The sequence below is a fragment of the Curtobacterium sp. ZW137 genome, assembly GCF_003762905.1.
In the GTDB taxonomy this organism is placed as follows: Bacteria; Actinomycetota; Actinomycetes; order Actinomycetales; family Microbacteriaceae; genus Curtobacterium.
This window is the reverse complement of the sequence record NZ_RJKS01000001.1, coordinates 286,783-513,749: the sequence shown is the minus strand read 5'-3', so window position 1 is coordinate 513,749 and position 226,967 is coordinate 286,783. Positions and strand designations below refer to the sequence as shown.

At 71.6% G+C, this 226,967-nt stretch carries 216 protein-coding genes, 3 tRNA genes and 1 other RNA gene (2 of these 220 only partly in view); 81 read left to right on the top strand and 139 right to left on the bottom strand.

Annotated elements, in window-relative coordinates:
* Positions 1-677, top strand: partial view of an NADP-dependent oxidoreductase gene (locus EDF55_RS02370; protein WP_123653321.1) — the 3' portion only. The gene continues 256 nt to the left of window position 1, outside the view; 677 of the gene's 933 nt are visible here — the last part of the coding sequence; the start codon falls outside the window, past its left edge; its stop codon occupies positions 675-677.
* Between the two features lie 35 nt (positions 678-712).
* The gene (locus EDF55_RS02365; RefSeq protein ID WP_123653320.1) at positions 713-1,660 is read left to right on the top strand and encodes a hypothetical protein; all 948 of its coding nucleotides are present in this window, start codon (positions 713-715) and stop codon (positions 1,658-1,660) included.
* Between the two features lie 209 nt (positions 1,661-1,869).
* Here EDF55_RS02365 and EDF55_RS02360 read toward each other — a convergent pair whose 3' ends face one another.
* A complete protein-coding gene (locus EDF55_RS02360; RefSeq protein WP_123653319.1) occupies positions 1,870-2,445 on the bottom strand; it encodes an acetyltransferase in 576 nt (191 codons plus the stop codon).
* A 38-nt stretch (positions 2,446-2,483) separates the two neighbouring features.
* Between EDF55_RS02360 and EDF55_RS02355 the strand changes: the two genes are divergently transcribed.
* Both EDF55_RS02355 and EDF55_RS02350 read left to right on the top strand, forming a co-directional pair.
* Positions 2,484-3,326 carry an esterase family protein gene (locus EDF55_RS02355; RefSeq protein WP_123653318.1) on the top strand — a complete coding sequence of 281 codons (843 nt, stop codon included), beginning with the start codon at positions 2,484-2,486 and terminating at the stop codon, positions 3,324-3,326.
* A complete protein-coding gene (locus EDF55_RS02350; RefSeq protein WP_123653317.1) occupies positions 3,308-3,994 on the top strand; it encodes an HAD family hydrolase in 687 nt (228 codons plus the stop codon). Before EDF55_RS02355 ends, EDF55_RS02350 begins: the two co-directional genes overlap by 19 nt.
* Here EDF55_RS02350 and EDF55_RS02345 read toward each other — a convergent pair.
* Genes EDF55_RS02345 through EDF55_RS02335 form a run of 3 tightly spaced genes read right to left on the bottom strand, consistent with a single transcriptional unit; the run spans position 3,981 to position 5,589 of the window.
* Positions 3,981-4,334, bottom strand: coding sequence for a hypothetical protein (locus EDF55_RS02345; RefSeq protein ID WP_123653316.1), 354 nt, complete (start codon positions 4,332-4,334; stop codon positions 3,981-3,983). The genes EDF55_RS02350 and EDF55_RS02345 overlap by 14 nt on opposite strands.
* Positions 4,334-5,026, bottom strand: a complete 693-nt coding sequence (locus tag EDF55_RS02340) for a GH25 family lysozyme (RefSeq protein ID WP_260235739.1) — start codon at positions 5,024-5,026, stop codon at positions 4,334-4,336. Before EDF55_RS02340 ends, EDF55_RS02345 begins: the two co-directional genes overlap by 1 nt.
* 53 nt (positions 5,027-5,079) lie before the next feature.
* Positions 5,080-5,589, bottom strand: coding sequence for a tetratricopeptide repeat protein (locus tag EDF55_RS02335; protein ID WP_123653315.1), 510 nt, complete (start codon positions 5,587-5,589; stop codon positions 5,080-5,082).
* Between the two features lie 66 nt (positions 5,590-5,655).
* On the opposite strand from EDF55_RS02335, the gene EDF55_RS02330 reads away from it, so the two are divergent.
* The 4 genes from EDF55_RS02330 to EDF55_RS02315 all read left to right on the top strand — a co-directional run bounded on the left by EDF55_RS02330 (position 5,656) and on the right by EDF55_RS02315 (position 8,413).
* A complete protein-coding gene (locus EDF55_RS02330) occupies positions 5,656-6,300 on the top strand; it encodes a GNAT family N-acetyltransferase (protein ID WP_123653314.1) in 645 nt (214 codons plus the stop codon).
* Between the two features lie 7 nt (positions 6,301-6,307).
* Entirely contained in the window at positions 6,308-6,868 is a 561-nt protein-coding gene (locus EDF55_RS02325; RefSeq protein WP_123653313.1) for a GrpB family protein, read from the top strand.
* A 28-nt stretch (positions 6,869-6,896) separates the two neighbouring features.
* Positions 6,897-7,256: a YciI family protein gene (locus EDF55_RS02320; protein ID WP_123653312.1), complete on the top strand. Its 360-nt coding sequence runs from the start codon at positions 6,897-6,899 to the stop codon at positions 7,254-7,256.
* Between the two features lie 218 nt (positions 7,257-7,474).
* Positions 7,475-8,413 carry a glycoside hydrolase family 16 protein gene (locus EDF55_RS02315; protein WP_260235738.1) on the top strand — a complete coding sequence of 313 codons (939 nt, stop codon included), beginning with the start codon at positions 7,475-7,477 and terminating at the stop codon, positions 8,411-8,413.
* A gap of 119 nt (positions 8,414-8,532) precedes the next feature.
* On the opposite strand, the gene EDF55_RS02310 is transcribed toward EDF55_RS02315, so the two are convergent.
* Complete coding sequence (locus EDF55_RS02310; RefSeq protein WP_123653834.1) at positions 8,533-9,111, bottom strand: dihydrofolate reductase family protein; 579 nt, start codon at positions 9,109-9,111, stop codon at positions 8,533-8,535.
* A 104-nt stretch (positions 9,112-9,215) separates the two neighbouring features.
* Between EDF55_RS02310 and EDF55_RS02305 the strand changes: the two genes are divergently transcribed.
* Both EDF55_RS02305 and EDF55_RS02300 read left to right on the top strand, forming a co-directional pair.
* Positions 9,216-10,082, top strand: a complete 867-nt coding sequence (locus tag EDF55_RS02305) for an SDR family oxidoreductase (protein WP_123653311.1) — start codon at positions 9,216-9,218, stop codon at positions 10,080-10,082.
* Between the two features lie 117 nt (positions 10,083-10,199).
* On the top strand, positions 10,200-11,654 hold the full coding sequence (locus EDF55_RS02300) for an MFS transporter (RefSeq protein ID WP_260235736.1): 1,455 nt from the start codon (positions 10,200-10,202) through the stop codon (positions 11,652-11,654).
* 46 nt (positions 11,655-11,700) lie between these two features.
* On the opposite strand, the gene EDF55_RS02295 is transcribed toward EDF55_RS02300, so the two are convergent.
* Positions 11,701-13,071, bottom strand: a complete 1,371-nt coding sequence (locus EDF55_RS02295) for a DUF1254 domain-containing protein (RefSeq protein ID WP_123653310.1) — start codon at positions 13,069-13,071, stop codon at positions 11,701-11,703.
* A 122-nt stretch (positions 13,072-13,193) separates the two neighbouring features.
* Here EDF55_RS02295 and EDF55_RS02290 point away from each other — a divergent pair, with 122 nt between their 5' ends.
* Complete coding sequence (locus EDF55_RS02290) at positions 13,194-13,610, top strand: nuclear transport factor 2 family protein (protein ID WP_123653309.1); 417 nt, start codon at positions 13,194-13,196, stop codon at positions 13,608-13,610.
* Positions 13,611-13,650: 40 nt separating this feature from the next.
* On the opposite strand, the gene EDF55_RS02285 is transcribed toward EDF55_RS02290, so the two are convergent.
* From EDF55_RS02285 to EDF55_RS02265, 5 genes are all read right to left on the bottom strand, one after another.
* On the bottom strand, positions 13,651-14,106 hold the full coding sequence (locus EDF55_RS02285) for a DUF1801 domain-containing protein (RefSeq protein ID WP_123653308.1): 456 nt from the start codon (positions 14,104-14,106) through the stop codon (positions 13,651-13,653).
* 63 nt (positions 14,107-14,169) lie between these two features.
* Positions 14,170-15,591 carry a DHA2 family efflux MFS transporter permease subunit gene (locus EDF55_RS02280; protein ID WP_260235825.1) on the bottom strand — a complete coding sequence of 474 codons (1,422 nt, stop codon included), beginning with the start codon at positions 15,589-15,591 and terminating at the stop codon, positions 14,170-14,172.
* A 51-nt stretch (positions 15,592-15,642) separates the two neighbouring features.
* The gene (locus EDF55_RS02275; RefSeq protein ID WP_123653306.1) at positions 15,643-16,470 is read right to left on the bottom strand and encodes an alpha/beta hydrolase; all 828 of its coding nucleotides are present in this window, start codon (positions 16,468-16,470) and stop codon (positions 15,643-15,645) included.
* 46 nt (positions 16,471-16,516) lie between these two features.
* Positions 16,517-17,311: an SDR family NAD(P)-dependent oxidoreductase gene (locus EDF55_RS02270; RefSeq protein WP_123653305.1), complete on the bottom strand. Its 795-nt coding sequence runs from the start codon at positions 17,309-17,311 to the stop codon at positions 16,517-16,519.
* Positions 17,312-17,377: 66 nt separating this feature from the next.
* Positions 17,378-18,205, bottom strand: a complete 828-nt coding sequence (locus tag EDF55_RS02265; protein ID WP_123653304.1) for a helix-turn-helix transcriptional regulator — start codon at positions 18,203-18,205, stop codon at positions 17,378-17,380.
* 102 nt (positions 18,206-18,307) lie between these two features.
* Here EDF55_RS02265 and EDF55_RS02260 point away from each other — a divergent pair, with 102 nt between their 5' ends.
* Entirely contained in the window at positions 18,308-18,961 is a 654-nt protein-coding gene (locus EDF55_RS02260) for a hypothetical protein (RefSeq protein ID WP_260235732.1), read from the top strand.
* A 30-nt stretch (positions 18,962-18,991) separates the two neighbouring features.
* On the opposite strand, the gene EDF55_RS02255 is transcribed toward EDF55_RS02260, so the two are convergent.
* The 21 genes from EDF55_RS02255 to EDF55_RS02160 form a co-directional block, all read right to left on the bottom strand.
* Positions 18,992-19,300 carry a hypothetical protein gene (locus EDF55_RS02255; RefSeq protein WP_243698387.1) on the bottom strand — a complete coding sequence of 103 codons (309 nt, stop codon included), beginning with the start codon at positions 19,298-19,300 and terminating at the stop codon, positions 18,992-18,994.
* Between the two features lie 10 nt (positions 19,301-19,310).
* Positions 19,311-19,892, bottom strand: a complete 582-nt coding sequence (locus EDF55_RS02250; RefSeq protein ID WP_123653303.1) for a dihydrofolate reductase family protein — start codon at positions 19,890-19,892, stop codon at positions 19,311-19,313.
* Positions 19,893-19,965: 73 nt separating this feature from the next.
* Positions 19,966-20,718 carry a glycoside hydrolase family 16 protein gene (locus EDF55_RS02245; RefSeq protein WP_123653302.1) on the bottom strand — a complete coding sequence of 251 codons (753 nt, stop codon included), beginning with the start codon at positions 20,716-20,718 and terminating at the stop codon, positions 19,966-19,968.
* A 291-nt stretch (positions 20,719-21,009) separates the two neighbouring features.
* The gene (locus EDF55_RS19055; RefSeq protein ID WP_260235731.1) at positions 21,010-21,141 is read right to left on the bottom strand and encodes a hypothetical protein; all 132 of its coding nucleotides are present in this window, start codon (positions 21,139-21,141) and stop codon (positions 21,010-21,012) included.
* 166 nt (positions 21,142-21,307) lie between these two features.
* Positions 21,308-22,483 carry a flagellar hook protein FlgE gene (locus tag EDF55_RS02240; RefSeq protein ID WP_123653301.1) on the bottom strand — a complete coding sequence of 392 codons (1,176 nt, stop codon included), beginning with the start codon at positions 22,481-22,483 and terminating at the stop codon, positions 21,308-21,310.
* Positions 22,484-22,594: 111 nt separating this feature from the next.
* A complete protein-coding gene (locus EDF55_RS02235; RefSeq protein WP_123653300.1) occupies positions 22,595-23,026 on the bottom strand; it encodes a flagellar hook assembly protein FlgD in 432 nt (143 codons plus the stop codon).
* Between the two features lie 24 nt (positions 23,027-23,050).
* Positions 23,051-24,685 (bottom strand): flagellar hook-length control protein FliK, encoded by a 1,635-nt coding sequence (locus EDF55_RS02230; protein WP_123653299.1) that lies wholly within the window; start codon positions 24,683-24,685, stop codon positions 23,051-23,053.
* Positions 24,682-25,395, bottom strand: coding sequence for a C40 family peptidase (locus tag EDF55_RS02225; RefSeq protein ID WP_123653298.1), 714 nt, complete (start codon positions 25,393-25,395; stop codon positions 24,682-24,684). Before EDF55_RS02225 ends, EDF55_RS02230 begins: the two co-directional genes overlap by 4 nt.
* Positions 25,392-25,823 carry a flagellar FliJ family protein gene (locus tag EDF55_RS02220; protein ID WP_123653297.1) on the bottom strand — a complete coding sequence of 144 codons (432 nt, stop codon included), beginning with the start codon at positions 25,821-25,823 and terminating at the stop codon, positions 25,392-25,394. Before EDF55_RS02220 ends, EDF55_RS02225 begins: the two co-directional genes overlap by 4 nt.
* On the bottom strand, positions 25,823-27,151 hold the full coding sequence (locus tag EDF55_RS02215; protein ID WP_123653296.1) for a FliI/YscN family ATPase: 1,329 nt from the start codon (positions 27,149-27,151) through the stop codon (positions 25,823-25,825). Before EDF55_RS02215 ends, EDF55_RS02220 begins: the two co-directional genes overlap by 1 nt.
* Complete coding sequence (locus EDF55_RS02210) at positions 27,148-27,792, bottom strand: hypothetical protein (protein ID WP_123653295.1); 645 nt, start codon at positions 27,790-27,792, stop codon at positions 27,148-27,150. The genes EDF55_RS02215 and EDF55_RS02210 overlap by 4 nt, the downstream gene beginning before the upstream one ends.
* Positions 27,785-28,819 carry a flagellar motor switch protein FliG gene (gene fliG / locus EDF55_RS02205; RefSeq protein ID WP_123653294.1) on the bottom strand — a complete coding sequence of 345 codons (1,035 nt, stop codon included), beginning with the start codon at positions 28,817-28,819 and terminating at the stop codon, positions 27,785-27,787. Before fliG ends, EDF55_RS02210 begins: the two co-directional genes overlap by 8 nt.
* On the bottom strand, positions 28,816-30,492 hold the full coding sequence (gene fliF, locus EDF55_RS02200) for a flagellar basal-body MS-ring/collar protein FliF (RefSeq protein ID WP_123653293.1): 1,677 nt from the start codon (positions 30,490-30,492) through the stop codon (positions 28,816-28,818). Before fliF ends, fliG begins: the two co-directional genes overlap by 4 nt.
* On the bottom strand, positions 30,492-30,824 hold the full coding sequence (gene fliE / locus EDF55_RS02195) for a flagellar hook-basal body complex protein FliE (protein ID WP_123653292.1): 333 nt from the start codon (positions 30,822-30,824) through the stop codon (positions 30,492-30,494). Before fliE ends, fliF begins: the two co-directional genes overlap by 1 nt.
* Entirely contained in the window at positions 30,824-31,219 is a 396-nt protein-coding gene (locus tag EDF55_RS02190) for a flagellar basal body rod protein FlgC (RefSeq protein WP_123653291.1), read from the bottom strand. Before EDF55_RS02190 ends, fliE begins: the two co-directional genes overlap by 1 nt.
* Entirely contained in the window at positions 31,216-31,560 is a 345-nt protein-coding gene (locus EDF55_RS02185) for a flagellar basal body protein (protein ID WP_123653830.1), read from the bottom strand. Before EDF55_RS02185 ends, EDF55_RS02190 begins: the two co-directional genes overlap by 4 nt.
* 372 nt (positions 31,561-31,932) lie before the next feature.
* Positions 31,933-32,223, bottom strand: a complete 291-nt coding sequence (locus EDF55_RS18650; RefSeq protein ID WP_185017059.1) for a hypothetical protein — start codon at positions 32,221-32,223, stop codon at positions 31,933-31,935.
* Positions 32,213-32,650 (bottom strand): flagellar export chaperone FliS, encoded by a 438-nt coding sequence (gene fliS, locus EDF55_RS02175; RefSeq protein WP_123653289.1) that lies wholly within the window; start codon positions 32,648-32,650, stop codon positions 32,213-32,215. Before fliS ends, EDF55_RS18650 begins: the two co-directional genes overlap by 11 nt.
* A gap of 11 nt (positions 32,651-32,661) precedes the next feature.
* Positions 32,662-34,068, bottom strand: coding sequence for a flagellar filament capping protein FliD (gene fliD, locus EDF55_RS02170; protein WP_123653288.1), 1,407 nt, complete (start codon positions 34,066-34,068; stop codon positions 32,662-32,664).
* 112 nt (positions 34,069-34,180) lie between these two features.
* Positions 34,181-35,032 carry a flagellin gene (locus EDF55_RS02165; RefSeq protein ID WP_221180717.1) on the bottom strand — a complete coding sequence of 284 codons (852 nt, stop codon included), beginning with the start codon at positions 35,030-35,032 and terminating at the stop codon, positions 34,181-34,183.
* Positions 35,033-35,162: 130 nt separating this feature from the next.
* Positions 35,163-35,981: a sigma-70 family RNA polymerase sigma factor gene (locus EDF55_RS02160; protein WP_123653287.1), complete on the bottom strand. Its 819-nt coding sequence runs from the start codon at positions 35,979-35,981 to the stop codon at positions 35,163-35,165.
* A gap of 411 nt (positions 35,982-36,392) precedes the next feature.
* Here EDF55_RS02160 and EDF55_RS02155 point away from each other — a divergent pair, with 411 nt between their 5' ends.
* The 5 genes from EDF55_RS02155 to EDF55_RS02135 all read left to right on the top strand — a co-directional run bounded on the left by EDF55_RS02155 (position 36,393) and on the right by EDF55_RS02135 (position 40,811).
* On the top strand, positions 36,393-36,878 hold the full coding sequence (locus tag EDF55_RS02155) for a flagellar protein FlgN (protein WP_123653286.1): 486 nt from the start codon (positions 36,393-36,395) through the stop codon (positions 36,876-36,878).
* Positions 36,879-36,882: 4 nt separating this feature from the next.
* Complete coding sequence (flgK, locus tag EDF55_RS02150; RefSeq protein WP_123653285.1) at positions 36,883-38,304, top strand: flagellar hook-associated protein FlgK; 1,422 nt, start codon at positions 36,883-36,885, stop codon at positions 38,302-38,304.
* Complete coding sequence (locus tag EDF55_RS02145) at positions 38,301-39,206, top strand: flagellin (RefSeq protein WP_123653284.1); 906 nt, start codon at positions 38,301-38,303, stop codon at positions 39,204-39,206. The genes flgK and EDF55_RS02145 overlap by 4 nt, the downstream gene beginning before the upstream one ends.
* Positions 39,203-39,598 carry a flagellar assembly protein FliW gene (gene fliW, locus EDF55_RS02140; RefSeq protein ID WP_123653283.1) on the top strand — a complete coding sequence of 132 codons (396 nt, stop codon included), beginning with the start codon at positions 39,203-39,205 and terminating at the stop codon, positions 39,596-39,598. Before EDF55_RS02145 ends, fliW begins: the two co-directional genes overlap by 4 nt.
* A 283-nt stretch (positions 39,599-39,881) precedes the next feature.
* Positions 39,882-40,811, top strand: coding sequence for a hypothetical protein (locus EDF55_RS02135; RefSeq protein ID WP_123653282.1), 930 nt, complete (start codon positions 39,882-39,884; stop codon positions 40,809-40,811).
* Between the two features lie 57 nt (positions 40,812-40,868).
* On the opposite strand, the gene EDF55_RS02130 is transcribed toward EDF55_RS02135, so the two are convergent.
* Positions 40,869-41,483 (bottom strand): hypothetical protein, encoded by a 615-nt coding sequence (locus tag EDF55_RS02130; RefSeq protein WP_123653281.1) that lies wholly within the window; start codon positions 41,481-41,483, stop codon positions 40,869-40,871.
* Between the two features lie 38 nt (positions 41,484-41,521).
* On the opposite strand from EDF55_RS02130, the gene EDF55_RS02125 reads away from it, so the two are divergent.
* Complete coding sequence (locus EDF55_RS02125; protein WP_185017057.1) at positions 41,522-42,439, top strand: hypothetical protein; 918 nt, start codon at positions 41,522-41,524, stop codon at positions 42,437-42,439.
* A gap of 14 nt (positions 42,440-42,453) precedes the next feature.
* On the opposite strand, the gene EDF55_RS02120 is transcribed toward EDF55_RS02125, so the two are convergent.
* Both EDF55_RS02120 and EDF55_RS02115 read right to left on the bottom strand, forming a co-directional pair.
* On the bottom strand, positions 42,454-43,422 hold the full coding sequence (locus tag EDF55_RS02120) for a beta-ketoacyl-ACP synthase 3 (RefSeq protein ID WP_123653280.1): 969 nt from the start codon (positions 43,420-43,422) through the stop codon (positions 42,454-42,456).
* A gap of 138 nt (positions 43,423-43,560) precedes the next feature.
* Positions 43,561-43,953 carry a ChaB family protein gene (locus EDF55_RS02115; protein ID WP_123653279.1) on the bottom strand — a complete coding sequence of 131 codons (393 nt, stop codon included), beginning with the start codon at positions 43,951-43,953 and terminating at the stop codon, positions 43,561-43,563.
* Between the two features lie 109 nt (positions 43,954-44,062).
* Between EDF55_RS02115 and EDF55_RS02110 the strand changes: the two genes are divergently transcribed.
* Entirely contained in the window at positions 44,063-45,034 is a 972-nt protein-coding gene (locus tag EDF55_RS02110; RefSeq protein WP_123653278.1) for an aldo/keto reductase, read from the top strand.
* Between the two features lie 177 nt (positions 45,035-45,211).
* On the opposite strand, the gene EDF55_RS02105 is transcribed toward EDF55_RS02110, so the two are convergent.
* The 3 genes from EDF55_RS02105 to zapE form a co-directional block, all read right to left on the bottom strand.
* On the bottom strand, positions 45,212-45,862 hold the full coding sequence (locus EDF55_RS02105; RefSeq protein WP_123653277.1) for a tyrosine-protein phosphatase: 651 nt from the start codon (positions 45,860-45,862) through the stop codon (positions 45,212-45,214).
* Between the two features lie 330 nt (positions 45,863-46,192).
* Positions 46,193-47,467, bottom strand: coding sequence for an ammonium transporter (locus tag EDF55_RS02095; RefSeq protein ID WP_123653276.1), 1,275 nt, complete (start codon positions 47,465-47,467; stop codon positions 46,193-46,195).
* A 458-nt stretch (positions 47,468-47,925) separates the two neighbouring features.
* A complete protein-coding gene (zapE, locus tag EDF55_RS02090) occupies positions 47,926-48,948 on the bottom strand; it encodes a cell division protein ZapE (RefSeq protein WP_260235722.1) in 1,023 nt (340 codons plus the stop codon).
* 131 nt (positions 48,949-49,079) lie between these two features.
* Between zapE and EDF55_RS02085 the strand changes: the two genes are divergently transcribed.
* Both EDF55_RS02085 and EDF55_RS02080 read left to right on the top strand, forming a co-directional pair.
* Positions 49,080-50,006, top strand: a complete 927-nt coding sequence (locus EDF55_RS02085) for a sulfurtransferase (protein WP_123653275.1) — start codon at positions 49,080-49,082, stop codon at positions 50,004-50,006.
* Positions 50,003-50,479 (top strand): SufE family protein, encoded by a 477-nt coding sequence (locus EDF55_RS02080; protein ID WP_123653274.1) that lies wholly within the window; start codon positions 50,003-50,005, stop codon positions 50,477-50,479. The genes EDF55_RS02085 and EDF55_RS02080 overlap by 4 nt, the downstream gene beginning before the upstream one ends.
* 69 nt (positions 50,480-50,548) lie before the next feature.
* Here the strand turns inward: EDF55_RS02080 and EDF55_RS02075 are convergent, their stop codons facing one another.
* Positions 50,549-51,772, bottom strand: a complete 1,224-nt coding sequence (locus tag EDF55_RS02075; protein ID WP_185017055.1) for a S9 family peptidase — start codon at positions 51,770-51,772, stop codon at positions 50,549-50,551.
* A 23-nt stretch (positions 51,773-51,795) separates the two neighbouring features.
* Between EDF55_RS02075 and EDF55_RS02070 the strand changes: the two genes are divergently transcribed.
* The 4 genes from EDF55_RS02070 to EDF55_RS02055 all read left to right on the top strand — a co-directional run bounded on the left by EDF55_RS02070 (position 51,796) and on the right by EDF55_RS02055 (position 57,139).
* Positions 51,796-52,410, top strand: a complete 615-nt coding sequence (locus EDF55_RS02070) for a DUF3000 domain-containing protein (protein WP_123653272.1) — start codon at positions 51,796-51,798, stop codon at positions 52,408-52,410.
* Entirely contained in the window at positions 52,403-53,653 is a 1,251-nt protein-coding gene (locus EDF55_RS02065) for an HRDC domain-containing protein (RefSeq protein ID WP_260235719.1), read from the top strand. The genes EDF55_RS02070 and EDF55_RS02065 overlap by 8 nt, the downstream gene beginning before the upstream one ends.
* A 133-nt stretch (positions 53,654-53,786) precedes the next feature.
* On the top strand, positions 53,787-54,998 hold the full coding sequence (locus EDF55_RS02060) for a thiolase family protein (RefSeq protein WP_123653271.1): 1,212 nt from the start codon (positions 53,787-53,789) through the stop codon (positions 54,996-54,998).
* Between the two features lie 2 nt (positions 54,999-55,000).
* A complete protein-coding gene (locus EDF55_RS02055) occupies positions 55,001-57,139 on the top strand; it encodes a 3-hydroxyacyl-CoA dehydrogenase NAD-binding domain-containing protein (protein WP_123653270.1) in 2,139 nt (712 codons plus the stop codon).
* A 118-nt stretch (positions 57,140-57,257) separates the two neighbouring features.
* Here EDF55_RS02055 and dxs read toward each other — a convergent pair whose 3' ends face one another.
* The 5 genes from dxs to dut form a co-directional block, all read right to left on the bottom strand.
* Positions 57,258-59,252: a 1-deoxy-D-xylulose-5-phosphate synthase gene (dxs, locus tag EDF55_RS02045; RefSeq protein ID WP_260235717.1), complete on the bottom strand. Its 1,995-nt coding sequence runs from the start codon at positions 59,250-59,252 to the stop codon at positions 57,258-57,260.
* Between the two features lie 131 nt (positions 59,253-59,383).
* Positions 59,384-62,200, bottom strand: coding sequence for an aconitate hydratase AcnA (gene acnA / locus EDF55_RS02040; protein ID WP_123653269.1), 2,817 nt, complete (start codon positions 62,198-62,200; stop codon positions 59,384-59,386).
* A 128-nt stretch (positions 62,201-62,328) separates the two neighbouring features.
* Positions 62,329-63,099: a DUF3159 domain-containing protein gene (locus tag EDF55_RS02035; protein WP_260233462.1), complete on the bottom strand. Its 771-nt coding sequence runs from the start codon at positions 63,097-63,099 to the stop codon at positions 62,329-62,331.
* A 13-nt stretch (positions 63,100-63,112) separates the two neighbouring features.
* On the bottom strand, positions 63,113-63,835 hold the full coding sequence (locus tag EDF55_RS02030) for a DUF3710 domain-containing protein (protein WP_123653267.1): 723 nt from the start codon (positions 63,833-63,835) through the stop codon (positions 63,113-63,115).
* Positions 63,832-64,296, bottom strand: coding sequence for a dUTP diphosphatase (gene dut, locus EDF55_RS02025; protein WP_123653266.1), 465 nt, complete (start codon positions 64,294-64,296; stop codon positions 63,832-63,834). The genes EDF55_RS02030 and dut overlap by 4 nt, the downstream gene beginning before the upstream one ends.
* A gap of 65 nt (positions 64,297-64,361) precedes the next feature.
* On the opposite strand from dut, the gene EDF55_RS02020 reads away from it, so the two are divergent.
* A complete protein-coding gene (locus EDF55_RS02020; RefSeq protein WP_123653265.1) occupies positions 64,362-64,793 on the top strand; it encodes a DUF3093 domain-containing protein in 432 nt (143 codons plus the stop codon).
* Between the two features lie 88 nt (positions 64,794-64,881).
* Here the strand turns inward: EDF55_RS02020 and EDF55_RS02015 are convergent, their stop codons facing one another.
* Positions 64,882-65,181 carry a DUF4193 domain-containing protein gene (locus EDF55_RS02015; protein WP_031263038.1) on the bottom strand — a complete coding sequence of 100 codons (300 nt, stop codon included), beginning with the start codon at positions 65,179-65,181 and terminating at the stop codon, positions 64,882-64,884.
* Positions 65,182-65,454: 273 nt separating this feature from the next.
* On the opposite strand from EDF55_RS02015, the gene sepH reads away from it, so the two are divergent.
* The gene (gene sepH / locus EDF55_RS02010; protein WP_185017053.1) at positions 65,455-66,468 is read left to right on the top strand and encodes a septation protein SepH; all 1,014 of its coding nucleotides are present in this window, start codon (positions 65,455-65,457) and stop codon (positions 66,466-66,468) included.
* 57 nt (positions 66,469-66,525) lie between these two features.
* On the opposite strand, the gene EDF55_RS02005 is transcribed toward sepH, so the two are convergent.
* Positions 66,526-67,677: an alkaline phosphatase family protein gene (locus tag EDF55_RS02005; RefSeq protein WP_123653263.1), complete on the bottom strand. Its 1,152-nt coding sequence runs from the start codon at positions 67,675-67,677 to the stop codon at positions 66,526-66,528.
* 59 nt (positions 67,678-67,736) lie between these two features.
* On the opposite strand from EDF55_RS02005, the gene EDF55_RS02000 reads away from it, so the two are divergent.
* Positions 67,737-70,223 (top strand): DNA topoisomerase (ATP-hydrolyzing) subunit A, encoded by a 2,487-nt coding sequence (locus tag EDF55_RS02000; RefSeq protein ID WP_123653262.1) that lies wholly within the window; start codon positions 67,737-67,739, stop codon positions 70,221-70,223.
* 137 nt (positions 70,224-70,360) lie between these two features.
* On the opposite strand, the gene EDF55_RS01995 is transcribed toward EDF55_RS02000, so the two are convergent.
* The gene (locus tag EDF55_RS01995) at positions 70,361-72,487 is read right to left on the bottom strand and encodes a type IIA DNA topoisomerase subunit B (protein WP_123653261.1); all 2,127 of its coding nucleotides are present in this window, start codon (positions 72,485-72,487) and stop codon (positions 70,361-70,363) included.
* Positions 72,488-72,681: 194 nt separating this feature from the next.
* Between EDF55_RS01995 and EDF55_RS01990 the strand changes: the two genes are divergently transcribed.
* Entirely contained in the window at positions 72,682-72,906 is a 225-nt protein-coding gene (locus EDF55_RS01990) for a hypothetical protein (protein ID WP_123653260.1), read from the top strand.
* A gap of 94 nt (positions 72,907-73,000) precedes the next feature.
* Here EDF55_RS01990 and EDF55_RS01985 read toward each other — a convergent pair whose 3' ends face one another.
* The 5 genes from EDF55_RS01985 to EDF55_RS01965 all read right to left on the bottom strand — a co-directional run bounded on the left by EDF55_RS01985 (position 73,001) and on the right by EDF55_RS01965 (position 78,919).
* A complete protein-coding gene (locus EDF55_RS01985; RefSeq protein ID WP_123653259.1) occupies positions 73,001-73,774 on the bottom strand; it encodes a type 1 glutamine amidotransferase in 774 nt (257 codons plus the stop codon).
* Positions 73,771-75,030: a MurT ligase domain-containing protein gene (locus EDF55_RS01980; protein ID WP_123653258.1), complete on the bottom strand. Its 1,260-nt coding sequence runs from the start codon at positions 75,028-75,030 to the stop codon at positions 73,771-73,773. Before EDF55_RS01980 ends, EDF55_RS01985 begins: the two co-directional genes overlap by 4 nt.
* A gap of 9 nt (positions 75,031-75,039) precedes the next feature.
* A complete protein-coding gene (locus EDF55_RS01975; protein WP_123653257.1) occupies positions 75,040-76,320 on the bottom strand; it encodes an RNA polymerase sigma factor in 1,281 nt (426 codons plus the stop codon).
* 195 nt (positions 76,321-76,515) lie between these two features.
* Positions 76,516-77,841, bottom strand: a complete 1,326-nt coding sequence (locus EDF55_RS01970; protein WP_123653256.1) for a nitrate/nitrite transporter — start codon at positions 77,839-77,841, stop codon at positions 76,516-76,518.
* A 145-nt stretch (positions 77,842-77,986) separates the two neighbouring features.
* Complete coding sequence (locus tag EDF55_RS01965) at positions 77,987-78,919, bottom strand: proteasome assembly chaperone family protein (protein ID WP_123653255.1); 933 nt, start codon at positions 78,917-78,919, stop codon at positions 77,987-77,989.
* 75 nt (positions 78,920-78,994) lie between these two features.
* On the opposite strand from EDF55_RS01965, the gene EDF55_RS01960 reads away from it, so the two are divergent.
* The 3 genes from EDF55_RS01960 to sucB all read left to right on the top strand — a co-directional run bounded on the left by EDF55_RS01960 (position 78,995) and on the right by sucB (position 83,625).
* Positions 78,995-80,512, top strand: a complete 1,518-nt coding sequence (locus tag EDF55_RS01960; protein ID WP_123653254.1) for a leucyl aminopeptidase — start codon at positions 78,995-78,997, stop codon at positions 80,510-80,512.
* Positions 80,513-80,666: 154 nt separating this feature from the next.
* Entirely contained in the window at positions 80,667-82,040 is a 1,374-nt protein-coding gene (lpdA, locus tag EDF55_RS01955) for a dihydrolipoyl dehydrogenase (protein ID WP_123653253.1), read from the top strand.
* Positions 82,041-82,104: 64 nt separating this feature from the next.
* Complete coding sequence (gene sucB / locus EDF55_RS01950) at positions 82,105-83,625, top strand: 2-oxoglutarate dehydrogenase, E2 component, dihydrolipoamide succinyltransferase (protein WP_123653252.1); 1,521 nt, start codon at positions 82,105-82,107, stop codon at positions 83,623-83,625.
* 110 nt (positions 83,626-83,735) lie between these two features.
* Here sucB and EDF55_RS01945 read toward each other — a convergent pair whose 3' ends face one another.
* Positions 83,736-84,704, bottom strand: coding sequence for a hypothetical protein (locus tag EDF55_RS01945; RefSeq protein WP_123653251.1), 969 nt, complete (start codon positions 84,702-84,704; stop codon positions 83,736-83,738).
* Between the two features lie 127 nt (positions 84,705-84,831).
* Here EDF55_RS01945 and EDF55_RS01940 point away from each other — a divergent pair, with 127 nt between their 5' ends.
* Complete coding sequence (locus tag EDF55_RS01940) at positions 84,832-85,545, top strand: DUF4191 family protein (RefSeq protein WP_123653250.1); 714 nt, start codon at positions 84,832-84,834, stop codon at positions 85,543-85,545.
* A gap of 262 nt (positions 85,546-85,807) precedes the next feature.
* Here EDF55_RS01940 and EDF55_RS01935 read toward each other — a convergent pair whose 3' ends face one another.
* The gene (locus tag EDF55_RS01935) at positions 85,808-86,242 is read right to left on the bottom strand and encodes an RDD family protein (protein ID WP_123653249.1); all 435 of its coding nucleotides are present in this window, start codon (positions 86,240-86,242) and stop codon (positions 85,808-85,810) included.
* 141 nt (positions 86,243-86,383) lie between these two features.
* On the opposite strand from EDF55_RS01935, the gene glnA (EDF55_RS01930) reads away from it, so the two are divergent.
* Positions 86,384-87,808 carry a type I glutamate--ammonia ligase gene (glnA, locus tag EDF55_RS01930; RefSeq protein WP_123653248.1) on the top strand — a complete coding sequence of 475 codons (1,425 nt, stop codon included), beginning with the start codon at positions 86,384-86,386 and terminating at the stop codon, positions 87,806-87,808.
* A 333-nt stretch (positions 87,809-88,141) separates the two neighbouring features.
* On the opposite strand, the gene EDF55_RS01925 is transcribed toward glnA (EDF55_RS01930), so the two are convergent.
* From EDF55_RS01925 to glnA (EDF55_RS01905), 5 genes are all read right to left on the bottom strand, one after another.
* A complete protein-coding gene (locus tag EDF55_RS01925; protein WP_260235714.1) occupies positions 88,142-89,578 on the bottom strand; it encodes a UDP-glucose/GDP-mannose dehydrogenase family protein in 1,437 nt (478 codons plus the stop codon).
* Positions 89,575-91,143: a glycoside hydrolase family 26 protein gene (locus tag EDF55_RS01920; protein WP_123653247.1), complete on the bottom strand. Its 1,569-nt coding sequence runs from the start codon at positions 91,141-91,143 to the stop codon at positions 89,575-89,577. Before EDF55_RS01920 ends, EDF55_RS01925 begins: the two co-directional genes overlap by 4 nt.
* Complete coding sequence (locus EDF55_RS01915) at positions 91,136-92,752, bottom strand: glycosyltransferase family 2 protein (protein WP_123653246.1); 1,617 nt, start codon at positions 92,750-92,752, stop codon at positions 91,136-91,138. Before EDF55_RS01915 ends, EDF55_RS01920 begins: the two co-directional genes overlap by 8 nt.
* Positions 92,753-93,258: 506 nt before the next feature.
* Positions 93,259-96,237 carry a bifunctional [glutamine synthetase] adenylyltransferase/[glutamine synthetase]-adenylyl-L-tyrosine phosphorylase gene (locus EDF55_RS01910; protein WP_123653245.1) on the bottom strand — a complete coding sequence of 993 codons (2,979 nt, stop codon included), beginning with the start codon at positions 96,235-96,237 and terminating at the stop codon, positions 93,259-93,261.
* A gap of 37 nt (positions 96,238-96,274) precedes the next feature.
* A complete protein-coding gene (gene glnA / locus EDF55_RS01905; RefSeq protein WP_123653244.1) occupies positions 96,275-97,612 on the bottom strand; it encodes a type I glutamate--ammonia ligase in 1,338 nt (445 codons plus the stop codon).
* 61 nt (positions 97,613-97,673) lie between these two features.
* Here glnA (EDF55_RS01905) and EDF55_RS01900 point away from each other — a divergent pair, with 61 nt between their 5' ends.
* The gene (locus EDF55_RS01900) at positions 97,674-99,437 is read left to right on the top strand and encodes an NAD+ synthase (protein WP_123653243.1); all 1,764 of its coding nucleotides are present in this window, start codon (positions 97,674-97,676) and stop codon (positions 99,435-99,437) included.
* Here the strand turns inward: EDF55_RS01900 and EDF55_RS01895 are convergent.
* Positions 99,434-99,610, bottom strand: coding sequence for an SPOR domain-containing protein (locus EDF55_RS01895; protein ID WP_123653242.1), 177 nt, complete (start codon positions 99,608-99,610; stop codon positions 99,434-99,436). The genes EDF55_RS01900 and EDF55_RS01895 overlap by 4 nt on opposite strands.
* A gap of 41 nt (positions 99,611-99,651) precedes the next feature.
* On the opposite strand from EDF55_RS01895, the gene map reads away from it, so the two are divergent.
* The 3 genes from map to rnpB all read left to right on the top strand — a co-directional run bounded on the left by map (position 99,652) and on the right by rnpB (position 101,851).
* On the top strand, positions 99,652-100,515 hold the full coding sequence (gene map / locus EDF55_RS01890; RefSeq protein WP_123653241.1) for a type I methionyl aminopeptidase: 864 nt from the start codon (positions 99,652-99,654) through the stop codon (positions 100,513-100,515).
* A 15-nt stretch (positions 100,516-100,530) separates the two neighbouring features.
* The gene (ppgK, locus tag EDF55_RS01885; protein WP_123653240.1) at positions 100,531-101,280 is read left to right on the top strand and encodes a polyphosphate--glucose phosphotransferase; all 750 of its coding nucleotides are present in this window, start codon (positions 100,531-100,533) and stop codon (positions 101,278-101,280) included.
* Between the two features lie 214 nt (positions 101,281-101,494).
* Positions 101,495-101,851, top strand: an RNA gene (rnpB, locus tag EDF55_RS01880) — RNase P RNA component class A.
* 183 nt (positions 101,852-102,034) lie between these two features.
* On the opposite strand, the gene EDF55_RS01875 is transcribed toward rnpB, so the two are convergent.
* The 9 genes from EDF55_RS01875 to EDF55_RS01835 form a co-directional block, all read right to left on the bottom strand.
* Positions 102,035-102,769, bottom strand: a complete 735-nt coding sequence (locus tag EDF55_RS01875) for a zinc ribbon domain-containing protein (protein ID WP_123653239.1) — start codon at positions 102,767-102,769, stop codon at positions 102,035-102,037.
* A gap of 2 nt (positions 102,770-102,771) precedes the next feature.
* Positions 102,772-103,623, bottom strand: coding sequence for a Nif3-like dinuclear metal center hexameric protein (locus tag EDF55_RS01870; protein WP_123653238.1), 852 nt, complete (start codon positions 103,621-103,623; stop codon positions 102,772-102,774).
* A gap of 44 nt (positions 103,624-103,667) precedes the next feature.
* Positions 103,668-104,711, bottom strand: a complete 1,044-nt coding sequence (locus EDF55_RS01865) for a hypothetical protein (protein ID WP_123653237.1) — start codon at positions 104,709-104,711, stop codon at positions 103,668-103,670.
* A 129-nt stretch (positions 104,712-104,840) separates the two neighbouring features.
* Positions 104,841-105,398: an alpha/beta hydrolase gene (locus EDF55_RS01860; protein ID WP_123653236.1), complete on the bottom strand. Its 558-nt coding sequence runs from the start codon at positions 105,396-105,398 to the stop codon at positions 104,841-104,843.
* A 36-nt stretch (positions 105,399-105,434) separates the two neighbouring features.
* On the bottom strand, positions 105,435-106,394 hold the full coding sequence (locus tag EDF55_RS01855) for an AraC family transcriptional regulator (protein WP_165931476.1): 960 nt from the start codon (positions 106,392-106,394) through the stop codon (positions 105,435-105,437).
* A 155-nt stretch (positions 106,395-106,549) separates the two neighbouring features.
* Complete coding sequence (locus EDF55_RS01850) at positions 106,550-106,984, bottom strand: ATP-binding protein (protein WP_123653234.1); 435 nt, start codon at positions 106,982-106,984, stop codon at positions 106,550-106,552.
* Positions 106,981-107,319 carry an STAS domain-containing protein gene (locus EDF55_RS01845; protein ID WP_123653233.1) on the bottom strand — a complete coding sequence of 113 codons (339 nt, stop codon included), beginning with the start codon at positions 107,317-107,319 and terminating at the stop codon, positions 106,981-106,983. Before EDF55_RS01845 ends, EDF55_RS01850 begins: the two co-directional genes overlap by 4 nt.
* Before the next feature lie 123 nt (positions 107,320-107,442).
* Positions 107,443-108,630 carry a multidrug effflux MFS transporter gene (locus EDF55_RS01840; protein WP_123653232.1) on the bottom strand — a complete coding sequence of 396 codons (1,188 nt, stop codon included), beginning with the start codon at positions 108,628-108,630 and terminating at the stop codon, positions 107,443-107,445.
* Between the two features lie 188 nt (positions 108,631-108,818).
* Entirely contained in the window at positions 108,819-111,476 is a 2,658-nt protein-coding gene (locus EDF55_RS01835; RefSeq protein ID WP_123653231.1) for a phosphoenolpyruvate carboxylase, read from the bottom strand.
* 164 nt (positions 111,477-111,640) lie between these two features.
* On the opposite strand from EDF55_RS01835, the gene EDF55_RS01830 reads away from it, so the two are divergent.
* Complete coding sequence (locus EDF55_RS01830; RefSeq protein ID WP_395869720.1) at positions 111,641-113,389, top strand: BCCT family transporter; 1,749 nt, start codon at positions 111,641-111,643, stop codon at positions 113,387-113,389.
* Between the two features lie 84 nt (positions 113,390-113,473).
* Here EDF55_RS01830 and EDF55_RS01825 read toward each other — a convergent pair whose 3' ends face one another.
* Both EDF55_RS01825 and EDF55_RS01820 read right to left on the bottom strand, forming a co-directional pair.
* Complete coding sequence (locus EDF55_RS01825) at positions 113,474-113,776, bottom strand: DUF2470 domain-containing protein (protein WP_260233464.1); 303 nt, start codon at positions 113,774-113,776, stop codon at positions 113,474-113,476.
* A complete protein-coding gene (locus tag EDF55_RS01820; RefSeq protein ID WP_123653230.1) occupies positions 113,773-114,444 on the bottom strand; it encodes a heme oxygenase (biliverdin-producing) in 672 nt (223 codons plus the stop codon). The genes EDF55_RS01825 and EDF55_RS01820 overlap by 4 nt, the downstream gene beginning before the upstream one ends.
* Before the next feature lie 87 nt (positions 114,445-114,531).
* On the opposite strand from EDF55_RS01820, the gene EDF55_RS01815 reads away from it, so the two are divergent.
* The 3 genes from EDF55_RS01815 to EDF55_RS01805 all read left to right on the top strand — a co-directional run bounded on the left by EDF55_RS01815 (position 114,532) and on the right by EDF55_RS01805 (position 118,653).
* Positions 114,532-115,374, top strand: coding sequence for a siderophore-interacting protein (locus tag EDF55_RS01815; RefSeq protein WP_123653229.1), 843 nt, complete (start codon positions 114,532-114,534; stop codon positions 115,372-115,374).
* Between the two features lie 75 nt (positions 115,375-115,449).
* Positions 115,450-117,954 carry a hypothetical protein gene (locus EDF55_RS18645; protein ID WP_185017051.1) on the top strand — a complete coding sequence of 835 codons (2,505 nt, stop codon included), beginning with the start codon at positions 115,450-115,452 and terminating at the stop codon, positions 117,952-117,954.
* A gap of 138 nt (positions 117,955-118,092) precedes the next feature.
* Positions 118,093-118,653 (top strand): GIY-YIG nuclease family protein, encoded by a 561-nt coding sequence (locus EDF55_RS01805; protein ID WP_123653228.1) that lies wholly within the window; start codon positions 118,093-118,095, stop codon positions 118,651-118,653.
* Positions 118,654-118,664: 11 nt separating this feature from the next.
* On the opposite strand, the gene EDF55_RS01800 is transcribed toward EDF55_RS01805, so the two are convergent.
* Genes EDF55_RS01800 through EDF55_RS18640 form a run of 3 tightly spaced genes read right to left on the bottom strand, consistent with a single transcriptional unit; the run spans position 118,665 to position 120,923 of the window.
* Positions 118,665-119,630: a hypothetical protein gene (locus EDF55_RS01800; protein WP_123653227.1), complete on the bottom strand. Its 966-nt coding sequence runs from the start codon at positions 119,628-119,630 to the stop codon at positions 118,665-118,667.
* A gap of 49 nt (positions 119,631-119,679) precedes the next feature.
* Positions 119,680-120,348, bottom strand: a complete 669-nt coding sequence (locus EDF55_RS01795) for an RES family NAD+ phosphorylase (RefSeq protein WP_165931478.1) — start codon at positions 120,346-120,348, stop codon at positions 119,680-119,682.
* Positions 120,345-120,923 carry a hypothetical protein gene (locus EDF55_RS18640; RefSeq protein WP_165931479.1) on the bottom strand — a complete coding sequence of 193 codons (579 nt, stop codon included), beginning with the start codon at positions 120,921-120,923 and terminating at the stop codon, positions 120,345-120,347. Before EDF55_RS18640 ends, EDF55_RS01795 begins: the two co-directional genes overlap by 4 nt.
* A 113-nt stretch (positions 120,924-121,036) precedes the next feature.
* Here EDF55_RS18640 and EDF55_RS01790 point away from each other — a divergent pair, with 113 nt between their 5' ends.
* Entirely contained in the window at positions 121,037-121,339 is a 303-nt protein-coding gene (locus EDF55_RS01790; protein ID WP_123653225.1) for a metal-sensitive transcriptional regulator, read from the top strand.
* On the opposite strand, the gene EDF55_RS01785 is transcribed toward EDF55_RS01790, so the two are convergent.
* Complete coding sequence (locus EDF55_RS01785) at positions 121,296-121,598, bottom strand: DUF4287 domain-containing protein (protein WP_123653224.1); 303 nt, start codon at positions 121,596-121,598, stop codon at positions 121,296-121,298. The genes EDF55_RS01790 and EDF55_RS01785 overlap by 44 nt on opposite strands.
* 132 nt (positions 121,599-121,730) lie before the next feature.
* On the opposite strand from EDF55_RS01785, the gene EDF55_RS01780 reads away from it, so the two are divergent.
* The 3 genes from EDF55_RS01780 to EDF55_RS01770 are packed head-to-tail and all read left to right on the top strand — an operon-like array spanning position 121,731 to position 125,207.
* On the top strand, positions 121,731-123,326 hold the full coding sequence (locus EDF55_RS01780) for a GNAT family N-acetyltransferase (RefSeq protein ID WP_185017049.1): 1,596 nt from the start codon (positions 121,731-121,733) through the stop codon (positions 123,324-123,326).
* On the top strand, positions 123,323-124,117 hold the full coding sequence (locus tag EDF55_RS01775; RefSeq protein ID WP_123653223.1) for an amino acid ABC transporter ATP-binding protein: 795 nt from the start codon (positions 123,323-123,325) through the stop codon (positions 124,115-124,117). Before EDF55_RS01780 ends, EDF55_RS01775 begins: the two co-directional genes overlap by 4 nt.
* A gap of 58 nt (positions 124,118-124,175) precedes the next feature.
* Positions 124,176-125,207 (top strand): transporter substrate-binding domain-containing protein, encoded by a 1,032-nt coding sequence (locus tag EDF55_RS01770; RefSeq protein ID WP_123653222.1) that lies wholly within the window; start codon positions 124,176-124,178, stop codon positions 125,205-125,207.
* 562 nt (positions 125,208-125,769) lie between these two features.
* Here the strand turns inward: EDF55_RS01770 and EDF55_RS01765 are convergent.
* From EDF55_RS01765 to EDF55_RS01710, 12 genes are all read right to left on the bottom strand, one after another.
* Complete coding sequence (locus tag EDF55_RS01765; protein ID WP_260235710.1) at positions 125,770-126,924, bottom strand: LLM class flavin-dependent oxidoreductase; 1,155 nt, start codon at positions 126,922-126,924, stop codon at positions 125,770-125,772.
* Positions 126,921-128,552: an ABC transporter substrate-binding protein gene (locus EDF55_RS01760; protein WP_123653220.1), complete on the bottom strand. Its 1,632-nt coding sequence runs from the start codon at positions 128,550-128,552 to the stop codon at positions 126,921-126,923. Before EDF55_RS01760 ends, EDF55_RS01765 begins: the two co-directional genes overlap by 4 nt.
* Positions 128,549-130,270 carry an ABC transporter ATP-binding protein gene (locus tag EDF55_RS01755; RefSeq protein WP_123653219.1) on the bottom strand — a complete coding sequence of 574 codons (1,722 nt, stop codon included), beginning with the start codon at positions 130,268-130,270 and terminating at the stop codon, positions 128,549-128,551. Before EDF55_RS01755 ends, EDF55_RS01760 begins: the two co-directional genes overlap by 4 nt.
* Positions 130,267-131,154, bottom strand: a complete 888-nt coding sequence (locus tag EDF55_RS01750; RefSeq protein ID WP_123653218.1) for an ABC transporter permease — start codon at positions 131,152-131,154, stop codon at positions 130,267-130,269. Before EDF55_RS01750 ends, EDF55_RS01755 begins: the two co-directional genes overlap by 4 nt.
* Positions 131,151-132,185 carry an ABC transporter permease gene (locus EDF55_RS01745; protein ID WP_123653217.1) on the bottom strand — a complete coding sequence of 345 codons (1,035 nt, stop codon included), beginning with the start codon at positions 132,183-132,185 and terminating at the stop codon, positions 131,151-131,153. The genes EDF55_RS01750 and EDF55_RS01745 overlap by 4 nt, the downstream gene beginning before the upstream one ends.
* Positions 132,182-133,213, bottom strand: coding sequence for an LLM class flavin-dependent oxidoreductase (locus tag EDF55_RS01740; protein WP_123653216.1), 1,032 nt, complete (start codon positions 133,211-133,213; stop codon positions 132,182-132,184). The genes EDF55_RS01745 and EDF55_RS01740 overlap by 4 nt, the downstream gene beginning before the upstream one ends.
* Positions 133,210-134,571, bottom strand: a complete 1,362-nt coding sequence (locus EDF55_RS01735) for an NtaA/DmoA family FMN-dependent monooxygenase (protein ID WP_123653215.1) — start codon at positions 134,569-134,571, stop codon at positions 133,210-133,212. The genes EDF55_RS01740 and EDF55_RS01735 overlap by 4 nt, the downstream gene beginning before the upstream one ends.
* On the bottom strand, positions 134,568-135,806 hold the full coding sequence (locus EDF55_RS01730) for an LLM class flavin-dependent oxidoreductase (protein ID WP_123653214.1): 1,239 nt from the start codon (positions 135,804-135,806) through the stop codon (positions 134,568-134,570). Before EDF55_RS01730 ends, EDF55_RS01735 begins: the two co-directional genes overlap by 4 nt.
* A gap of 20 nt (positions 135,807-135,826) precedes the next feature.
* On the bottom strand, positions 135,827-136,228 hold the full coding sequence (locus EDF55_RS01725; protein ID WP_123653213.1) for a carboxymuconolactone decarboxylase family protein: 402 nt from the start codon (positions 136,226-136,228) through the stop codon (positions 135,827-135,829).
* Positions 136,229-136,353: 125 nt separating this feature from the next.
* Positions 136,354-137,634 (bottom strand): LLM class flavin-dependent oxidoreductase, encoded by a 1,281-nt coding sequence (locus EDF55_RS01720; RefSeq protein WP_123653212.1) that lies wholly within the window; start codon positions 137,632-137,634, stop codon positions 136,354-136,356.
* Positions 137,631-138,296 carry an LLM class flavin-dependent oxidoreductase gene (locus EDF55_RS01715; protein WP_123653211.1) on the bottom strand — a complete coding sequence of 222 codons (666 nt, stop codon included), beginning with the start codon at positions 138,294-138,296 and terminating at the stop codon, positions 137,631-137,633. The genes EDF55_RS01720 and EDF55_RS01715 overlap by 4 nt, the downstream gene beginning before the upstream one ends.
* A gap of 136 nt (positions 138,297-138,432) precedes the next feature.
* Positions 138,433-139,731: an acyl-CoA dehydrogenase family protein gene (locus EDF55_RS01710; RefSeq protein ID WP_123653210.1), complete on the bottom strand. Its 1,299-nt coding sequence runs from the start codon at positions 139,729-139,731 to the stop codon at positions 138,433-138,435.
* Positions 139,732-139,828: 97 nt separating this feature from the next.
* On the opposite strand from EDF55_RS01710, the gene EDF55_RS01705 reads away from it, so the two are divergent.
* Complete coding sequence (locus EDF55_RS01705; RefSeq protein ID WP_123653209.1) at positions 139,829-140,545, top strand: MgtC/SapB family protein; 717 nt, start codon at positions 139,829-139,831, stop codon at positions 140,543-140,545.
* A gap of 444 nt (positions 140,546-140,989) precedes the next feature.
* Positions 140,990-141,550 carry a histidine phosphatase family protein gene (locus tag EDF55_RS01700; RefSeq protein WP_123653208.1) on the top strand — a complete coding sequence of 187 codons (561 nt, stop codon included), beginning with the start codon at positions 140,990-140,992 and terminating at the stop codon, positions 141,548-141,550.
* 4 nt (positions 141,551-141,554) lie between these two features.
* Here EDF55_RS01700 and EDF55_RS01695 read toward each other — a convergent pair whose 3' ends face one another.
* Both EDF55_RS01695 and EDF55_RS01690 read right to left on the bottom strand, forming a co-directional pair.
* A complete protein-coding gene (locus EDF55_RS01695; protein WP_123653207.1) occupies positions 141,555-142,739 on the bottom strand; it encodes a DUF4232 domain-containing protein in 1,185 nt (394 codons plus the stop codon).
* 83 nt (positions 142,740-142,822) lie between these two features.
* On the bottom strand, positions 142,823-143,629 hold the full coding sequence (locus EDF55_RS01690) for a DUF1684 domain-containing protein (protein WP_123653206.1): 807 nt from the start codon (positions 143,627-143,629) through the stop codon (positions 142,823-142,825).
* Here EDF55_RS01690 and EDF55_RS01685 point away from each other — a divergent pair.
* Positions 143,622-144,035 (top strand): RidA family protein, encoded by a 414-nt coding sequence (locus tag EDF55_RS01685; protein ID WP_260235704.1) that lies wholly within the window; start codon positions 143,622-143,624, stop codon positions 144,033-144,035. The two genes, EDF55_RS01690 and EDF55_RS01685, sit on opposite strands and share 8 nt — an antisense overlap.
* On the opposite strand, the gene EDF55_RS01680 is transcribed toward EDF55_RS01685, so the two are convergent.
* Positions 143,984-144,250 carry a hypothetical protein gene (locus EDF55_RS01680; protein ID WP_123653205.1) on the bottom strand — a complete coding sequence of 89 codons (267 nt, stop codon included), beginning with the start codon at positions 144,248-144,250 and terminating at the stop codon, positions 143,984-143,986. The two genes, EDF55_RS01685 and EDF55_RS01680, sit on opposite strands and share 52 nt — an antisense overlap.
* Positions 144,251-144,600: 350 nt before the next feature.
* On the opposite strand from EDF55_RS01680, the gene EDF55_RS01675 reads away from it, so the two are divergent.
* Positions 144,601-145,827 carry a cobalamin-independent methionine synthase II family protein gene (locus EDF55_RS01675; RefSeq protein ID WP_123653204.1) on the top strand — a complete coding sequence of 409 codons (1,227 nt, stop codon included), beginning with the start codon at positions 144,601-144,603 and terminating at the stop codon, positions 145,825-145,827.
* A 57-nt stretch (positions 145,828-145,884) separates the two neighbouring features.
* On the opposite strand, the gene EDF55_RS01670 is transcribed toward EDF55_RS01675, so the two are convergent.
* The gene (locus EDF55_RS01670) at positions 145,885-146,844 is read right to left on the bottom strand and encodes an SDR family oxidoreductase (protein WP_123653203.1); all 960 of its coding nucleotides are present in this window, start codon (positions 146,842-146,844) and stop codon (positions 145,885-145,887) included.
* A gap of 87 nt (positions 146,845-146,931) precedes the next feature.
* Between EDF55_RS01670 and EDF55_RS01665 the strand changes: the two genes are divergently transcribed.
* Entirely contained in the window at positions 146,932-147,216 is a 285-nt protein-coding gene (locus tag EDF55_RS01665; RefSeq protein ID WP_123653202.1) for a hypothetical protein, read from the top strand.
* A gap of 47 nt (positions 147,217-147,263) precedes the next feature.
* Here the strand turns inward: EDF55_RS01665 and EDF55_RS01660 are convergent, their stop codons facing one another.
* Positions 147,264-148,511: an ROK family transcriptional regulator gene (locus EDF55_RS01660; protein ID WP_123653201.1), complete on the bottom strand. Its 1,248-nt coding sequence runs from the start codon at positions 148,509-148,511 to the stop codon at positions 147,264-147,266.
* 163 nt (positions 148,512-148,674) lie between these two features.
* On the opposite strand from EDF55_RS01660, the gene EDF55_RS01655 reads away from it, so the two are divergent.
* The 6 genes from EDF55_RS01655 (at position 148,675) to EDF55_RS01630 (ending at position 155,136) form a co-directional block, all read left to right on the top strand.
* On the top strand, positions 148,675-149,664 hold the full coding sequence (locus tag EDF55_RS01655; RefSeq protein ID WP_243698335.1) for a carbohydrate ABC transporter permease: 990 nt from the start codon (positions 148,675-148,677) through the stop codon (positions 149,662-149,664).
* 3 nt (positions 149,665-149,667) lie between these two features.
* Complete coding sequence (locus tag EDF55_RS01650; protein ID WP_123653200.1) at positions 149,668-150,606, top strand: carbohydrate ABC transporter permease; 939 nt, start codon at positions 149,668-149,670, stop codon at positions 150,604-150,606.
* On the top strand, positions 150,603-151,991 hold the full coding sequence (locus tag EDF55_RS01645; RefSeq protein ID WP_123653199.1) for an ABC transporter substrate-binding protein: 1,389 nt from the start codon (positions 150,603-150,605) through the stop codon (positions 151,989-151,991). The genes EDF55_RS01650 and EDF55_RS01645 overlap by 4 nt, the downstream gene beginning before the upstream one ends.
* A 22-nt stretch (positions 151,992-152,013) precedes the next feature.
* On the top strand, positions 152,014-153,000 hold the full coding sequence (locus tag EDF55_RS01640; RefSeq protein WP_123653198.1) for a Gfo/Idh/MocA family protein: 987 nt from the start codon (positions 152,014-152,016) through the stop codon (positions 152,998-153,000).
* A 40-nt stretch (positions 153,001-153,040) separates the two neighbouring features.
* Positions 153,041-154,060, top strand: a complete 1,020-nt coding sequence (locus tag EDF55_RS01635) for a Gfo/Idh/MocA family protein (RefSeq protein ID WP_123653197.1) — start codon at positions 153,041-153,043, stop codon at positions 154,058-154,060.
* A gap of 176 nt (positions 154,061-154,236) precedes the next feature.
* On the top strand, positions 154,237-155,136 hold the full coding sequence (locus EDF55_RS01630) for an SDR family oxidoreductase (protein WP_123653196.1): 900 nt from the start codon (positions 154,237-154,239) through the stop codon (positions 155,134-155,136).
* A gap of 34 nt (positions 155,137-155,170) precedes the next feature.
* On the opposite strand, the gene EDF55_RS01625 is transcribed toward EDF55_RS01630, so the two are convergent.
* Together EDF55_RS01625 and EDF55_RS01620 are read right to left on the bottom strand one after the other, a co-directional pair.
* Positions 155,171-155,392 (bottom strand): hypothetical protein, encoded by a 222-nt coding sequence (locus EDF55_RS01625; RefSeq protein ID WP_123653195.1) that lies wholly within the window; start codon positions 155,390-155,392, stop codon positions 155,171-155,173.
* Entirely contained in the window at positions 155,389-156,558 is a 1,170-nt protein-coding gene (locus tag EDF55_RS01620; RefSeq protein WP_185017047.1) for an MFS transporter, read from the bottom strand. Before EDF55_RS01620 ends, EDF55_RS01625 begins: the two co-directional genes overlap by 4 nt.
* Positions 156,559-156,581: 23 nt before the next feature.
* Here EDF55_RS01620 and EDF55_RS01615 point away from each other — a divergent pair, with 23 nt between their 5' ends.
* Positions 156,582-157,196, top strand: a complete 615-nt coding sequence (locus tag EDF55_RS01615; RefSeq protein WP_123653193.1) for a TetR/AcrR family transcriptional regulator — start codon at positions 156,582-156,584, stop codon at positions 157,194-157,196.
* On the opposite strand, the gene EDF55_RS01610 is transcribed toward EDF55_RS01615, so the two are convergent.
* Both EDF55_RS01610 and EDF55_RS01605 read right to left on the bottom strand, forming a co-directional pair.
* Positions 157,129-157,926: an SDR family NAD(P)-dependent oxidoreductase gene (locus tag EDF55_RS01610; RefSeq protein ID WP_123653192.1), complete on the bottom strand. Its 798-nt coding sequence runs from the start codon at positions 157,924-157,926 to the stop codon at positions 157,129-157,131. The two genes, EDF55_RS01615 and EDF55_RS01610, sit on opposite strands and share 68 nt — an antisense overlap.
* A gap of 45 nt (positions 157,927-157,971) precedes the next feature.
* Positions 157,972-158,808, bottom strand: a complete 837-nt coding sequence (locus tag EDF55_RS01605) for an alpha/beta fold hydrolase (protein WP_185017045.1) — start codon at positions 158,806-158,808, stop codon at positions 157,972-157,974.
* Between the two features lie 115 nt (positions 158,809-158,923).
* Between EDF55_RS01605 and EDF55_RS01600 the strand changes: the two genes are divergently transcribed.
* The 6 genes from EDF55_RS01600 (at position 158,924) to EDF55_RS01575 (ending at position 165,304) form a co-directional block, all read left to right on the top strand.
* On the top strand, positions 158,924-159,973 hold the full coding sequence (locus EDF55_RS01600; RefSeq protein WP_123653190.1) for a zinc-binding dehydrogenase: 1,050 nt from the start codon (positions 158,924-158,926) through the stop codon (positions 159,971-159,973).
* Between the two features lie 84 nt (positions 159,974-160,057).
* A complete protein-coding gene (locus EDF55_RS01595) occupies positions 160,058-161,497 on the top strand; it encodes an ABC transporter permease (RefSeq protein WP_123653189.1) in 1,440 nt (479 codons plus the stop codon).
* A gap of 35 nt (positions 161,498-161,532) precedes the next feature.
* Positions 161,533-162,372: a phosphatase PAP2 family protein gene (locus EDF55_RS01590; RefSeq protein WP_123653188.1), complete on the top strand. Its 840-nt coding sequence runs from the start codon at positions 161,533-161,535 to the stop codon at positions 162,370-162,372.
* A 33-nt stretch (positions 162,373-162,405) separates the two neighbouring features.
* Positions 162,406-163,272, top strand: a complete 867-nt coding sequence (locus EDF55_RS01585) for a LysR family transcriptional regulator (protein ID WP_123653187.1) — start codon at positions 162,406-162,408, stop codon at positions 163,270-163,272.
* Positions 163,273-163,320: 48 nt separating this feature from the next.
* On the top strand, positions 163,321-164,619 hold the full coding sequence (locus EDF55_RS01580; protein WP_185017043.1) for an FAD/NAD(P)-binding protein: 1,299 nt from the start codon (positions 163,321-163,323) through the stop codon (positions 164,617-164,619).
* Positions 164,620-164,869: 250 nt separating this feature from the next.
* A complete protein-coding gene (locus EDF55_RS01575; RefSeq protein ID WP_123653185.1) occupies positions 164,870-165,304 on the top strand; it encodes a hypothetical protein in 435 nt (144 codons plus the stop codon).
* A 49-nt stretch (positions 165,305-165,353) separates the two neighbouring features.
* Here EDF55_RS01575 and EDF55_RS01570 read toward each other — a convergent pair whose 3' ends face one another.
* Positions 165,354-166,175 carry an alpha/beta fold hydrolase gene (locus EDF55_RS01570; RefSeq protein WP_123653184.1) on the bottom strand — a complete coding sequence of 274 codons (822 nt, stop codon included), beginning with the start codon at positions 166,173-166,175 and terminating at the stop codon, positions 165,354-165,356.
* Between the two features lie 162 nt (positions 166,176-166,337).
* On the opposite strand from EDF55_RS01570, the gene EDF55_RS01565 reads away from it, so the two are divergent.
* A complete protein-coding gene (locus EDF55_RS01565; RefSeq protein WP_123653183.1) occupies positions 166,338-166,838 on the top strand; it encodes a GNAT family N-acetyltransferase in 501 nt (166 codons plus the stop codon).
* A gap of 18 nt (positions 166,839-166,856) precedes the next feature.
* On the opposite strand, the gene EDF55_RS01560 is transcribed toward EDF55_RS01565, so the two are convergent.
* The 10 genes from EDF55_RS01560 to EDF55_RS01520 form a co-directional block, all read right to left on the bottom strand.
* Positions 166,857-167,633, bottom strand: coding sequence for an alpha/beta hydrolase (locus EDF55_RS01560; RefSeq protein WP_311317134.1), 777 nt, complete (start codon positions 167,631-167,633; stop codon positions 166,857-166,859).
* A gap of 43 nt (positions 167,634-167,676) precedes the next feature.
* Complete coding sequence (locus EDF55_RS18985) at positions 167,677-168,846, bottom strand: M20/M25/M40 family metallo-hydrolase (protein ID WP_221180716.1); 1,170 nt, start codon at positions 168,844-168,846, stop codon at positions 167,677-167,679.
* Positions 168,843-169,871, bottom strand: a complete 1,029-nt coding sequence (locus tag EDF55_RS18980) for a ketopantoate reductase family protein (RefSeq protein ID WP_221180715.1) — start codon at positions 169,869-169,871, stop codon at positions 168,843-168,845. The genes EDF55_RS18985 and EDF55_RS18980 overlap by 4 nt, the downstream gene beginning before the upstream one ends.
* On the bottom strand, positions 169,868-170,644 hold the full coding sequence (locus EDF55_RS01550) for an SDR family NAD(P)-dependent oxidoreductase (RefSeq protein WP_123653182.1): 777 nt from the start codon (positions 170,642-170,644) through the stop codon (positions 169,868-169,870). The genes EDF55_RS18980 and EDF55_RS01550 overlap by 4 nt, the downstream gene beginning before the upstream one ends.
* Positions 170,641-171,984, bottom strand: coding sequence for an MFS transporter (locus tag EDF55_RS01545; RefSeq protein ID WP_123653181.1), 1,344 nt, complete (start codon positions 171,982-171,984; stop codon positions 170,641-170,643). The genes EDF55_RS01550 and EDF55_RS01545 overlap by 4 nt, the downstream gene beginning before the upstream one ends.
* A gap of 97 nt (positions 171,985-172,081) precedes the next feature.
* Complete coding sequence (locus EDF55_RS01540; RefSeq protein WP_123653180.1) at positions 172,082-173,032, bottom strand: polysaccharide deacetylase; 951 nt, start codon at positions 173,030-173,032, stop codon at positions 172,082-172,084.
* A 46-nt stretch (positions 173,033-173,078) separates the two neighbouring features.
* Positions 173,079-174,131 (bottom strand): Lrp/AsnC family transcriptional regulator, encoded by a 1,053-nt coding sequence (locus tag EDF55_RS01535; protein ID WP_123653179.1) that lies wholly within the window; start codon positions 174,129-174,131, stop codon positions 173,079-173,081.
* A 317-nt stretch (positions 174,132-174,448) separates the two neighbouring features.
* Positions 174,449-174,521, bottom strand: a tRNA-Val gene (locus EDF55_RS01530).
* Positions 174,522-174,568: 47 nt separating this feature from the next.
* Entirely contained in the window at positions 174,569-175,264 is a 696-nt protein-coding gene (locus EDF55_RS01525; RefSeq protein WP_221180714.1) for an NADPH-dependent F420 reductase, read from the bottom strand.
* The gene (locus EDF55_RS01520; protein WP_123653178.1) at positions 175,261-176,076 is read right to left on the bottom strand and encodes an inositol monophosphatase family protein; all 816 of its coding nucleotides are present in this window, start codon (positions 176,074-176,076) and stop codon (positions 175,261-175,263) included. Before EDF55_RS01520 ends, EDF55_RS01525 begins: the two co-directional genes overlap by 4 nt.
* Before the next feature lie 107 nt (positions 176,077-176,183).
* Between EDF55_RS01520 and EDF55_RS01515 the strand changes: the two genes are divergently transcribed.
* The 7 genes from EDF55_RS01515 to EDF55_RS01485 all read left to right on the top strand — a co-directional run bounded on the left by EDF55_RS01515 (position 176,184) and on the right by EDF55_RS01485 (position 182,389).
* Positions 176,184-177,128, top strand: a complete 945-nt coding sequence (locus tag EDF55_RS01515) for a LysR family transcriptional regulator (RefSeq protein ID WP_123653177.1) — start codon at positions 176,184-176,186, stop codon at positions 177,126-177,128.
* Entirely contained in the window at positions 177,125-177,502 is a 378-nt protein-coding gene (locus EDF55_RS01510; RefSeq protein ID WP_123653176.1) for a holo-ACP synthase, read from the top strand. Before EDF55_RS01515 ends, EDF55_RS01510 begins: the two co-directional genes overlap by 4 nt.
* Before the next feature lie 112 nt (positions 177,503-177,614).
* Positions 177,615-177,908: an acyl carrier protein gene (locus tag EDF55_RS01505; protein ID WP_123653175.1), complete on the top strand. Its 294-nt coding sequence runs from the start codon at positions 177,615-177,617 to the stop codon at positions 177,906-177,908.
* Entirely contained in the window at positions 177,905-179,134 is a 1,230-nt protein-coding gene (locus tag EDF55_RS01500) for an acyl-CoA dehydrogenase family protein (protein ID WP_221180713.1), read from the top strand. The genes EDF55_RS01505 and EDF55_RS01500 overlap by 4 nt, the downstream gene beginning before the upstream one ends.
* Positions 179,131-180,081, top strand: a complete 951-nt coding sequence (locus tag EDF55_RS01495) for an amino acid--[acyl-carrier-protein] ligase (protein WP_221180712.1) — start codon at positions 179,131-179,133, stop codon at positions 180,079-180,081. Before EDF55_RS01500 ends, EDF55_RS01495 begins: the two co-directional genes overlap by 4 nt.
* On the top strand, positions 180,078-181,664 hold the full coding sequence (locus EDF55_RS01490) for an alpha/beta fold hydrolase (protein ID WP_185017041.1): 1,587 nt from the start codon (positions 180,078-180,080) through the stop codon (positions 181,662-181,664). Before EDF55_RS01495 ends, EDF55_RS01490 begins: the two co-directional genes overlap by 4 nt.
* Positions 181,665-181,846: 182 nt before the next feature.
* On the top strand, positions 181,847-182,389 hold the full coding sequence (locus tag EDF55_RS01485) for a hypothetical protein (protein ID WP_123653173.1): 543 nt from the start codon (positions 181,847-181,849) through the stop codon (positions 182,387-182,389).
* Here EDF55_RS01485 and EDF55_RS01480 read toward each other — a convergent pair.
* A complete protein-coding gene (locus EDF55_RS01480; protein ID WP_185017039.1) occupies positions 182,325-183,353 on the bottom strand; it encodes an alpha/beta fold hydrolase in 1,029 nt (342 codons plus the stop codon). The two genes, EDF55_RS01485 and EDF55_RS01480, sit on opposite strands and share 65 nt — an antisense overlap.
* Positions 183,354-183,417: 64 nt before the next feature.
* On the bottom strand, positions 183,418-183,906 hold the full coding sequence (locus tag EDF55_RS01475; RefSeq protein ID WP_123653171.1) for a peroxiredoxin: 489 nt from the start codon (positions 183,904-183,906) through the stop codon (positions 183,418-183,420).
* Positions 183,907-184,222: 316 nt separating this feature from the next.
* Between EDF55_RS01475 and aceE the strand changes: the two genes are divergently transcribed.
* From aceE to EDF55_RS01445, 6 genes are all read left to right on the top strand, one after another.
* Complete coding sequence (gene aceE, locus EDF55_RS01470; RefSeq protein ID WP_123653170.1) at positions 184,223-186,967, top strand: pyruvate dehydrogenase (acetyl-transferring), homodimeric type; 2,745 nt, start codon at positions 184,223-184,225, stop codon at positions 186,965-186,967.
* A 7-nt stretch (positions 186,968-186,974) separates the two neighbouring features.
* A complete protein-coding gene (locus EDF55_RS01465) occupies positions 186,975-188,201 on the top strand; it encodes a CdaR family transcriptional regulator (protein WP_123653169.1) in 1,227 nt (408 codons plus the stop codon).
* A 106-nt stretch (positions 188,202-188,307) separates the two neighbouring features.
* Positions 188,308-189,237, top strand: coding sequence for an ACP S-malonyltransferase (locus EDF55_RS01460; protein WP_123653168.1), 930 nt, complete (start codon positions 188,308-188,310; stop codon positions 189,235-189,237).
* Positions 189,234-190,268: a beta-ketoacyl-ACP synthase III gene (locus EDF55_RS01455; protein WP_123653167.1), complete on the top strand. Its 1,035-nt coding sequence runs from the start codon at positions 189,234-189,236 to the stop codon at positions 190,266-190,268. Before EDF55_RS01460 ends, EDF55_RS01455 begins: the two co-directional genes overlap by 4 nt.
* A 131-nt stretch (positions 190,269-190,399) precedes the next feature.
* Positions 190,400-190,648, top strand: a complete 249-nt coding sequence (locus EDF55_RS01450) for an acyl carrier protein (RefSeq protein WP_071275967.1) — start codon at positions 190,400-190,402, stop codon at positions 190,646-190,648.
* 93 nt (positions 190,649-190,741) lie between these two features.
* Complete coding sequence (locus tag EDF55_RS01445; RefSeq protein WP_123653166.1) at positions 190,742-191,986, top strand: beta-ketoacyl synthase; 1,245 nt, start codon at positions 190,742-190,744, stop codon at positions 191,984-191,986.
* A gap of 185 nt (positions 191,987-192,171) precedes the next feature.
* Here EDF55_RS01445 and EDF55_RS01440 read toward each other — a convergent pair whose 3' ends face one another.
* From EDF55_RS01440 to EDF55_RS01415, 6 genes are all read right to left on the bottom strand, one after another.
* Positions 192,172-192,672 carry a DUF3145 domain-containing protein gene (locus EDF55_RS01440; protein ID WP_123653165.1) on the bottom strand — a complete coding sequence of 167 codons (501 nt, stop codon included), beginning with the start codon at positions 192,670-192,672 and terminating at the stop codon, positions 192,172-192,174.
* Between the two features lie 163 nt (positions 192,673-192,835).
* A complete protein-coding gene (locus tag EDF55_RS01435; RefSeq protein WP_123653164.1) occupies positions 192,836-193,669 on the bottom strand; it encodes a DUF1684 domain-containing protein in 834 nt (277 codons plus the stop codon).
* Entirely contained in the window at positions 193,666-194,799 is a 1,134-nt protein-coding gene (locus tag EDF55_RS01430) for an AI-2E family transporter (RefSeq protein ID WP_123653163.1), read from the bottom strand. Before EDF55_RS01430 ends, EDF55_RS01435 begins: the two co-directional genes overlap by 4 nt.
* 1 nt (position 194,800) lies before the next feature.
* Positions 194,801-194,875 (bottom strand) — tRNA-Ile (locus EDF55_RS01425).
* A gap of 12 nt (positions 194,876-194,887) precedes the next feature.
* Positions 194,888-196,090 (bottom strand): glycosyltransferase, encoded by a 1,203-nt coding sequence (locus tag EDF55_RS01420; protein WP_243698336.1) that lies wholly within the window; start codon positions 196,088-196,090, stop codon positions 194,888-194,890.
* A gap of 169 nt (positions 196,091-196,259) precedes the next feature.
* Complete coding sequence (locus tag EDF55_RS01415; protein WP_185017037.1) at positions 196,260-197,174, bottom strand: DMT family transporter; 915 nt, start codon at positions 197,172-197,174, stop codon at positions 196,260-196,262.
* Between the two features lie 39 nt (positions 197,175-197,213).
* Between EDF55_RS01415 and def the strand changes: the two genes are divergently transcribed.
* Positions 197,214-197,789: a peptide deformylase gene (gene def / locus EDF55_RS01410; protein ID WP_123653162.1), complete on the top strand. Its 576-nt coding sequence runs from the start codon at positions 197,214-197,216 to the stop codon at positions 197,787-197,789.
* A gap of 49 nt (positions 197,790-197,838) precedes the next feature.
* On the opposite strand, the gene EDF55_RS01405 is transcribed toward def, so the two are convergent.
* The 11 genes from EDF55_RS01405 to dusB all read right to left on the bottom strand — a co-directional run bounded on the left by EDF55_RS01405 (position 197,839) and on the right by dusB (position 211,349).
* Complete coding sequence (locus EDF55_RS01405) at positions 197,839-198,330, bottom strand: hypothetical protein (RefSeq protein WP_123653161.1); 492 nt, start codon at positions 198,328-198,330, stop codon at positions 197,839-197,841.
* A gap of 159 nt (positions 198,331-198,489) precedes the next feature.
* Positions 198,490-198,562 (bottom strand) — tRNA-Asn (locus tag EDF55_RS01400).
* Positions 198,563-198,677: 115 nt separating this feature from the next.
* Positions 198,678-199,688 carry a D-isomer specific 2-hydroxyacid dehydrogenase family protein gene (locus tag EDF55_RS01395; protein WP_123653160.1) on the bottom strand — a complete coding sequence of 337 codons (1,011 nt, stop codon included), beginning with the start codon at positions 199,686-199,688 and terminating at the stop codon, positions 198,678-198,680.
* On the bottom strand, positions 199,685-200,569 hold the full coding sequence (locus EDF55_RS01390; RefSeq protein ID WP_123653159.1) for an ATP-binding cassette domain-containing protein: 885 nt from the start codon (positions 200,567-200,569) through the stop codon (positions 199,685-199,687). The genes EDF55_RS01395 and EDF55_RS01390 overlap by 4 nt, the downstream gene beginning before the upstream one ends.
* Positions 200,570-200,742: 173 nt before the next feature.
* On the bottom strand, positions 200,743-202,437 hold the full coding sequence (locus tag EDF55_RS01385; RefSeq protein WP_123653814.1) for an ABC transporter ATP-binding protein: 1,695 nt from the start codon (positions 202,435-202,437) through the stop codon (positions 200,743-200,745).
* Between the two features lie 14 nt (positions 202,438-202,451).
* Positions 202,452-203,456 carry an ABC transporter permease gene (locus tag EDF55_RS01380; protein ID WP_123653158.1) on the bottom strand — a complete coding sequence of 335 codons (1,005 nt, stop codon included), beginning with the start codon at positions 203,454-203,456 and terminating at the stop codon, positions 202,452-202,454.
* A gap of 2 nt (positions 203,457-203,458) precedes the next feature.
* Positions 203,459-204,529 (bottom strand): ABC transporter permease, encoded by a 1,071-nt coding sequence (locus EDF55_RS01375; RefSeq protein ID WP_243698359.1) that lies wholly within the window; start codon positions 204,527-204,529, stop codon positions 203,459-203,461.
* Positions 204,530-204,624: 95 nt separating this feature from the next.
* Positions 204,625-206,244, bottom strand: coding sequence for an ABC transporter substrate-binding protein (locus EDF55_RS01370; protein WP_123653156.1), 1,620 nt, complete (start codon positions 206,242-206,244; stop codon positions 204,625-204,627).
* Between the two features lie 699 nt (positions 206,245-206,943).
* Positions 206,944-208,878: a DNA primase gene (gene dnaG / locus EDF55_RS01365; RefSeq protein WP_123653155.1), complete on the bottom strand. Its 1,935-nt coding sequence runs from the start codon at positions 208,876-208,878 to the stop codon at positions 206,944-206,946.
* Positions 208,879-208,917: 39 nt separating this feature from the next.
* Positions 208,918-210,198 carry a deoxyguanosinetriphosphate triphosphohydrolase gene (locus EDF55_RS01360; protein WP_123653154.1) on the bottom strand — a complete coding sequence of 427 codons (1,281 nt, stop codon included), beginning with the start codon at positions 210,196-210,198 and terminating at the stop codon, positions 208,918-208,920.
* Positions 210,195-211,349, bottom strand: a complete 1,155-nt coding sequence (gene dusB / locus EDF55_RS01355) for a tRNA dihydrouridine synthase DusB (RefSeq protein WP_123653153.1) — start codon at positions 211,347-211,349, stop codon at positions 210,195-210,197. Before dusB ends, EDF55_RS01360 begins: the two co-directional genes overlap by 4 nt.
* Before the next feature lie 47 nt (positions 211,350-211,396).
* Between dusB and EDF55_RS01350 the strand changes: the two genes are divergently transcribed.
* A complete protein-coding gene (locus EDF55_RS01350) occupies positions 211,397-211,882 on the top strand; it encodes an aminoacyl-tRNA deacylase (RefSeq protein WP_123653152.1) in 486 nt (161 codons plus the stop codon).
* A 32-nt stretch (positions 211,883-211,914) separates the two neighbouring features.
* Here EDF55_RS01350 and EDF55_RS01345 read toward each other — a convergent pair whose 3' ends face one another.
* From EDF55_RS01345 to EDF55_RS01325, 5 genes are all read right to left on the bottom strand, one after another.
* Positions 211,915-212,097 (bottom strand): hypothetical protein, encoded by a 183-nt coding sequence (locus EDF55_RS01345; RefSeq protein WP_123653151.1) that lies wholly within the window; start codon positions 212,095-212,097, stop codon positions 211,915-211,917.
* On the bottom strand, positions 212,094-212,795 hold the full coding sequence (locus EDF55_RS01340) for a DsbA family protein (protein WP_123653150.1): 702 nt from the start codon (positions 212,793-212,795) through the stop codon (positions 212,094-212,096). The genes EDF55_RS01345 and EDF55_RS01340 overlap by 4 nt, the downstream gene beginning before the upstream one ends.
* A 148-nt stretch (positions 212,796-212,943) precedes the next feature.
* Positions 212,944-214,059 (bottom strand): hypothetical protein, encoded by a 1,116-nt coding sequence (locus EDF55_RS01335; RefSeq protein WP_123653149.1) that lies wholly within the window; start codon positions 214,057-214,059, stop codon positions 212,944-212,946.
* 50 nt (positions 214,060-214,109) lie between these two features.
* Positions 214,110-215,495, bottom strand: coding sequence for a glycine--tRNA ligase (locus EDF55_RS01330; protein ID WP_123653148.1), 1,386 nt, complete (start codon positions 215,493-215,495; stop codon positions 214,110-214,112).
* Between the two features lie 59 nt (positions 215,496-215,554).
* A complete protein-coding gene (locus EDF55_RS01325; RefSeq protein WP_123653147.1) occupies positions 215,555-216,580 on the bottom strand; it encodes an aminotransferase class V-fold PLP-dependent enzyme in 1,026 nt (341 codons plus the stop codon).
* Positions 216,581-216,650: 70 nt separating this feature from the next.
* Here EDF55_RS01325 and EDF55_RS01320 point away from each other — a divergent pair, with 70 nt between their 5' ends.
* A complete protein-coding gene (locus EDF55_RS01320) occupies positions 216,651-217,694 on the top strand; it encodes a LysR substrate-binding domain-containing protein (RefSeq protein ID WP_123653146.1) in 1,044 nt (347 codons plus the stop codon).
* A 48-nt stretch (positions 217,695-217,742) separates the two neighbouring features.
* Here the strand turns inward: EDF55_RS01320 and EDF55_RS01315 are convergent, their stop codons facing one another.
* The 8 genes from EDF55_RS01315 to era form a co-directional block, all read right to left on the bottom strand.
* The gene (locus tag EDF55_RS01315; protein WP_123653145.1) at positions 217,743-218,540 is read right to left on the bottom strand and encodes an isoprenyl transferase; all 798 of its coding nucleotides are present in this window, start codon (positions 218,538-218,540) and stop codon (positions 217,743-217,745) included.
* On the bottom strand, positions 218,537-219,403 hold the full coding sequence (recO, locus tag EDF55_RS01310; RefSeq protein WP_123653144.1) for a DNA repair protein RecO: 867 nt from the start codon (positions 219,401-219,403) through the stop codon (positions 218,537-218,539). The genes EDF55_RS01315 and recO overlap by 4 nt, the downstream gene beginning before the upstream one ends.
* Positions 219,404-219,682: 279 nt before the next feature.
* On the bottom strand, positions 219,683-221,455 hold the full coding sequence (gene leuA / locus EDF55_RS01305; protein ID WP_123653143.1) for a 2-isopropylmalate synthase: 1,773 nt from the start codon (positions 221,453-221,455) through the stop codon (positions 219,683-219,685).
* A gap of 822 nt (positions 221,456-222,277) precedes the next feature.
* The gene (locus tag EDF55_RS01295; RefSeq protein ID WP_123653141.1) at positions 222,278-223,675 is read right to left on the bottom strand and encodes an ABC transporter permease; all 1,398 of its coding nucleotides are present in this window, start codon (positions 223,673-223,675) and stop codon (positions 222,278-222,280) included.
* Complete coding sequence (locus EDF55_RS01290; protein ID WP_123653140.1) at positions 223,672-224,424, bottom strand: ABC transporter ATP-binding protein; 753 nt, start codon at positions 224,422-224,424, stop codon at positions 223,672-223,674. Before EDF55_RS01290 ends, EDF55_RS01295 begins: the two co-directional genes overlap by 4 nt.
* Positions 224,425-224,566: 142 nt before the next feature.
* Positions 224,567-225,238: a response regulator transcription factor gene (locus EDF55_RS01285; protein WP_123653139.1), complete on the bottom strand. Its 672-nt coding sequence runs from the start codon at positions 225,236-225,238 to the stop codon at positions 224,567-224,569.
* Positions 225,235-226,473 carry a sensor histidine kinase gene (locus EDF55_RS01280; RefSeq protein ID WP_260235694.1) on the bottom strand — a complete coding sequence of 413 codons (1,239 nt, stop codon included), beginning with the start codon at positions 226,471-226,473 and terminating at the stop codon, positions 225,235-225,237. Before EDF55_RS01280 ends, EDF55_RS01285 begins: the two co-directional genes overlap by 4 nt.
* Before the next feature lie 64 nt (positions 226,474-226,537).
* Positions 226,538-226,967: the 3' end of a GTPase Era gene (gene era / locus EDF55_RS01275; RefSeq protein ID WP_123653138.1), read on the bottom strand. It continues 491 nt past the right edge of the window; 430 of the gene's 921 nt are visible here — the last part of the coding sequence; its start codon lies off the right edge, out of view; it ends in the stop codon at positions 226,538-226,540.

Below are 226,967 nucleotides of genomic sequence, written 5' to 3'. Positions count from 1 at the left end.
TCGGCTTCCTCCCGATGGAGCTGGACGGCGGAGCGGCCGAGTTCGTCGTGGCTCCGGCATCGGTCCTGACGGCGGCGCCCACCAGCATCCCGCTCCCCGACGCGGCCGCCCTGCCGTCCGTGGCGCTCACCGCGTGGCAGGCACTGTTCGACGACGGAGGACTCCGGGCCGGGCAGCGCGTGCTGATCGTCGGCGCCGGTGGTGTCGTCGGCAAGTACGCCGTCCAGCTCGCGAAGCGTGCCGGCGTGCACGTCGTCGCGACCGCGAGCCCGCGGAGCATCGACGCGGTGCGCGCAGCCGGGGCGGACGAGGTCGTCGACCACACGGCGACGGACCTCCTCGCCGCCGTCGAGGATCAGGTCGACGTGCTCCTCAACCTCGCCCCGATCGAGCCCGACCAGTTCGTGGCGCTCGTCGGTCTCGTCCGGGACGGCGGCGTCGTCGTCAGCACCACGGCGTGGATGGCCGCTCCGGACGACGCGTCCCGCGGGGTGCGGTCGGTGACGGTGTTCGTGCTGAGCAACCGCGACCGCCTCGCAGAACTCGCGACGCTCGTCGACCAGGGCGCGCTCACGGTCGAGGTCACGCGGCGCATCCCCCTCACCGCCCTGCCGGAACTGCACGCCGAAGCCAGCGAGGGGCGGGTGTCCGGAAAGGTCATCGTCCTGCCGGCCTGACCGTGGCGGGGCTGGTCATCGGCCAGGATGGTCGGATGCGCAGCAGGATCATCGGCCGTGGTGCCCTCATCGGGTACCGAGCCGGCATCGTCGGCGCGGCGGCGCTCTGGCTGGCGGTCGCCGTGTTCGTCGCCGCCGCGGGGCGGAACGACACGGGGTTCCTCGTCGTCGGGGCGCTTGCCCTCGGTCCGGCGCTGGTCCTGGTCGCGACCGCGGTCGGCACGGTGCTCGCAGCACTGGTCGCCCCGTTCGCCCCGGTGCTCTCGCGCACCGGAGGCCCGCGGAAGCTGCTCCTCGTCGCGTTCGCGTTGGTCGCGTTCTGCTGCTGGGGCTACGTCGCGGACGTCCTTCCCTCCCGGTACCTGATGTTCCTGCCGCTGGACAGCACGGTGTTCAACACGGCGACGCTGGTCCTCACCGCCGTCGGAGCACTCGGCGGGACCGTTACGTCGCTCACCGCGGTGCTGCGTCCCGTGCACCGGCCAACGGGTGCGACGGTCCGACGCATCGCGCTCACGACCGTGCTCGGTGGCGCGGCCGGGCTGCTCGGGTGGTGGCTCCGGCGTGGCAACGACCCGTGGTTCTCCGGCCTGCCGAGCTCAGGGACGTTCGTGGGCGCGGGATTCGGTCGGGTCCCCCTCGACCAGGACTGGGTGTGGGGCGTCACCACCGGCGCGCTGCTCGGGCTGATGGTGGCGACGGTCGCGACGTGGATCCGGCGCCCGGTGCTCCTCGTCCCCCTCGCCGCGGTCGCCGCGGGTGGTGCGGCGTTCGTGTCGGCGGTGACCGGGGTGATGTTCCCCGTCATCGAACTCACGGCGCCGATCACCGAGTTCCCGACGTCCGGTGGGTTCGCCAGTTCCGTCACCGCGCTGCCGCCGGCGGGGATCGCGGTCACCGTGGCGATCTGGGCCGTCGCGGGTGCCCTGCTCGGCGCCGCGGTGCTCGCGTGCGATCGACTCCTGCAGCGCACCCGTGCGTGACGGGCACGCACGTTCCGATCGCAGGATGACCGATCCGGTTCGCGCGGGCCGGACATCGTGAACCTGATCGGCCACGCGCTCGAAGGCCGTGACGTCGCCGGCGGAGCAGCAGGTTCCGAATCCTGTTTGACGGATCCGGTCGAGGATTCCCGTGCTCGCAGAACCGGATTCGTCACCGTCGCTGACGAAAACGTCCTCGCTCTTCTGGCTCACCGGCGCTCGAGGGTGACCCACTCCTCGTCGCGGACGTAGCCGAGCGCGTCGTTCGCGCGCAGGATGCCGGTGTTCTCGAGTGAGCCACCCGTCCGGAATCGTGCGACCCCGTCCGCGACCAGCTGCAGCACCGAGGCGGCCTTCACCGCGACACCGAGTCCCTGACGTCGAGCCCCGGGGTGTACCACCGTGAAGCCGGTCTCAGCAGCGGCTCCGTCCACGTCGACGTAGGTCATCGCGACGAGCGGCCCGTCGGTCGCGAAGGCGCCGAAGGCCCGTCGCGAGTCCGACGGCATCGCCGTCGAGCGGTCGAGCGGCTCGTGCTGGGTGGCGATGCTCCCGGGGTAGTCGTCCGCCGTGACGGCGTCGAGTCGCAGGACCGCGTCGACGTCGCCGGCGTCGAGCTCACGCACGGGGCCGGCTGCTCGCGACACGAGCGCACTGAGCCTCGCGTGGTCGATCCGGTCCGCATCCAGCTTCGCCCCGAAGGACCGGGCGACGACGGTCCAGCCGCCTGCTTCCAGTTCCACCCGCTCCGGAGCCCCGGCCGGCAGCACGATCTTCTCCCCCACGGCTCGATCCTCGCACGACCGCTCGGTACAGTCGACGCGTGGCCACGACGGTGCGGTACTCCCCCATCCCGACCTCCCAGGTCGACGTCACCTACGAGTACGGCCCGGACTCGGAGCCGCGCGCAGGAGTCGCGCCGGGGACGGTCGTCGAGCTGCACATGCCGCCGAGCCGTCGCTTCCCGGGCACGTCCCGCCGGATCTGGGTGCACCGGCCGGCTGGGCTGTCAGCTGAGGACGAAACCGCGGTGATGGTCTTCAACGACGGCTGGTGGTACCTCGACCCCGATGGCGACGTCCGCGGCGGGACTGTTCTCGACAACCTCGCCGCAGCGGACGACATCACCGCGATGACCAGTGTGTTCGTCGACCCAGGCATGCGCAACGCGGACGGCGTCGCGACCAAGCACCGGAACGCCGAGTACGACGCGTTCGACTCCGAGTACGCGGACTTCCTGCTCGACGAGGTGTTGCCGCTCGTCGAAGCGCGCTTCCGGATCTCGTCGGACCCGAGGATGCGCGGCATCTGCGGTGGGAGCAGTGGCGGGAACGCGGCACTCACCGCAGCCTGGTGGCGGACGGACGGCTTCGGGCGTGTCATCACGTTCAACGCGAGCTTCGCGCAGATGCCCGGGGGGAATCCGTACCCGTCGCTGCTCGCCAACGGGGACGCGCGGGCGATCAAGATCTTCCTCCAGGCCGCACACCGCGACCTGGACTGGGACCAGCGCGAGGACAACTGGTTCGCTGACAACCTCGACACTGCGTCGGCACTCGCGCGAGCCGGGTACGACGTCCGTCTCGTCGTCGGGGACGGTGGTCACAGTCCGAACCACGGTGGGGTGCTCCTCCCGGACGCGCTGCGATGGCTCTGGTCGGCGTGAGCGCCGTCGGGTTCGACCTCGACGGCACGCTCTTCGACCACCTCGGGTCGGCGCGAGACGGGGTCGAGTCCTTCTTCCGGTCGCTCGGCGTGGAGCCGACCGAAGTGGCGGTGACCTCCTGGTTCACGGCGGAACAGCGGGAGTTCGAACGCTGGCGGAGCGGGCAGATCAGCTTCCAGGAGCAACGCCGGGCGCGGCTCCGTGCCGTCCTCCCGCCGCTCGGCGTCGAGCTGCCGACGGGCGACCACGACCTGGATGCGCTGTTCGAGGAGTACCTGCGCGCCTACCGGGGCGCCTGGCGGGCGTTCCCGGACAGCCGGTCGCTCCTGCGCCAACTCCGGTCGACCGGATACCGAGTGGGCCTGTTGACGAACGGGATCGAATCGCAGCAACGCGACAAGCTCGATCTGATCGGGCTCTCCGACGAGTTCGACGCGATCTGCGTGTCCGAGTCGATCGGCGTGCAGAAGCCCGATCCGCGTGCCTTCGCCGCGCTGGCCACCGCGCTGTTCGTGGCGCCGGCCGACTGCGTGTTCGTCGGCGACGACCCGGAGACCGACATCGACGGCGCCCGAGCCGCCGGAATGCGCTCGCTCCTCATCGACCGCGGGGGTCAGGACAGGGCCGGCATCACACGCGTGGTCCTCGCTGAGCTCAGTGCACGCTAGCGGCGTCCATCGAAGCCAACGCCACACCGACCACGGGTGACAAGGCGAGCACCACTCCCGCCAGCACGAGCCACCACCGGTTACGACTCGAGTACGTGCCGCACACGGTTACGACCATGATCGCGACCAGTGCCAGGACGGCACCGCCCAGCAACATCGCCGTGGCACTCGGCGACCGCGTGTCGGCCAGCAGCACGACGTTGACCACTGATGAGACGAGCACGGCCGTCCACCCGATGATCAGCGGCAACCGTGACGCGGTGCCGTCCGGACCGGCGGCCCGATCCGTGCGTTCGGGGAAGAGGTCGACGTCGTCGCCCGGGTCCTGCCACGCGTCCATCACGGCAGCCGCATCGCGTCGAGGTCGGCCCGGCTGCCGCGGAACGCGTTCCGGTCGATGAACGCCTCGTCGCCGTCGTACCCGTCGAGCCGCTCGCGGGCGGACCACTGCCAGAACGTCCAGTCGCGGCCGTCGTCGACGTGCGGTGTGGTCAGGACCGACCGGAACCAGATCGGGTTGTCGGGGTAGGCGTCCGCGAGGTAGCGCTCGTACCAGTCCCGCGTCGCGTACAGCACGGCGGGGCGTCCGTAGTGCCGCTCCACCGCCGCCAGCAGCGGGTCGAGCACCGCACGGACCTCGGCTCGCGACGGCGGCGCGTCGCAGTAGGCCGCGTAGCACTCGACGTCGACGACGAGCGGGAGGTCACCGCTCCGGCGATCGACGGTCGCGAAGACGTTCGCGGCCTGCGCAGCGCCCGAGCTGTCGATGCTCAGGAAGTGGTACGCCCCGACGAGCAGGTCCGTCTCGTGGGCAGCTGACCAGTTCGCCGCGAACCGGGAGTCCTGCGTGCCAGCGCCCTCGGTGGCCTTGAGGTACGCGAAGTCGATGTGCTGCCGCGCGAGCACCGGCCAGTCGATCGCGCCCTGGTACGCCGAGACGTCCACGCCCTGCACCGGGTACCGGAGCGCCGCGACCCGCGTCGGCCACACGATCCCCGACACGAGCAGCGCGGCCACCGCGGCGGCGGCCACGATCACCGACCCGCCAGTGACCAGCGCAACACGTCGAGCCCCCATCCGGCGCACTACCCGTCCGTCAGGGCCGCCGCGTACGCGCGGACCGAGCGGTGGTACCTCGGCAGCGTCGGTTCGACGGCCTCGATCGCGACACGGAGCGCCTCGTCCGTCCGACCGGCGCTGTGCAGCGCGAGGGCGAGGAACACGCGCGGCGCAGCACCGGTCGCGGGATGGGCGGGTGCGTCGCGCAGCATCGCGATCGCCTCGTCGACGCGGTCGAGGTTCCGCAGCGTCGACGCGTGCTGCACCACGAGCTGGGCGGCGCGCTCGGGGTCGATCGTGCCGAGGCCGTCGGCCGTGGCGCGCGCGTACTGCTCGTCGGCCTCGGCCTCGTGCCCCGCGGAGTCGAACGCTCCGCCGAGTTCGAACGCGCCGAGTGCCGGGTGCGGCGCGCGAGCAGCGAGATCGCGCATCGCGCCGAGCCGTTCCTCGTCGCCGAGCGAGTCATCCGACCACAGCGCCGCGACCTGCGCTTCCCAATCGTCGGCGGGAACGGATGCGGCTGGGGCGTCGGTCATCCCATCAGGCTAGGTGCCCACGCGGGCGCGCCGTCACGGGACGCGCGGGCCTCGTATCGTTGGTCGATGGACCTTGCACACGTGTGGCCGTTGTTCGGGCTCCGGCTCGTCTCGCCGCGACTGGAGCTCCGACCGGTGCGGGACGAGGACCTGCCCGGCCTGGTCGAGGCAGCGCTGTCCGGGGTGCACGATCCGGCGCGGATGCCGTTCGGCGTCCCGTGGACGGACGCCGAACCCGATGCCCTGGCACGGTCGTTGGCGCAGTACCACTGGAAGCTCCGCGCCGGAGTGACTCCGGATTCGTGGGGTGTGTCCTTCACGGTGCTCCGTGACGGCGCCCCCATCGGCGTCCAGGAGCTGCACGCGCGCCGGTTCGGTGCGCGGAGGACGGTCGAGAGCGGCTCCTGGCTCGCGTCAGCGCACCAGGGCGTCGGACTCGGGACGGAGATGCGGGCGGCGCTGCTGACCTTCGCGTTCGACGACCTCGACGCCGACTGGGCCGAGTCGAGCGCCGCCGCGTGGAACGATGGCTCGCTCCGCGTCTCGGAGAAGCTCGGCTACGAGCGGAACGGGGTCACGCGGTCGCAGACCCGACCCGGTGAGACGGTCGACGAGGTCCGTGTCCGCCTGGCCCGGGACGACTTCGTCCGCCCGGACTGGCAGCTCGAGCGACACGGGGTCGACACAGCACGCGCGTCCCTGCTGGGATGATGCAGCGATGAGCGCGCACGAGGACGTCACCACGGTCGATGTCGTCGGCGGCCCCGAGCCCGTCGCGGTCGAGCTCCACGAGTACGACGAGCGGTGGCCGGACGTGTACGCCGAGCACCGGCAGCGGATCAGCCGAGCACTGGCGGGCACGGACGTCGACATCGAGCACATCGGGTCGACGTCCGTCCCCGGGCTGGCCGCGAAGCCGATCATCGACATCGTGGTCGCCGTCGACGACATCACCGCTGAGCAGGGATACCTCGACCCGCTCCTCGCCGCCGGCTACGAACTCCGGGTCCGGGAGCCCGGGCACCGGCTCGTCCGCACCCCGGCACGTGACGTCCACGTGCACGTCTACGAGCGGGGTGACGCCGCGGTGCAGGAGTACCTGCTCCTCCGTGACCACCTGCGCCGGGACGCGGCCGACCGCGCGCTGTACGCCGACACCAAGCGCGCCCTGCTGCGCAGGCACTGGGACGACATGAACGACTACGCGGACGCGAAGACCGCGGTGATCCTCGCGATCAAGGAGCGGGCGCGCGCAACCGGCGATGCCGGAGGGGTGTAGGAATCACCCATCACGGAAGGACGATGACGTGCCGCTCTTCGCAGCCCTGATCTACGCACCCGACTCCGCCCACGCGCCCGACGCGACGCCCGAGGACATCAAGGAGTGCGACGACCACGCCGGCGAGCTCCTGGCCGCCGACTCGATGCTCGTCGCCTACGCACTGACCCCGCGGGAGTACGCCGTGTCGGTCCGCGTCGAGGGATCCACGCCCGGGCCGTTCGTCGACACCGGGCAGATCGTCGCCGGCTTCTACGTCATCGAGGCGACCGACCTCGACGAGGCGGTCCGCATCGCGGCGACGAACCCGGTCGCACGGACCCCGGGCAGTGGCGTCGAGGTGCGTCCGGTGCACAGCGGCGGCGTGATCCGGGCGCCGCGCGAGTGACCCCGTCGCGCCGGACCGGGGTGCCGCGGATCGCGTGACGGCCCCCGAACGGGGCACAGATGAGGCAAGATGTTCGGGGACGCGTCACCCACTACGACGTGTCCGAACCTGCCCGCTTCCCGCGCCCGAGCCCACGAGGAGCCCGACATCTCGACTCGAAGCACGTGCACGCCCATGCGTGACACGACCCCCACCACCACGCCCGAACGGACCGCCCGGTGACCCGCCGCCGCGTGTTCGTCGCCGCAGCCACCACCGCTGCCCTCGTGATCGGTGTCCCGACCGCCGCCTCCGCCCACACCTGGTGGGGCGGCCGCGGACACCACCACGCCCCACCGAAGGCCTCCCCCTCGGCGCCGAGCACACCGACGACCACGCCGACACCGAGCGACACGGCGACGCCCTCGGAAGACCCGACCCCGTCCGCATCCGCCACGGCGACCGGCCAGCCGATCGCCCCGACGGTCACGACGACGCCGCAGCCCAGCGCGACGGCCACCCCCGAGACCGACGCGAGCACCGACACCGGCGCCGCCGACGCCCCGGACGCCTCGTTCGTCGAGACCTTCGACACCGACGCCGCCACCGGCCAGGTCGCGGCCGCGTACCCGCAGTCCTGGCAGCCGTACCCGGACGGCACGTCCGGCATCTACGCCCCGAGCAAGACCGTCTCGGTGCACGACGGCGTGATGGACGTCACGCTCGGCAACGGCTCCGGCACCGCCGGCACGTTCGGCTCCGTCGCCGGGGCGTGGGGCCACGTCGGCGGCTCGTTCTCGGTCCGCGCGAAGGCGACCGGCGGCGACGGCAACGGCGCGGCGTTCATGCTGTGGCCGACGTCCGGCACCTGGTCGGACGGCGAGATCGACTTCCCCGAGGGCAACTTCGAGGACGTCCCCTCCGCCTTCCAGCACTCGATGGTCCCCGGGCAGGAGGCCGACCGCGCCCAGGTCGGCACCGGCGTCTCGTGGCGCGACTGGCACACGTACACCGTGGACTGGGTCCCCGGGAAGTCGGTCACCTACAGCGTCGACGGCACGGTCCTCGAGACGCTCACGAAGGACGTCCCGACCACCCCGCACCGGTACATGTTCCAGGTCGGGAACTGGGGTGCCTCCGGCCACCTGCTGATCGACTGGGTCGCGACGACCGAGTGACGTCCGGAACGCGCTGAACGCGCTGCACGACGGACGGGAGGCCCGGTGCCAGCTGGCACCGGGCCTCCCGTCCGTCTCCTGGTCGCGACCATGGCATCCGGTCCGCTCACCACCGCCGGCTACGAGGGATCGGATGCCAGCCGGTAACGGAGGTGCGTGACGCCGCCCTCGCCGGCCAGGACCCGCACGCGCTCGAGCTCGCGCTGCCCGACGCCGAGGTGCTCGAACAGTCGCCGTCCCCCGCCGAAGAGCACCGGGACGAGGTGGATCTCCATCTCGTCGAGCAGTCCGGCCCGGATCGCGAGCTGCGCCACGGTCGCACCGTGCACCAGGACGTCCCGGTCCCCGGCTGCGTCCCGCGCCGCGCGGAACGCCTCCCCGACGTCGTCGGTGGAGTGCACCCGCGGCCAGCGTTCCGCCCACGCGGGATCCGGGTTCCGGCTGAGGACCCAGATCGGGACGCCGTCGTGGTGGTCGCCGTCCCAGCCCCCGGCGGGTTCGAAGGTGCCGCGACCGGCGACGACCGCGCCGGTCGCCATGAACTCCGCCACGACGCGGGTGTTCACCTCGCCTTCCGGCGGGAACACCCACTCGTGCAGTCGCGGACCGCCGTCGCCGAGCCCGTTGTCGTCGCGCACGTTCGGTCCGGCCATGAAGCCGTCGAGCGACATGGACATGTAGAGCACCGTCTTCGACATGGTCACCTCACCGGTCCGCCGCTAGGGTATTCCTCATGCAGTGCCGCTGAACCGTCCCCGATTCCCATCCCTGCGCCGTCCCGGGCGCGATCGAGAGGTTCACCATGTCCGCACACCTTCCCCTGCACGGCAAGACCGCCCTCGTCACCGGTGTCTCACGGCGCCGGGGCATCGGGTTCGCCGTCGCCACCAAGCTCGCGTCCCTCGGCGCGAGCGTCGTCATCCACCACCACCGCCCGCACGACCTCGATCTCCCCTGGGGCGGTGACGACCTCGACGCCGTCCGCACCGGCGTCCGGGAACACCTCACCGAGGGCGCGCGCTTCGCCGACGTCGCGGCCGACCTGTCCGACCCCGCGAGCATCCCCGAGGTCGTGGGCGCGGCGACCGCGCTGACCGGCACGCTCGACGTGCTCGTCTGCAACCACGCGAAGAGCGGCGACGACGGCAGCATCCTGGACATGACGCCCGAACGGCTCAGCGCCTTCTGGGACGTCAACACCCGCTCGACGCTGCTGCTCACCGCCGAGTTCGCGCGACTCCGAGCGCCCGAGCCCGAGGAACCGCGGCGACCCGGGGACCGGATCGTCGGCAACGGCCCGTACACCGAGGCGCAGGGACACGTGTTCTGGATGACCTCCGGACAGATCTCCGGCGCGATGCGCGGCGAGGTCGCCTACGCCGCCAGCAAGGCGGCGCTCGCCGGGGTCACCGCGACGGTCGCGGCGGAGCTCCTGGAACTCGGGATCATCCTCAACACGATCAACCCGGGCCCGGTGAACACCGGATACATGGACCCGGAGACGACCGACCGCTCGCTCGAGGACCTCGACGCGTACATCGCGAGCACCCCGTTCGGTCGTGTCGGGACGCCGGCGGACCCGGCGGAGCTCATCGGGTGGCTGGCAACGGCCTCCGGCAGCTGGATGGTGGGGCAGGTCCTCACGTCGGACGGTGGCTTCGGGTTGTGAACCGGGCGATCTGGGCCTAGCCTCTCTGGCAGAGGGCAAAAGGCCTCGCCGGTTCGCCGGCAGGGCAAGTACACGCGGTCTCGGACGAGTCGCCACTTCTTCATCGAAGGAGTGCACGTGTCCACCCGTTCCCCGGTCTCCACCGGTACCCCCACCGCCCCTCGGCTCCAGGACGCATGGGTCGCCCTCACCGGGCTGTCCGCCGTCTTCCTGTTCGAGATGCTCGACAACTCGGTGCTCAACGTCGCGCTGCCGACGATCGGCCGTGACCTGCACGCGTCGACCACCGCACTGCAGTGGGTCACCGGCTCGTACTCGGTCGTGTTCGGTGCCCTGATGCTCCTCTTCGGCGCGGTCGCCGACCGGTTCGGCCGTCGGCGCGTGATGCTCGTCGGGCTCGTCCTGCTCGGGCTCGCGAGCCTCGCGACCGCCCTCGTCACGACCACCGGTGAGCTCATCGCCGTCCGGGTCGTGATGGGCATCGCCGCGGCGATGACGACGCCCGGGTCGATGGCCCTGGCGTTCCGGCTCTTCGACGTCGAGTCGCTCCGCATCCGCGCGCTCACCGTGATCTCCACCGCGGGGCTCGTCGGCCTCGCGATCGGCCCGACCGCCGGCGGGTTCGCGCTTGCGGTCGCCCCGTGGCAGGCGCTCCTCCTCGTGAACGTGCCGATCGCCCTCTTCGCGTTCGTCGGGATCCGGCTCGGCGTGCCCGCCGACCGGGCCGAGGACCTCCATCCCGACCGGATCGACGTGGCCGGCGCGGTGATCGGGACCACGGCCCTGGTCGGGGCACTCGTGACCCCGACCCTCTTCGTGGAGGCGAGCCCAGCCTCCTGGCCGGGTTGGACCGGTGTGGCCGTGACCCTGCTCGCCGCGGTCGCCTTCGTGCTCCGCGAGCGGACCGCGGCCCAGCCGCTCCTGGACCTGACGCTGCTCACCCGCCCGCTCGTCGCGAGCGGACTCGCCTACAAGGCCGCCGCCGGGCTGGCCGTGTCCGGACTGTCCTACATGGTCACGCTGCAGCTGCAGTTCGCGTGGGGCTGGGCGCCGTCCCTGGCCGCGCTCGCGATGCTGCCGCAGGTCGTCGTGCTGCTCGCGAGCGGGCGGTTCGTCGGGCCGTTCGTCCAGCGGGTCGGGCTGGGGCGGGCCGCGTGGATGAGCGCCGGCGCCGTGGTCGCCGGACTCGCGGTCTTCGCCGTCGGCGGCCGCGCCGGGTACGGGTGGATCGTCGTTGCGATCGTGCTCGTCGCCGCCGGGATGCGGGTGGTCGGCGTGGTGGCCGGGAACAACGTGATCCAGGGGCTGCCGGCGAACCGGACGTCCGTCGGGGCCGCACTGGTCGACACCGCGAGCGAGATCGCGAACGGGTTCGGCATCGCGGCGATCGGCACGATCCTCGCGGCACTGGTGTCCGGGAGCATCGCGACGACGTCGTGGACGCCGGAGCGGCTCGCGACGTTCGAGGGCGGGATCACCGTCGCCGGCGTGGTGCTGACGGTGATCGCTGCGGCGCTCGTGGGGGTCGGCATGGTGTGCGCCCGCACGCGTCGGGCTTCGGCGACCGCCTGACGCCGGGCCGGGCCGGGCCGGGCCGGCGGGTTCAGGTCCGCCGGGGTCAGGTCCGCCGGACGATCGGCGGCGCAGTCCACTCCCCGTCGAGGACCGCGTCGTCCGGTTCGTACATCCGGAGGATCGGACGGAAGTCCCCCGCCGGGCTCGGCAGCCAGTTCGCGTTCGGGTCGGCGGGTGGCTCGTGGCTGATCGTGATCGTCAGCGCGCCGTCCTCGTCCCGCACCAGCCCCGGTGTGCGGTCGCCGACCGAGTACCGGTCGATCGGGTTGGCGACGAGGAAGTAGTCGGGGACCGAGTACATCGTCAGCGACCAGAACGCACCGACCGGCGGCGTGGGGTCGAGGCGGAGTGCGTAGGTCCGACTGCCGGTGAGCTGTTCGTCGTGGTCGTCCACGTACGTCATGATGTACGCCGCCTCGTAGGCGTGGTTCCCCCACAGGCCACCGAGCGCGGCCGCGGCTCGCTCGACGATCCGGAGCTCCGGGTCGGCGATCTCGAACCGTTCGTCGTCGAGGGCACCGACCTCGAAGAAGTCCAGGTTGTAGTCGAAGGCGTGCAGGGTGAGCTTCCACCCGTTGACCTGCGGGCTCGCTCCCGACGACAGTGCGTGTTCCAGCGCCGCGTGTCCGGCAGCGATCCCGTCGGCGAGCGACTCGGTCGTCGCCTCCGGCAGGTCGAGGTAGGAACTCGAGGGCGCGGTGATGCCGGCAGGACCGAACGAGCGCTGCAACTCGAGGTCGCGCGCTGCGGGAGGGAACTGCTGCGACCAGACGCGCAGCTCCTCGAGGAACGCCACCGCATCGGGGACGCCGGCGTCCGGTTCGGCGAGTCCGACCGGGACCGCAGCCGGGGCCACCGGTGTCAGCGTCGTGGCGTCCTGCAGCGCGTGCACGGTGCTGAGGTCGTCACCGTCGGCGACCGCCCAGCGCCCGACGATGGACGCGACGGTGGTCGGGAAGTGGATCACGGTCGTCGCGGCGAGGTCGGCCTCGGCCGTGGACGCATCTGCAGCGTCACCGCTCCAGCCCGGTGGGACGAGCAGGAACTCCCCCGCGGCGGTCCCCGTCGCCCGGTGTCCGACGTAGGCGAAGTTGTCCGTCCACGCCGACACGAACTGCAGCACGTAGTAGCGACCGGCGGTGTCCGGCACACGCAGACGGACCGGCCCGACGCTGACGTCGATCTGGGCCATCGAGTACAGGGTGTCGTTGTTGATCGTGACGAAGGTGTCGGCGGGACCGGCGAGCGTGCGGGCATGCCCGAACGTGTTCCACGGTGCCGCCGGGACCGCGCCGATCCCGGTCCGGACGTAGCGCCGCACCTGTTCCAGGTTGAACACCAGGGGGAAGCCGTACAGGTACGCCTTGGTCAGGAGGGATCGATCGATGCCGCTGGTCGTCACTGCGTCGCTCATGACGAGCATCCCACTGCGTTCCGCGGCCGTCTGCCCCACCCGGAAGGGGTGACCTGGAGCCGTCTTCGCGCCGCTGCCGCCCCGCTCTAGTGATCGAGCCCGCCCCGTCCTAGGTTGTGCACATGGACCTCGACGACGTCGGCGGCACGGACCTCCACGGTGCGCCGGACCGCCGGGCGATCGTCGAGGAGCACTGGCGTGCGTCGGAGCGCGGTGACGTCACCGCGGAGCACGCGATGTACGCCGACGACGCGGTCCTCGACTACCCGCAGTCCGGCGAGCGGTTCCGCGGACGCGAGCGGATCGCGGCACAGCGCGGTGGACACCCGGCCGAACGGCACTTCGCGGTCCGCCGGATCGTGGGCAGCGGCCCGCTCTGGGTCAGCGAGTGCGTCATCACGTACGACGGGGTGCCGACGCGGACCGTGTCGATCATGGAGTTCGTCGGCGACCTGGTCGTGCACGAGACGCAGTACTTCGCGGATCCGTTCCCGGCGGCGCCGGAGCGTGCGGGGCTCGCCGAGCGGTTGCCCGACTGAGCGGGCTGGGCGGGCTGGGCGGGCTGGGCGGGCTGGGCCGCTAGCGTCGCTTGCCGCCGATGCCCGGGACGGCGGTGATCTGACGCATCCACGCGGCGACCTGCTCGTGGTCGAGCTCGTCGGCGGTCCGCAGTTCCACGCCCCGCGTCGCCTTGCCCATCCCGATCGGGGTGACCGGCGGCACCGGATCGAGCAGGCTCGCTCCGTTGATGAACATCACCTTGACGTCCCCGGCGAAGCCACCGCAGCTGAAGCACCAGCCCTCGCCGACGCCGTAGTACGCCATGCCCCACTTCACCGCGCGGTGCAGCTCGGGCAGTGTGGCGGCCGCCAGCGCGTCCACTGCCTCGGCGATCCCGCGCTGCGGCTGCGGGAGCGAGGCGAGGTAGGCGAAGACGGGCTCGTCCCCCTCCGCGGCCTTCGCGGGGCTCGCGCGTCCGGTCATCGCCTCGGGCAGCGGTGTCACACGCTCCGGGTCGTCACGGTCGTCTGGCATCGTGCACCACCTCACTCACGGGCACCGAACGGGTCGGGGCCGCCGACACCGCCGACCGTACCGTCACGGGCGCGCTCGGGTGCTCGGCACGTGCAGCCCGGCGGGGACGGCGCGGTCGTTGCAGTTCGCCGTCGCGTCCGCCGGGACCGCCGCCGGCGCTCCCGCCCAGGGAGCCGCCGACGCGTGCCGGCTGAGCCCGAGCGCGGCGACGACGGCCGCCGCCGCGAACAGACACGCGGTCACGACGAGCGTCCGGTGGAACCCGGCCGTGTCGATCGCCGGCCCCGTGATCGTGCTGAGGAACGCGATGGCGACCAGACCGGCGACACGGGCGACCGCGTTGTTGACCGCGGAAGCGACACCGGCCCGCTCGGCCGGCACCGCGGCGAGCACCGCCGTCGTGAGCGGCGCGACCGTCACCGCCAGGCCCACGCCGTAGACGAGCAGCCCCGGCAGGAGCTGCCAGAGGAAGTCGACCGGCGGGCGGGCGCTCAGCATCAGCAGGAACCCGCACGCGCTGATCCCGCACCCGGCGGTCACGAACACCCGTGACCCGAAGCGCCCGGCGAGCACACCGGCGAACCGCGCGAGGAGCAGCGACGCGACCGCGATCGGCAACGTGGCCAGCCCCGCGAGGGTGGCGGGCCAGCCCGCCACCTCCCGCAGGAAGAGCACGACGACGAGGAGTCCCAGCGACACCCCCGCGTAGATGCCGGTGGTCGCGAGGTTGCCGAACCGGAAGTCCCGGATCCGGAACAGCGCCATCGGCAGCAACGGCTCCGGGGCGCGACGCTCCCACCCGAGGAAGGCCGCGAGTGCGACGACCCCGATCGCCAGGGACACCACCACGACCGGGCTCCCCCAGCCGGCGCCCTGCTGCTCGATGAGACCGAACGCCAGAGCGGCGAGACCCACTGCGACCAGGGCGGCTCCGAGCACGTCGATCCTCGGGCGTCGGTCGGTGCGCTCCGGATCGCTCGACCGGCCGAGGAGCGCCAGCGTCACCACGATCGGGATCACGTTGATGGCGAAGACGGATCGCCACCCCACGAGGTCGACGAGCGCGCCGCCGAGGAGCGGTCCGACGACGAACGCGGTGCTCGTCCACGCCGTCCAGGTCCCGATCGCCCGTCCCCGCGAGTCGCCAGGGAAGGCCGCCGTGATCAGCGCCAACGAGCTCGGGACGAGCAACGCCGCCCCGATCCCCTGCGCGGCTCGGGCGGCGATGAGCAGCCCAGCGGTCGGGACGAGCGCGCAGGCGACGGACGCGAGGCCGAAGACGACGAGCCCGGTCCGCAGGACGCGCAGTTTGCCGAACGCATCCGCGAGCGACCCGGTGAGGAGGATCAGGGCACCGAGCGCGAGGAGGTACGCGTCCAGGACCCACTGCTGGGTGCCGACCCGGCCGCCGAGCTCGTCGGCGATGGCGGGCAGTGCGACGTTGACGATCGAGCCGTCGAGGAAGGCGACGAAGGAGGCGAGGATCGCGACGGCGAGGATCGTCCGCTAGCTGGGCACGCGGCACCGTCCGCGCGACTACTGCGCGGTCACCTGGTCGTCGGCACCCTCGAGCCGTTGCGCCGCCAGCCAGTCGAGCGTCGCGTCGGCGACCGTGCGCCAGCCGCTGTCGATCGTCAGCGAATGCCCCCGGCCTTCGAACTCCCGGTACTCGGTGACCACGTCGGGGTTGTCACCGTAGAGGCGGACGACGGCGCGCGTGACCGACTCGGGGACGGTGTGGTCCTCGGTTCCGGACGTCAGCAGCAGCGGCCCACGCCCTGCAGTGTGGGTGTCGACCGTCGCCGGGGAGTTGCGTGAGAAGTTCGCGGCCGCGTCCTCGAACAGCGGCCGACCCGGTCCGGGGATCGCCCACGCGGCGTGCAGCGCGTCGGACTCCTCCTCGCTGATGGCGTTCCCGAAGGCGTAGCGGAACTGCTTCGCGGTCAGCGCGACGGTGCGGTGCTTGTTCTTCGGGTTCCCGAGCGCGGGGAAGCCCGACCGGAGCTGCGAGAAGGGCAGGATCTTGACGCCCTTGATCGGTGCCGGATCGATGGCCACCCCGGCGACGGCGAACCCGTTCGCGAGGAGCTCCTGGGCGATGAGACCGCCGAAGGAGTGGCCGATCACGATGGGCTTCGTGTCCAGGGTGTCGATGATCTCGGCGTAGTGCCGGCAGATCTGTTCGATCCCGACGTCGTCGAGACGGTCGGGATCCTCGCGCGTCGCGTCGACGGTGTCCGAGTCGCCGGGCCACCCCGGCGCGACCGCGTCGTACCCGTGTTCGGCGAACAGGTCGATCCACGGTTGCCAGGCAGATGCGTGGATCCAGAGGCCGTGGATGAACACGACCGGGGTCTTCGACATGGTTGCTCCTTCGAGAGTGGTGCGCCCGGCGACGTCCGCGGGGCGGTCACAGGTCCTTGGTCAGTCCGCCGTCGATGAGGAAGTCGGCGCCGGTCGCGTTGCCGGCACGATCGCTGGCGAGGAGGAGGACGAGGTCGGCGACCTCGGCCGGCTCGGTGAAGCGACCGGTCGAGAACCCGCCGCCCTCCGCGATGATCCGTTCCCGCGCCTCCTCGGGCGTCACGCCCATCGCCGCGGCCACGGTTGCCGCGACGCCGCCGTCGCCGAGCCACAGCGGCGTCGACACCGGTCCGGGGCTGATCGTGTTGAACCGGATGCCCTGCGGTCCGTACTCCTTGGAGAGGGACTTCGAGAGGTTCCAGACGGCGGCCTTCGTCGCCGAGTAGTCGATGACACCGGGGTCCGGCAGGAACGCGTTCACCGAGGCGATCGTGACGACGTTGCCGCCGCCGCGCTCGAGCAGCAGGGGGATGGCGGCTCGGGTGGTGCGCACGGGTGCGAGCAGGCTCAGGTTGAGGGTGCGCGACCAGTCCTCGTCGCTGACCGCGAGGAACCCGTCCGTCCGGGGCGTGACGGCTCCGACGTTGTTGACGAGGACGTCGAGACCGCCGAAGTGCGCTGCGCGAGCGACCAGTTCAGCGGGGCCGTCCGGGGTGGAGAGGTCGACCGGGACCGCGAGCACCTGCCCGGAGTCGGAGAGTGCGACGAGCTCGTCGGTGATGCTGCGGGCACCCGCGACGACCCGTGCTCCCTCGGCGACGAGCGCCTCGGTGATCGCGAGACCGATGCCCTTGCTCGCCCCGGTGACGACGGCGACCTTGCCGGTGAGGTGGAGGTCCATGACGTGACCGTAGGGCGATCCGGGCGGCGCTGCCTGTCCCCGCTCCTACCAGTGAAGCGCACGGGATCACACGACCGGTGCCGCGAGCGCCAGGGTCTCGAGCGCCAGAGCGCTGGGCGTCCCGGGTTCTGCCTGGTACAGCCAGATGCTCTGACCGTCCGTCCCGGGGAGCGGGAGCCGTGCGTAGTGCAGGACGAGACGCCCGGTCTGCGGATGGCGCAGCACGTGCTCACCGCTGGACGACGTCGACACGTCGTTGCGCTGCCACGCATCCCGGAAGTGCGTGTTGCGCGCGGAGAGCTCCGCCACGAGGGCGGTGAGGCGGGCATCGCCGAGCCGCTGCCCGAACATCGACCGGACGAGCGCGGTCGTCCGCGCGCAGAGCGCCTCCCACCCCTCGTGGAGCGCGCGTTCGCCGTGGTCCGTCAACAGCGAGATGAGGTTGTTCACGCCGATCCGGTAGTTGGGGTTGAGCGCCGGCGCGAGCCGGTTCGTCGCGAGGACGTCGAGGTACCGGTTGTGGACCACCGCGGCGGTGCGGGGCCACGACTCGATCAGCCAGCGCACGTCCTCGTCGACGTCGTCTCGACGCGCGGCGTCCGTCGCCGTGGTCTTCGCCGGACGCGCGAGTTCGTGGAGGTACGCCTGGGCGGCGTCGTTCAGCAGGAGCGCTCTGGCCAGGGCGTCGAGGACCTGGTCCGACGGTCGCGCTTCCCGCCCCTGCTCGAGCCGGAGGTAGTACTCCGTGCTGATGCCGGCCAGGATGGCGACTTCTTCCCGGCGCAGCCCGACCACCCGGCGCACCTGACCGTCGACCGTGATCCCGACGTCGGCGGGCGCGGTGAGGCTGCGACGTGCTCGGAGGTACGCACCCAACGGGCTCTGCGTGGCCATGCCGAATGCTAGCCATCGGGAGCCCACCAGCGCCATGGCTCGAGGCACGACGGGTGGACGCCTTGTCAGGCCCTCCTTCCCGTGGTTCCCTGAACGAGGACGATGAGGGGGGAGACGTTGATCTCGTCGACACCGATGCCCGGGGACCCCTGGCCGCACGACATGGTCATCACCATCGAGGACAGCTCGCACTCGCTGTTCGAGCTGCTCTGGATCCGGGAGGCACGGGATCTGGACGTCGAGGGTGACGACCTGCCCCCACGGCTCGTCGCGACCCCCGGAGTCGAACCACCGGCGGATGCGACCGACCGCCGTTCCTGGTCCGCTGCCTGGCCGGACATGTGGCGCGCCTGCCTCGCGCACGTCGCCGAGGAGCGCGACCCGCGCGTGTTCGACCGGCTCGACAGCACGCCGCCCGGTTCTCCCGAACGGCAGGCGCTGCTCGCGGGGCTGTTCGGCCCCTCCTGGCGGGATGCGTTCGGGGACGACGCCTTCTCCAGCGCGTACGACGCGTGGACGACCGCACGCTTCGAGGAGCAGACGGCGCCGTCGAGGCTGCGCCGTGAGCCGGAACGGGACGCGCTCGAAGCCCTGGTACCGGCGTGGCGAGCAGGTCTCCGGAACGTCGTCGTCATCCCGTGCCGTGGCCGGTTCACCCGGCGCATCGGCGACCACGCGCTCCTCGTCACCGCGGAGACCCGTGACGCCACGGACGACTACGCGGAGGCGCTCCGCTCCTTCGCACGGGCGACGTGAGCACCGTCCCCTGACGGCGCCGGCACCCCACTACCGGCGAACGCGGAGCCGTCCGGGACCGACCGGCAGGAGCCCACCCCGGTACTCGAAGGCGTCCGCGGCCCCGTCCGCGGGGACCACGACCGTCGCGGTGCCGAACCGCCAGAGGCGGTTGTAGAGGTACACGCCGATGACGGTGCCGCCGGCGTCGGGCACGGCCCAGGTGCCGTCACCCCACTGCGCCGGGTGCCCGACACCGTCGATCGTCACGGTCGGGCGGGCGAACCACGTCAGGAACGGGCGGACGAGCCGGAGTTCGACGCGTCGGCGCGTCGTACCGGAGGGCAACGGTGCTTCCACCCGGGAGAGCCTACGGCCGGTACACGTTCCCCATCGCACCACCCGCGAACACGGTGGAGCTGACGAGCCGCAGGTCGAGCTCGTCCGGCAGCCCCGCGAACAGCGCCTCCCCGCTCCCGAGCACGACGGGCAGCACGGCGAAACGGTACTCGTCGACGAGGCCTGCCGCGATGAGCGACCGCGCGAACGACACCCCGCCCTGCGCGAGGAGGTAGTCCCCCGGTTCGGCCTTGAGCCGTTCGATCTCGCCGAACTCGGTCACCACACGGGTCTCCGCCCAGCTCGCCGGCCCGCTCGACGGCGAGATCCCGGCGCTCAGCCCGGCGAGGTCGAAGTCGGCCTGCCGGGTGACGACGACCTTCGGCGCATCGTTGATCGGTGCCGCCATCGGACTCTCCGACGTGGGCCAGAGGCCGATCCACGTCTCGAACAGCCGGCGCCCGACGACGTGCGTCCCGGCTCCCGCGAGGACGTCCCGGACCCAGGCCGCGGAGTCCGGGGTGCTCCCCCGGAACATCCAGTCCGAGTCGGGTCGCGCCGCGGCGACGAACCCGTCGATCGAGATCGACATCTTCAGGACGAGGTCTGCCATGGGCACACGGTATGCCCGGAAGCCCCCGGGATCAACGATCCCGGGGGCCTCCGTTCAGTGCGACGAGCGCGGATCAGCCCACGTAGTCGTAGGTGCTGACCCAGTCGACGAACAGGTGCCCGGAGGCGCCCCAGTTCCCGACCTGGAACATGTAGCGGTGTGCGGTGGTCGGCACGTCCGTGGTGGTCGTCCGGATCACCTTGCCGTCGACCGAGTAGGTCATCGACTTGCCCGGGATCCACTCGACGGAGTAGGTGTGCCAGGCACGCCAGTTCACGCCGGAGGAGATCATGGTGGAGTTCGCCTCCTGACCAGGGGTCATCGAGTGCTGGAACGCCATCGGCGTCGCCTCGAAGTTGCCCTCGGGGAAGTCGATCTCCCCGTCCGACCAGGTGTTCGAGGACGGCCACAGCATGAACGCCGCGCCGTTCCCGTCGCCGCCGGTCGCCTTGGCGCGGACGGTGAACTTGCCGCCGACGTGGCTCCAGGCGCCGGTCGGCGTCCCGAAGGTCCCGGCTGCGCCGTTCGCCCCGTCGAGCTTGACGTCCATGAGGCCGTCGTGCGAGCTGATCTGCGAGCCCGAGGAGTACTGCCCGGCGTCCGGGTAGGGCTGCCACGAGTTCTTGTAGGTCTTCGCGAACGCGCCGTTCGCGGCTGCGGTGGTGCTGAAGTTCTCGACGAACGACTGCTTGAACTTCCCGACGTTGCCGACCGGGGCGGTGACCCCCGCGTAGGCAGCGGTGCCCGAACCCAGCGAGACCGCGACGAGCGCGGTGCTGAGGACGGCGGCGGCGAGTGTCGCCCGCTTCTTGGTGCTGTTGCGCATGATGAGCTGTCACTCCCTGTCGTGACTGGTGGCGCCCGTTCCCTGGGGCGCCCAGCCGGATCTCGGCTGCCCCGAGATCATAGGTGTAATAGACAACTTGCGCAGACGGTTGACCTCGGCCGCCGCGTGCTGGTAGTGCGCACTGCCCGGTACGCCGCACAACCAAAAGCAGCCCGCACCACGGACTTCCGTGGTGCGGGCTGCTTCCGGTTGTGCGAGATCCCGCGGGCAGGTGCCGCCGGGCTGGGCTGCGGGACCCCCCGGCCGCGCGGCCGCCGGGCGGGTGCGGCCTCAGTCCTGCGCGTTGATGAGCCCGAGGTACCGCCCGAAGCGCGGCTTCGGTTCGTCGTGCAGAGCGCGCGGCGCCGGCCAGCAGTCGCGGTCGTCGAGGGTCGTCGTGGTCCGGTCGAGTTCGTGGCTCATCGGTTGCTCCTTCGCATGTGGTGACGAGTACGACGTCCGGCGGGGACGAGACATTCCCGTCGCACAACGGAGAACAGTCCGCACCACGGACTCCCGTGGTGCGGACTGTTCCCGGTTGTGCGAAGCCGAGCCACACAAGCGCGCCAGCGCGCCGGCGCCGCCCGCCCTACCGCTTCAGGTTCGTGAGCTCCTGCAGCACCTCGTCGGACGTGGTGATGATGCGCGCGTTCGCCTGGAACCCGCGCTGCGCCACGATCAGGTTCGTGAACTCCTGCGACAGGTCGACGTTCGACATCTCGAGCGTCCCGGACGCCAGCTGCCCGACCCCCGCCGACCCCGGCGCACCGATCGACGCCTGGCCCGAGTTGCCCGTGGCACGGTAGCCGGAGGCCCCGGTCTTCTCGAGCCCCGCCGGGTTGGCGAACGTCGCGAGGGCGATCCGCCCGATGGCGAGCGACGCCCCGTTGGAGAAGGTCCCGACGACGGTGCCGTCCTTCGAGATCGAGTAGCCCTGGAGCGACCCGGCCTCGTGCCCGTTCTGCGACGCGATGGACGAGGTGTTCAGCGCGGCGAACCCGGTGAGCTCGGACATGTCGACGGTGATGCCGCCGACCGCGACGGTGCCGCCGGAGGCGATCGCGCCGTCGGTGCCGAACGAGATCGACGAGGTGGCGGTCGTGCCCTGCCCGTCCTTGGCCTCGACGTTCCAGCCGTCGGCGGTGCGCGTGTAGGCGAGGGACAGCGTGTGCTTGGCGCCGTTCGCGTCGTAGACGGTGGCGTCGCGGGTGATCGTGTCGCCGACGGCGGTCTCCGACGGCAGGTTGCCCGTCACGGCGGCGGCGGAGGTCTTCACGGCCGGTGTGGCGGCGTCGAGCGGCAGGACGATGTCGGTGAGCTGGCCGCCGTCGTTGACGACGCCGTTCGTCGCCGGGTAGCCCTGGACGATCTTGCCGTCGGAGCTGACGAGGCGGCCGTCCGCGTCGAAGTCGAACGCACCGGCACGCGTGTACACGGTGTCGTTGCCGAGTCGGGTGACGAAGAAGCCGTCGCCGGAGATCATCAGGTCGGTCGCCTTGCCGGTGGCCTGCGCCGAGCCCTGGGCGAAGTTCGTGGAGACGCCGGCGACCTGGACGCCGAGGCCGATCTGGGCCGGGTTGGTGCCGCCGACGCCGGTCTGCGGTCCGCCGGCGCCCTGGGTCATCTGCGACAGGGTGTCCTGGAAGACGGTCGAGGACGCCTTGAAGCCGACGGTGTTGACGTTGGCGATGTTGTTGCCGGTGACGTCGAGCATCTCCTGGTGGGAACGGAGGCCGGAGATCCCGGAGTAGAGCGAGCGGAGCATGACGTGTTCCTTTCAGAACGAGGAAGTCAGGACGAAGACGTCAGGACGAAGACGTCAGAACGAGGAAGTCAGGACGAGGAGGTCAGAACGGGGAAGGGAGAACGAGGGGTGTCAGGCGGTCTTGATACCGGAGATCACGTCGAGATCGACCTCCTTCCCGTTCACGGTCACGGTCGGCACGCTCTGCGCGTAGGACACGGCCGTCGCGGTCCCGGTGACCGAGGTCCCCGTGGTGGCGTCCGTGTAGCTGACCTGCTTGCCGACGAGGTTCGCCGCAGCGATGCGCATCTGCAGCGAGAAGTTCTCGTTCCCCGTCGTGGTCTGGTTGGTGATCTGCTCCATCATCGCGAGCTGCGTCTGCTGGCTGATCATCTGGTTGGTGTCCATCGGCGACGACGGATCCTGGTTCTGCAGCTGCGTGACGAGCAGCTTCATGAACACCTCGGAGTCCATGGTCTGGGACTTCTGCGCGGTGCTGTTCGCGGCGAGGGCGGCGGCCTGCGCGGCCTGGTCCACGGTGCCGGTGATCCCGTCGATGGGCATGGTGAGTTCCTTGTCGTGAGCCGGTCAGGCGAGGACGTCGAGTCCCGCGGTGCGGACGGTGGTGGTGGCGGGCCGCGCGGTGTGCGCGGTGCCGGGTCGAGCCTCCCGGCGGTCGTCGACCACGAGACGGTCGCCGGTCGGGCGCCCGTCGCGAGCAGTCGACTGGCCGGCCGACCCGGACTGGCCAGGGTGGTTCTGGGAGGAGAGGTCGAGGGTCGTGGAGACGGCGCTGCCCTCGCGGCGGAGGTCGGGCAGCACCTGCCGCACCGCGTCCCGCCCGGCGTCGGAGGCGGCGAACAGCTCGACGTGCATCCCCTGCGCGGTGACGTGTGCACGGACCGTGACCGGCCCGAGCGTGTCCGGCACCACCTGGACGGTGACGATGTGCTCCCCCGGCCCGGCCTGCGCGAGCGTGAACACCGGTCGGGCGAGCTGCTGCGCGAGCGGTGCGGGCGCGGCCGGCTGGGACGCGGCGGCGGTCGGGGCGGTCGCCGGGGCGGCGGTCGTCGGCGTGGTCGGGAGCGCGAACGGCACGTCCGGTGCGCGGGTGGTCCCACCGGCCGGGAGGCTCGGATCGCCCTGCGCGGGCGCACCCACGTCCGTCGGGCGGCCGGCTGCTCGGGCCCCGGTCGCGCTGGTCGCGCTCGTCGCGTCGGTGGTGGCGGCCTGGCGTCCGACCGCTGCGGCGTCGGTCGCCGCGGCGACGGTCGTCGTCGGAACGGGCGCGGCTGGGACGGGCGTGCCGCCCGGGGTCGCGGTCGACGCGGTCGCCGACGTGGCGGTCGCGGTCGCGGGCTCGGTCGCGGTCGCGGTCGCCGGAGCGGACGTCTGCGCGGCCGCGGCCGCGTGCTCCGATCCGCCGGCGGCGGCGGCCGAGGCCGAGGTCGTGGTCGCGGTCGCGGTGTCGCTGCCGGCCGGGGCTCCGGCGCGCCCGACGGCGGCCGAGGCTGTTCCGGCGTCCGCCGTGGCGGTGGTGGTCGCGGCGACGGTGGTCGCGGCGGCGGTGGTCGCGGCGGTGCTGGCCGGACCACGGCCTCCCGAGCGGAGCGCCGGCGAAGCAGGACGCGCGGTGTCTGCGGGAGCGAGCGCGAGATCGGCGGTGCCGAGGGCGGTCACGGCTGCGTCGGTCGGTGCGGCACCTGCCGAGGCCGCGACCGCGTCGAGGGTGCCGACCGCCGTGGTGCCGGCCGCGGTCCCCGTGCCGGAAGCCGAGTCGGTCGCCGTCGGGGCAACCGTGGACGTGTCCCCCGTGGTCGCCGCGAGCGCGGAACCGGGCTGGGCGGCGACAGCGGCGGCAGCGGCAGCAGCGGGCACCGGTGCGAGGCCGAGGAGCGCGGTCAGCCCGGACGGCGTCGCGGCCGTGCCGTCACCGGCGCTCGGAGCCGACGTCGAGTCCGCCGGAGTCCGGTCGTCGTCCGATGCCGAACCCGCGGCGGCCGCGTGCGCGGTGCCCGCGTGCGGGCCAGCGGTCGCCCGCCGGTCCGTGCCCGTGCCGGTGCCGGCGGCGTGCCGAGCGTCGGGACGTCCGCGCCCCGGCTGCTCGCCGGCGACCGCGGACATCGCGGCGTCGAACCCGGAGCCCGTCGCCGCGGCGTCGGCGCTGCTCGACGCACCGCGGCTCGGTGCGGCGGGCGTACTGGTGGCGATCGTCATGCTCATGCGGCACTCCCGGACTGCAGCAGGGACATCAGGGCGGCGGTCTGCAGGTCCGTCGCCGATCCGGCGGCGGAGGTCGCGGCGGTGGCGGCGGTGGCCTTCGTCGCGGCGGCGTCCTGGGCCGAGGGCACGATGCGCCGGATGGTGGCGATGTCCGAGTCCTTGTACCAGTTGTCGACGATCCGGACGTCCTTGCCGGGGTGCGGCGCGTGCAGCACCTTGCCGTCGCCGACGTAGATCACGACGTGCCCCTCGCCCTTCGGGATGATCAGGTCGCCGGGCTGCGCGTCGGCGAGCGAACCCACCTCTGTTCCCATCTTCGCCTGGTCCGGGACGACGCGGGGCATGGTCACCCCGAGGTCCTTGAACACCGTCTGCACGAGCCCGGAGCAGTCCATGCCCGACGTCGTGGTGCCGCCGAACACGTACGGGACGCCGAGGTACTTCTTCGCGTCCGCGACGACGTCGTCCCCGGTGGCGCCGCTGCCCGTGGCGACGGTGCCCTGCCCGGCGTCGACGGAGGTGGCCGGCGCGGCGGTGCTCGTCGCGGTGGTCCCGGTGCCGGTCGCGGCGAGGGCGGCGGCGAACGCGGACGACGAGTCGGCGGAGGACGCGGCGGTCGCGGCACTGCTCGTGGTGGCGGTGCCGCTCTGCAGCGTGTCGATCTGGGAGCGGATCTCGGAGATCCGGCTCAGCACGGCGTCGAGGCTCATCGCGCACCGCCTTCCCCGCGGCTGCGTGCCGCGATCTCGTCGAGGGCGTTCTGCTCGGTGCGGAGTTCCTCGGCGGTGGCCTGCACGGTGTGCTGCTCCTCGAGCTTCTCGAGTCCGAGGGCTGACCGGCGTGCGGCGTTGTACTCGCCCTGCGCCCGGTCGGCGTCGGCGCGGCGGGTGCGGACGACGGCATCGAGCTCCTCGAGCATCCCGCGGGTCGCTGCCCGTGCGGCGGCGACGGCGCTGAGGGTCGCGGCGTCCTCGACGGGCATCGCCGAAGCGGTGTCGTCGAGGGTGCGGCGGGCGGCGGTGCGTGCGTCGGCGGCGTCGCGCATCCGCTCGTTCGCGGCGGCGAGTGCTGCGGCGGCACGGTCCTGTTCGGCGTGCCGGAGCCGGAGGAGCCCGGCGAGGGGGAAGCGGCGTGCCATCAGACACCTCCGAGCCGGGCGACGAGCGCGCCGAGGCGCTGCCAGGAGTCGGCGGCGGTGGCCCGCTCGTCCATGCCCTGGCGGAGGAACGCGTCGATCGCGTCCTGGTGGTCGACGGCCGCGTCCACGAGCGGGTTCGAGCCGCGCTGGTACGCGCCGACGTCGAGGAGGTCCTGCGCGGCCTTCCTGGCGGCCATCACCTTCCGCAGCCCGGTCGCGGCGGCGCGTTCGGCGGGCGAGGTGACCTTTGACGCCACGCGGGAGATCGACCCGAGGGCGTCCACGGACGGGAAGTGCCCGGTGACGGCGAGCTTCCGGTCGAGCACCACGTGCCCGTCGAGGATGCTGCGCGCGGCGTCCGCGATCGGCTCGTTGTGGTCGTCCCCGTCGACGAGCACCGTGTAGAGCCCGGTGATGCTCCCGACCCGGTCCGTCCCGGCGCGCTCGAGCAGCCCGGCGAGCACGGAGAAGGTCGACGGCGGGTAGCCCCGGGTCGCCGGCGGCTCGCCCACGGACAGCCCGATCTCCCGCTGCGCCATCGCGACGCGCGTGAGCGAGTCCATCATGAGCACGACGTCCTGGCCGGCGTCGCGGAAGGACTCCGCGATCCGGGTGGCCACGAACGCGGCACGCAGGCGCATCAGCGCGGGTTCGTCGGAGGTCGACACGACGACGATGGAGCGGGCGAGACCCTCGGGTCCGAGGTCGTCCTCGAGGAACTCGCGCACCTCGCGGCCGCGCTCCCCGACGAGGGCGATCACGTTCACGGCGGCGTCGCTCCCCCGGGCGATCATCGACAGCAGCGAAGACTTGCCGACGCCGGACCCGGCGAAGAGGCCCATGCGCTGCCCGCGGCCGACGGTGGTCAGGGTGTCGAGCACGCGGACGCCGAGCTGCATCGGCGTGTCGATCCGGGTGCGCGCCATCGCGTTCGGCGTGGCGTGGTCGAGGTCCACCCACGCGTCGGCGTCGAGCGGCCCGCGGTCGTCGATCGGCCGCCCGAGCCCGTCGAGCACGCGACCGAACAGTCCGCGACCGGTCGGCACGAGCACCGGGCGTCCGGTGGGCCGGGCCGGCGTGCCCGCGGTGATCCCGGCCAGGCGGCCGAGCGGCATGCAGCGCACCCCGGAGGCGTCGGTGGCGACGACCTCGACGGTGGTCTGCGGTCCGTCCTCGCGCCCGACGACGACGATCTCGCCGATCCGGGCGTCGAGCCCGGCGATCGTCAGCCCGAGACCGACGGCGCTCGTCACGACACCGACACGCTGCGGTGCGGCGAGGGCGACGGCGGCGTCGAGTCCGCGGGGACGGAGCAGCGTGGCGGTCATGCGGTCACCCCGAGTGCGGTCTTCGCGCGGGCCAACGCGGCGTCGATCCGGGCGTCCAGGACACCGTCCGGCAGGTCGACGACGGCGTCGCCGTCGCGGAGCGACGCGTCGGCGCGCACCGGCACGGGCAGGTCGAGCCCGCTGACGGCGGCGGCGTCGGCCGGGCTGAGCCGGACGGCGATCGCGACGGTGTGGTCGACGGCGGCGAGGGCGCGGCGGACCGTCGCCTCGGCGCCGGGGACGACCCGCGCCTCCAGACCGGTCGTCGTCGTGGGCGCGTCGAGCACCGGACGGGAGGCACGGATCGCGTACCCGACGGCGGCCTCGGCCAGTTCCACGGCGGCTTCCACGACCGAGCGCTCGGCCGACTCCAGCACCGGCACGGTGCGCGCGACGAGTGCGTCGGTCATCGCGCCGAGGACGGCGAGGCGTCGTGCGGACTCGGCCTCGAGCTGCGCGGTGCGGTGCGCGTGCAGGGCGTCCAGCTCGGCGCGGAGCGCAGCGGTCTCGGCGTGCGCGGCGCGGAGTCCCGCGGCGTACCCGGCGGCGTGCCCGCGCACCTCGGCGCTGGCGACGCGGTCCTGGAGCCCGGCGTCGGCGACGACGGGGAACGCCAGGCGCTCGAACGTGGTGTCACTCAACGAGCTCGTCCTCCTCGGCGCGGTGGACGGTGATGACGCCCTGCGCCTCGAGCTCCCGGACGGAGCGGACGACCTCGGCGCGTGCCTCCTCGACCTGCGAGACACGGACCGGGCCCATCGCCTGCAGCTCGTCGTCGAGGAGCTCGCGGTTGCGCTCGGAGACGTTCGCGCGGATGGTCTCGACGACCGGTCCGGCAGCGCCCTTCATGGCGGTCGCGAGGACCTTCGAGTCGATGCCGCGGAGCACCTGCTGGATGTCGCGCGACTCGAGCTTGACGATGTCCTCGAAGGTGAGCATCCGCGATCGGATGTCCTCGGCGAGTTCCGGGTCGCGTGCCTCGAGCCCGTCGAGGACGGCCTTCTCGGTGGCGACGTCGGAGCGGTTGATGATGTCGACGAGGGGCGCGATGCCACCGACGACCTCGACGCTCTCGCGCGGGGACACCACGGCGCCGGCGCGCTGGCGGAGGACTCCGGCGACGATCCCGACGGACTCGGGGGTGGCGGTGCCCATCGTGGCGAAGGCCTGCGCGACGTCGGTGCGGGCGCGCTCGTCGACCCCGGCGAGCACGGCGCTGGCCTGTGCGGGCTTGAGGTGCGCGAGGACGAGGGCGATGGTCTGCGGGAGCTCGCCCTCGAGGAGGGTGATGACCTGGCCGGGCTCGGCGTCGTCGAGGAAGTCGAAGGACTGCCCGGCGAGGTTCGACGCGAGGCGGTCCATCACGCCGGCGGCACGTTCGGCGCCGAACGACGCCTCGAGCAGCCCGAGTGCGGTCTCCTTGCCGCCGCGGCGCTGGGTGCGTCCGGTGAGCGTCATCCGGTGGAACTCGGTGAGCGTCTTGTCGACGACGGCGTCCTCGACGCGGCGCATCCGGACGATCTCGGCGGAGATCTCCTCGGCCTCCAGCTCGGAGAACTGCTTCATCACCTCGGCCGCGCGGTCGGTCTCCATCTGCATGAGGATGAGCGCGACCTTCTGGGCGCCGGTCAGCGCACGGTCGGCGGGGCCGGCGGCGGGGGCGTTCACACCGACGTCCGGTCGTCGAGGAGCCCGCGGAGGAGCTCGGCCGTGCGCTTCGGGTCGCGCTCGGCGAGGTTCGAGATGTCCTGGCGGCGACGCTCGGCGGTGATCTCGTCGGTGGTGAGCACCTCGGTGGGGGCGTCGTCGTGGGGCAGCGTCGGCAGGGCGACGGTCGGGGCGTCCCCGGCACCACCGGCGAGCAGACCGGCGCGGGCATCGGCGGCGTCGACGGCGAGCGGCAGCTCGAAGGCGCTGCCGAAGGCGTCGAGCTCGCCGACGTCGACGCTCTCGCGCTCCTGGCGACGGCCGCGGCGGACCAGGAAGACGATGAGCGCGATGAGCGCCAGCGCGATCCCGACGACGATGCCGGCGGTGCGGATCGAGGACCAGAGCGCCTCCTGCTGGTCGGCGGCCTGCTGCGCCTTGAGCGCCTTCGCGGCGTCGTCGGCGGCGCTGGAGTCGAAGTCCATCATCGCGACCTTGACCTGGTCGCCGCGTGCCGTGTCGACACCGGCGGCGGCGGCCACGAGGTCGTTGATGCTCTGCAGGTTCGCGTTCGCGACCGAGTCGGCCTTCGAGTTCAGCGCGACGGAGATCGTCTGACGGTCGAGGGAGCCGGCCGGGATCTGCGTGGTCTCGGTGGTGTGGTCGACGGCGTTGTTCTTCGTCGCGGACTCGTTGACGTACCCGTCGTCGCCGGTGCCGGAGGTGGCGGTGCCGTTCGGCACGGCGATGTTGTCCGGGCCGAGAACGCCCGTCGCGCCGCTGGCCGCGCCCGATCCGGAGCCGTACTGCTCGGTCGTGGAGGACTCGTTGAGGGCCACCGGACCGGACGTCGGGGTCGCGTAGGACTCCGCCGTGCGGGTCGCGGTGTTCTGGTTCATCGTCGCCGACACCACGACGCTGGCGTTCCCCGTGCCGAGCGTGGTGTCGAGCAGGTCCTGGATCTTCTTCGACGTGGAGGCGTCGTAGTCGGCGGCCTGGTCGGAGCCCGTCCCGGTGGCGCCGGTGCCCACGGCGGAGAGGGTCTGGCCCTTCGCGTCGACGACGGAGACGTCGGTCGTCTGCATGCCCTCGACCGCGGCGCTGGTCAGGTGCACGATCGCCTGGACCTGGTCGGTGGTGAGCTGCGTGCCGTTCTTCGTGGCGATGAACACCGACGCCGTCGGGTCCTTCTCCTCGGAGACGAACACGGACTTCTCCGGGATCGCGAGCTGCACGGTCGCGGTCTGCACGCCGTCCATCGCGGAGATCGTCTTCGCGAGCTCGCCCTCGATCGCCCGCTTGTACGTGACGTCCTGCTGGAACTCGGAGCTCGTCACGCCCATCTTGTCGAGCAGCGAGTACCCGCCCTCGTTCGACGACGGCAGCCCGTTCGACGCGGCCTTGAGTCGCTCGGTGTACACGGACGACTGCGGGACGAGGATCGTCGCGCCGCCGTCGGTGAGCTGGAACGGCACCCCGTCGGTGGTGAGCTGGTCGGTGACCGAGCTCGCGTCCGCGGCGGCCAGACCGGTGAACAGCGGCGCGTAGGACGGCTTGCCGAGCCAGGACACCAGCGCGAAGCCGCCGAGCACGAGCGCCGCGACCACGAGGATCGCGATGGTGCGCTGTGCGGCGGAGAAGCCCTTGACGTAGGCGCCGAGGCGGCCGAAGACGTTCTGCAGTGCGGCGGGCATCAGGCCTGCATCCTCATGATCTCGTTGAACGCGTCGACGCCCTTGTTGCGGACGGCGGCGACGAGTTCAAGGGTCACCTGCGCGCGGGTGGACGCGATGGTGGCGTCGTGGATGTCGTCGAGGTTGCCGGTGACGGCCTTGAGCGCGAGCGTCTTGGAGTCGCTCTGCAGCTGCTGGAGCCCGTCGACCGCGTTGCCGAGGGACGCGGCGAACCCGCTGCCGTCGGTGCCGGTCGTCCCGGTCGTCGCAGTGTCGCTGCTCGTCCCGGTGACGGACGTCATCGCGTTCGTCATCGCGTTGGTGGTCACACCGTTCACGCCGTCGATGGGCATCAGTTCTTCCCGATCTGCAGTGCCGCCTCGTAGGCGGTCTTGGCACGGTCGACCACGGCGGCGTTCGCCTGGTAGCCGCGCTGGGCCATGATGAGGTCCGCCATCTGCGTGCCGAGGTCGATGTCCGGCATCCGGACGTACCCCTCCTCGTTCGCGAGCGGGTTGTCCGGGTCGTAGGTCACGCGGCCGGCGGCGCTGCCGAACGCGGCGCCCTTGACGTAGGCGCCGGAGACGCCGTTGCCCTCCTGCACCTCGACGTAGCGGGCCTGGAAGGCGGAGTCGTCCATCGACTTGACCGTGTTGACGTTGGCGATGTTGTCGGAGATCGCGTCGAGCCACTTCCGGTGCACGGTGAGGCCGGTGCTCGCGATCCCGATCGCGTCGAACGTGGTCACGAGGTGGTCCGCATCGCCGCACGGACGCTGGTCAGCTCGGAGTTCATCGCCTGGGTGGCGAACTGGTAGCGGAGGACCGTGTCGACGTTGGAGAGCGTCTCCTCGTCGAGGTCGACGTTGTTGCCGTTCGTGTTCGTCGGCTCGAGGCTGCGGGCGACGGTCGGCGTGGTGCTGCCGCTCCCGTCGACGATCGACTTCGCGAGGGCGTCCTCGAACTGCACCTTCTCGGCGTGGTAGTTCGGCGTGTTGATGTTCGCGATGTTGTTCGCGATCACGCGCTGGCGCATCGAGAGGCCGTCGAGCGCGCTCTGCAGCGCCGCCGACGTCACGGAATCGAACACGGAGGGTCCCCTCGTCATGGCGGCATCGTCCCTGTGCGATGTCACCGTGCGGTGGTGGCCGATCCGTGGCCGGGTGGTCGAGCGATCCGTGCTCGGATGTGGCTATCGGAGCGCTGCTCCGGTGCCGTTAGTGCTTGCCCCGAACGGGGGTACGCGGCGTTCCCGCTCCCCACGCGCGCTCCCACTCCCCACGCGCGTTCCCACTCGCCACGCGCGTTCCCACTCCCCGCCCCGCGCGAGGGTGGTCGTTTCGCGCGTAGGAGGTGGGAACTTTCGACTGCCTACGCGCGATTCGACTTCCTACGCGCGATTCGACCACCTACGCGCGATTCGACTTCCTGCGCGCGGTTCGACGGGCGGGGGCGCGCGGGGCTAGGCGGAAGCGTCGAGGTATACCGCGCGCTGCGGCTCACGGGTCGCGTCGACCTGGCGCAGTGCGCCGAGGTGGTCGAGCGTCGCGCGCCGGTCCTGCTCCAGGACCGCGATGCGGTCCCGCTGTGCGGCGAGCAGCCGGGAGGCCCGACCCACCAGTTCCCGCGGGATCCGACCCAGCCCGGCCGGCTCGTGCCAGGGGGGCGGGTCGTCGCCGACGGCCGCCTGTTCCAGGGACGTGAGCACGGCCTCCCAAGCGGTGGTCAGCTCGTGGTCCTGCTCAGGCGACACCGAGGGCCCCACCCGTAGTCTGCTGCACCGGGGCCGGCGTCGCCGGCATCGCGGCGGCCGCGTCGCGCCAGGCCTGGCGCAGCGGGTCGAGGATGCGGATGCAGTCCCGGGTGGCCTGCACGTCGCGGTGCACGTTCGCGGTGATGAGCGAGGTCGAGGCGTAGTTGTAGATCGCGAGGAGGCCCTCGCCGCCGTCCCACGCGTCGATGCGCAGGGTGGCGGAGAGCTCACCGACGATTGCCTGTGCGTGCAGGAGCTGCTCGCGGGCGCCGTCCCAGTTGCTCGCGACCTGCGCGGCCTCGGCACGGTGCAGGTCGAGGAGCAGCCGGTCGTAGAGCAGCGTGACGAGCTGGGCGGGCGTCGCGGAGAGGACGGCCTCGTTCGTGTACTGCGCGCGGCGGCGCTGGGCCAGGTTGTCGTAGGTCATGGGGTTCCCGATCAGCTCGAGGTGCTCGCGAGCTGGCTGGTGAGCCAGCTCGACTGCGACTGGAGCTTGCTGAGGCTGGTCTCGAGCGCCGCGTACTGCGTCTGCAGTGCCGACTTGCGGGATGCGAGGCGGTCGGTCCAGCGGTCGATCTGGTCGTTGAGGTCCTTGACCACCGACTGCTGTCCGGTGATCGCGGTGGTGATGGAGCCGGTGTACTTGTCCGAGATGGCGGTCGCCGCGGACCCGACCGTCGTCGCGAGCCCGGAGAGGATGTCCTGGGTGCCCTGGGGGTCGGTGGCGAGGGCCTTCTGGAACGCGTCGGCGTCGAAGGTGAAGTCGCCGTCCTTCGTGATCGAGATGCCGATCGAGGACGGGGACTTGCCGTTCACCGGCGCGGACATCGTGCTCGTGAGGCGCTGCACGGCGTCGCGCGTGGTGGCGTCGCCGAGGAGCACGCCCGCCGTGGTCGTCGTGGTGCCGGTCGTCGCGCTCGTGGTGCTCGTCAGGCTGGTGTTCGAGTTGTAGTACGACGTGATCGCGTTCATCGCGTCGACCAGCCCGGACGCGACGGCCTGGGCCTGCGTCGTGTCCTGGGCGACCGTCACCGTCACCGGATCCGTCGTCGGCTTCGTCACCGTGACGGTGAGGCCGGGGACCAGGTCCGTGAACGTGTTCGACGCGCTCGTCACCGTCTGTGCGGCGGCGGTGCCGGCCCACAGCGTCACCGAGGCGTCCGACGCCTGCGTGACGACGGCGGCACCGATCTCGGTGAGGACGTTCGTCGCGGTCCCGGCGGCGACGTCGTCGGCCGTGCCGCGGGAGATCGTGAACGCGCCGGCGGCACCCGTCGTGGTGGACGTGAGCTGCAGGCGGTAGAGCTTCGTGCCGTCCGTGTCCGTGCCGGCCGCGACCTTCGTGGCGGTGACCCCGGCGCCGGACTTCGTGATCGCGGAGGCGACGTCGTCGAGCGAGCCCGACTTCGGCGTCACCGTCGTCGTGGTGCCGTCGGCCTTCGTGATGGTGATCGGCTGGGCGTCGGCGGACCAGGTGGACGTCGCCGCGGTGACCCCGACCTGCGCGGCGGCGGTGGACGCGACGGTGAAGCTCAGCGACCCGGCGCTGGCGTTCGCCCCCGTCGCCACGGTGACCGCGGCGTTCGAGCTCGTGGCGCTGAACACGTCGAGCGAGGTGGCTTTCGCGGCGGCCGTGGCCTTGGTCGCGAGGGTCTGGACCAACGAGTTGATCGTCTGCAGCGACGAGATGAACGAGTTGGTCGTCGTGACCTTGTTCTTCAGGAGCGTCTGCGGCACCGACTCGATCGACATGAGCGAGTTGATCAGGCTCGTGGTGTCGAGTCCGGAGACGAGTCCGTCGATGGCGAAGTTGCCGCTGGTCGACGACACGGACGACGTGGTCATCGTGGCTCCTTGGGGTCACGGTCAGGGCGACGCCGGTGGGCGTGCCGCACGAGCGGTGCGGTGTGCCGCTCCCCGGGACGCCTGAACTGTCCCGGAGAGCGGCACGACGCGACTAGCGGAGCAGCGAGAGGACGTTCTGCGTGCTCTGGTTCGCCTGCGCGAGCATCGACGTGCCGGCCTGGCTGAGGATGTTGTCGCGCGTGTACTTGACCATCTCCTCCGCCATGTCGACGTCGGTGATGCGCGAGGACGCCGCGGTGAGGTTCTCCTTGGCCACGTTCGTCACGTTGATCGCGTGGTCAAGACGGTTCTGCACGGCACCGATGTTCGAACGCGCCTCGGACACCGTCTTGATCTGCGCGTCGATCGTGGTGATCGCAGTCCGAGCGCCGTCACCGCTCGTCAGATCGATGTCCTTCAGGTTCTCCACGATCGTGCCGACGTTGGCGCCGGACAGGTCGATCGAGATCTGGCTCGCAGCGTCACCGTTCGCGCCGACCTGGAAGGTCAGCGAACCGGTGCCGGTGTCCTCGGTGCTCGCAGTACCGTCCAGCAGCTTGATGCCGTTGAAGTTGGTCGACTGCGAGATGCGGGTGAGCTCCTTGGAGAGCTCGCCGACCTCGGTGGTGATCGCCGTACGCGAGTCGTCGTTGTTCGAGTCGTTGCCGGCCTGCACCGCCAGGTCGCGCATGCGCTGGAGGATCGAGTGGGTCTCGGTGAGGCCACCTTCAGCGGTCTGCACGACGGAGATGCCGTCCTGTGCGTTGCGGGCGGCGACCGTGAGGCCACCGACCTGGGACTTCAGCCCCTCGGAGATCGACAGACCGGCCGCGTCGTCGGCAGCACGGTTGATGCGGAGACCCGACGAGAGCTTCTCGAGGGACTTCGACAGGTCGTTCTGCGTCGAGTTGAGGTTCCGGTACGTGTTGAGTGCCGAGAGGTTGGTGTTGATGGACATACCCATGGTGATTTCCTCCGTGAAGTGTGGGTCTTCGCCGGCCCGTCCGTGGGCTGGCAACGGTGCCTGTCGGCCGGTCGGCCGGAGGCGTTAGGAGAACCGCCGCGGAAATCTCGTCCGCGACGGTACTCACGTCTCAGCTCGCGACCACCTGGTGGCCGGACGCCACGTCCTGCACGGCGCGGGCGACCCCGACCGCGGCGTTCGCAGCGACCTTGGCGAGGTAGGCGCTCCGGCGCGCGGCCGTGGTGCGCGAGGCCGGCTCGGGAACGGCTCCCCCGTCGCCGTGGTGCGTGGCGAGACCGTCGCGGAGCAGGCGCATCGCCTCGGAGCGCTGCTGCGACACGGCGGAGTGCGTGATCCCGAGCTCGGCGGCGACCTCGGTGACCGAGCGGTCGCCGAAGTACACGGCCTCGACGATGAAGCGCATCCGCTCGGGCAGCGCCTCGACGGCGGCGCGGAGGTAGCGACGGCGTTCGGTCTCGACGAGGTCGTCGCCCGGCATCGGGATCTCGGCCGCGACGGTGTCGTGCACGGTCTCGTCGATCGGGGTCACGGTGCGACCGGCGTCGCTCATCGCGTCGGCGGCCGTCTGGCGGTCGACGCCCATCGCGTCCGCGATCTCCTGCACGGAGACGCTGCGACCGAGCCGGGAGGACAGCGCTTCCTGCGTGGCGAGCGCCTCGCGGATGCGCTTCCGGGTGCCGCGGCTCGCCCAGTCCGCCGAGCGCATGTCGTCGGCGATCGCACCGGTGATCCGGGTTCGGGCGTAGGCGCCGAACGGGACGCCGAGGGTGGGGTCGAACGCGTCGGCGGCGGTGACGAGTGCGAGCGAACCGACGGCGGCGAGGTCGTCGCGGTCGAGGTGGGTGGCACGGGCACGGACGTCGGACACGATGTACCCCACGAGCGGGAGGTGCTCGGTGATCATCGCGTTGCGTTCGGTGCGGTCCATGCGCTTCCCCTGGTCGTCTCGCTGTGACTGACCCCGTCCCTGGGGCCCACCCTGTGCGTGGGCACGACGATCACCGGCCGCGTGGAGGCCGGGTGGTACGCCGAAGAACCGCCCGGGTCCCTCCGAGCGGTGCACCTGCGCCCCTGTGACGCGCTCCGGATTGTCCCCCGGGGTGCGGTTCTGAATGTATCGGCTGGCAATCCCCTGAGCAGCCCCGCAGGCGTCCCCAGTGCGGGGGGACGACGGGGCAATCCCGGTCGGCATTTGGGAGGACACGAGCCGGAGAACGCTCGTTCCTGACCCCCGTTGAGGAGGGGTCACGGCCTGCGGGCGGACCGCCGCGCTTACGGTGCTCCCGACCCGGCCGATAGTCCTCGGTGTCCACAGGATGACCGACACCGGGAGGAGATGATGAGCGTGAACGACCTGTCCGCCGTGCTCTGGCGCGAACGAGAACTGCTCGAACTGCTCACGTTCAAGCTCGAGGAGGAGCAGCTCCTGCTCGCCGCGGGCCGCTCCCGCTGGGTGTCGCACGCCAGCCGCGAGGTCGAGCAGGTGCTCGAACGGCTCCGCACCACCGGCCTCGAGCGCAGCGCACAGAGCGCCGCCGTCGCCGAGGAGTGGGGCGTGGACCCCGCAGCTCCCCTGCGTGACGTCGTCGCAGCGGCGCCGAACGGCCCATGGGGTGAGATCCTCGCCGCCCACCTGCAGGCCATGCTCGAACTCACCACGCAGATCGGCGCCCTCCGGGACGAGAACGACCGCTTCCTCCGCACCGCGGCACAGGCGACCGAGGAGACCCTCGCCGGGACCGTCGGCGACGCGGCGACCTACGACGCGACCGGGTCCTCCGGCCGTGCCGCCGGCGAAGCGCGCCTCTTCGACGGGAGCCTGTAGCACCGTGGTCAGCACCTTCGGCTCCCTCGCGACCGCGTACTCCGGCCTCACCGCCGCCCGCGCCGGCATCGACGTCACCGGCCAGAACATGGCGAACGCCGGCACCACCGGCTACACGCGGCAGCGCGTCACCCAGACCTCCGTCCCCACCGTCCAGACCGGGTTCATGCGGGGCACCGCAGCGCTCGCGGGACAGGGCGTCTCCGTCGACGGCATCGCCCGGCTCGGGTCCCTGACCCTCGACGCCGGCGTCCGCGCCGCGGCCGGGTCCTCCGCCTACGCCACGGCCAGGGCAACCGCGCTCGACCAGCTCGAGACCGGCCTCAACGAGCCCGGATCGGACGGCGTCTCCGCGAAGCTCGACGGCTTCTGGTCCGCCTGGAGCGACCTCGCAACGCACACCGACGACCCCGGTGCGGCGACCGCGCTCATCGGCGCCGCGAACACCGTCGCCGCGGCGCTCGCGAGCGGCTCGAAGGCCGTCGACGCCCAGTGGACGAGCGTCCGGAACACCGTCGCCGGGCAGGTCTCGCAGCTCAACGACGCCGCGAAGCAGGTCGCCGACCTCAACGGGACGATCCGCGCCACGCTCGCCGGCGGCGGGAACGCCAACGAGCTCATCGACCAGCGTGACCAGCTCACCGAGCAGATCGCCTCGCTCGCCGGCGGCACCACCCGGACGAACGCCGACGGCACCGTCGACGTGCTCATCGGGGGCAACCCACTCGTGCAGGGCACCGACGCCCGCGCCGTCGCCCTCGGCGGCGGCACCCGGCTCGGGGACGGCTCGGCCGTGACGCTCACCTGGGCGTCCGGCTCCGGCTCCGCGGTCGCCCTCGACGGCGGCTCGATCGCCGGCAACGTCTCGCTGCTCGCCCCGGCGAACACGAACGGCACCGGCGGCGCGCTCGCCCAGGCGTCCGCCGCCTACGACGCCGTCGCGACCACGATCGCCGCGCAGGTGAACGCCGCGCACCACGCCGGCACGACCCCGGCCGGCACCACCGGCGTCGACTTCTTCACCCTCACCGCCGGCGTCTCCGCAGCGCAGGGCCTCACCGTCGTCCCCACCGACGCGAGCGGCATCGCGACACGGAACGCGGCGGGCGACCACGACGGTTCGGTCGCGGACGCCATCGGGCAGCTCGGCGCGGCCCTGGACGCACCCGACCGCGCGTGGGCGACCTTCGTGGCGGGGGTGGGCACCGCCTCCCGGTCGGCGACGTCGGAATCGACGCTCACCGGACTCGCGCTCACCAACGCCCGCACGCAGCAGCAGTCGAGCGCCGGCGTCGACCTCGACGAGGAGAACGTCAACCTGCTGAGCTACCAGCACGCCTACCAGGGCGCGGCGCGCGTCCTGACGGCCGTCGACGAGATGCTCGACACTCTCATCAACCGCGTCGGCCTCGTCGGGAGGGGATGACGATGATCACCCGGGTCACCACCCAGATGTCCATGGCGGCCGCGACCGCGCGGCTGCAGGCCGGTGCGGCGAAGCTCGCGCAGCTCACCGACCAGGCCACCACGCTGAAGAACATCGGCAAGCCCTCCGACGACCCCGTCGGCACCGCGTCGGCGATGCAGGTCCGCAAGGAGCAGGCTGCGAACGCGCAGTACACCCGCAACGCGGACGACGCCGTCGGGTGGCTCGCGAACACCGACAGCGCGCTCGGCGATGTCTACTCGGTGCTGTCCAAGGTCCGCGACCTCACCGTGCAGGCGGCGAACACCGGCACCATGAGCGACACCGACCGGGACGCCTACGTCACGCAGTTCCAGGCGCTGGCCGCCGACCTCGCGACGAGCGCGAACGCCACGTACGGCACCCGCTCGGTGTTCGCCGGGTCCTCCACCGCAGCAGTCGCCTACGACGCGGGCACCCCGTCGGCTCCCGGCTCCGGGTGGGCGTCGGCCACGGCGCCGGTCGACCGGCGCATCGGGGACGGCACCACGCTGCGGGTCGACACGCCCGGCACCGACGTGTTCGGATCGGGGTCCTCGTCGGTGTTCTCGATGATCGACTCGATCGTCTCCGACCTGCAGAACGGCGTGAACGTGAACCCCCGACTCAACGACGTCGACGCGCACATCGCCACCGTGCGCGGCGTCCAGGCCGACGTCGGTGTCCGGCACGCCGCGGCACTCACGGCGCAGTCGTCGCTGGCGTCCGGTGCGGTCTCGCTGGAGTCCCGGCGGTCCTCGATCGAGGACAAGGACCTCGCGAAGGCCGTCCTCGACCTGCAGGTGCAGCAGACCAACTACCAGGCAGCCCTCGCCGTCACCGCGAAGGTGCTCCAGCCGACCCTGATGGACTACCTCTCATGAGCAACATCCCCCTGACCTTCACCGTCGCGCCCTTCGGCCTCGAGCCGCTGGTGTCGTTCACGCTCGTCCCGGTCGCCGGGGCGGACGGGCTCTTCACGCTGGTCGGCGCCGGGGTCACGGCGTCCGGCGTCACCGACCCGCGGCTGTTCCTGCTCGACGCGGCGTCGCACCTGCCCTCGTACGCGCCGTCGCTCTCCGACGCGCAGGCCGCGTCCATCGGGCTCGCCGATCCTGCTGACGCGATGCTGCTCGTCGTGGCGAACCCCGGTGCGGCGGGCACCACGGTGAACCTGCTCGCCCCCGTCGTGGTGAACGCCCGCACGGGCGTCGGCGCCCAGTTCATCCTGGAGGACCAGGACCTGCCGCTGCGCGCGGAGCTCGCGCGGCGCTAGCTGCGCTGCGCTGCGCGCTGCGCAGCGCGCTGCGCGCTGCTCCTCCCGGTTCCGCTTCGCGCCACACTTTCGACACGGCAGAAGTCGATCGCGTTCTGCGGTGTCGAAGCTTGCGAACGCACAGGTTGCGCGCGCATGGTTCGACACGGCACGAGTCGTTCGACTTCTGCGATGTCGAAACCTGCACGCGCATCAGCCCTCCACAGGCCGCGCTTCCGAGTGGTCCGTCCACAGATCTCCACCGAAGACCGACCCGGGCGGCAGCATCCCGGAAGCTCTGGTCATGCGATCGCCAGCCTTCGACGTCGAGCTCATCAGGACGAGCACCCTCTTCGGTGCAGAGCGCCGTGCGGCTGAGCGCGCGGCACAGCGTGGCCAGCTCCTCCGTGTGCGATCCGGGGTGCTCGTCCGGCCGCGTGCGCTCGATGGGCTCCGGCCGGCGGATCGCCACCTCCTGCTCGTTCGTGCGTCGCTGCCGCGAGTGACACAGGGCTCCGTCGTCGGCTGGTTGTCCGCGAGCAGCGTCCACGGGCTCCCGAGCTTCGGCGCATGGCCCGCGAAGGTGCACCTGCTCGATCCCACGACGGCGATGACCACGGTCACTGCGTGGTTCGTCCGACACGGTGTGGCACGCCACCCGTTCGGGACACCGACCGAGGTCTGCGGGATCCCCGTCACGGACCTCGTGCGCACGGTCGTCGACGTTGCCGCGACCCGACCGTTGCTCAACGCCCTGCCGGCAGTCGATCACGTTCTCCGGGACCGGGTGATCGATCGTTCGGTCCTGATCGCGGCGGTCGACACGGTGGGGCCGAAGGCGCATGCACGAGCACGGACGGCCGTCGAGATGGGGTCGGCACTGTCGGGGTCGCCCGCGGAGTCGATCTGCCGGGTGCGGTTCCGGCAGGTCGGAGCACCCGAGCCGGTCCAACAGCACGAGTTCGCCCGCCCCGGGGACAGGCGAGCGGTCGTCGACTTCTGGTTCCCGGACCAGGGTGTCGTCGTCGAGGTGGACGGGCGCGCGAAGTACGAAGACACGGCGATGCTCGCTGGCGCTTCGACCGCCGACGCCCACTGGCGTGAGAAGCAACGCGAGGACTTCGTCCGCTCGTTCGACGGTGTCCGGGGTTTCGTGCGACTGACGTGGGCCGACCTGATGGACCCGGAGGTGGTCCGTGCGAAGCTCGCCCGCGCCGGCATCCCGTGCCGCTGAACCCCGGAGCGACGCGGGCGGTCAGAGCCGCGCTGGTGCCCCGTTCCCGGGTTGCGCTCAGGGCAGCGACGGCGCCGCGGGGTGGTACTTGCGTTGCCGCTCGACGGTGTGCGGGACGGTACCGGCGGCGATGACCTCACCGGCCGCGACACGCACGCCGTGGACCCGCCCCGCGCCCTTGAGCACGGCCGCGCGCCGGTCCGGATCCGGCTCGGTGAAGGTCCCACCACCCTCCAGGACGACGTCCCGAGCGGCGACGGTGCCGAGCACCTGCGCGCCCGGCCCGAGGTGTGCCGGTCCCTCGACGACGGCACCACCGCGCAGACGAGCACCGGCACCGACCACGACGTCCGCCGACACGGCGCTGACTGTGACTCCGCCCGGCCCGAGCTCCGCGTCCGCGCCCACCGACACCGATGCGCCGTCCGCCACGATGGTCACCGGTCCGGGTCCGACCCGCACGCCTGCCGCCACTTCGATCGTGCCGGTGTCGCGCGTCTCGAGCACCGCTCCCGGGTACAGCACGACACCGGTGCCGAGCGAGACGCCGAGCCCGATCAGCACCGACCCCGGGTCGAGCACGAGGACACCGGGCGCGAGCGCTGCGACCTCGGTGACCGTTCGGAAGCCCGCTGCGCGGCGGACAGCGTCGAGTGCGTGTTCTGGAGCCACCCAGCGAGCCTCCCACATGCCCGGCGTAGCGTGGCGGCATGGCCCCGAAGCAGAACAACCGGTCGGACCAGCGGGACCAGGCGATCGTTCCGCTGCCGCTCGCCCCCGTCGACCAGACGGCCCCGGACACCGCACTCCCGACGACGGCGAAGGGCTGGGCCAAGTGGCTCGACCGCGTCCTCGACGTGCAGCGACCGGTCGTCGTCGCGCATGTCAACGGCATCCGGCGGCGGAACCCGAACGCCTCCCCGGCAGAGGTGATCCAGATCCTCGAACGCCACTACCTGACGGCGGTGACGACGGGCGGCGCAGCAGTGGGTGCGAGTGCGGTGGTCCCCGGCATCGGCATCGCGGCGAGCTTCGGACTGAGCGGGGCGGAGACGGTCGGCTTCCTCGAGACGACGGCGCTCTTCGCGCAGTCCGTGACCGAGGTGCACGGCATCGCCCTGGACGACCCGGAGCGCTCTCGCACGCTGGTCATGGCGATGATCCTCGGCACGCCAGGTACCCAGCTCATCAAGCAGCTCGCGGGCCAGGCAGCCGGTGGGCAGGTGCGAACCGCCTTCTGGGGAGAGATGGTCACCTCTTCGCTCCCGCAGCAGGCGGTGACGGGGATCGGCAAGCAGGTCCGGGACTCGTTCGTCAAGCGGTTCGCCGCGCGACAGGGGACGTCGATGCTCGGCCGCGCGCTGCCGTTCGGGATCGGTGCCGCGGTCGGTGGACTCGGGAACCACGCGTTGGGGCGCAAGGTGATCCAGGCATCACGGACGGGCTTCGGCCTGCCGCCGGCGCACTTCCCCTTCTTGCTGGATCCGAAGGCCCCGAAGTCCCCGCGGCAGCGTCAACTGCCGTGGCGCCGCCGCGGCAAGGACGACCCAGAGGCGAACACGACGATCACGAGGAGCACGACGAGCACGCACGACCGGACGAGCAAGCGCCCCGACACCGCACTCTGAGCGGTGCGGGAGCGCTAGAACGCCCTGACCGGCGTCGTCACGACCTGCCCGGCGTGGGCGAACCCACCGCCGAACCCGAACAGCAACGCTGGGACCCCCTCGGGCAGGTCGCCCCGCGCCCAGGCCTTGGACAGGCCGAGCGGAACGCTGGCCGCCGAGGTGTTGCCCGACTCCACGACGTCCCGGATCACGAACTTGGACTCCCCGCCGAGCGCCGCGACGAGGGGCTCGATGATCCGCAGGTTCGCCTGGTGGAACGCGAACACCTGGATGTCGTCCATGGTCAGCCCGGCGGCCTCGACGACTCGACGGGCGTGTCCCTCGGCTTCCGTGATCGCCCAGCGGTAGATCGAACGGCCCTCCTGCGAGAACCGCTCGGGGTCTCCGTCGACCACCACGGCGCGCTCGAGGTGCGGCACGCTCCCCCACGAGACCGGCCCGATCTCGGGGGCCGCCGACACGCCGAGCACGGCTGCGCCCGCACCGTCCCCGACCAGGACGCACGTGGAGCGGTCGGTCCAGTCGACGATCCCGGAGAGCAGCTCCGACCCGATGACGAGTGCGGTGTCGGCCGAACCGGTGCGGATCGCCTGGTCGGCGAGGGCCATCGCGTACTCGAAGCCGCTGCACGCGGTGTTGATGTCGATCGGCGCGGGGCCGTTCGTCATCCCGAGCGCTGCCGCGACCCGGCCTGCCGTGTAGGGCGCCCGGTCGCGGTGCGTGGTCGAGGCCACGATGACCAGGTCGACGTCCGACGGCGACTTGCCCGCGTCGGCGAGGGCTGCGGCGCCCGCCGCGGTGGCCATCGACGTCACGGTGTCGTCGGGCCCCGCGATGTGTCGCGAGGAGATGCCGGTGCGGGTGACGATCCACTCGTCGTTCGTGTCGACCATCGTCGAGAGCTCGTCGTTGGTCAGGATGCGGGAGGGCTGGTGGTGCCCGAACCCGAGGATCCGGCTGCCGCGGAGTGCTGGGATGTCCATCCGCCGCACGTTACTCCGCCCGCTGACCCGCCCATGCTCGAACCGGAATACAGCAGCGCACACACGCCACGGCCGCACAGCAACGCACACACGCCACGGCCACACGACCGCCCGCGCCCGTCACAGCCGCACGACAGCTCATCGACGCGACTTCGCGCTCTCCCGGTTGTTCGCCTTCTTGATCGCGTCGACGAGCTCGTCCTTCTTCATCGACGACCGCCCGCTGATGTCGAGCTTCTTCGCGACGTCCATCAGGTGCGCCTTCGAGGCGTTCGCGTCGACGCCCTCCTCCGTCGTGCCCGATCCACGCGATCCCGCGGCCGCGGAGTCCGACGGCCCGGAGGACTCCTTCTCCTCCCAGTGGTCGCCGACCTTCTCGTACTCGTGCTTGACGGCTGCGTACGCGGTGCGGTGCGCACGTTCGCCGTCGCCGTACTCCTCCTCAGCGGAGTCGAGGGCGGCGACGAAGGTCTCCTGCGCGTGCTTCGGCGACCGCTGCAGGGTGCTCGGGATCTCGTCCTTGGCTGGCATGAGGTGCTCCTTCCTGAGACGACCGGCGTGGGCAGGACACCCTCCGGTTCCCCATCACCGGTACTCGCAGGGCCTGGCAGGACTCCGAGCCGCGCGGTAGACACGACCCATGGACTACACACATCTCGGACGGACAGGGCTGTCGGTCTCGCGAGCAGTGCTCGGCACGATGAACTTCGGGCCGGAGACCAGCGAAGACGACTCCCACGCGATCATGGACCGGGCCCACGAGCTCGGCGTGAACTTCTTCGACACCGCGAACGGCTACGGCGGCTCGGTGGGCAAGGGTGCCACCGAGGAGATCATCGGCCGCTGGTTCGCGAAGGGCGGCGGCCGTCGCGAGAAGACGGTCCTCGCCACGAAGGTCTACGGCGAGATGATCGACTGGCCGAACGGTGGGAAGCTCTCCGCGTACAACATCCGTCAGGCGCTGGACGCCAGCCTCCGACGCCTGCAGACCGACCACATCGACCTCTACCAGATGCACCACGTCGACCGGGACACCCCCTGGGACGAGATCTGGCAGGCCATGGAACTCGCTGTGCAGCAGGGCAAGGTGCTCTACGTCGGTTCGTCGAACTTCGCCGGCTGGCACATCGCGCAGGCCCAGGAAGCCGCGAAGCACCGCAACTTCCTCGGCCTCGTCAGCGAGCAGTCGATCTACAACCTCGTCGTCCGCGACGTCGAGCGCGAGGTCCTGCCCGCAGCCCGCCACTACGGTCTGGGTGTCATCCCGTGGTCGCCGCTGCAGGGCGGCCTCCTCGGCGGCATCATCGAGAAGACCGAGCAGGGCTCGCGCCGTCTGTCCGGCCGCAGCGCCGAGTACGTCGAGGGTCACCGCGACCAGCTGACCGGGTACGAGGCCTTCGCGAAGGAGCTCGGCCACACCCCGGGCGAGCTCGCTCTCGCGTGGCTGCTGCACCAGCCGGGCGTCACCGCACCCATCACCGGACCCCGCACGATGGAGCAGTGGGAGTCCGCGGTCCGCGCCGTCGACATCCGGCTCGACGACGCCGCGCTCGCGCGCCTCGACGAGCTGTTCCCGGGCCACAAGACCTCACCTGAGGACTACGCCTGGTGAGCTAGGGACAACGGCCTGGAGGCCCGGTGCGCGTCGGACGCGCACCGGGCCTCCCGTCGTGTGGTCGCGTCCACAGCACGTGGTGCGGACCGGCAGGACACGTTGCGCGGGCGCGCGGGGCACGTCGCCCGGGCGGGCAGGGCACGTCGCGCGGGCCGGTGGCGTAGGTCCCGCTGTTCAGAGCGCGCCGATCTCCGCGTCCGTCAGGCCGATCCAGCGCAGGTAGCCCTCGACGCTCCCCCAGCGCGCCTCCACGTGTGCGATCACCGTCGTCATGATCTCCGGCACGCACCGTTGCGCGACCGCGGTCGCATCGAGGTCCGTGCTCACGGCACGCTCGCGGGCGAACCGCTCCGCCAGCCCGTCCGCACTCGCCGCGTAGTCGTCCCCGACGAGGGCCATCGACGCGCCCCAGTGCCGGGCGAGCAGCGCGCTGATCACCCCGGTGCGGTCCTTGCCGGCGGAGCAGCAGACGAGCACGTCCCCCTCGGTCTCGGCGATCGCCCGGAGCGCGGCGGCGATCCCGCTGCGGTGCCGGGTGAGCCAGTCGACGTACTGCTCCTCGAGCTGCACCGCTGCCGCGTTGGCCTCGGTCTTCGACGGGTCGAACAAGGGCACTCCGCGGTACCCGTCCGCGCTGCCGAGCGGGTGTGGGACCCGTTCGATCTCGTCGTCCCGGCGGAGGTCGACCACCCCGGCCAGCGCCGGGTAGGCCGAAGGGGCAACGGACTCCTCCGTGTTCGCGCGGTACACGGTGCGGGGTCGGCCGTCCTGCAGTCCGGGTCCCCCGACCGGGCGCAGGTTGGTCAGCATCGACGTCGTCGTCATGCTCCCACCCTGCCACGGCCGGGAGCGACGGCGCTCCCGGACCGCTTCGATGCGGCCGACCCGCGACGACGAGAACGTTGTCGTACGACAGCGACCCCGTCGTTCGTTGCACGCGCGGACATCCGCGGACGGGCGCAAGCGACAGCGTGGGTGTCATACGACAGCGACCCTGTCGTTCCCCGTCGACCCAGCCGCACCCCACCCACACACACACACACACACACACACACACACACACACACACACACACACACACACACACACACACACACACACACGACGAAGGCCCCCGCGCGCACGCGGGGGCCTTCGTCGATCAGGGGGCAGCAGCTACCGGACGCCGACCGGCGTCTCGTCGCGGTCCTCGTAGAGGACGTAGCCCTCTTCGCCGTGGACCGCGGTGTCGATGCCGGCGACCTCGTCCTCGGTCGTGACGCGGAAGCCCATCGTCTTCTCGATGATCCAGCCGATGATGAAGGCCAGCACGAAGGAGTACGCACCGACCGCACCGGCGGCGGCGGCCTGCTTGCCGAGCTGCGCGAACGAGCCCGAGTAGATCAGGCCGGTGTCGTTGGCGAAGAAGCCCAGGTACAGCGTGCCGACGATGCCGCCGACCAGGTGGACGCCGACGACGTCGAGCGAGTCGTCGAAGCCGAGGCGGTACTTCCAGTCGATCGCGAAGCAGCAGATGATGCCCGCCATGAAGCCGAGCAGGATGCCCCAGCCCGGGGTGAGGTTGGCACATGCCGGGGTGATCGCGACGAGGCCGGTGACGGCGCCCGATGCGGCACCGATGGAGGTGGCCTTGCCGTCCTTGAGCTTCTCGACGAGGAGCCAGCCGAGGATGGCGGCGGCCGGGGCGGCGAGGGTGTTCACCCAGGCGATCGCGGCGATGCCGTCAGCAGCACCCTCGGACCCGGCGTTGAAGCCGAACCAGCCGAACCAGAGGATCGCGGCACCGAGGAGGACGAAGGGCGGGTTGTGCGGCTTGTGGGCGCCCTTGGCGAACCCGACGCGCTTGCCGAGGACGATCGCCAGTGCGAGGCCCGCTGCACCGGCGTTGATGTGCACCGCGGTGCCGCCGGCGAAGTCGATCACGCCCCAGGTGGCTGCCCAACCGGAGGTGAGGTTGAAGACCCACGAGGCGACGGGGAAGTAGACGACCGTGACCCAGACGCCGGCGAAGACCATCCAGGCGCCGAACTTGGCGCGGTCGGCGATGGCGCCGGAGATGAGGGCGACCGTGATGATCGCGAAGGTCGCCTGGAAGCCGACGAACGCCATCGACGGGTACGCGGCGTTGATCGTGGAGGCCTTGGCCTCCTCGAACGCCTGGCCGAGGCCGATCTGGTTCCAGTCGATGCTGAAGAAGCCGACGGCGCCGGAGACGGCCGTCCCGTCGCCGTGGTTGGCGAAGGCGATCGCGTAGCCGTAGACGACCCAGAGGACGCTCACCAGCGCGATCGCCCCGAAGGACATCATCATCATGCTGATGACGGACTTGGCCTTCACCAGTCCGCCGTAGAAGAACGCCAGGCCGGGTGTCATGAACAACACCAGGGCTGCCATCACCAACACGAAGGTCGTGTTGCCTTGATCAAGCATGTCTCACCTCTCGATTGCAGTGCGGTCACCACGTCGGCGGTGCTTGCTGTGCATCGGGGCACCGACGTGTCCGCCTCGGGTAGGACAGAGTCTGGCGAGGTGACGTTTCGTGAGGGAGCACGATGTGTTTCGCGGGTGTAACGCGACGGGCCGCTTTGTAAACGTCGTGTTTCCGGAGCCTCGCGGCCCCCTGGACGGGGGCCAGGAGTTCCCGCAGTCCGTCCGGACGGTGCCCGACACGCGTCGCACAACGGTCACGATGTGGCCCGACGCCCGGGCGCCCCGCAAGATGTGCCCGGACGGGAGGCGCGACACCGGCCCGGCAGGACCGGCGCGATCCGCGATCGACCCCGGACGGGAGGCGCGACACCGGCCCGGCAGGAGGGCACGATCCGCGATCGACCCCGGACGGGAGGCGCGACACCGGCCCGGCAGGACCGGCCCGGACCGCGGTCGGCTCAGTCCGGGACGCGGGTGAGGGCGACCACGCGGCTCGCAGCGCGCAGGTACTTCTTCCGGTACCCGCCGTCGAGCATCGTGGCCGGGTAGACCTCGTCGAGCGGAGTGCCTGACGCGATGATCCGCACCTGCGCGTCGTACAGCCGGTCCACGAGCGCGACCCAGCGCAGCGCGTCGGTCTGGTCCGTGAACGGAGCGACGTCGGTGAGCCCGACCGCATCGAGCCCGTCGACGAGCGCGACGTACTTCGACGGGTGCACGGACGCGAGGTGCGCGACGACGGACCGGAAGTCGTCGAGCGTGACCGCGCCGGACCCCGGCAACGACGCCGAGACATCCGACACCACCGCGGCCGACTCGTCGACGGCACGGCGGCGGTAGTCGAGCCCGTCGATCCGCATGGTCTCGAACCGGTCGGACATCGCCTGGATCTCGCGGAGGAAGTCCTGCGCCGCGAAGCGCCCTTCGCCGAGGGCCCCCGGCGGGGTGTTCGACGTGGCGGCGAACCGGGTGCCCGTGTCGCTGAGCTCCTTGATGAGCCGCGTCATCATCATCGTGTCGCCCGGGTCGTCCAGCTCGAACTCGTCGATGCAGACCAGGGCGGTCCCGCGGAGCAGGTCGACGATCCCCTGGAACCCGAGCGCCCCGACGAGCGCGGTGTACTCGATGAACGTGCCGAAGGTCTTGCGCCCGGGCTCCGCGTGGTACGCCGCGGCGAGCAGGTGGGTCTTGCCGACGCCGAACCCGCCGTCCAGGTAGACGCCGGACTTCCCGGCGGAGGCGGACGACCCCGCCGCGGCACCGGCCGAACGCTTGCGTCCGAACAGCCCGCGTTTCACGGGCTCCGGCCGCGTCGCCACGAACGCCGACACCGCGTCGCGCACCGCGGCCTGGGACGGGTAGTCCCCGTCCGGCCGGTACGAGTCGAAGGACGCCTCGGTGAACTGGGGCGGCGGCACCAGCGACGCGGCCATCTGCTGGGGGGAAACCTGCGGGTCGCGGTCGACGAGGTGCTGGGGCAAGGGGCCGCCTTCCGGGAAGCGTGTCGTGGGGTGTCACGTTGCATCGGGCAGACGGTACGTCCGCGTACCGTTGCTCCCGACGCCGAGCACCGATCCTAGTCCGGCGCCACGACCCACAAGGAGGCACCTCGATGACCGCACCGGTCGACCCGTCCGACAAGTTCCGCGCCTACGCCCACCCCGAGCGACTCGTCTCGACCGAGTGGCTGCAGGAACAGCTGGACGCCGCACGAGCCGGAGCTGGCAGCGGGGCGAGGGACCTCGTGGTCGTCGAGTCCGACGAGGACGTCCTCCTCTACGAGACCGGACACATCCCCGGCGCCGTGAAGATCGACTGGCACACGGACCTCAACGACCCGGTGCAGCGCGACTACATCGACGGGGAGGCCTTCGCCGCCCTGGTCGGCGGCAAGGGCATCGGCCGCGACACCACCGTCGTGATCTACGGCGACAAGAACAACTGGTGGGCCGCGTACGCCCTCTGGGTCTTCACGCTCTTCGGTCACGAGGACGTCCGGCTCCTCGACGGCGGCCGCGCGAAGTGGATCGCCGAGGACCGCGCCCTGACGACCGACCGCACCGAGGTCAGCCCGGTCGAGTACCCGGTCGTCGAGCGCACCGACACCCTGGTCCGCGCCTTCAAGGAGGACGTGCTCGCCCACCTCGGCAAGCCGCTCATCGACGTGCGGAGCGCCCCGGAGTACAGCGGCGACCGCACGACGGCGCCGGACTACCCGGAAGAGGGCGCCCTCCGCGGCGGCCACATCCCGACCGCGGTGAACATCCCGTGGGCGACGGCGGCCGCCCCCGACGGCACCTTCAAGTCCCGGGCGGAACTCGACGCCGTGTACCGGGACGGTGCCGGCATCGGCGACGCGGACGAGGTCATCGCCTACTGCCGCATCGGCGAGCGGTCGAGCCACACCTGGTTCGTGCTCCAGCACCTGCTCGGCTACGAGAACGTGCGGAACTACGACGGCTCCTGGACCGAGTGGGGCAGCGCCGTCCGCGTCCCCATCGTGCAGGGATCAGAGCCGGGTACGCTGCCGAACCGATGAGCGACACGACCTCCCAGCACGACGCGACGACCCTCCCCCGGGCCCTCGCGGAGATCCGCGACGACTTCCTCGAGCTGTCCCACCCCGACCGTCTGCAGCTGCTCCTCGAGTTCTCGAACGAGCTCCCGGCGCTGCCGGAGCGGCTCCGTGGACACGAGGACGAACTCGAACGCGTCGAGGAGTGCCAGTCCCCCGTCTTCATCACGGTGACGCTCGGCGCGGACGGCGACGCCCCGGACGTGGTCCGGATGCACGCAACGGCCCCGCGCGAGGCGCCGACCACCCGCGGCTTCGCCTCGATCCTGGCGCAGGGCCTGTCCGGTCTGACCGCCGACCAGGTGCTCGCGGTGCCGTCCGACTACCCGCTGACGCTCGGCCTGTCCGAGGCGGTCAGCCCCCTGCGGATCCGCGGGATGGTCGGCATGCTCGGTCGCGTGCAGCGACAGGTGCACGCGCTGGTGGCGGTGCGGTAGACGCACCGGCAGATCGACGGGAGGCCCGGTGCCAGCTGGCACCGGGCCTCCCGTCGGTCGTGTGGTGGACTACCGGGCCCCGGCGCGGTCCTGCGGCCGGACCACCTCGGTGAGCCACGCGAGGATCCGGGCGTCGAACCAGTCGGCGTCGTGGTTCCAGAGCTTGGTGTGGCGGGCGCCGTGCGCGACCTCGAGCCGGACGAGGTCCGGGCGGGCGGCCGCCAGGTCGTGCGAGGCGGCGGACGGGACGAACCCGTCGTCGTCGCTGTGCAGGAGCAGGATCGGCACGTCGAGCTCGTCGGCGCGGGCGACCATGTCGAGCTCGCGGAGGTCGACGGGCCGGTGCAGGCCGGCGAACCGGTGGAGCACCGGGGTGCGGAGGACGCGCTGGGCGACCTTCCGGACGATCTTCGGCAGCTTCAGCGCCTGCCCCTGGGACTTCAGCACCGCGTGCCAGTCGACCACGGGCGACTCCAGCACCACGCCGTCGACGAGGTGGGCGGAGGCCGAGCGCAACAGCGTCTGGAGCACCACCGCGCCGCCCATCGACCAGCCCATCAGCACGACGCTCGTCGCGCCCTGGCCGTCGACCCAGCGGAGTGCGGCGTCCACGTCTTCCCACTCGGTCGAGCCGAGCCCGTACCGGCCGTCGACACTCTTCGGCGCGACGCCGTCGTTCCGCCACGAGGCGAGGAGCACGGAGTAGCCGGCGGCACGGAACACCGGGACGGCGCGGATGGTCTCCGCGCGGGTGACGCCGCGGCCGTGGACGAGGACGGCCCACGGGGCTGCCGGGTCGTCGGCACGGACGACCCACGCGGGTGCCGGACCGTTCGGGGTCGGGACGTCGACGTCCTCGACCGGGACGTCGAGTTCGCCGGGCGTCAGGTAGAACCAGCCACCCCAACGGCCACGGCGGGCGTTCGTCGGGTCGCCGGCGTCGACCGCGATGATGCGTCGCGTGACGGTCGTCGCGGTGGTGCCGATCACGTCGCCGACGCGCATGTGGCCCGTGCCGCTGCCGAACCAGAGGCTGTAGCGACCCTGCAGCTCGGTGTCCGGCGACCGCTCGAGCGTGACGGTGCCGCGACCGGTGTCGACGGCCACGATCGGGACGCGCTCGGTGCGCTTGCGGTCCGGTGTGACGACCATCCGGGCGATCGCGGCGACGAAGCCACCGATCACCGCGGTGCCGACCGCGGCGGCCGCGATCCCGGTGCCGAGGGCGACGAGTCCAGCGGAGCGTGCGGTGTCCTGCACCGGCTCACCGGCGGGTCGCGCGGAACGGGACATGGTCCGGAGCCTAGTCTGCATTCGTGTCCGAAACCCGAGAGCCCGACGCCTTCGCGCAGCTCCGCGCGTTCGTCGCGGCGGGCGGGACCCGCGCCGAGACGACGGTCACCGAGATCCCGTCCCCGAGCCGCATGGCACCCTTCTCGATCGCCCTCGCGGCGGACGTGTCGGGTGTGGAGCACGGGGTCGACTCGGACCTGGGGACCGGCCGGTTCATCGCCCTGTACGACCCCGCCGAGCCCGAGGGCTGGCACGGGGCGTTCCGCATCGTGACCTTCGCGCAGGCGCCGCTCGAACCCGAGATCGGGGTCGACGAGTTCGTCGCCGACGTCACGTGGAGCTGGCTCGTGGACGCGCTCGACGCGCACGGCGCCGAGTACGACCACGCTTCGGGCACCGCAACCAAGATCATCTCCCGCGGCTACGGCGAACTCGCCGCCCAGGGCGACGGCGCACAGCTGGAGCTCCGGGCGTCGTGGACGCCGCGCGTCGTCGACCTGGACGGCGCCGGTCTCGGCGCCGCCGACCTCGTCGCGCACGTCGAGGCGTGGGAGGAGATCGTCGCCATGCTCGCAGGACTGCCGCCGTCGTCGGACGGTGTGACGCTCCTCGGCCCGAGGAGGCTCGCCCGTGACTGATGCCCTGACTGTTCCGTTCGAAGAAGGGCACGACGCGGTCAAGGTGATCGAGTCGCGCGACGACTACCTCGAGGCCGTCGCGGCGATCGCCGCCGGGCACGGCCCCGTCGCCGTCGACGCCGAGCGCGCCAGCGGCTACCGGTACTCGCAGCGCGCCTACCTGATCCAGGTGTTCCGGCGCGACGCCGGCGCCTTCCTGTTCGACCCCATCGCGATCGGCTCGTTCCAGGAGCTGCAGGACGCGATCGTCGACGAGGAGTGGCTCTTCCACGCCGCGTCGCAGGACCTCCCCTGCCTCCGCGAGGTCGGGCTCGTCCCAACTCGGATCTTCGACACCGAGCTCGGCGCGCGGATCGCCGGGTTCCCCCGCGTGGGCCTCGGCGCCGTCGTCGAGCAGCTCCTCGGGATCACGCTCGCGAAGGCGCACTCCGCGGCGGACTGGTCGACCCGACCGCTGCCGCAGTCCTGGCTCGTCTACGCCGCGCTCGACGTCGAGCTGCTGCCGGACCTCCGCGACGCCCTCGCCGCCGTGCTCGACGAGGCGGGCAAGACCGAGATCGCCCGGCAGGAGTTCGACGCCGTGCTGCACCGCGCCCCGAAGCCCGCTCGTGCCGAGCCCTGGCGTCGGCTCTCCGGGATGCACGCGCTCCGCGGCACCCGTGCGCTCGCGATCGCCCGATCGCTGTGGACCGCGCGGGACGCCTTCGCGCAGGAGACCGACATCGCTCCGGGCAGGATCATCCCGGACTCGGCCATCGTCGCCGCTGCCGCCGCCGCTCCGGAGTCCCGCAAGGACCTCGCCGCGGTGAAGGCGTTCACGGGCCGGGCCAGCCGGTCCGAGCTCGACCGCTGGTGGGCCGCCGTCGACGAGGGGCGGACCACCGAGGACCTGCCGCGTCTCCGGGGCAAGGGCGAGCCGACGCTGCCGCCGCCCCGCGCGTGGGCGGACCGGAACCCCGCCGCCGACCGTCGGTACAAGGCCGCACGAGCCGCGGTCACGGCGCGCGCCGAGGAGCTCGACATCCCGCTCGAGAACCTCCTCACGCCGGACACGCTCCGGACCATCTCGTGGGAGCCCCCGGCGACCGTGTCGGACGAGTCCGTGGCGGCGGCGCTCGTCGCGCTCGACGCCCGGCCCTGGCAGGTCGAGGCGACCGCGTCCCTCATCGCATCCGCCTTCACCGCGCCCGCCGTTGTCGCTGCTGCACAGGACTCCTCCGCGGAGGACCCGGCGGTCTCGTAGGAACCGACCAACCGAGGTGCTGCCGCCCAGGCGCGGGGCATAGCGTCGGGAGGGACGTCGGGGTACGCCCCGACACAGGGCCAGGGCGGACCGATCGCCCGGCTCGATCGATGTGGATCTGTGGAGGCCAGCTTTGCCAAAGCCATCAGACGTCGTCTTCGTCGACGGCGTGCGGACACCGTTCGGACGTGCCGGGGAGAAGGGGGTGTTCTGGCGGACCCGCGCCGACGACCTCGCCGTGCACGCGATGCGTGGCCTGCTCGACCGGAACAGCTCGCTCGACGGTGCCGCGGTCGATGACGTCGCGGTGGCGGCCACCACGCAGCAGGGCGACCAGGGCCTCACCCTCGGCCGCACCGTCGGGATGCTCGCCGGCCTGCCGAAGTCCGTCCCCGGGTACGCCATCGACCGGATGTGCGCCGGCGCCATGACGAGCGTGACGACCCTCGCGGGTGCGATCGCGTTCGGCGCGGCCGACATCGCCATCGCCGGTGGCGTCGAACACATGGGCCGCCACCCGATGGGCTTCAACGCCGACCCCAACCCGCGCTTCGTCGCGGAGCGCATGGTCGCTCCCGACGCGCTCGTGATGGGCAACACCGCCGAGCGCCTGCACGACCGTTTCCCCGCGATCACGAAGGACCGCACCGACGCCTTCGCCGTGCAGTCCCAGCAGCGGTACGCCGCCGCCTGGGGCGCCGGCAAGCTGCAGCCGGACGTCGTCCCGGTCGAGGTCAACACCGGAGCAGGCTGGGACATCGTGTCGGCCGACGAGCCGCCGCGTCCCGGCACCACCCTGGAGGCCCTGGCCGCGTTGAAGACGCCGTTCCGCCCCCACGGACGGGTCACCGCCGGCAACGCCGCCGGACTCAACGACGGCGCGACGATGAGCCTGCTGGCGTCGTCGGCCGGCGCGGCGGAGCACGGCCTGCCGACGAAGATGCGCATGGTCTCGTTCGCCTTCGCCGGCGTCGAGCCCGAGGTGATGGGCGTGGGCCCGGTCCCCGCCACGGACAAGGCGCTGTCGAAGGCCGGCCTGTCGATCGACGACATCGGCCTGTTCGAGATCAACGAGGCGTTCGCCGTGCAGGTGCTCGCCTTCCTGGACAACTACGGCATCGCGCAGGACTCCCCGAACGTCAACGCCTGGGGCGGTGCGATCGCCGTCGGGCACCCGCTGGCCTCGAGTGGCGTCCGCCTGATGAACCAGCTCGCGGCGCAGTTCGCCGAGCGGCCCGACGTCAAGTACGGCATCACCACGATGTGCATCGGCCTGGGCCAGGGCGGCACCGTCATCTGGGAGAACCCCTCGTACAGCAAGTCCGCGGCTCGGAAGGCGGCCTGACCATGACCCTCGTCGACAACGACCAGCTGCTCGCACTCTCCGAGGACGAGGTCGTCACCCACTCCTACGTCAAGCACGTCGCGCTACCCTCGGGCGGCACCCTCGCGCTCATCACGCTCGACAACGGCAAGGACTACAAGCGCCCCTCGACCCTCGGCCCGCGCACGCTCATCGAGCTCTCCGGGGTGCTCGACACCCTGGGGACCGAAGCGGCGAACGGCACCGTCCAGGCCGTCGCGGTCACCGGCAAGGAGTACTGCTTCGCCGCCGGGGCCGACCTGTCCCAGGCTGCGTCCGTACCGTCGCGCGAGGTCGCCCACGACCTCGCGGCCCTCGGGCACGCGACGCTCCGGAAGTTCAGCGACCTGGGTGTCCCGTCGTTCGCGTTCATCAACGGGATCGCGCTCGGCGGCGGCCTCGAGATCGGGCTGCACTGCGACTACCGGGTGTTCTCGTCCGCCGCGCAGGGCATCGGGCTGCCCGAGGTCTTCCTCGGCATCATCCCCGGCTGGGGTGGTGCGACCCTGCTCCCCCGCCTCATCGGCCCGGAGAAGGCGCTCCGGGTCATCGTCGAGAACCCGCTCAAGAACAACCGTCTGATGGACGGCGCGGCAGCGGTCGAGCTGGGCATCGGCGACGCACTCATCCCCTCGGTGACGTTCCTGCCGTCCGCGGTCGCGTGGGCCGACGGCGTCGTGGCCGGACGGACCAAGGTCGTCCGGAAGAACGAGCCCGGCATGCTCGAGAAGGCCGCGTGGGGCACGGTCGTCAAGGTCGCCCGCTCGCAGGTCGCATCGAAGATCGGTACCGTCCCGAAGTCGCCGTTCCGTGCGCTCGACCTGGTGGCGGCCGCGAAGTCGGGCTCCCTCGACGAGCGGTTCGCCGGTGAGGACGACGCCCTCGCCGACCTGCTGTCCGGCGACCAGTTCGCGGCGTCGATGTACGCCTTCGACCTCGTGCAGAAGCGCGCGAAGCGTCCGGTCGGTGCACCGGAGGGCGTCGAGGGGAAGAAGATCACGAAGGTCGGCGTGCTCGGCGCGGGGCTGATGGCGTCGCAGTTCGCGCTGCTGTTCGCCCGTCGGCTCGGCGTCCCGGTCGTCATCACCGACGTGGACCAGGCCCGCGTCGATGCCGGTGTCGCGCGCATCCACGGAGAGGTCGCGAAGCTGCTCGAGAAGGGCCGCGTGTCCCCGGACGACGCGAACCGCATCACCGCACTGGTCAGTGGCTCGGTGTCGTACGACGCCTTCGCCGACGCCGACTGGGTCATCGAGGCCGTGTTCGAGGAGATGTCCGTCAAGCAGTCGGTCCTCGCGGCCATCGAGAAGGTGATCGCGCCGGACGCGATCCTCGCGACGAACACCTCGTCCTTGTCCGTGGGAGCGATGGCGAGCGTGCTCGAGCACCCGTCACGACTCGTCGGGTTCCACTTCTTCAACCCGGTCGCCGTGATGCCCCTCGTCGAGGTCGTCCGCGCCGCCGAGACCTCCGACGAGGCCGTCGCCACGGCGCTGTCCGTCGCGAAGACCCTGAAGAAGACGGCGATCGTGACCGCCGACCAGCCGGGCTTCGTCGTGAACCGGGTCCTCGCCCGCGTGCTCGGCGAGGCGATGCGCGGCGTCGAGGAGGGCACCCCGTTCGACGTCGTCGCCGCCGGCGCACAGCCCCTCGGGCTGCCGATGTCCCCGTTCGAGCTGCTCGAGCTCGTCGGCCTCCCGGTCGGCGCGCACGTGCTCGACTCGCACCACGCCGCATGGCCGGAGCGCTTCTACCCCGGCGACGGGCTGAAGAAGATCGCCGAGTTCGGGCACATCCTGACGCGCGACAAGAAGGGCAACGCGACCGGGTACGACCCCGCTGCCGTGAAGCTCGTCGCACCGTCGCGCCGCGATGCCTCCCCGGTCGACGCGGCCGCGATGCAGCAGCGCTTCGAGGACGCCCTCGCGGACGAACTGCACCGGATGCTCGGGGACGGCGTCGTCGAGCACGTGGAGGAGATCGACCTCGGGCTGATCCTCGGCGCGGGCTACCCGTTCCAGGCCGGTGGCATCAGCCCGTACCTCGACCGCTCCGGAGCCTCGGAACGCGTCTTCGGCGGCACGTTCCACGACCCGGCGATCGTCGGCCCCGCCTCCCGCTGATCACTGCACCCGGTCCCGCGCCGCCGCTGGTGCGGACTGGCATCGCACAACCGAAACCGCCTCGCACCACGGACGTCCGTGGTTCGAGGCGGTTTCGGTTGTGCGGCGCCGAACCGCGCTAGCGCTCGGACGACGACGACGACGACGGCGACGACGACGGCGACGCGGACGACCCCGCGCCCGCCGACCCCGCGGACGACCGCGCCCGCGCGGGCTTCGCCTGCGGCAACTTCGTCCCGACCACCTGGTCGATGACGTCGCGCGCGATCGTCTGCGCCGTGAGCCCCACGTCGGTGAGGATCTGGGAGCGCGTCGCATGGTCGATGAACTCGTCCGGCAGCCCGAGCTCGTTCACCCCGGTGTCGACGCCCGCTGCGCGCAGGTCCTGCCGCAGCCGCGTCCCGACGCCGCCGACGCGCACGCCGTCCTCGACCGTGATCACGAGCCGGTGCGACCGCGACAGCTCGATGAGCGACGCCGGGATCGGCACCACCCACCGCGGGTCGACGACGGTGACGCCGATCCCCTGCGACTCCAGCAGCGCCGCCGCCTCGAGCGCGACGGGCACCATGGACCCGACGGCCACGATCAGCACGTCCTCGTCGGACGAGTCCGACTCGTGCAGCACGTCCACGCCGTCCGACAGACGCCGGAGCGCGGGGATGTCCGGCCCGACCTGCCCCTTCGACCACCGGAGCACGGTGGGCGCGTCGTCGATCGCCACGGCTTCGCGGAACTCCTCCCGCAGCGTGGGGGCGTCACGGGGCGCGGCGATCCGGATGCCCGGCACGACCTGCAGCAGTGCGAGGTCCCACATGCCGTGGTGCGAGGGGCCGTCGGGACCGGTCACCCCGGCGCGGTCGAGCACGAACGTCACGCCGGCGCGGTGCAGCGCCACGTCCATCAGCACCTGGTCGAACGCCCGGTTGATGAACGTGGCGTACAGCGCGACGACGGGGTGCAGTCCCCCGTAGGCGAGTCCGGCGGCGGTGGTCACGGCGTGCTGCTCCGCGATGCCGACGTCGTAGACGCGTTCGGGGTGCTGCTGCTGGAACAGGTGCAGCCCGGTCGGCCGGAGCATCGCAGCCGTGATCGCGACGATCCTGGGGTCCTCGTCGCCGAGCTCCGCCAGCGAGTTCGCGAACACCGAGGTCCACGACGGGCCCGAGGCGGTCTCGAGCGACTCCCCGGTCTCGGGGTCGATGTGCCCGACGGCGTGGAACTGGTCCGCCTGGTCGCGGAGCGCCGGCTCGAAGCCGTGGCCCTTCTCCGTGATGGCGTGCACGATGACCGGCGCGCCGTAGGCCTTGGCCTGTCGGAGCGCGGCTTCCATCGCCTGCTGGTCGTGGCCGTTCACCGGGCCGATGTACTTGACGTCGAGGTTCGAGTACAGCGCCTCGTTGTTCGTGAACCGGGACAGGAACCCGTGCATCCCGCCGCGCATCCCCCGGTAGACGGCCCGGCCGGGTGCACCGAACCGTGCGGCGACCGCCTGCGTCTTCTCGAACAGGGCGCGGTACTCACGGCGCGTCCGCACCGAGTTGAGGTACCGGGCCATCCCGCCGATCGTCGGGGCGTACGAGCGCCCGTTGTCGTTGACGACGATCACGAGGCGACGGTCGTTGTCGTCGGAGATGTTGTTGAGCGCCTCCCACGTCATCCCGCCGGTGAGCGCGCCGTCGCCGACGACCGCGACGACGGTGCGTCCGGACTGGCCGGTCTGCCGGAAGGCCCGGGAGATCCCGTCCGCCCAGGACAGCGATGAGGACGCGTGCGAGGACTCGACGATGTCGTGCTCGGACTCGCTCCGCTGCGGGTACCCGGCGATGCCGCCGCGCTCCCGCAGGTGCGAGAAGTCCTGCCGCCCGGTGACGAGCTTGTGCACGTACGACTGGTGCCCGGTGTCGAAGACGAACGGGTCGTTCGGGGAGTCGAACACCCGGTGCATCGCGAGCGTCAGCTCGACGACGCCGAGGTTGGGCCCGAGGTGCCCGCCGGTCTTGGCGACCTCCGCGACGAGGAACCGCCGGATCTCCGCGGACAGTTCCGTCATCTGCGCGTCACTGAGACGCTTCAGGTCGCGCGGCGACGTGATGCTGGCGAGCAAGCTCACGGGCGCTCCTTCCATGCTGCGAATGCCCCACTCTATGCGCGTGACCAGCAGACGGACTGGAGGCCCGTGGCGGGTTCGCCACGGGCCTCCAGTCCGATCCGGTCAGCGTCAGCAGACCGTGGTCACCGCGCTCACACGAGCGAGCGGAGCACGTACTGCAGGATGCCGCCGTTGCGGTAGTAGTCCGCTTCACCGGGGGTGTCGATGCGGACCACCGCGTCGAACTCGACGGGCTGCTTGCCCTCGGGCGAGTGCTCGCTCGGCGTCGCGGTGACGTGCACCGTCTTCGGGGTGCGGCCCTCGTTGAGCTCGGTCAGCCCGGAGATCGAGACGACCTCGGTCCCGTCGAGCCCGAGGGACTCGATCGACTCGCCGACCGGGAACTGCAGCGGGACGACGCCCATGCCGATGAGGTTCGAGCGGTGGATGCGCTCGAAGCTCTCGGTGATGACGGCCTTCACGCCGAGCAGGTTCGTGCCCTTGGCCGCCCAGTCGCGCGACGACCCGGAGCCGTACTCCTTGCCGCCGAAGACGACCAGGGGGATGCCCTGCTCCTGGTAGTGCTGCGAGGCGTCGTAGATGAACGACTGCTCGCCGTCGGGCGTCGTGAAGTCACGGGTGTAACCGCCCTCCACGCCGTCGAGGAGCTGGTTGCGCAGGCGGATGTTCGCGAACGTGCCGCGGATCATGACCTCGTGGTTCCCGCGACGCGAGCCGTAGGAGTTGAAGTCCTTGCGGTCGACGCCGTGCTCGGCGAGGTACTTGCCCGCCGGGCTGTCGGCCTTGATCGAACCGGCCGGCGAGATGTGGTCGGTCGTGACCGAGTCACCGAGCTTCGCGAGCACACGGGCGCCGGAGATGTCCGAGACCGCGTCCGGGGTCATCGTCATGCCCTCGAAGTACGGGGGCTTCCGGACGTACGTCGACTCGGCATCCCACTCGAAGGTGTCGCCCGTCGGGGTCGGCAGGTTCTTCCACCGGTCGTCACCCTCGAACACGGAGCCGTACTCGTGGGTGAACATCTCGGTGTCGATGGACTCGTCGATGACCTGCTGGACCTCTGCCGCGTCGGGCCAGATGTCGGCGAGGAAGACGTCGTTGCCGTCCGAGTCCTTGCCGAGGGCGTCCTTGTCGAAGTCGAAGTGCATCGACCCGGCGAGGGCGTACGCGATGACCAGCGGCGGGGACGCCAGGTAGTTCATCTTCACGTCGGGGTTGATGCGCCCCTCGAAGTTGCGGTTGCCGGAGAGCACCGCGGTGACGGCGAGGTCGTTGTCCTGCACGGCCTGCGAGATCTCCTCGGGCAGCGGGCCCGAGTTGCCGATGCAGGTGGTGCAGCCGTAGCCCACCGTGTAGAAGCCGAGCTGCTCGAGGTAGGTCGTGAGGCCGGCCTTCTCGTAGTAGTCCGTGACGACCTTCGAGCCCGGTGCGAGCGTGGTCTTGACCCACGGCTTCGCGGTCAGGCCCTTGTTCGCGGCGTTCCGGGCGAGGATGCCGGCGGCCATCATGACCGAGGGGTTCGACGTGTTCGTGCACGAGGTGATCGCGGCGATGGCGACGGCGCCGTGGTCGATGGTGAACGGGTCGGCCCCGTCCATCAGGACCTTCGTCGGCTGCGAGGCGGTCGACGGGGCGCTCGACACGTACACGTGGTCGTGCGTCTTCGTGTCCTCGTTCGTCGAGCCGGCGGCGATCGGGTCGGAGGCCGGGAAGGTCTCCTCCACCGCGTCGTCCAGGTCGGTCTGCGCCGACGGCACCGTGTAGTTGTTCAGGTCGACCTCGAACTGGTCCTTCGCCTTCGACAGCTCGATGCGGTCCTGCGGACGCTTCGGGCCGGAGATCGACGGGACGACCGTGGAGAGGTCGAGCTCCATGTACTCGGAGTAGTTCGGCTCGACGGAGGCGTCGTGCCAGAGCCCCTGGGCCTTGGAGTAGGCCTCGACCAGGGCGATCTGCGCTTCGTCGCGGCCGGTCAGGCGGAGGTAGTCGAGCGTGACGTCGTCGACCGGGAAGATCGCGGCGGTGGAGCCGAACTCCGGCGACATGTTGCCGATGGTGGCGCGGTTCGCGAGCGGGACGGCGCTGACGCCCTCACCGTAGAACTCGACGAACTTGCCGACGACGCCGTGCTTGCGGAGTTCCTGCGTGATGGTGAGCACCACGTCGGTCGCGGTCACGCCGGCCGGGATCTCACCGGAGAGCTTGAAGCCGACGACCTTCGGGATGAGCATCGACACCGGCTGGCCGAGCATCGCTGCCTCGGCCTCGATGCCGCCGACGCCCCAGCCGAGCACGCCGAGCCCGTTCACCATGGTGGTGTGCGAGTCGGTGCCGACGAGGGTGTCCGGGTAGGCGTAGGTCTCGCCGTCGAAGTCACGCGTGTAGGTGACCTTCGCCAGGTACTCGATGTTGACCTGGTGGACGATGCCGGTTCCCGGCGGGACGACCTTGAAGTCCTCGAACGCGGTCTGGCCCCAGCGGAGGAACTGGTAGCGCTCCCCGTTCCGCTCGTACTCGAGGTCGGTGTTGCGCTGGAGCGCGTCCGTGCTGCCGAAGAGGTCGGCGATGACGGAGTGGTCGATGACCATCTCGGCCGGCGACAGCGGGTTGATCTTGTTCGGGTCCCCGCCGATGTCGGCCATCGCCTCGCGCATGGTGGCGAGGTCGACGATGCACGGGACACCGGTGAAGTCCTGCATGACCACGCGGGCCGGGGAGAACTGGATCTCGGTGTCCGGGTCGGCCTCGGGCCGCCAGGAGCCGAGCGAGCGGATCTGGTCCGCCGTGACGTTCTTGCCGTCCTCGGTGCGGAGGAGGTTCTCGAGCAGCACCTTGAGGCTGTACGGGAGCTTCTCGTGGCCGGGGACCGAGTCGATCCGGTGGATCGCGTAGTCGACACCCCCAACCGACAGTGTGTCCTTCGAGCCGAAGCTATTGACTGCAGCCACCGTGCCGCCTCCCTACTGATCGGTTTGCCCTCATCTTCGCGGGCCGCGGATCGTCCCACCAGCAAGGCAAACCTAAACCCGCCGGCTGTGGTGCGCCCGGCGGGAGATGTCTTGATGTCGAGATAACTCTACACCGCGCGGGCGTCGCCCTCGTCGCGCTTGAAGACCGTGCGGACCAGGAGCCACGTCACCCAGAGCAGCGCCGCGTACAGCGGGACACCGGTGATGAGCTTGATGCCGGCGAGGAGTTCGACCTGCGCCGTGAGGTAGAGCGGGATCTCGATGACCAGGCGGAGCGCGAACAGCCCCACCCACATCCACGTGGCCACGGTGAGGACCCGGCGCTTCGCGGGGTCGGCACGCCAGTCCATCGGGCCGCCGTCCTCGCCCTGTGCCAGCAGCCCGACGATGAGCCCGATGAGCGGACGACGGATCGCCAGGGTCACGAGGAGCCCGAGGAGGCAGACCAGGTTGATCACGATGCCCGGGATGAAGTTGCTCTCCGCTTTGCCCGTGATGAGCGCGAGGCCCGCCGAGATCGCCACGCCGAGGATGCCGGCGAAGGACATCGCGAGCGACTGGCGCTGCAGCAGTCGGAGCACGACGAACACGAGTCCGACGACCACGGGGATCACGACGCTCGGCACGAGTTCCTTCGTGACCGCGTACACGATCAGGAACGCGAACCCGGGCAGGACCGACTCGGCGAGGCCGCGGGCACCGCCGATCGCGGTCACGAGGGCCTTGCCCGACGGGGCTTCCCCTGGTGCCACCTGGCCGATGCCGGCGTTCCGGACGGCGTCGCGGAGCTGCGCGTTCAGCGAGAGCGGCTGCTCCCGCTCGTCCGCGAAGCGGTCGTCCGCGACACGGTCGTCACGGTCGTCGTCCTGCTCGGGCACCGGCACACCAGCCTCAGATCGCCGACTGCGTCGACTTCGGCATGTGCAGCGGGATCAGGTCGCGCGGCGGCATCGGCGTGCCACCACGGACGACCACGACGCTGCGGAACAGCTCCTCGATCTCCTCGGCGGACTCCGGGTCCTCCGCCGCCTTGCCCGCGATCACGCCGCGGAGGAACCAGCGGGGACCGTCGACGCCGATGAAGCGCGCGGGACGAGCACCGCCGGTGCCGCCCTCCCCGTCGACGACGACGGGGACGGTGGCGCGGAGCTCGGGACCGAACGGACCGTCGACCTCGGTCACGGAGCCGCCCTGCCGCTCGATCTGCTCGGCGATCTGCGCGCGGATCTCGTGCCAGAGCCCGGTGGAGCGGGGTGCTGCGAAGGGCTGGACCTGCAGCGTGGACTCGTCGTAGTCGAGCCCGACGGCGACGACGCGCTGCGAGCCCTCCTCGACCTCGAGCCGCAGGTGCAGGCCCTCGCGCGGCAGGATCTTCACGCCGCCGAGGTCCACGTACGGCCGGACCGGGTTCGCCTCGGTCTCGTCGAGCGGCCCGTTGTCCTCACGGTCCTCCGGTGCGGACTTGTCCGTCGGGGCCACCGCCACGACCTCGTCGAGGCCGGCGTCGGCCTCGTCGGCGAGCTCGACCTCGGGGGTCGTCTCCGCCACCTCGACGTCGCCGGCGACCGCTTCGGCCACCTCGACCTCGTCACGCTTGCGTCGCCCGATCCTCATCGCTTGGTCCCTTCCTGCTCGTTCGTGACACCGTAGCCCGATGATCCGAAGCCGCCCTGGCCGCGGACGCTGTCCGGGAGCGCGTCGACGCGGGTGAAGACCGCCTGGGTCACCGGCATCACGATCATCTGCGCGATCCGGTCGCCGACCTGCACCGCGTACGGCTCGGTGGCGTCGGTGTTCAGCAGCGCGACCTTGATCTCGCCGCGGTACCCGGCGTCGACCGTGCCGGGGGCGTTCACGATGGTGATGCCGTGCTTCGCGGCGAGACCGCTGCGCGGCACGACGAAGGCGGCGTGGCCGTCCGGGAGCGCGATCGAGAGCCCCGTGCCGACGAGCCGACGCTCACCGGGAGCGAGGACGAAGGCCTCGGTCGAGACGAGGTCGGCACCGGCATCACCGGGGTGGGCGTAGCCGGGAGCGTTCTCCCCGGTCCAGAGGACGTCGACTGGTTCGGTCACGTGTCGAGGGTAGTGCAGACCGTGACCGTTCCGTGACCTGCCCCGACTCGTGGTCGAATGGTCTCGTGACCCTGTACCGCGAACGCCTCTGGGCGCCGCCGAGCCTGTACCTGGCGACGGCGCTCGTCATCCCCGCGAGCCTCCTCGTGTTCCTCCCGATCAACATCACGACGGGGATCGTCGTCGCCGTCTGCATGGAGCTCGCCGTCCTGGTGCTCCTGTGGGTGATGGCCCCCGTCATCGAGGTGACGGAGACCGAGTTCCGCGCCGGCCGTGCCCATCTCCCCCGGACGCTGGTGGGCGACGTCGCCGGCTTCACCGGCGCGGAGGCGACGACCCAGCGCGGGCCGAAGCTCGACGCCCGTGCGTGGACGCTCTTCCGCGGCTACGTCAAGGGCGTCGTGCGCGTCGAGGTGCACGACGACGCCGACCCCACCCCCTACTGGCTGGTCAGCGTGCGCGACCCGGAGAAGGTCGCGGCGGCCCTCCGGTCCTGAGCCGTCCCGACCGCACGTCGGTCGGCAAACGCATGACGGGAGGCCCGGTGCCAGCTGGCACCGGGCCTCCCGTCGTCACATGCGTGCCCTAGAGCGCCGCGCACTCCGCGCAGACCGGGCCGAGCTTCGACTCGTGGTCGAGCTGTGAGCGGTGCTTCACGAGGAAGCACTCGACACAGGTGAACTCGTCGACCTGCGGGGGGAGCACGACGACGTCCAGGTCGACGTCGCTGAGGTCCTGCCCGGCCAGCTCGAAGCTGCCCGGGTTGTCGGAATCATCATCGACGACCCCCGACATCTTGTCGGGCACGCGCTCCTTGAGGGCCTCGATCGACTCCGAATCGGAGTTGTCGTCGGTCTTCCGGGGGGCGTCGTAATCGGTGGCCATGCCCATCCATTTCTCGTATCGAGAGGGTCGTCGCCGGAGATCGGCGGCGACAGTATCCAACACGCGCCGCCCAGATGCAAACTGAACGTCGGGTGGCTCGTCTGGCGCTGCAACCCGTCACCGCGCCCGTCCATTCCCGGGGTCCGGGAAACGATGCGGACGAGCACGCGGCACGCCCGTGCGCCTCCCCGGATTCCGCTCCCTCCCGCTGCATACTTCCCGGGTACGACGCACGACCGTACGCACGCATCGGAAGGCGGAACCATGCAAGACGTGAGAGTCATCGGAGTGGAATCCGGGGCGCTCCTGCTCGCGACCGACGGCGGCAGCGAGTTCCGGTTGCCCGTCACCTCGGCGCTGCCGGGGCAGGTCCGGCAGGCGAACCCCGACGGCACGCCGCAGAAGCGGGTGTCCCCCAAGGACGTGCAGGCGCGCATCCGGGGCGGTGCCGACGCCACCGACGTCGCGGCCGCGCTGGACGTCGACGTCGAGTACGTCCGTCGCTTCGAGGGCCCCGTCCTCGCTGAGCGTGCCTTCATCCTCGACGCCGCGCACCGCGTCGCCGTCACCCCCGTCGACGACAGCACGCCGGACACCTTCGGCGAGGCGATCACCGCCCGGCTCGACACCGGCGACGCCACCGGTGTCGCGTGGTCGAGCTGGAAGCACGTCGAGAACGGCTGGATGGTGCAGGTCCGCTACACCGCCGCCGAGGTCGAGCACGACGCCCAGTGGCACTTCGACCCGAAGACGTCGACGCTGACGCCGGACAACGGCGACGCGCACCGCCTGTCGCACACCGAGGACGAGGGGCTCGCACCGCGGCTCCGCGCCGTCGAGCTCGACCCCGAGGACACCGACGGCACCCGCTTCGACTCCGGCGCCTTCCGCGTCGACGAGCCGGACGAGGACGTCACGAACCCCGAGGTCACCGACCGCGCACCGCTCCGTCCGCCGCTCCCCCGCATCGGCACGGCGCAGATCGAGGAACGCGCCCCGGGCAACGAGACCGCCGACCTGCTCGAGGCGCTCCGGCGTCGCCGTGGCGAACGCGAGTCGGTGTCCTTCGCCGACCAGCGCGACGAGCCGCGCGGCTCCGTCAGCGTGGTGGACATCCCGCTGCAGGGCTTCGACGACACGAACGACACCGCACCGCAGCCGGACGGCCGTCCGGCATCGGCTCCGGAACCGGAGGCGCGTCAGGAGCGCAAGAAGCGCAACCGGCGCTCCATGCCGAGCTGGGACGAGATCGTCTTCGGGACGCGTCCCGACGACGACATGGCCTGAGAGCGGCCCTGGAGGCTCGAACCACCCCGGTCACGCACCTCGCGTGACCGGGGTGGTTCAGTTGGCGAAGGCGCCGGCGAGCCGCAGTGGCACGCCCACCTCGTCGTCGGTGAGGGCACCGTGCTGCCCGACCATCCGCTTCGGGTCCTTGCGCGGGTCGAGCTCCCGGTCGTCGTTGAACGCCCACGAGCCCCGCGCCACGACGACGACGTCCCCGATCCGGGGCAGCACCGCGTCGGACACCGTGCCGAACCACCCGGCCGCGACCGCGTCGTCGCGGCTGGCGACGTACGCCCGCTTGCCGTACCGCGTGCGCCACGCCTCGACCAGCGCGGGGACGTCGGTCCCCGGCGCGACGCTCAGCTGGCGGCAGCGCGGGTCCCCGGCGACCCCGACGACGTCGGCCAGCAGGTCGGGGTCGATCGCGATGTTCGCCTCGGGCGGGACGTCGAGCATCCCGTGGTCGGCCGTGACCAGCACCCCGACGTCCGGCGCCACGCGGGCGTCGAGCCGGGCCAGTTCGCCGTCGAGGAGTTCGAGCGCCGCGGTCCACTTCTCGGACTGCCACCCGGACTTGTGCCCGATCGAGTCGAGCTCCGGGACGTAGAGGTACACGAGCGAGTGACCCGTGGCGGTCTCCGCCAGGGCCGCGTCGACACGCTCGGCGATCGCGTCGGCGGCGACGTACCGGGCGCCGCCGAGGACGTTCGCGGTCATGCCCGACGTGCGGTAGCGGGCCGGACCCACAACCACGGGGTCGATGCCGAGCGCGGCGGCCTCGGTGAACAGCGTCGGGGCGAGGAGCCACCCGGCCGGGACCTCGGAGTCCCACCCGCCGAGCAGGTTCATCACCGTGCCCGTGTCCGGGTTCCAGCCGGTGTACCCGACCACGCCGTGCGTCCCGGGCGAGCGGCCGGTCGTCAGGGTGGAGAGCGCCGCTGCCGTCGTCGTGGGGAACCCGCTGCGCAGGCGCTTCCGGGAGGCCGCCAGGAACCGCGCGTGCCCGGCGCGCGCTGCGAGGGAGCCCGCACCGAGGCCGTCGACCAGGACGACGACGACGGAACGTGCGGGACGGAGGGCGATCCGTGCCTCCAGGCCGTGTGATCGCACCCACGCGTCGTCCGCGGCGCCGAGCGCCACCAGGCAACTCGGGAGCACGTCGGCGAGGTTCGCGGTGTCGTCGGGGGTGGTCGGTACGCTGGTTGCCATCCCCAGAAGTCTCCCAGATCACGCTGGGCCGGATCGTTCTGGGCCTGCAGGAAGGTGCCATGGCACGCACGGACGCAGTCGGTCTGCCCGACGGTGAGCGCATCGAGGACGTCGACGTCTCCGAGGAGATGCAGGGCTCCTTCCTCGAGTACGCGTACTCCGTCATCTACTCGCGCGCGCTCCCGGACGCGCGGGACGGCCTCAAGCCGGTGCAGCGCCGCATCCTGTACCAGATGTCCGAGATGGGCCTCCGGCCCGATCGCGGCCACGTCAAGAGTGCCCGTGTCACCGGTGAGGTGATGGGCAAGCTGCACCCGCACGGTGACGGTGCGATCTACGACGCCCTCGTCCGGATGGCGCAGCCGTTCACGATGCGCGTCCCGCTGGTCGACGGCCACGGCAACTTCGGCTCGCTCGACGACGGCCCCGCCGCCGCCCGGTACACCGAGGCGCGCCTGGCCGAGCCGTCGATGGCGATGACCGAGGGGCTCGGCGAGGACGTCGTCGACTTCGTCCCGAACTACGACAACCAGATCATGCAGCCGGGCGTGCTGCCGGCGGCGTTCCCGAACCTCCTGGTGAACGGGGCGTCGGGAATCGCGGTCGGCATGGCGACGAACATGGCGCCGCACAACCTCGGCGAGGTGGTCGAGGCGGCGAAGCACCTGCTGATGAACCCCCGAGCCACCCTCGAAGAGCTGATGGAGTACGTGCCGGGGCCGGACCTGCCCTCCGGCGGCACGATCGTCGGGCTCTCCGGCGTGCGCGACGCGTACGCCACCGGCCGCGGCACGTTCCGCACCCGGTCGAAGGTCTCCGTCGAGAACCTGACGCCCCGGAAGACCGGGCTCGTCGTCACCGAGCTCCCCTACCTCGTCGGCCCGGAACGGGTGATCGAGAAGATCAAGGACGGCGTCCAGTCCAAGAAGCTCGTCGGCATCTCGGACGTCAACGACCTCACGGACCGGAACCACGGCCTGCGGCTCGTGATCGGCATCAAGTCCGGCTTCAACGCCACCGCCGTGCTCGAGCAGCTGTACAAGCACACGCCGCTCGAAGAGGGCTTCGGGATCAACAACGTCGCGCTCGTGGGCGGGTCCCCGAAGACCCTCGGGCTGCGTGAGCTGCTCGACGTCTACGTGCAGCACCGGCTCGCGGTCGTGACGCGCCGCTCCGAGTACCGGCTGGCACGTCGCCGTGAGCGCCTGCACCTCGTCGAGGGCCTGCTCGTCGCGATCCTCGACATCGACGAGGTCATCGAGGTCATCCGCTCCTCGGACGACTCCGAAGCCGCACGATCCCGCCTGCAGGACGTCTTCGACCTGTCCGAGGTGCAGGCCGAGTACATCCTCGAACTGCGGCTCCGTCGCCTGACGAAGTTCTCCCGCCTCGAGCTCGAGGGCGAGCGTGACCAGCTCCTCGCCGACATCGCCGCCCTCGAAGAGCTGCTGGCGTCCGACGAACGGCTCCGCGCCCAGGTCGCGCTCGAGCTCACCGAGGTCTCGGACAAGTTCGCCACGCCGCGCCGCACCCTGCTGACCGAGGCCGACGCACCGGTCCGCGGCGGCAAGAAGGCCGTCGTGAACCCCGAGGACCTGCAGGTCGCGGACGCACCGTGCCGCGTGCTGCTCTCCACCACCGGGAGGATCATCCGCGTCGACATCCCGTCGTCCGAGCTCGACGTCGTCCGGGTGCCCAAGCGCTCCAAGCACGACGCCGTCCTCGGCTCCGTGATCAGCACCGTCCGCGGACAGGTCGGTGCCCTGACCTCCACGGGGCGCATCGTCCGGTTCTCCCCCGTCGACGTCCCCGCCGTGCCGCCCGCCGCGGTCCGGCTCGACGCCGGCGTCCGGATCAACGACTACATCGGCATCCCCCGGTCGGAGTCCGTGGTCGCGATCGTGGACCTGAGTGCCGCTTCGGATCTCTCGGTCGCGATCGGCACGGCGCAGGGCGTCGTGAAGCGGGTCGTCCCCGGAGCCTGGCCGGACAAGCCGGACTTCGTCGCGATCGGCCTGAAGCCGGGCGACTCGGTCGTCGGCGCGACGCAGTCGCCGGAGACGGACGACCTCGTGTTCATCACCTCGAACGCGCAGCTGCTGCGGTTCCCGGCGTCGGCCGTCCGCGCGCAGGGGCTCCCCGCCGGTGGCGTCGCCGGTGTCGCACTGGCTGCGGGCGCGTCGGTGATCTGGTTCGGCGCGGTCGCCCCCTCCGAGGACGCCGTCGTCGCCACCGTGTCCGCGTCCTCCTCGGCGCTGCCGGGGACCGACACCGGGCGCGCGAAGGTGTCCTCGTTGTCGGAGTTCCCGGCGAAGGGCCGTGCCACCCAGGGTGTCCGGGCGCACGCGTTCCTCAAGGGCGAGGACGGGCTCACCGTGGCGTGGGCGGGCATCGCGCCGCCGCACGCGGTCGGGGCCGACGGGGCCGCACGGACCCTGCCCGACTGGCTGTCGAAGCGGGACGGCTCGGGCAGCCCGCTCGAGGCGGTCATCGGGTCGATCGGCGGCAGCGCCGCGGCGCTCGACGGCACGCGCGGCGAGGCGTAGGCGCCGCGCGCGCGCCGGCGCGCGCCGCGCCGCGCTTCTGGTGCGCGAAAGCGACAGTGGTCGGCCGGTCTCCGGCCGACCACTGTCGCTTTCCGCCACCACTTCGCGCGCACGCCCGCCCGCCGGGCGCCTGCGCGTCAGACGTCGATGCGGTCGCGGTCCAGGCCCTCGCCGGCGAGGATGAACTCCTTGCGCGGGGCCACGTCGTTGCCCATGAGCAGCTCGAAGACCTTCGCGGCACCCTCGGCGTCGTTGACGTTCACCCGGCGCAGTGTGCGGTGCGCACGGTCCATCGTGGTCTCCGCCAGCTGGTCCGCGTCCATCTCGCCGAGGCCCTTGTACCGCTGGATCGGCTCCTGGTACTTCTTGCCGGACTTCTCGAGCTTCTTCAGGAGCGTCTGCAGTTCCTGCTCGGAGTAGGTGTAGATCGTGTCGTTCGGCTTGCCGCGGTTCACCACGACGACCCGGTGCAGCGGCGGCACGGCGGCGAAGACCCGACCCTGCTCGATCATCGGGCGCATGTACCGGAAGAACAGGGTCAGGAGCAGCGTCCGGATGTGGGCGCCGTCGACGTCGGCGTCGGACATGATGATGACCTTGCCGTAGCGAGCCTGGTCGAGTTCGAACGTGCGACCCGAGCCGGCACCGATGACCTGGATGATCGACGCGCACTCGGCGTTGCTGAGCATGTCGGAGACCGAGGCCTTCTGCACGTTCAGGATCTTGCCGCGGATCGGCAGCAGCGCCTGGTACTCGCTGTTGCGCGCGAGCTTGGCGGTGCCGAGGGCGGAGTCCCCTTCGACGATGAAGAGCTCCGTGCCCTCGACGTCGTTCGAGCGGCAGTCCGCGAGCTTCGTCGGCAACGACGAGTTCTCCAGCGCGTTCTTCCGGCGCTGGGTCTCCTTGTGGGCGCGGGCCGAGATCCGGGACTTCATCTCGGAGACGACCTTCTCGAGCAGGGCCGCCGCCTGGGCCTTCTCGGTGCGCTGCGTCGAGGTGAGGATCTCGGTCAGGCGCTTGGACACGACCTGGTCGACGATCTTCCGGACCGCCGGGGTGCCGAGCACTTCCTTCGTCTGGCCTTCGAACTGCGGCTCGGGCAGCCGGACCGTCAGCACGGCGGTCATGCCGGCGAGGACGTCGTCCTTGTCGAGCTTGTCCTGGCCGACCTTGAGCTTGCGGGCGTTCGCTTCCACCTGGGTGCGGACGGCCTTCATCACGCCGCTCTCGAAGCCGGCCTGGTGCGTGCCGCCCTTCGGCGTCGCGATGATGTTGACGAAGCTGCGGAACACGGTCTCGTAGCCGCCGCCCCAGCGGAGCGCCAGGTCCACCTCGCACGAGCGCTCGACGTCGGTGGACACCATGTGGCCCTTGTCGTCGAGCATCGGCACGGTCTCGGTGAAGGTCCCGGTGCCCTGGACGCGCCAGACGTCGGTCAGCGCGGTGTCCGGGGCGAGGTGCTCGACGAACTCGCCGATCCCGCCTTCGTACCGGAAGCGTTCGATGACCGGACCGGTGTCGACCGCGGTGCCGGTGGCTTCGGCCCGGGCGGCTGCCGCTTCGATCGCGGCCGGACGCTCGTCGGTGATGGTCAGGCCGAGTCCGGGGACCAGGAACGCGGTCTGGCGCGCCCGGTTGACCAGGTCGGACATGCTGAAGGCAGCGTCCTTCGTGAAGATCTGACGGTCGGCCCAGTAGCGGATCCGCGAGCCGGTGACACCCTTCTTGACCTTGCCCACGACACGGAGCTCGCTCCCCGAGGTGAACGGGCTGAACGGCGCGTCCGGGCCGATGCCCTTCGCGTCGTCGAAGGTGCCGGGCTCGCCGCGGTGGAAGGACATCGCGTAGGTCTTGCCGCCGCGGTCGACCTCGACGTCGAGGCGCTCCGACAGCGCGTTCACGACCGAGGCGCCGACGCCGTGCAGACCACCGGAGGCCGCGTACGACCCCGAGCCGAACTTGCCGCCGGCGTGCAGCTTGGTGAACACGACCTCGACCCCGGTGAGGCCGGTCTTCGGTTCCACGTCGACCGGGATGCCACGCGCGGTGTCGGTGACCTGGACGGAGCCGTCCGGGAACAGCCGCACGCCGATCTCGTCACCGTGGCCGGCGAGGGCTTCGTCGACGGAGTTGTCGATGATCTCCCACAGGCAGTGCATGAGGCCGCGGGAGTCCGTCGAGCCGATGTACATGCCGGGACGCTTCCGAACGGCCTCGAGTCCTTCGAGGACGGAGAGATGGCGTGCGGAGTAGTCGGAGCTCACCTCCCGAGAATACCGAGCACCACCGACACTCCCCGCGCTGACACTCGCACTGGGGGCCGCCGATCCGCGCTCAGCGAAATGGGGGTCCCACAATGCGACGTATTCAGGCAGCACGTGTTGAAATGGGTGGACCCGACCGCACCCCGTGCGGATGGGCCGACCCGCACCACCTGCGATCCGTGAGGAGCACAGCAATGACCCAGACCGTGCAGGACCTCTCCATCGACGAACTCGGCAGCCACCAGCTCACCGCTGCTGACCGTTGCGACAGCTGCGGCGCGCAGGCGTACATCCGAGCCACCATGGCGAGCGGTGAACTGTTCTTCTGCGCCCACCACGGCGCGGAGTTCAAGGACAAGCTCGCCGCCACCGCCATCGAGTGGCACGACGAGAGCAGCCGACTCTACGAGTCGAAGTAGTCGCGCCCGACGCGACGCGACGCAACCCAGAACGAACGGGAGGCACGGTGCCAGCTGGCACCGTGCCTCCCGTCGTTCGTTCGTTCGGTCGCGCTCAGGCGATGCGCTTGAACGCCTTGTCGACGTAACGGTCGACGGTGGCTCGCGCTTCGCGCGCGTACCGGTCGATCGACGCCGTGCGCTCCGGGTCCGGCGCGTACTCGCGGCCGAGACGTGCCGTCGCGGCCGCGAGGACCGCGTCGGTGAGCGCGGGGTTCAGCGGCAGGAGCGGCCCCTGGGTGTGGGTGCCGAACGAGGTCCCGCTGATCGCACCCTCGACCGCGGAACCGGCCTGGTTGCCGCCACCCGAGACGACGTCCGCGAACGGGGTCACCCCGGCGCCGAGCTCGATCTTCGTGGCGTGGTCCTCGAAGCCCGCGAGCCGCTTGGACGCGCCGGGGAGCAGCGGGTACCGCGTCTCGAGGACGAAGTAGTTCACCCGGCGCTCGGCTCCGCGGACGGCTCGGGCGTCGAACACGCCGAAGCCGGCGAGCGGCGCACCGTCGGTCGGGACGATCTCGGTCGTCGCGAGGTCGAACCCGCCACCGACGGCCACGATCGGGACGCCGTCGGCCGCGAACGACCGGAGGGGTGCGGCGATCCGGGCCACGTCGGCACCGAGGGACCGCATCGCGCTGAGCGGGCCGTTGCCCACCACGACGACGTCAGCGGCGGTGGGGAGCTCGTCGCCGGGGGCGTACTCGAGCACCTCTGTGGGGATGTCGGCGGCGTCCGCGCGGCGCGTCAGGGCCACCACGTTGCCGCGGTCCCCCGACACACCCATCTGCCGCGGGTAGACGTGCAGGATCCTCAGGCGTTCGGCCGTCATGCGGTCTTCTCCAGGTCCGGGTGGCCGAGGGCCTTCCGGGCGATCATCATGATCTCGTAGTTGACGATGAAGTTCTTCGTCCCGCTGGTGGTCGCACCGAGGCCCTGCATGTGCTTGATCGCGGCTTCGACGTCGGGCTCCACGCGGCCGATCCGGACGCCGGCGTGCTCGAGGGCGATCGCGATCTGCCAGGCCTTGTCCCCGGAGACGACGTCAACGTGGTCGAGCTTGGAGAAGTCGATGTCGTAGATCCACGAGATGTCCGGCGTGCCCTCGTCGATCGCCATGAGCACCTGTTCGGGGTGGTCCGGCAGCGCGTCGAGGTTGAGCTGGAGGCTCGCGGCGTTCTTGAACATCGTGAACTCGGCGGACTCGCCGGCGATGGGCAGCCGCTCACCGCGACCGTACGCCGGCTTCATCTTCGCGAACGCGGCGGTCACGGAGGACGCACGGAACTGGGCCCCGAGCGCGGCGCTGGCCGTCGCCGTGGCCGCTGCGGCGTCGACCGCGTAGTGCAGCCCACGGGCGGGCAGGCGCACCGGGATGTCCGCGCCGTCGAAGGCGATGGTGGCGGCATCGCCGCGGTTCTCGATGACCACGGAGTCCGCAGCCGTCTCCGAACCGGCTGCCCGACCGAAGTCGTCCGCGTTCTGCAGGCCGTTCGGGGCGGCCGCGACGATCTCGGCGCTCGCACCGAAGCGGAGCACGCGCTGCCCGTCGACACCGACGTAGGCGTCGAGGAACTGGTCGTCGTGGTTCGTGATCACGTTCGCGGTGGACAGTGCCGCCGTGTCGAGCATCATGGCCGCGACGCGCTCGGTCTCGAAGAACCGGTAGAGCTGGTCGACCTGCACGTTGAGCATCGTCACCGTGGAGGGCGACAGGATCCCCGCGAGCTCGACGGCGAAGGCCTCGTCGACCTCGAGGATGCCGATGTCCGCCTTGAGTCGGCCGCCGAGGGAGACCTCGGACAGCAGCGCCGACGCGATGCCCTGCGGCAGGTTCGCGCCGGAGGGGTTCGTGAACACGCGGAGCCCGTGCGCACGGACGATCTCGGAGATCATGTGCGTCGTCGTGGACTTGCCGTTCGAGCCGAGCACGAACACGACGCCGTTCGGGAACTGCTTCGTCACGTGCTGGAGGAAGTCCGGCACGAGCTTCAGGACGATGTAGCCCGGGTAGGCGGACCCGCCGCCCCGCGCGCGAGCGAGGGCACGGAGGATCCGCCCGATGAGGATCGGGATGAAGAAGCGCACCGCGGCGGCCTACTCGAGGTAGTCGCGCAGCGACTGCGACCGCGACGGGTGGCGGAGCTTCGCCATCGTCTTGGACTCGATCTGCCGGATGCGCTCACGCGTCACGCCGAACGTGTCACCGATCTGGTCGAGCGTCTTCGGCTGGCCGTCACCGAGACCGAAGCGCATGCGGATCACGCCCGCTTCACGCTCGGACAGGGAGTCGAGCAGGCTCTCGAGCTGCTTCTGCAGCATCGTGAAGCCCACCGCGTCGGCCGGGACGACCGCTTCGGTGTCCTCGATGAGGTCACCGAACTCGGAGTCGCCGTCTTCACCGAGCGGGGTGTGCAGCGAGATCGGCTCGCGGCCGTACTTCTGCACCTCGACGACCTTCTCCGGGGTCATGTCGAGCTCGCGGGCGAGCTCTTCCGGAGTGGGTTCGCGACCGAGGTCCTGCAGCATCTGCCGCTGGACACGAGCGAGCTTGTTGATGACCTCGACCATGTGCACCGGGATGCGGATGGTGCGGGCCTGGTCGGCCATGGCGCGGGTGATGGCCTGACGGATCCACCAGGTCGCGTAGGTCGAGAACTTGAAGCCCTTGGTGTAGTCGAACTTCTCGACCGCACGGATCAGGCCCAGGTTGCCTTCCTGGATGAGGTCGAGGAACTGCATCCCGCGGCCCGTGTAGCGCTTGGCGAGCGACACGACCAGGCGGAGGTTCGCACCGAGGAGGTGCGACTTCGCGCGCTGACCGTCACGAGCGACCCAGCGGAGCTCACGCTCTTCGGGCTTCGAGAGGCCGGTCGAGTGCTGCAGCTTGTCCTCGGCGAACAGGCCGGCCTCGATGCGCATCGCGAGCTCGACTTCCTGCTCGGCGTTGAGCAGCGCGACCTTGCCGATCTGCTTCAGGTAGTCCTTGACGGGGTCGGCCGTCGCACCCGTGATGGTGGTCGAGTAGACCGGTGCTTCGTCGTCGTCGGACTGCGAGATGACGAGCGCGCCCGCGGCGACCGCGTTGGCCGCTTCGGCAGCAGCCGTCGCCGGCTTCTCCTCGGCGTCGTCGTCGGTGTCGTCCGTCGCGTCGACGTCGACCGGCTCGACGGTCTCTTCGTCGGCGTCGTCGTCCGCCGCGGCCTTCTTGGTCGCCGGCTTCTTCGCTGCCGCCTTCTTCGGGGCCGCCTTCTTGGCGGGGGTCTTGGTGGCGCGCTTCTTCGGCGCAGCCGTGCCGTCGGTCTCGGTGGCGTTAGCCTCCGTCACCTGGTCGGCGTTGTCCTTCGTGGGATCGATCGTCGTGCTCCGGGCAGCCATGCGATCACCTCTCTCGTCGTGCCACGTTCCTGGGGTCGTGGCCTTCCCTCGCCGCCCAGGGCCCGCGCCGCAGTTCCCCCGCGTCGCTGGTCCTCGTTGTCCGGGCAGCACTAGGACCCATGTCAAGTCCCCCACTGAATCCGGCGCACTTGAGGAGCACCTGAACACGGGGAACCCGAACGGGTCCGGCTCTCATTATTGCACGCTCTGCTTCCGTAGGCGTGCAACGAGTGCAACCCAGAGCGGGGCCACCCGTATTCCGTCCTGCACCTGCATCAGGGCGCGGGTCCGGCGGCGCGCGTGCAGGAGCATCGCCACCCCGAACCCGATGACGAGGTACTGCACGGTGAGGGCGATCCGGAAGTTCGACCACGCGAAGACCGTGTCGCCCGTCGCCCGCGAGACGACGTCGAGCAGGACGCCGATGCAGTACATCATCACGAACGCCGCGAGGAACCCGCCGACGTTCACGACGCCGTTCGCGGACCCCAGCGACCCCATCGGGTTGAAGGAGCGGGCGAAGTCGAACCCGATCAGCGAGCCCGGACCGCCGATGCCCATCGCGACGACGAGCAGCACGAGCAGCCAGGTCGGCGGGTGGTCCGGCCAGAGCAGCACCGCCGTCCACACCACGCCGAGCAGCACGACGACGCCGAGCACCAGGTTCGACCGGCGGAGCGGGAACCGGGCGCAGAGGATCCCGAGGAGCGGCCCGGCGACGAAGCCCACGACGACGATCACGGTGAGGAAGCCCGCCGCTTCGGTCGCGGAGTAGCCGAGCCCGCGGAGCATCGGCACACCCCAGAGCAGGCTGAACACGGTGCCGGAGGACTGCGTGACGTAGTGCGACCAGAAGCCGAGCTGCGTCCCCGGACGCCGGAGCGCGTGCCCGAAGGTGTGGAACGCGCCCGACCACGTGTGCGGGAGCGGCAGCGGGATGGTGTCCGTGCGCACCGGCACCGGACCGTTCCGGACGAACACGAACGCCAGGGCGAGACCGACGGCACTCGCCCCGGCGGCGACCGAGTACGCGACCGACCAGCCGGCGGTGTGCAGCAGCAGGGCGAACGGGAACGCCGAGGCGATCTGGCCGATCTGGCCGAGGTTGCCGGTCCACTGCGAGATCTGCGGCAGGATCCGCCCGCTGAACCACATCGGCAGCAGCCGGATCACCGAGATGAACGTCATCGCGTCGCCCGCCCCGACGAGGATGCGTCCGACGATGGCAGGTCCGATCGTCGGTGACACCGCGACGACGGCCTGTCCGACGGTCAGCAGGAGCGCGCCGAGCAGCACGAGCCGGCGCGGGCCGATCCGGTCGAGGGCGATGCCGACGGGGATCTGCAGGCCCGCGTAGACGGCGATCTGCACGACCGCGAGGGTGGACAGGACGGCGGCGGAGACCGCGAAGCGGTCCTGCGCGTCGACACCGGAGACGCCGAGCGAGGACCGCTGCACGACCGCCAGGACGTACGCGAGGACCGCGACGCCCCACACGACGACGGCACGGCGGGAGTTCATCCGGAAAGGCTATCGGCGCGGCCCCGCCGCCAGGACGGGCTGTGGAGAACGCGAGGTGCGCGCGGCCGTGTGCACAGCCTCCAGACCGATCTGGAGGTCCGGTGCGTGACCGCGACGTCCGGTGCGGACCGGAGGTGCTCCGGTCTCAGTCGTCGGTTGCGTCGCCGTCGACGCGACGGTCTGCCAGGAAGCGCTCGAGTTCGTCGGCGATCGCGTCGGCGGTCGGCACCTCGCCGTCCACCCCCGTGAGCGGCGACGCGATCGGGTTGCCCTCCATGTAGGTGTCGTGGCGCTCCTCGAGCGCGGACACCAGCCGCTGCAGCTCGCCGTTGCCCGCCACCTGCTCGTCGACGCGGGCGATGAACTCGCGCCCCTCTTCACGGAGGGCGTCGGTCGGGAAGATCAGGCCGGTGGACGCGGAGATGCCGGAGAGCGCGGCGACCGCGGCGTCCGGGAACTCGGTGTCGGAGAGGTAGTGCGGGACGAGGAGCACCAGGCCCGTGACCTGCTGGTCGAGCTCGCTGAGCCGGTGCTCGACCAGGTGCAGCACGTTCGCGGGCGCCTGGGTCTCCGGCTTCCAGACGCTCATCGACTCGACGAGGTCCGCGCGGGTCCCCGACACGGTCAGGCTGATCGGGCGGGTGTGCGGGACGGGCATCGGGATCGACTGCACCCACGTGGTGTCGACGACCTGCAGCTGCGCCGCGAGGTCGGTGACGGCGCGGACGAAGCGGTTCCACTGGAAGTCCGGCTCGTACCCGGAGAGGAAGAGGAAGGGCTGACCGATCTCGTCGCGGACCAGGTGCAGCGCGAGGCGCGGCGGCTCGATGTCCGTGATGTGGTCGTGCTCGAAGGTGATCACCGGGCGGCGGGCGCGCCAGTCCAACAGGACGTCGGGGTCGAACTCGGCGACGAGACGGGTCTCGAGCCGCTCGAGGATCGAGGTCGTGACCTGCGCCACCGCGGACCCCGCGTCCGCGAACCCGGTCAGCCCGGCGACCAGGTGCAGGCCGGCCGGCACCGTCGGGGCGGACTCGTCGAACGTGTAGAGCTCCTCGGGGTGGTTCACCGTCACCATGCTAGGCGGGCGGTTCTCCCACACCTGCCGCGCAGCCCACGCCGACAGCGAACACCGCGTGGATAGGGTTGGAGCATGGTCCGACCGACGCTCTCCACCGACAGTTCATCCCCCTCCTCGATCTCCGCCGACGTGCTCGTGCTCGGTGTCCGGCCGGGTGCCGGCGACGCCCCCGCGACCGTGGTCGCCGGCGCGACCGGTGCCGTCCCCGCGCTCGAGGGACTCGACCTCGCCGCCATCGGCGTGACCGGTGCGAAGGACCAGCTCGTCCGGCTCCCCGCGACCGACGTGTCGGCATCGAGCATCGCCCTGATCGGGCTCGGGTCTTCGTCGTCTGCTTCGGCTTCGTCGTCCGACGTCGCCGCCGTGCGCTCCGCCGCCGGCAGCGCCGTCCGGCAGCTCCCCCAGGCCGCGTCGATCGTGCTCGCACTGCCGACCGACTCGACCGAGCTCGTCGACGCCGCGCTCGAGGGCGCTGCGCTCGGTGCGTACGCCTTCACCCGGCACAAGGGCGCCGGCACCACCGGCCCGACCCGCGGCGCGCAGACGATCACCGTCCTCGCGCCGTCCGCCGCCGTCGCCGGCGCGTCCGGCGCCGACGTCACGGCTCGGCCGGCTGCCGTCGCCGACGCCACCGCGCTCGTCCGCGACCTGGTGAACACCGCCGCGGGCGACCTCGGCCCGTCCGACGTCGCCGAGGTCGCGTCCGGCTTCACCGAGGGGCTCCCCCTCACCGTCGAGGTCCTCGACGAGACCGCGCTCGAGGAGCAGGGCTTCGGCGGCATCCTCGGCGTCGGTGTCGGGTCGGTCCGCCCGCCGCGGCTCGTCGTCGTCCGGTACGCGCCGGAGTCCGCGTCGAAGCACCTCGCGCTCGTCGGCAAGGGCATCACGTTCGACTCGGGCGGCCTCTCGCTGAAGCCCGCCGGTTCGATGCTCGGCATGAAGACCGACATGACCGGCGCCGCCACCGTCCTCGCCGCGACCGTCGCCGCCGCCCGGCTCGGACTCGACGTCAAGGTCACCGCGTGGCTCTGCCTCGCCGAGAACATGCCGTCCGGTTCGGCCACGCGCCCCGGCGACGTCCTCACGCTGAAGAACGGCAAGACCGTCGAGGTCACGAACACCGACGCCGAGGGCCGCCTCGTCCTCGGGGACGGCCTCGTCGCCGCCTCGCTCGAGCAGCCCGACGCCGTCGTCGACATCGCGACCCTCACCGGCGCGCAGGTCGTCGCCCTCGGCGACCGCACCACCGGCCTGATGGGCACCGACGACCTCGTCGCGCAGCTCCGCGCCGTCGCCGAGTCCGTCGCCGAGCCGATCTGGCCGATGCCCCTCCCCGAGGAACTCGACGCCCGACTCGCCAGCGAGGTCGCCGACATGGTGAACGCCACGGTCGGCAACCCCGCCGGCGGCATGCTCCTCGCGGGCAAGTTCCTCCAGCGCTTCGTGGGCGAGGGCATCCCGTGGGCGCACCTCGACATCGCGGGCCCGTCGGAGAACAAGGGCGGCGGCTACGGGTGGCTCGGCAAGGGCGCCACCGGCGTCATGGTCCGGACACTCATCGCGCTCGCAGAAGAGCTCCAGTCCAAGTAGTAGGTTTGGTTCCGGCGGGGCGGCCTTTCCAGCGCCACCCGCCGGAACGAACGGGACGGGACCGGAACCATGCGGTCCGACCGTCGGACGCCGCGTCGGTGGTGTCCAAGTGCGGGCCCGATCGGCCCCGACATGCACGAGGGAGTTGCACCAGGTGACGGAACAGACTTACGACGTCGTGGTCCTCGGTGGCGGTAGCGGCGGGTACGCCGCAGCGCTGCGGGCGGCCGAGCTCGGGATGAGCGTCGCGCTCATCGAGGGCGACAAGCTCGGAGGGACCTGCCTGCACCGCGGCTGCATCCCGACGAAGGCACTCCTCCACGCTGCCGAGATCGCCGACGGCACCCGCGACGCCGAGAAGTACGGCGTCATCGCCGAGTTCGCCGGCGTCGAGGTCCCGAAGGTCATCGAGTACCAGCAGGGCGTCATCAACTCCAAGTACAAGGGCCTCCAGGGGCTCATCAAGGCCCGCGGCATCACCGTGGTCGAGGGCTGGGGCCGCCTCACCTCGCAGAACACCGTGCAGGTCGGCGACCAGAACATCGTCGGCAAGAACGTCGTGCTCGCGACCGGCTCCTACTCGAAGTCCCTCCCGGGCCTCGAGATCGGCGGCCGCGTGATCACCTCCGAGACCGCGCTCCGCATGGACTACGTCCCGAACAAGGTCGTCATCCTCGGCGGCGGCGTCATCGGCGTCGAGTTCGCCAGCGTCTGGAAGTCCTTCGGCGCCGAGGTCACCATCGTCGAAGCGCTCCCGCACCTCATCCCCGCCGAGGACGAGTCGATGTCGAAGCAGCTCGAGCGCGCCTTCCGCAAGCGCGGCATCGAGTTCTCGCTCGGCGTGCGCTTCCAGGGCGTCGAGCAGCACGAGAACGGCGTCGTCGTGACGCTCGAGGACGGCAAGACCTTCGACGGCGACGTCCTGCTGGTCGCCGTCGGTCGTGGCCCGGTCACGCAGAACGTCGGCTTCGACGAGGTCGGCGTCACCATGGACCGCGGCTTCGTCATCACGAACGAGCGCCTCGCCACGAACCTCCCGAACGTCTACGCCGTCGGCGACATCGTCCCCGGCCTGCAGCTCGCGCACCGCGGCTTCCAGCAGGGCATCTTCGTCGCCGAGGAGATCGCCGGTCTCAACCCGGTGATCATCGAGGACAAGAACATCCCGAAGATCACGTACTCCGACCCCGAGGTCGCCTCGGTCGGCCTCTCGCAGGCCAAGGCCGAAGCCGAGTACGGCGCCGACAAGGTGGACTCGTACGAGTACAACCTCGCCGGCAACGGCAAGAGCCACATCATCGGCACGTCCGGCTCGATCAAGGTCGTCCGCGTCATCGACGGCCCGGTCGTCGGCGTCAGCATGATCGGTGCCCGTGTCGGCGAGCTCATCGGTGAAGCCCAGCTCGCCGTGAACTGGGAAGCCCACCCCGAGGACGTCGCGCCGCTGATCCACGCGCACCCGACGCAGAACGAAGCGCTCGGCGAAGCGTTCCTCCACCTCGCGGGCAAGCCGCTGCACGCGCTGTGAGCAGCCGCACCGTGACCCAGACATCATCAACCAAGCACAACCCCTGCGAAGAGGAGTCCCCCCGATGAGCGAATCCGTCAACCTCCCGGCGCTCGGCGAGAGCGTCACCGAGGGCACGGTGACCCGATGGCTGAAGAACGTCGGTGACCGGGTCGAGGTCGACGAGCCGCTGCTCGAGGTCTCGACCGACAAGGTCGACACCGAGATCCCGTCGCCGATCGCCGGCGTCGTCGAGGAGATCCTCGTCCAGGAAGACGAGACCGTCGAGGTCGGCATCGCGCTGGTGAAGATCGGCGACGGCAACGGCTCCGGTTCGTCGGACTCCGGGGACTCCGCAGCTGCGGACTCCGGTGACGCCTCGGCCGACTCCTCCAACGAGGCCGCCGCCGACGCCGAAGAGCCCGAAGCCGCTCCGAGCACCGAGCAGGAGTCCGAGACCCCCGCCCCGCAGCCGGCACAGGCCGAGCCGGCACCCGCCGGTCAGACGCAGCCCGCGGCTCCCGCCGCCCCGGCAGCGCCGCCCGCGGCCGCGCCGGTCCCGCAGGCCGCCCCGGTCCCGCCGCCCGCAGCGGCCCCGGCTCCCCCGGCAGCCGTCCCGGCCCCGGCCGCGTCGGTCTCCAGCGCTCCGACCGCGTCGGCCGAGGTCCCGAACCCGACCCAGACCGGTGCAGCCTCCGGCTACGTCACCCCGCTCGTCCGCAAGCTCGCGAACGAGCAGGGCGTGGACCTGTCGACCGTCACCGGCACCGGTGTCGGTGGGCGCATCCGCAAGGAGGACGTGCTCGCCGCCGTCACGGCCGCTCCGGCAGCCGGTGGCTCGGCCCAGGGCACGCCGGCTGCGTCCGGCCCGTTCGTCGCCGAGGTCTCGCCGCTCCGTGGCACCCGCGAGAAGATGACCCGCCTCCGCAAGGTCGTCGCCGAGCGTGCCGTGCAGTCGATGACGTCGACCGCGCAGCTCACCAGCGTCGTCGAGGTGGACGTCACGAAGGTCGCGCAGTTCCGCGACGCGCACAAGGCCGAGTTCCTCGAGAAGACCGGCTCGAAGCTCTCCTTCATGCCGTTCTTCGCCCTCGCGGCGTCGGAGGCACTCAAGGCGCACCCGAAGATCAACTCGACCGTGGAAGGCGAGGAGATCGTCTACCCGGAGACCGAGAACGTCTCGATCGCCGTCGACACCGAGCGCGGCCTGCTCACCCCGGTGATCAAGGACGCGGCGTCGCTCGACCTCGCGCAGTTCTCGAAGTCGATCGCCGACCTCGCCGAGCGCACCCGCAACAACCAGCTCAAGCCCGACGAGCTCGCCGGCGGCACGTTCACGCTGACCAACACCGGTTCGCGTGGCGCACTGTTCGACACCCCCGTCGTGTTCCTGCCCCAGTCGGCGATCCTCGGCACGGGCATCGTGACGAAGCGTCCGGCGGTCGTGAAGGTCGACGGCCAGGAAGCCATCGCGATCCGTTCGTTCGTGTACCTGGCGCTGTCCTACGACCACCGGATCATCGACGGCGCGGACGCTTCCCGCTACCTCGTCGCGGTGAAGAACCGTCTGGAAGAGGGCAACTTCGGACCGAACCTCGGGTACTGACCCGCGGTTCGTCCGGACCAGCTGATCTGCTGATCGGATCGACGGCCCCGGTTCCCCTCGTGGGAGCCGGGGCCGTTGGCGTTCCCGGGGCCGCCCGGGCGAGCGCGAGGTCAGGGCGGTGCGCCGCCGAGCGTGATGACGGCCGCCGCGGCGAGACCGGCCACCACCACCCCTCCGACGACGACCCGGCGCGCCGGAACGGTGCGACCACCAGGCAGCGTCACGCCGCGCTCGACGAACCGTCGGGTCCAGCGCACCACGCCGGTGTCGTCGGGAGCGGCCTCGACGGTGTCCACGAAGAGGAAGTCGTCGGGCGGCGGATCCCAGCGGACGGGCCGCGGCGGCGCGGTGGCCCGGACGACGTCGAGCAGCCGGAGGACCTCGTCGACGCCACCGCCCAGCGCCTCGGCGACGGCGGTGTCCACGACCGCTCGACACGGTTCCCGTGGGTCGACGCGCTCCCACACCGCACGGACGGCGTGCAGCACTGCGGTCGGCCCCGGCAACTCCGACGTCCGTGCAGCCACCGCGGCCCGACCCACACGCCCGACGCCGGATGGCTCCCCGGGCGGCGGCCCGGTGACGGACGGCGAACGGGCGAGTCCAGGCACGTCGGTGCGGTCCGGGGCAGTACCGGGCGAGCCGATGCCGGGCGAATCAGTGCCGGGCAAGTCCTTGCCGGGCGAATCAGCGCCGGGCAGGTCAGTGCCGGGCGGGTCGGCACCTGGCGGGTGGTCCGCCAGCACCGTCACGCCGGCGTCGTCGACGAGGACGTCGTCCGCCCGGGCATCCCCGAGCACCACGGCCCCGGACCGGGCGTCCGCCGCGAGGAGCAGCAGCGGCACCGTGAGCGTCACCGCCACCCCGACGGTCGGGCTGCCGATCCGGTCGAGCGCGTCCGGGAGGCGCGCACCGTGCAGCGCTTCAGTTCGCACGGCCAGGCGGCCAGCCGGGTCGCGCCCGACCGCGTCGATGCGCACGCAGTGCGTCTGGTCGGCCGCGGCGCGGTCGGCGACCCACGTGGCGAAGGGACCCGTGTCGGGTCCGGTCCAGTGGCTCTGGAGGGTGATCGTGTCCATGGTGAGGAGCCTGACGGAGGCGGGGCGAGCCTCCCGTCCGGTCGTGTCGACCTGTGGAGAACTCCGTTCGCCCACAGCCGGATCATCGACGGTCCACGGCGGGGCCGTCAGGCCGTATCCTGGGTCCATGGCACGCAGCACTACGACCGACACGAAGGCGAAGGAGCCCGGGCGTCTCAAGCAGATGTTCCAGGTCTTCCAGATGACCCGTCGGGCCGACCCGACGTCGATCTGGTGGTTCGCCGCCGCGTTCCTCGTCCCGGTCGTCCTCGGCGTGCTGCTCGCACTCCTGCTGCCGGAACAGAACTGGCTCGCGGTCGTCCTCTGGATCGTCGCCGGCGTCCTGCTCGGTGTGCTGCTCTTCCTGATCGTGCTCGGTCGTCTCGCGGAGCGTGCCGCCTACTCGCAGATCGAGGGCCAGCCCGGTGCCGTCGGTGCCGTGCTGACGAACTCGCTCCGTCGCCAGTGGCGCTCGAGCGAGATGCCGGTCGCGGTGCACGGTCGCTCGCAGGCTGCTGTCTACCGCGCGGTCGGCACCCCCGGCGTCGTGCTCATCACCGAGGGTCAGCTCGGCAACCTCACCCGCCAGGTGGACGAAGAGCGCCGCAAGGTCCAGCGCATCGTCCCGAACGTCCCCGTGCACGTCGTGCACGTGGGTGACGGCGCGGACGCGGTGACGCTGCACAAGCTGCCCCGTGCGATGAACAAGTTCAAGAAGTCGCTCAACCGCAACGAGGTCCTGGCGGTCGCCAACCGTCTCGACTCCCTCACCCAGAACCCGGCGTCCGCGATCCCGAAGGGCATCGACCCCACGCGGGTCCGTGCCGGTCGCCCGCGCTGATCCGCGCTTCCCGAACGCCCCCGACCGCTCCGGTCGGGGGCGTTCGTGCGTCCGGCGCTGCACCGGCGCTGGCGCTGCGCTCGCGCTGCGACGGGTCGCCAGTGTTCGGGCTTCCGGACACGGTGCGAGCGCCGGAGCCTCGCACAGCGTCCGGGACGTCGCACACTGCGGCACCGGGCGGTGCCCGCCGCGCCCGGGCGGCGCCGGGCGCCCGGCGCACCGGGCGGCGCCGGGCGGCGCGCAGCACCGCGCCACGCTCGCCTCAGCGCCGGACGAGCACCGTGCCCGCGGCGGCGTCGTGCAGCGGCCGACCGTCCTTCGCGTGGATGAGGACCGGGATGACGAGGCAGAGCAGCACCGTGCGGAGCGCCGGCCGCCACACCCCGACGTATCCCCCGCGGACGGGCACCACGCGGAGTCCGACACACACGTGCCCGAACGACCCGGACAGCAGGGCGATGAACACCACCTGCAACACGGCGAAGATCCCGAGGGTCACGAAGTTGCCCGCCGCGCCGTAGGTGCCGATCACCAGCGAGATCACTGACGCGAGCGCCCAGTCGATCGCGAGGCCGCCGAGACGACGCCCGAAGCCGCTCATCGACCGCGGGCCGGACTCCGGCAGACCGAGGACCTTGCCGGGCCAGTCCCCCGCACCGGGAGCAGCGGCGGACGGGGACGGGTTGGAGCGGGCCATGTCTCCAGGGTAGGCGACCGCGCACCACGTAACACGCCCGAAACAACCCAGTCACGTCCGGGAAACCCCGGGTCAATAGCCTCGTCGGAGGGTGCACCCGCGGCACCTCCACATCACCCAACCCCCAGGAGATCGACACACATGTTCAGCGATTCCTCCGAGGTCCTGGCCTTCATCAAGGACACGGACGTCAAGTTCCTCGACATCCGCTTCACCGACCTGCCGGGCGTTCAGCAGCACTTCAACATCCCGGCTTCCACGGTCGACGAGGACTTCTTCTCGGTCGGTCAGCTCTTCGACGGCTCCTCGATCCGCGGCTTCGCGTCGATCCACGAGTCCGACATGCAGCTCATCCCTGACGTGACGACGGCGTACATCGACCAGTTCCGCGCCGAGCGCACGCTGATCATGATCTTCGACATCTACAACCCGCGGAACGGCGAGATCTACGGCCGCGACCCGCGCCAGGTCGCCAAGAAGGCGGAGAAGTACCTCGCGTCGACGGGCATCGCGGACACCGCGTTCTTCGCCCCCGAGGCCGAGTTCTACATCTTCGACGACGTCCGCTACTCGGTCACCCAGAACAAGTCCTTCTACTCGGTCGACTCCGAAGAGGGCGCCTGGAACACCGGTCGCGAAGAAGAGGGCGGCAACCTCGCCAACAAGACCCCGTACAAGGGCGGCTACTTCCCCGTGTCGCCGGTCGACAAGACCGCCGACCTCCGCGACGACATCACCCTGAAGCTGATCGAGGCGGGCTTCGAGCTCGAGCGCTCGCACCACGAGGTGGGCACCGGCGGCCAGCAGGAGATCAACTACAAGTTCGACACGATGGTCCACGCCGCGGACGACATCCTGAAGTTCAAGTACATCGTCAAGAACACCGCGGACCAGTGGGGCAAGGTCGCCACGTTCATGCCGAAGCCGCTCTTCGGCGACAACGGCTCGGGCATGCACACCCACCAGTCGCTCTGGAGCGACGGCAAGCCGCTGTTCTACGACGAGAACGGCTACGGCGGCCTGTCCGACCTGGCGCGCTGGTACATCGGCGGCATCCTCAAGCACGCCTCGGCGCTGCTCGCCTTCACCAACCCTTCGATCAACTCCTACCACCGTCTGGTGAAGGGCTTCGAGGCCCCGGTCAACCTGGTCTACTCGGCCGGTAACCGCTCCGCCGCGATCCGCATCCCGATCACCGGCACGAACCCGAAGGCCAAGCGCATCGAGTTCCGCGCGCCGGACGCCTCGGGCAACCCGTACCTCGCCTTCGCGGCGCAGCTCATGGCGGGTCTCGACGGCATCCAGAACCGCATCGAGCCGCACGAGCCGGTCGACAAGGACCTCTACGAGCTCCCCCCGGAGGAGGCCAAGGGCATCCCCCAGGTCCCGGGTTCGCTCGACGAGGCCCTCGACGCGCTCGAGGCCGACCACGAGTTCCTCGTGAAGGGCAACGTCTTCACCGAGGACCTCATCCAGACCTGGATCGACTACAAGCGTGAGAACGAGATCCTCCCGCTCGCGCAGCGTCCGCACCCGTTCGAGTACGAGCTGTACTTCGGCGTCTGAGTCACGGCACACACGAAGGGCCCCGCACCGTCAGGTGCGGGGCCCTTCCGCGTGTGGTGGACGTATCTGCCTGGAGGCCCGGTGCCGGTCCGCCGGACCTGCACCGGGCCTCCAGGCAGTCACGATCCGACCCACAACACCCGCGCTGGAAAGCGGGAACGCGCGTCGGCAGTCGAAAGAAACGACCACCTACGCGCGATTCGACCACCTACGCGCGGAACGACCCACCCCTGGGCACGGAAGGGCCCACGCCGACGCGCCGCCGCGCCGCCATCCCCGGACGCACGAACGGGGCCCGCGCCGCCCCGGCACGGACCCCGTCTGCTGCGGGAACTAGCGGCTCGTGGCCAACGAGTCGTGCATCCCTGCCGCCACGCTCACGGGTGCACCCGTGACCGGAGTGGGACGTCCCAGGGAACGGACGGTCCACCCCGCCTTGACCCAGTGCTCGACCGGGAGGCAGTTGCGGGCGTCGATGACCTCTCGACGCCCGACGATGTTCGCGAGGGCGACCGGGTCGGCCTCGATGATGTCGTCCCACTCGGTGAGGACGAGCACGATGTCGGCGCCCTCGATCGCGTCCGTCATCGACGTGGTGTAGCTCAGCGTCGGGAAGGAGCGCTTCGCGGTGTCCATCGCCTCCGGGTCCCAGAGCGTGACCTGGGCGCCGCGGAGGTGCAGCGCGGCGGCGACGTTGAGCGCCGGCGAGTCGCGGACGTCGTCGGTGAGCGGCTTGAACGCCGCGCCGATGACCGCCACGCGACGGTTCAGGACGGACCCGCCGGCGGACTCGATCGCCATGTCGATGACCCGCTGGCGCTGGCCCATGTTGATCTCGTCGACCTGCTGCATGAGGCCGACGACGCGCTCGGCACCGATCTCGTTCGCGCGGTGCATGAGGGCGCGGATGTCCTTCGGCAGGCAACCGCCACCGAAGCCGAGCCCGGCGTTCAGGAACTTCCGGCCGATGCGGGCGTCGTGCCCGAGGGCGTCGGCGAGCGTCGTGACGTCGGCGCCGGTGATCGCGCACATCTCGGAGATCGCGTTGATGAACGAGATCTTCGTCGCGAGGAACGCGTTCGCGCTCACCTTGACGAGCTCGGCCGTGGCGAGGTCCGTCGTGATGACCGGGGTGCCCTCGCTGATCGGGGCGGCGTAGACCTCGCGGATGACGGCGTCGGCGGCCTCGGAGGCACCGCCCCAGACCAGGCGGTCCGGGTGGAGCGTGTCGTCGACGGCCTTGCCCTCGCGGAGGAACTCCGGGTTCCAGATCAGCTCGGCGCTGATGCCGGCCGGCGCGAACTCGCGGACGATCCCACGGAGTCGTGCGGCGGTGCCCACCGGCACCGTCGACTTGCCGACGATGAGGCCCGGGTGGGTGAGGTTCTCGGCCACGCCGCGGGTGGCGCTCTCCACGTAGGTCAGGTTCGCGGCGTGCGAGCCGGCCTTCTGCGGGGTGCCGACGCAGACGAAGTGCACGTCAGCGGCGGCGACCGCCTCGGCGATGTCGGCGGTGAAGCGGAGCCGACCCGTCGCGACGTGCTTCGTGATGAGCTCGGGCAGCCCGGGCTCGTAGAACGGGACCTCACCCGCGGACAGCGCCGCGAGCTTGGCGGGGTCCACGTCCACGCCGATGGTCTCGAAGCCCATCTCGGCCATGGCGGCCGCGTGGGTGGCGCCGAGGTAGCCGGTGCCGATGACGCTGATCACGGGTGCCGGACGGACGTCGGCGCTGGTGGACGAGGACTGGGGCTTCTTCGGAGCACTCACTGGGTGACCTCCTGCAGGTCGTAGTCGATGTCGTTGCGCGAGATGCCGTCCACGAAGGCCTGGAGGCTGTCGGCGCGGGATGTGAGCCGCCAGTCGTTGGTGACACGTTCACCGTCGACGATGGTGGTGGCGGTCTCGCTGAAGTACGCGAAGCCGATGATGTCGGAGTTCGCCGGTTCGGCCAGGGCGTCGAAGAGGGAGGTGATCCACTCCGACTTCTGGCTGTTGGAGACGGTGCCGCCGGTCTCGGTGGCGCCGATCTCGTTGAGGACGATGCCCTTGTCCGGCGCTATCTGCCTGATCTGGGCGAGCGTCGCGCCGAAGGTGTTCTCGAACGTGGGGGCCTCGGTGGCGTCGCGGTAGTAGCCGCTCATGCCGACCCAGTCCACGTACTCGGCACCCGGGTAGTAGTTCTCCATGTACGCGACGGTCTGGTACTTCGTGTTGCCGAGCTTGTCGATCCGCGACGGGGACCAGTCCCACACCACGTAGTCGTTGGCGCCGTTCTGCTGGAAGACGTCGTGCACGTGCTTCCACATGGCGACGTAGGAACCGGCGGCGTTGCCCTGCTTCGAGGCTTCGGACCAGTTGTACCACTGGCCGTTCATCTCGTGGTCGAGGCGGATCACCATCGGCTCGCCGTTGGCCGCGAGGGCCTTGGCGTACTTCGTCAGGTAGGCGTCGAACTTGCCGGAGATGATGTCGGCGTTCGTGTAGCCCGCCACGTAGGGCTCGTCGTTGCCGGTCGTCGCCGGGGCGGATTCCCAGGTCATCATCGGCAGCCGGCCGTTGGCCCAGGAACGCTGGACGGCGCTGGCGTTGAAGTCCTGGTCGAAGCCCTGGAAGAACCCGACCATGTTCGTGGCCTTGCCGACCTTCTGCGACACCTGGTCGTACTCGGACCAGTTGAATGGCGACTGCTCGGTGTAGAGCCCGTACCAGCGGGTCGGCTGGGACATGATCTCGGCCTTGGTCGGCACCGCGACCGGGTCGGTCGTGGACGGATCCGTGGACGGACCGGTGTTCGGGTTGGTGACACCGCCACCGTTCCCGGAGCCGTTGGAACCCGAGCCGGACCCGGAGGAACCGGAACCGGACGAGCCGGAACCCGAGCCGGACGAGCCCGAGCCCGAGGAACCGGAACCCGACGTGCCGGAGCCCGACGAGCCTCCCGTCCCGCTCTTGCCGGAACCGGCGGCCGACTTGGCGGACCCGAGCTGCGACTGCAGCGACGCGATCTGCGCCTTGAGCTGCGCGACCTGGTCACCACGTGAGCCGGACTGGGCCGTCGAGGACTTGAGCTGCCCCTCGAGCTTCCAGATCTGCTGCTGGGCCGCGTCGAGCTTCTGCTGCAGCGCGTCCGCGTCGACCGCCTTCTCCTGCGCGGTCTTCACACCGAGGGCGTGGTGGACCGCGGTGGAGACCGGGCTCGACGGGGAGATCCAGACGGACCAGGTGATGAGTGCGAGCGCCAGGACGATCGCGGCCGTGCCGACCGCGGTGCGCTTGGCGTGCTTGCTGGAGGGTGCCCACCACGTACTGGTGGAGCGGAAGAGGTCAGACAATGGCGAGAGCCTCCAGGGCGAAGATGGCGATGCCGATCACGTACGGGATCGCCGCGTAGGGGTTGTAGCGACGGACCTTGACCGGCTTGCCGGTCGCCGCAGCGGCCGTCGCGACCGGTGCACCGGCCGCAGCCGCTGCCGCTGCCGCCTCACGACGGGTCGCGAGGACGGTCGTCGTCGAGTTGGTCGAGACGTCCAGACCGGGGCCGGAACCGGCACCCGCGCCGAAGATGTCGTCGAACGCGCGGTCCGCTGCGGCCTGGTCGTACGCGTCGTCGGTGGCGTACGCGGCGCGGTCCACCGGGCTGACCGGGGTCTGCGTCGCGACGGCCTGCGGCTGCGCGGGCTCGGTCTCCATCGGACCACCGGCGTAGGCACCAGCACGGGTGCCCCAGCCGCTGGCGTGGGCGAGTCGGAAGAACCCGATGAGCCGGATCGGCATCAGGAAGAACGTCGACACGATGATGAACATCGGCAGGCGCAGGAAGTCGCTGGGCTTCTCCGCCAGGTGCCGCATCTGCCGGATCGCCATGCTGAGCACGCTCGACACGACCATCAGGCCGGCGACGTAGACGAAGCCCGTCGAGAAGCCGTACTGGTGCAGGATCCCCTGGTAGAGGTTCTCCCCCTGGCCGGTGATCGCGCGGTAGATCCAACCGGCGATCACGCCGAAGAGCATGAACGGCAGGATGATGTCGGTGATGAAGAAGAGCGCCAGCAGCGGGGCGTGTCCGAGCATCCACGGCATCATGCGCAGCGTGTTGTACTGCGAGCCGCGGGCCCAGCGGAGCTGCTGCTTGAACAGCTTCTTCACCTGGAGCGGAGCATCCGTGTACACGAGCGACGTGTACTGGTAGACGGTCCGGTAGCCCTCCTTGAGGGTCAGGTTCGTCAGCGTGCGGTCGTCGGAGACCTCGAGGAACACGCCCATGAACTTCTCGCCCATGAACTTGTCCATGACGCGCATGAGGATGTTCCGCCGGAACGCGATGGTGCGACCGGGGAGGCAACCGATCTGGCCGAGGACGCTCTGCGCGGGCATCGAGTACAGCGCGCGGGAGTTCTCCAGCCAGTCCGCCCAGCGGGTGATCCAGGAGCGGGTGGGCTCGAGGATGCGCTGGCGGGTGGTGACGCCACCGACGGACTCGTCCGCGAACGGACGGAGCAGCTCTTCGAGCGTGCCGGGCGTCCAGACGGTGTCCGAGTCGACGAGGACGGTGATGTCACCGTTCGACATCTCGGTGCCGACCTTGACGGCGTTGCGCTTGCCGGGGATCGGGGTGTGGGTCCAGCGGACGAGCGGGGCGAACTCGTCGCAGACCTCCTCGAGGGCCTCGTTGCGTGCGCCGTTGATGACGACGATGATCTCGCCGGGGCGCTGCTCGACCATGCGGCCGATGACGTCCCGGAAGAGGTCGAGTGGCTCGTCCACCACGGGGACGACGACACTCGTCGTCCCGGTGTACGTGCCGGTGAAGGGGCGGTAACGGGCGGACAGGACGACCTTGAGCAGCCAGAGCAACCAGATCACCATGGAGTACACGGTGAACAGGTAGAACTCGGGGTGCCCGTCGACCATCTGCCTGATCTGCAGAATGAAGGTGAACATCGATCCCTGCTTCAACGTTCGGGGTGGTGATTCCGCTTCATCGGGAAATCGGGGGTCGGTTCGGGTGGTCCCATTGATGCATCTCGGAGGCGGCCGGTGCAACGTGGCCCCCTTCCGGGGGCGTTTCCATTGCGTTACGGGGTACACCGTGGTCCCCCTCCGGCCCCACTACTCCTGTCCCCTCCGATGCTGTCAGCACATGTGCGGACTGCAACATGCCCGTCACGACGCGGATCGGCTCAGATCGACCGCCTGGAGGCCCGGTGCGCGTTCCTGGGAAACGCCTGGTCAGGCTGCGGTTGCGGCACATGCCACCCACGCGCTGAGCCACGGTCGGTGCGGTTCTCCGCATGGTTCGTAACGGTGCGGTAACGGCGCGATCGAGACAGGACAGAGGGGTACAGCGCCATGCGAACCGGGGGACGGTTCGCGACACGAGGAATTAACCTTCGACGACATGTCACCTTCATCCCGAGATCGGCATCTCGGGCGTGTCGCGCGGGCGGTCAGACGCCGTAGAACTCGCGCTCGAACACCTGACGTGCACGACGGGTGACGCCGAGGTAGTCCTCCTCGAGGCGCGTCGCGGAGCCGGGCGGGTACTCCATCAGCCGGGCGACGCCCTCGAGCTGGATCCGGTCGACCGGCAGCACGTCGGTGGTCTTGCCGGACCAGAGCACCAGGGCGCTCCTGGTGCGGGACGCGAACCGCCAGGCGGCGGCCAGGCGCTCGCCGTCCTCGGGCGCGACCAGGCCCTCCGCGACGGCCCCGTCGAGGGCGTCGAGCGTCGAGGTGGTCCGGAGTGCCGGCACCGTCAGGGCGTACTGCAACTGCAGGAGCTGCACGAACCACTCGACGTCGCTGAGTGACCCGCGCCCGAGCTTGAGGTGCCGAGCGGGATCGGCGCCGCGTGGCAGCCGCTCGGACTCCACACGTGCCTTGATCCGGCGGACCTCGCGGACCTCGCGCTCGGCGATCTGCGCCGGGTAACGGGTCCGGTCGGCGAGGTGCTCGAAGTCCCGCAGCAGCGCCTCGTCGCCGACCGCGCCACGGGCCCGGAGGAGCGCCTGGGCCTCCCACGTCAGGGACCAGCGGGCGTAGTAGGCGCCGTAGGACTCGAGCGTGCGGACGACCGGGCCGTTCTTGCCCTCCGGCCGGAGGTCGATGTCGAGGTCGAGCGGGTGGATCGCGTCCTCGGTGATCCGGTTCAGTTCGCGCACGATGCCCTGCGCGGCTCGGGGCGCGCGCTCCCCCACGTCCTCGGGTGCGCGGTAGACGTAGAGGACGTCGGCGTCGGAGCCGAAGCCGAGCTCACGGCCGCCGTAGCGCCCCATCGCGATGATGCCGAACTCCAGACCCGGCGGGGCGTCCCGCCGCGCGAGGGCCAGCGCGCCGGTCAGCGTCGCCTCGGTGATGTCGCTGAGCGCCGGGCCGAGCTGGTCGACGTCGAGCCGCCCGAGCGTCCCGGCCATGCCGAGCCGGAGGGTCTCCCGTCGGCGGATCGAGCGGATCAGGCTCGCTGCCGCGTCGACGTCGTCACCGTGGCGGCCGGTGGTCGCCCGGACCTCGGAGAGCAGGGAGACGAGCGGCCGCGGCTGCAGCAGCGTCTCCGGTTCGTCGAGCCAGGCGACGGCCTCGGGGAAGCGCTCCAGGAGTCCGGACAGGAACGCCGACTCGGACAGCACGGTCGTGAGGCTGTGGGCGGCGCCCGAGGAGTCCCGGAGCATCCGGAGGAACCAGCTGGACTCCCCCAGCGTGTCGCTGAGGCGGCGGAAGGCGAGGAGGGCGCGATCGGGAGCCGGCCCCTCCGCCATCCAGCGGAGGAGGACCGGGAGCAGGTTGCGCTGGATCGCCGCGCGCCGGGAGGTGCCCTGCGTCAGCGCGCGGATGTGGCTGAGGGCGCCGTCCGGGTCGACGAAGCCGATCGCGCCGAGGCGGTCCCTGGCCTGCTCGCTCGTGAGGACGATGTCGCCGTCGGACGCCGCGACCGCGGACAGCAGCGGGCGGTAGAACAGACGCTCGTGCAGCCCGCGGACCTCGAGCTTCACCGAGCGCCACCGGGTCTCGAGCGCCGAGGCGGAGGTGGCCAGGCCGCTCGACCGGGCGAGCACGCGGAGTTCGTCCTCGTCGGAGGGCATCAGGTGCGTGCGCTGCAGGCGCCGGAGCTGGATCCGGTGCTCGAGCACGCGGAGGAGCGCGTAGTCCGGACCGAACCGTGCCGCTTCGGGGCGTCCGACGTAGCCGGCCTCGGTCAGGGCGTCCATCGCCTCGAGCGTGGACCGCACACGGACCCGCTCGTCGTCCTGGCCGTGGACGAGCTGCAGGAGCTGGACCGTGAACTCGACGTCGCGGAGGCCGCCGGGGCCGAGCTTCAGCTGCCGGTCGACCTCGGCGTCCGGGATGTTGTCCGTGACCCGCTCGCGCATCCGCTGCACGGACTCGACGAACCCCGGACGCTTCGAGGACCGCCACACGAACGGCGCGACCGCGAGGGCGTAGCGCTCTCCGAGGTCGACCGACCCGGCGATCGGACGCGCCTTGAGGAGCGCCTGGAACTCCCACTCGCGGGCCCAGCGCTCGTAGTACGCCAGGTGCGAGTCGAGCGTCCGGACGAGCGCACCGTCCTTGCCCTCCGGCCGGAGGTTCGCGTCCACCTCCCACAGTGCGGGTTCGGCCGCGAGGTCGGTGATGACGTGGGTCGCCGCGATCGCGATCCGGGTCGAGATGCGGACGGCCTTGTCGGTGTCCACTCCACCGCCAGCGTCGCCGTCGGTCGGATCCGCGGTCGGTTCGGTGACGAAGATGACGTCGACGTCGCTGACGTAGTTGAGTTCGCGGGCACCCGCCTTGCCCATCGCGATCACCGCGAGCGGGGTGGCCGCGACGTCGGCGGCGGGGAACGGGACCTCGCGCCGGGCGACGTCGACCGCGACGTCGAGCGCGGCGCCGGCGAGGTCGGCGAGCCCGGCGGCGACGGCCGGGAACGCCTCGGTCGGCGAGACGTTCAGGACGTCGAAGAGGGCGATCTGCGCGAGGTGCCGCCGGTACCGCACCCGGAGCCGCATCCGCGCGGGCTCCCCCGTCGCACCGTCGACGGCCTCGGTCAGGGACGCCGTGTAGGCGGCCTGCGTCCACGGTGCGGTGACCGGGTCGAGCAGCAGCGCGAGCTCGGCCGGCCGACGCTGGAAGAACTCACCGAGCCCCACGGACGCACCGACCAGGCGCACCAGGCGCTCGGTCGCCGCGTCGTCCGCGAGGACGGGCCGCAGTGCGTCCTGGTGCGACTCCATGAGCCGCTCCAGCAGGCGGAGTGCGCCGTCGGGATCGGCCGTGGACTCCCAGAGACCCGGCCACTCGTGCACCGTGACCCGCAGGTCGGAGCCGAACCGGGCCTCCAGCTCGGAAAGCCGCTCCAGGCTCTCCGAGAGGTCCGCGAAGCCGAGCCGAGCCAACTCGGACCGCGACGTCTTCGTCCGGCCGGTCATGCTGCGGCCGGGACCGGCGCGGAGCTGCTCATGGGCGCTAGAGCATGCCCAGGTTGGTGTCGAGCTCGAACGGCGTGACCTGGTCGCGGTACCGCTGCCACTCCTGCCGCTTGTTGAGGAGCACGAAGTTGAACACCTGCTCGCCCAGGGTCTCCGCGACGAGCTCGGAGTCCTCCATCAGGGACAGCGCGTGGTCGAGGCTGGCCGGGAGCTGCGCGTACCCGAGGGCCTTGCGCTCCGAGTCGGTGAGGCCCCAGACGTTGTCCTCGGCTTCTGCGGGGAGCTCGTAGCCCTCTTCGATGCCCTTGAGGCCGGCGGCGAGGATGAGCGAGTACGCGAGGTACGGGTTCGCCGCGGAGTCGATGCCGCGGTACTCGACGCGCGAGGACTGGCCCTTGTTCGGCTTGTAGAGCGGGACGCGGACGAGCGCGGAGCGGTTGTTGTGGCCCCACGTCACGAAGGACGGTGCCTCGTCGCCACCCCAGAGCCGCTTGTACGAGTTCACGAACTGGTTCGTGACCGCGGTGATCTCCGGCGCGTGCTTGAGCAGGCCGGCGATGAAGTGCTTCGCCGTCGGGGAGAGCTGGTACTCGCCGCCGGGCTCGTAGAAGGCGTTCTGGTCGCCCTCGAACAGCGACACGTGCGTGTGCATGCCGGAACCGGGCTGCCCGGAGATCGGCTTCGGCATGAACGTCGCGTAGACGCCCTGCTCGATCGCGACTTCCTTGACCACGGTGCGGAACGTCATGATGTTGTCCGCCATCGTCAGCGCGTCGGCGTAGCGGAGGTCGATCTCGTTCTGGCCGGGACCGGCTTCGTGGTGGCTGAACTCCACCGAGATGCCGAGGTCCTCGAGCATCCGGACGGCGCGGCGACGGAAGTCGTGCGCGCTGCCGCCGGGGACGTTGTCGAAGTAGCCGGCCTGGTCGACGGGCTTCGGGCCGCCGTCCTTCCAGTCGCGGTCCTTCAGCAGGTAGAACTCGATCTCGGGGTGCGTGTAGAACGTGAACCCGCGGTCGCTCGCCTTGGCCAGCGTGCGCTTCAGGACGTTGCGGGGGTCGGCCACGGCGGGCTGCCCGTCCGGCGTCGCGATGTCGCAGAACATCCGCGCGGTCGGGTCGATCTCACCGCGCCACGGCAGGATCTGGAACGTCGAGGGGTCCGGGTGCGCCAGCACGTCCGCTTCGTAGGAGCGGCTGAGTCCCTCGATCGCGGAGCCGTCGAACCCGATGCCCTCGGCGAAGGCGCCTTCGACCTCGGCCGGGGCGATCGCCACCGACTTCAGGGTCCCGATGACGTCCGTGAACCAGAGTCGGATGAACTTGATGCCCCGCTCTTCGATGGTGCGGAGCACGAAGTCCGTCTGCTTGTCCATGCACGCCCTTTCCGCGTTCCACCACGGCCCTCCGGGGACCGTGCTCAATAGGCTAGTGGTCATGCCCCGTCTCCGCTTGGCACTCGCCCAGACGAACCCCGTCGTGGGCGCCTTCGACCGGAACGCCGCCGGGATCCTCGACGCCGTCCGCTCCGCCGCCGCACACGGCGCCGACCTGGTCGCCGTCGGCGAGATGGCGATCTCCGGGTACCCCATCGAGGACCTCGCGTCCCGTCCGTCCTTCCTGCGCGCCGCACGGGCCGCCGTGTCCTCGCTCGCCGTGCAGCTGGCGGACGAGGGACTCGGCGACGTCCCCGTCGTCGTCGGCCACCCGGACGGGCCGTTCGAGCCGCGGGCCGTCGACGTCAGCACGGCCCCGACCGCGATCGCGAAGAACTGCGCGAGCATCCTGCAGCACGGGCGCGTCGTGGCGACGACGGCGAAGTACCACCTGCCGAACTACTCCGTGTTCGACGAGTACCGGGTGTTCATCCCGGGCTCCGACCTGCTGGTCGCCCGGATCGCGGACGTCGACGTGGCGATCATCATCTGCGAGGACCTGTGGCGGGACGGCGGCCCGGTCGCCCGGGTGCTCGACACCGACGCCGGCCTGCTCCTCGTGGTGAACGCGTCGCCATGGGTGGCCGACAAGGACGAGGTCCGGCTGCCGCTCGTCACCCGCAGGGCCACCGAGTCCGACACGATCGTCGCCTACGTCAACATCGTCGGCGGACAGGACGACCTGGTGTTCGACGGCGACTCGGTCGTCGTCGACGAGCAGGGCACGATCCTGGCGCGGGCACCGCAGTTCCGCACGCACCTGCTGCTGGTGGACGTCGACCCGGCACCGGCCCGCTCGGAGGCCCTCGTCACCGAACACGTGCAGCGGGTCGCGCTGGACACCCCGAACTCGACGCCCGGGTCGCTCGCGGGGCGTCCGGCGCTCCCCCGGGACGTGGCCGTCCTGCCGTCCGACCTCGCCGCGATCTGGGACGCGCTGGTGCTCGGCACCCGCGACTACGTGCAGAAGAACGGCTTCCGGTCGGTCGTCCTGGGCCTCTCCGGCGGGATCGACTCCGCCGTGTGCGCCGCGATCGCGGTCGACGCACTCGGCCCGTCACAGGTCGTCGGCGTGTCGATGCCGTCGCGGTGGTCGTCGTCGCACTCGATGTCCGACGCCGACGACGTCGCCGCACGGCTCGGCCTGCAGTACCGCACCGAGCCGATCGCCGACCTCGTCGCGCCCTTCGACGCGCAACTGGCACTCACCGGCCTCGCCGCCGAGAACATCCAGGCGCGGGTGCGGGCGCTGATCCTGATGGGGCTCTCGAACCTCGACGGGCACCTCGTGCTCACCACGGGCAACAAGACCGAGCTCGCCGTCGGGTACTCCACGATCTACGGGGACTCCGTCGGCGGGTTCGCACCGATCAAGGACGTCCCGAAGACGACGGTGTGGGAGCTCGCCCGGTGGCGGAACGCGCTCGCGGTCGCCCGCGGCGGGACCGAGCCGATCCCGGAGAACTCGATCGCGAAGCCGCCGTCCGCCGAACTCCACGAGGGGCAGGAGGACCAGGACACGCTGCCGCCGTACGAGGTGCTCGACGCGATTCTGGACCGCTACGTCACGCAGGCGCAGGGGGCGGCCGACATCGTGGCCGCGGGGTTCGACGCGGACACCGTCGCCGAGGTCACGCGGCTGGTGGACCGCTCGGAGTGGAAGCGGCGGCAGGGCGCGATCGGACCGAAGATCTCCGGGATGGCCTTCGGTCGCGACCGGCGCCTGCCGATCACGTACCGCCCGTCCGGCCCGGGTACCGCCTAGGCCTCCTCGTCCCACTTCTCGTTGTTGGCCTGGATGCGCTGGAGGGCGTTGGCCGCTTCCTCCCGCGTCTCGAACGGGCCGATCCGGTCACGCTGCGGGGACTGCGGCCCCTGCTCGACCGCGTGGGTCTTCTCGTTGAACCACCACTGGGACTCGATGCGCTCGTCGCTCATGCCGCCAAACGTACCCTCGCGGCGCGGCTAGAGTGGAGCGCATGCCCCGGGACGAACACGGACACCTGACCGCCGGCCGCATCTCCCCGCAGCGGCCCGTCCCGAAGGACATCGAGCGGCCGGAGTACGTCGGCCGGGTGGAGCCGCACGAGCACGGCCTCGGTGACACGTACTCGCCCGACGAAGTCGCGCTGATCCGTGCGGCCGGGCAGATCGCCTCCCGCGCGATCGACGCCGTCGGTGCCGCGATCCGGCCGGGCGTCACCACCGACGAGCTCGACCGCATCGGCCACGAGTACATCGTCGCGCACGGGGCGTACCCCTCCACGCTCGGCTACCGCGGGTACCCGAAGTCGCTTTGCTCCTCGGTGAACGAGGTGATCTGCCACGGCATCCCGGACGACACCGTGCTGCAGGACGGCGACATCGTCAACATCGACATCACCGCCTACAAGGGCGGCATGCACGGCGACACGAACCGCACGTTCGTCGTCGGACAGGCGGCACCCGAGGTCGTCGACCTGGTCACCCGGACCGAGGAAGCAATGAACCGCGGCATCCGCGCGGTCGCTCCCGGCCGCCAGGTGAACGTCATCGGCCGCGCCATCGAGTCCTACGCCAAGCGCTTCGGCTACGGCGTCGTCCGTGACTACACCGGCCACGGCGTCGGTCGGGCGTTCCACTCCGGGCTGATCATCCCCCACCACGACGCCCCCCACTACGACACCGTGATCGAACCCGGCATGGTGTTCACGATCGAACCGATGCTCACCCTCGGCGGCATCGAGGCCGACATCTGGGCCGATGACTGGACCGTCAGCACACGTGACAAGTCCTGGACCGCACAGTTCGAACAGACCCTCGTCGTCACGGAACGTGGCGCCGAGCTCCTGACCGTCTCCTGAAAGGCACCGCTCCTCATGACCTCACTCGCAGTCGGCGTCGACATCGGCGGTACGGGCATCAAGGGCGCGATCGTCGACACGACGACCGGTGAACTGACGACCGAGCGCATCAAGAAGGCCACCCCAGAGGGCGGCAAGCCGCACGACATCGTGGAGGTCGCGAAGGCGATCCTCGACGAGCTGTCCCCCGCCGCCGACGTCCCGGTCGGCGTCTGCTTCCCCGCGATCGTCCGCGACGGCAAGACCATGTCGGCCGCCAACGTGTCGAAGAAGTGGATCGGCTTCGAGGCCGAGGCGCTCTTCGAGAAGGAGCTCGGCCGCTCCATCCACTTCGTCAACGACGCGGACGCCGCCGGGTTCGCCGAGCAGCAGTTCGGCGCGGCGAAGGGCCGCGACGGGCTCGTCATCATGACGACGCTCGGCACGGGCATCGGCACGGCGCTCATCAACGACGGCGTGCTCATCGTGAACGCGGAGCTCGGGCACCTGGAGATCGACGGGGTCGACTACGAGACGAAGGCGTCCTTCGCGGCGAAGGAGCGCGACGACCTCACCTGGAAGCACTGGGCGAAGCGCCTGCAGAAGTACTACTCGCGGCTCGAGGCGCTGCTCTCCCCGGAGCTCTTCGTCGTCGGTGGCGGGGTCTCGAAGCAGTACGAGGAGTTCCTCCCGCTGCTCGACCTGCAGGCGGACATCATCCCCGCGACGCTCCGCAACAACGCGGGCATCATCGGCGCGGCGACCCTGGCGTTCACCTCGAAGTAGGGCCGCGCGGGCCCGGGGCCCGGGCGCGCGGGGGCCGCGCGGGCGCCGCGCGGGCGCCGGGCGCCGGGCGCGTCCCCGGGCGCGTCCCCGGGCGCTGAGATCGCACTTCGTGTCGGATCGGCGCGCCGGACCCGACACGAACTGCGATCTCAGGGGGGGGGACGGTGTGCGCGAGCGCCGGCGCCGGCGCGGGCGGTAGACTCTCGATCGCGAACGGGTCGGTGAGACGGTCGCGTCACTCCCCCGGGAGTGCCGAGGAACGTCCGGGCTCCACAGAGCAGGGCGGTGGGTAACACCCACCCGGAGCAATCCGCGAGACAGTGCCACAGAAAGCAGACCGCCGGTGGCGACACCGGTAAGGGTGAAACGGTGGTGTAAGAGACCACCAGGGGTCCGGGTGACCGGATCCGCTCGGTAAACCTCGCCCGGAGCAAGGTCAGACAGAGGACGTCGAGGCTGCTCGCCGAGTCCTCGGGTAGACCGCTGGAGGCCGACGGCAACGTCGGTCCGAGAGAGATGGCCGTCACCGCTGCAAGGCGGGACAGAACCCGGCGTACGGCCGGCCCGTTCGCACCCCACGCATCGCGCGGCACCGCGTGCCGTCGCACAACCGAAAGCACCCCGAACCACGGAAGTCCGTGGTTCGGGGTGCTCTTGGTTGTGCGAAGTACATCCGAACCGCGCGCGGCGCGGAGCGCAGCGGCGCGGAGCGCGGCAGCGCAGCGCAGCGCAGCGGCAGCGCAGCGCGCCGCGGCTACAGCCCGGACTCGGCCGTCCGGACGAGGACCGCCTCGCTGTCCGGGCAGAGCACGACGTCGTCCGGCGCAGCCGCACGGATCGCCTGCAGGTCGGCGCCGGTGAGCGTCACGCCCGACGCGGTCGACACGCCGCCCTGCAGCAGCGACGCCCCGAAGCCGTACCGGGCACGCTGACGCTCGTACAGCGCCAGGAGGTCGTCCGGCACCTTCGCGGCGACGTCGGCGCGGCTCTGCACCGCGGACGAGCGGTCCGCCTCGAGCCGGGCGATCTCGGTGTCACGCTCCGTCGCGAGTCCGGCGCGGGCGGCTTCGACGTCGGCGAGCTCCGCCTCGATGTCGCCGACCCGGGCGCGCAGCCCGTCGAGCTTCTCCATGATCTCGAGCTCGGAGGTCTCGAGGTCGCCGATGCGGCGCTGCAGCGAGTCGAGCTCGCTCTGCAGCCCGGCGGCGTCCTTCGCGCTCGACACGTTCGCGAGCATCGTCGTGTCGCGGGTCACGCGGGCCTGCGCTGTCGCGGTGTCCGACTCGAGCCGGGCGAGGTCCCGCTCCGCGTCCTCGACGTCACCGGTCGCCGCGGCGAGCCGGCTGCGGAGCCCGGAGGCGGTGGCGCTGAGCTCGGTGAGCCGGTCCCCCTTCTGCAGGGAGCTGATCCGGTGCGCGATGCGCGTGATGTCGTTGTCGAGTCGCTGGACGTCGAGGAGGATGACCTGGTCCTCGGGTGCTGCCTTCATGGTCAGGCTCCTTGTTCGGTGGTGGGGGTGGGGGCGGCCGCGCTCGGCAGGACGGCGAAGTCCCACGGGTCGGTCCGGAGGTCGCTCACGGTCACGCGGACCCCGGCGGCCTGCCGGAGCTGTTCCGCGGCGACGTCGAGCCAGAGCCACTCGGTGGCCCAGTGCGACGTGTCGATCAGTGCGGGTCCGTCGGTGAGCAGCGCCTGTTCGCGGAACTCCGACGCGGGGTGGTGGCGGAGGTCGCTGGTGACGTAGACGTCGGCGTCGCGCACCAGGGCGTTGCCGAGCAGGGAGTCCCCGGCGCCGGCGCAGAGCGCGACGGTGCGGACGGGCCGGTCGTAGTCCCCGGACACGCGGACGCCGGAGGCGGTCGGCGGGAGCACGTCAACGATGCGCCGGGCGAGGACGCCGAGGGGCACCGCTTCCGGCAGGACGCCGACGCGTCCGATCCCGGTGTCGGGCGCGTCGCCCGGGTCGAGCGGGCGCTGGTCGCGCAGTCCGATGCGGTCGGCGAGCACCGCGGAGGTCCCGGTGGCGACGACGTCGGCGTTCGTGTGGGCGGCGACGAGCGCGCACCCGCCACGGACGAGCGTCGCGAGCACCGCACCCTTGTAGGTGTCCTCGGCGATGGTCGTCACGCCGCGGAGCAGCAGCGGGTGGTGGGTCAGCAGCAGGTCGGCGCCGAGTGCGACCGCTTCGCGTGCGGTGTCCGGCACGGCGTCGACGGCGAGGTGGACGTGCTCGACGACCGCGTCCGGGTTCCCCGAGACGAGGCCGACGGAGTCCCACGACTCGGTTCCCGCGACCGGCCACAGGGACTCGATCACGGCCTGGAGATCGCGCAGCGTCGGCATCCGGACAGTCTACCGAGGGGACCGGCTGGGCCGGCGCCGCGAGGTCACCGGCGGCCGAGGACCCGGAGGACGGCGGCGACGACGCGGGACCACCAGCCGGCACGAGCCGACTCGGCAGCGTCCACCGCATCGGCGGACTCGGTCGGTGCGACCGGCGCGGCAACGGCGTCCGGCAGCGCGGCGGCGTGCTCCTCGGGGAACACGACCGGCGTGCCCGCGGTCTCCGCGCGGTGGGCACGGAGCACGGCCGCGAACGTGTCGCGGTCGACGACGGTCGGCCCGGTGACGGGCTGGATGAGCGGGGTGGGTCGCGTGTTCGCCGACACCGGTGTCACGGCCTGGAGGCTCGGCACCAGTCGGGCGGGCTCGTCGCGGTCCGCGGCGGCGTCGTCCAGGGCCGGGTTCGCGCTGACCACGACGGGCGCGGCGACCGCAGGCAGCACGAGTGCGGGGGCGGGCTCGACGACCGCGGCGGATGTGACGACGGCGACGGCACCGGTGGTCGCAGCACGACGGGCGGCGGCGCGGTCGCGACGGTCCGCCTCGTCGGCGGCGTCCGCGAGCAGGTCGTCGAAGACGGAGCGGGCGTAGGCACGCGCGGCGTCGATCTCCGGGTCGCTGAGGTCGGCGACGACGGCTTCCCACGCGGCGAGCCGTGCGAGGTCCTCGTCGCGGCGGCGGACCTCGTCCTCGAGGATCACGATGCGCTCGATCGTCGCGCGGCCGCTCTGCGCGGACACCTCGACGGCGAGCTCCTCGATCCGGAGGGCGAGTCGCTCGGGCGGCTCGGGGAAGGACGGGGCGCAGACCGAGGCGTGGCGGCCACGGTCGCGGGGGCGCCGGAAGGCGCTGTCGTCCGAGGGGACGGACGCGGGCTGTTCGGACTCGGACTGTTCGGACTCGGCCTGCTCGAGCAGGGGCGCGGCTGCCGTGGTGGCGTCCGGTCGCTGCACCGGGCCGGTGACGGGCGGGACCACGAGGTCCGACACGTACGGGGCTCGGGTGGCCGGGGCGTCACGGAGCCACTCCTCGAGCTCGCGACCGAAGGGGTCGACGAGAGGGGTGCGTGCACCGGACTGCGTTTCCATGTTCCGAAGGATAAATATCGCGGAGTGGATGCTGTCGCTCATCCCCGGTGTGTCGCGGGATCGCCTGCCATATCGCGTCGAAGGTGAACGGCGTGTCGCGCGGCGCGATGCACTTCCGTCACATCTGCCTCAGAGGCCCCGCGAAAACTCCTCGAGGAGCGCCATGCCGTCCGGCCAGTCCCCCACCCCGCTGGCGATGTTGACGTGCCCGTGCGAGCCGATCCGACGGACATCGGCACCGAGCCGGGCGGCCATCTCCTCGGCACGTTCGGACGTGCAGTAGGGGTCGTCGTCGCTCACGACCACCAGGGTGGGCGTGGCGACCGCGCGGTCGGGTACCGCGAAGCCCGCGGCGGCGACCGGGAACCCCGGTGCCTCCGGGTCCGGCGGGGCGACGAGGAACGCGCCCGCGATGCGGCCGTCGTCGTTCCGCCCGTCGTCCGCTCCGAGCCACCCGGCGACCGCCAGGACGCCGAGACTGTGCGCGACGAGCACCGGCGGAGCGTCCACCGCGGCGATCGCGCGGTCGATGGCAGCGGACCAGTCGTCCGGGTCCGGCTCGGACCAGGACGTCGGCGCGATGCGCACCGCGGCACCGGCCCGTTCGGCCTGCCAGCGCGACTGCCAGTGCTCGGGGTCGGAGTTCCAGATCCCGGGGACGATCACCCACGGTCGTTCTCGGCTCACGGTCCGAGCGTAGAGGGCGCGCCCGCGCTCCGGGACTCAGCCCTGCAGCGTGTCCCGCGGGTACTCGCCGAACCGGGAGGCGTAGGCGGCCGAGAACCGGCCGAGGTGCGCGAAGCCCCAGCGCATGGCGACGGAGGCCACCGTGAACTCACCGGGCGTGCCGCGACGGAGTTCCTCGCGGATGCGGTCCAGGCGGATCCCGCGGAGCATCGCGTTCGGCGCAGACCCGACCTGCCGCTGGAAGGCCTGCTGCAGCCCACGGACGCTCAGCCCGACGTGTGCGGCGACGTCCGTCGTCGAGATCGGTGTGTGCGCGAACGCGGACATGTACTCGACGGCTTCCCGGACCCGACCGGTCGCGCCCTGCGGCAGGTGCACCTCGGCCGCGAGCAGCCGGTGCGGGAACGTCCGGAGGAGCGTCGTCGCGGTCGCCCGCGCCGTCTCGGCCATCGCGAGCGGCGACACCGGCGTGGTGCCGAGGACGACCGCTGCGGCGTCCTGGACCTGCCGGTGCCACTCCCGCACGTCGTCGGGCGACGGTGCGGTGGCGTGGTCGAACACGAGCGGCCCTGGCTGTGCGCCGTGCACCTCGGCGGCGATCCCCTCGAGGTACGTCCGGTCGAACTGCACGAGGCTCTGCCGCACGTCGGCGAGCTCGAAGGCGAACGGACGGCCGGTCGGGAACATCATCGGCGACCCCGGCGCGAACGGCACTTCGTCCCGGCCGATGTCGACCCGTCCGCCGCCGTCGACGGTCCACATCACAACGTACTCGTCGCGGGACTCCACCTCGCCCCGGATGGCCGCGTCGAAGCGGCTCGACCGGAACGACATCGACTCGTCGCCGACCACCCGGAACCGGTAGGAGAACGGGCGGGCCGTGCGGCGCGCGACGAACCCGGCGCCCTCGTAGGCGTCCTCGTACATGCGCCGAGCGTCGTCGAGGTCATCGCCCGACGTCTCGAAGCTCATGCGGGGGTCGGGCTCGACTGTCATCGCGCGCATCGTGACACGATCCCCCTCCGCGTCCGCAATCCGCCGAGCCGTCTTGCGGGTTCCGGCCTCCTGGCTGCGCATTGTGGATCAGGGCGTCACACTGCTCGCGTCCGTGCGCGGCCTGCTCGCGGATCATTGCGCAGCCGGCTCCCGGATCAGTGCGCGGCGCCGTCCGCCGCCCGTCCACGCCGGACCGTCCACCGGTTCCGGTCGCCGTCCCGCTCGTACCGCAGTTCGTCGACGACCATGCCGACCAGGGCGAGACCGCGACCGCTCTCGGCGGACGCGTCGGGGAGTGCTGCAGCCGACGGGTCGACGGAGGTGGGCCGACCGTCGTCGGTGAGTCGTGCCTCCAGACCGTCGCCCGTGACCGCGAGGTCGAGCGAGCACGCGACCCGCGCGCCACCGCCCGCGTGCTCGACCACGTTCGAGGCGAGCTCGATCAGCGCGAGCTCGAAGGCCATCCGGTCTTCCGGACCGACGGTGGGTTCCGTGCCCCACACGCCCGCGAGGAAGTCGTGCACGGCGGAGACGTCGTCCGGCGGGGACGCGAAGTCGAGACGGTGCTCGCTCACGGCGCTGCCGCTCATCCCCAGTTGGTGACCGCGGCGTCCCCGTCGGGGTACGTCCGCAGGATCTTGTCGATGTTCGAGAGCTTGAGGACCATCGAGACCTGGTCCGAGGGGGCCGCGATGCGGAGGTCCCCACCGGCCTGGCGCGCGGTCTTCAGGCAGCCGACGAGCGCGCCCAGTCCGGAGGAGTCCATGAACTCGACCCCGGAGAGCTCGACGACGACGCGGTGCCGGCCGTCCCCCACGACCTTGGCGACGGTTTCCCGGAACGCCGGGGCCGACACCATGTTCAGCCGCCCCTTGCACTCCAGGACCGCCGCGTCCGTCTGCGCCTCGTGTACGACGATGTCCATGCGGGATGCCTCCTCCGGTCGGTGCCCCTTGCTCAACGGACCCTATCGGTTCGCGCCGTGGCTTCGTTCGGTGCGCGCCGCGGCTTCTTCCGATCCGCGGCGCGGTCAGCGTGTGCGCCGCGGTCAGCGTGTGCGGCGCGTCGCCGACGCCTGGACGAGGACCGCGGCGGCCATCAGCACCACCATCACGGACCCCATCGCCAGCGCAGTCCCACCGAGGAGCCCCGCGAGCGGCGTCCCGAGCCCACCGAGCCCGAACGACAGCCCGCCCTGCAGCGCCGCCGCCGTCCCGGGGTGCGCCGCGCCGACGTGCTGTGTGCGGGTCATCGCCGCCGGCAGCACGAAGCCCCACGCCCCGGTGACGACCGCCAGCGAGCACCAGACCGGCACCGGCCCGAGGCCGAGCAGCGCGGCGACGAGCACCCCGGCCCCGCCGATCGTCCCGACGGCGAGCCCGAAGGTGAGCAGGCCGTCCTCGGAGAACCGTCCCACGACGCGGCGGAACACCAGCGTCGTGATGATCATCATCGTCGCGTTCGTGGCGAAGACGAGCGTGTACAGCCCCTCGGAGAAGCCGAACTCGGTCTGGAACACGAACGAGCTCGTCGCGATGTAGGCGAAGAAGCCGATCGTCGACAGCACCCCGGTCAGCAGGTACGCCCGGAACCGCGGGATCGCGACGAGCTGCCGGATCCGCTGCCAGTTCGCCGCGAGGCCCACACTGCCCCGGGTGCGGAGCGTCTCGTGGAAGTACGGGACGACCATTGCGAAGAACACCGCACCGAGCACGGCGAGCACGACGAACATCACACGCCAGGTGGCGAAGGACAGCACCGCTCCCCCGGCCAGCGGCGCGACGACCGGGCCGATCGCGTTGATCGCTGCCAGGGTCCCGAACACCTTGGCCATCGGCGGGCCCGCCATCACGTCGGAGACCATCGCCCGGCCGGCGACCGCCGCTGCGGCACCCGCCAGGCCCTCGACCACCCGGGCGGCGATGAGCGTCCCGACGTCCGGCGCCAGGGCACAGCCGAGGGACGCGAGCGCGAACAGGGCCGTCCCGCCGAGCATCATCGGCCGACGACCGATGCCGTCGCTGACCGGGCCGGCGAGGAGCTGCCCGACCGCGAACGCGACGAGGAACGCCGTCAGGGAGAGCTGCACGGCACTCGGGCTCGTCGCGAGGTCCCGGGCGATCGCGGGCAGCGCCGGGATGTACATGTCCGTCGCGAACGGCGACACCCCGACGATGAGTGCCAGGGGCACGATCGGCGGGAGGGTGGCCTGGGTCAGGGTGCGCTCCGTCGTCACCCGGGCAACGCTACGCCGCCCCGAATCGATTCGACAGGGGCGCGGCGGCGCGGCGGCGCGGCGGCGCGGCGCGGCGCGGCGCGGCGCGGCGCGCCTCGCGAACGGCGAGACGCCGCTGTCCGGCCGAAACGCCGCCGTGGACCGGGGCGTCTCGGTCGCACAGCGGCGTCTCGAGCCTGGAGCGGGGCTCAGCCGGTGTTCTGCAGGCCGGCGGCGATGCCGTTCACCGTCAGCAGGAGCAGGCGGTGGTCGGTGTCCGTCGGGTCGGTGCTGCCGCTCGTCCGGATGGCGCGGAGCGCCCGGAGCTGCAGGTGCGACAGGGCGTCGACGTAGGGGCTCCGGAGCCGGACGGCGCGGGCGAGCACCGGCCGGTCCTCGAGGACGTCGGCGCCACCGGAGACCTTGAGCACCCAGTCGCGGGTCCGGATCATCTCGTCGAGGACGCGGGTGGCCAGGTCGTCCCGGTCCGCCAGCTCGAGGTACCGGCGGGCGATGTGCTCATCGGTCTTCGCCAGGGACATCTCGACGTTCTTGATCATCGCGCCGAACAGCGGCCACTCGGCGTACGCGGTGCGGAGCAGGTCGACGTCGCCGACCGCCTCGAGCGCGGAGCCGAGGCCGTACCAGCCGGCGAGGTTGATCCGGGCCTGCGTCCACGAGAACACCCACGGGATCGCTCGGAGGTCCTCGAGGGACTCCACCGACAGGCCACGACGGGCCGGGCGGGAGCCGAGCGGCAGCAACCCGATCTCCTCCATCGGGGTCACGCGGGCGAACCACGGCGCGAACCCGTCCGCCTTCACGAGCCCGTAGAAGGCGTCGCGGGAGACGTCGTCGAGCTGCTGGGCCAGGTCGGCGAACCGGGTGGCTGCGGCCTCGATGCGGGCCTCGTTCGAGGGCGAGGACGCGAACAGCGTGGCGGAGGCCATCTGCTCGAGGTGCCGGGCGGCGATGTCCTGGTCGCCGTACTGGGCGAAGATGACCTCGCCCTGCTCGGTGAGCTTCAGCCGGCCGTCGATCGACCCCGGCGGCTGGGCGAGCACGGCCTCGTTCGCGGGACCGCCGCCGCGGCCGAGCGAACCGCCGCGGCCGTGGAAGAGCGTGAGCTCGATGTCGTTGGCCTTCGCCCACTGCGCGATCTTCGCCTGGGCGTCGTACAGCGCCAGGTTCGCCGACACCGGGCCGACGTCCTTCGACGAGTCGGAGTACCCGAGCATGACCTCGAGCTTCCGGCCGGTCGCGGCGAGTCGGCGCTGGAACGCCTCGGTCCGGACGGCCTCGTCGAGGATCTCGACGCTGGCGTGCAGGTCGGCGAAGGTCTCGAACAGCGGGATGACGTCGAGCACCGGTGCCGCCTCCGCGGACCCGAGCGCGGCGACCGCCAGCTCGTGCACGTTCGCCAGGTCCGCAGCGGACTGCGTGAACGAGACGATGTAGCGGTTCGAGGCCCGGACGCCGTAGCGCTGCTGGAGCTCGGCGATGGTGCGGAAGACGGCGAGGACCTCGTCGGTGGTCTCGCTCAGCTCGCCACCGGCGCGGATCTCCGCGAGCGCGTTCCGGTGCACCTGTGAGTGCTGCCGGATCTCGAGCTCGGCGAGGTGGAAGCCGAACGTCTCGACCTGCCAGACGAGGTTCTGCAGCTCGCCGTACGCGGGACGCGACGCCCCGGCCGCGACGAGCGAGGCCTGGATCGTGCGGAGGTCGGTGAGGAGCGACTCCGGGCCGGGGTAGGCCAGCGGGGCGTCGCCACGTCGGGTGGCGTCGATGCGCGCCGCCGTGAAGAGGAGTGCGCGGCGATGGGTCTCGTTCGGCGCCCGGATCCCGATGCGCTCGGCGATGTCCGGGTCGAGGGACTCCTGCGACGCCACGAGCGCGGTCAGCCCGGCGTCGGCCGGCGTCTCGCTGTGGTCGAGGGTCAGGGTGCTGCCGATGCGGGTGGCGGCACGGGCGAGACCGAGCAGGATGTGCTCCGCCGCGATCTCCGCCGCCTGCCGCGTGATGTCGGACGTCACGAACGGGTTGCCGTCGCGGTCGCCGCCGATCCACGTGCCGAAGCGCACGAACGCCGGGGCCTGCACGGGCACGCTGCCGGCGTCCTCGCCGAGGAGCCGGTCGTCGAGGAGGCGGTACACCTGCGGCACGATCTCGAACAGCGTCTGGTCGAACACGCTCATCGCGGTGCGGACCTCGTCGAGCGGGGTCGGGCGGGTGGTGCGGAGGGGCGAGGTGCGGAGGAGGTTCGTGATCTCCTCGAGCAGGCGTCGCTCGTTCTCGGCACGGGCTGTCGCGTTCTTCGCGCGGTCCCGTTCGTCGATGAGGTCGGTGATGCGCCGCACGGCCGTGGTCACCGCGCGGCGGCGGGCCTCGGTCGGGTGCGCCGTGAGCACCGGGTGGAACCGGAGGGCGTCGAGCCGGGCGGCGGCTTCGTCCGCGCCGACCTCGCCCACGAGCTCGGCGTAGGTGGCCGGGAACGAGTCGCCCCCGACGCCGCCGTCGTCGCCCCGCAGCCGGAGGACGCGCACGCGGTGGTGCTCCTCGGCCAGGTTCGTCAGGTGGAAGTAGGTGGTGAAGGCCCGTGCGACCTCTTCGGCACGCTCGGCCGAGAGTCCCGCGACGACCGCTTCGGCCCGTGCGGCACCGTCGGTGTCCGATCCCTCGTACGCCTCGATGACCGCGGCACGCAGCGCTTCGACGTCACGCAGGAGCTCGTCGCCGCCGCTCTCGCGCAGCACGCGCCCGAGCAGGCTCCCGAGGTAGCGGACGTCCGCGCGCAGGTCGCTGTCGACCGCTCCGCTGACATCGTCTCGTGCGCTGCCGAAGCGCGTCGATCCGTCGATCGCCGTCATCTCGTCCTCTCGGGTCGCCCGGCACACCGCTTCCGGGACCCCAGCAGCGTATCGGCAGGCGGGCGCACGTGACGACGACCGTCCGGACGGCCGGACGCGGGCGCGCGGCCTTCGTAGACTCCGCGGTACGGGGACAGACCGCCCTCGCAGGGCGGAGCGCGGACGTGAGCGACACGACGGAACCAGCCGACACGACGGAACCAGCCGGCACGACGGGATCATCCGACACGACGGGATCATCCGACACCACGGGACCATCCGGTGTCCCGGTCCCCGACCTGCGGAAGCGACCCCCGGTCGAGCGCTGGGTCTTCTGGCCGGCCGCCGGCCTCGTCCTGGCCTTCGTCGTCGTGGCCCTGATCGCCCCGAAGGGCACCGAGGCCGTGTTCGCGACGGTGCAGGACACCATCGTCCGGGACTTCGGCTGGTACTACGTGCTCGTCGCCGCGGGGTTCGTCCTGTTCGCGATCTGGATCGGCTTCAGCCGCTTCGGCGACATCGTCCTCGGCAAGGACGACGAGGAGCCGGAGTTCTCCACGATGTCGTGGCTCTCGCTGCTCTTCGCGGCGGGCATGGGCATCGGGCTGGTGTTCTACGGGGTGGCCGAACCGCTCAGCCACTTCGCGTCGCCGCGACCCGGGGTCACCGGCAGCGACGACGAACTCGCGCAGCGGGCGATGACGCAGACGTTCCTGCACTGGGGTCTCCACGCGTGGGCGATCTACGTCGTGGTCGGGCTCGCCCTCGCCTACGCGATCCACCGGCGCGGCCGGCCGGTCTCGATCCGGTGGGCGCTCGAGCCGCTGCTCGGCCGTCGGGTGACCGGCGGGTGGGGCAACCTCATCGACGTCGTCGCCCTCGTCGGCACGCTCTTCGGCGTCGCCACGTCGCTCGGGCTCGGCGTGCTGCAGATCGGTGCCGGGCTCGACTACACGGACATCGCCGAGGACTCCCGCGGCCTGCAGATCGTGCTCATCGCCGTCGTCACGCTGATCGCGATCGGCTCGCTCCTGAGCGGTGTCGGCAAGGGCATGAAGTACCTCTCCACCACGAACCTGCTGCTGGCGGCCGCCCTGCTCCTGGTCGTGCTGGTGTTCGGCCCGACCCAGTTCCTGCTCGGCGAGTTCGTGCAGTCGATCGGGCTGTACGCGCAGGGCTTCGTCGGGGCCGCGTTCGACACGAGTGCGTTCGCGGGGAAGGCCGGCCAGCAGTGGCAGGGCGCCTGGACCACGTTCTACTGGGGCTGGTGGATGTCGTGGGCGCCGTTCGTCGGCATCTTCATCGCGCGGATCTCCCGGGGCCGGACCGTCCGCCAGTTCGTGCTCGGCGTGCTGTTCGTCCCGACGCTCCTGACCTTCCTCTGGTTCGGGGTGATGGGCGGCACGGCGCTCTGGGACCAGCTGCACGGACACGGCGACCTGGTCGGCGCCGACGGCAGCGTGAACGTCGAGCGTGTCCTCTTCCAGATGCTCGGAGCACTGCCGGCAGGTCCGGCGCTCGTGATCGGCGCGATCGTCCTCATCGGCGTGTTCTTCGTGACCTCGGCCGACTCCGGCGCGCTCGTGATGGGGATGATCGCGACGGGCGGGCAGCTCGAACCGAAGAACTGGATCCGGGTCTTCTTCGCCGTCGTCACCGCGCTCGTCGCCGTCGCGCTGCTGCTCGCCGGCGGCCTGAACGCACTGAAGACGGCCGCGATCACCACGGCGCTGCCGTTCAGCGTCGTGATGGTGCTGATGTGCGGGTCCACCGTGGTGGCGTTCACCCGTGAGCGGCGCGCGTACCTCCGCGCGGAACGGCGGGCGGCGATGGCCGACTTCGCCGAGTTCTACCAGCAGGAGGTCGTCGACCCCGCGGAGCGGGCGCCCCGCACGGGGCCGATCGCGAAGCTCGCGCGGCGCATCCGCCGCTGAGGGAGTGTCGCCGGGAACACGGCGTCCGGCGGAAGCACCCCTGCTGTGGCGGAGCGACCGCGTTCCCGGCGGGTCTGGGGGCGGCTAGCTCGGCTCGGCGAGCTGGGCCTGCGCGGCCGCGTGCACCTCGACGATCTGCACGCGAGCCGACCGGCGATCGGTCAGCGGGGACGTCCACGGCACGATGACGTGCTCCACGTCCCCGTCGTCGAGCTGCGCGAGCCAGACACCCGCGATCGCGTCGATCTCGGTCATGGTCGCGGCCACTGCGGTCGCTGCGCCGTTCGCCCGCGCGATCACCAGGTTGTCGAGCGCGTGGTCGGTGTTCATGTGCCGGAGGATCGCGCGCCGGGCCTCGGCGTCGAAGGGCGGCTGCCCGTCGGTCACGCGATCACCGCCGCGTCGCCATCCGTGCGCCGCGCCACGTCGAGCTCGGCGAGCAGCCCGCTGTTGAGCGCGTACGCCAGCTCCACCTCGGCGATGACCCGCTCGCGCTCGTCGTCGTCCCACGGCGCCGCATCGAGCTGCGCCCGGTAGGTGTCCCGGAACGCGGTCGGGTCGGCGACCTGGTCGAAGATGTAGAAGAGGACGCCGTTCGTGTCGAACCCGAACTGGTCGGCGAGCACCCGGCCGATCGCCTGACCGCCGGAGAGGTCGCCGAGGTAGCGCGTGTAGTGGTGCGCCACGAAGCCGCCGGGCCACTCGGCCGCGACCTCGTTGAGGCGTCGGACGTACGCCGTGGTGGCGGGCGACGGGCACACCAGCTCGGACCAGTCCGGCCCGATCAGGTACTCGAGGTCCGCGCGGATCGCCGGCATCCGGGTGAGCTGCGCGGTGACGAACGGCGCTGCCACCGGGTGGTCGGCCATCCGGGCTGCGGCGCGCTCGAGGGCGTCGTACACGAACGAGTACTGTCCGAGCAGGGCGGCGTAGTCGGCGACGTCGCACGCACCCCCGAGCAGGTCGTGCATGAAGTCGTTCCCGGCCGCGGAGCCGTGCGAGCGGCGGGTGCGCTTGCGCAGCAGCTCGGAGAACGGGATGACGGTCGTGTCCATGAGGTAAGGCTAACCTTAGTGACGCGCACGTCAAGCACGAACCACGGAATCCAGGCGACGCAGAAGCACCGAGAGGAAGCTCCTCAGATGAGCTCGAAGAACCGCACCCAGCACGTGTTCGTCGTCGACCGCACCGAACAGCTGTCGCCGCACATGGTCCGCGTCCACCTCGGCGGCCCCGCGTTCGATGACTTCATCGCGGCGGCGGACCCGGAGCGACTCGGGAGCACCGACAAGTACGTGAAGCTCCTGGTCGCCAAGCCAGAGCTCGGGCTCGAGCCCCCGTACGACCTCGAGGCGCTCCGCGAGACCCTCCCGAAGCACGACCGGCCGGCCCGCCGCACCTACACGGTGCGTGCCATCGACCTCGACGCCCACACGATCGCCATCGACTTCGTCGTGCACGGCGACGAGGGACTCGCCGGCCCCTGGGCCGCTGCGGCGGAGCCCGGCGACCGGCTCGCCCTCTCCGGCCCCGGCGGCGGCTACGCGCCGAGCACCGACCCCGCGGTCGTCCACGTCCTCCTCGGCGACGACAGCGCGCTCCCGGCGATCGCATCCGCCCTGGAGGCCATGGACGACTCCGCCACGGGCGTCGCCCTGGTCGAGGTGGCCGGCCCCGACGACGAACAGGACATCGCGCACCCGGCCGGCATCGCACTGCGGTGGCTGCACCGCGACGCCGCCGGCGCCGAGCCGGGCACGCTCCTGCTGGCCGAGACCCGGGAACTGCCCCGTGCCTCCCGGCCGGTCCAGGTGTTCGCCCATGGTGAGCGGACCGCGATCAAGGCGATCCGTCGGCTGCTGCAGGACGAGTGGGAGCTCGAGAAGTCGGACATGTCGCTCTCCGCGTACTGGGCGCTCGGGCGCGCCGAGGACAAGTTCCAGGAGGAGAAGCGCGAACCGATCGGCGTCATCTTCGACGCCTGAGCGCCACCGCCGAGTGGTCTGTGACATTTCATATTACGGATATGCTGAGTGCTCCCCCACAGAACGGTTGTACTCATGGCAACTCATCCCCGCTGTCCCCTGCTCGCAACGGGACTCGCGCTCACGATCGGTCTCACCGGAGCCCTCACCTCCGGTTCGGCGGCGCTCGCAGCCTCTCCCGCTGCAGCTGCAGCTGGATCGGTCCGGTCGCACGGCACGACGAACTCCGCTGACCTGACACCGCCGACGATCGTCCGATTGGCGCCCGGAGCACTCGGTGAGTGGGAGGTCGTCTTCCACGGGAGGCCGAACACCGGGGTCATCCGCGTCGGCGAGGACGGCGCCTTCGCCGGCCGTTTCGGCAAGACCGGAGCCGACGGCACGCTGGTCTCGACGATCCCGCGCGGCCTCGTCGGCACGATTCGCATCGTCACCGAGGACGGTTCCGGGCAGTCGCGTCCGCTGCAGATCCCCGTCCCGACCTCCGACGCGGACCGGGTGTCGCCAGAACCGCGCGACATCACCGTCACCCCGACGGCCGCTGGCTTCCGGCTCAGTGGTGCGTCTGGTCTCGACGTCGTGAACGTGTTCGGCCAGGCCACCGGTGCACTCCGCTTCCCGCTCGGCACCGTCCCCGTGACCGACGGACGCTTCGCCGTCGAGGTGCCCGCGTCGCTCGCAGGTCGGACGATCGGTGTCGGCGCACAGCTCGCCGGATGGCGGACCGCAGTCACCCAGGTTCGGGTACCCGACGACGGACGGGGCGGACCGTCGACGCCGAACGTCCGGATCATCGCACCGTCGAAGGGGGTGACCGTCCTCGCCGGCGACGCCGACCCGGGCACGACGATCGTCATCAGGACCACCGATGGCGACCGAGACCTGACGACGTCCAGGGACGGCTCGTGGTCCGGCGAGGTCACGAACGACAACGGCGGCGTGCGCCTCCTGGCGCGGGATGCCTCGGGAGCGTTCTCACCCGAGGTCACGGTCCCGCTCGGCGCGGCGCACGTGTCCGACCCGAGCGGCGCAGCGGTGGTTCGTGACGGCGCAGACGTCAGGATCACCGGCGCTGCGAGTGGCGACCGGGTCGGCCTCACCGGTACCGGGCGTACCGAGGTGAGCGCACCGATCATCGACGGGACGTTCACCGTGACGGTGCCGGCTGCGACCCTCGGCACGCGGGTGTCGATCGCGTCGCACGCGGGGTCGTCGACCTCCGGCGCACTCACCGTCACGATCCCCGACGCGACGAGCGTCGGTGCTCCCTCCGTTTCGCGGACCATCGCGACTGCGACCGGGAAGCTCGTGCTCATCGGCACAGCGACCGGAGCGGTCTCGGTGAGCGCGACCATCGACGGCTCCCACTACGTGTTCGCACGCGTCTCCGAAGGCAGGTTCTCCGTCGAGTTGCCCTCCGAGGTCATCGGCCGTTCGATCGGCCTCACGGGGATCGGTGACGACGGATCGCGGTCGGCGACCACGACCACCACGCTCGAGCTGCCGAGCGAGAGCGCCGAGGTCGGAGCGCCGGTTGCTTCGCGCTTCTTCGAGCACGTGGACGGCACACGCAGCTTCCGACCGGTGCCGTCGGGCGACGAACCCGAGGTCGTCTGGCTGATGGACGGCCGACGCCAGGTCGTCCGGGCCGCGCTCGTCGAACGGGGCTCGTCCGTCGTGACGGTCTGGGACATCGCCGCCGAAGCAGCGAACGAGGAGTACACCATCGTCGCGTTCGACGGTGCACATCGTTCCGCCCCGGTCGTCGTGCCCGGGCAGCTGAGCGTGGACGGCATCGCGAATTCGAACCGCTACACGCCCGGCCCGCGCACCTTCACCGGCACCGCGACACCGGGTTCCGTGATCGTCGCCCGCGACGCGGGCGCAGGAGAACTCTTCCGGACGACGGTCGGCGCGAGCCGGTCGGCCTCCGGGACGTGGTCGGCCGTCGCTGAACTCGCGAAGCCGGATGGCTACGACGTGTCCTTCACACAGACCACGCCGACCGGTGGGGTGAGCGTGATGGAGCACGTGGCATTCGTCGCGGAGGCTGACACCCGCCCGTTCGCGGTGACGAGCCACACCAACGGGCAGACCTACACCGCTGGGAAGAACACCTTCACCGGCACCGCGACGGCAGGAAGCCTCGTCACGGCGAAGAACCAGTGGGGCACCCCGATGGGCTCGGCGAAGACCAACGCCACCGGCACGTGGACCTTCGACCGCGACCTCGGCCCCACCGCCGACTACACCGTCACCTTCACCACCGACTCCGGCCAGAACCCCCTCACCCTCCACCTGAACGGACCGAAGTCGAACGCCCCGTTCGCGGTGACCAGCCACACCAACGGGCAGACCTACACCGCTGGGAAGAACACCTTCACCGGCACCGCGACGGCAGGAAGCCTCGTCACGGCGAAGAACCAGTGGGGCACCCCGATGGGCTCGGCGAAGACCAACGCCACCGGCACGTGGACCTTCGACCGCGACCTCGGCCCCACCGCCGACTACACCGTCACCTTCACCACCGACTCCGGCCAGAACCCCCTCACCCTCCACCTGAACGGACCGAAGCGCTAGACAGCAGACCGTCCGAACAGCGATGCCCGCGGATCAGCTCCGCGGGCATCGCTGTTCCTCGGCGCACTCGGACCCGCAGCGCGCAGGCACCACACGGTCGACGCCTGAGCGTCGGCGGTCGCCGGTAGCGTTCGGCGCATGGTCGAGTCGTGCTGCGTCCCGGGCTGCGCCGGCGCGAGCGCGCCCGGCGCGCCGGTCCCGCTGTGCTCGTCGCACGTGCTGGTCGTCAGCGACTTCGGCGCGGCGCACCACGGCACCGAGGACGCCCTGCCCGGACCGTGCCTGGTCTGCGGGTCCCGCGTGGGGGTGCGGTTCGCCTCGGGGATGCTCTGCGCGGTCTGCGAGTGGCCGTACGGGGACGTCCCCGACCAGGACCTCGCTCCCCCGCGGGTCGACGTCGTGTACTACCTCCGGCAGCAGGACGGCGTCGGGGACCGCATCAAGATCGGCACGACCGCGAACCCGCGGCAGCGGCTGGCCCGGATCGCGCACCAGGACCTGCTGGCGTTCGAGCGCGGCGACCGGATGCTCGAACGGCATCGGCACGCGCAGTTCACCGCGTCGCGGTACCCGGGCACCGAGTGGTTCCGGGTGACGCCCGCGCTGCTCGAGCACGTCGCGGTCGTCGGCGCCGGGGTGCCGGACCCGTGGGCGCTGCACGCGCGGTGGCTGAGCGAGGCGCTGGCGCTGCGCGGGTGACGCCCGGCGCGTCAGCGCGCGTACGCGTCGACGAAGAGGGCGCCGCGCACGTCGCGCAGCGTGTCCACGAGCCGCTCGATCGTGCGCCCGGAGACGCCGGACACCTGGAGGTCGTACGGCCCGAGTGCGGGCAGCCGTCCGGTCCGGATACGCACCACTTCCCAGCCGACACCACGGAGCGCCCGGTCCTTCCGGCGGTCGGACTCCTCGCGCGGGCCCACGTGCTCGAGCCCGTGCCGCCCGGTGGAGTCGTACTCGATCGCGACGCGGAGCTCCGGCAGGATGATGTCCGGCCAGGCCTCGACGTGGTCGTGGAAGGGCCGGTCGAGGCGGATCGCCGTGCGGTCGAACGTGAAGTCGAAGCGGTCGGAGAGCGCCTGGCGCAGCTCGGCCTCCACCGCGGAGGCCGTCGCCGGGGCACACACGCTGATGAACGCGTCCCCCGAGGGGAGCCGCGGGGTCTTCGGGCAGATCGTCCGCGGAGGACGCGGCGCACGCTGCCCCGAGGGACGCCAGCCCGCTCCCCGGGCACGCGAGGACGCGACGGCACCCGTGGGGAGGGACGACCCCCGACCCGCTGCCGGGAGCGTCTGGCGGCCCGTCGTCCGCACCGCGCGTTGCGGCACGGGGACGACGGCCGGCCAGTCCTCCGGCAGGACGGGCCACCGCTGCGGCTTCGCCATCACCTGGCACTCGGGGCACCACACCGACCGGCGACGCTCACGCCCGGGGCGGCCGCGCTGTTCGGCGGGGGTCGCGACGAAGACGTGGCCGACGTCGCACTCCCAGGTGAGCAGCACGTCGGCGGCGGGCGGGATCTGGGTCAGGACGATGCCGGCGTTCCACTCCGGGTGGTACTGCCGGATGAGCACCGGGTAGGACTGCCAGGCGTCGCGGAACTCCCCCACGGCGTACGGCATCGGCACGCCGCGCGACCACTGCCGGCGGCGCCACCACGCGTCGACGGGTTCCACCACGCCACGACGGTACGACGGGCCACCGACACACGGCGCCCCCGGGAGCCCGTCAGTCGCCCGGCGGCGGGACGATCGTGAAGCGCTCGGGCCCCGCGGCGGACCCGTCCTCGAGCACGCGGATGCCGGACTCCCGGCACGCGGTCACCCCGTCGCGGTGCACCCGCTCGGGGCGGGGCCGCCGCGGGACCCCGGCGTCCCCGAACACCGCCCACGCGTTCGGCGCGGCATCGCTCGTGAACCGGGTGCTGTACCGGACGCCCGCGAACCCCGCGGCGTCGAAGCCCCGCGCCCACGCCTGCGGCACGCGGTAGTCCCCCATCGTCTGCAGCTCGGCCCCGACGCCGTGCCGGACAGCATCCGGTGCGGTGACGTCCGCGAACCGGCGACCCCGTGACGCCCGCGCGGCGACGACGACGATCTCCCGCGCACGGCCGACGAACACGGTGTTCGTGTGCAGGGTGTGGTGCGCCAGGCGTTCACGCACCGCGACCTCCACCGAGTCCGCCCAGTAGCAGGTGCCGCGGGGTTCGGCGAGGTCGAACCGCCCGCCGTCGACGCCGTCCGCGTCCGCCGGGGTGCTCGCGAACCACCAGGCACCACGGTCGTGCCGCTTCGCGCGGTAGAACGTCGTGCCCCGTGACTCGACCGTCGGGAACCCGGGCAGGTCGGCGTCGGGACCCGGGGCGCGCTGGGCGACGTCGGTCCGGCGTTCCGTCACGCGTCCGCCAGCCAGGCGTTCGCCGCACGTCGGGCTGCTGCGAGCACGGCGTCGTGACGACCGTCGCGGAGTGCCGCGGCCGCGGTGGTGCCGCCGAACTCGTCGGCGACGGTGTTCAGCCAGAGCGCACTGCCCCACGGGTCGATCCGGTCGGGGTCGAGGAGCGCGAGGACCTCGCGCAGCCGGGGCAGCGGTGCGCCGGCCGGCCCGAACTGGAACGAGGGGAAGATCCGGGTGCCGTCACCGATCTTCAGCCCGAGCAGGTCGCCCTTGGCGCTCGCCTTGCTGATGGCCTGCCGCGACACCCCGCGCCAGGCGGCGAGCGACGAGGAGTCGTAGAACGGGCCGATGAGCTCGTCGGCCTCGTGCTTGACCGACGGCAGCGCGGCGACCATCCGGTCCGCCAGCGCCCCGACGTCGGACGTCGCGGCGATCGCGTCGTCGTAGCGCCCGGCGCGGAGTCGGTCGCGGATGGCGGAGAGCAGTGCGGTCTCCGCGGTGTCCGCCGTCGCCCGGGCCGTTGCTGCTCGTGCCGTCGTCGTCCGCCCCGCCATTGCACGTTCTGTCGGTGTCATCGCGTCCGCCTTCCTGCAACCGTGTCAACCAAGACTACGACCGGCGCGTCAACCACGTCAACCAGTTGTGTCCGATGGCATACCCTGGAGGGGTACCGGTCCAGGGAGGCCTCATGAGCGAACACGAGCAGCACCACGAGCACGGCTACATCTCGTCCAAGGACGCCTACCTCAAGCGGCTCAAGCGCATCGAGGGTCAGGCACGCGGGCTCCAGCGCATGGTCGAGGACGAGCAGTACTGCATCGACATCCTCACGCAGGTGTCCGCGATGACGAAGGCCCTGCAGTCCGTCGCACTCGGACTCGTCGAGGACCACCTCAGCCACTGCGTCGCCGACGCGATGGCCGACGGCGGGGACCCCTCGGCGAAGGTCAAGGAAGCGTCGGAGGCGATCGCGCGACTCGTCCGCTCCTGAGGGCGCTCGAGGACGCGAGCGCGTTCTTGACGTAGCCGACGAGGGCGTTGGCGTGCCCGTGCCCCATCCCGTGCTCCGTCTTCAGCCACGTGACGACCTCCATGTGCCGCTCGGTGTCGAGCCGGTCCGCGACGAGGTCGAGCCACTCCTGCACGGGACGGCCGTAGGTCGTCTCGATGCTCGGGAAGTACGACGCCGGCCCCTTCGCCTTCGATCCGTCCGCCGGGGGCTCCGGCGCGGTCACGCGGTGCGCTGTCATGCGGTCACGATAGCCGCCGTCGCGCGTCACGGGGCGTCACGCTCGCGACCGGTGTGACGTCCGGTTCCCCTCCGTGCCGCCGTGTTGCGGTGCCAGTTGTCCGAGCGCGGCACCGCCTCGTACGGTCACGCCATGACCACGGCAGACGCCACCGCCGGCGCGCGAGCACATGCAGACGCCACCGCCACCGCCGGCGCGCGAGCACATGCAGACGCCACCGCGCCCGGCGCCCTCGTGTTCCGCACCGTCCGCCCGGACGACCCCGCCGCCGCGCCCATGCTCGCCGACCTCGAGCGCGAGTACGACGCCCGCTACGGCGACCACTTCGGCGAGCCGGCCTCGACGGAGATCAACCGGTACCCGATCGAGCACTTCGTCGCCCCGCTCGGCACCTTCGTGCTGCTGTACGAGGACGAGCGCCTCGTCTCCGGCGGCGCCTTCATGCCCCACGACGACGACACCGTCGAGCTGAAGCGCATCTGGACCGCCACGGACGCACGCGGCCGGGGCCTCGCCGGACTCGTGGTGGCGGAGCTCGAGGCCGAGGCCGCGCGCCGTGGCTTCCGCCGCGTGTACCTGACCACCGGGCCCCGCCAGCCCGAGGCGGTCCGGGTCTACACGCGCCTCGGGTACACCCCGCTGTACGACGTGACGAAGTCCGCGGAGGAGGTGGGGATCCACCCGTTCGAGAAGCCCATCGGGACCGGCGTGACGGAGCCGAGCCGAGCCTCCCGTCCGCCCGTGCCAGCCATCGACGCGGCCGGACGCGCCGCGCTCGACCGCCCCGTCGTGCCCCTGCGGCACCCACTGCGGTGGATCGCCGCCGCAGTCGTCGTCGTGCTGCTCCTGAACCTCGTGCAGACGCTGTTCACGAACCCGTCGTGGGAGTGGCCCGGCGTCGCGAAGTGGCTGTTCAGCCCGGCGATCCTGACGGGGCTGCAGCTGACGCTCCTGGCGACCGGACTGAGCGCGGTGATCAGCTTCGCCGGCGGCATCGTCGTCGCGATCGCGCGCCTGTCCCGCAACCCGGTCCTGTCCGGACTGGCGTGGGGGTACGTCTGGCTCTTCCGCTCGGTGCCGCTGATCCTGGTGCTCGTCTTCCTCTACAACCTCGGCAGCCTGTACCCGACGATCGGCATCGGGGTGCCGTTCGGGCCGCAGGTGGCGGTGCCGACGACGAACGTGCTGAGCGACCTGGCGATCGGCGTGATCGGGCTGAGCCTCAGCGAGATCGCGTACGCGTCGGAGATCGTCCGCGCCGGCGTCCTCGCCGTGGACCACGGACAGCTCGAGGCCGCGCAGGCGCTCGGACTCCCCCGGCACCGGCAGTTCCTCCGGATCGTGCTGCCGCAGGCGATGCGCTCCATCGTCCCGGCGTTCGTGAACCAGGTGGTCGGGCTCCTCAAGGCCAGTTCGCTGCTGTTCTACGTCTCGCTGCTCGACCTGTTCGGCGTCGTCCAGAACCTCAGCAGCACTTACCCGACGGACATCATCCCGCTGCTCGTCGTGGCCACGATCTGGTACCTCGTGCTCACCAGCGCGGTGTCCGTCGTGCAGTACTACATCGAGCGGTGGACGGCGCGCGGCTCGGTCCGCACGCTGCCCCCGACCCCGTTCCAGCGACTGCGCGCCGTGTTGCGTCACGACCGGACGGGAGGCTCGACCCGCCCCGCGTCGTCGGCCGACGCCGGCAGCGTGGCCGGTTCTCCCGGAGGAGTCATCTCGTGAGCGCCACCATCAGCATCCGCGGGGCCGTCAAGGCCTTCGGCGACAACCGTGTCATCGACGGCGTCGACCTCGACCTGCCGGCTGGCAGCGTGACCGCGATCCTGGGGCCGTCCGGCTCCGGGAAGTCCACGCTGCTCCGGGCGATCAACCACCTGGAGCCGCTCGACCGGGGCGTCGTCACGATCGGTGGGGAGACCATCGGCGTGCGGCTGGGAGCCGTCCGGACGTTCCGCGGCAGGCGGGACGGCGCGGTTCCGCGGTTCCAGGAGCTGCCCGCGCGGGAGATCCTCCGGCAGCGCTCCCGCATCGGGTTCGTGTTCCAGCACTTCAACCTGTTCCCGCACCTCACCGCGCTCGAGAACGTCATCGAGGGGCCCGTCGCCCACGGCGTGCCCGCGGCGGCCGCCCGTGCACGGGGACGATCCCTGCTCGAGGCCGTCGGACTCGGCGACCGCGCCGATGCCCGGCCACGCCAGCTCTCCGGTGGTCAGCAGCAGCGCGTCGCGATCGCCCGGGCGCTCGCTCTCGAACCCGAGGTCCTGCTGCTCGACGAGCCGACCTCGGCCCTCGACCCGGAGCTCGTCGGCGAGGTGCTCGGCGTGATCCGGGCACTCGCCGAGTCCGGGACGACGCTCGTGATCGTCACGCACGAGGTCGGGTTCGCCCGCGAGGTCGCCGACCACGTCGTCTTCCTCGACCACGGCCGGATCGTCGAGCAGGGGCCGCCCGCCGCGGTGCTCGACGACCCGCAGCACCCGCGCACCCGCGCGTTCCTCAGCCGTCTGCGCTGACCGGACTCCCCAGCACCACCGCAGTTCCCTCTCCCGTTCGCCCGTCCCCAGGAGCACCATGCCCACCACCACTCCCGCCCCCGCCCGCTGGTGCACCCGCGCAGGTGCCCTCGTCCTCGCTTCCGGCGTCGTCATCGCCCTCGCCGGCTGCGCCACCGCGAACGCCGGCACCGGCAGCGGTTCCGCGTCGGACGCCGACGGCACCGTCACCGTCGGCACCCACGCGAACGGCGCCGCGACCGAGACGACGATCGCCGTCACCGAGGACACGAAGCTCCACGACGAGCTCCCCGCCGCGGTCAAGAAGTCCGGCAAGCTCGTCATCGGCGTCGGCGCGCTGCCGTCCGGCTTCCCGCCGCTGGCGTTCACCGGCGACGACCAGAAGACGCTGACCGGCTCGGAGCCCGACATCGGGCGCCTCGTCGCCGCGAAGCTCGGGCTCGACCCCGTGGTCAAGAACTCCACGTGGGACAACCTCTTCGTCGGGATCGACGGCGGCTCGGTCGACGTCGGCCTGTCCAACATCACCGTGACCGAGCAGCGCAAGGAGAAGTACGACTTCGCGTCCTACCGCCAGGACAACCTCGCGCTGCAGGTGCCGGAGTCGAGCACGCTGGTGTTCGACGGCGACCCCTCGGTCCTCGCCGGCAAGACGATCGCCACCGACTCGGGCACGAACCAGGAGAAGATCCTGCTCGGGTGGAAGGCCGACCTGGCGAAGCAGGGCAGGACCATCACGGTCAAGTACTACCCCGACGCGAACGCGAAGCAGCTCGCGCTGAAGTCCGGCAAGGTCGACGGCTACCTCGGCCCGAACCCGACCATCGCGTACCAGAACACCCAGAACGCGAAGAGCGCCGACCCGACGAAGACCGCCGGCACGTACTCGGGTGCCGGGTCGTCGCTGCAGGGGCTCATCGCCGCGACCACGAAGAAGGGCAACGGCCTCGCCGAGCCGATCGAGGACGCCGTCAACGAGCTCATCGACGACGGCTCCTACGCGAAGTGGCTCAAGGCGTACAACCTGTCGAACGAGGCCGTGCCGAAGTCGACGCTGAACCCCGAGGGGCTGCCGCTCGACAACAGCTGAGCGGGGGTGCGCTGACCCGGAACGACGAGGTCGCTGTCGTACGACAGCGACCTCGTCGTCGTCGCGCACCTGCACCTGGTGCGGACGCGCGGCTACGACAGGCTCGCTGTCGTACGACAGCGGCGCCGTCGCTCCTTGCGTCCGCAGGTTCCGACACGGCGCCGGTCGATCGACACGTGCGCTGTCGGAACATGCGCACGCACTCGATGCGTCCGCAAGTTCCGACACGACGCCGGTCGATCGACACGTGCGGTGTCGGAACATGCGCTTGCAACGGGTCGCGGGCAGTGTGGCCGGCCCGGCACCGGACGGGAGGCTCGGTGCCGGGCCGCCACGAGCCTCCCGTCCGGTGGGTGACGGGCCGCCGCCGTCAACCCGCGCCGGAACGCTGCCCGAGCCGGAGGCCCCCGAGCCGGAACGACAGCGGCGCTGTCGTACGACAGCGCCGCTGTCGTTCCTTGCACGCGCGGGGTGTTGCGGGCGCGGGAGAACGACGAGGTCGCTGTCGTACGACAGCGACCTCGTCGTTCGGGGTCAGGGCGGCGCCGCGCGCGCGGGCGGGTCAGGCGCGCGCGTGCGCCGCGGCCGCCGCCGCCGCCGGCGCGGCCGCGGCGCGCGCGGCCCACGCGGCCGCGAGCAGCTCGTAGGAGCGGACGCGGGCCTCGTGGGCGTGAGTGATCGTCGTCACCAGGAGCTCGTCGGCGCCCGTCGCCCGGCGGAGGGTCTCCAGCCCGGCGACGACCTGCTCCGGCGCGCCCACGAACCGCGTGGCGACACGATCGGCCACCGACGCAGCGGCGGGCGCCTCGAGCGGGTGCGCTGCCGCGTCCTCGGGCGACGGGTACGGGACCGCGCCGACGCCGGACCGGATCGAGTGCACCCAGGTGTCGTACCCGGCGCCGATCCGTGCGGCCTCCGCTGCGGTGTCCGCGACGACGACGTCCGCGGACACGATGACGTGCGGCGCGGCGAGGACCCCCGGTCGGAAGGCCGAGCGGTACGCCGCCACGGACGCCAGCACGGTGCCCGGCGACGTGTGGTAGTTCGCACCGTAGGGCAGCCCGAGCGCGCCGGCGATCCGCGCGCTCTCGCCCCCGGTGGAGCCGTGGATCCACAGTTCGACGTCGGCGCCGTCGGCCGGGGTCGCCTCGACGACCTCGCCGTCGCGGGTGAAGGTGCCGGCGAGGAAGTCGCGGATCAGGTCGACCTCGCCGGCGAACCGTTCGACGTCGCCGGGGACGCGTCCGAGGAGCGCACCCTGCAGCGCGAAGCGACTGTTCGGCGCGATGGTGAAGTCGAACGGCGCGGGGATGAGCAGGCCGTCGACGACCTCGTCGGCTCGCGGGGCGAGCGACGGCGCACGAGCCGCCCCGGGTGCCGGCGCACCGGAGCGCCCCAGCCCGAGGTCGAACCGCGGCCCGTACAGCCCGGTCAGCGTACCGAAGGTCTCGGCGATCTGGAGCGCCCGCTGGTTCCCGACGAGCGTCGCCGCGCTGCCGACGCGGATCGACGACGTTGCCGCCGCGATCGCCCCGATCACGATGTTCGGCGCGCTGCCGGCCACCCCGGGGTTGAGGTGGTGCTCGGCGAGCCAGTACCGGGCGTACCCGGCCCGCTCGGCGTGCTGCGCGAGGTCGACCGCGTTCCGGAGCGCCTCGGTGGAGGTCGACCCGGCGCTGACGGGGACGAGGTCGAGGACGGCGAGCGGCGTCGTCACGAGGCGTCCTTCCAGGCACCGGTGAGCTGGTCGAGGCGTGTGTCGGCGCCGTACGCGATGCCGTGCACGTCCTTCGCGGTGGCGATGATGCTCGTGAGCTCGTGCACCGGGACGAAGTCGGCCTGCGCCGCGATGCGCTCCTGGATCTGGTGGAAGGTCGCCTCGCGCTCGGTCACGGACGACTGCGACAGCTCCTTCGTGAACAGCGCGTCGAGGGTCGGGTCGTCCGCACCGATGCTCTGCGCGCCGGTGCTGGTGAACTTGGAGCGGAGCACGTCACCGTCGGCGCGGGAGTTGTTGTCCCACGAGACGTCCCAGTTCCCACTGGCGAGGTTGGCGAGGTACTGCGGGACGGTACCGCTCTCGAGGGTGAGGCCGACGCCGACCTTCTTGAGCTCCTGCTGGATGAGCTCGAGCGAGGTCTGGTTCGGGCCGAAGTTCGTGATCCAGACCAGCTTGAGCTGGAGCTTCTCCCCCGCACGAGCACGGATCCCGTCGGCACCCTTCACCCAGCCGGCCTTCGCCAGCGCGGCGGACGCCGCCGAGGGGTCGTACGCGAGCGTGGACGAGGTGTCGGTGAACCCGGGCGTCGTCGACCCGAGGACGGACTTGCCGACCTTGAACAGCGAGTTCAGCGACGTGTCCCGCACCGCCTTCGGGGAGACGGCCTGCGCGATCGCCTTCCGCACCGCCAGGTCGGCGACGAGCGGCCGCTCCTGGTTGAAGGTCAGGCCGAAGACCTGGCCGGGGTTCGCGCGGGTGACGAGGGCGAACTGCGACTGCAGGGAGTCGGTGTCGCTCGGCTGCACGCTGCTGATCGCGTCGAGCTGTCCGGACTGCAGGCTGCCGGAGCGGACGCTCGCCTCCGGGACGACCTGGAACGTGACCTTCGACAGGTGGGCTGCGCCGGCGTTCGACCGTGCGGCGGGCCCCCAGTCGTAGTCCTTCCGCTTCGTGATCACGGTCGACGTGTTCTTCGTGTACGACGACAGGGTGAACGGCCCGGTGCCCACGACGTCGGCGCCGGTGGCCCGGTCGGCGAAGGGCGCCTTCGTCGTGCCGGGCGAGACGATGCCGAGTGCGACCGAGGACGCCGCGTTCGGGAACGCCGCGTTCGGGCTCGAGAAGTCCACCTCGACGGTGTCGTCGTCGACGACCTTCGTCCCGCGGTACCCGGAGAAGGACGAGGCGGCGGTGCTCGCGGCACCGGCGGCCGCGATGTCGTCGAAGGTGTCCTTGACCGCGGTCGCGTCGAACGCGGTGCCGTCCGAGAACGTCACGCCGGACCGCAGGTCGAACGTGAACGCCGTGGCGTCGCTGTTCGCGGTGTACCCCGTCGCGAGCCAGGGCTTCAGCGACCCGTCGGACGGGTCCTGCCAGAGCAGCGAGTCGACGAGCTGCCGGGTGATGGCGAGCGTGTCGTTGCCCGCGCCGATCCCGGACGGGTTGAGCGAGATGGGGTCGTTGGCGATCGCGTACGTCAGGTCGCCGCCGTCGACCGGCTTCGACGAGCCGGACCCGGCTGTCGCGGCCGTCCCACCCGAGGAGCAGCCGGCCATGACGAGGGCCGCCGCGGCGCCGGCCGCGATCGCGGCCACCAGTCGGTACGGGGTTCGTGCGGTGGTCATGATGCTCCTTCGGGGGTGACGACGTCGACGACGCCGAGATCGGGTGCGACCCGGCCCGAGGGGCCGGCATCGGGTGCGACCCGGCCCGAGGGGCCGGCGTCGGGTGCGACGCGCCGGGACCGTCCCGGGATCGCGTCGAGCAGCGCACGGGTGTACTCGTGCCGCGGGTCGTGCAGGACCTGGGCGACGTCGCCGTGCTCGACGACGCGGCCACTCCGGAGGACGGACACCTCGTGCGCGATGCGGCGGACGACGGCCAGGTCGTGCGAGATGAACAGGTAGGACACGCCGAGCCGCTCCTGCAGCTCGGCGAGCAGGTCGAGGATCTGCGCCTGCACCGACACGTCGAGCGCCGAGACGGGTTCGTCGAGCACGACGAAGGCCGGGTCGAGCGCCAGCGCCCGGGCGATCGCGACACGCTGCCGCTGCCCGCCGGAGAGCTCGTCCGCGCGACGTCGCAGCACGGACGCGGGGAGCGCGACCAGGTCGACGAGTTCCCTGGCGCGGGCGGCCCGGGACCGGCGGGAACCGATCCCGAACGCGGCGAGGGGGTCCGCGATCACGGACTCGATCGCGAGCTTCGGGTGCAGCGCCGCGTACGGGTTCTGCTGCACGATCTGCGCCCGTCGCCGGAACGCGCGGAGTGCTGCACCCCGGTGGCCGACGGGGCTGCCGTCGAACAGCACCGTGCCGGCGTCGGCGCGCTCGAGGCCGAGCACGAGCCGAGCCGTGGTCGACTTCCCCGACCCCGACTCCCCCACCAGTGCGAGCGTGCGGCCGCGCGGGACGGTCACGTCCACCCCGTCGACGGCGGTGACGTGGCCGAAGGACTTCCGCAGTCCGGTCGCGACGACCAGCGGGTCACCCGAGACCGACGGGAGGCTCGGCTCGGCCCCGACGACACCGGTCACGTCGTCGAGACTGGGCGCGGCGGCGATGAGGGCACGGGTGTACGCCTCGCGCGGGGAGCCGAGCACCTCGTCCGGGGTGCCCTGCTCGACGATCCGCCCCTCGGAGAGCACCACGATCCGGTCGGCCCGGTCGGCGGCGACCCCGAGGTCGTGCGTGATGAAGAGCACGCTCGTGCCCCGCTCCGCGACGAGACGGTCGAGGTGGTCGAGGATCGTCCGCTGCACGGTGACGTCGAGCGCGCTCGTCGGCTCGTCGGCGACGAGGAGCTCCGGGTCGCCGATGAGCGCGATCGCGATGAGCACGCGCTGTCGCATCCCGCCGGAGAGCTCGTGCGGGTACTGCCGGGCGCGGAGCTCCGGGCGGTCGATGCCGGCGCGACGGAGCTCCTCGACGGCGCGCGCGGCGGCCTGGGCGCCGGTGGCGATGCCGTGGATCCGGAGGACCTCGGCGACCTGGGTGCCGATCCTCGTGACCGGGTTGAGCGAGACGGTGGGATCCTGCGGCACGAAGCCGATGCGGACGCCGCGGACCGCGCGGACCTCCGCATCCGTGGCGGTGACCAGGTCGAGGTCCGCGGTACCGGTGCCCGCCCCGGCGAGGTTCGCCGAGCCTCCCGTCAGGGTCGCCGCTGCGGGCAGGAGCCGGAGGACGGCGTGGGCCGTCGTCGACTTGCCCGAACCGGACTCGCCGACGATCGCGACGCGCTCGCCGCGCCCGATGTCGAACGAGATGCCGTGCAGCGTGGTGCGGCGGGACGCGCCGTGTCCGTGGTCGACCGTCAGGTCGCGGATGGTGAGGAGGCTCATCGGATCGCCCGCCGTTCGGTGTCGAGTGCCCGAGCGAGCCGGTTGCCGGCGAGGACCGTCACCGCGATGACGAGACCCGGGATCGTGGTGAGCCACCACGAGGTGGCGATGAAGTCGCGGCCGGTGGCGACGAGCGAGCCCCACTCCGGCTGCGGTGGCTGGGCGCCGTAGCCGAGGAAGCTCAGGCTCGACACGGCGAGGATCGCGGTGCCGAACTCGAGCGCGGCGAGCACGAGCACCGGTCCTGCGGCGTTCGGCAGCACGTGCACGAGCAGGACCCGCCACCAGCGGTTGCCGTTCGCGGACGCCGCCTCGACGTACTGCGCCGTGCGCACGCGGACCACCTCGGAGCGCATGATCCTGGCGATCGTGGCGATGCTCGCAACGCCGACCGCCACCGCGACGTTGACCGTGCCGAAGCCGAGGACGGTGACGATCGTCAGGCTGAGCAGGAGGCTCGGGATCGCGAGGAGGACGTCGGCGACGCGCATCAGCACGGCGTCGACGACCCCGCCGACGAACCCGGCGACGAGCCCGACGAGCGAGCCGCCGACCAGACCGATGGCGATCGCGAGGACGGCGGCCTGCAGCGTGAGCGCGGTGCCGTGCACGACGCGGGCGTAGAGGTCGCGGCCGAGCTGGTCGGTGCCGAACCAGTGCGCGGCGTCGGGTGCGGTGAGCTTCGCGGCAGGGTCGGCGGCGAGTGGGTCGTGGTGCGTCAGGGCTCCGGGGAGCAGTGCCGCGAGGACCACGAGCGCGAGCCAGACCACGGCGATCGTCAGGGTCGGGCGGGCGACGAGGGCGCCGGCGAGCGTGCTGCTGCGGCCGGTGCTCCGCCGTGTCGTCAGGCCGGCGCCGAGCGCGAGTCCGGTCGTCTCGGTCATGCGGGTACCCCCTGGGGCGTCGGTCCGGTCGGCTCGTTGGTCGGTCCGCCGGTCGGACCGTTGCTCGACGACCTGTCCGGCTCGCGGAGCCTCCGGCGGCTGCCGGCGACGACCACACGCGGGTCGAGGAGCGGGTACACGAGGTCGACGATGAGGTTCACGACGACGAAGACCGCCGCGGCCAGGAGCACGATCCCCTGCACGACCGGGATGTCCTGCTGCTGCACGGCCGTCGCGGTCACCCGGCCGAGGCCCGGTCGGGAGAACACGGTCTCGGTGACGACGGTGCCGGAGAACAGCTGCCCGACGATGAGCCCGGTGACGGTGAGCGCCGGCAGGGCGGCGTTCTTCAGCGCGTGCCGGAGCTGCACCCGCCACCGGCCGGCGCCCTTGGCGTAGGCGGTGTCGACGTACGGCTCGCGGAGCGTCTGCACGAGCGACTTCGAGAGCAGCTGCGCGATCGTGGCACCGGTCGGCAGCGCCAGCGTGATCGCGGGCAGCACGATCGACGCCGCGCCCGCACCGCCGAACGCCGGGAACAGGTGCAGGCCGAACGAGAACCACTGCACCAGGAGCAGGGCGAACCAGAAGCCCGGCACGGCGACGCCGATCGGGGGCAGCTGCAGGAGGAACTGTCCGAGCGCCCGGTTGCGCGTCCAGGTCGCGAGGACCGCCAGGCCACCGCCGACGAGGACCGCGAGGACGAGTCCGGCGACCGCGATCTGCGCCGTGGGCAGGACCGCCTCGCCGATCACGTCGGCGACCGGACGACCACTGCCGATGGAGCGGCCGAGGTCGCCGGTGAACAGCGCCCCGAGGTGCTGGACGTACTGCACGAGGACCGGCTGGTCGAGGCCGTACTGGTGCCGGAGGGCGTCGAGCTGGGCGGCCGTGACGTCGGTCGCGTCCGGGCCGACGAGGATCCGGGCGGGGTCGCTCGGCAGCACGTAGAGGACGAAGAACGAGATCGTCCAGGCGGCCCAGAGCACGAGGACCGCCTGACCGATCCGGGAGAGCACGTACCGGGTCATGCCGGAACCGCCTCGGCGCGGTGGATCGCCGGGGTCCAGCCGAGCTCCGGGGCGACCTTCGTCACGACGTCCTCGACGATCTGCTCGTACTCGTCGGCAGCGAACTCGTACGGCAGCTCGACACGGAACTCGTCGACCTCGGCGAACGTGGCGTCGTGCACGAGCTGCTCGACGATCTGCTCGCTCGTCCCGACGAGGTCCGACGAGAACAGGGTCCGGCGCGGGCCCTGCGGCGCGGTCTGCCGCTCCAGCCGGGAGTCCCGCCACGCGGTGTAACGGTCGCGGGAGACCCGGTCGGCGGAGTCGGTCGGCACCAGGCAGCGGCCCCAGGCCACGCGGGGCCGGTGGCCCTCGGGGAGCGCGGCTCGGTACGCGGCGAGCTGGTTCCGCTGCGCGGTCCCGTAGTCGTCGGTGTCCTCGCCCGAGGTGAGGTTCCCGAGGAGCAGGTTGAGCCCGGCGCTGCCGGCGAACGCGGCCGAGCGGAGCGACCCGGCGCCGTACCAGACGCGGTCGACGAGCCCCGGCGCGTACGGCTGCAGCCGCGGGCGCTGCACGTTCCCCGGGCTGGCGATGACCGTGTCCGCGTCGCCGAGGAACGTCCCGTGGAGGTTCTCCAGGAAGCGGGACACCCGGCCGTACCCGAGGTCGAAGGAGCGCCAGTCGCCGTCGAACACCCGGTCACCGAGGAGGTCCGCGTGCGGGGTGCCGGTCGAGAGTCCGACCTGGACGCGGCCGTGCGACAGGACGTCGGCGAGCGAGAAGTCCTCGGCGAGGCGGAACGGGCTCTCCCACCCGATCGGGACCACCGCGACGCCGAGCTCGATGCGCGTCGTGCGCTGCGACGCCGCGGCGAGGAACACCGCCGCGGACCCGATGCCGTGCTCGAGGTGGCGGTGCCGGACCCAGGCGCCGTCGACGCCGAGCCGTTCCGCGGTGGCGAAGAGGTCGAGCGTGGACTCGAGGCCGGCCGCCGGTGCGTCGTCGTCGAAGTTCCCCGGCACGAGGACGGCGAGGCTGTCGATGCTCATGCGAACACCTCCTGGCTGGTGGAGACGCCCGGCAGCCCGAGCGTCTGACGGAGCGTCGCGCCCTCGTCGTAGGAGCGCCGGTACACGCCGCGCTCCTGGAGGATCGGGACGACGGTGTCGACGAACTCGTCGAGGCCGTACGGGTTCGTGTGCGGGACGACGACGAACCCGTCGGTCGCCCGCTCCTGCACGTACCGGTCGATCTCGGCGGCGATGTGCGACGCCGTGCCGACGAAGCCGCCGCGGGTCGAGACCTCGATCACCAGGTCCCGGATCGACAGGCGCTCGGCGGCCGCCCGGTCACGCCAGCCCTGCACGAGGGCCGGGACGTCCCGGACGTGCCGTGCACGCCCCCGGGTGATCGCGGCGCCGTCGAGGTCCGGCTCGACCTCCGGCAGCGGACCGTCGACGTCGTACCCGGACAGGTCGCGGTTCCAGACCTGCTCGAGGAACGCGATCGCGGTCGCCGGGCTGACCTGGGCGCGGCGGATCGCTCGGGCGCGCTCCTCGGCGTCGGCCGTGGTGTCCCCGATCACGAACGTCGCGCCGGGGAGGATGTGCAGCTCGTCCTTCGACCGTCCGACCCGCTCGAGCCGGGCCGTGACGTCGGCGTAGAACTGCTGGGCGTCGGCGAACTCGGTGTGCAGCGAGAAGACCACCTCGGCGCGGGTCGCCGCCAGGTCCCGGCCCTCGTCGGAGTCGCCGGCCTGCACGATCACCGGGTGCCCCTGCGGGCTCCGCGGCACCGCGAAGGTCCCGGTGACGTCGAACTGTGCGCCGTGGTGGTCGACGTCCCGGATCCGGGAGCGGTCGGCGAACACGCCCGTGCGCCGGTCGGTGACGATCGCGTCGGCCTGCCACGAGTCCCACAGCGCACGGGCGACGTCGATGAACTCGGCGGCCCGGGTGTAGCGCTCGGACGGGTCGAGGAAGCCGCCGCGGCGGAAGTTCGCACCGTGGAACGCGTCCGAGCTCGTCACGACGTTCCAGCCGGCACGGCCGCCCGTCAGGTGGTCGAGCGTGGCGAGCTGCTTCGCGAGCTCGACCGGCTCGTTGAACGTCGTCTGCAGGGTGCCGACGAGTCCGATGTGCTCCGTCACGCCGGCGAGGGCGGCCAGGATCGCGAGCGTGTTCGGCCGTCCGACGACGTCGAGGTCGTGGATCCGGCCCTTCTGCTCGCGGAGCCGGAGCCCCTCGGCGAGGAACAGGTAGTCGAACAGCCCGCGCTCGGCGTTCCGGGCGAAGTGCTCGAACGACGAGAACGCGATCTGGCTCTCCGCTCGGTCGTCGCTCCACACGGTGGTGTTGTTGACGCCGGGGAAGTGCGCGGCGAGGTGGACCTGGCGCTGGGTGCTCATGCGGGGACTCCTCCGGTCAGGGCGGTGCTGGCGGTGGTCGCGTACCGGCTGACGGCTGGCGCGATGCCGAGCCGGGTGCGCAGGTCGGCCGCGGGACGGGATGCCACGTCGGCGCGGAGGCCGGCCGTGACGAGCGCGGGGACGAGCCGACGCGCGATGGCGGTGCTGTCCTCCGGGATGCGGAGCGGCCGGAGCCGGACGCCGGCGTACCCGACCGCACGGAGATCGGCGATGCGCTCGACCAGGTCGGGGACCGTCGTCGCGAGCACCGCGGCGTCCGAACCGGACCCCACCGCGTACGGGGCTCCCGCCGCGGCGTCGAGCGCGGCGAGGGCGTCGGTCGCCTCCGCCGAGGTGGACCCGATGAGCACCGCGAGGTCCGCGAGGACCGGACGCGGGGCCGTGGACCCGGCCGCCTGCTCCAGCTGACGGACCTCGTCGACCCAGGCACGGGCCTCCCGGCCGTCGATGCCGGGCGTGACCAGCACGACGTCCGCGACGTCCACGGCCAGCACGGCCGCGTCCGTGCGGTGCGCCAGCGAGAACACCGGCGGCCGGCCCTGCGGCGACCGGGGGACGATCGACGCGCCGTGGACCGAGACGTGCTCGCCGGTGAACTCGGCGTTGTGGATCCGGTCCCGGTCGATGAAGCGGCCGGTCGTGACGTCGCGGATGACGGCGTCGTCGTCCCAGCTGTCCCAGAGGCGGTCGACGACCTCGGCGACCTCGCGGGCTTCGGCGAACAGGTCCGCGATCTGCTCGGGTGCGGGGACGGGGACACCGGATGCGGTCGGGAGGGTGCGGCGGCCGAAGAGGTCCGCCTCGCGCTGGGTCGGGCTGGCCTGCAGGCGCCAGCCGGCGCGGCCGAGGGACACGTGGTCGAGGGTCTGCAGGGCGGTGGCGACGTGGAACGGCTCGGTGTGGGTGACGCTGACGGTCGGGACCAGGCCGATCTGGCGGGTGGCCGGGGCCACTGCCGCGGCGATGAGGAGGGCGTCGAGGCGGCCGACGACGGTGCGGGTGTCCAGGTCGCCGGTGGTGCTCGTGGTCGGGCCGGCGGTGAACGAGTCCTCGATGGTGACGGCGTCGACGCCCAGGCGGTCCTGCTCGACGATGACGTTGCGCCAGTGCCGGAGCGTCGTGAGCCGCTCGGCGTCGGAGTCGGCCGCGCGCCAGGCGGCGGGGTGCCAGCCGGCGCCCTGCAGCGCGGTGACGAGGGTGATGCGATCGGGCATGGGGTCCTCGGTCCTGGGTGTCAGTGGGTGTGCGCTGCTGCTGCTGGGGCCGCAGCGGCGGCGCTCGGTGCGGCTTCGGCGCTCGGTGCGGCTTCGGCGCCGAACTTGAAGCCGAGGCGGCCGTGGGCGAAGCCGCCGCCGGCGCGGATCGCGGTCGCGACCCAGGCGGCCTCGGCGAGCTCGGCCTCGGTCGCGCCGGCGGTGACCGCCCGTTGCGAGTGGGCGTCGATGCAGTAGACGCACTGCGTGGTGATGCCGACCGCGACCGCGATGAGCTCCCGGTACTTCAGCGGGATCGCGCGCTCGTCGGCCTGGAACACCGCGTCGTCGAACCGGGCGAAGGCGCTGAGGATGTCCGGGGTCTCGCGCTTGTAGACGGCGGTGAAGGTCTTGTCGTGCTCACGGTCGAGGAAGTCGGTCATGCGCCGACGGTACGGCCGGAGGGGCCGTCCCACGACAGGTGTTGCGGCCCGTGACCGGGGGTTTCGTCATGTGACTCGGCCCGGCGGCCGCGCGTCACACAGCGTCACGCGGGGCGCGCTGCGCGTCACGCGGGGCGCGCTCGTGCTGCCAAGCGGCCGCGCAGCGTCGCGTGCTCGTACTCGCGGTGGAAGACGCCCCGCTCCTGCAGGATGGGGACGAGGTGGTCAACGACGGTCTCGATCCCCCGCGGGAACTCGTCGATCATGAGGTTGATGCCGTCGGCAGCGCGGCTCCGGTACCAGTCCTCGATCGTGTCGGCTGCCTGCTCGGGGGTGCCGACCACGATCCGGGCCCCGTAGCCACCGAACCCACGGAGCACGTCCCGTAACGAGGTGTTGTTCGCGCGGACCCACCGCACGACGGTCTCGTGGTACCCGAGGGACGGTCCGTAGGTGACCGGATCGACCTCGCGATCGAGGATCCGCGCCGGGATCGGGGCGTCCAACGGCAAGTCGGTGAGGTCCGCGTCGAGGTGGGTGCCGAGCGCGCGGAGCGCGTAGCCGTCGGGGGCGAGCGACTCCAGGTGATCGAAACGGGCGCGGGCCTCGGCCTCGGTGCTGCCGAGGACGAGCGACAGTCCGGGGACGATCGTCACGTCGGAGGATCGCCGACCGTACGTCTGGGCGGCGAGTTTCACCGCCCGGAGGTGCTCGCGCGCAGGCTCCGGGGTCAGCTCGACGGCGAAGACCCCCTCCGCGACTCGGGCCGCGAGGTCACGGCCGTGCGGGGACCCGCCCGCCTGGAACACGACCGGGTGCCCCTGCGCCGAGGGCGGGACACGGAGCGCTGCACCGTCGTGCGACAGGAACTCGCCGCGGAACCGCACGTCCTCGCCGGTCACCGCCGAACGCCAGAGCGCCTGGACCAGGTCGATGAACTCCCCCGCCCTGGCATAGCGCTCGGGCCGGTCCGGGTTCTGGTCCACGCCGAAGTTCGCGGACACCGAGCGGTCGTAGGTCGTCACGGCGTTCCAGGCGGACCGGCCACCGGAGATCGTGTCGAGCGAGAGGGTCCGTTCGGCGAGCTCGACGGGGTCGTTGTAGGTGGTCGACGCGGTCCCGACGAGGCCGAGGTTGCTCGTGACGCCGGCGATCACCCCGAGCGCGACGAAGGGCTCGAGCAGCCCGTAGGCGCGGACGTTCGGGTCGCTGTACGACGGGTGGTCGGCGAGGAAGACCATGTCGAGCAGCCCGCGTTCGGCGGTGCGACCGAGGTCCTCCCAGAACGCTGCGCCGAGCAGGTCGGTCGGCTGGACGTCCTGGGTCCGCCAGGCCGCTGGCCGCTGCCCGAAGCCCTGCAGGTTGACGCCGAGGACGAGGCCGGCGTCCGCGTCCCGCCCGCTCATGCCGGCCCCGGCCCCGGCCCCAGGTCGGGCACGGTCGTCGCGGACAGGACGAGGTCCGCTTCCGGCAGGTCGACGTCGTCCCACACCGCGAGGACCGGAGACCCCTGCACGCTCGACGGCGTCGTGAGGGGGCCGCGGACGCGGTACCCACCGGGTCCGCCGTCGTGGTCGAGCTGACGGACGAGCCCGGTGTCGGCGAAGACCCCGGTGTCCCGGTCCCCGACGATGCTCTCGAGCGGCCAGGTCGTCCAGAGGCCGGACACCACCCGGGCGAACTCGGCGGGGTCGTGCTCCTCGTCCGACGGGGGCACGCCGTGGTCCCGGGCGCCGACGAGGATCCCGACCCGGCCGCCGAGCACGTGGTCGAGGGAGAGGATCCGGCGTGCGACGTTGTACGGGTGCTCGCGGGTGGGTGCCACGGCGATCAGGAAGCGGTGCTCCGGCAGCGCGCGGCCGAGCGCCAACGCCGCCGAGGTCGGGTCGAGTCGGTACCCGCGGCCGCGCTGCGGGTCGAAGCGGTCGGCACCGATCACGACCGTGTCGGCACCGGAAGCGCGGATCCGGTCGGCGAGCAGCGCGACCCCGCCCGACCGCGTGACCGCGGCGGTGAGGTCGGCGTCCGGCACGCCGACGTGGCGGTCGATGGCGGTGGGTGCGTGCACGTGGGCCTCCCGGGTGTGGAACGGCCCGTCACCTCCGCCTCCCCAGCGTCGGTGACGGGCCGATGCCGACGACCGTACGGGCTCGGCGCGCTCCGGTGCGCCGAGGTGTCACCGGGTTGCCCGCGATGACGGGACGTTACGACGACGTCGTCGCAGCGCTGCCCGGTGTGACGGGGTCGGCGGTCTCGCGGGACGTCGTGCGCGCGCGCGGCTCGACGCGGTCCAGCGGGCTCGCGCCGTTCACCAGGTGGTCCCCCACGATGCGCCGCTTGTGCACCCGGGGGTTGTGCGAGGACAGGGTCCTGGCGTTCCGCCAGTGCCGGTCGAGTCCGAGCGACCGGAAGGTGCCCGACGAACCGAGGGCGTCGAAGACGAGCGTCGTCGCGTCGAGCACCGCGTCCGTGACGACGGTCTGCGCCTGGGCGACCGTGATCCAGCTCCGCTCGAGTCCGGCGCGGAGGAGCTCGTCCGACGTCGGGTCGGCCCCGGCCGCACGGAGTTCCGCGTGCCGGGACACCACCGCGTCGATCGAACCGAGGCTCGCGACGAACGCCGCGTCCGCCGCGTACACCCGCGCGGCGACGGTCCCGATCGCGGCGAGCAGCTCCGGGTCGTCGGTCGGCCGGACCTCGGTGCCGTTGTGGTGTCCACGCGCGCGGGCACGGAGTGCGTCGACGCCGTCGCGGAGGGCCGCACGACCGATCCCGACCAGGATCGCGTGCATGAAGGTCTGGTAGTACTGCTCCTGGTACGGGTACCGGGTGGCGAACGGCAGCACCCGCTCGTCAGGGACGTGCACGTCGGTGTACCGGACGCTCCCACTGCCGGTGATGCGCTGCCCGAAGCCGTCCCAGTCATCCCCGATCGTGACACCGGGGTCCTCGGCATCGACCAGAGCGACGACCTGGTCGCCGGTCTCGTCGAGCGCCATCACCGTGATCCACCTGGCGTAGATGCTGCCCGTCGAGTAGAACTTCGCGCCGCTCACCCGCCACCCGCCGTCGGGGTCCCGTCGCGCCGTCGTCGTGATGCGCTCCCCCGCGGCGTTCGGCGTCTCGCTCCAGCCGCCCCCGACGATCTCCCCGTTCCCGAGCCGCTCCACGACGTGCCGGTCGAACGCGGTCCCCTCGGCGTGCACCCGGTCCTCGACGAACGAGAAGTGGTTCCGCCACACGTGCGCCAGGTTCGGGTCCACCTCGGCGATCTCGGCGATCGCCCGGAACAGGTCCGACAGCCGCGCACCGGCACCGCCCCACGCCCTCGGGGTCAGCCACCGGGAGAACCCGGCGTCCACCAACCACCCGAGCTGCTCGGTCGCCGGCCGCTCCGCCTGCTCGCGCTCGAGGGCGTCCGCGCCGATCCGCTCGATCACGGGCCGGAGCGGTGCGATGAGGTCGTCGTACCGGTCATCTGCGGGGATCTCGCTCGGACACATGCGGCGCACGCTACCGACGCGCTCACGCCCGCGGGAGCCCTGCCGCAACGGGACGGAACCGGACGCAACACGGCGTCACAGGCGTACCGTCGACCCGATGAGCATCCAGGACCTGACCGCGCCGTTCGCCGGACAGGGGCTGCTCCAGATCGGCGAGGTGCTCCTCGCCTTCGGGCTCGCGTCCCTCATCGGACTCGAACGGCAGCTCCGGTCGAAGAGCGCCGGCATGCGCACCCAGACGATCGTCGGCACCGCGTCCGCCCTGATGCTCCTCGTCAGCAAGTACGGCTTCAGCGACGTCCTCGTCGAGGGCCACGTCGTGCTCGACCCGTCCCGCGTCGCCGCGCAGATCGTCTCCGGCGTCGGGTTCCTCGGTGCCGGGCTCATCCTCACCCGGCGCGGAGCCGTCCGGGGACTGACGACCGCGGCCTCGGTGTGGGAGACCGCGGCGATCGGCATGGCCGCCGGCGCCGGGCTGTGGCTCCTCGCCCTCGTGGTCACCGCGCTGCACTTCGTCGTCGTCTTCGGCTACACCGCGCTGATCCGCGCGCTCCCGCGGTCCGCCGACACGTCCCTGACGCTCGACGTCGTGTACGACGCCGGTCGCGGGGTGCTCCCCCGGGTCCTCGCGCTCGTCACCGCCGGCGGGTGGCACGTGGGCCGGCTCGTGCAGCAGGAGAGTGACCGCGACGGCGCGACGGCGGTGCGCCTCGAGGTCACCGGCGCTCGGGAGCCCGACGTGCTGCTGGCGCGCCTCGGCGAGGTCGAGGGCGTCCGCGTGGTCGACCCCACGGTCGCCGACGACCTGGAGTGAGGCAGGGTCGTTCCCCGCAACGACGTCGCGGCCCGTCACCGCGGGCTGCACCCGCCGACTGCCGGACGGGAGGCCCGTGACCCGTCACCCCGGAACACCACCCGGCAACCACCGGACGGGAGGCTCGTGACCGGCCCGATCCGAGCCTCCCGTCCGTCAGCTGGTCGGCGCAACCGCCCCTGCCGGGCCCGCGCAGATCGCCTGACGCTGCGCGTTCCTTCCCATGACGCTCGCGCTGGGAAGTGGGAACGCGCGTACGGGGGCAAAAGAATCGACTCCCTACGCGCGTTTCGACCCCCTACGCGCGATCCGACCCCCTACGCGCGATCCAACCCCCTACGCGCGATTCGACCCCCTACGCGCGATCCGACCCCCTACGCGCGGATCGACCACGCGCGAGCGCGAACTGGGCAACGTGACCCGCGCACCTGCCAGGATCGACGAGTGCCCTCGTACTTCCTGACCCACGCCGAAGTGGACGTGGACCCCGCCGAACCGATCGAGTCGTGGAGGCTGTCCGCCACCGGACGCACCCGTGCCGGGGCAGCGCACCGGACCGCCTGGGACCCGGCCATCGCCCGCATCGTCTCGAGCGAGGAGCGCAAGGCCGTCGAGACCGCGGCGCTCCTCGGCGGGGCCGTGTCCATCACCCCGACGACGGACCCGCTGCTCGGCGAGATCGACCGGAGCGCAACGGGCTACCTGCCGCCCGCCGAGTTCGAACCCGTCGTCGACGCGTTCTTCGCCCGCCCGACCGAGTCGGTGCGCGGGTGGGAACGGGCGGTCGACGCCCAGGCGCGCATCGTCGCCGCGGTCCGGACGCACACCGCGGACGGGTCCGACGTCACGATCGTGTCGCACGGTGCCGTCGGGGCGCTGCTCCTGGCAGACCTGCTCGGTGAGCCGATCTCGCGCGCGCTCGACCAGCACGGCATGGGCAGCGTGTTCACGTTCGACCCGCGCGCCTGGAGCGCCCGCTCCCGGTGGTCGCGCGTCACGCCCTGACCGCTCAGTCGCTGCCCGTGGTCGGCGCCGCCCAGGCGCTCACGGTGACCGTCGCGTCCGCGGCCAGGTCCGTGTCCGCCGTGAGCGGCGTCCGGGACGCCCCGGCGTAGGGCGCGAGCCAGAACGTCGAGACGGCCTCGCCGGTCCCGCCGGCACCCCACGCCAGCGCGGCGACCGCGGTCGCTCCGGGCGCCACCGTCACCGGAGCGGGCGTCGCCGCCCCGCCCATGTACGAGGCCCCGTGCTCGAGCGGCACGGCGACGGTCGCCCCGTCGTCGGCCGCGAACGCGACGTCCGGGAACCCGTCGACGATGCACGCCGAGGACGACCGGTTCACCAGCACGACCGACATGGCCCGGTGTCCGAGCGCGCCGTCGACCCCGGACAGCGACAGCTGCACGTCCTCCGCGGAGCACCAGCCCGCGCCCGGCGTGACGGGATCGGCAGCAACGGGCGCCGGCGCCGCCGGCCGTGGCGTCGGGGTCACGGTCTCGGTCGGCAGCCCGTCCGGCGTGCCGCCGGCGGCGACCCGCGCGTCGCGAGCGATGGTCGGCTGGACGGCGATCAGCACGACCGCGAGCACGAGCGCGGTGGCTCCGGCGACGGCGGCGGTCCGGCGACCGGCTCGCGTCCTCGACGTCGACCCGGCCGGGAGGCGCGGTGCGCCTCCGACGATGACCGCCGGTACCCAGCCCCACACGGTCCCGAACCACCCGGTCGCCACCGCGGTCGGGATCGCGTCGCGGAGCACCCACATGTACCCGTTCGGGCCGGGGTCGACGACCGCAGTGCCGACGGTCCAGAGCAGGGCGGTGAGGTCTGCCGCGAACACGGCGACGAGCCACGCGGCACCGATGCGGAGCAACCGGGAGGACGTGGCCCATCCCGGTCGGCCCGCGACGAGGGCGAGTCCGAGTCCGAGCAGCGCGCCGAACAGCACCGCGACCAGGACAGGTTGCACGACGTTCCACGGTGCGACCTGCGCCCAGACCACCGGCGGCGCGGTCGGCGGGAGGACGAGGTCGATCACCGACGAGTACCGCGACGTCCCGGCGGACCAGGAGAGTCCGGCGCCGGCGAGTCCGACCAGCAGCCACACGACCGCGCCGGCGACGGCGGCGATCGGGACGACTGGTCGGACCCGCGCCGCCCGCTCGGAGCGGTCGGCGATCGATTCCCCCGTGTCCACGACCGGCAGCCTAGGGCGGGCGCGGCTGGTCCTCGCGCATCGGCGCTCGGGGATGTGTCCCGCGACCCATCCGCGGGCGCTCGTCAGGCGGGGAGGCGCTCCCCCGCCTCGACCGCGACGTCGAGCCGGTTCTCCGCCGGCGGCAGCGGGCAGGTCGCGTGCTCCGTGTAGGCGCACGGCAGGTTCGTGGCGCGGTTGAAGTCGATCGTCGTGCGCCCCTCGGCGTCCGGAGCCGCGATGTCCAGGCTCCGGTTCGCGGCGTAGGTCGTCACACCGCTCGTCCGGTCGGTGAACAGCACGTGCAGCCCGTCGCCGTGCCCGTTGAACGCCAGGAGCGTCCGCGGGCCGTCGAGGTCGAACGACAGCGTTCCGGGAGCGGTGTACACGTGCTGGAGTCCGTCGACGACGGACCCGACCGTGACCGCACGCGGCTCGTCGAACGGCGCGAACCGGGCGTCGACGACGAAGCGCTCGTCCGGTGCGTACGACGGCGTGCCGCTGTACTCGACCCGGGTCGGGTTCGCCGGGTGCCGCGGGCGGATGACGTCGCTGCCGCCGCGGCGCGCGACCTCGATGACGACGTCCCCGTCGGGGGCGTGCCAGACGAGGTTCGTGGACGAACGTTCCGGGAGCGGGCCGAAGCGGTGCGTGCCCGTGACGGTCGCGCCGTCGATCTCGAGGGACTCCCCGTCTGCGAGTTCGACGACGGGCCCGTCCACGTCCGTCGACCACGAGCCGGGGGCGTCCTCGAACCGCTCGGGCGTCGCGGTCAGCCACCGGATGCTCGTGATCGCGAGGAAGCCGTGCTCGCTCGCCCGGGCTGCCTCGTGCTCGTCGTGCCAGGTCTGCCAGTCCGCTGCGAACGCGGTGCCGTCGGTCGTCGTGGTCATGCTCCGACGGTACGTCGTCCGGGTCGGCGGTGGTGGCGTGGTCGACTCGGAACGACACAGTCCCTGTCGTCCGACAGCGACCTCGTCGCTCCGGCTCGTCGCGGTCGTTCGTCGCGGTCGTTCGTCGCGGTCGTTCATCGCGGTCGGTGACCACGCCGGACAGGCGGCTGCGTGCGTGGCGAACCTCCGCCAGGCGCTCGCGGACGCCGGAGCCACCCTGACCGACGTGGTCTCGACCCGGGTGCTGGTGGCGTCCTCGCGGCAGGCGGACCTCGTCGCCGCGTGGGAGGTCGTCCGCGATGCCTTCGGCGACCACGACGTCCCGAGCACCCTCCTCGGTGTGACGGTGCTCAGCTACGACGACCAGCTCGTCGAGGTCGAGGCGGTCGCCGCCGTCGTCGACTGACCGCGTGAGCCCACGACGCCGGGCAGCGCGAACGCTCGGTCGCAGGTCGCCCGCACCGCGTCCGAGTGGGTCGCGATGAGCACCGCGCTGCCCTGTTGCGCGAACTCGCGCAGCACGCGGAGCACCACCTCGGCGTTGTCGTGGTCGAGCGCACCCGTCGGCTCGTCGGCGAGGACGACCGTCGGCGCCTGCACGAGCAGTCGGGCCAGCGCCACGCGCGGCCCGCACCCCTCGCCATCGCTGCGTGCGCATGCTTCGACACCGCAGAAGTCGAACGACGCCCGCCGTGTCGGAAGAGTGCCGCGGTACGACATCCGCGCTGTCGTACGACACGGAGGATGTCGTTGCCCGGCGTCCGCAACAGTCCGCGCGCGCAAGTGACGACACCCGCGCTGTCGTACGACAGCGACGCTGTCGATCCGAGTCAGCGCCGGCGGCAGCGCGCGGACGCATCCCGTAACGCGACCCCGCGCACCGCGACCCCGCGTGGCACGCTGGACGCAGCAGCGCACCGCGAAGCCTCGCGCGCAGACACCGATCCACCCCGATCTGCAAAGGCACCCGCATGACCTTCGAGAACACCGACCACATCCAGGCCACCACGGCCGGCTCGCTCCCCCGCACGCCGGAGCTCATCGCCGCGAACGCCGCACGGCCGCTCGCCGCGGACGGCTTCACGCTGGAGACCACCGACGAGGTCCGGGCCCTCACGAGCAAGGCCGTCGACGACGTCGTCGCCCGGCAGACCCGGCTCGGAATCACGCAGCCCGGCGACGGCGAGTTCGGCAAGGCGATGTCGAACTCCGTCGACTACGGCGCCTGGTGGGGCTACTCGTTCCAGCGCGTCAGCGGCCTGAGCCTGACGGACGCGAACATCTTCTCGCAGGAGCCGGTCCGCTCCTCCCCGGGCAACGTCCGGCTGACGAGCTTCCCGGACCGCCGCGACTGGACGATCTTCCGCGAGGCGTACACCGACCCGGAGTCGGGCATCGGCACCGGCAAGAACGCCACGGCCTTCCCGACGACGACCGGCCCGATCACGTACACGGGGCACCAGGCCGCCGCCACGGACGCCGCGAACCTGAAGCACGCGGTCGAGGCCGCCGGCGCCGACAACGGATTCATCACCGCGCTCTCCCCCGGCTCGGCCGCCCGCGTCGCGAACGAGTACTACGCGACCGAGGAGGACCACATCTGGGCATGGGCCGACGCCCTCCGCGAGGAGTACAAGACCATCCTCGACGCCGGCCTCGTGCTGCAGATCGACGACCCGTCGATCGCGGAGAACTGGGACCAGATCAACCCGGAGCCGAGCATCGAGGACTACCGCGCCTTCACCCGGATCCGCGTCGAGGCGCTGAACCACGCCCTCCAGGGGCTGGACACGTCCCGCGTGCGCTTCCACCTCTGCTGGGGCTCCTGGCACGGCCCGCACACCACCGACATCGAGCTCCGCCACATCGTCGACCTGATGCTCGACATCGACGCCGGCGCGTACTCGTTCGAGGCCGCCAACGCCCGGCACGAGCACGAGTGGACCGTCTGGCAGGACGTCACGCTCCCGGACGGCAAGGTCATCGTCCCGGGTGTCGTCGGGCACGCCACGAACGTCGTCGAGCACCCTGACCTGGTCGCGCAGCGCATCGAGCGCTTCGCCTCGGTCGTCGGGCGCGAGCGCGTCATCGCGGGCACGGACTGCGGCCTCGGCGGGCGCATCCACCCGCAGATCGCCGCGGCGAAGCTGGAGACGCTCGGCGAGGGCGCCCGTCGCGCGTCCGCGAAGCTCTTCTGACGCGATCGAGCGACCGACGGGAGGCCCGGTGCCAGCTGGCACCGGGCCTCCCGTCCGTCACCGGCGTCGGCCGAGGGCCACGGTCGCCACCGCAGCGGCGGCACCGATCCAGAGCAGGGGGCGCGTGACGCGCCGTCGCTTCGCGACCCACCCGCCGTCCGTCGCGTTGCCCGCGTCGGCGGGCTCGTAGAGGTTCCCGTCGGTCGGCGCCTGCCGCCCGCGGAGCGCGAAGGTCTCGACCATCGGCTTCGTGATCATGTGGAACAGACCGGGGAACACGTACTGCAGCGGCACGAGCGATGCCTGGATGCGTCCGACGAACCGGTAGCGCTTCGGGTGCAGTGCCGCGGTCACGACCGCCTTCCCCGCACGCTCGACGGAGACCGTCGGCGGCAGCGGGTGCGAGTTCTTCTCGGTGTAGTTCGCGCCGTTCTGGTAGATCGGGGTGTCGATCGTCGACGGCATCAGCGTGGTGAAGTGGATGCCGGTGTGGGCGAACTCGTCGCCGAGCACGTCGACGAGGCCGAGCGCCGCGTGCTTGCTCGTGACGTAGGCCGACTGGTACGGCGCGGAGAGCAGCGACTGGATGCTGCCGACCAGCACGTACGTGCCACGCCCGCGCTGCTTCCAGTGCGGGAGCAGGTGCGTGATGGCGTTGAGGTGGCCGTAGAGGTTCGTGTCCACGACACGCTTGAACGCCTTCGTGGGGGTCTGCTCGAACAGACCGTAGACGAACAGCGCCGCGTTGCCGACGAAGACGTCGATGTGCCCGTACCGGCTCGTGACGGTCCCGATGAGGTCCTTGACCTGGTGCTCCTCGGCGACGTCGGTCGGGATCGCGAGCGCCTCGGCGCCGAGCGCCCGGCACTCGGCGGCCGCGGCCTCGAGGCTGTCGTGGCTGCGGGCGGCGAGCACCACCGTCGCGCCCTGCCGGGCGAACTCGTGGGCGGCGGCGCGTCCGATGCCGCTCGATGCCCCGGTGACGACGACGACCTGTCCACGGAAACGATGTGCCATGCGTCCCTGCTACGCCGTCGGCGCTGGGGTTCGCCCGTGCGCGGCGTCCCCCGGTCGGCGGGCCGTCCCGCGTGGGACGATGGCGGCATGACAGGTCGCGACGGCACGAGCGACGGGCTCTCGCTGGAGGAGGCCACCGCGATCGCCGAGCACGCCCGCGAAGGTCGCCTGCAACTCGACGACCCGGAGATCCGCAAGCTCGTGGGTGAGGCGAACCGGATCCTGGTGCGCACCCAGATGTGGGGCGAGACCCCGCCGACACCCCGTCGACGCTGGAAGCGGCGGATGCTCGCCGTCGGTGCGGCGGCCCTCGTCGCGGTCTGGGTGATCGGGCTGCTCGGCCCCCTGCTCCTGCGCATCGCGGCCGAGTGAGCCGACCGCGGCCACGCACCGCGCCCGGGTGAGCCCAGCGCGACCACCTACCAGGGGTGCGCGATGTCGCGGGGCCGAGCCGGGCCTCCCGTCCGGACCATCCGCACCGCCCGCGGGACGGACGCCGACGACGCCGGCTCGCCGCTGAGCACGGCGCACGCGGCTCCCCGGGCGACCACGTCCTCACCGAGCGTGGTGAAGGCGACCGTCGGTGCCGTCCCGGTGGGCAGACGCTCGACGAGCCGTGCACCGAGCGCGTCGAGCAGGGTCGGTCCCCCGGCGAGCGCCGCGCTCCCGCCGATGACGACCCTGGGGAGGTCGAGGAGTTCCACGACGTGGGCGAGTGCCGAGCCGAGTGCGGTGCCGGCCTCGGTGAGGAGCGGGCGCGCGGCCGGCATGGCGCAGAGCCGTTCGAAGGCCAGGCGGACGGCGGCCGGGCTCTCGTCGTCGGTGGGGTCGAGCAGTCCGGCGGTGATCGCGCGTCGGACCTGCTGGAGGGGCTGGCACGCCTCCCAGAGCTCGGTCCACCCGCCGTGTGCGTGCACGGGCATCCCGCCGAACTCGCCGGCGTTGCCGGTGCTGCCGCGGACGACCTCGCCGCCGGTGACGATGCCGGCGCCGACACCGTGGCCGAGGTACACGGACACCAGGTCGTCGGTGCTCGATGCGGTCCACCACTCGGCGAGGGCGCTGGCGACGACGTCCTTCTCGACGAGGACGGGGAGGGCGGTGCGTGCGGTGAGTTCGGCGGCGATCGGGATGCCGGCCCATGCGGTGAGCTGTGCGGGGCGGCCGAGGGTGCTGCCGCCGGGGTGGATCGGGCCGGGGACGGCGACCCCGATGCCGGCGGTGCGGGCGCGGGTGCGGTCGGTGCGGGTGCGGGCGCGCGTGCGGTCGGCGCGGGTGCGGCTGCGGTCGGTGCGGGTCAGCAGGTCGTCGACGGCGTCGGCCATCGCGTCGATGGTGGACGTCGGGTCGTCGGTGTCGGCTGCGCCGAGGGACCGTTCCTCGACGAGTCCTCCGGCCAGGTCGACGAGGACGACCGTGACCTGCGCGGGGTCGAGGTGGATGCCGATGCCGAAGCGGCCGTCGGGGTCGAGCGTCAGCGCGCGGCCGTCCTCGCGGACGAGCCCGTCGGCGACCAGGCGTGCGGCGATGTTCGACACGGTCTGTGCGGTGAGGCCGGTCCGGTCGCGGAGGTCGGTGCGCGTGACGGGTCCGTTCCGGCGCACGATGTCGAGCACCACGGCGCGGTTGTGCGCGCCGATGGACGTGTGGTTCTGCCCTGCAGACATCTCAGGGCGTTGCTGCTTGACGAGTTCCGGTCATGCTCCCTAGCATCACTCTCCAAGCGAATTTGTCAATCAATTGGATTGAACACTCTCGTCAGCAGCCACACCGAGGTGGCGGCGCCCGCGGTCACAGTGAGGTGGCCGAGGGGAACCCGAAGGGACGCCCGTGACGACGACCGCTCGCCCGGACACCGCAGTGCGACCCGCGACCTCGACCAGCAGCACCGGTCGACGCGCGGGGAAGAAACACCCCTGGACCGCGGCGGAGAAACGACGACTCCGCATCGGGATCGCGTTCATCTCCCCGTGGATCTTCGGGGTGCTGGTCTTCATCGCGTACCCGCTGATCTACTCCTTCGTGATCAGCCTCACCCGCTACTCGGGCATGAACGCGGCGACGTTCGTCGGGTTCGGCAACTACGTGGCGGCGGTGATCGACCCGCTGGTGCACACCGCGGTGGAGAACACCCTGTTCTACGCGGTCATCGCCGTCCCGGTGGGGATCGTCGTCGCGATCGTGATCGCCCTGGCGATGAACCAGGACGTCAAGGAGATCAGCTGGTACCGGACGGCGCTCTACATCCCGTCGCTCATCCCGACGTTCGCGCTCGCGTTCATCTTCGTCGTGCTGGTGAACCCGCAGACGGGCATCGTGAACCAGGCGCTGAAGCTCGTCGGGGTCCCGGCGACGAACCTGCTCGGTGACCCGACGACGGCGAAGCTCGTCATCGTCGCGCTGGCGCAGATGGGTGCCGGCAACGCGGCGCTGGTGTTCCTGGCCGGCATGCGCGGCATCCCGAAGACCCTGTACGAGGCAGCCCGTGTCGACGGTGCCGGCCCGATGCGGCAGTTCTTCGCACTGACGCTGCCGCTGATCTCCCCGGCGATCCTGTTCAACCTGATCACCGGGATCAGCAACGGCCTGCAGGTGTTCACCGAGGCGTACGTGATCTCGTCCGGGACCGGTGGTCTCGGGTCACCGGACAACGGGACGTTGTTCTACATGCTCTACCTCTACAAGAACGCCTTCAGCTACGCGCAGCTCGGGTTCGCGAGCGCGATGGCGGTCCTGCTGTTCATCGCCGGCATGCTCCTCTCCGGGCTCGTGTACTGGCTGTCCAAGCGGTTCGTGAACTACGACGTGAGCGGGGAGTAGGCGATGACGCTGCACGCAACGAAGGACGAGACCGTGACCTCGTCGTTGGAGACGGTCCGGCCGAAGGGCCGCGCCGGTCGGAAGGGCGAACGCTCCCGGAACGCCGACGGTTCGATCCGGTCCCCGTGGTCGTCGATCGGGGCCCGTGTGGTCCTCATCGCGATGAGCCTGCTGTTCCTCATCCCGATCTACTGGATGATCATCTCCGCGCTGAAGGGGAACGCGGAACTCGGCGCCTTCCCGCCCACCTGGTTCCCGAAGTGGCTGGACTGGTCGAACTTCGCGGACGCCGTGAACGCGATGCCGTTCTTCACGTTCTTCCGGAACACGCTGATCATCACGGTGCTCGTGACGGTGTTCTCGATGGTGTCCAACCTGGTCATCGCGTACGGGTTCTCGTGCATCCAGTGGCGTGGCCGTGACCGGTTGTTCTACGTCGTCCTGGCGACGCTGTTCATCCCGTTCCCGGTGACGCTCATCCCGATGTTCGACCTCTACGCGCGGCTCGGCTGGATCAACACCTTCCTGCCGCTCGTCGTCCCGAGCCTGTTCGGGTCCGCGTTCTACGTGTTCCTGCTCCGGCAGTTCCTGTTGCAGATCCCGAAGGACCTGCTCGACGCCGCCCGCATGGACGGTGCGTCGGAGTGGCGCATCCTCTGGCGGATCGTGTTCCCGCAGGCCCGTGCCGCGCTGGTCACCGTCGGCATCTTCGCCGCGGTCGGCGCGTGGAACGACTTCCTCGGGCCGCTGATCTACCTGCAGGACCAGAGCGTGCAGACGCTGTCCATCGGCCTGCAGGTGTTCCGCCTCAACAACGCCGGGGACTTCCAGTTCAACCAGCTGATGGCGGCCTCGGTCCTCATCATCCTGCCGCTCGTGATCCTCTTCTTCTTCTTCCAGCGGACCTTCCTCAAGGGCATCCAGATCGGGAGCTTTAAGTGAGCAACGCATTCGACCGCCGCACGTTCATCCGGAGCGCCGCAGCCGCCGGCGGTGCCGGAGCCCTCGCCCTCCTCGCCGCGTCGTGCGCTGCGGGTTCCGGGGCCAAGAGCGACCCGAACACCGTCTCACTGTGGGGCGTCACGGGCACGTTCGTCCCGTACCAGACGAAGATGATCCGGGACTTCAACAAGCTGCACCCGGACATCAAGGTCGACGTGAACCAGGTCCCCTCCCAGGGCACCGGCGACGCCACGAGCGTCATCACGGCCGTCCGCGGTGGGACCGCACCCGACCTCTGGCTGCTCGACCGGTTCAGCGCGGCCCAGTACGCCGCGATCGGCCTGATCGAACCGATCGACGGGCTCATCGACGAGTTCGAGGACAAGTCCAAGGAGGAGTTCCTCGCCGACTGGCTCGGCTTCACCGTCGGGGAGCTCACCTACCAGGGCAACACGTACGGGCTGCCGTTCGACACCGACGCCCGCGGGCTCTTCGTGAACCGGAAGATGCTCCGCGACGCCGGCATCGACCAGGACGAGTTCGACTGGAAGCAGAACGGCCCGGTCACGATGGCCCGGATGGCGGAGCTGAACGACCAGCTGTCGAAGAAGGACGGCGCCGACTACACGCACATGGGCTTCATCCCCTGGTACGGCGAAGGCTGGCCGTTCACGTGGGGCCTCGGCTTCGGCGCGACGTACTTCGACCAGCAGCAGTGCGGCATGACGATGAACGACCCGAAGGTCCGGAAGATCTTCGAGTTCTACGACGACTGGGCGAAGCAGTTGAACTACAAGGCCACGGACACGTTCCAGGCCACGTACGAGCCGACCGGGCACCCGCCCGCGCAGACCTCGTTCCAGAACAACCGCCTGGCGTTCATGGTGAGCGTCCCGTCGACCATCCAGACCTTCGACAACTACGTCAAGGACCTCGAGTGGGGCGTCACCTACCTGCCCACCATGGAGCAGGGCGACGACCCGTACACGTGGTCCGGCGGCTTCGCGCTGTGCCTGCCGAAGGGGTCGAAGAAGAACCGCGCCGTGTGGGAGTTCATGAAGTACTACACGAGCAAGCGCGGCCAGGAGATCTACATGCCACCGGCGACGACGGTGCCCTCGAACATCGCGGCACTGAAGGACCCCAAGGGCTCGGCGAAGTCGATCGAGTACTTCGTCGAGGCCATGCCCACCTCCACCTGCCGCCCGCCACTGCCCGTCGGTGGCGCGTGGTGGGACTCCCTCGCCGACGCCCGCTCGAGCGTCCTGCTCGGCACCGCGTCGCCACAGGAGGCGGTCGAGCGTGCCCAGGCGCGTGTCGACCCGATGATGCAGACCTACTGCCCGTTCACCCTGCCCAAGGACTACGACAAGGTCCGGGTCTGACCCGGAGCCGCGAAAGGCAACCATGCCCAGCACCACCACACCGATCCGCGTCGCCGTCCTCGGCTTCTGGCACGTCCACGCCGGCGACTACGCCCGCCAGACCGTCGAGCACCCCGGCACCGAGCTCGTCGCCGTGTGGGACGACGACATCGCCCGCGGGCAGGAGGGAGCAGCGCAGTTCGGCGTCGAGTTCACCGACGACCTCGACGCCCTGCTCGCCCGCGACGACGTCGACGCGGTCACGATCACCACGTCCACCGACGCGCACCGCGACGTCATCACCCGCGCAGCCCGCGCCGGCAAGCACGTCTTCACCGAGAAGCTCCTCGCCCCGACGGTGGAGGAGTGCGAGGAGATCGTCGCCACCTGCGACGCCGCCGGGGTCAAGCTCATCGTCTCGCTCCCCCGCCTGTACCACGGGTACACGCAGGCGATCCTCGACGAGATCGCGTCGGGCCGCCTCGGCGAGGTCAACCACGCCCGCGTCCGGCTCTCCCACGACGGCGCCGTCCGGCCGTGGCTCCCGGAGCGCTTCTTCGACCCGTCGACCGCGATCGGCGGCGCACTCACCGACCTCGGCTGCCACCCCGTGTACCTCACGCAGCTGTTCCTCGGCGCCCGCCCCGACACGGTCGAGGCCGTCTACCGCTCCGTCACCGGCCGTGCCGTCGAGGACCACGCCGTCGTCACCGTCGGCTACCCCTCGCAGGCCATCGGCATCATCGAGGCCGGCTTCGTCGCGGGCACCCCGTTCACGATCGACGTGGCCGGGACCGCTGGCTGGCTCTCGTTCTCCGACCTGGAGGCCCGGCTCACCGCCGGCGGGTCGGCCTACGGCGACGAGCCGGTCACCATCCCGGTCCCCGAGGACGCGCAGGACGCCTTCGGCCAGTGGGTGGACCACATCACCACCGGCACACGTGCCGACGACAACATCGCGCGCGCCGTCGAGCTCACGAGGCTCGTCGTCGCCGCGAACGAGGCGGCTCGGACCCCCGTCGCCGCCTGACCGACCACCAGTACGCCCCCCAGCACCAACAGGAGTCACCATGTCCACCGACACCATCCGCGTCGGACTCATCGGCGGCGGCGGGATCGCCACCGTCCACATCAACGGGTACGCCCAGCACCCGGACCTGATCCGCATCACCGCGGTGGCGGACGCCTTCGAGGCCACCGCGTCCGCACGCGGCGAGGAGCTCGGCGTGCCGTCCTTCACCGACTACCGGGAGATGCTCGAGCGCGCCGACATCGACGCCGTCGACATCTGCCTGCCGCACCACCTGCACCGCGACGCCATCGTCGCCGCGGCGCAGGCCGGCAAGCACGTCCTCTGCGAGAAGCCCCTCTGCCTCACCCCGGAGGAAGCACGCGACGTGCAGGCCGCGATCGCCGAGGCCGGCGTCACCCTGATGTGCGCCCACAACCAGCTGTTCATGCCCGCCGTCGCCCGCGCCAAGGAACTCATCGACAGCGGCGCGCTCGGCACCGTGTACGAGGTCCGCACCACGGACAGCTTCCGCAACCACTTCGACCCGACGAACATGGGCTGGCGTGCACACGCGTCGACGAGCGGCGGCGGGGAGCTCATCGACACCGGCTACCACCCCAGCTACCTGATGATGCACCTCGCCGGCGGCGTCCCGGTGCAGGCAACCGCGATGCTCTCCACGCACCGTCTGACGTTCATGGAGGGCGAGGACTCCGCGCAGGCGCTGTTCCGCTTCGACAACGGCGCCGTCGGCCAGCTCGTCACGAGCTGGGCCTACGAGCCGGCCGCCGGGACGGAACGGTTCAGCGTCGTCGGGGAGCTCGGGTCCCTGACGAGCGACGGCACCACCCTGCGGTGGGACCTGCTCGACGGCACCAGCGAGACCGTCACGTTCGAGGAGGTCGACACCTTCGCGGCGGAGATCGGCGCGTTCGGGGCGTGCCTCCGGGACGGCACCCGACCGATCCACACCGAGCGTGAGGGCATCGCGGTGCTCGGCATGATCCTCGCCGCGTACGAGGGCGCCCGCGCGGGCAGCATCGCCTCGGTGCTGCAGGTCGACCCCGTCTCCGCCTGACCCCGGTTCCGGACGACCCCGGTTCTGGCTGATCAGGTCCACGAAAGCGACAGTGCTCGTCGGTCCAGCGCCGAGCACTGTCGCTTTTGCCTACTCCCCCGCGGCGCCGACCTCGCTGGACGTGTTCCGAGGGCCACCCGGGTTCGCTGGGCGTCGAACGAATTGGAGGCCAACTGATGCCCACCGACCAGTACGAGTTCGGCGACCCCCGCTCGCGCTACCCCGATGTCAGCCCGCAGCCGCAGACGCAGGCCGAGCCGGGCCTCCAGTCCAGGATGACGCCGGTTCCGGACCTCGGCGAGTCGAGCTACCGCGGGACCGGCCGGCTCGCCGGCCGGAAGGCCCTGATCACCGGGGCGGACTCCGGGATCGGCGGCGCCGTCGCCATCGCGTTCGCCCGTGAGGGCGCCGACGTGGCGCTCGCCTACCTGCCGGACGAGCAGGAGGACGCCGACCACGTCATCGAACAGATCCGCGCGGCCGGACGCACGGCGGTCGCGATCCCCGGCGACCTGCGGGATCGCTCCTACGCGGGACGGCTCGTCGAGGAGGCCGTGGCCGGGCTCGGCGGGATCGACGCCGTGGTCAGCGTCGCCGGCAAGCAGCGCTGGCAACCGGACGTGCTCGACGTCACCGACGAGCAGTTCGAGGAGACGTTCGACGTCAACGTGTTCGCCCTGTTCCGACTCGTGAAGGCGGCACTGCCCCACCTGCACCCGGGGGCGACGATCACCACGACCGCGTCGATGGAGGCGTACAAGCCCGCCCCGGACCGCCTCGACTACGCGGCGACGAAGGGCGCGATCAACAACCTCTCGAAGGGGCTCTCACAGCTGCTCGTCGAGCGCGGCATCCGCGTGAACGTCGTCGCCCCGGGACCGACCTGGTCGGTGCTGCAGGTCACCGGCGGCGTCGACCCGGAGTCGCTGCCCGAGTTCGGCAGCAGCGAGTCGCCGATGGGCCGCGCCGGGCAGCCGGCGGAGCTCGCACCGGCGTACGTCTTCCTGGCGTCGCAGGAATCGAGTTACGTCGCGGGTGAGACGCTCAACGTGAACGGCGGCATGGTCACACCCTGACCGCGAACCACGTCCGAGCGCGGCCGGTCCCGGTTCAGGGCCGGTCGCGTTCCGTGTGCCGGGTGTACAGCAGGAACGCGATGTGCCCGAGGAGCGCGATCCCGAAGAAGACGAGCGCGACCGCCCACACGCGGGCCAGCGTGCGGTCGCCGACGACGAGCAGCACGATGCAGGTGATCACGGCGGCGGACAGCACGCCGACCTGGATCGTCGACCACGTGGTCCGCCACTTCGGCTGCTGGGGTTGTCCGTTCACGGGAGACCATCCTGCCGTACCGCTCGTCGCGTCGGGTGTGCCCGGCGCGTGGCGAGGGTCGGGACCACCACTCCCGCCGTGGTGACCGCCGCGGCGAGGACGAACATCACCCCGTAGCCCGCGGTGTCCACGACGACGCCGGCAGCGGCGGCGCCCAGTGCCTGCCCGAGCACGAGGGTGACGAACAGCATCGAGGTGCCCGACGGCGCGTGCTCCTGGTCGAGTTCGCTCGTCCAGGCGATCAACGCCCCGGTGGCGGCCGTGTAGCCCCAGCCGAACAGCACGCACGCCACGAGCGCGACGGGGACCACCGCGGGTGCGACGCCGAGCGCGAGGGTGCCGACCACCACGCCGAGCGCGGTGACGGCCCACGCCCGCGACGGCGACCGCCGACCGATCCACCGCTCCGTCACGATCACGGCGGCGCCACCGAGACCCAGCGCGATCCAGGCCAGCACCGAGGTGGTGCGGTCGGCACCGCTCGCGATCAGCACCGCGCGGCCGGAGTTCCAGACGGCGGCGGACCCGGCGCCGAGCAGGAGCGCCCCGAGGAGGAGTCCGCGGTGCCGCGACCACCAGTCGCCGGACGGCAGGGACGGCCGCTCGCTCGGCGCGCCCGGCGCTGCGCGGTCCGACCACAGCACCGCCGCGCCGGCCAGGAACGCGCACACGGCGCTGATCACCCACGCGGTCCGCCACTCCGGCAGCAGCACGAGCGCGAGGACGCCCGCCACGACGAGCCCCGGCCCGGTCCCCGCGTTGACGATCGACTGCGTCCGGGCGACCGCATCGGCGCGGGTGTTGCGGACGACGAGGCGGACGAGTGCCGGCGAGGCGAGCCCGGCACCCGCGGACGCGAGCACCGCGGCGGCCCCGAACACGGCGCTGTTCCCGCTCGCGGCGACCCCGGCCGACCCGATGCCCGCCGTGGCCGCCGCGAGCACCACGAGCGATCGCGGGTACCGGGACGCGAGGAGGAACCCGACGACCGCGCCGACGCAGTACATGACCGAGGCGCCGGCGGAGATCCACCCGGCCCCGGTCGAGCCGAGGTGCAGATCCCCCTGCACGTCCGGCAGCACCAGGCCGTACGCGAGGCGGACGAGTCCGTACGTCACGGCGATGAGCGCTGTGGCCGCCGGCACGAACAAAAACGATCGTTTCACTTTTCGGAGTCTAGGGTGCTGGTATGGCCATGCGTTCAGGGACGGAGCAGAAGCTGCTCGACGCCGCGGAGGAGCTCTTCTTCGCCCACGGCATCGCGGCGACCTCCGTGGACGCCGTCCTCGAGCGCGCCGGGATCTCCTCGGCCACGCTGTACCGGGGGTACGCGAGCAAGGAGTCCCTGGTGGCCGCGACACTGGCGCGCCGGCACCGGGACTGGGAGGACACCTGGGCCGCCGCGGTCGCGCACCGGACCGACCCGCTCGAGCGGCTGCTGGCCGTCTTCGACGCGCTCGACGCCTTCCGCACCCGGTCCGACGCCTCCCGGTGGTGCGCGTTCCTCGGCACGGCCTCGGAGTACGCCGACGCTCCCGCCGAGATCCGCGCGGTGCTCGACACCGAGACGTCGGGGCTGCGGACGCGCCTGACCACGCTCGCCTCGCCGCTGGTCGGTGACCGGGCCGCCGCGGTCGGCGAGCAGCTGACGCTCGTCGTCTCCGGCACGCTGGCGATGCGCCTGCGCGACCCCGGCTACGACACGGCGGTCGCCCGCGCGGTCGCCGCGGCGCTCATCACCGGTGGCGGACGCCCTCCCCGGCGAGCACGGCACGGTAGCCCTCGCGGTACGTCGGGTACGTGAACGTGAACCCGGTCGACCGCAGCACCGCGTTCGACAGGGGCACACCGCCACCCACGCTCGCTGCTGGTGCGACCTCGAGCGACACCCCGAGCGAGGCGGCCAGGAACCGGTACACCTCGTCGAGCCGGACGGGCTGGTCGTCCGTGCCGATCACGAGCGGCGGCAGGTCGTCCAACGACGCGAGGTGCACGAGCACGGCAGCAGCGTCGTCGCGGTGGATCCGGTTGGTCATCCGGGAGCCGTCCGGTGTCGGCGCGAGCACCGCGGTCCCGGTCCGCACCTGGTCGACGAGTCGGGTGCGACCAGGTCCGTAGATCCCGGACAGGCGCACGACGGTGCCACTCGGCACCCGCGAGCGCAGCAACGCTTCGGCCTCGAGCAGCACGTCCCCGGTCCCACTGCCGCCGGTCGCCGAGGTGGACGAGACGAGGAGCACCCGCGGCGACGCTCCGGCCGCATCGACCCCGTCGAGCACGTTCCGGAGCCCGTCGACGTAGGTCGCGCGGTACTCCTCGACGTCGCGCGACCCCGCGGCGAGCGCGACGACGAGCACCGAGGTGTCCGCGTCGATCGGCGGGACGGAACCCCGGAGATCCGCGGCACGGCCCTCGATCGGCGCCGGGACCAGCTCGGCGCGACGCCGCAGCCCCACCACCCGGTGCCCCGCCGCCGCGAACCGCAGCCCCGTCTCGATGCCGAGGTCGCCGCAGCCCGCGATCGTCACAGTCACGCCCACGACCCTACGGCCCGCGCCGCGGCGTGGGTCGTCGTCGCGTCAGCGCGGCAGCGTGTCCCGCACCAGGCCCGCGACGAGGTCGGGCTGCTCGAGCCCCGGTAGGTGCGCCACGCCGGGGAGCACCCGCGCCGGCCCTTGGTCGAGCCGCCGCGCGATCTCCGCGTAGAACGGCAGGTCCGCGGGGATGTCGAGGTCGCCCCACGTGCACGTCACCGGGGCGGACACCTCGCCGAGTCGCGTCCAGGCCTCGATGCCGTTGTCCCCCGCGGAGTCCGGCGCGCCCACCTCGAGGATCCGCCGGTTCATGTCCGCGAACAACTCCCTGGGCGCGCCGCCGACGCGTCCCTCGGGTGCGACGGGCCCGTCGAGCCACAGGTGCGCGAGGGCGGCGATCCGCGCCTCGACGTCCGCGGAGGCGTCCTCGGCGCGGTCGAGCAGGGGCTCCGTCGCGGGGTCGAGCTCCCAGTCGAACGGGGTGTCGTCGTCGGTCATGCCGGACACCCCGGCGCCGATGAGCAGCAGCCCGGTGACCTGCTCGGGCAGGAGCAGCGCCGCGTCGAGCGCGAGCGCCCCGCCCATCGAGTTCCCGACCAGGAACACCCGGTCGAGCCCGAGTGCGTCGAGGACCGTGAGCAGGTCCGCCGCGTGCGTGAACGAGGCCGGGTCGTCAGCGGCGGGTGTCTCGCCGTACCCACGGCGGTCGTAGGCGACCAGGTCGAGGTCGTCGTCGTCGAGGAGCGCGGCGACCGCGTCCCACGACCTGCGGTCGGCGACCCCGGCGTGCAGGAACACGACGGCCTGGCCGCCGCCGTGGCGGCGGGTCACCGCGATCGCGGTGCCGTCGGGGGTGGTGACGGTCTGCTGCGTTGCATCCATGGCCCTGAACCTAGCCATCAACCGGACGGGAGGCACGGGTCGGGCCCGCCCCGTGCCTCCCGTCCGCCGTCGCCGTCCGCGGACTACACGACGCCTGTCGGATTACTGTGGCGGTATGACCGCCACGTACGCCCACGTCGTCGAACCCGACACCCTGACCGTCGACCACGAGGAGGTCGCTGCTCCACCAGTGGGCCGGGTCGTCGTCCGGGTGCGCTACGTCGGCGTCTGCGGGACGGACGTGCACGGTTTCCAGGCGCCGGAGTTCCTGCCGCCCGCGGTCTTCGGGCACGAGTGGACCGGCACGGTCACCGCCGTCGGTGAGGGCGTCTCGACCATCCAGGTCGGGCAGCGCGTCGTCGCGAGCGTCGGTCCCGCGTGCGGGCGCTGCGCGTACTGCCGCGCCGGCCAGACGGACCAGTGCGAGCTCGTGTACCAGGAGGCGAACGGCATCGACCCGGACGCTCCGGCACACGGGGCGTTCGCGACCGAGGTCGTCGTCTCGGAGCGCCGCGTGCAGCCGCTGCTCGACGGGCTCACGGACGAGCAGGCCGGCCTCGTCGAGCCGACCACCGTCACGTTCCACGCCGTCCGCCGCGCGGGACAGCGACTCGGTGCCGTCGTGGTCGTGCAGGGCGCCGGTCCGATCGGTCTGCTCACCGCCCAGCACGCGCGGCATGCCGGGGCCCGCACCGTGATCGTCGTCGAGCCGAACGCAGCTCGCCGCGCCACCGCGACGGCGCTCGGCTTCGATGCGGTCTTCGCGCCCGGCGACGACTTCCGCGCGCACCTGCAGCGCGTCAGCGACGGGCTCGGGGCCGACGTCCTCTACGAGTGCACCGGAGCGCCGACGCTGTTCCAGGCGTCCGCGGAGCTGGTTCGTCGGGGCGGCACGCTCGCGCTGCTCGGGTACCCGATGACGACCTCCGAGGTGAGCTACGGCGACTGGCAGAGCCGGCAGCTGACCGTGATCGGCTCGCTCGCCTACACCCACGAGGACTTCGTCGGGGCGATGGCGGCGATCGCGTCGGGCGCGGTCGACGTCGACGTGCTGCACACCGCCACCGTCGGACTGGACGGGCTCGAGGCCGTGCTCCGGGACCTCGGGAGCGGGACGAGCAAGGAGACCAAGGTGCTGGTCGACCCGACGCTCGGTCGCTCTTAGGCGGTCCTCCGGCGGCTGCCGGGTCGCTGCACGTCCCCGTTCGTAGCGTCGGGCATCCGCCGACCCACCGAACCGGGAGTCCAGATGTTCCTCGCGTACCTCCGACGAGAACTCGTCAACAGGAAGAAGCAGAGCGTCGTCATCGCGCTGGGCATGGCCCTCGCGATCGCGCTCGTCATCGTCGTCAGCGGGTTCTCCGCCGGCGTTGCGAAGGCCCAGTCCACCGCGCTCGAGTCCGTGTACGGCGTCGGGACCGACATCACCGTCACGCAGGCGGCGACGGCCGGTTCCGGCGGGCCGCAGCAGTTCGACTTCGGGTCCGGCGACGGGTCGACCGACGACTCCAGCGGGGACACGAGCGTGGCGAAGAGCACGCTCTCCGCGGCGATGGGCACCGCGACGTACAGCGCGAGTGCACTGACGAAGGTCGAGGCGATCGACGGGGTCAGCGCGGCGACCGCGACGCTGTCGCTGCAGAACAGCGCGTTCTCCGGGTCGATCGGGAAGGCGCCGACGTCCGGCTCGACGGCCGCACCGTCGTCCGGGTCGACCGCGGCTCCGTCGGCGTCCGGGACCGGGGACAGCGCCTTCAGCGTCGACTCCTTCACGGTGACGGGCATCTCCACCGCCGCGACGACGGTCGGTCCGATGTCCTCGACGGAGCTCTCCGGTGGCCGGTACCTGAAGTCGAGCGACGACGGCGAGGACGTGGTCGTGCTCGACAGCACCTACGCCACCGGTGCCGACCTCGACGTGGGTGACACGCTCGACATCGGCGGCACCACGTTCAGCGTCGTCGGCATCGTGGCGTCGACCTCGTCGGACTCCGCCACCGCGACCGACACCTACATCCCGCTCGACACCGCCCAGGCGCTCTCCGGTCTGACGGGGAAGATCAGCGACATCTCCGTCGCCGCGACCTCGGCGTCCGACGTCAGCACCGTCAAGGCCGCCATCGAGACGGCGCTGCCGAAGGCGACGGTCTCCACGCAGGCCGACCTCGCGTCGAGCATCTCCGGGTCGCTGGCGACGGTGTCGAACCTGCTGTCGAACCTCGGGACCTGGTTGTCCCTGCTCGTCCTCGCGGCGGCGTTCGCGATCGCGATCCTGTTCACCGTGTCCGGTGTGACCCGGCGCACGCGGGAGTTCGGCACGCTGAAGGCGATCGGGTGGTCGAACGGCCGGATCGTGCGGCAGGTCGCCGGCGAGTCGATGGTGACCGGGCTCATCGGCGGCGCGATCGGTGCGGCGGCGGGGATCATCGGGATCATCGTCGTCAACGTCATCGCCCCGACGCTCTCCACCGCCTCCACGACGGCGGGCGGCGGTGCCGGTGCCGGTGGTCCGGGGGCAGCCGCGTCGTCGAGCGTGGCGAGCGACATCGTCCTGCAGATCCCGATCACGGCGGGGATCGTCCTCGTCGCCGTCGGGCTCTCCGTCCTCGGCGGATCACTCGCCGGCGCCTTCGGCGGGTGGCGCGCATCCCGACTGCGCCCGGCGGCCGCGCTGCGCAGCGTCGCGTGAGCACGCGCGACCTCGGGTCGGGCCATGGTGGTGGGATGACCGACGCCGCGTCCACCAGCCCGACCCCCCACGACCGGCGGATCGGCCGCCGCGACCTCACCGAGTGGCGCAGCCGCGCCGGCAGGCGGCTGGCGTCGCGACACCAGCGGGTCGCCGACCGGATCGGCGCCCGCCGTGCCCTCGTCGCGACCCTCGCCGTCGGCGGCAGCATCGCCGTCGCGGCGACGGCCGGTGCGGCGTACATCTACGACGGGGTCACCGGCAAGGACGGCATCGCGAGCCTCGACCGTCCGGTGCTCGAGCGGGCCAAGCGGCTCCGTTCCCCGGTCGCCGACGGTGCCGCCGCGGGCATCGCGCACGTCTTCGGCCCCGTCGCGATGCCGGCGTTGACCATCGGGTCGGCGGTCGCGTTCGCGGTCCGGGAGCGCCGCGCGAGCCCCGTGGTGCTCCTCGTCGCCGCGGGAGCCGGTTCGCTCGCGATGACCCTCGTCGGCAAGGACCTCATCAAGCGGAACCGGCCGCACCGCCGCGACGCCATCCCGCCGTTCGAGAAGTCCCCGTCGTTCCCGTCCGGGCACACCCTGAACGCGACGACGATCCTCGGGGTCCTGGCCTACCTGTTCGCGCTCCGGCAACGGGACGACGGCCCGCAGGCGGCGGTGATCGGGGCAGCGGCCGGCACGGCCGTCACGGTCGGTCTGTCCCGGGTGCTGCTCGGCGCGCACTGGTTCACCGACGTCGCGGTGGGCTGGGTCACCGGCGCGGGCTGGCTGTCCCTGATCATCACGAGCCACCGCCTGTACCTCAGCGCACAGGACGACGAGCACCCGAGGGAGGACCGGGAGCCCATCGGATCCCCCGCGCAGGCCGGGTAGGGTCATCACGATCCACGATGAGAGGACGGCCCGGTGTTCGAGACGACACTGCTGCAGACGTTCCTGGCGATCGAGCGCACCGGCGGGTTCACCGCCGCGGCGAAGGACCTCGGGATCCGCCAGTCCACCGTGAGCGGGCACGTCGCCCGGTTGGAGCAGCAGACCGGTCGGCAGCTGTTCCGCCGCGGCACACAGACGGTCGAGCTCACCCCGGACGGCGTCGCGATGGTCCGCTTCGCCCGCGAGATCCTGGCCGCCCAGGGTCAGGCGGCCGCCTACTTCACCGACACCGGGCTCGCCGGCCACATCCGGTTCGGCGCGTCCGAGGACATCGTCGCCACCGGGCTGCCGGACATCCTGCTCGACTTCCGGACGGCGTTCCCGGCGGTCGACCTCGAGCTCCGCGTCGGGCTGACCGGTGAGCTCCGCGACGAGGTGCGGAACAACCGGCTCGACCTCGCGCTCGTGAAGCGCCGCCCGACCGAGGACGTCGGCGACCTGGTGTTCCGCGACGACCTGGTCTGGGCCGGGCGTCCGGACGACCGGGTCGTCCCCGGAGAACCGGTCCGCCTGGTGACCTACCCGGGGCCGAGCGTCACGCGGGAGGCCGCGATCGGCGCGCTCGAGCGCGCCGGGCTGCACTACCGGATCACGTGCGTCTCGGCGAGCCAGCAGGGCATCCGCGCCGCGGTCGCAGCGGGCCTCGGCGTCACGGTGCACGCCGGCGCCATCCTGCCGCCGGGACTCGTCCCCCTCGTCGGGCTCCCCGACCCCGGCCCCACCGAGTTCACCCTGGTGTCGCGGACGGGCCCGCCGAGCGTCGCGATGACCGAGCTGGTCCAGGCGATCCGGGTCGGCGCGGACCGCATCGTCGCCGCGCGGCCACGGGTGAGCCACTAGCGTCGGTGGAGACGCGTGCCGGACGGTGCGCGGGAGGCGGAGGAACACGTGACCGGGACGTCGATCGTCATCGTCGGTGGTGGAGCGAGCGCGGTGTACGTCGCGGTCGCGCTCGAGGAACGGTCGCTCGCCCGCGGTGCCGAGTCCCCCACGATCACCGTGGTCGCCGCGGAACCGACGATCGGACGGGGCGTGGCGTACGGCCGTGCCGACGAGCACCACCGGCTGAACAGCCCGGCGGGCAAGATGAGCGTCAGCGCCGAGGACGACACCCACTTCCTGCGCTGGGCCGCCGAGCACGGTCGCGAACTCGCCCCCGGGGACTTCATCGAACGCCGGTTCTTCGGCGACTACCTCGAGGACGTCTGGGCGCGACTCGTCGCCCGGTCCGACGGCCGCGTGCGCGCCGTCCAGGGCGACGCCGTCGACCTCCGCGTGGACGACGCCGGGGCGTCGGTCACCCTCACCGACGGCACCACCATCGATGCCGACGTCGCCGTCCTCGCCATCGGCAACCCGCCGCCCGCCACCTGGCAGACCGGAGCTGCGGTGCAGATCGACGACCCCTGGGAGCCGGGGGCGATCGCCGGGATCACGGCAGGAGCCTCCGTCCTGTTGATCGGGACCGGACTCACCATGGTCGACGTCGCCACGTCGCTCGCCCGTCGCGACGACGGCATCCGCCTCACCGCGACCAGCCGGCACCTGCTCGTGCCGGCCGTGCACCTCGACTCCCCCGCCGCACCCGGACCGGGACTCTCCCCGGACGCGCGCTCCCTCGGTTCGCTCGCATCGGACCTGCGGGCACAGCTCGTCGCGGCCGACGCCGACGGCGCCCCCTGGCAGCCGGTCATCGACGGGATCCGCCCGCGGCTCATGGACCACTGGCTCGGACTCAGCGAGCCGGAACGGCGACGGTTCCTGTCGCACTTCGCACGACGGTGGGACGTGCACCGGCACCGGATGGCACCGTCCGTGCACGCCGAGCTCACCGCGCTCGTCGACGCCGGCACCCTGCGGTACGAGCGCGACGCGGACCCGGCGGCGTACGACGTCGTGGTGTTCTGCACGGGGCCGGCCGCGGTCACCACGCCGGGGTGGAGCCCGGTGGTGGACGCGCTCCTGGCGGCGGGGCGGATCGTGCCGGAGCCCGTCGGGCTCGGGCCGGACGCCGATGCGAGCGGGGCCCTCCGCGACGTGCACGGTGTGGCCGACGGGCGGCTGCTCGGGATCGGGCACGCGCTCCGTGGGGCGCTGTGGGAGACCACGGCGATCGGGGAGGTCCGGATCCTCGCGCAACGGGTTGCGGACCGGGCGTTGGACGTGGAGCGGGCGACGGTGGCCTGAACCGCCGACGCTGCGGCCGGGGCCGGGCGGGGCCGTGGGCGGGGCCCGGGGCCGTGACCGTCGGGCGGGGCCGCGGCGGGGGCCGGGCTGCGCGGCTCGGCGGGCTTGTTCCTGACCTCCTGGCGATCATGACAGTGACTGACCGGTTCTCCAGGAGCCGTCGAGGCTTGTCACCGCGCCCCGACTTCCGGGATGCTCTTCGGTGTGGGGCACCGAGGACGGTGCCGGATCAGGAATCGGAGAGCCACCCATGCACGGACGGTCCACCAAGGTCGGTGCTGCGATCACCGCCGTCCTCGTCGTCGCGGCGCTGACCGGATGTGCCAGCGCCGGCACGACCACGGCCGCAGCCCGCACGGCCCCAGCCCACACTGCCTCCCCGACGACGGCGGCCGCACCTGCGGGCGTGGACGCATCCGGTACCGGACCGGAGGACGTCACCGTCCGAGTCCCCGCATCCCACCCCCGGTACCTGATGGCGGAGTTCGCCTGCTCGACCGGCACCGGCGGCTACACGCTGCAGGAGGATCCGCGGGTCTTCGAGCAGGACACCTGCTCCGGGCTGGACGACACGAGCGACTACCAGATCCCCCTGCCCGCCGGGTCGACGGTGCACCTGGACGTCCAGCTCCCGACGACGAGCAGCTTCACGCTCGTCGGGAGGTTCTGCAACGACGCGTGCTGAGCGCCGCGCCGAGGTGCGGCGGCCATCGACCGGCCGCCGCACTCCGGAGTCAGCGCAGCCAGGCCAGGATGTCGGCGTTGATCGTGTCGGCCTCCGTCGTCGGCATCCCGTGCGGGAAGCCCGGGTAGGCCTTCAGCGTGCCGTTCTGGACGAGCTCCGCCGAGAGCGGGCCGGCGTCCGCGAACGGGACGATCTGGTCGTCCTCACCGTGCATGACGAGGGTGGGGACGCTGATCTTCTTCAGGTCCTCGGTGAAGTCGGTCTGCGAGAACGCCACGATCCCGTCGTAGTGCGCCTTCGCGCCGCCCATCATCCCCTGGCGCCACCAGTTCTGGATGATCGCCTCCGACGGTTCGACGCCCGGACGGTTGTAGCCGTAGAACGGGCCGGAGGGCAGCGCGCGGTAGAAGTTCGACCGGTTCGCGGCGAGCTGCGCCTGCAGGTCGTCGAAGACGCTCTTCGGAAGGCCTCCGGGGTTCGCGTCGGTCTGCACCATGATCGGCGGCACGGCGCTGATCAGGACGGCCCGGGCAACCCGCTCCTCGCCGTACTGGGCGATGTAGTGGGCGACCTCACCGCCGCCGGTGGAGTGGCCGATGTGGATGGCGTCGTGCAGGTCGAGGTGTTCCGTGAGCGCCGCGAGGTCGGCCGCGTAGTGGTCCATGTCGTGCCCGTCCGACGTCTGGGTCGATCGGCCGTGACCGCGTCGGTCGTGCGCGATGACCCGGTAGCCCTGAGCCAGGAAGAACAGCATCTGCGTGTCCCAGTCATCGGCGGACAGCGGCCAGCCGTGGCTGAACACGATGGGCTGTCCCGAGCCCCAGTCCTTGAAGAAGATCTCGGTGCCGTCTGTCGTGGTGATCGTGCCCATGGACGTTCCTTCGTTCGCTTCGCCGCCAGCGCTGGCAGCTCCGGATGGGAGTGGACTCGGGGCTGCGCGCCGTGCCCACCGTCAGTGTGGCGAACATCCGTCACATCTGAAGAAGAGTTCACGCAGAATTATCGGAGGGACCAGGGTCGGTACGGTCGAGACATGGGGAAACCTGACATCAGCGGAACCGCGATCCGGCCCGCGACCGTCGGCGACGCGGAGGGCATCGCCCGCGTGCACGCCACATCGTGGCGTGAGACGTACGGACGCTTCGTGGACGACCCGGACACCAACCCGTGGTTCAGCGTCGAACGGCGGATCGGGATGTGGCGCTCGAACCTCGACGACCCGTCCATCAGGACCGCCACCGCGGTCGCGACGGACGGGTCGGGCGTCGTCGGGTTCGCCGCGGTGGAGGCCACTGATGGTCCGGACGCGGTCCGCCCCGAAGAACTGACGATGCTCTACGTGCTGGCGCGAGCACACGGAAGTGGTGCGGGCCAAGCACTGCTCGACGCCGTGCTCGGCGAGCGTCCGGCGTCGCTCTGGGTCGCCGACGACAACCCGCGCGCGCACGCCTTCTACCGACGGAACGGGTTCAGCGCCGACGGCGCCACCTCGAGCTTCGGCCCGATCGAGACGACCCTGCGGCTCGTCCGCTGAGGTCCGCACCCGTCGCGCTCAGCTGGTCGCGCTCCGGAGGTGTCGCGCGAAGAACCGGGCTGCCTCCTCGCCGGCGAACTCCGGGACTCCGGTGTGACCTCCGGTGTTGGCCGCGAGCGTCTTCTCGGCCGAACCGAACACGTCGAACAGCTCGAGCGCCGCCCGACGGTCGTTCCCCGCGTCGTCCCACTGCAGGAGGACGTGGACGGGGATGCTGACCGCCGCCGCATCGGCCAGCGCAGCACGCGGGACGTAGCTGCCGGCGAACAGCACAGCGGCGACGACGCGCGGTTCGACCGCCGCGAGTCGCGTGCCGATCGCGATCACGCCCCCGGAGTAGCCGACGGGGCCGCCCACCTCCGGCAGGGCGAGGACCGCATCCACGAGCGCTCGCCACTCCGGGACGGCTTCCTCGACGAGCGGCAGGACCAGCCGGTCGACGACGTCGTCGCTCGGCGTCTCGCCCGCGCGGATCGCCGACCGGAGTTCGGCTCGTGCCTGATCGAGCGCCGCGGACGGTGGACGCTCCCCCGCGTGCGGGAGCTCGATGGTGGCCGAGGCGAACCCCAGCTCGGCCGCTTGGCGGGCTCGTGCCAGCAGCCGGGGGTGCATCGCGTCCAGGCGACCGGGGTGTCCGAGGAGCAGCAGCGGAACGGGAGCGGAGGGACCGGCGGTCGCGGGCGTCCAGAGGATGCCGGGGATCTCGCCGAGGACGAAGGTGCGTTCGAGGAGTGCGTCGTCGTGACGCAGTTCTGCGGTGAAGTGCATGGTGAGCACCTCCTCGGCATCGTGCACGGACAGCCCGACCGTAGCACCGGTGCGCCGCGGCACGCCCGCCTCAGGCGAGCCGCCGGAGCACCTCCGCCGCCAACGCCGTCCGCTCGACCATCGCGTCGAGGTCGACCCACTCGTGCCGCGCGTGGGCTCCGTCCCCGACGGCCCCGAGACCGTCGAGCACGGCCGCGCCGAGCGCTGCCGCGAAGTTCCCGTCGCTGGCGCCGCCGACGCTCGTCTCGGTGACCACGAGACCGATCGCGGCCGCCGCGGCCTCGGCCGTCCGGAAGAGCTCCACGTTCCGGTCGGTCCGTGCCATGACGGGACGGTTCCACCCGCCCGTGACCGTGATCGAGGCAGCGGACGCCGCTGGCACGAGCCCGGCGAGGACGTCATCGATCCGCGCGGCCTCACTGTCGGACGACACCCTGACGTCGAGCGCGGCGGTCGCCGCGCCGGCTCGGACGTTGGGCCGTGTCCCACCGGTGACGACCCCGACGTTGAGCGAGGTGCCGGCGCTGTGATCCGCCGCACCGTGCAGGGCGAGGACCACCCGGGCGAGTTCGTCCACGGCGCTGGCTCCGCCGGCCGGGTCGAGACCTGCGTGCACCTCGACGCCGCGGATGTCCACGTCGAACAGCCCGACGCCCTTCCGTGCGGTCTTCAGCGCGCCGTCTGCTCCGGCCGAGGCCTCGAAGACGAGCACCGGTCCCGGGGTACGCCGGACCACGTCCTCGATGACCGGGCGGGAGCCGACGCTGCCGACCTCCTCGTCGCCGTTCAGCACGAGGCGGATGTTCGGCCGATCGAGGTCGAGGGCGTCCAGGAGGGCGACGGCGTGGGCGAACTGCACGAGCCCGGCCTTCATGTCGTAGGCACCGGGGCCGGTGAGCCGGGAACCGTCGATGCGGACCGGCCAGCCCTCGAGCGTTCCGGCTGCCCAGACGGTGTCGTAGTGGCAGAGCACCACGACCCAGGAGTCGGTGGGGCGGGGCGCCGCCAGGTCACCGACCACGACGGGCCCGTGGCGCTCGGGCTCGTGCAGCTTCCGCTCGGTGAACGGCCCGACGCTCTCTGCCAGGAACCGCTCGACGTGTGCGAGACCGGCCCGGAGCAGCACCAGGTCGTCCGAGGGGGTCTCGGTCTCGACGTACGCCACGAGGTCGTCGACCATCCGGGCGCGCCGGGACTCCGCGGCGTCGAGCAGGGGGCTGTGCACGGTCGTCCCCGTCACCGGGTTGCCTCCGCAGCAGCGACCAGGCCGCGGATCCGGTCCTCGTCCATCGGCGCGCCCTCCTCGACGGCGACGATCTCGGCGACGAGCGCGCGGATGCCGGGGGTCGCGACGCCGAGCGACGTCCCCGCCTCGATGACGGGTCCGTAGTGCAGCGGCACCTCGGTCTTCCGGTGCCGGACGGCGATGTCCCGCCAGATGCCGGATCGGGTCTTCGCCTGTGTGGCGAGCCACGCAACGAGGCCGTCGAGCGCCGCCGACGTCACGGTCGGGTCCGCGCCGGGAGCGAATGCTGCGGGTTCGAACGCGTCGAACGGCTCCGCGACGATGTCCTGCGCCTCGGTGACCGCGAGCACTTCACGGGCCAGTGACGCCATGACGTCACGGTTCCGGTCGATGAGGACGCTCATGTCCTCGTCCGCGAGCGCGGTGGCCGTGAGCATCGCGCCGAACGCGAGCTTCGACCAGAGGAACCCGGCGACGTTGTCGGTGACCACCGGCGATCCCCACAGCCGCAGGTCCTCGGCGAGTCGGCGGTTCCGGTCGCTCGTGCCCCCGGCGTACTCACCGAGCGCCATCGCGCCGAGTCCGCCGTCCTGCACCACGCCGGGGGCGACGACGTCCGCGAACAGGTCGACGAACGCGATCACCGTGCGGTCTGCCCCGACGTGCCGCGCGATGGTCGCTTCGTTGAGCCCGTTCTGCAGCGACGCGACCCACCCGTCCGGCGCGAGTCGGGGTGCGATCCAGGCCGATGCGGCGTCGGTGGCGAGTGCCTTGACGGCGAGGAGCACCGGTCCGAGGACCGGCGGCGCGTCGGCATCGTCGAGGTGCCAGATCGGCAGCCGTGCGACCCGTTCGCCGTCCGCCGTGCGGAGCCGGAGCCCGTCGGCCCGGACGGCTGCGACGTGGTCGGGGTCGGCATCGACGAGCTGGACGGGAACGCCGGCGGCGTGGAGGTGCACGGCGAGCGTGCCCCCGATGGCGCCGGCGCCGACGATCGTGTACGGGGTGGTGTCGGTCATGCGGTGACTTCCTCTCGTGCGGTGCTGAGCGGCAGGGTGTGCGCTCCGGTCGACGATCCCCCGTCGACGCGGAGCACCGTCCCGGTGACCCAGCCGGACTGCTCCGGGTCGGCGAGCCACACCACGGCCTTCGCGATGTCGGACGGTTCCCCTGGACGGCCGAGCGGGTTCGGGGAGACGGCGGCCGCGTACTCGTCGCTGACGCGGTTCACCGCGCTGTCGACGACGACGAACCCCGGGGACACGGCGTTCACCCGGATCCCGGCGGCGCCGAGCTCGAGGGCGCTGGCCCGGGTGACCATCTCGAGTGCGGCCTTCGAGGTGCTGTACGGCGCGGCGCCCGGTCGGGCGCGGAGCGCTGCTCCCGAGGTGATGTTCACGACGGCGGGCGTCCGGCCCGCCGCCGTGGCGAGCTGGGCGAGCGCGACGGTGGCCAGCAGTGGCGCCCGGACGTTGACGTCCTGCACCGAGTCCCACGTTGCGGCGTCGAGCTCGAGGAACGGTGTCGCGGGGTAGACGCCGGCGGCGTTCACGAGGACGTCGACCGGTGCCTGCTCCCACGCCGTGGACACGGCTCGGGTCGGCGCGTCGGGGTCACGGAGGTCCGCCGCGATCGTGCCGACGGGAGTGGGACCGATCGACCCGGCGGCCGCGGCGAGCGCATCCGCACGGTGGTCGACGAGGGTCAGGCGATCGCCGAGCGAGGCGAACCGCTGTGCGACGGCGAGACCGATCCCGCTCGCAGCCCCGGTGACGAGCACGTGCCGCGTCATCGGAGCACCTTGCCCTTCGTCTCCGGCATGGTCAGGTAGACGACGAGGCCGATCGCGGCGGCGACCGCGCAGTACACCCACACCAGGTTCCCGAAGCCCGCGCCGCTCATCCAGGTCGTGATGTACGGGGCGGTGCCACCGAAGATCGCGACGGCGAGGGCGTACGGCAGCCCGATGCCGGTGGCACGCACCTCCGGCGGGAACTGCTCGGCCATGATCACCGCGCAGTTCGCCGAGTAGCCGAGCAGGAACAGGATGCCGATCACCTGGATGATGAGCAGCGACCAGAACGTGCCGTTGAGGAACGTGAAGGCGGGCCACGCGAACAGCAGGAACCCGCCGGCGAAGATCGACATCGTCGGCTTGCGACCGATCCGGTCCGACAGGATCCCCGCGAAGGGCAGCAGCACCAGGAACACGACCATGGCGATGACGTTCGCGATGAGGGCCTGGTTCAGCGGGAGCCCGGTGGTCACGTGCGCGTAGGTCGGCATGTACGAGACCCACATGTAGTAGAGCAGCGTGCCGGCGATGGTGATGCCGAACACCCGTGCGGTCGCGCCCGGGTGGTCGCGGAACATCGCGGCGACCGGGTTGCGCTTCGGGGCGGCGGACTCCTCGTCGCGGGCCCGCTGCGCGGTGAACGACTCGGTCTCCTGGACGGATGTCCGCAGCCAGATGCCGACCAGCCCGATGAGGGCGCAGAAGACGAAGGCCACGCGCCAGCCCCACGCGTCGAGTGCTGCCGGCGAGAGCACCGACGTGATGATCGCGCCGATCCCGGAGGCGATCAGGACGCCCGCGCCGACCGACACCTGCTGCCACGAGCCGGCGAACGCCCGTCGTTTCGGGGCCGCCGACTCCACGAGGAACGCCGAGGACGACCCGAACTCGCCACCGGCCGAGAAGCCCTGCACGAGTCGTGCCAGGAGCAGGATGATCGGTGCTGCGATCCCGATCGTCCCGTAGTCGGGCGTGATGCCGATGAGGAGGGACGCTGCGGCCATCAGCCCGATGGTGAGCATCAGCCCCTTCTTGCGGCCGTGCCGGTCCGCGTACACGCCGAGCACCGCCGCACCGACGGGGCGCATGACGAAGCCGACCGCGAAGACCGCGAGCGTCGCGAGGAGCGCCGCCGCGTCGTTCCCCGGCGGGAAGAAGTGGTGGCCGAACACCGAGGAGAACGTGGTGTAGACGGCCCAGTCGATCCACTCGACGACGTTGCCGATGCCGCCGGCCAGGATCGCCTTGCGGCCGCGGGCCGAGAGTCGTGTCTCGTGGACGGCCGTCGATCCGGCGCCGGTGGCGCCGATCGTGCTGTTGGGTGCTTCTGCTGTCATCGTTGCGTCGACTTCCTGGTGGGAGGAACGGGGGTGCGGAACGGGTGGAGCAGCGGACTGGAGGCTCGGCGCGGGCTGGCACCGAGCCTCCCGTCCGTCAGGTGGTGACGTCCGTGGCGGGCGTGACCACCGGGTCGAGACCGCTGACGGTCGCGACGTGCTCGGCGAGGCCGGCGTGGGTGGTGAACCAGACGTCGTCGAACGAGCGGATGTGGGCGAGGAGCGCCTCGAGGACCACGAGGCGGGACCGGTGCCCGATGAAGTGCGGGTGCATGGTGAGCTGGAACACGCCGCCCTCGGCGCGTGCGACGTCGAACTCGTCGCGCCAGATGCGGCCGACCTCGTGCGGCGGCGTGTACGGCCGCAGCGACTGGAAGCGTTCCATCATCAGGTAGGGGGCGTCGTCGCGGATCCAGTCCACCGGGATCTCCACGATCCCGGTCGGGGCGCCCCGGTGCAGGATCTCGTACGGGTCGTCGTCCGCCATCAGCGAGGAGTCGTACCGGAACCCGAGTTCCCGGGCGACGTCGAGGGTGGAGTCGCTGAAGTCCCACGACGGCGTCCGGATGCCGGTCGGCCGCACGCCGGTCTGGCTCGTCAGCACGTCCACGGCGCGGCTCAGCAGGTCGAGCTCGTCGTCGTGGCCGAGCTGCGTGTTCCGCTCGTGGATCCAGCCGTGCACCGCAACCTCGTGCCCGTGCTCGACGTAGGACGGTGCTTCGTCCGGTCGGAGCAGTGCGCACACGGCCGGCATGTAGAAGGAGGACGGTGCCTCGTAGCGGTCGAGCAGGCGCAGGATGCGCGGGACCGCAGCGCGGGCGCCGTACTCCCCCATCGCCATCCGGCCCGGTGACGTCTCCCCGTCGCGGAGGGACGGGGTCTCGTGGTCGGAGTCGAAGGAGATCGCGACCGCCACGCGCGCACCGCCCGGCCACCGCTCGGGTCCCTCGGGCGGCAGCAGGGTGCGACCCGCGCGGACCTCTTCCACGTGGCCGCGCCAGGTGGCCTCGTCCCACTGCCACGGCTGCTGGCTTGCGATGTCGTCCATGTCGTCCTCTCGTGCGCTGCTGGTCATGCGATGCGTGCGCTGCTGGTCATGGGATCGCCGGAACCGAGGTGGCGCTCGTCGGGACGAAGCGTCCGTCCTCGATGCGGCTCCACATCCGTTTCACGGTGCGGAGCTGCACCGTCACGTCGACCTCGCGGACGCCGGGCAGCGCCCCGAGCACGTCGGTGCTGAACGTGTAGACGGAGGCGAAGTCCGGCAGGAACGCCTGTCCGATCAGGTTGAACCGGCCGAGGGACGCCGCGGCGTAGTGCACCGACGGATGCCCGGCGAGCTGCGCGGCTGCGGCCGACAGCCGGTCGGGCGCGACGGAGATCCACACCTCGAGCTCGGTCGCCCGGCCGAGCAGCGACGGCGCCACGAGCGGCCCGATGCGGAGCCGGCCGCTCTGCACGAGGTCCTCGAGGGTGCGGCGGGTGGCTGCCTCCGAGCGGCCGACCTCACGCGCGAGGTCGGTGAGCGGCTTCCGGCCGTCGCGGACGAGCGCGGCGAAGACCGCTCGCTCCTCCGGGGTCGCGTCGGCGTGCACCGGGGTGACGCCCTGGCCCGTCGACGGGTCCGGCGCCGGCGCGTTCGCGGTCGTGGACCGTTCCGCTGTCGGCGCGAGCGCGTCGCCGGGGAAGACCGTGAAGGGTGCGGTGAACGTCCGGACGATCGGCAGCGCCTCGGTCTCGACGGGTCGGCCGTCCACCTCGATCGTGCTGAGGAACGCGGTCAGGTCGCCGACCCGTGGCAGGACGACCTCGGCCGTACAGTCCGCGGACCCCGTCAGCGTCGAAACGAACCGCACCTCCGGCCGGCGGGCGAGCGCATCGGCCAGCGCGTCCGCTCGGGCGGCGCCGGAGCGGACCCGGACCTTCGTCGAGACGCCGAACCCCGACGCGAGGACGTCCGACGCGGCGATGATCCGGACGGCACCGTCCTCGACGAGTCGGGTGACCCGGCGCTGGGCCGTGGAGGTCGAGCAGCCCGCGAGCTCCCCGATCGTCGCCCACGATGCACGGCCGTCGTGGGCGAGTGCGCGGAGCACGGCGCGGTCGACGTCGTCCGCTCCCGCTGCGTGGGTGTCCGTGGTGGTCATGCAGTGAACGTAATCGGTCGTTGGACCGGCGTCAACGCAATTTATTCGTCACATTGACCTTGTAACACGTTGTTTTCATTCACCGGCGTCGGCGCCAGCACATCCCGGACCGCCGAGGGCGAGCAGCGCGACGAGCTCGTCCACGATCTCCTGGCGAACGTGACAGTGACTGACCGTTTCTCCAGCGCCCGAAGCGTCATGCACCCTGCCGCCGCGTCGACGGTCAGCACTGGCTCGGTTGGATCGGGTGCGCTCGGCGCTCGATGCGACGGAGACCGACGGGCTCCTCGCGTACGAGACCGCGAGGGTCTGCGGGGTGGGCCCTGCCGGGATCGAACCGACGACATCCACGGTGTAAACGTGGCGCTCTACCAGCTGAGCTAAAGGCCCTTCCCCGCCATCCTAGGACCGGAGCGGCCGCAGCACCCGCGGCCGCGTCAGCGCGCCACGGAGAGCGCGAACGGCGCGAACCCGATCGCCGCGAGCAGGCTCGGCACCATCACCGCCATCGCCTCGGGTCCGGCCGCGGTCGCGATCGCCCCGAGGTCCACGATCCACTCGTCCCGCCACCCGAGCCCGTGCAACGCCTGCCGGACGACGCCCTTGGCGCCCCCGTCGCCACCGGACACGAACACGGTCGGCGGCACGTCCAGCGCCCCCGGATCCGTCATCACGGAGAACAGCATCGTGTTGAGGCTCTTGACGACCCGCGTCTCCGGCAGCGCCCGCTGCAGCCGCTCCCCCAGGCTCCCGTCCGCGTACTGCAACCCGCCGGGCAGGCCGTCGGCGGTCCGCACGGTCGCATTGGACACGTCGAGCAGGATCCGCCCGGCGAGTTCGGAACGGAGGCCCGACAACCGTTCCAGGGACGAGTCACCCGGCGTCGCGTTCACGACCAGTGCCGCGGTGCTGATCGCGGTCACCGTGTCGGTCACGGGCACCGGACCGTCGCCGTGCACCGACGGGTCGCGGACCCCGAGGGTGACCGGGTACCCGGCGGCGGCGAACCCGCGGGCGAGCGTGCCGCCGACCCGTCCCGAGCCGAGGACGGCGATGGTGATGGCGTCGCTCGTGGTGGCGTCGTTCGTGGTGGTCATGGTGCTGTCCTTCGTGGTCGTCGTGCTGGTGGTCATCGGGCGAGGACGGCCGCGACGGCCGGTCCGAGCCCCTGGTTGGTGGCGATGAAGTCGGCGCTCGCGAGGGTCCACGGCGCTCCGGTCGAGTCGATGACGGCGCCGCCGGCCTCCGCGACCAGCAGCGCCCCGGCGACGAGGCCGGACCGCACCTGCCCCTCCTGCCAGAACGCGTCGGTGTGCCCGGCGGCGACCTGCACGAGCTGCAGGGTGGCCGGGACGGTGGCGGACACCAGCAGTGCGGCGTCGAGCATCCGGTCGATCGACGTGCTCATCCGCCGACGGACCGCCGGGTCCTCGCCGGGCTTCGCCTGCCCGGTCCCGACGAGCGCAGCGGACAGCTCGGACTTCGCCGAGACGGTGACGGGCTCGCCGTTCAGCCGTGCACCCATGCCGCGCACCGCCGTGAACACCTGTCCGAGCGCGGGCAGCGCCACGACGGTGAGGACGGGGACGTCCTCCCGGACGAGCGTCGCGGTGACGCCCCAGTCCGGCGAACCGTGGACGTGGTTGACGTTGCCCTCGGCGGCGTCCGTGACCCACCACGCGCCCGGCCCGAGCACGCCATGGCCCTCTTCGTCGTCGTCCCACCGCACGTCGGGGGCGAGGCGTTCGAGCGCCGGCCGGAGCACCGCGGCCGACGCGGCGTCGTTCGCGTCGATGGCGGCGAGCAGCGATGCCGCGTCGTCCACACGGTTCGCGGTGGAGAACCGCTCGAGCAGCACTCGTCCGGCATCGGACACGGCACGGGTCACCCCGTCGAGCAGTGCGTCGTCGAGCAGTGCGTCGTCGAGCAGTGCGTCGTCGTCCATGGTTCGTCTCCTGCATCCGGTCGGCCCCGGTGGTCGATCCGGGAGCAACGCTAGGAAGGCGACAGGATGCACACAAGGACATTCCGTGCACGTGTAGATTGCGTCCCGTGCAACTCGACCTGAACCTCCTCACCGCGTTGGACGCCTTGCTCGAAGCGGAGAGCGTCACCGGGGCAGCGGACCGACTGCACCTCTCGGCACCCGCGATGAGCCGCACCCTCGGCCGCATCCGACGGGCCACCGGCGACGAGATCCTGGTCCGCGCCGGGCGGGAGATGCGCCCGACGCCCCGTGCGCTGGCCATGCGGGCGGAGGTCCGCTCGCTCGTCCTCCGGAGCCGCGACGTCCTCGCCCCGGAGACCGGCCTCGACCTCGGGACGTTGGAGCGGACCTTCACGATCCGCGCCCACGACGCCCTCGCCACCGTCCTCGCCCCGGCGCTCGTGCAGCGGGTCGCCGCGGACGCCCCCGGGGTCGTCCTGCGCTTCCTCGGCGAGGCGCCCGACGACACGACGGACCTGCAGCGGGGTGTCGTCGACCTCGAGATCGGGTCGGAGGTCCCCACGGCGCCGGCCATCGACCACGAGACGGTCACCGACGACGCCCTCGTCGGGCTGGCTCGCCGTGGCCACCCGCTGTTCGGCGACGACGAGATCACCCTCACCGCTTGGCTGGCGGCACCGCACGTCGTCGTGTCCCGCCGCGGACGCCTCCGCGATCGGGTGGACCGCGCCACCGGTGACACCCGTTCGGTGATCGCATCGGTGGCGTCGACGAGCGCCGCGATCGAGATCGTGCGCGCGACCGACGCCGTGGTGGTCGTCCCCGCGTCCGTGGCGACCCGGGCAGCCGCCGCCGGGGACACCGTCGTGTTCACGCCGCCGGTCGACCTGCCGTCGGTCGCCGTCGTGCTGACGTGGCACCGCCGGTTCACCACGGACCGCGGACACGCGTGGCTCAGGAGCCTGGTGGCCCGGACGCTCCGGCGCGGGGCGGGCAGCACGAACGAAGCCCCGACGCCCGATCACGACGGCCCTACGCTTCCGTCATGACCGCCATCCGCACCGGCTGCGACCTCGCCGCCGTCGAGGACGTCACCGCCGGCATCCAGGCGCACGGCGAGCGCTACCTCGCCCGCGTGTTCACCGAACGCGAGCGTGCGGACGCCGGCGACGCACCCGACCGCCTCGCCGCCCGGTTCGCCGGCAAGGAAGCGGTGATCAAGCTGCTCCGTCCGACCCGCACGGACGCGATCGGGCCGCACGACGTCGCCATCGTCCTCGACGAGCACGGTGCCCCGACCGTGGTCCTGTCCGGGGCCGCGGAGGCGCTCGCCGCGGACCTCGGGATCACGACGGTATCTGTCTCGCTGTCCCACGAACGGGGGCTTGCGATGGCGACCGCGGTGGCTCTCTCGGAGCGGTGACGGGCGTTACAACGCTGCAGGCTGTACCCGCGTTCAGTTCCGAAACCGTCCTGCGGGATCCCGCACCCGCACGGCGGTTTCCCGGCGCCGAGCGCTCCTTATCGTGGCTCGCATGCACCAGGACCCGAACACCGGAGCGACCACCGTCGCCCTCGCTGACCCCGCGGCGGAACAGGCCGTGCGGCAGGCCCTCGCTGACCACGGACGGCTCACCGTCGACGCGTGGGACGTGGCACCGATCGCCGATCTGTACGCGCTCGGGCTGACGTCGCACGCCACGGTGAACGTGATGCTCGCGGTCGAGAACGAGCTCGACGCGGAGTTCCCGGACGCGGTCCTGAACCGGGCGACCTTCGGCTCGGTCGAGTCGATCGTCGCCGCCGCGGCCCTGGCGACGGCCTCGTGACGCTCCTGCAGACGAACGCCCACCGCACCGCTGACACGGTCGATGCCACGACCCGCGACCGCTTCGCCGAACGCGCAGCCGCGGTCGCCGCGATCGGCGCGCAGTTCGCGGACGAGGTCGACCGGGACGCACGGCCCCCGCGTGAGGCGATCGCCGCGATGCGGGAGTACGGCCTCCTCGCCGCAGCGGTCCCCGCCGACCTCGGCGGGGAGGGTGCGACGGTGTCGGAGCTCTCCGCCATCGCGACCGAACTCGGCCGTGCGTGTGCGGCGACCGGCATGGTGTTCGCGATGCACCACGGTCAGGCGATGGCCCTGTGGCGGCACGGCGGTGACGGCGCCGGGGTCCTGGCGATGACCGAGGCCGTGCGGAACGGCGCGCTCGTGGCGTCCGCGACGACCGAGAAGGGTGTCGGCGGCGATGCCCGCCGGTCCACGTGCGCGATCGAGCCCGAAGCGAACGAGCCCGACGGGCCGGACGGCGAGACCGGACGCATCCGCCTCCGCAAGGACGCCCCGGTCATCTCCTACGCGACCGAGGCCGACGCCGTCTTCGTGACCGCCCGCCGCGATCCCGATGCCCCGGCGTCCGACCAGCGCCTCGTCGTGTGCTGGACGGCGGACACCGTGCTGTCGCAGACGTCGACATGGGACACGATGGGCCTCCGCGGCACGTGCAGCAACGGCTGGGTCCTCGACGCCTCCACCACCGTGGACGCGGTGTTCCGGGACGACTACGCGATGATCTCCGCGCACACCGTCCTCCCCGTCTCGCACGTGCTCTGGGCATCCGTCTGGCTCGGCATCGCCGCGTCGGCCGCCGAGCGTGCACGTGCCGCGGTCCGGAAGCAGGCACGCGCCTCGGTCGGGAGCACCCCGCCGGGAGCGCTCCGGCTCGCGGAGCTCCTCGTCGACCTGCAGGCCCTCGCGGACACCGTCCGGCACGCCGCCGAGCGGTACGACGGCATCGCGGACGACCCGGAGGCCCTGGAGTCGAGTGCCCACGCACTGGCCGCGAACGCGTTGAAGATCGCGGCCTCCGAACGGGTCACCGACCTCGTCACGAAGGCGATGCGCATCGTCGGGATCGCCGGGTACGCGGCGACCGGTCCGATGAGCATCGCCCGACACCTCCGGGACGCCCACGGGGCCGCCGTCATGGTGAGCAACGACCGTCTCCTCCAGAACGACGCCGGACTGGCCATCATGACCGGAGTGATCCTGTGACCATCACGGACCCGACCACCACGATCGACACGTCCCCGCTCGACCGCGCCCGCGCCGCCCTCCGCACGCGCCTCCTCACCGACAGCGTCCTCATCGACCTCGGCTCCCCCGGCCTCTACGGCCGCACGGGCGTGTTCGACCGCGTGTACACCGCCGTCGACGCCGCGGCCGTCCGCTCGATGGCCGACCTCGACGCGGAGGTCCTCCGGTTCCCGCCCGTCGAGCCCCTCGCCGCGTTCGAACGCACCGACTACATCGCGTCGTTCCCCGACCTGGCCGCGTCCATCTCCGGGTTCACGGGCGACGACCGGAAGCACCGCGAGCTCCTCGCGGCGCGGGAACGCGGCGAGCGCTGGGAGTCGTTCCTCGAACCGGCCGACCTGATGCTCGCGCCGGCCGTCTGCCACCCCGTCTACGGCCTCGTCACGGGGACGGTCCCGCAGGAGGGCCGGACCTTCGACATCGTCGGCGACTCCTTCCGCCGCGAGCCCTCCCTCGACCCGATGCGCCTGCAGGCCTTCCACATGCACGAGTTCGTGCACATCGGCACGCCCGCCTCGGCGAAGCAGCACCGTGACGGCCGGATCCCGGTGATGCGGGACCTCCTCGGTGGCTTCGGGCTCGAGATCGACGTCGTCCCCGCGAACGATCCGTTCTTCGGCCGGGTGGGCAAGATCCTGGCGCGGAACCAGGTCGAGCAGTCGCTGAAGTTCGAGTTCGTCACGCCGGTCTACGGCGATGCCGGCGAGCCGACGGCGATCAGCTCGGCGAACCTGCACGAGGACCACTTCGGAAGCTCGTTCGCGATCCGCACGGCGGACGGCGAGGTCGCGCACAGCGCGTGCCTCGCCTTCGGCCTGGAGCGCATCACGATCGCCCTGTTCGCCGCGCACGGCACCGACCCGGCGGCCTGGCCGACGGACGTCCGTCGCGCGCTGGCACTGTGACCACGCACCACGGCTGGTCCGGTTCGCCGGCGATCCGCGCCGCCGTGCAGGTGCCGCCGTCGGCACGCGCCGGTGTCGTGATCTGTCCGCCACTCGGACAGGAGGGCGTGATCGCGTACCGCACGCTCCGCCTGCTGGCAGACCGCCTGGAGGCTCGTGGCGTGGCCTCGGTGCGCTACGACCCGTCCGGACGTGGGGACTCCGGTCCCGATGCCGACCCCGACGCGCAGGTCCGGTCCGCCGTGCGGGCCGCGGCCGTGCTGCGCACGACCGGTGTGTCCCGGATCGTCTTCGTGGGGCTCGCCTCATCGGCCCTCGTCGCTGCCGCGGCGGCCCGGGACGAGGACGCCCTCGTGCTCTGGGACGCACCGGAGTCCGGGCGGGCGTGGCTCCGTCGGCAGCGTGCCCTCGCGTCCATCACGATCGGCCCGTCGCGGGTGGTCGACGACGTCGAGAGCCTCATCGGCATCGACGTCGACCCGGCGGAGGCGGCGGTGCTGTCGGCGCTCCGGTTCGCACCGCGGACCGTCGCGACCGCCGTGTTCGTCCGTCCGGGGGGCCGGGCGCCGAAGGCCCTCGGCGAGGTGCAGCCCGTCGAGGTCCCCGGGACCGCCGAACTCCTCGACGGCACGAGCATCCACGCGCGCATCCCGTCGGAGGCCGTCGATCGGGTCGTGTCCTGGATCGACGAGCACGTCCCGGCTGCCACGGTCCCGACGCGCCCGCCCGTGCTGGACACCGTCGTCGACCTCGACCACGGCGTCGCCGAGCGGATCGTGCACCTCGGACCGGAGGCCCTCTTCGCCGTCGAGACCGCTCCCGCGCGGCCGGCGGACGACGGGCCCGTGGTCGTGCTGCACAACGGGGCCGCCGAGCACCGCGTCGGGGCGACCGACTACCAGGTCACACTCGCCCGGGCACTCGCTCGGGAGGGTGCGCGGGTCGTCCGGGTCGACCGCCGCGGTACCGGCGAGAGCTCCGTGGTCTGCGGCCAGGAACGCGACCACCTGTTCGCGCAGGAGTGGATCGACGACCAGTCCGAGATCGTGGCCGCGCTGGGCGTCCCGGCGGACCGGCTCGCCCTCGTCGGGATGTGCGCCGGCGCATGGGTGGCGGGGCGTGCCCGTGCCGAGACACCGAGGCTCGTCGTCCAGATCAGCCCGAACGACTACCGGCGCCGTCCGGCCGTGCCGGGGAGCTACAGCGACGCCGTCCGCGCGGTGGACTCCCCCTCGCCGGCACGGCTGTGGCTCCGCGAGCGGTACAACGCACTCGTGCCGGAGGAGCTCCGCGCCCGCATCGCCCGCCGGGACCGTGCCGGAGGCGTCGTCGAGCACGTCCGGCCCCTCGTGACGAACGGCACCGACGTCGTGCTGATCACGGCGGACGAGGACGCCGAGCTCTTCCACCGCCTCGGCGGCCGCACCGCGCTCCGGCGGTGGGCTCCGGGCGGCCCGGGCGGGTCGGTCGCCCTGGTGCACGTCCCCGGCGGGGACCACTCCCTCTTCTCCCCGACCATGCGCGCCGCGGTCCTCGCCGAGGTCCGTTCCCGCGTCGCCGCCGCTTTCCCCGTCCACGCCTGACCGCCGCGCACCCGCGTCCCGCGCTCCCCGCTCCCCGCACCCCCGCGCGCCCGCGCACCCCGCACCCCCGTCGAGCCCACACGTCGAACGGGCGAAACATGCCGGTCGGGGAACGTGCCACCCGGGTGTTTCGCCCGCTCGACTCGGGGCGAGCGGGGACGTACGCGAGTAGGCATGGACGGGTGCGACGAGCGATGCGGGCAGCGGCGGTGGGGCTGGCCGTCGTGGTGCTCGCGAGCGGGTGCGCCACGCCCCCGGGACCGCCGCCGTGGCCGAGGCCGACGGACCTCGCCGCACGAGCCGAAGCCGCGGGGCTGCACGACGTGTGGGGTCAGCGCCTCGCGGAGCACATCCACACGCACCTGACGATCACTGACGGAGGCGAACCCGTCGTCGTCCCCGGCAACATCGGGCACTCGGCGAAACAGCGGTTCGCGGCGGAGATCCACACGCACGACACCTCGGGCATCGTGCACGTCGAGTCCCCCGAGCGCCGGACCTTCACCCTCGGGCAGTTCTTCGACGAGTGGGACGTCTCCCTCGGCCCCGCGCACGTCGGCGGGCTGCACGGAGACCTCACGGTGTGGGTCGACGGGCGCCGGTACTACGCGAACCCGCGGTCGATCGAGCTGCGCGACCTCGAGCAGGTCGACCTCGTCGTCACGACGATCGGCGAGGTGCCGCACCGCCCGCCGGCGTTCGACTGGCCACCGCAGTACCACTGACCCCGCCGTCGTCACCGAGCGCGCGGTCACCATCGACCGTGTCGTCGCCGAGGGCCAGCAGCACCGCAGCCGGGTGCTCCACGTGCGCGAAGTGGCCGCAGTCGTCGAGCAGCACCGTGCGGGTCTGCGGCACCACCCGTGCGAGGTCGTCGAGGTCCCGCACCCGCGCGAAGACGTCGTCGCGGCCGGCGATCGCCGTGACCGGGCAGGTGATGCTCCGCCACCGGTCGGTGTCGTACCCGGCGCCGGTCCGTGCCGCACCGAGGAAGCCGTCGGGCCGCAGTTCCTCGACGAAGGCGTCGAGCACGCTGCGGTCGAGTGCGCGCACGTGGGTGAACACCGGCGCGGCGAGCAGGCGGAGGAGGCCGACGCGCGCGAGGCCGCGGAGCAGCGGGACCGCAGCGCTCCGGGTGACGGCGAGTCCGGCGCGGAGCAGTGCGAAGGACGGCAGGGTCAGGACCCCGCGCACCGGGTGCCGGGCGGCGTCGATCGCCGCGAACGTCGTCCCGGAGACCAGGGTCGTCGAGCGGACCCGTTCCGGTGCGGCCACGGCGAGGTGCATGCCGATGAACGCGCCCATCGAGTGCCCGAGGACGTCGACCGTGTCGACTCCGACGGAATCGAGGACCGATCGGAGCACAGCGACGGCGTCGTCGACGTCGAGCCGTCGTGCGGGGGCCGGCGACGAACCCCAGCCGGGCAGGTCGACCAGCACGAGTCCGCGGCCGTCGAAGCCGTCCGCGGCACGGAGCAGGGGCGTCCACGTCGTCCACGAGCCGGCGACCCCGTGCAGCAGGAGCAGCGGTCGCGGGCCCCGTCGGGCGTGCACCACGACCGGTCCGACGGCGGTGTCGACCACGGCGCGCGTCAGCGACCACGGGGCGGGGTCGGTCGTCACCGGGTACGGGGCGTAGCCGGTGGAGCCGACCACGTCGGGTCGCGTCGCCGTGTCGATGTGGTGCACCGTGCCTCCAGTCCGGTGCCTGAGCACCCCTGGGGTGTTCGGAACGGGACCGGCTGCCGGTTGCCTAGCCGACGGGGACCGGCGCCGTGCAGGCGGCGAGCCGGTCGAGCGCCGCGCGGTACTCGGCGACGTCGCGGGCGACGCCGGGCTCCGAGATGATCGACGCGCGGATGCGGCCCTGCACGTCGATGACGAAGGTCGCGCGGTTCGCGAAGCCCTTCTTCTCGAGGAAGACGCCGTACTCCTTGGAGACGGCACCGTGCGGCCAGAAGTCCGCCAGGAGCTCGAAGTCGTAGCCGTTCGCGTCGGCGAACGAGCGGAGCGTCGCCTTCGAGTCGACCGAGATGCCGATCAGCTCGATGCGGTTGTCCTGGAACATCGCGATGTTGTCCCGGAGTGCGCAGAGTTCGCTCGTGCACGTCGACGAGAACGCGAGGGGGAAGAAGACGAGTGCGACCGGGCGGGACCCGCGGAAGTCGCTGAGGCGGACGTGCTCCCCGAACTGGTTCGGGAGTTCGAAGTCCGGCGCGAGCGACCCAGTCTCCAGTGCCATCGGTACGTGTGCTTCTTCCTCGGGCTGCGGGTGTGCCCGTCCATCCACGCCCTCGCGGGTTCGCGTGGGCACGATCGGCAATCGTACGCCGACGATCCGCGAATGCAAGCACCTGTGCACAGGGTGCGGACACACGCCACCATCAGGCAGGCGGTCGGTGGTGGGGCCCGGACGTCTGCACTGTGTGGTGGTGGCTCCCACAGCCAACCGGTCGGTGGTGGGGCCTAGAGTGGTCGAGGCTCCCACCGCCGGTCGCGACCCGATCGATCGGTGGACCGACCATGTCCACCACCACGAGAACGAACCGAGGTCAAGGGTGACGGTGAACGACCAGGACCCGTACAGCGCAGGGCACGAGGACCAGGACCCGGAGGAGACCGCCGAATGGCGTGAGTCCCTCGACGGACTGGTCGCGGCACACGGGCACGAGCGTGCCCGCGAGATCATGCTCAGCCTGCTCAAGCGGTCCAAGGAACTGCACCTCGGCGTGCCGATGGTCCCGACGACGGACTACGTCAACACGATCGCGCCGGAGAACGAGCCGGAGTTCCCCGGCGACGAGGAGCTCGAGCGCCGCTACCGCCGGTGGATCCGCTGGAACGCGGCCATCACGGTGCACCGCGCGCAGCGCCCCGGCATCTCGGTGGGTGGGCACATCTCGACGTACGCGTCGAGCGCCGCCCTGTACGAGGTCGGCTACAACCACTTCTTCCGCGCGCAGGACCACCCGTCCGGCGGCGACCAGGTGTTCTTCCAGGGCCACGCCTCCCCCGGCATGTACGCCCGCGCCTACATGGAGGGTCGCCTCGACGAGAACCAGCTCGACGGGTTCCGTCAGGAGAAGTCGCACACCGGTGGCGGTCTGTCCTCCTACCCGCACCCCCGGCTCATGCCGCACTTCTGGCAGTTCCCGACCGTGTCGATGGGCATCGGCCCGATCAACGCGATCTACCAGGCGCAGCAGGCCAAGTACCTGTCCAACCGCGGCATCAAGGACGCTTCGGAGCAGCAGGTCTGGGCCTTCCTCGGCGACGGCGAGATGGACGAGGTCGAGTCCCGCGGCCAGCTCCAGGTCGCTGCGAACGACGGCCTCGACAACCTGAACTTCGTGATCAACTGCAACCTGCAGCGTCTCGACGGCCCGGTGCGCGGCAACGGCAAGATCATCCAGGAGCTCGAGAGCTACTTCCGCGGTGCCGGCTGGAACGTCATCAAGGTGATCTGGGGCCGCGAGTGGGACGACCTGCTCGCCCGCGACACCGAGGGCGCGCTCCTCAACCTGATGAACGTCACCCCCGACGGTGACTACCAGACGTACAAGGCCGAGAACGGCGCCTACGTCCGGGAGAACTTCTTCGGGCGCGACCCGAAGGCACTCCAGCTGATCGACGGCTACAGCGACGACCAGGTCTGGAACCTCAAGCGCGGTGGCCACGACTACCGCAAGGTCTACGCGGCGTTCAAGGCGGCGACCGAGCACAAGGGCCAGCCGACCGTCATCCTCGCGAAGACGGTCAAGGGCTACGGCCTCGGCCCGAGCTTCGAGGGGCGCAACGCGACGCACCAGATGAAGAAGCTCACGCTCGACAACCTCAAGCAGTTCCGCGACGAGATGCGCATCCCGATCTCCGACGCGCAGCTCGAGGAGAACCCCTACACGCCGCCGTACTACCACCCCGGCAACGACGACGAGGCGATCCAGTACATGCACGAGCGCCGTCACGCGCTCGGCGGGTACGTGCCGGAGCGTCGCACCAAGTACACGTCCATCACGCTCCCCGACGACGCGAAGTACCAGGTCGTCAAGAAGGGCTCCGGCAAGCAGGAGATCGCCACCACCATGGCGTTCGCCCGTCTGCTGAAGGACCTGCTCCGCTCCCCGGACTTCGGTGACCGCGTGGTCCCGATCATCCCGGACGAAGCGCGCACGTTCGGCATGGACGCGTACTTCCCGACGGCGAAGATCTACAACCCGAACGGCCAGCACTACACGTCGGTCGACCGTGAGCTCCTCCTGGCCTACAAGGAGAGCCCGCAGGGCCAGATCATCCACGTCGGCATCAACGAGGCGGGCGCCCTCGCGGCGTTCACCGCCGTCGGCACCTCGTACTCGACGCAGGGCGAGCCGCTCATCCCGGTCTACGTCTTCTACTCGATGTTCGGGTTCCAGCGCACCGGTGACGCGATCTGGGCCGCCGGTGACCAGATGACACGCGGCTTCATGATCGGCGCCACCGCCGGTCGCACGACCCTGACCGGTGAGGGCCTGCAGCACGCCGACGGCCACTCGCTGCTCCTCGCGGCGTCGAACCCCGCGGTCGTGTCCTACGACCCGGCCTACGGCTACGAGATCGGCCACATCGTCCAGTCCGGCCTCGACCGGATGTACGGCACGAACGAGGACGGCTCGCCGAAGCACGACGACCCGAACGTCATGTACTACCTGACGGTCTACAACGAGCCGATCGTGCAGCCCGTCGAGCCCGAGGGCGTCGACGTGGACGGCATCGTCAAGGGCATGTACCTGCTCAAGGGCAGCGAGCACGACGGCCCCAAGGCCCAGCTGCTCGCGTCCGGTGTCGCGGTGCCGTGGATCCTCGAGGCGCAGCAGCTCCTCGCCGAGGACTGGGGCGTCTCCGCCGACGTGTGGAGCGTCACGAGCTGGGGTGAGCTGTACCGTGACGGTCTCGCCGCGGAGCAGCACGCGTTCCTCAACCCGAACGAGCAGCCCCGCACGCCGTACGTCACCGAGCGTCTGCTCGCCACCGAGGGCCCGGTCGTCGCCGTCAGCGACTTCATGCACCAGGTCCAGGAGCAGATCCGCCCGTTCGTGCCGACCGACTACGCCACGCTCGGCGCCGACGGCTTCGGCTTCTCGGACACCCGTCCGGCCGCCCGCCGCTTCTTCCACATCGACGGCCCCTCGGTCGTCGTGCGGACGCTGCAGCAGCTCGCCCGCCAGGGCAAGATCGACGGGGCGCTCGTCCAGCAGGCGATCGACAAGTACCGCCTGCACGACGTGACCGCCGGCACCACGGGCAGCGCCGGCGGCGAGAGCTGATCACCCGGTGACGACACCCCGCACCGACCCCGCCGTGGGCCGGGAGAACGACCGTGAACGGGCGCTCTCCTGGCTCCGGCAGGTGTCGGGCGAACTCTCGACCGCCACCATCAAGCGGCTCGAGGACACGCTCCCCTGGTACAGCGAGATGCCCCCTGGGCGTCGGTCCGCGGTCGGCATGGTCGCCCAGGCCGGCATCACCTCGTTCATCTCCTGGCTCGAGGGCAGCGCGTCGACACCGTGGATCGCGGCCGCCGACGTGTTCGGCTCCGCGCCGCGGGAACTCCTGCGCTCGGTGAGCCTGCAGCAGACCCTGCAGCTCATCCGCGTGGTCGTGACCGTGGTGGAGGAACGCGCCAAGGACGACGAGATGCTGCAGGAGGCGATCCTCAAGTACTCCCGGGACATCGCCTTCGCGGCCGCCGACGTCTACGCCCGTGCCGCCGAGGCGCGCGGGCTCTGGGACGCCCGGCTCGAAGCGCTCGTGGTCGACTCGATCCTCTCCGGCGAGTACGACGACGAGCTCCCCTCCCGCATCGCGGCGCTCGGCTGGCACGGCCACGGCGAGGTGGCGGTGCTCGTCGGCACCGCACCGAAGCAGCTCGAGGTCGACCAGGTCCGGCGCTCCGCCCGCCACATGGACGCGGACGTGCTCATCGGGGTCCAGGGCTCGCGCCTCGTGGTCGTCATCGGCCGCTCCACCCCGCGGGACGACGTCCCGGAAGGCGAGGAGCCGGTCTCGTTCATGGCGATCGCGCAGGCCCTCGAGCCGATGTTCGGCGAGGGCCACCTGGTCCTCGGCAACGAGGTCCCCGGGGTCGTCGACGCCTCCACCTCCGCGAAGGCCGCCCTCGCCGGGTTCGCCGTCGCACGGGCCTGGCGCGGTGCTCCCCGTCCCGCGCTCGCGGACGACCTGCTGCCCGAGCGGGCCCTCGCCGGTGACCCCCTGGCCCGGTCCGCGCTCGTGCAGCGCATCTACGTGCCGCTGAAGGACCAGTCCACCGAGCTCCTGCAGACGCTCTGGTGCTACCTCGACACCGGTCGTTCGCTCGAGGCGACGGCGCGCGAGCTCTTCGTGCACCCGAACACCGTGCGGTACCGCCTGCGCCGTGTGGCGGACATCATCGGCTGGGACGCCACCCACGCCCGTGACGCCCTGATCGTGCAGTCCGCGCTGATCCTCGGTGCGATGTCCGAATCGGCCTCCAGCCGCCGGCGCGTCGGACGACGGTGACGGGCGACCGCGGGACCGCCGTCGGTAGGGGTCGCACAATGTCTCGCGCGGATTCGTGTCGGGAGTCCACACGGGCCGCACGCCCGACGGCAGACAGGATTGTCCGGTGATCGTCGTCGTCGCGCCCGGACAGGGCTCCCAGACCCCAGGCTTCCTCGCCCCGTGGCTCGAGGACGCCGCCGTCCGTGACCGTGTCGGGCAGTGGTCCGAGGCGATCGGCGTCGACCTGGCGCTGCACGGCACCGAGTCCGACGCGGACACCATCAAGGACACCGCGCTCGCCCAGCCGCTCATCGTCGCCGCGGGCATCATCACCGCGGACGCCCTCCTCGCCGACGGCCGTCGCGCCCTCGTCGGTGGCGTCGCCGGCCACTCCGTCGGGGAGTTCACCGCCGCCGCGGTCGCCGGGATCCTCACACCGGCCGACGCCGTCGCACTGGTCGCCGAGCGCGGCCGGGCGATGGCCGACGCCGCGGCCCTCGAGCCCACCTCGATGGCAGCCGTCCTCGGCGGCGACCCGGACGAGGTCGCGCAGGCACTCGAAGCCAACGGGCTCGTGGCCGCCAACCACAACGGCGGCGGTCAGACCGTCGTCGCCGGCGCTGCCGCAGCGATCGCGGCCCTCGCCGGGAACCCGCCGGCCAAGGCCCGCGTGATCCCCCTCGCGGTGGCCGGTGCGTTCCACACCCGGTACATGGCCCCCGCCGTCGAGCGCGTCGCCCCGGTGGCCGCCGCGACCGCCGTCACCGACCCGACGCTCCCGATCTGGACCAACGCGGACGGCTCCCGCGTCGACGACGGCCGCCGGTTCGTCGACCTCATGGTCGCCCAGATCGCGAACCCCGTGCACTGGGACTCCGTGATGGAGTCCTTCCAGCAGGCAGGGGTCACCGGCATCATCGAGCTCGCCCCCGCCGGCGCCCTCGTGGGGCTCGCCAAGCGCGGCCTCCGGGGCACGCCCACCGTCGCGGTCAAGTCCCCCGAGGACCTGCCGGCCGCGATCGAGCTCCTGAACACCGCAGAGGCATCCGCATGACCGACAGCACCACCCCCACCGCAGCCGACGCAGCTCGACCCGTCCTCGCGCAGCGCCGCGGCCACGAGTTCAGCCGCATCCTCGCGCTCGGCGCCGCCCGCGGCGAGAACACCGTGCCGAACGACGACCTCGTCGGCCCGATCGACTCCTCCGACGAGTGGATCCGCCAGCGCACCGGGATCGTCACCCGGATGCGCGCCGGTGCCGACGTCGAAGCGGTCGACCTCGCCGAGGCCGCCTCGCTCGAGGCCATCGCCAAGGCCGGCATCACGCCCGACCAGATCGGCGTCGTGCTCGTCAGCACCGTCACGCACACCGTGGCCACCCCGTCGATGGCGTCGCTCCTCGCCGAGCGCATCGGCGCCGCCCCCGCGGCGGCGTACGACATCAGCGCCGCGTGTGCCGGGTACGCCTACGGCATCGCCCAGGCCGACTCGTTCGTGAAGTCCGGCATCGCCGACCACGTGCTCGTCGTCGGGGCCGAGAAGCTCAGCGACATCGTCGACCCGACCGACCGCTCGATCTCGTTCCTGCTCGGCGACGGCGCCGGCGCCGCGATCGTCGGCCCGAGCGACTTCCCCGGCATCGCGCCGACCATCTGGGGCTCCGACGGCTCCAAGTGGGACGCGATCGGCATGACCGCCACCTTCAACGAGTGGGAAGCGGGGGCCGCGCGGCCGACGATACGGCAGGCCGGTCAGACCGTGTTCCGCTGGGCCGTCTGGGAGATGGTCAAGGTCGCCCGAGAAGCGCTGGACACCGCGGGCGTCCGCCCCGACCAGCTCGCCGCGTTCGTGCCCCACCAGGCGAACATCCGCATCATCGACGAGTTCGCCAAGCAGCTCGGCATCCCCGAGTCCGTGGTGATCGCCCGCGACATCAAGACCACCGGCAACACCTCCGCCGCGAGCATCCCGCTCGCCACCCACCGCCTGCTCGACGAGCACCCGGAGCTGTCGGGCGGCCTCGCCCTGCAGATCGGGTTCGGCGCCGGACTCGTGTTCGGCGCCCAGGTGGTCGTCCTCCCGTAGGACGCCCGGTGCTCCGGGACACCGGAGCGCAGCAAGACTTTCCACAGTCCCGCCAGGCTGCGGGCACGGGACCACCCCGTGCCCTAGGCTGGTCCACGGTCAAACGACACCCCCCTCAAGGAGACACCATCATGGCCCTGTCCAACGAAGAAGTCCTCGCCGGCCTGGCCGAGCTCATCAACGACGAGACCGGCATCGCCACCGACACGGTGCAGTCGGACAAGTCGTTCACGGACGACCTCGACATCGACTCCATCTCGATGATGACCATCGTCGTCAACGCCGAAGAGAAGTTCGACGTGAAGATCCCGGACGAAGAGGTCAAGAACCTCAAGACCGTCGGTGACGCCGTCGACTTCATCGTCAAGGCCCAGGCCTGACACGAACTTCCTGAGCGCCGTGGTCCGGCTCGACCCTTCCGGTCACGGGCCGCGGCGCTCGTCATGTCCACCTCAGCAGAAACAAGTCGTTCCATGACCAACAAGACCGTCGTCGTCACCGGGATCGGTGCGATCACCCCTCTCGCCGCGACTGCCTCGGAGACCTGGGACGCCTTGCTCGAGGGCAAGTCCGGGATCACCAGGCTCGAAGACCCGCGCTACGCCGAACTCAACATCCCCGTCGAGTTCGCCGGGCAGGCGCGCCGCTTCATCACCGACCAGCTCACCCGCCCCGAGACCAAGCGCTTCGACCCGTCGTCGCAGCTCTCGCTCATCGCCGCGCGTGAAGCATGGGCCGACGCGGGCATCGACAACGAGACCGTCGTGCCCGAGCGCCTCATCGTCGACTGGGCGACCGGCATCGGCGGCGTGAACACGCTGCTCGACGCCTGGGACACCCTGCGCGAGAAGGGCCCGCGCCGCGTCCTGCCGATGACGGTCCCGATGCTCATGGCGAACGGCCCCGCCGCCGCCATCGAGATGGAGTTCGGCGCCCGTGGTGGCGCCCGCACCTACCTCTCGGCGTGCGCGTCCTCCACCGAGTCCCTCGCCGAGGCGTACCGCCACGTCGCGACCGGTGAAGCCGACATCGTCATCGCCGGTGGCGCCGAAGCCGCGCTGCACCCGATGCCCCTCGCGTCGTTCGCCGCGATGCAGGCCCTGTCGCGCCGCAACGACTCCCCCGAGACCGCCTCGCGTCCGTACGACGTCACGCGTGACGGCTTCGTGCTCGCGGACGGCGCTGCTGCGCTGATCCTCGAGACGAAGGAGCACGCGGAAGCCCGCGGCGCCAAGATCTACGCCGAGGTCGCCGGTGCCGGCATCACCTCGGACGCGTTCCACATCACCGCCCCCGACCCCGAGGGCAGCGCTGCTGCCCGTGCGGTGCTCATGGCGCTCGAGCACGCCGGTGCGTCGCGCGAAGACGTCGTGCACGTCAACGCGCACGCCACGTCGACGCCGGTCGGCGACATCGCCGAGTACCACGCGATGCGCCGCGTCTTCGGCGACCACCTCGACTCCGTCGTCGTGTCGGCCACCAAGGCGTCGACCGGGCACCTCCTCGGTGGTGCCGGTGCGATCGAGGCGGCGTTCACCGTCCTCGCGCTGCACAACCGCGTCGCTCCGCCGACGATCAACCTCACCGAGCAGGACCCGGAGATCGTGATGGACGTCGCGACCTCGCCACGCGAGCTCCCGGCGGGCGACCTGCTCGCCGTGAGCAACTCGTTCGGCTTCGGCGGCCACAACGCCGTCGTCGCGTTCCGCACGGCCTGACCACCGCCTCCGGTCTGGAGGCCCGGCTCACCTCCGCCCTGTGTGGCACCGCCCACACGCCGAACGCCGCTGACACCACGAAACGCCGCCGAGATCGGCGGCGTTTTCGTGTGTTCGGAGGTGTTCCGTCGCAGGAGGAGCGTCAGCGCCGGCAGCGCGAGCTCCGGCAGCGTCGGCAGTGCGCGTCAGCCGACGCGGTGCAGCCAGACGACCGGGTTGCCCTCGGCCGCGTGGCGGAACGGCTCGAGCTCGTCGTCCCAGGCCTGCCCGAGCGCCAGCCGGAGCTCCCGGTGGAGCTCGAGGGCGTTGCTGCCGGCGACCTCCATCGCGTAGCGGACACGGTCCTCGGGGATGACCATGTTCCCGGTGACGTCGGTCTGCGCGTAGAAGACGCCGAGATCGGGCGTGTGCATCCACCGGCCGCCGTCCGAGACCTCGGTGGGTTCCTCGGTGACCTCGTAGCGGAGGTGCTCCCACCCGCGCAGCGCGGAGGCGATGGCCGCACCGGTGCCGACCGCGCCGGTCCAGGTGTACTCCGTACGACGCGAGCCGTCCTGCGCCGGCTGGTCCAGCCAGGAGAAGTTGACGGCGCGACTCATCGCGCGACCTGCTGCCCATTCGACATGGGGGCAGAGCGCGCGTGGGGAGGAGTGCACGTAGAGCACTCCAGACGCAGTCCCGGTCATGGTTCCTCCGATCATCAGGTGCGACTTCCCCATCGACCTGTGCTGGAGGATCCGGACCAGTGCTCGAGAGCACCGTGGAACCATCGATATCCGATTGTGATGTCCTGGCGGACACGCCCATTATGCAGCGTCGGCGCTGGGAACGGCAAGGACACCGGCCCGATCAGTGCAGGACGGCGCCGTCGTGGTCGATCGGGTGCCGCTCGCCCGCCGGGATCGGGATCACCAGGCGGTTCTGCGGCGGCGGGATCGGGCACGCGTACTGGTACGAGAACGCGCACGGCGGGAGCACCAGGCCGTTCCAGTCCACCGCGACGTCCGCGGGGCCGCCCGGGTCGTCGACGAAGAGGAACCGGCCCATCGAGTAGGAGCTCGCGGCGTCGTCCTCGGGCAGCGCACTCGTGCCGTCCTGGACGATGAGCTGCAGCCGCGCGACCCCGCCGAACGGTGCCGACCGCACCGCGAGCAGGGAGGCGACCACCCCACCGACGGTGGTCTCGACGGTGCCCGCGACCAGGAGCGGATCGCCGGCGGCGTCGAGGACGTGACCAGGGGCCTCCAGGCTGTCGTCGACCGGTGTGTACCGGCCTGGACGGACCAGATCGGCCGCGTACGGGAAACGGTCGATCCGTGCGAACCGGGCGATCGCATCGGACGCGGGATCCCAGACGCGGAGCGTCGAGCCGGAGACGGTGCCTGCGAAGCCTTCCGGAAAGGCGACGGCCGACGGCACGACGGCATCGTCGCCGGCGACGAGGACGGTCCCGTCGACCGGGACGCCGTCCACGACGACCCCGTCGGCGGCGTCAGCGATGACCGTGAGCCCGCCCACGGCCGGCGCCCACGTGCCGGGGACCGGCCAGACGGGCTGCGCGTGGTCGACGCGCTGCGCGTTCACCAGGGCGAGCGGTCCACGTGGGCTGCGGGCCCACCGGTCGCGCGCAGCGGCAGCGGCAGCGGCAGCGGCAGCGGCGGCAGCGTCCGCGGGGTCGGTCACGCCTGCTCCTGGCGCGGGTAGATGACCTTCTGCACGATGATGATCACCGACGCGGCGACCGGCACCGCGACGAGCGCACCGAGGACCCCGCCGATGGTGGCCCCCGCGACGGCCGCGATCACGACGAGCGCACCGGGGACCTGCACCGCGCGGGACATGATGCGCGGTGAGATCACGTACGACTCGACCTGCATGTAGACGAGGTAGTAGATCGCCGCGGCGAGGGCGGTCGCGGGCGACGCGAAGAAGCACAGCAGCGAGATCACGATCGCCGCGCCGAGGGTCCCGACCAGCGGGATGAGCGAGCCCATGAACGCGAACGTCGCGAGGAGCACCGGCAGCGGTGCACCGATGATGAGCAGGAACACCAGGCTCAGGACGCCGTTGATGCCCGCCTGCGTGATCTGCCCGACGACGTAGCGGCCGACGGAGGACGTGACCTCCTCGCTGACGTCGATGTAGTTCTGCCGACGGGACGCCGGCACGAAGCGGTACATCATGCTCTTCATGCTCCGCATCGAGGCGAGGAAGTAGAGCATCAGGATGAGGACGATGAGCGCCCCGGTCAGGCCCGACAGGATCCCGGTACCCACGGCCAGGATGCCGCCGCCGACGCTCAGCAGGTTGCCCGGGTCCTCGACGAACTTCTGGAGCTGCTGCAGCGAGTGGTCGACGTCGAACGACCCGTTGAGCTGCTTCGACAGGTTCTGCACCCAGTCCTGCTGGGAGAGGTCCTGGACGATGTCCGGGAAGTTCTGCACCAGGTTCGTCGCCTGGTTGATGAGGATCGGGACGACGGCGAACACCACACCCCCGAACGCGAGCAGCACCGTGACGACGACCGCGAGGATCGCCGACCACCGCGGGATGTACCGCTCGAGGAAGGTCACCAGGGGGTCGAGGCCGAGCGCGATGAACAGCGCGACGCCGATGTAGACCAGCACGGTCGACAGCTGCCCGATGAGGGCCCCGGCGAGCAGGGCGACGAGCACGCCGATGCCGCCCATGAACCCGATCCGGAACGCGTTGACGCGCACGCCGGTGCCGCCCTTGGACGCCTCGAACGTCACGTTCGGGGTCGGGCCGGGGGCGTCAACGTCGTGGCTGGCGGTCTTCTTACGGAGTTGCACGTGGGGCGGGCGGGACTCGAACCCGCGAATCGTTCCGTTATGAGCAGACTGCCTTGACCAGCTTGGCTACCGCCCCTCGTCGGCAGGCCTAGGCCACCGGTTCCCCACGATACAGCGCCTCGAACGTCGCGAGGGTGCGGTTGATGTCGTGCGCCTCGATCATGGCCAGACTGCGCGTCCGCATCGCCACGTAGTCCTCGTCCGAGGCCGTCAGCACCGTCGTGAGCTTGTCGGCGAGGTCCCGCTCGTCCCCCGGCTCGAACAGGTACCCGTTGCCGTCGACCAGGTGCGGCAGCGCCATCGAGTTCGCGGCGACGACCGGCAGGCCGGACGCCATCGCCTCCAGCGAAGCGATGCTCTGCAGTTCGGCCGTCGAGGGCATCGCGAACACGGTCGAGTTGGTGAGCGCGCGGAACTTGACCTCGTCGGAGACGAACCCGAGGAACGTCACGCGGTCTTCGATGCCGAGCTCCTTCGACAGCGCGGTGAGCTTCGGGATCATCTCACCGTCACCGACGATCGTGATGGTCGCGTTCAGCTCGGCGGGCAGCAGCGGGAGCGCCCGGAAGAGCACGTCGAGGTTCTTCTCCGGCGCGATGCGGCCGACGAAGGTGATGTCGTTGTTGGCCGGGCGGCCTTCTCGTGCGAGGTAGCGCGAGGCGTCGATGCCGCAGGAGATCGCGAGGACGCGCTGGCCGGCGATGGCCTTGCGGAGGTAGTCCGCCGCCAGGTTGGTCGGCGTCGAGATCACGTCCGCGAGCCGGTACGTGTGCGCGGCGTCGTTCCACGCGATCTTCAGCGCGATCGGCAGCGTGAAGCGCCCGAACGGCGTGTACTCGAGCAGGTTCTCGGGCATGAAGTGGTTCGTGGCGATGATGCGGATGCCGCGGTCGTGGGCTTCACGAGCGACACCACGGCCGACGATGATGTGCGACTGGATGTGCACGACGTCGGGCTTGAAGGCGTCGATGATCGGCGCGACGTGCTTGCGGACCGTCCACGGCCACGCGAACCGCAGCCACGCGTGCAGCGGCCACTTGTACGACGGGAGGCGGTGCACGACGAGCGTCACGCCGTGGAGCTCTTCGTCGTAGGTGCCGTGGTTGCGACCCGCTGCCGGGGCGATGATGTGGACCTCGTGCCCACGCTCGGCGAGGCCGACGGCGAGCTGCTCGGTGAACGTGGCGGCACCGTTGACGTCCGGGGCGAAGGTGTCCGCGGCCATCAGCACCCGCAAGGGCCGGTGGTCCGTCGGGTGGTCGAGCGGAACGGGGGTGGCGTCTCCTGACACGGCGGGCGTCGTCCTCTCCTGGGCCTTCGTCCGGTACCGGTGGTGGTGCTGGTACCGGGCTGGTCTGGGTCTGAAACGCTACCGTACGCCGATGCGCGAGCACGTCCGCCGCGCGGCTGACGGTGCCCCCTGCCAGAGGAGGACGGCACCCGAGGGTGCGGCGCAGTGGTTACCGCTGTGCCTCTGGGTGGTGTTTGGCGAGGAGGAACACTCCGGTGACCGCGATCGCGGCAGCGACCACGAACCCGAACACCGCGATCGGTGGTGCCCCGTCCGCTTCTCCGAGGACGATCACCCCGATGCCGACGGCGACGATCGGGTCGACCACGGTGAGCCCGGCGATGACGAGGTCCGCTGAGCCCGCCGAGTACGCGTTCTGCACGAAGTACCCGCCGAGCGACGCCGCGACGACGACGCCGATGATCGCCAGGACGGTCAACCAGTCGAAGGTGTGGTTCACGAACCGGTTCAGCGTGACCTTGGCCAGGGTCGCCACGAACCCGTAGAGGACCCCGGCGCCGATGATGTAGTACAGCGCGCTCTTGTGCCTGGCCACGACCCGGAACGACACCAGCACCAGGATCAGCACGACCGCCAGGATCACCAGCACCGTGATCAGCTGCGACCGGGTGATCGGGCTCTCGTGCCCGACGAACGCCGCGATGCCGACGAAGATCCCGACGCCGATGATGCACGTCCACACCGCACGGCGGGCACGCCGGCCGAGCGGGACCCCGGAGGACCGTGAGGAGAACCACGTCGTGATGACCAGTGCGACCGCGCCGAGGGGCTGCACGACGATGAGCGGCGCGAACGTGATGCTGATCAGCTGCAGGACGACCGCGATGCCGAGCATCAGGGTGCCCAGCACCCAGTAGCCGCTCGAGACCAGCCCGACGATGTGCCGGACGCTGAGCCCCTTGGACTGCTTGCCCAGCCGGGCCTCGACCCGCTTGACCCCGCGGCTCTGGAACTGCGCCCCGAGCGAGAGGAACACCGCCCCGATCAACGCGACGGGGATCATGAGGGCCTGGAACGGGGTGAGGTTGCTCACGGCGTCCGGGATCTGCAGGTCGCTCGTCACGCGTCGAGGCTATCCGACTCCTCCCGATAACCTGGGTGAATGGCCGTCCTCCCGATCCGGATCACCGGTGAACCCGTCCTGCACGAACGCGCCGCGGAGGTCACCGCCTTCGACGACGAACTCCGCACCCTGGTGGCGGACATGTTCGAGACCATGGACCTGGCACCGGGTGTCGGGCTGGCCGGCCCGCAGGTCGGGGTGGGCAAGCGGCTCTTCGTGTACTCATTCGTCGATGATGACGAGGTGCAGTGGCGCGGCGCGGCGATCAACCCCGTCCTGTGGATCACTCCGGCCGAACCCGAGGCTGTGGAGGAACTCGACGAGGACGAGGAGTCCGAGGGCTGCCTCTCGATCCCGGGCCTCCGCTTCCCGCTGCGCCGCTCCGAGGGCGCGCTCCTCCGCGCGTTCGACGAGCACGGCGAGCCGTTCGAGATCGAGGCGCACGGCTGGCTCGCGCGGATCTTCCAGCACGAGTACGACCACCTCGACGGCCTGCTCTACGCCGACCGACTCGGCCACCCGTACCCGAAGCAGGTCCAGAAGGCCGTCAAGAAGAACAGCTGGGGCGGCCCCGGCAAGTCCTGGCTCCCGGGCCGGGACCACCCCGAGGGCTGACGCCGGTCCGCACGCCGACCGACGACGGGCACCGGCCAGGAGGCTCGGCTCAGCCCCGGTAGGCGGCGATCGCGTCCTGCAGGTGGTCCATCTGCGGATGACCGGGGCAGTAGAGCGCCAGGCCGGCAGCCGTGTCGGCGGCGGACGAGGACAGGATCGTCGAGGTCCACGGCGACACCCCGGTGACCGCGCAGCCGCTGGCGAGCTGCTCGAGCGTGGACTCCCCCGCCGCCGCGTCGAGCGCTGCCTGCTGCTGCGCCGACGCCTCGGTCCCGGTGATCCGTTCGGCTCGGCACTCGGTGCGCTCGTCCTGCCACACCGCGGAGTAGGTCGTGTAGGTCTCGGTGCGGTCCGAGCCGTCGACGTCGCAGACGAACGCGAACACGATCGGCGAGGTCCCCGACGCGGCGATCTCCGACGACGGCGTGCGGTCCACGGAGTCGTCCGGTTCCGACTCGGCGCCGGACGTGCACCCGCTGACGAGGACCGCGAGCGCAGCCGCACAGAGCGCTGCTGCGGCGGTTCGGCGGAGGGGGTGCACCTGTGAACGCTAACAGCTTGTCCCGGTGGCCCGGCCGTGGACGAGCCATGAGACGACCGAGAACCCGGACGCCCCGAGCGGCGCGCAGGGAACACACGTCCTGGAGAACACGTCCTCGGAAACACGAAGACCCCCACCGCGAACGGTGGGGGCCTGCTGCTCCCCGAGTTGGACTCGAACCAACAACCTGCCGGTTAACAGCCGGCTGCTCTGCCAATTGAGCTATCGAGGATCAGTTGCGCTTCCGGTCGAGCCGGTCTGAACAACGGGTAACAGCATAGCAGGACATCGGCCGCGCCCCGCGCATCGGGCACGCACCCCGGGCGTGCCGCGCCGCGGCGCGCGCCTCAGTACCCGGCGACGGGGTCCACGACGCCGACGAAGCCCTCGCCCGCGCCGCCGAGGAACGCGGCGACGTTCACACGGACCCGCTCGGCGAGCAGCGGCGCCACCATCTCCGGCGTGTCGGCCTGGTGCGGCGTGATGATCGCGCCGGGGGCGTCCCACAGCGGGTGCCCGTCGGGCAGCGGCTCCGGGTCGGTCACGTCGACCCCGGCGCCGGCGATCTCCCCCGCGTGCAGCGCATCGACGAGCGCGTCGGTGTCGACGAGCCCGCCACGGGCGATGTTCACCAGGCGCGCGGACGGCCGCATGATGGAGAACTGGTGCGCGCCGAAGAGCTTCGACGTGCCCGAGGTCATCGCGGCCGCGATCATCACGACGTCCGCGGTGGGCAGGACCTCGTCGAGCTGGTCGGTGGTCACGGTGCGGGCAGCACCGGGCACCGGCGCGGACGAGCGCCGCACCACGGTGACGTCGACGTCGAACGGCGCGAGGAGCCGGAGGTACTCGAGCGCGATGCCACCGGCGCCGATCACGACGACGGAGCGGCCGTAGAGCGACACGCCCTCGGGCTTCGTCGCCCAGGACGTCGCACGGGCGCGTGCGGGCAGGACCCGCAGCGTCGCGAGCGTCAGCGCGAGGGCGTGCTCGGCGACCGGCTCCGCGTAGGCGCCCTTCGCCGAGGTGAACAGCACCGAGTCCCCGTGCGACGCGATCAGCGACGCGAAGGCGTCCACGCCGGCGAACGGCAGCTGCACCCAGGACACGGACGGTGCCGAGTCGAGTGCGGCGGCGAGCCCGGACGGGTCACGCGGGTCGAGCCAGACGATGCCGCGCGTGTCGGGCCCGAGCGCTGCGACGGTGCCGCCAGCGGCCTCCACCGCGGAGACGTGCAGCTCGGCGGGCGACGGCAGGATCGCGATCGGCCCGGCCGCGGGCGGCGGGACCGGCAGCGGCGCACCGGCATCGGTCACGACGGCGCGGTGGCCGCGGGGCTGGACGTCGGTGTCGGTCATGACTGCTCCTGTCGGGACGTGCGGGGGCCGGACCCGCCGGCCGCGGCGGGACGCTTCACCGGGCGCGCCGCCGTCGAGGCGAGCGTCCGGACGTAGGGGTCGACGGGGCTGTCGAGCACGTCGTCGAAGGTGCCGAGGCCGACGAGTCGACCCTCGTTCATGACGGCGACGCGGTCCGCGAGCGCACGGGCTTCGCGGAGGTCACTCGAGACCACGACGGCGGAGAACTGCCGGTTCCGCTGCAGTCCGGCGAGGGCCTCGAGCACGGACTGGCGGACGAGGACGTCGACGCCGCGGGCGGGTTCATCGGCGACGAGCAGCTGCGGTTCGAGGACGAGCGCCTGGGCGAGGGCCACCCGCTGCCGCTGCCCGCTCGAGAGCTCCCACGTGTTGAGGCGCATCACACCGAGCGGCAGGTGCACCGCGTCGACGAGCCGGGCGACGATGAGCCCGGCCTCTTTCCGGTCGAAGCGGCGGTCACGGGCGTAGATCGGCTCCGCGATCGCCTCACCGACGGTCAGGTCGGGGCTCAGCCGGTCGGCGGCGTCCTGCGAGAGGTACCCGATCCGTCCGGTCAGTCGGGCGAGCCGACGGGACGACGCCCGGAGCCCGCGCATCTTCTGCCCGAGCACGCTCAGCTCACCACCGACGATGTGGCGACGATGCGCGCCCTCCCCCTCACCACGGGCACCGAGCTGGCCGGCGACCGCGGCGGCGAAGCTGGACTTGCCGGAGCCGGACTCCCCCAGCACCGCGAGGATCTCCCCGCTGCGGACGGTCAGGCTGACGCCGTCCACCGCCCGGATCGGGCGCGCTCCCGGCACCCGGTACTCGATGGAGACGTCGTCCGCGACGACGGCCGGGTCGTTGACCCCGATCATGGAACCCCTTCCGCACCGCCCCTGGCGGCGCAGCGCGGAGACGGAGGCCGATCCGCGCGACGTACGTGGTGCTCTGGGGCCGACAGCCTGGAGGCGCGACTCGCGTCGTCGACGTGCGTCGCGCCTCCCGGCTGGACCTGATCAGGGCCCGTCTGCTGAACCACAGACGGCGATCAGGCCCCTGCCTGCTCCAGTCGCTCCAGCGTACGCCGTCGCTCGGCCTGCTCCGCCGGGTCCGGCACCGGCAGCGACGCCAGGAGTCGCTGCGTGTAGGGGTGCTGCGGCGAGCCGAGGACCTCGGCGGTGGTGCCCGTCTCGACCAGATCGCCGCGGTACAGCACCGCGATCCGGTCGGAGAGCGCACCGACGACCGCGAGGTCGTGGCTGATGAACAACGAGGCGAAGCCGAAGTCCTGCTGCAGCTCGAGGAAGAGCTCCAGCACCCGCGCCTGCACCGACACGTCGAGCGCGCTCGTCGGCTCGTCGGCGATGAGGAGCTTCGGCCGGAGCGCGAGCGACCGGGCGAGCGACGCGCGCTGGCGCTGCCCGCCGGACAGCTCGTGCGGGTACCGGTCGCCGTACGCCGCGGGGAGCTGGACCGCCTCCATGAGCTCGTCGACCTGCTTGCGCGCCGCACGCGGCGAGGACGCCACGCCGTGCACGACGAGCGGCTCGGCGACGCACTCGGCGATCGTGAGCAGCGGGTTGAAGGACGTCGCCGGGTCCTGGAAGACGAACCCGATGTCCTTCCGGAGCCGCTTGAAGTCCCGCTCGCGGTAGCCGAGCATCTCGGTGCCGAGGACGCGGAGGGAACCGCCGGTGACCCGCGTCAGCCCCGCGATGGCACGGCCGATGGTGGTCTTGCCGGAGCCGGACTCCCCCACCAGGCCGAGGACCTCGCCGGGACGGATCGCCAGGTCGACGCCCTTGACGGCCTTGAACGCGTGCGCGCCGAGCCGGCCGGGGTACTCGATCTCGAGCGCCCGGGCCTCGACGACGGGTTCGACGTCCTCGGCGATGATGGCCCGCCGGGCGACCCCCGTCGACGACTCGAGCCGGGGCACCGCCGCCAGCAGGCGCTTCGTGTAGTCGGCCTGCGGGTTCCCGAAGAGCTCGGCGACGGGGGCTTCCTCGACGACCTCGCCCTGGTACATCACGGCGACGCGGTCGGCCAGGTCGGCGACGACGCCCATGTTGTGCGTGATGATGACGATCGCCGTGCCGAACTCGTCACGACACCGGCGCAGCAGGTCGAGGATCTCCGCCTGCACCGTCACGTCGAGGGCCGTGGTCGGCTCGTCGGCGATGATCACGCTCGGCTCGAGCGCGAGCGCGCTGGCGATCACGACGCGCTGCTTCTGCCCGCCGGAGAACTGGTGCGGGTAGTGGTCGACGCGGACCTCGGGGTCGGGGATGCCGACCCGGCCGAGGTAGTCGATCGCCTTCGCCCGGGCCTCCTTCCTCGAGACGCCGCCGTGGGCGCGGAGCCCCTCGGCGATCTGCCACCCGACGGTGAACACCGGGTTGAGGGCCGTCGAGGGTTCCTGGAAGACCATCGCGCCCGCGGTTCCGCGGAGCTCCCGGAGCTTCTGCGAGCCGACCGTGACGACGTCGGTGCCGTCGAGGAGCACCGCGCCGCCGAGGGTCGCCGTCTCCGGCATCAGGCGGAGCATGCTCCTGGCCGTGACCGACTTGCCGGAACCCGACTCGCCGACCAGGGCGAGGACCTCGCCGGGGCGGACGTCGAGGCTGACGCCCTTGACCGCGTCGACGGCGCCGCCGTCGGTCGCGAAGGTGACGGTGAGGTCGTCGACGACGACGACGGGCTCGGTGGTGTTGGCGGTGCTCTTGCTGCTGGGGGTGCTCATGCTGCTGGGGGTGCTCATGCTGCGGCCCCTTCCGTTCCGGTGGTGCCACGCTTGTCGCGGGTGCTCACGAGCTGCTTCAGCCGCCGGCGCGCACGCAGGCGGGGATCGGAGATGTCGTTGAGGCTCTCGCCGATGAACGTGACCCCGAGGACCAGGACCACGATCGCGACACCCGGGTAGACACCGGTCCACCAGACGCCGGACGCGACGTCGGACAGCGCGCGGCTGAGGTCGTAGCCCCACTCGGCACCCGCTGTCGGGCCGATGCCGAACCCGAGGAAGCCGAGGCCGGCCAGGGTCAGGATCGCGTCCGAGGCGTTGAGCGTCAGGATGAGCGGCAGCGAACGGGTCGAGTTCCGGAGCACGTGCCGCGTCATGATCCGCCACGGGTTCGTGCCCATCACGCGAGCCGACTCGACGAACGCGTCGTTCTTCAGCCGGACCGCCTCGGCACGGACCACGCGGAAGTACTGCGGCACGTAGACCACGGTGATCGAGATCGCCGCCGCCGTGATGCCGCCGTAGTAGCTCGAGTTGCCGCCGGAGACGACGATCGAGACGACGATCGCCAGGAGCAGCGACGGGAACGCGTAGATCGCGTCCGCGACCACGACGAGGACCCGGTCGAGCCACCCGCCGATGTAGCCGGAGACCATGCCGAGCAGCACGCCGATGATGATCGAGACGATGACCGCCACGATGACGACGAGGACGGCGGTCCGGGTACCGAACACGACGCGGCTGAACACGTCGAAGCCGCCGACGGTCGTACCCCAGATGTGCTCGGGACTCGGGGCGCCGGTGCGCGGGAAGCTCACGCCGTCGTCACCCTGCAGCTGGCCGAAGCCGTACGGGGCGATGAGCGGAGCGAACACCGCGACGATGAGGTAGACGGCGCAGATGACCACGCCGACGATGAGCATCGCGCGCTGCCACCCGGTGCTCCGGCGCAGCTGGACGACGACGGGCAGGCGCTTCCACAGCGGCTCGTGACGGTCGACGAGTGTGGTGTCGGACATGTTCAGAACCTCACTCTCGGGTCGATCAGGGCCGCGACCACGTCGACGACGAAGTTCGTCACCGCCACGATCACCGCGAGCATCGCGACGATGCCCTGGACCGCGACGAAGTCACGGGCCGACAGGTACTGGTTGAGCTCGAAGCCGAGCCCGCGCCAGCCGAACGTGGTCTCGGTGAGGACCGAGCCGCCGAGCAGCATGGCGATCTGGAGCCCCATCACCGTGATGATCGGGACGAGCGCCGGACGGAACGCGTGGGTCCGGACGAGCCGGGACTCGCGGACGCCGCGGGACCGGGCGGCGTCGACGTACTCCGAGCCGAGCGAGCCGATCATGTTCGCGCGCACCAGGCGCAGGAAGATGCCGGCGGTCAGCAGGCCGAGCGTCAGCGCGGGCAGCACCGCGTGCAGCAGGACGTCGCCGATGATCTGGCCGTTGCCCGTGCGGAGCGCGTCGATGATGTAGATGCCCGTCGCGCCGGGGACCTGGTCGAGCGCCAGCTCCACCCGCGTCGATGCCCGGTCGCCGAGCGGCAGCCACCCGAGCCACACCGAGAACACGAGCTTCATGAGGAGACCGCCGAAGAACACCGGGGTCGCGTAGGTCAGGATCGCCAGCGCGCGGAGGAGCACGTCCGGCCACTTGTCGCGCAGGTACGCGGCGAGCATGCCGAGCGGGATGCCGAGCACGAGCGCGACGATGAGCGCGTAGAAGACGAGCTCCGCCGTGGCACCGCCGTACGTGACGATGATCTCGGTGATCGGGCGGTGGTCCGTCGCCGTCGTCCCGAAGTCACCGCGGGCGATGTTGCCGAGGTACTCCAGGTACTGGACGATGACCGGCCGGTCGTACCCGGCGGCGTGCAGGCGTTCCTGAAGCTGCGCCTGGGTGAGCCGACCGCCGACCGAGGCGACGATCGGGTTCCCGATGATGCGCATCAGGAAGAACACGAGCGTCACCAGGATGAAGACGGTCGGGAAGATGAGGAGGAAGCGGATGAGGATGTACCGACCGATGCCGCCGCCGCCGTTGGCACGTCGCTGTGCCTGTGGCTTCGTGGGCTCCGTGTCGATCGCCTCGGGGTTCGTGAGGGTCACGGGATGGGTGCCTTTCGGATGACGCCGACAGGGGGCGCCCCTCGTGGGAGCGCCCCCTGTCGTTCGTCGGGTTACTTGCTGAGCGTCGCGTACCGGAACTTGAACGAGGCGTCGAGCTTGAGGCCCTTGACGTCCTTGCTCGCGACCGCCACGGACTTGCCCTGCAGCAGCGGCAGCGTGGAGATCTGCGTCGCCTCACGCTGCTGGGCCTGCTCGATGAGGTCCGCACGCTTGGTCGGGTCGGACTCCGCCTGCTCCTGGGCGATGAGGTCCTGGATCACGCTGTCGTCGTAGTGGTTCTGCACGAAGTTCTCCTTCGTGAAGAACGGCGACAGGTAGTTGTCCGCGTCCGAGAAGTCCGGGAACCAACCGAGCTGGTACTCCGGGTACGAGTCCTTCGTGCGCTCCTGGGCGTAGGTCGTGTAGACCGTCGACTGGATGTTCACGGTGAACAGGCCCGACTTCTCGAGCTGCGTCTTGAGGAGCGCGTACTCGTCGTCCGACGCCGAACCGTAGTGGTCCGGTGCGTACTGGATGTCGAGCTGGACCTTGCCGGAGACACCGGCGTCGCTGAGGGCCTTCTTGGCCTTGTCGACGTCCGGGGCGCCGTTGCCGTCGCCGTAGAGCGACTTGAACGGCGTCGCGGCACCCGTGAGGCCGTCCGGCACCATCGAGTACAGCGGCGTGTACGTGTTGTTGTAGACCTCCTTCGCGAGCGCGTCACGGTCAACGACGTCCGCGACGGCCGAGCGCACCGCGAGGGCCTTCTTCGCGTCGGCGTCGGACTGGCCGGTGCCGAAGGGCTGGGACTTGAAGTTGAAGACCAGGTAGCGGATCTCGCCGCCGGGGCCGTCCGTGACCGTCAGCTTGTCGTCCTTGCGGAGCGACGCGATGTCCGTCGGGGTCAGGGAGCGGTACGCCACGTCGACGTCGCCCTTCTGGACCGCGAGCTTGAGGTCGGTCTCCTTCGTGTAGTAGTTGGCCGTCACCTCGCTCGTCTTCGCCTTGCCGAGCAGCCCGTCGTACTTGCTGTTCGCCTTGTACTGGATGAGCTGGTTCTCCTTGTACGAGGTGATCTCGTACTGACCGGCGAACGCGTTGCCCTTGACGATGTCCGCCGCGGGGGTGAGCTTCGTGGCGGAGAAGACGTCCTCGTCGACGATCGGGCCGGCCGGGCTCGACAGCACCTGCGGCCAGGTCTGGTCCGCGTGGTCGAGGTTGAACACCACGGTCGTGGCGTCCGGCGTGTCGATGCTCTTGAGGTTGGCGAGCAGCGACTGCGGGCCGTTCTCGTTGTTGATCTTCAGTTCACGGTCGAACGAGAACTTCACGTCGCTCGAGGTGAGCTTGTTGCCGTTCGCGAACTCGAGCCCCTTCTTGAGCGTGACCGTGTAGGTCGTCGGGTTCGTGAACTCGCCCTTGGTTGCGATGTCCGGCTTGACGTCCGGGCTGCCGACCGGGGTGTTCATCAGGAAGGGGAACACCTGGTTCTGCACGGCGAACGAGCCGTTGTCGTACGAGCCGGCCGGGTCGAGCGACGTGATCGAGTCGGTCGTGCCGATGATCAGGCCGTTCAGGTCGGTGGTGGACGAGCCGCTGCCGCCCGCGCAGCCGGTGAGCACCAGCGCCGTCGCTGCTGCTCCGGCGCCGAGCGCGATCGTGCGCTTGCCCCACTTGGTCACGGATGCCATATCCGATGCCTCTCTGGTCATGGTTGCAGGAGCCCCGGGCCGGACGGTGGAACTGCTGTGTGCCCGGCCGGGACACTCATTGAGAGACACCCTGCCACGGAACTTTCTTCGGCGGGGACGGTTTTGTTACACCGCTGTAACGCAAGAGTCCCGCGCGTGACGCATGATTCCGCCTCGACGCGCGGCGCTCCGCGCACGCTTGTTGCGTCCCGCAACGCGGCCGCGGGCGGGCCGGCGGGCCGGCGGGCCGGCAGGCCGGCGGGCGGGCGGGCCGGCGGGCCGGCGGGCGGGCAGGCGGGCGGGCGGGCAGGCGGGCAGGCGGTGAGATCGCACTTCGTGTCAGATCCCGCCGGACGACGCGACACCAGGTGCGATCTCACCGGCGCCCGGTCCGTCGGATCCCTCCTCCAGCGGCCTGAAGGCTCGACCCACCTCCGCCACGCCCGCCCGGCCCGCCGTGGGGACACGTCCAGGGCGCCCGGGGCGCGTGCCCCGCACCGTGCGAGGCCGCGGGTCCGGCGCACGCAGCGTGCGAGGTTCCGTACTCGGTGCGTCGCCCGGCGGCTCCCACGGTGTACGGAACCTCGCACGGTGCGACTCGGGCGCGCGGCAGCGCAGCGCGCGGCAGCGCAGCGCGCGGCAGCGCAGCGCGCGCGGCGCGCGGCAGCGCAGCGCGCGCGGCGCGCGGCAGCGCAGCGCCTACGACGCCTGGGCGTCGGCGCGCAAGCGCATGCGCTGGGCGTCGATGTCGACGAGCTGGCGCTGGAGGTCTGCCCGACGCTCGGCGTGCTCGTTCGGGTCCGCGCGCTGCAGCTGCCCGAGGAGCGAGGCCTTGCGCGCGAGCAGGTCCCGCTCGACCAGCGCCACGACGATGCCCCGGCAGTAGATCGCGAGGTCCTCGTCGTTGCGCGCGGGGATCGGCGCGAGCGCGAGCTCCGACACGAGGCCACGGACCGGCGCCGGCACGTCCGAGGTCAGGCGGTCGAGCCAGTCCGACCGCCCGAGCGCGTCGACGTTGGCGACCACGGCGTCCCGCACGACGGCGAGCATCGGCGCCGAGAACGTCGCTGCGGCGGCGAGCCCGAGGAGCGGCGCCCCGACCGACGTCGGCTGCTGCACCATCGCCATCACGGCGTCGCGTTCCATCCGGGTGATCGGGTCGTTCGGCAGCGATCGGATGCCCGCGACGGGTTCGTCGAGCGGTGCGACCATCTGCCCGCCGGGTCCGGCCTGTCCGACGGGGACTCCGCGCCCACCGCCGGACGACGACCCCGACGACCCCGACGACGAGGACGAGGACGCCCGGCGGGCACCGTCGACGGCCCGTCGGACCTCGGCCATCTCCATGCCGAGCCACCCCGCGAGCTCCCGGACGTACCCCTGCGTGAGCGAGCGGTCACGGATCCCGGCGAGCACCGGCGCGGCGGACCGCAGCGCGGCGACACGCCCTTCGACGGTCTCGAGGTCGTGGCCGTCGAGCGTGCGCCGGATCATGAACTCGAACATCGGCCGCTTGTTCGTGACCAGCCGCCGGATCGCGTCGTCGCCCCGGGCGAGCCGGAGGTCGCACGGGTCGAGCCCACCCGGTGCCACGGCCACGTAGGTCTGCGCGGCGAACCGCTGCTCTTCCGCGAAGGCGCGGGAAGCGGCACGCTGCCCGGCTTCGTCGGGGTCGAACGTGAAGACGACCTCACCGTTGGCGTTCGGGTCGCCGCCACCGACGTCGCCGAGCATCGGGCGGAGGACCTTGATGTGGTCGACGCCGAACGAGGTGCCGCACGTGGCCACCGCGGTCGTGATCCCGGCGAGGTGGCACGCCATCACGTCGGTGTACCCCTCGACGATGACGACCTGCTTCTGCTTCGAGATGTCGCGGCGGGCGAGGTCGATGCCGTAGAGCACCTGGCTCTTGTGGTAGATCGGCGTGTCCGGGGTGTTCAGGTACTTCGGGCCCTTGTCGTCCTCGAGCAGACGACGTGCGCCGAAGCCGATCGTGGCACCCGTGACGTCGCGGATGGGCCACATCAGGCGGCCGCGGAAGCGGTCGTACGGGGAGCGGTCCCCCTGGCTGACGAGCCCGGCGGACGTGAGTTCTTCCATCGTGAAGCCGCGGCCCTTGAGGTGGTCCTTCAGCGCGTCGAAGGACTTCGGCGCGAAGCCGACGCCGAAGTGCTGCGCGGCCGACGGGTCGAAGCCGCGTTCGCCGAGGAAGCGTCGTGCCGGATCGGCTGCCGGCGTGGTGAGCTGCGCGATGTAGAACTGCAGCGCGGCTTCGTTCGCGGCGATGAGCCGGGCGCGGGTGTTGTAGTCGGTGCGCGGCCCGTCGCCTTCTTCGTAGTGGAGCGTGAAGCCGATCTTCGCGGCCATCCGCTCCACCGCTTCGGAGAAGGTGGTGTGGTCCTGCTTCATGATGAAGCTGAAGACGTCGCCGTCTTCACCGCAGCCGAAGCAGTGGTACCGGCCGACCTGGGGCCGGACGTGGAAGGACGGGGAGCGCTCGTCGTGGAACGGGCACAGGCCCTTGAGGGACCCCACCCCTGCGGACTTCAGCGTGACGTAGTCACCGACGACGTCGGCGATGTTCACGCGCGCGCGGACCTCGTCGATGTCGTTCCGCGCGATGAGTCCAGCCACCCCACGATCTTAGTTCGGACCGGGGACGCCGCCGACCGCTCAGACGGGGATGTGGACGGTCTCCCGCTCGCCCACCACGAGCCGCCGGTGCCATGCGAGGGCACCCTGGTCCGTGAGGCTCGCGACCTGGTCGACGACGGCGCGGAGCCGCCCGGTGTCGTCCTGCGCCTGCCGCCAGTCCGCGGCGAACCCGGGCTCGAGCGCGGCGTCCCCGCCGTGCGCGAGTGCGTCGAGCAGCTCGGTGAGGATGCGCCGCTGCTCTTCGTACACGGGCTGCCGGTCACCCTGGGTCATCACGAACGCCGCGACGATGCCCTTGAGCACCGCGATCTCGCCGATGATCTCCGGCGGGGTGACGACCGAGGCGGCGAACCGGACGAGGGACCCGGAGGCGTACGCCTGGCGGGTTGCGGCGGTCGCCGTGCGGGCGAAGCGGCCGATGAGCTGCGAGGTGAGGTTCTTCAGCCGCGCGGCGTCACGACGGGAGCCGTCGTACGACGTCATCCACAGCGGCAGGGCGCGGAGCCGGTCGAACGCCTCGAGCAGTTCGTCGCGGCTGAGGTCGTCCCCGACCCAGGCGTGCATGGCCGACACGATGTCGTTCTCACCGACGCGGTCCCCGAGGGCGGCGACGTCGATGAACCCGGCGACGACGGCGTCCTCGAAGTCGTGGACGGAGTAGGCGATGTCGTCGGAGAGGTCCATCACCTGGGCCTCGATGCAGCGCTGCCGTCGGGGAGCGCCGGCGCGGAGCCACTCGAACGCTGCGTGGTCGTCGTCGTAGAAGCCGAACTTGGTGCGTCCGGACGACGACTCGGCCACGCCCTGAGCCGCCGGCCACGGGTACTTGCACGACGCGTCGAGCGACGCCCTGGTGAGGTTCAAGCCATAGGGGCGGTCCCCGGCGCCGTACACCTTCGGCTCGAGCCGGGTGAGGAGCCGCAGCGTCTGCGCGTTCCCCTCGAACCCGCCGATGTCCCTTGCCCAGGCGTTCACCGCGGTCTCGCCGTTGTGCCCGAACGGCGGGTGCCCGATGTCGTGCGCCAGGCACGCCGTGTCGACGACGTCGGGGTCGAGCCCGAGCGAGTCCGCGAGTTCACGGCCGACCTGCGCCACCTCGAGCGAGTGGGTGAGCCGGTTCCGGGCGAAGTCGAGCCCGGTCGTCGGGCTGAGCACCTGGGTCTTCGCGGCGAGGCGCCGGAGCGCACTGGAGTGCAGCAGCCGGGCACGGTCGCGCGCGAAGTCCGAACGGCGGTTGCCGTGTTCTTCGGGGAGCCAGCGTTCGGCGTCGGCTGGGCCGTAGGACGACAGGGCGCTCATCCGCCGCTGTGGTGCAGTTCGGCGGCGGCGAGGACCTTGCGGAACTCGGCGTCGACGTCGCGGGTCTCGAGCCAGCGGTCGGGCAGCGCCGTCCGCTTCGGGTGACCGGCTCGGCCACGGGGGCCCTCGGCGTCGGCGCCCGGGTACGGGGCGTCCGCGTCGAGCTGGCCGAGCAGGTCGTCGATCTCCTGCAGCGAGGAGGCCATGGAGAGCCCGGAGCGGACGTCGCCGCCGATCGGGTACCCCTTGAAGTACCAGGCCACGTGCTTCCGGATGTCGCGGCAGCCGTGCTCTTCGGACCCGAAGAACTCGACGAGCAGCTCGGCGTGCCGACGGAACCCGTCCGCCACTTCACCGAGCGAGGGCATGTAGCGGAGGCCCTCACCGCGGAACGCCGCCGCGAGGTCGCCGAACAGCCAGGGCCGTCCGAGGCATCCACGCCCGACGACGACACCGTCGCAGCCGGTCTCGTCGACCATCCGGAGTGCGTCGGCCGCCGACCAGATGTCGCCGTTGCCGAGCACCGGGATGTCGGTGACGGCTTCCTTCAGCGTGGCGATGGCGGACCAGTCGGCCTGCCCCGAGTAGTGCTCGTTCGCGGTGCGGGCGTGCAGCGAGACCGCGGCGACGCCGGCGTCCCGCGCGATGCGGGCGGCGTCGAGGTAGGTGAGGTGGTCGGCGTCGATGCCCTTGCGCATCTTCACCGTGACCGGGACGTCACCGGCGGCGCGGACCGTCTTCTCGACGAGGTCCTTGAAGAGGTCGAGCTTCCACGGCAGTGCCGCTCCCCCGCCCTTCCGCGTCACCTTCGGCACCGGGCACCCGAAGTTCAGGTCGATGTGGTCGGCACGGTCTTCGCCGACGAGGATCGTCGCCGCTTCGGCCACGGTGTTCGGCTCGACGCCGTAGAGCTGGATGGAGCGCGGGGTCTCGGACTCGTGGTGCTGGATGAGCTGCATCGACACGGGCGTCCGTTCGACGAGCGCGCGCGAGGTGATCATCTCGCAGACGTACAGACCGGCGCCGTACTCGCGGCAGAGCCGGCGGTACGCCATGTTCGTGATGCCCGCCATCGGCGCGAGCACGACCGGCACATCGACCTCGATCGGGCCGATGCGCAGGGGCTTCCGGGGGGCTTGTGTGATGGTCATACGGTCTCCATTCTCCCACGTCGGCACGCGCCGGTAGCGTTCTCCACATGACGACCGACCCCATCGCCCGGTTCGACGCCGACGCCGCAGCCCGAGGACTGCGCGTCGAGGTGGTCGAACGTCCCGCCGCGAACTCCCTCGCCGAGGCGGCGGACCTCCTCGGGATCAGCCCGGGCGACATCGTGAAGACGCTCGTCGTGAAGCGCCACGACGGCGACTTCGTCCTCGCGCTGGTGCCTGGCGGCCGCAGCATCGCGTGGAAGAAGCTCCGCACCCTGGTCGGTGTCAACAAGCTCTCGATGCCCGACGCCGCCACCGCGCTCGAGGCCTCCGGCTACGAACGCGGCACGATCACCCCGATCGGCGCGACCGGCGATCTGCCGGTCTTCGCCGACGAGCGCATCGTCGGCCGCCGGGTCGCCCTCGGCGCCGGCCGGCATGGCGCGAGCGCCTTCGTCGACGCCGACGACCTCATCGCCGCCTACGGCGCGACGGTCGCCGACATCACCGACGAGGAACCCGCGCGCGCCTAGACGAGGAACCCGCGAGCGCCTAGGCGAGTGACCTAGTCCGGGACCTCGGACCAGTCACCCTCGGCGCCCGGCACGAAGCACGAGTCGCCTTCGCAGACCGGTGCTGCACCCCCGGTGAGCAGCGGGACCAGGCCCGGGACAGCCTCCAGACCGGTGCCGAGCTGTACCGTCTGGAGGCCCGGCGCGGCCCCGCCACGCACGTCGAGGTCCGTCATCGGGTCGCCTCCACGTCCGCGGGCTGCTCCCGCAGTTCGACGACCTGGCGCAGCACCTGCTCGAACGCGGCCGGGTCCTGCGCGCCGGAGACGCCGTACTTGCCGTCGATGACGAAGAACGGCACGCCGTTGATGCCGTACGCCTGTGCCTGCGCCTGGTCGGCCCGGACGTCGGCGAGCTTCGCGTCGTCGCGCAGGGTGGCGAGCACCTCGTCGCGGTCGAGCCCGATCTCCGCAGCCAGGTCCGCCAGCGAGGACTCCTGCCCGACGTGCTCACCGCGCTCGAAGTACGCCGCGAACAGCCGCTCGACCATCTCGAGCTGCTTGCCGTGCTGCTTCGCGAGGTGGATGACCTGGTGCGACTTCACGGTGTTGGTGTGGTGCATGGCGTCGAAGTCGTAGTCCAGCCCGACGGAGGCGGCGATCGCGGTGACCTGGTCGAGCATCTGCTGCGCCTGGTCGACGGGCATGCCCTTGTGGCCGGAGAGGAACTCCGCCTCGGTGCCCTCGAAGTCAACGGGTGTGTCCGGGCTCAGCTCGAAGGAGTGGTACTCGACCTCGACGGGCCCGCCGAACGCGGCGACGCCGGCCTCGAACTTCCGCTTGCCGATGTAGCACCAGGGACAGGCGATGTCGGACCAGACATCGACCTTCACGCTGTCGTTGCTGCCGCTGTCGTTGATGACGCTGTCGCTCATGCTCAACGACAACGCGGCCGTGCCCCCGGCATTCCCGGGGACACGACCGCGTCTTCTGACCATCTCAGGAGCTCGCGGCGCTCGTCTCATGTAGGGAGGCGAACAAGCACCTACTTGCTTTGTGCGTCCGCCACGACCCCGAATGCCCCTACGAACGATTCAAAAGCGCGTCGATCCGATCAAGCGGATCCTTCCAACTGCTGATCACGCGAGTACCGCTTAGCAGCCGGTCGATTGCTTGAACAAGCAACTGCGACACAAGCTTCAGTTCGTTCGACATCTTCCGGAGCTGCAACGCTCCCGATCGGAAGGAGGCGTAACCCATTGCAGCCTCGGCAGCGCTGTCAAGGAGACCGCGAAGCATTGACACAAATTCGGTCATCTCGGCCGGATCTTCGTCGCCGGACTCGATTCTAGAAAGAATGTATGTAACCATCGCGTCCATCTTTGCAATGTCGACAACAAATTGATCCGAAAGAATCTCGAGGTTAGCGGCGGTCGGCTGAAGCTTCTCAGCAACTTGCCGGGACAGAATCAACTTGCGCGCAAAAGAAGTTGCAGTTGCCATCTCTCCAGTTGCCGAGACGGTGTCCGAATTCAGCAACCGCATCTCGTCACTGATCGAGGTAAGCGTCACCCCGAGTCGCTCTGCAGCCGCTTCGCCTTCGGCGAGGACCTCAAGAATTCCGGGCTCATCGGCGTCGTCAGCTTCATCCTCGTCGGTCCGTGAGCGAATCGCGTCGCCTGCCGGGTCGATCTCGCTGATCTTCTCCCCAGCGAACACTTCTGTCGCTCGAAGAGTCGTGACGCCAGCTTCCAACCCGGCCCGAAGCGCATCTGCTAGCGAATCCCGGAGGGTAATGAGGCCCGCCTCTGAACGCTGAAACTGAATCGTGCGAATCGTCGTCACGTCGAATGGAAGTCGACCGTATTCGCCGATCTGAACAGTCACCCCTGAACGGGAATGACGAAGGCCAAGTTCATACATCACGTTTGGATTTGCGTGACTTAAATCTGCGATGACAACTTCAGCATCTCGAAGGTAAACGAAGATCTGCTCCGGAATCTCGCCCGGATCGGAGATTTTGTCGGAACGCACGGGAGTTAATCCAAATCGAGCGCAGGCAGGCTCGATGACCTGCTCCCAAATGAAAACCGACTCTTCATAGCGTGCCCTCTCCGGGGTACCCGGAGGAGCCATGCGATCCCCGATGGGGGACACGATGAAACAGGTCTTTCCTTCACCTAGCTGCGAGTCATCCACTTGACATCTCCCTTGATGTGGTCGAGCAAGTGAGCATAACCCAGGATCGACTACGCGCCGATGAGCCGGGCGGCGAGGTAGCCCTGCAGCTGGTCGAGCGACACGCGCTCCTGGCTCATCGTGTCGCGCTCGCGCACCGTGACGGCCTTGTCCTCGAGCGTGTCGAAGTCCACCGTGATGCAGAACGGCGTGCCGATCTCGTCGTGGCGACGGTAGCGTCGGCCAATCGCGCCGGCGTCGTCGAAGTCGACGTTCCAGGTCTTCCGGAGGTCGTCGGCGAGACCGCGGGCGACGGGCGAGAGCTGCTCGTTGCGGGACAGCGGCAGCACCGCGGCCTTGACCGGGGCCAGACGCGGGTCGAGGCGCAGGACGGTGCGCTTGTCGACGCCGCCCTTCGCGTTCGGGGCCTCGTCCTCGTGGTACGCGTCGAGCAGGAACGCCATCAGCGCACGGGTCAGGCCGAACGACGGCTCGATGACGTACGGCACGTACTTCTCGTTGGCGGCCTGGTCGAAGAACCGGAGGTCCTTGCCGGACGCCTCGATGTGGTTGTTGAGGTCGAAGTCGGTGCGGTTCGCGACACCCATGAGCTCGCCCCACTCGGAGCCCTGGAAGCCGAAGCGGTACTCGATGTCGGCGGTGGCGTCGGAGTAGTGCGCGCGCTCCCCGTCCGGGACGTCGAAGCGGCGGAGGTTCTCCGGGTCGATGCCGAGGTCCGTGTACCACGCGACCGAGTCGGCGATCCACTGCTCGTAGTGTTCCTCGGCCGAGGCCGGCGGCACGAAGTACTCGATCTCCATCTGCTCGAACTCGCGCGTGCGGAAGATGAAGTTGCCGGGGGTGATCTCGTTGCGGAAGGCCTTGCCGACCTGGCCGATGCCGAACGGGGGCTTCATCCGGCTGGTCGTGACGACCTGCGCGAAGTCGACGAAGATGCCCTGTGCGGTCTCCGGACGGAGGAAGTTCAGGCCCTCTTCGGACTCGACCGGGCCGAGGTAGGTCTTGAGCATCCCGGAGAACTCGCGGGGCTCGGTCCACTGACCGCGGGTGCCGCAGTTCGAGCAGGCGATCTCCGCCATGCCGCCCTCGGGCTGGCGGCCCTTCTTCGCCACGAAGGCGTCGATGAGGTGGTCCTCACGGAAGCGGTGGTGGCAGTGCAGGCACTCGACCAGTGGGTCGGTGAAGGTCGCGACGTGGCCGGAGGCCTCCCACACCTTGCGGGGCAGGATCACGGCGGAGTCGAGGCCGACCATGTCGCCACGGCCGCGGACGAACCGCTGCCACCACTGCCGCTTGATGTTCTCCTTCAGCTCCACACCGAGGGGCCCGTAGTCCCAGGCGGACCGGGAACCGCCGTAGATCTCACCCGACTGGAAGACGAACCCACGGCCTTTGGCGAGGGCGATGACCGAGTCGAGACGGGAGGGCTGAGCCAAGGAGAACTCCATCAGGTCGCCGAGCTGGATGCCCGGTGCGAAAAACGTACCCGGCCAGACTAACGGGAGAGTACGGCGACGACGGCGTCCACGTCGGACTCGTCGTTCCAGTGGTGGAACGCGAGCCGCAGCCGCCCCGCCCGCCCCGACGCCGTGATCCCCGCAGCGCCGAGCGCCGCCAGCCCCGCACCGGACGCGTCCGGGAAGGTCACGATGGCCTGGGCCCGCGGAGCCGACCCCATCGCGACGACGAGCCGGTCCGCGAGACGCGTGGCGTGCCTCCAGGCCGATGCCGTGTCGAGGGACGCGACGTGCCGCAGGGCGGCGACCGCGCCGGGCCAGGCCTGCCAGGCCGGGGAGACGTCGAACCGGCGGGCGTCCTCGGCGAGTCGCATCGCGGGGCCGTAGCACGAGGACCAGACGTCCTCGCCGGCGTACCAGCCGGCCTGCACCGGCCGGAGCCAGGCGAGCGCCGACGGCGAGACGGTCATGAAGGCGACGCCGCGCGGGGCACACAGCCACTTGTACGCGTGCGTGACCGTGACGTCGAATGGCGCCGCGGAGACCGGCAGGACGCCGGCGGCCTGGGTCAGGTCGCAGAGCGTGCGGGCGCCGGCCGCGCGCGCCGCCGTGACGATCGCGGCGGAGTCGGCGACCGCTCCGGTGGCGGACTGCACGGTGGACCAGGCGACGAGTGCCGTGTCGGCGTGCATGCTGCCGGCCAGGGCGTCGAGCGGGACGCTCCGCACGCGGATCCCGCGGTGTGCCTGGGCGAGGAACGGGAACACGATCGAGCTGAAGTCGCCGTCCGGCACGAGGACCTCCGCGCCGTCCGGCAGTGCCGCGGCGACGACGGCGGTCATCGCGGAGGTCTGCGAGCCGGTCGCGACGAGCTCGGCCGGGACGCCGACGATCCGGGCGAAGAGCGCGCGGCCCTCCTCGACCAGGGCGCCGTACCGGGTCGGGCTCGACGCCGCACTGCCCCACTCGTCGAGGTCGGCGCGCATCGCGGCGAGCGTGCCGTGCGTCGGGAGCCCGGCGGTGCAGGCGGCGAGGTACCCGTGGCCGTCGACGTAGGAGTCCATGCGGCCATGGTGTTCCGCTCGTGACCATCACACCAGGACAGCTTGGTTCGCAGTGCCATAACATCGCGTTGTGTCCGACCTCGACCCGCAACTCCTCCGCGTGCTCCGCGCCGTGGCCGACGCCGGGTCGATCACCGGGGCCGCCGCGGCGCTCGGCTACAGCCAGCCCGCCGTCAGCCAGCTGCTGCAGCGCGCCGAACAGCGACTCGGGCACACGCTCGTGCTCCGCGGGGCACGCGGCGTGACGCTCACCGAGGCGGGGGTCGTCCTCGCCGACCACGCCCTGCACGTGCACGCCGCGTTGACGGCAGCGCGCGAGGACCTCGACGCGATCGGCGGGCTCACCCGGGGGCGGGTGCGGATCGCCGGGTTCCCGAGTGCCTCCTCGACGCTCGTGCCCGCCGTGCTGGCGTCGCTCGCGGTGTCGGTGCCGGGGCTCAGCACCTCCTACGTCGAGGTCGAGCCGCCCGAGGCGCTGGACCTGCTGCGGCGCGGGGAGGTCGACGTGGCACTGACGTTCACCTACGTCGGGGACGAGGTGGCGGCGGTGCCGGACCCGGCGCTCGTGACGCGGGCGCTCGGTCGGGACCCGCTCGCGCTGGTCACGCCCGTCGCGGCGGTGCCGTCCGGTGGGTCCGTCGCGTCCGTGTCGTCTGGTGCGTCCGTCGCGTCCGTCGCGTCCGTCGCGTCCGTCGCGTCCGTTCGGACTGGAGGCCCGGATCACGTCCGCGCCGCCGGTCCGGCATCCTCCGTGGCCGGCACCACGGTCGTCGACCTCGCGTCCCAGCGTGGCGCGCGCTGGATCGGCGGGTGCCCGCGCTGCCGTGGGCACCTCCTCGCCTCGTGCGCAACCGCCGGGTTCACGCCGGACATCGTGCTCGAGACCGACAACGCCGCCGCCGTCGTGGGACTCGTCGCCGCCGGGCTCGGGGTGGCGCTGCTCCCCCGGTTGGCGCTCGCGACGACGGTCATCCCGGCGGGCGTGTCGATCGACCCGGTCGACGAGGACCTGGCCCGCCGCGTCGAGGTCGTCGTCGCCCGCGGAGCCGAGCGCGTCCCGAGCGTCCGCGCGACGCTCGACGCCGTGCGCGCCGCCGCCGCCCTGCTCGCCTGACGCGCGGCTCGCCGTCCGCCCGGTCAGGGGCGGCGACGTGCCCGTGCGCTACGCGGTCGGCGTGTCGACCGCACCGCCGAAGCGCCGGTCGCGCCGGGCGTACTGCTCCACCGCGCCCCAGAGGTCGGTGCGCCGGAAGTCCGGCCACAGCCGATCGAGGAACACCATCTCCGCGTACGCCGACTGCCACAGCAGGAAGTTGCTGGTCCGCTGCTCCCCCGAGCTCCGGAGGAACAGGTCGACGTCCGGCATCTCGGGCACGTAGAGCCGCTTCGCGATGGCCTTCTCGGTCACCTGGCTCGGCTTGAGCTTCCCCGCGGCGACGTCCTCGGCCAGCGAGCGCACCGCGTCGGCGATCTCGTTCCGGCCGCCGTAGTTGACGCACATCGTCAGGGTCAGGACGTCGTTGCCCGCCGTCATCCGCTCGGCGACCTCGAGCTCCTCGATGACACTCCGCCACAGCCGCGGACGCCGCCCGGCCCACCGCACCCGCACGCCCCACTCGTTCAGCTGGTCACGCCGACGACGGATCACGTCGCGGTTGAAGCCCATCAGGAACCGCACTTCTTCCGGGGAGCGCTTCCAGTTCTCCGTCGAGAACGCGTACGCGGACACGTGCTTCACGCCGATCTGGATCGCACCGGCGACGACGTCGAGGAGCGATGCCTCGCCCGCCTTGTGCCCCTCGATGCGCGTCAACCCGCGGCCGTTCGCCCACCGGCCGTTGCCGTCCATCACGATCGCGACGTGCTCGGGCACGAACCGCTGCGGGATCGCCGGCGGCGTCTCACCGGTCCAGTCGATCGGCCGGAACGGCTCGGCGGCGTCGGATCGGCGGGGGCTCATGCGGTGGGCGTTCCTTCTGCTCTGCCCGGCTCGAGGTCGTGGTCCGGGAGGGGTGGTGCTGGCGTCGCCGCGACCGCGCGGGCCGTCGCCGCGACCGGGTCGTGCCCGGGGCCGTGCGTCGGCACCGCCGCCGGGTGTTCCGTACGGTCGACGTGCGGCAGCGACTTCAGCGATCGTTCCAGGTGCCACTGGGCGTAGGCCGCGACCACGCCGGAGGCACGCGACCTGGTGCGTTCGTCCGCCGAGTCGACCGTGGCCCAGTCGCCGGCGAGCAACGACCCGAGGATCGAGAGCGTCGCGAAGTCGAGCCGCGGCGACCCGGGAGGCGCTGCACCGTCCGCGACGACCCCGCCGAGCTGCACCACGAACGCCGAGTGCGGCCCGGGCTCCCCGGTCACCGCGCAGTCCGAGAACGAGGGCGCCCAGCCCGCGATGCTCATCGCGCGCAGCAGGTACGAGTCGAGCGTGGCGGAGGGGACGTGCTCGCTGCGGGACAGGGAGCGGAGCGCGCCGACGAGCAGCAGGTACTGCTGCAGCCCGGCGTCCGCCTCGCTCAGACGGTCCGCGGTCTCGACCATGGCGCTCGCGGCGGTGTACGCGCTGTAGTCCGCGACGATCTGCGCCCCGTACGACCCGAGAGACTCGGCCTGCGTGACGATGTCGAGCGAGCGGCCCTCGTAGAACTGGGCGTCCACGACCATGAACGGCTCGAGCCGGGAGCCGAACTTCGACGCGGTGCGCCGGACCCCCTTCGCGACGGCGCGGATCTTGCCGTGCTGCCGGCTGAGCATCGTGACGATGCGGTCGGCTTCCCCGAGCTTGTGGGTGCGGAGCACGACACATTCGTCCCGGTAGAGCGGCATCCCCCCAGTATCCCCCGGTCCCCCGACACCGCGTGCCGCGCAGTGGGCGGTGGGTGGGTGGTGGGTGGGTGGTGGGTGGTGGGTGGTGGGTTGTTTCGCGCGTGGGCAGTCGAATCGCGCGTAGGGGGTCGGAAGTTCCGACCCCCTACGCGCGAAACCACCCACCAACGCGACGCTGGGAGGTGGGAACGCAGCCCGGCCGGGAGGCTCGGCGCGCGTCGGACGCGCACCGAGCCTCCCGGCCGTGGTCGCGTTCGGTGCACGCGACCCAGCAGCTGGCTACGCGGAGACGAGCTCCGGGGACGCGCCGGAGGCGGCCCCGGCGCGCACCGCGCGGTTCACCGCGGAGACGATCGCCTTGAGCGACGCCGTCGCGATGTCGGCGTCGATCCCGACGCCCCAGAGCCGCACACCGTCCACGTCGAGTTCGACGTAGGACGCGGCCTTGGCGTCACCCGAGGCGCTCATCGTGTGCTCCGAGTAGTCGTACAGCGTGACGTCGACGCCCTGCTCGCGCATCACCGAGAGGAACGCGTCGATCGGGCCGGTGCCGACGGCCTCGGCGGTGACGGCACCCTCGTCGACGCGCATCGCGACCGACAGGTTCGTGGTGCCCTCGAAGTCGCTCGAGGTCGCCGTCTTCGTGATCTCGTAGCGGCCCCACTTGTCCTCGTCGACCGGGGACGGCAGGTACTCGTCGCGGAACAGGTCCCAGATCTTGTCGGAGCTGAACTCCCCGCCCTCGGTGTCGGTGCGCTGCTGCACGACCCCGGAGAACTCGATCTGCAGCTTGCGCGGCAGGTCGATCGCGTGGTCGGTCTTGAGCAGGTACGCGACGCCGCCCTTGCCCGACTGCGAGTTCACGCGGATGACGGCCTCGTACGAGCGCCCGATGTCCTTCGGGTCGACGGGCAGGTACGGCACGGCCCACTCGACCTCGTCGACGGTCTTGCCCGCGGCGGCGGCCTTGGCCTTCATCGCGTCGAAGCCCTTGTTGATCGCGTCCTGGTGGGAACCGCTGAACGCCGTGTAGACGAGGTCGCCCGCCCACGGCTGACGCTCCGGGACCGGCAGCTGGTTGCAGTACTCGACCGTGCGCTTGATCTGGTCGATGTCCGCGAAGGAGATCTCCGGGTCGATGCCCTGCGTGAAGAGGTTCATGCCGAGTGCGACCAGGTCCACGTTGCCGGTGCGCTCACCGTTGCCGAACAGGCAGCCCTCGATGCGGTCGGCGCCGGCCATGTAGCCGAGCTCGGCCGCGGCGACGGCGGTGCCGCGGTCGTTGTGCGGGTGCAGCGACAGGATCACGTCCTGCCGGTGCGCCAGGTTCCTGGACATCCACTCGATCGAGTCGGCGTAGACGTTCGGCGTCGCCATCTCGACCGTGGCCGGCAGGTTGATGATGACCTTGCGCTCCGGGGTGGGCTCGAACACCTCGAGCACGGCGTTGCAGATCTGCAGCGCGACCTCGAGCTCGGTGCCCGTGTAGGACTCCGGCGAGTACTCGTAGTAGACCGTCGTGTCGTGCTGCAGCGTGGCCTCGGCCGCCTTGCACAGCTTCGCGCCGGCCACCGCGATGTCGACGACGCCCTGCACGTCGGTGCGGAACACGACCTCGCGCTGGACGATCGACGTCGAGTTGTACAGGTGGACGATGGCCTGCTTCGCGCCGTCGATCGCCTCGTAGGTGCGCTGGATCAGGTGCTCACGCGCCTGGGTCAGGACCTGGATGGTGACGTCGTCGGGGATCGCGCCCTCGTCGATGAGGCTCCGGACGAAGTCGAAGTCGGTCTGCGAGGCGCTCGGGAACCCGACCTCGATCTCCTTGTAGCCCATCCGCACGAGGAGGTCGAACATCGCGCGCTTGCGCTCGGCGTCCATCGGGTCGATGAGGGCCTGGTTGCCGTCGCGGAGGTCCACGGCGCACCAGCGCGGCGCCTTGTCGATGCGCTTCGTCGGCCAGGTGCGGTCCGGCAGCTCGACCGAGATCTGCTCGTGGAAGGGGACGTACTTGTGGATCGGCATCCCGGAGGGGCGCTGGGTGTTCTGCATGGTGTCGCACTTTCGTCGTGTGGTGGAGTGTGCGGCCACGACGGACTCCGCGACGAGGTGGGCCGTTGTGTCAGGCCTCGTCGCGGCAGCGAAGGAGGAGGAGCGCCGAGTACATCGCTGCCAACGGTAGCACCGCTCCCCGCCCGTGTGACAGGCGGGGCCCCGTCGCGCCGGCGCCCGCGCCGGTCCCGGCGCCCGCGCCGGCGCCCGCGCCGGTCCCGGTGGCGGTGGCGGTGGCGGTGGCGGTGCCGGCGCCGGCGCCGGTGAGATCGCACTTCGTGTCGGAACTCCGGGTCCCAGGCGACACAGAACGCGATCTCACCGGATGGTGCGGGCGGGCGGGCGGACGCGCGCGAGCGGTCACGACATCCCGCGAGTCACGCGCCGACCGGTCGCGTTCCGTCACCCGGGTCGCGCCTCAGCGACGGAACGTGACCGGTCGGCGTCCGCGGACGGGGTGTCGCGACCGCGAGCGACCCGGCCGACGGGCGGACGGCGGGCGGGGGACGACGGACGACGGGCGGACGGCGGACGGACGACGGACGACGGACGACGGACGGCGGACGGCAGACGGCAGACGGCAGACGGCGGACGGACGACGGACGACGGACGGCGGACGGCAGACGGCAGACGGCGGACGGCGGACGGCGGACGGCAGACGGACGACGGACGGACGACGGACGACGGACGACGGACGGCAGACGGCGGACGGCGGACGGCGGACGGACGACGGACGGGCGGCCCGGTGCCAGCTGGCACCGGGCCTCCCGTCCGGACGTGGTCGCGACCGTGGCCGCGGGCCGCCCCGCAACAGGCCGCGGGTCAGTCGACCGCGAGCGCCTCGGTCGGGGGCACGCGCATCGCGCGCCGCACGGGAGCGACCGTCGCGGCCACGGCGAGCACCAGCGCGCCCGCCACCACGATGACGATGGTCATCGGCGGCAGCACCGGTGCACCTGGCGACCCGAGCGACCCGAGGAGCGTCTGTCCACCGACCCAGCCGTAGAACGTGCCGAGGACGAGTCCGGTGAGCACCGCCGCGACGACCATCTGGACGGCCTCGGTGATGATCATCCGTCGGACCTGTGCACCGGTGAGTCCGAGGACCCGGAGCAGCCCGAGCTCCCGCCGGCGCTGGAGCACCCCGAGCGCCAGCGCGTTCACGACCCCCACGGCGGCGATCACGGCGGAGAACCCGACGATCACGCTGACGACGCCGTTGACCTGCACGAAGAAGTCCCGCATACCCTGGAGCTGCTCGGGGCTGCCGCCCTGGAGCTGCCCGCGGAGCTGCGCTTCGAGCACGTGCTGCATCATCCCGAGCGCGACGGCGAAGGTGACGAGCAGTGTGACGCCGATGACGAGCCCGATGGTCGCCCGCGACGAGCGCCCGGGCGCCCGCATCGCGTTGCGGCCCGCGAGCAGCACGACCGGGTCCTTCGCGCCGATCCGCCCGATCAGCGCGAGCACGGGCGGCATCACGATCGTGGCGCCGACGGAGACCCCGGCGAAGGACACGAAGCCGCCGAGCGCTGCCGGCAGCACGGCGATCGGCGTGACGGTGCTGAGCACCAGCCCGAGGAGCATGAGCGCGCCGCCGCCGGCCATGAGCAGGATCGCCCAGACCTTCCGCGCGGTGCCGGAGCGGACGTCGTCGTGGCTCGGCTCGACGCTGGAGGACAGCGCTTCGAGCGGGGTGACCGTCAGCACCCGGCGGGAGCCGACGCCGAAGGCACCCCAGGTGGCGAGGACGACCGCGACGACCGGGAGCACGAGCTGCCACGGCACGAGCGTGTAGGTGGTGTCCGGCAGGAACCCGTTGCCCCGGAGCACCGCGACGAAGAGCGCGGTCAGCCCGGTGCCGACGACGGCCCCGACCAGCCCGCCGAGGACCCCGACGACGAGCCCCGCCCGGACGATGCGGGCACGGAGGGTCGCCCCGGTGGCCCCGACCAGCCGCTGCAGCGCGATGATCCGCGTCTGCCCGGCGATGAGCGTCGCGCAGGTGTTCGCCGTGACGATCGCCCCGACGTAGAGCGCGATGCCGAGGAACAGCCAGCCGATGACGTCGAGGATCGACTTCACCGGCCCGAGGTCCGCGAACCCGGCGGCGGTGAGCGCTTCGGTCACGATGCCTGGCGCGATGACGAGTGCCGATCCGAAGGTGGTGCCGAGCGCCGCGACCAGGATCGTCGGGCTGAACTCCTTGACGGTGTTCACGCTGCGGCCTCCATCCCCAGCATCGTGGTGGAGATGTCCGCCGCGCTCATCGCCGGGCGGTCCCCCACGATCCGCCCGTCGGCGAGGAACAGGATGCGGTCGGCGTTGGCGGCGGCGACCGGGTCGTGCGTGACCATCACGACGCTCTGGCCCCACTCGGCCACGGCCCCGCGGAGGATCGCGAGCACGTCACGGCCGGTCCGGGAGTCGAGCGCGCCGGTCGGCTCGTCGGCCACGACGACCGCCGGCCGGGACGCCAGCGCGCGGGCGATCGCGACCCGCTGCTGCTGGCCGCCGGAGAGCTGGTGCGGCCGGTGCCCGAGGCGGTTCCCGAGACCGAGCATCTCGACGAGCCGGTCGATCCACGCCGCTTCTTCCCGCGAGGGCTTGTGGCCGCCGAGCAGGAACGGCAGCCGGATGTTCTCGCTGACGTCGAGCGTCGGCACGAGGTTGAACGACTGGAACACGAACCCGAGCCGCCGGCGACGGAGCTCGGTGAGGTCCTTGTCGCCGAGCTGGGTGATGTCGACCCCGTCGATCTGGATCCGCCCGGCGGACACCGCATCGAGCCCGGCGGCGACGTGCATGAGCGTCGACTTGCCCGACCCGGACGGTCCCATCACCGCGGTGAACTCGCCGGCGCCGATGTCGACGCTGACGTCGTCGAGCGCCGTGACCCGGCGCGCGGCGTCGCCGTAGTGCTTGGACACGTGGTCGAGTCGGATGATCGGAGCGTGGCTGGTGGTCATGTGTCCACCATGACGCTCGGGAGGCACGTCCCGCGTCGGTCCGTCGGCTCCTGTGGATGGATCGATCGGCTCACATGCCGGCCGACACGTCATCCGGCAGGATGACCCCGGACGCCGGACGCCAGACGCCGGACGGGAGCGCTCAGTCCCGCGTGACGAGCCCGTGCTCGTGTGCGAACACGACGAGCCGCACCCGGTCCCGCAGCCCGAGCTTGGTGAGCACCCGGGAGATGTGGGTCTTCACCGTGGCCTCGCTGACGTACTCGTGCTGCGCGATCTCGCTGTTGCTGAACCCCCGCGCCGCCAGGTCGAAGATCTCCCGCTCCCGCGGCGTCAGGTCGTCGACGGCCGCGGGCACGTTCGCGGCACGCTCGGCGGAGTCGTCGTACCGACGGAGGAGCTCGCGTGTCGCCGACGCCGCGAACACCGCGGTGCCCGCGTGCACGGTCCGGATCGCCGCGAGCAGGAACTCCGGGTCGGCGTCCTTCAGCACGAAGCCGCTCGCACCGGCGCGGATGGCCTTCGCCGCCGCCTCGTCGAAGTCGAACGTGGTGAGCACGAGCACCTTCGCCCCGTCGGTCCCGGCGTCCTCGACGATCTGCGCCGTCGCGGTGATCCCGTCCATCACGGGCATCCGGACGTCCATGAGCACGACGTCGGGTCGGCCCCGGCGGACGAGTTCGACCCCTTCGGCGCCGTTGCCGGCCTCACCCACGAAGCGCAGGTCCGGCTGCGAGTCGATGAGCATCCGGATGCCGGTCCGGAACAGTGCCTGGTCGTCCACGAGTGCGACGCGGATGGGGTTCTCGGTCATCGTGCGGTGCGCTCCTGGTCGGTCGAGGTGACGAGCCCGCGGGGCATCTGCCCGCTGGCCGGGTGTGCCGGGATCCGGACGGCGACGGCGAAGTCGGCGCCGCGGGGGCCGGCGGTCATGCTCCCACCGGAGATCGTGGCACGCTCCCGCATGCCGACGAGCCCGTGCCCGGTACCCGGCCCGGAACGACCGTGGTCGGCGCGCCGGTTGACCACGTCGATCTCGACGGTGTCCGGGCGGTAGGTGAGGATGGTGCGCACCGGGGTGCCGTGCTCACCGTGCTTGTACGCGTTCGTCAGGCTCTCCTGCACGATCCGATACACGGCGAGCTGCGTGGTCGTCGGCAGCCCCGACGCGTCTCCGCGACGCTCGACCTGCACGTCGAGGCCGACGTCGCGCATCTCCCCGACGAGCTGCTCGATGTCGTCGATGTCGGGCGTCGGCGCGGTGCCCTGCTCGTGGCGGAGCGCGCCGAGGAGTTCCCGGACGTCACCGAGGGCGCGGCGGGCGGTGGTCGAGATCGTGCCGAGCGCCTGGTCGGCGACGGCCGGGTCGGCCCGGAGCGCGTACCGGGCGCCGTCGGCCTGGGCGATGACCACGGCGAGCGAGTGCGCCACGATGTCGTGCATGTCCCGGGCGATCCGGACGCGCTCCTGCTCGACGGCCACCGCGCGGTCGGCGCGGGCGGCATCGCGTTCGGCGAGCAGCTGGGCTTCCCGGCTCATCCGCGCGGTCTGCCGGGTCCGTGCGACGACGCCGCCGAGCCAGGGCAGGAGCAGGATCGCCAGGATGACGACGAGCGACCCGAGCGCGAGCTGCGAGGACTCGACCACCGGGCCGGAGATCGTCTGTTCGTGGGACCGGGTGGCGTAGTCCTGCAGGCCGACGTACGCGGCGGCGACGACGGCACCGCCGATCGCCGAGACGAGCCCGGCAATCCGGATCCGCCGGCTGCCGTACGCGCTCGTCGTGTACAGGACCCCGGCGATGAACACGTCGGACAGGTCCGGCTGCTGCATCGTCGCCATCTGGAAGACGGCGGCCGCCCAGGCGATCGCGAGGGCCAGGCCCGGTGAGAGTCGCCGGAAGGCCAGCGCGACGGTCATGCCGAGGACGGTCAGGTAGGCGACCGGGCCGTCGATGCCGCGCGTGGACGTGATCGCGACGAGGGCGCCGAGGACACCGGCGACGACGATGTCGACGGTGACCTGACTGCGCAGCATGGGACGGAACACCCGTCCACGGTACGACCGCCGGCTCACGAGCGCGTCAGTCCGCGGAATGACCCGGCCCGTTCGGTCAGAACCCGAGCCGCCCGAGCTGCTTCGGGTCGCGCTGCCACTCCTTCGCGACCTTGACCCGGATGTTCAGGTAGACGTGCCGGCCGCCGAGGAGCGCTTCGATCTCCGCACGCGCCCGGGTCCCGACGTCCTTGAGACGCTCGCCCTTGTGCCCGATCACGATCGACTTCTGGCTGTCACGCTCGACGAACAGGTTCGCGAAGATCCGCAGCGGCCCGTTCGGGTCGTCGTCGGGGTCCGGCTCGACCATGTCCTCGATCGTGACGGCGAGCGAGTGCGGGAGCTCGTCGCGCACACCCTCGAGCGCGGCCTCGCGGATCAGCTCGGAGATCCGCTCCTCGTTCGTCTCCTCGGTGACGGCCTCGGCGCCGTAGAGCGCGGGCGACTCGGGCAGGAGCGCGGTGATCTCCGTGAGCAGGGCCTCCAGC

Bases quoted from the DNA above. Each gene is read 5' to 3' on its own strand.
- EDF55_RS02365 (WP_123653320.1), top strand. From the start codon at position 713: ATGCGCAGCAGGATCATCGGCCGTGGTGCCCTCATCGGGTACCGAGCC.
- EDF55_RS02350 (WP_123653317.1), top strand. From the start codon at position 3,308: ATGGCTCTGGTCGGCGTGAGCGCCGTCGGGTTCGACCTCGACGGCACG.
- EDF55_RS02345 (WP_123653316.1), bottom strand. From the start codon at position 4,334: ATGGACGCGTGGCAGGACCCGGGCGACGACGTCGACCTCTTCCCCGAA.
- EDF55_RS02335 (WP_123653315.1), bottom strand. From the start codon at position 5,589: ATGACCGACGCCCCAGCCGCATCCGTTCCCGCCGACGATTGGGAAGCG.
- EDF55_RS02330 (WP_123653314.1), top strand. From the start codon at position 5,656: ATGGACCTTGCACACGTGTGGCCGTTGTTCGGGCTCCGGCTCGTCTCG.
- EDF55_RS02325 (WP_123653313.1), top strand. From the start codon at position 6,308: ATGAGCGCGCACGAGGACGTCACCACGGTCGATGTCGTCGGCGGCCCC.
- EDF55_RS02310 (WP_123653834.1), bottom strand. From the start codon at position 9,111: ATGTCGAAGACGGTGCTCTACATGTCCATGTCGCTCGACGGCTTCATG.
- EDF55_RS02305 (WP_123653311.1), top strand. From the start codon at position 9,216: ATGTCCGCACACCTTCCCCTGCACGGCAAGACCGCCCTCGTCACCGGT.
- EDF55_RS02295 (WP_123653310.1), bottom strand. From the start codon at position 13,071: ATGAGCGACGCAGTGACGACCAGCGGCATCGATCGATCCCTCCTGACC.
- EDF55_RS02290 (WP_123653309.1), top strand. From the start codon at position 13,194: ATGGACCTCGACGACGTCGGCGGCACGGACCTCCACGGTGCGCCGGAC.
- EDF55_RS02285 (WP_123653308.1), bottom strand. From the start codon at position 14,106: ATGCCAGACGACCGTGACGACCCGGAGCGTGTGACACCGCTGCCCGAG.
- EDF55_RS02275 (WP_123653306.1), bottom strand. From the start codon at position 16,470: ATGTCGAAGACCCCGGTCGTGTTCATCCACGGCCTCTGGATCCACGCA.
- EDF55_RS02270 (WP_123653305.1), bottom strand. From the start codon at position 17,311: ATGGACCTCCACCTCACCGGCAAGGTCGCCGTCGTCACCGGGGCGAGC.
- EDF55_RS02265 (WP_123653304.1), bottom strand. From the start codon at position 18,205: ATGGCCACGCAGAGCCCGTTGGGTGCGTACCTCCGAGCACGTCGCAGC.
- EDF55_RS02260 (WP_260235732.1), top strand. From the start codon at position 18,308: ATGAGGGGGGAGACGTTGATCTCGTCGACACCGATGCCCGGGGACCCC.
- EDF55_RS02250 (WP_123653303.1), bottom strand. From the start codon at position 19,892: ATGGCAGACCTCGTCCTGAAGATGTCGATCTCGATCGACGGGTTCGTC.
- EDF55_RS02245 (WP_123653302.1), bottom strand. From the start codon at position 20,718: ATGCGCAACAGCACCAAGAAGCGGGCGACACTCGCCGCCGCCGTCCTC.
- EDF55_RS19055 (WP_260235731.1), bottom strand. From the start codon at position 21,141: ATGAGCCACGAACTCGACCGGACCACGACGACCCTCGACGACCGCGAC.
- EDF55_RS02240 (WP_123653301.1), bottom strand. From the start codon at position 22,483: ATGCTCCGCTCGCTCTACTCCGGGATCTCCGGCCTCCGTTCCCACCAG.
- EDF55_RS02235 (WP_123653300.1), bottom strand. From the start codon at position 23,026: ATGCCCATCGACGGGATCACCGGCACCGTGGACCAGGCCGCGCAGGCC.
- EDF55_RS02230 (WP_123653299.1), bottom strand. From the start codon at position 24,685: ATGAGCATGACGATCGCCACCAGTACGCCCGCCGCACCGAGCCGCGGT.
- EDF55_RS02225 (WP_123653298.1), bottom strand. From the start codon at position 25,395: ATGAGCCTCGACGCCGTGCTGAGCCGGATCTCCGAGATCCGCTCCCAG.
- EDF55_RS02220 (WP_123653297.1), bottom strand. From the start codon at position 25,823: ATGGCACGCCGCTTCCCCCTCGCCGGGCTCCTCCGGCTCCGGCACGCC.
- EDF55_RS02215 (WP_123653296.1), bottom strand. From the start codon at position 27,151: ATGACCGCCACGCTGCTCCGTCCCCGCGGACTCGACGCCGCCGTCGCC.
- fliF (WP_123653293.1), bottom strand. From the start codon at position 30,492: ATGCCCGCCGCACTGCAGAACGTCTTCGGCCGCCTCGGCGCCTACGTC.
- fliE (WP_123653292.1), bottom strand. From the start codon at position 30,824: ATGCCCATCGACGGCGTGAACGGTGTGACCACCAACGCGATGACGAAC.
- fliS (WP_123653289.1), bottom strand. From the start codon at position 32,650: ATGACCTACGACAACCTGGCCCAGCGCCGCCGCGCGCAGTACACGAAC.
- fliD (WP_123653288.1), bottom strand. From the start codon at position 34,068: ATGACCACGTCGTCCGTGTCGTCGACCAGCGGCAACTTCGCCATCGAC.
- EDF55_RS02165 (WP_221180717.1), bottom strand. From the start codon at position 35,032: ATGGGTATGTCCATCAACACCAACCTCTCGGCACTCAACACGTACCGG.
- EDF55_RS02160 (WP_123653287.1), bottom strand. From the start codon at position 35,981: ATGGACCGCACCGAACGCAACGCGATGATCACCGAGCACCTCCCGCTC.
- EDF55_RS02155 (WP_123653286.1), top strand. From the start codon at position 36,393: ATGAGCGTGAACGACCTGTCCGCCGTGCTCTGGCGCGAACGAGAACTG.
- EDF55_RS02145 (WP_123653284.1), top strand. From the start codon at position 38,301: ATGACGATGATCACCCGGGTCACCACCCAGATGTCCATGGCGGCCGCG.
- fliW (WP_123653283.1), top strand. From the start codon at position 39,203: ATGAGCAACATCCCCCTGACCTTCACCGTCGCGCCCTTCGGCCTCGAG.
- EDF55_RS02135 (WP_123653282.1), top strand. From the start codon at position 39,882: ATGCGATCGCCAGCCTTCGACGTCGAGCTCATCAGGACGAGCACCCTC.
- EDF55_RS02125 (WP_185017057.1), top strand. From the start codon at position 41,522: ATGGCCCCGAAGCAGAACAACCGGTCGGACCAGCGGGACCAGGCGATC.
- EDF55_RS02120 (WP_123653280.1), bottom strand. From the start codon at position 43,422: ATGGACATCCCAGCACTCCGCGGCAGCCGGATCCTCGGGTTCGGGCAC.
- EDF55_RS02115 (WP_123653279.1), bottom strand. From the start codon at position 43,953: ATGCCAGCCAAGGACGAGATCCCGAGCACCCTGCAGCGGTCGCCGAAG.
- EDF55_RS02110 (WP_123653278.1), top strand. From the start codon at position 44,063: ATGGACTACACACATCTCGGACGGACAGGGCTGTCGGTCTCGCGAGCA.
- EDF55_RS02105 (WP_123653277.1), bottom strand. From the start codon at position 45,862: ATGACGACGACGTCGATGCTGACCAACCTGCGCCCGGTCGGGGGACCC.
- EDF55_RS02095 (WP_123653276.1), bottom strand. From the start codon at position 47,467: ATGCTTGATCAAGGCAACACGACCTTCGTGTTGGTGATGGCAGCCCTG.
- EDF55_RS02085 (WP_123653275.1), top strand. From the start codon at position 49,080: ATGACCGCACCGGTCGACCCGTCCGACAAGTTCCGCGCCTACGCCCAC.
- EDF55_RS02080 (WP_123653274.1), top strand. From the start codon at position 50,003: ATGAGCGACACGACCTCCCAGCACGACGCGACGACCCTCCCCCGGGCC.
- EDF55_RS02075 (WP_185017055.1), bottom strand. From the start codon at position 51,772: ATGTCCCGTTCCGCGCGACCCGCCGGTGAGCCGGTGCAGGACACCGCA.
- EDF55_RS02055 (WP_123653270.1), top strand. From the start codon at position 55,001: ATGACCCTCGTCGACAACGACCAGCTGCTCGCACTCTCCGAGGACGAG.
- EDF55_RS02030 (WP_123653267.1), bottom strand. From the start codon at position 63,835: ATGAGGATCGGGCGACGCAAGCGTGACGAGGTCGAGGTGGCCGAAGCG.
- EDF55_RS02015 (WP_031263038.1), bottom strand. From the start codon at position 65,181: ATGGCCACCGATTACGACGCCCCCCGGAAGACCGACGACAACTCCGAT.
- EDF55_RS02005 (WP_123653263.1), bottom strand. From the start codon at position 67,677: ATGGCAACCAGCGTACCGACCACCCCCGACGACACCGCGAACCTCGCC.
- EDF55_RS02000 (WP_123653262.1), top strand. From the start codon at position 67,737: ATGGCACGCACGGACGCAGTCGGTCTGCCCGACGGTGAGCGCATCGAG.
- EDF55_RS01990 (WP_123653260.1), top strand. From the start codon at position 72,682: ATGACCCAGACCGTGCAGGACCTCTCCATCGACGAACTCGGCAGCCAC.
- EDF55_RS01985 (WP_123653259.1), bottom strand. From the start codon at position 73,774: ATGACGGCCGAACGCCTGAGGATCCTGCACGTCTACCCGCGGCAGATG.
- EDF55_RS01975 (WP_123653257.1), bottom strand. From the start codon at position 76,320: ATGGCTGCCCGGAGCACGACGATCGATCCCACGAAGGACAACGCCGAC.
- EDF55_RS01970 (WP_123653256.1), bottom strand. From the start codon at position 77,841: ATGAACTCCCGCCGTGCCGTCGTCGTGTGGGGCGTCGCGGTCCTCGCG.
- EDF55_RS01965 (WP_123653255.1), bottom strand. From the start codon at position 78,919: ATGGTGACGGTGAACCACCCCGAGGAGCTCTACACGTTCGACGAGTCC.
- EDF55_RS01960 (WP_123653254.1), top strand. From the start codon at position 78,995: ATGGTCCGACCGACGCTCTCCACCGACAGTTCATCCCCCTCCTCGATC.
- sucB (WP_123653252.1), top strand. From the start codon at position 82,105: ATGAGCGAATCCGTCAACCTCCCGGCGCTCGGCGAGAGCGTCACCGAG.
- EDF55_RS01945 (WP_123653251.1), bottom strand. From the start codon at position 84,704: ATGGACACGATCACCCTCCAGAGCCACTGGACCGGACCCGACACGGGT.
- EDF55_RS01940 (WP_123653250.1), top strand. From the start codon at position 84,832: ATGGCACGCAGCACTACGACCGACACGAAGGCGAAGGAGCCCGGGCGT.
- EDF55_RS01935 (WP_123653249.1), bottom strand. From the start codon at position 86,242: ATGGCCCGCTCCAACCCGTCCCCGTCCGCCGCTGCTCCCGGTGCGGGG.
- glnA (WP_123653248.1), top strand. From the start codon at position 86,384: ATGTTCAGCGATTCCTCCGAGGTCCTGGCCTTCATCAAGGACACGGAC.
- EDF55_RS01915 (WP_123653246.1), bottom strand. From the start codon at position 92,752: ATGTTCACCTTCATTCTGCAGATCAGGCAGATGGTCGACGGGCACCCC.
- EDF55_RS01910 (WP_123653245.1), bottom strand. From the start codon at position 96,237: ATGACCGGCCGGACGAAGACGTCGCGGTCCGAGTTGGCTCGGCTCGGC.
- glnA (WP_123653244.1), bottom strand. From the start codon at position 97,612: ATGGACAAGCAGACGGACTTCGTGCTCCGCACCATCGAAGAGCGGGGC.
- EDF55_RS01900 (WP_123653243.1), top strand. From the start codon at position 97,674: ATGCCCCGTCTCCGCTTGGCACTCGCCCAGACGAACCCCGTCGTGGGC.
- EDF55_RS01895 (WP_123653242.1), bottom strand. From the start codon at position 99,610: ATGAGCGACGAGCGCATCGAGTCCCAGTGGTGGTTCAACGAGAAGACC.
- map (WP_123653241.1), top strand. From the start codon at position 99,652: ATGCCCCGGGACGAACACGGACACCTGACCGCCGGCCGCATCTCCCCG.
- ppgK (WP_123653240.1), top strand. From the start codon at position 100,531: ATGACCTCACTCGCAGTCGGCGTCGACATCGGCGGTACGGGCATCAAG.
- EDF55_RS01875 (WP_123653239.1), bottom strand. From the start codon at position 102,769: ATGAAGGCAGCACCCGAGGACCAGGTCATCCTCCTCGACGTCCAGCGA.
- EDF55_RS01870 (WP_123653238.1), bottom strand. From the start codon at position 103,623: ATGCCGACGCTGCGCGATCTCCAGGCCGTGATCGAGTCCCTGTGGCCG.
- EDF55_RS01865 (WP_123653237.1), bottom strand. From the start codon at position 104,711: ATGGAAACGCAGTCCGGTGCACGCACCCCTCTCGTCGACCCCTTCGGT.
- EDF55_RS01855 (WP_165931476.1), bottom strand. From the start codon at position 106,394: ATGACAGTCGAGCCCGACCCCCGCATGAGCTTCGAGACGTCGGGCGAT.
- EDF55_RS01850 (WP_123653234.1), bottom strand. From the start codon at position 106,984: ATGAGCGGCAGCGCCGTGAGCGAGCACCGTCTCGACTTCGCGTCCCCG.
- EDF55_RS01845 (WP_123653233.1), bottom strand. From the start codon at position 107,319: ATGGACATCGTCGTACACGAGGCGCAGACGGACGCGGCGGTCCTGGAG.
- EDF55_RS01835 (WP_123653231.1), bottom strand. From the start codon at position 111,476: ATGACGGCGATCGACGGATCGACGCGCTTCGGCAGCGCACGAGACGAT.
- EDF55_RS01820 (WP_123653230.1), bottom strand. From the start codon at position 114,444: ATGGACACGACCGTCATCCCGTTCTCCGAGCTGCTGCGCAAGCGCACC.
- EDF55_RS01815 (WP_123653229.1), top strand. From the start codon at position 114,532: ATGAGCTCGAAGAACCGCACCCAGCACGTGTTCGTCGTCGACCGCACC.
- EDF55_RS18645 (WP_185017051.1), top strand. From the start codon at position 115,450: ATGGCAACTCATCCCCGCTGTCCCCTGCTCGCAACGGGACTCGCGCTC.
- EDF55_RS01805 (WP_123653228.1), top strand. From the start codon at position 118,093: ATGGTCGAGTCGTGCTGCGTCCCGGGCTGCGCCGGCGCGAGCGCGCCC.
- EDF55_RS18640 (WP_165931479.1), bottom strand. From the start codon at position 120,923: ATGACACCGACAGAACGTGCAATGGCGGGGCGGACGACGACGGCACGA.
- EDF55_RS01790 (WP_123653225.1), top strand. From the start codon at position 121,037: ATGAGCGAACACGAGCAGCACCACGAGCACGGCTACATCTCGTCCAAG.
- EDF55_RS01785 (WP_123653224.1), bottom strand. From the start codon at position 121,598: ATGACAGCGCACCGCGTGACCGCGCCGGAGCCCCCGGCGGACGGATCG.
- EDF55_RS01780 (WP_185017049.1), top strand. From the start codon at position 121,731: ATGACCACGGCAGACGCCACCGCCGGCGCGCGAGCACATGCAGACGCC.
- EDF55_RS01770 (WP_123653222.1), top strand. From the start codon at position 124,176: ATGCCCACCACCACTCCCGCCCCCGCCCGCTGGTGCACCCGCGCAGGT.
- EDF55_RS01760 (WP_123653220.1), bottom strand. From the start codon at position 128,552: ATGACCACCGCACGAACCCCGTACCGACTGGTGGCCGCGATCGCGGCC.
- EDF55_RS01755 (WP_123653219.1), bottom strand. From the start codon at position 130,270: ATGAGCCTCCTCACCATCCGCGACCTGACGGTCGACCACGGACACGGC.
- EDF55_RS01750 (WP_123653218.1), bottom strand. From the start codon at position 131,154: ATGACCGAGACGACCGGACTCGCGCTCGGCGCCGGCCTGACGACACGG.
- EDF55_RS01745 (WP_123653217.1), bottom strand. From the start codon at position 132,185: ATGACCCGGTACGTGCTCTCCCGGATCGGTCAGGCGGTCCTCGTGCTC.
- EDF55_RS01740 (WP_123653216.1), bottom strand. From the start codon at position 133,213: ATGAGCATCGACAGCCTCGCCGTCCTCGTGCCGGGGAACTTCGACGAC.
- EDF55_RS01735 (WP_123653215.1), bottom strand. From the start codon at position 134,571: ATGAGCACCCAGCGCCAGGTCCACCTCGCCGCGCACTTCCCCGGCGTC.
- EDF55_RS01730 (WP_123653214.1), bottom strand. From the start codon at position 135,806: ATGCCCGATCGCATCACCCTCGTCACCGCGCTGCAGGGCGCCGGCTGG.
- EDF55_RS01725 (WP_123653213.1), bottom strand. From the start codon at position 136,228: ATGACCGACTTCCTCGACCGTGAGCACGACAAGACCTTCACCGCCGTC.
- EDF55_RS01720 (WP_123653212.1), bottom strand. From the start codon at position 137,634: ATGAGCGGGCGGGACGCGGACGCCGGCCTCGTCCTCGGCGTCAACCTG.
- EDF55_RS01710 (WP_123653210.1), bottom strand. From the start codon at position 139,731: ATGTGTCCGAGCGAGATCCCCGCAGATGACCGGTACGACGACCTCATC.
- EDF55_RS01705 (WP_123653209.1), top strand. From the start codon at position 139,829: ATGAGCATCCAGGACCTGACCGCGCCGTTCGCCGGACAGGGGCTGCTC.
- EDF55_RS01690 (WP_123653206.1), bottom strand. From the start codon at position 143,629: ATGACCACGACGACCGACGGCACCGCGTTCGCAGCGGACTGGCAGACC.
- EDF55_RS01675 (WP_123653204.1), top strand. From the start codon at position 144,601: ATGACCTTCGAGAACACCGACCACATCCAGGCCACCACGGCCGGCTCG.
- EDF55_RS01670 (WP_123653203.1), bottom strand. From the start codon at position 146,844: ATGGCACATCGTTTCCGTGGACAGGTCGTCGTCGTCACCGGGGCATCG.
- EDF55_RS01665 (WP_123653202.1), top strand. From the start codon at position 146,932: ATGACAGGTCGCGACGGCACGAGCGACGGGCTCTCGCTGGAGGAGGCC.
- EDF55_RS01660 (WP_123653201.1), bottom strand. From the start codon at position 148,511: ATGTCTGCAGGGCAGAACCACACGTCCATCGGCGCGCACAACCGCGCC.
- EDF55_RS01650 (WP_123653200.1), top strand. From the start codon at position 149,668: ATGACGCTGCACGCAACGAAGGACGAGACCGTGACCTCGTCGTTGGAG.
- EDF55_RS01640 (WP_123653198.1), top strand. From the start codon at position 152,014: ATGCCCAGCACCACCACACCGATCCGCGTCGCCGTCCTCGGCTTCTGG.
- EDF55_RS01635 (WP_123653197.1), top strand. From the start codon at position 153,041: ATGTCCACCGACACCATCCGCGTCGGACTCATCGGCGGCGGCGGGATC.
- EDF55_RS01630 (WP_123653196.1), top strand. From the start codon at position 154,237: ATGCCCACCGACCAGTACGAGTTCGGCGACCCCCGCTCGCGCTACCCC.
- EDF55_RS01615 (WP_123653193.1), top strand. From the start codon at position 156,582: ATGGCCATGCGTTCAGGGACGGAGCAGAAGCTGCTCGACGCCGCGGAG.
- EDF55_RS01605 (WP_185017045.1), bottom strand. From the start codon at position 158,808: ATGGATGCAACGCAGCAGACCGTCACCACCCCCGACGGCACCGCGATC.
- EDF55_RS01600 (WP_123653190.1), top strand. From the start codon at position 158,924: ATGACCGCCACGTACGCCCACGTCGTCGAACCCGACACCCTGACCGTC.
- EDF55_RS01595 (WP_123653189.1), top strand. From the start codon at position 160,058: ATGTTCCTCGCGTACCTCCGACGAGAACTCGTCAACAGGAAGAAGCAG.
- EDF55_RS01590 (WP_123653188.1), top strand. From the start codon at position 161,533: ATGACCGACGCCGCGTCCACCAGCCCGACCCCCCACGACCGGCGGATC.
- EDF55_RS01575 (WP_123653185.1), top strand. From the start codon at position 164,870: ATGCACGGACGGTCCACCAAGGTCGGTGCTGCGATCACCGCCGTCCTC.
- EDF55_RS01570 (WP_123653184.1), bottom strand. From the start codon at position 166,175: ATGGGCACGATCACCACGACAGACGGCACCGAGATCTTCTTCAAGGAC.
- EDF55_RS01565 (WP_123653183.1), top strand. From the start codon at position 166,338: ATGGGGAAACCTGACATCAGCGGAACCGCGATCCGGCCCGCGACCGTC.
- EDF55_RS18980 (WP_221180715.1), bottom strand. From the start codon at position 169,871: ATGACCGACACCACCCCGTACACGATCGTCGGCGCCGGCGCCATCGGG.
- EDF55_RS01550 (WP_123653182.1), bottom strand. From the start codon at position 170,644: ATGACGCGGCACGTGCTCGTCACCGGGGCTGCGAGCGGGATCGGTCTC.
- EDF55_RS01545 (WP_123653181.1), bottom strand. From the start codon at position 171,984: ATGACAGCAGAAGCACCCAACAGCACGATCGGCGCCACCGGCGCCGGA.
- EDF55_RS01540 (WP_123653180.1), bottom strand. From the start codon at position 173,032: ATGGACGACATCGCAAGCCAGCAGCCGTGGCAGTGGGACGAGGCCACC.
- EDF55_RS01535 (WP_123653179.1), bottom strand. From the start codon at position 174,131: ATGACCACCACGGACACCCACGCAGCGGGAGCGGACGACGTCGACCGC.
- EDF55_RS01525 (WP_221180714.1), bottom strand. From the start codon at position 175,264: ATGACCACCAGCACGACGACCACGAAGGACAGCACCATGACCACCACG.
- EDF55_RS01520 (WP_123653178.1), bottom strand. From the start codon at position 176,076: ATGGACGACGACGCACTGCTCGACGACGCACTGCTCGACGACGCACTG.
- EDF55_RS01510 (WP_123653176.1), top strand. From the start codon at position 177,125: ATGACCGCCATCCGCACCGGCTGCGACCTCGCCGCCGTCGAGGACGTC.
- EDF55_RS01505 (WP_123653175.1), top strand. From the start codon at position 177,615: ATGCACCAGGACCCGAACACCGGAGCGACCACCGTCGCCCTCGCTGAC.
- EDF55_RS01475 (WP_123653171.1), bottom strand. From the start codon at position 183,906: ATGGCACTGGAGACTGGGTCGCTCGCGCCGGACTTCGAACTCCCGAAC.
- EDF55_RS01455 (WP_123653167.1), top strand. From the start codon at position 189,234: ATGACCGACAGCACCACCCCCACCGCAGCCGACGCAGCTCGACCCGTC.
- EDF55_RS01450 (WP_071275967.1), top strand. From the start codon at position 190,400: ATGGCCCTGTCCAACGAAGAAGTCCTCGCCGGCCTGGCCGAGCTCATC.
- EDF55_RS01445 (WP_123653166.1), top strand. From the start codon at position 190,742: ATGACCAACAAGACCGTCGTCGTCACCGGGATCGGTGCGATCACCCCT.
- EDF55_RS01440 (WP_123653165.1), bottom strand. From the start codon at position 192,672: ATGACCGGGACTGCGTCTGGAGTGCTCTACGTGCACTCCTCCCCACGC.
- def (WP_123653162.1), top strand. From the start codon at position 197,214: ATGGCCGTCCTCCCGATCCGGATCACCGGTGAACCCGTCCTGCACGAA.
- EDF55_RS01395 (WP_123653160.1), bottom strand. From the start codon at position 199,688: ATGACCGACACCGACGTCCAGCCCCGCGGCCACCGCGCCGTCGTGACC.
- EDF55_RS01390 (WP_123653159.1), bottom strand. From the start codon at position 200,569: ATGATCGGGGTCAACGACCCGGCCGTCGTCGCGGACGACGTCTCCATC.
- EDF55_RS01385 (WP_123653814.1), bottom strand. From the start codon at position 202,437: ATGAGCACCCCCAGCAGCAAGAGCACCGCCAACACCACCGAGCCCGTC.
- EDF55_RS01380 (WP_123653158.1), bottom strand. From the start codon at position 203,456: ATGTCCGACACCACACTCGTCGACCGTCACGAGCCGCTGTGGAAGCGC.
- EDF55_RS01370 (WP_123653156.1), bottom strand. From the start codon at position 206,244: ATGGCATCCGTGACCAAGTGGGGCAAGCGCACGATCGCGCTCGGCGCC.
- EDF55_RS01360 (WP_123653154.1), bottom strand. From the start codon at position 210,198: ATGAGCGCCCTGTCGTCCTACGGCCCAGCCGACGCCGAACGCTGGCTC.
- dusB (WP_123653153.1), bottom strand. From the start codon at position 211,349: ATGACCATCACACAAGCCCCCCGGAAGCCCCTGCGCATCGGCCCGATC.
- EDF55_RS01350 (WP_123653152.1), top strand. From the start codon at position 211,397: ATGACGACCGACCCCATCGCCCGGTTCGACGCCGACGCCGCAGCCCGA.
- EDF55_RS01345 (WP_123653151.1), bottom strand. From the start codon at position 212,097: ATGACGGACCTCGACGTGCGTGGCGGGGCCGCGCCGGGCCTCCAGACG.
- EDF55_RS01340 (WP_123653150.1), bottom strand. From the start codon at position 212,795: ATGAGCGACAGCGTCATCAACGACAGCGGCAGCAACGACAGCGTGAAG.
- EDF55_RS01325 (WP_123653147.1), bottom strand. From the start codon at position 216,580: ATGGACTCCTACGTCGACGGCCACGGGTACCTCGCCGCCTGCACCGCC.
- EDF55_RS01315 (WP_123653145.1), bottom strand. From the start codon at position 218,540: ATGAGCCCCCGCCGATCCGACGCCGCCGAGCCGTTCCGGCCGATCGAC.
- recO (WP_123653144.1), bottom strand. From the start codon at position 219,403: ATGCCGCTCTACCGGGACGAATGTGTCGTGCTCCGCACCCACAAGCTC.
- leuA (WP_123653143.1), bottom strand. From the start codon at position 221,455: ATGCAGAACACCCAGCGCCCCTCCGGGATGCCGATCCACAAGTACGTC.
- EDF55_RS01290 (WP_123653140.1), bottom strand. From the start codon at position 224,424: ATGACCACCAGCCACGCTCCGATCATCCGACTCGACCACGTGTCCAAG.
- EDF55_RS01285 (WP_123653139.1), bottom strand. From the start codon at position 225,238: ATGACCGAGAACCCCATCCGCGTCGCACTCGTGGACGACCAGGCACTG.